This is a genomic window from Pseudomonas sp. AM4(2022) (assembly GCF_036346515.1).
In the GTDB taxonomy this organism is placed as follows: domain Bacteria; phylum Pseudomonadota; class Gammaproteobacteria; order Pseudomonadales; family Pseudomonadaceae; genus Aquipseudomonas; species Aquipseudomonas paracarnis.
The window spans coordinates 113,402-335,479 of record NZ_JAOTNW010000003.1; the positions used below are offsets into that span (position 1 = coordinate 113,402).

Genomic DNA, 222,078 nt, shown 5'->3' on the forward strand with positions numbered 1-222,078 from the left:
GTGGCGCCCCACCAGAATTCGATCGCCTGGCTGCCATGGCCCCAGCGCCTGGAAGGCCATGCTCCAGGCCGTCGAGCCACTGCTGGCGAAGGCAATCGCTGAGGCGGGCGCATTGAGCAGTTGCCCGGCGGCGCGGCGGGCCTTTTCCACTAAGACGGCACCCTGTTCTCCGGCCTCCATCGGGCCGTCGCGGGCTTCGCGCTGCAGCTGTTCGATGATGGCGTCGAGCGTCGCCTGGCTGGGCAAGGAGGCTCCAGCATGATTGAAGTGCACGATGCCGGACTGGCAACCGGGCGTGGCTTCTCGCAAGTGCTGCACTTGCAGCGGGCTCATGGCTGCAGCTCGAAAATGGCGTCCACCTCCACGGCGACGCCAGCCGGCAAACTGCAGACCCCTACGGCGGTGCGCACGTGTCGGCCCTTGTCGCCGAGGGCGTTGACCAGCAGGTTCGAAGCGCCATTGGCGACCAGGCTTTGGCGCTGGAAGTCGGCGCTGCTGGCAATGAACACGCCCAGACGCAGGATGCGCACCACCCGCGACAGGTCATCGCCCAGCGCATCGCTTAATTGCCCAAGCAGGCCCAGCGCCGCCAATTCCGCCGCTTGGGCGCCATCTTCATCGCTGAGAGAATCGCCCAGCCGGCCAATGTAGGCGGGTTTACCATCGATCATGGGAATTTGCCCCGAGATGAACAGCTGGTGTTGGCTGGTCACATGATTGATGTAGTTGGCCGCGGGTTGGCTGGGTGTAGGCAGTGTCAGGCCGAGGGCGTGTACGCGCTGGCGGATGGAGTCGGTCATGGTGAAATCCTCTGGTGTCAGAAGGTTCCAGCATGTTGGCGGTGGCGAGGGGCGACAAACGGATAGATCTCAACCGACGTATCGAAAAAACTCACCCGTCGGCGCACGCTTGCTTCAACCACTGACTGAAGCATTCAGCCGCTTCACTGAGTGGACCCTGGGGGGCGATCAGCCAATAGCCGATGTCGCTGTGATAGGGCGGCCAGTCAAAGGCCTCCACCAGGCTGCCGTCCTGGAGCCTGCGTTCAATCAGACGATGGCGGCCCATGGCGATACCCTGGCCGGCCACGGTCGCTTCGACCACGATGTTGTAGTCATGCAGCATCACGCGGGGGTGGCGGTCGAGGTTGATCTGGTAATGGGCGGACCAATCGGTCCACTCGAAAGGGCGGTGCGAGGTCGCCATCAACAACGGACCTGTGGCGACCTGTCTGGCCTTGAACGCGGGGCTGCATACCGGTGACAGGGTTTCGGTCATCAGGCGTGTGGCGAGCACGTCGGGCCAGTCGCCCTTGCCGTAGCGGATGGCCAGGTCAACTTCGGCCGTGGCGACGTTGGCCAATTGAATCGCGGGTAGCAACTCCACCTGGATATGCGGGTGGCGCTGTAGAAACTCGGCCAGGCGCGGCGCCAGCCACAACGTGGCAAAGGACGCTAGCAAGCCAATACGCAACACACTGGCGCTCGGCGCGCCCCGCTGGCTACGTGTTGCAGCGGCGATGGCGTCCAGGGCAGGGCGTATTTGCGCGTAGTAATCTTGCCCGGCCAACGTCAGGTCAATCGCACGGGTTCGCCGGATAAACAGCGGCTTGCCCAGGTGGTGTTCGAGCTTATGTACCTGGTGGCTCAGCGCACTTTGGGTCACCGACAACTCGTTCGCCGCCTTGATAAAACTCAAGTGCCGCGCCACGGCCTCGAAGGCGCGCAGGGCCAGCAGCGGTGGAAGGTCGTTGTGCAAGGCCACCTGGATGCACCTCCTGGGCAGGGTAGAAAGTGCCGATTTTGGTCGATGGCCTGCATTTTGTCGCCCGCTTAATTGCCGTCGGGCGGGGCAGGCCGCATTATTGAGGCATTCTCGCCACGACGTAAGCCAAGCCATGAGTGATGACGACAAGCTGATCGACCTGAACGCCGAACGTGCCAAGCGCGTGCACGACCTTAACGACAAGCGCCTGAATGAAGTGCGCCAAGCCTTTGAACACGCCATGCCCTTGGGCAAGCCCAAGAAGAAGTCGAAGAACAAACCGAAAAAACGTTGAAACGCCCTGCATCTTTTGATGCAGGTCAGTTATTCCCCTTCTTTACGCCCCGTTGTGGGCGACATTGATCCTGGTCAATTTCCCGCTGTGCCTTCTCTATTAACTTAGCCCTATCGCAACAGGGCAAGTGCAGGAGGCCGGTCATGTTTTTCGATAATGTGGTTTTTGCCGGAGTGCTGACTGTTAGCCTCATGGTGCTGTTTTTTGTAGGGTTTGGATTTTTTATCTGGAAAGACGCGAACAAGCGTAAAAAACCTTAAGTCTTTCCGGGTTACATGAGCACGCAAGGCATTTTGGGCGACTTCGGTCGCCCTTTTTTTTGGATCGTTCCCACGCTCCGCGTGGGAACGCATCCCGTGACGCTCCGCGTCACCCGTGCGCCAGTGGGACGCGGAGCGTACGCGGCGGCATTCCCACGCAGAGCGTGGGAACGATCATAAAAAAAGGTGCGACCCTCGCGGATCGCACCTTTTTTATTGCCGGCAGGCTATCAGTTGCCCAAAGCCTTGGACGCCAACCAGAACAACCCGGCCGAGAGGCCTACGGTCGCTGGCAAGGTCAATACCCAGGCCATCAGGATGGTCTTGACGGTGCCACCTTGCAGGCCGCTTTTGTTGGCAACCATGGTGCCCGCCACGCCAGAAGACAGGACGTGGGTGGTGGACACTGGCAGGGCGAAGATGTTGGCGAAACCGATCATGGTGGCCGTGGTGATTTGCGCCGACATGCCCTGGGCATAGGTCATGCCTTGCTTGCCGATCTTTTCACCGATGGTCAGTACCACGCGCTTCCAGCCCACCATGGTGCCCAGGCCCAGGGCCAGTGCGACCGCGAGGATCACCCAGAACGGGGCGTACTCGGTGGTGGCAGTCAGGTCTTTGCGCAGCTTGTCGAGGTCGGATTTCTCACGGGAGTCCAGGCCTGGCAGCTTGCCGACTTTCTTCGCGGTGTCATCCAGGCAGAGCAGGTAGCGACGTACCTCGATGCGGTGGTCGGCCGTCAGCGAGTGGTAGTCCGAGACGCCCTTGAGGGTGCCCAGCAGCGCGTTGATCGTCGGTTCGGTCTGCTGCGGGTTGCAGCGGAACTTGCCCGGCAGGTCATCCTTCACGCTTTTGCCCAGGGCCAGGAACTCACCGAGGGTCTCGTGGTTGCGCTGGTAGAACTGGTTAAGGTGCAGGGTGGCGTCGCGGGTACGTTCGATCTGGTAAGTGGTGCTGCCCAGGTCCAATACGAACTGCGCCGGCACGATACCGATCAGGACCAGCATGATCAGGCCGATGCCTTTCTGGCCATCGTTGGAGCCGTGCACGAAGCTCACAGCCATGGCCGAAATCACCAGGACCAGGCGGTTCCAGAACGGCGGGTGCTTCTTGTCGTCAAGCTTGCGGCGCTGGTCCGGGGTCTTGTGCATCTTCGACAGCGGACGCCACCACTTCAGGCCGATCAGTACCAGAGCGGCGACCAGAAAGCCCGCCATCGGCGAGAACACCAGGGAGGCGCCGATATCCACTGCCTTCTGCCAGTTCACACCGTCAGCCAGGGGGATGTCGTTGATCAACGCGTTGGCCAGGCCGACACCGAGGATCGAGCCGATCAGGGTGTGGGAGCTGGAGGCGGGGATACCGAAGTACCAGGTGCCCAGGTTCCAGGTGATCGCCGCCGCCAACAACGAGAAGACCATTGCCAAGCCGTGGCCGGTGTTCACATTGATCAGCAACTCCACCGGCAGCAAGTGCACGATGGCGTAGGCGACACCGACACCACCGAGCAATACGCCGAGGAAATTGAACACCCCGGAGAAGAACACGGCCAGGTGTGGCGGCATGGCTTTGGTATAGATGACTGTGGCCACCGCGTTAGCGGTGTCATGAAAGCCATTGATGAACTCGAAGGCGAGGACAAAGGCCAGGGCGAGCAACAGGCTCACTAGAACCCAAGCATCCAGTCCGCTGAATAAATCGATCATGAAGGTTTTCTGACCCGGTCGTAAGGGGGCGCGATTATGCCAGAAAACATCAGTAATCGATGCATTAGCTGCTCATCGGTAACAATCTTCCTGGAAAAAAACGCGGCAAGACGCACGCATCCCAGGGTTTTCGGGGCTTTGGCAAGTCTTTGATTTATAAAGCGCAGACCGCAGAAGGCGGGCTTTAGTCATGAAAATGCCATGCCTGAAACATTTGTATGAAATTTCGTGGGTGGCTGTAGGTTGCTGACCAGCGGACGCTAAAGCAGGTGCCCTCTGCCAGTACTTCACCGGCAGAGACAGCACGACCCTTAAGGCTCGAACCGAAGCGCTTATGGCTCCTCGGTCTTGAGCTCCTGCTCGATCTTTTGGATTTCCTGGGCAAATGCCTGGTCCAGCAGGCTGGCGCGTTTACGCCATGGCTTGCGTTCCGGCTCGGGTTGCGCGGCGTAGGTGGTGACTTCCCCGCCGTAGACATCCTTGTAACGTTGCTCCTGGCGCTCAAGTTCCGCGCGCAGTTCATCTTTCGTCACAGTATTACCTAATTGAGTTGAGTTTATTGATTGCGCAGCGTCATGCCTGAAAGTCGTGCTCGGGCGAATCCAAATAGAACAATAAATCGTTCAAGTGGGTAAGTAGGCCTGAGAGCAGTTCTTTTAAGCGAGTACTTGTGTCCGGCCCTGCATACAGCCGGCAACGCCCGGTGAGCTCCACTCCCGATACATACCGGGCTGACCTCTGCACAGGTTGCATTATAGCGGCGCATTTGAATAACACTATCATCATGAAGTTAAAAAGCGTCAACGATGTGTCAGAGGTTTGTTACATGCTGGCGTCGGTATTTGTGAACACCGTCATCATCCTGGCAGGGTAAATGCCCATGCTTTATAGATGCATCAGGCAAATCTGAAACCATGGCCGCGAGATCTGCGTCAGCGCCGGCCAAATTGCGATAATCGCATGGTCGTCCGATAATCGCCCAATGTTGCCAGCGCTGACTTGTGCAGGGCGACCGGCACGGCTTGTAATAGCCGCCAACCCTCCCGTGGTGATAACAAGAGAAGGCCCCTTGAAATGAACGATCAATTGCGCAACTCCTTTGCATCAGTGGCGCCGCCGATCGTGGCTTCACCGGCCAAGCGCATCCAGGCATTCACCGGTGATCCTGATTTCATGACGTCCCTGGCCCGTGGCTTGGCCGTGGTGCAGGCATTCCAGGAGCGCAAGCGTCACCTGACCATCGCCCAGATCAGCCATCGCACGGAAATTCCCCGCGCCGCCGTACGCCGTTGCCTGCATACCTTGATCAAGCTCGGCTACGCCACCACGGATGGGCGCACCTACTCGCTGTTGCCCAAGGTGCTGACCCTCGGTCATGCCTATCTGTCGTCCACACCGCTGGCCGTCTCGGCCCAGCCTTACCTGGACCGCATGAGCGAGCAGCTGCATGAAGCGTGCAACATGGCCACCCTGGAAGGCGACGACATTCTTTATATCGCCCGTTCCGCCACCACCCAGCGGCTGATCTCGGTCGACCTGTCGGTGGGTGGGCGCTTGCCTGCGTATTGCACGTCCATGGGCCGCATTCTGCTGGCTGCCCTCGACGACGCCTCGCTGCAGGACTACCTCGACCATGCCGACCTGCAAACCAAGACCAGCCGCACCCTGACCACGCCGCAAGCGTTATTCGAATGCCTGCAACAGGTGCGTCAGCAGGGCTGGTGCATTGTCGACCAGGAACTGGAACAGGGCCTGCGTTCCATCGCGGTGCCGGTGTATGACGCGTCCGGCCAGGTGTTGGCCGCGCTGAATGTGAGCACCCACGCCGGTCGGGTCAGCCGCAGCGAGTTGGAGCAACGCTTTCTACCGAGCATGCTCAGCGCCAGCCGTGAGCTGAGTGCGCAACTGTTTGCCTAAGCTGTTCGGTGACCGCACAGATCCCGGCTGGCTCGATTGACGGTGTTTCCCTTGGCTTATTAATGTGCGGCAGCGCTCTGAGGAGCTGCCCCCTACAAGAATGACGACCTCAGGTTGTCAGCCCGCCATCGGTGTGGAATAAAAATAATGAATCAGCCTTCTGTCGGTACCACCCTGGACGTACAGTCCTTTATCAACGCCCAGCCACTCTCGCGCTATCAGTGGCGCGTGGTGATCCTGTGTTTCCTGATTGTGTTCCTCGACGGCCTCGACACCGCCGCGATGGGCTTTATCGCACCCGCGCTGTCTCAGGACTGGGGCATTGACCGCGCCAGCCTCGGCCCGGTGATGAGCGCCGCGTTGATCGGCATGGTGTTTGGCGCACTCGGTTCTGGCCCGCTGGCCGACCGCTTTGGCCGCAAAGTCGTGCTGGTGGGCGCGGTGTTGGTGTTTGGTGCGTTCAGCCTGGCGTCGGCCTACAGCACCAATGTCGACCAGTTGCTGGTGCTGCGCTTTCTCACCGGCCTGGGCCTGGGCGCCGGCATGCCGAACGCTACTACCTTGCTGTCTGAATACACCCCCGAGCGGCATAAGTCCTTGTTGGTGACCAGCATGTTCTGTGGCTTCAACCTCGGCATGGCCGGTGGTGGGTTTATTTCGGCCAAGCTGATCCCGGCCTTCGGCTGGCACAGCCTGTTGCTGATCGGCGGCATCCTGCCGTTGATCCTGGCGGTGGTGCTGTTGGTTTGGCTACCGGAGTCTGCCCGCTACCTGGTGGTACGCAATCGCGGCACCGACAAGGTGCGCAAGACCCTGGCCCCTATCGAGCCACACATCGTTGCCCAGGCCACTCACTTCAGCGTACCGGAGCAAAAAACCGTCAAGGCCCGCAATGTGTTCGCGGTGATCTTCTCGGGCACCTACAGCGCTGGCACCTTGCTGTTGTGGCTCACGTACTTCATGGGCCTGGTGATTGTTTACCTGCTGACCAGTTGGCTCCCCACCTTGATGCGCGACAGTGGCGCGAGCATGGAGCAGGCCGCGTTTATCGGTGCGCTGTTCCAGTTTGGCGGGGTCTTGAGCGCGGTGGGCGTGGGCTGGGCGATGGACCGGTTCAACCCGCACAAAGTGATCGGCACTTTCTATCTGCTGGCCGGGGTGTTTGCCTACGCGGTGGGGCAGAGCCTGGGCAACATCACGCTGCTGGCCACCCTGGTGCTGGTCGCCGGGATGTGCGTCAACGGTGCGCAATCGGCGATGCCGTCTCTGGCGGCGCGTTTCTACCCCACCCAGGGCCGTGCCACCGGGGTGTCGTGGATGCTCGGCATCGGCCGCTTCGGCGCGATCCTGGGAGCGTGGATGGGCGCGACCTTGCTGGGCCTGGGCTGGAACTTCGAGCAGGTGCTGACGGCACTGGTGATTCCGGCGGCCTTGGCCACGGCAGCGGTGGTGATCAAGGGCATGGTCAGCCATGCCGATGCGACCTGAGCCCCGGTACAGTTTGAACATGTGGGGGGCAAGCCCCAATGCCAGTCCGTTAAGCGAACGCAATGCTCAAGGCAGCGAAGATAAAATGTGGGAGCTGGCTTGCCTGCGAAAGCGGTCTTGCAGTGACAGATGCAGTGACTGACACACCGCCTTCGCGAGCAAGCCCGCTCCCACAGTTTGATCGCGGGGTGTCAGGTGAGCATGTGTCGGTTATCGGGCCGCCATCGCAGGCAAGCCCGCTCCCACATTGGAAGATTAGCTAGGCAACAATCGGTTCGATAATCGAACACTCAGTCGATTATCGGATTGTTTGGCCCATTTCCCCGGCTTAATCTTCAAGCACTTCGGCGCCACCTCAGCGCCTTTTTCGATCAACACCGGGAGCCCAACCCCATGGCTGAAATCCTCACCCTGCGTGATGCGGTCAAGCGCTTCGTGAACGACGGCGATACCGTCGCCCTCGAAGGCTTCACCCATCTGATCCCTACGGCCGCAGGCCATGAAATCATTCGTCAGGGCAAGAAAGACCTGACGCTGGTGCGCATGACGCCTGACCTGATCTACGACCAGTTGATCGGGGCCGGCTGTGCGCGCAAGTTGATTTTCTCCTGGGGCGGCAACCCGGGCGTGGGTTCCCTGCATCGGCTGCGCGACGCGGTAGAGAAACAATGGCCGCAAGCGCTAGAGATCGAAGAGCACAGCCACGCCGATCTGGCCAATGCCTACGTTGCCGGTGCCTCCGGCCTGCCATTCGCCGTGTTGCGTGCCTACGCCGGTTCCGACTTGCCCAAGGTCAACCCGCTGATCAAGACCGTCACCTGCCCCTTCACGGGTGAAGTGCTGGCGGCGGTGCCATCGGTGCGTCCGGACATCACCGTGATTCACGCGCAGAAAGCCGATCGCAAAGGCAACGTGCTGCTCTGGGGCATTCTCGGGGTGCAAAAGGAAGCGGCCCTGGCGGCCAAGCGCTGCATCGTCACCGTCGAGGAAATCGTCGACGACCTGAATGCGCCGATGAACAGCTGTGTGCTGCCGACCTGGGCGCTGACGGCGGTGTGTCACGTACCCGGTGGTGCCCATCCTTCCTACGCGCACGGCTACAACGAGCGGGATAACCGCTTCTACCAGGCGTGGGACCCGATTGCCCGCGACCGCGGGACCTTTACCGCCTGGATCGACGAATATATCCACGGCACTGCCGACTTCAGTGAATTCCAGGCCAAGCTGGCCGCCGCGCAGGAGGCTAAGTAATGGCTTATTCCACCAATGAAATGATGACCGTCGCCGCCGCACGCCGCCTCAAGAACGGCTCGGTGTGCTTCGTCGGCATCGGCCTGCCATCGAAGGCGGCCAACCTGGCGCGCCTGACGTCCTCACCGGATGTGGTGCTGATCTACGAGTCGGGCCCGATTGGGGCCAAGCCCAGCGTGTTGCCGTTGTCCATCGGTGACGGCGAGTTGGCCGAGACCGCCGACACCGTGGTGCCCACCGGTGAGATCTTTCGCTACTGGCTGCAGGGCGGGCGCATTGATGTGGGTTTTCTCGGCGCGGCTCAGGTCGACCGTTTCGGCAATATCAACACCACCGTGGTCGGTGATTATCACCAACCCAAAGTGCGTTTGCCGGGCGCCGGTGGCGCGCCGGAGATCGCAGGTTCGGCCAAGAGCGTGCTGATCATCCTGAAACAGTCGTCGCGTTCGTTTGTGGACAAACTGGACTTCATCACTTCCGTCGGTCACGGAGAAGGTGGCGACTCACGCAAGCGTCTGGGCCTGCCCGGCGCCGGCCCGGTGGGCATCATTACCGACCTGTGCATCATGGAACCGGAGGAGGGCAGCCATGAATTCGTGGTTACTGCGCTGCACCCCGGCGTGACCCGTGAGCAAGTGATCGCCGCCACCGGCTGGGCAATTCGCTTTGCCGACCAGGTGAGCACCACCGCTGAACCCACCGAGACCGAACTGACCGCCCTGCGTGACCTCGAAGCACGCACCGCCGCCGCCCATGGCCAAGCACCGGGAGAAGCCTGATGCGCGAGGTTTTTATCTGTGATGCCATTCGCACGCCTATCGGCCGTTTTGGCGGTGGCCTGTCCACGGTGCGTGCCGACGACCTGGCGGCACTGCCGATCAAGGCGCTGATCGAGCGTAACCCGTCGGTGGACTGGAGCGCCGTAGACGAAGTCTTCCTCGGCTGCGCCAACCAGGCCGGTGAAGACAACCGCAACGTGGCACGCATGGCGTTGCTGCTGGCGGGGCTGCCGGAGAGTATCCCGGGTGTGACCCTCAACCGCCTGTGTGCCTCGGGCATGGATGCCATCGGCACCGCGTTTCGTGCGATTGCCAGCGGTGAAATGGAGTTGGCGATTGCCGGTGGCGTCGAGTCGATGTCCCGCGCTCCGTTTGTGATGGGTAAGGCCGACGCGGCGTTCTCGCGCAACATGAAGTTGGAAGACACCACCATTGGCTGGCGCTTTATCAACCCGCTGATGAAGGCCCAGTACGGCGTGGATCCCATGCCGCAGACCGCCGATAACGTGGCCGATGACTACCAGGTTTCCCGTTCCGACCAGGACGCTTTCGCCCTGCGTAGCCAGCAACGCACCGCCGCGGCCCAGGCCGCCGGTTTCTTCGCCGAGGAAATCGTTCCGGTGCGGGTCGCCCATAAAAAAGGCGAAACCCTGGTGGAACACGATGAGCATCCACGGGATACCACCCTGGAAGCCCTGGCCAAGCTCAAGCCGGTCAACGGCGCGGACAAGACCGTCACCGCTGGCAATGCCTCGGGCGTCAACGATGGCGCCGCCGCGCTGATCCTCGCCAGTGCCGAGGCCGTCAAGCAACACGGCCTCACCGCCCGCGCCCGTGTGCTGGGCATGGCCAGTGCAGGTGTCGCCCCGCGGGTGATGGGCATCGGCCCGGTGCCGGCGGTACGCAAGCTGGTGGAGCGCCTGGGGTTGGCGGTCACTGACTTTGATGTGATCGAACTTAACGAAGCCTTCGCCAGCCAAGGCCTGGCGGTGCTGCGCGAGCTGGGTATTGCTGACGATGCACCGCAGGTCAACCCGAACGGCGGCGCCATTGCCCTCGGCCACCCCTTGGGGATGAGTGGTGCGCGGTTGGTACTGACGGCCCTGCACCAATTGGAAAAAACCGGCGGCCGCAAAGGCCTGGCGACCATGTGTGTGGGCGTCGGCCAAGGCTTGGCCCTGGCGATTGAACGCGTCTGATCAATAAAAGAGGATTGCTCCATGAGTGACAAGCCCGGTTACCGGCGCCCGCAAGCGGGCACTCAACCTGATTACCTGCACCCGGCCTACCAGTCGACGAACCTGCGTTCGCCGTCCCAGCCTTTGGTGTTCCTGCCCCATTCCTTGTCGGAAATCACCGGCCCGACCATCGGTGCCGAACGTATCAATGAGAAGGACAACGACCTGACAGCCCAGCATGAGGGCGAGCCGCAAGGCGAGCGCATCATCATTCATGGCCGTGTGCTGGACGAAAACGGCCAGCCAGTGCCGGGCATTCTCGTGGAGATCTGGCAGGCCAATGCCGCCGGCCGCTACAACCACAAGCGCGACCTGCACGATGCACCCCTGGACCCGAACTTCACCGGCACCGGGCGCACCGTCACCGACGCCGACGGTTGGTACCAGTTCCAGACCATCAAGCCCGGCGCTTACCCGTGGGGCAACCACCACAACGCCTGGCGCCCGGCGCATATCCACTTTTCGCTGTTTGGCCCCAGCGTGCTGACGCGCTTGGTGACGCAAATGTATTTCCCGGGTGACCCGTTGCTGGAATACGACCCGATCTACAACTGCGTGCCGGATACCAGTGCCAAGCAACGTTTGATCGCTAGCTTCGACCTGGAAAAAACCATTCCTTCCTATGCCCTCGGCTACCGCTGGGACATCGTCCTGCGCGGCCGCGACGCCACGCCGATGGAGAAATGAGATGACACTCAACGCGACCACGTCCCACACCGTCGGGCCGTATTACCACATTGGCCTGACCTGGCTGAACCGTGAAGACCTGACCGTCACCGCCACCCTCGGCGAACGCGTGGCAATCAGCGGCCAAGTGGTGGACGGCAACGGTGATGTCGTCAACGACGCCATGCTGGAAGTCTGGCAGGCCAATGCCGCCGGCAAATATGCTCACCCCGAAGACGAACAGGACAAAGCGCTCGACCCGAACTTCGAAGGCTTCGGCCGCGTGCCGGTGGATGCCGAAGGGCGTTTTCGCTTTACCACCATCAAGCCGGGCAGTGTGCCGGGGCTCAAGGGCACCACCCAGGCGCCGCATTTGGTGGTGCTGGTGTTTGCCCGTGGGTTGGTGAAGCACTTGCTGACGCGAATTTATTTTGACGGTGAGGCCTTGAACGGCGATGACCCGTTGCTGGCGTGTGTGCCGACAGAACGCCGTAGCACTTTGATTGCCCAGACGGATGCGGCAGGGGTTTATCAGTGGAATGTGATTTTGCAGGGGACAGATAAGGAAACGGTGTTCTTCGACTATTGACCGGTCCCTGTAGGAGCGAGCTTGCTCGCGAAAGTCGCCAGCGATAACGCGGTCAGCTTGGATGAACGCGGCGCTCTCAGGTTTTTCGCGAGCAAGCTCGCTCCTACAAGGATGAGACTCAGGCTCCACCTATCCAAAAGTCTGCTTGCGGAACAGGGTTGTTGCAAAGTATGTCTAGGCTATAACCGTTCCCACTGAGTAAAAAAACATGACAACAAAAACCAGCCACTACACCGGAGAAGAACGCAGCAAAAGGATCTTTGCGATTGTCGGTGCGTCCTCCGGCAACCTGGTCGAATGGTTCGACTTCTACGTCTATGCCTTCTGTGCGATTTATTTTGCTCCGGCGTTTTTCCCCTCAGACGACCCCACGGTGCAGTTGCTAAACACCGCCGGTGTGTTTGCCGCCGGGTTCCTGATGCGACCGATCGGTGGCTGGTTGTTTGGCCGGGTGGCCGACAAGCACGGGCGCAAGAACTCGATGATGATCTCGGTGCTGATGATGTGCGGCGGCTCCCTGGTCATCGCCTTCCTGCCCACTTACAACGACATCGGTGCCTGGGCCCCGGCGCTGCTGCTGGTGGCACGGCTGTTCCAAGGCTTGTCGGTGGGCGGCGAATACGGCACCACGGCCACCTACATGAGTGAAGTCGCGCTCAAGGGCCAGCGTGGCTTCTTTGCTTCGTTCCAGTACGTGACCCTGATCGGCGGCCAGTTGCTGGCGGTGCTGGTGGTGGTGATCCTGCAACAGATCCTCACCGAAGAAGAACTGCGCGCCTGGGGCTGGCGCATCCCCTTTGTGATCGGCGCCATTGCCGCCGTGATCTCCCTGCTGCTGCGTCGCACCCTGAAAGAAACCACCAGCAAGGAAATGCGCGAAGACAAGGACGCCGGCAGTATCGTCGCGCTGTTTCGCGACCACGGCAAAGCCTTCATTACGGTGCTGGGCTACACCGCCGGCGGCTCGCTGATTTTCTATACCTTCACCACCTACATGCAGAAGTACCTGGTGAACACCGTCGGCATGCACGCCAAGACCTCGAGCTACATCATGACCGGCGCGCTGTTTCTGTACATGTGCATGCAGCCGTTGTTCGGCATGTTGGCCGACAAGATTGGCCGGCGTAATTCGATGCTCTGGTTTGCTGGCCTTGGCACGCTGTTCACCGTGCCGATCCTGCTGACCTTGAAAACCGTGACCAGCCCGTTTTTGGCGTTTGTGCTGATCACCCTGGCCTTGGCGATTGTCAGCTTCTACACCTCCATCAGCGGCCTGGTCAAAGCGGAGATGTTCCCGCCCCAGGTGCGTGCCTTGGGCGTGGGCCTGGCGTATGCGGTGGCTAACGCGGTGTTTGGCGGTTCGGCAGAAGTGGTTGCGCTGAGCCTCAAATCCATCGGCATGGAAAACACCTTTTATTGGTACGTCACCGCGATGATGGCGGTGGCCTTCCTGTTCAGCTTGCGCCTGCCGAAACAGGCGGCGTACCTGCATCACGATCTGTAAGGGATGAGTTATGACGTTGCGCACGAGCAATCAACTGTTCGACGCTTATTTCACTGCTGACAGCATGGCCGAGGTGTTCTGTGACCAGGGGCGCTTGCAGGGCATGCTGGATTTCGAAGCGGCACTGGCCCGGGCGCAGGCCCGGGTCGGGTTGATTCCCCAGGCCGCCGTCGCACCGATTGCCCAGGCGTGCCTGGCGTCGCTGTATGACGTGGATGCCCTTGGCAGCGCGATTGCCACGGCGGGCAACTCAGCGATTCCATTGGTGAAGGCGTTGGGCAAGTTGATCGCCTGTGAGGACGCCGACGCCGAGCGTTATGTACACCTGGGCGCAACCAGTCAGGATGTGATGGACACCGGCCTGGTGCTGCAACTGCGCCGTGGGGTGGAGTTGATCGAGGCCGACCTGGCTCGCCTGGGGGAGGTGTTGGCCGCCCAGGCTCAGCGTTACGCCACCGTGCCGTTGGCCGGGCGCACCTGGTTGCAGCACGCGACGCCGGTCACCCTGGGGATGAAAATCGCCGGTTGGCTGGGCGCGGTGACGCGCAGTCGCCAGCGCCTGGCCGAATTGAAGCCTCGCTTGTTGGTGCTGCAATTTGGCGGCGCATCGGGCACTTTGGCGGCCCTCGGCGAACACGCCATGCCTGTGGCCGAGGCCTTGGCGGCCGAGTTGGAACTGGGCTTGCCGGAGCAACCCTGGCACACCCAGCGTGACCGCCTGGTGGAATTTGCCAGCCTGCTTGGCCTGATCGCCGGCAGCCTCGGCAAATTGGGCCGCGATATCAGCCTGCTGATGCAGACCGAAGCGGCGGAGGTGTTCGAGCCTTCGGCGCCGGGCAAGGGCGGTTCGTCCACCATGCCGCACAAGCGTAACCCGGTGGGCGCCGCAGTGCTGATCAGCGCGGCCACCCGCGTACCGGGCCTGGTGGCGACGATGTTCAGCGCTATGCCTCAAGAGCACGAACGCAGCCTGGGCTTGTGGCACGCCGAATGGGAAACCTTGCCGCAGATTTGCCGCTTGGTGTCCGGTGCCTTGCACCAGGCGATTCTGGTCAGTGAAGGGCTGGAGGTGAATGCCGAACGCATGGCACAGAACCTCGACCTGACCCAGGGCCTGGTGCTGGCCGAAGCGGTGAGTATCGTGCTCGCCCAACGCTTGGGCCGCGACACTGCGCACCATCTGCTGGAGCAGTGCTGCAAACGTGGGGTCGCCGAGCAGCGCCATTTGCGCGCGGTACTGGCGGATGAGCCGCACGTCACTGCCGAGCTGTCAGCGGCTGAACTGGACCGCCTGCTCGACCCGGCCCACTACCTGGGCCAGGCGTCTACCTGGGTCACGCGTGCGGTGACCGAACATTTCGCTTTGACTGCCTGAGGAGACCGCTGTGGCTTTTGTACAACTCGCCGAGGGCGAACTGCATTACCAACTCGATGGGCCCGCCGACGCACCGGTATTGGTGCTGTCCAATTCCCTGGGTACCGACCTGCATATGTGGGATATCCAGATCCCGGCCTTCACCGAGCATTTTCGTGTGCTGCGATTCGACACCCGTGGCCACGGTCAATCCCTGGTGACCGAGGGGCCCTACAGCATCGAACAACTGGGCGCAGACGTGATCGCACTGCTGGATGCGCTGGATATCCAGAAGGCGCATTTTTGCGGGCTGTCCATGGGCGGCTTGATCGGCCAATGGCTGGGCATTCATGCCGGCGAGCGCCTGCAACGCCTGGTGGTGTGTAATACCGCGGCCAAGATCGGCACGCCCGAGGTGTGGAACCCGCGTATCGAAATGGTCCTGCGTGATGGCGCCGCCGCGATGGTGGCGCTGCGCGATGCGTCCATTGCGCGCTGGTTCACCGCAGATTTCGCCGCTGCCAACCCGCACCAGGCCAAGCAGATCACCGATATGCTCGCGGCCACGTCGCCCGAGGGTTATGCCGCCAACTGCGGCGCCGTGCGCGATGCGGATTTTCGTGAGCAATTGTCCTCGATCAAGGTGCCGACCCTGGTGATTGCCGGCACCGAAGACGCGGTGACGCCCCCAGCCGGCGGCCACTTTATCCAGAGCCATGTGCAGGGCGCCGAGTATGCCGAGTTCTATGCGGCGCACCTGTCCAACGTTCAGGCCGGTGCTGCGTTCAGCGACCGGGTGATTGAATTTTTGCTGGCCCGCTGAGGAGCGATTTGTGGACGAGAAGCAACGTTACGCCGAGGGCCTGCAGGTGCGCCGCGAAGTACTGGGCGATGCCCATGTCGACCGTAGCCTCAATGCCCTCACCGAGTTCAACAGCGAGTTCCAGGAAATGATCACCCGCCACGCCTGGGGTGACATCTGGACCCGCCCCGGCCTGCCTCGGCATACCCGCAGCCTGATCACCATCGCGATGCTGATCGGCATGAACCGCAGTGAAGAACTGAAACTGCACCTGCGTGCTGCCGCCAGCAACGGCGTGACCCGCGCCGAGATCAAGGAAGTGCTGATGCAAAGTGCGATCTATTGCGGGATCCCGGCAGCGAATGCGACGTTTCACCTGGCGGAGTCAGTGTGGGATGAGTTGGGTGTGGAGTCCCGCGAGACCTGAGCTGGAATACAATCTAAATGTGGGAGCGGGCTTGCCCGCGAATGCGGTGGGTCAGCTACACATCTGTTGACTGGCCCACCGCATTCGCGAGCAAGCCCGCTCCCACAGGGGATCTCCACCTGACTCAGGCATTAGTGGGAATCAGCATCCCACAGCCAATTCCACACCCCCGGCAGATGCACCGGCTCGTTTACATCTTTGACCGTACGGGCCAGCGCTGCGAGTTCCAGCGCGGCGTGGTCGGTATAGAACGGCTCGGCAGCGGTCTTCAAGCCGTTGACCCGCGCGCTGTCCATCAGGATCTGCAAGTACTCCTGCATATGCCGCGCGGTGTAGCGGTTGATGTCATGGAAGGTCACCACCACCGGGATCACCCCCTCCACCGTCGGCAGCTCACCCAAGGCAATACGTTCGCGCACCACCGACAATTGTCGATACAGGTTGGCCCGCCGACGCGGGCTGGCGTTAAAGCCCCAGATCTTGCCGTCATTGGCACTCAGGTCCGTCAACAGTACCTGCATGCCGTGGCGCTGGTAGGCGGCGAAGGTGCGCTTGTCGTAGTTCCAGAAGGGCGGGCGTACCAGCACGGGCGGCGTGCCGGTGATGGCGGCAATGTCTGCGGCCCCTTCGGTAAGGGTGTATTCCAGGGTGGCATCGTTCAGCCAGCGATGATTGGTGTGAAACGCCGTGGCGGTGTGGAAGGCCAGTACATGGCCAGCGGCGAATTCACGTTCCATGGTCTTGCGCCCCCGAGAACTGCCGCCTGCGCGAGCGGCTTCGGTCTGCAGGAAGAACACCGCCTTGATCCCCGGCAACACCGGGTTATTGGCCAGGTCGGCCACTACCGAACGGCTCGGGTTGTTGTAGCCCGACGCGCTGGGGCCGTCATCGAAGGTCAGCAGAAAGCGGATCGGCGCCTGGGCCAGCAGGCGTTGTTCGGTCTTTGGCGTCAGGGCGATGGGGGCGCTGATGCAGCCCCCCAGGCTCAAGGCCAGGGCAAACAGTGCGATTGCTGTAGCGAAGGATTTCATGCCGTGCAGGGGCCCGAGTAAAAGGCCGCTGCTGGGGGGATCAGCAGCGGCAGGCGCGCACCATACAGTAAGTCCGGCGCCGGTTCACAGCAGACTTATCGGGTAGCTGACGATCAACCGGTTTTCATCGAATTCGTTGTTGCTGTAGTCGCGTCGCATGCTCGAATTACGCCAGCGCACGGTGAGGTTTTTCAGGCCGCCGCTCTGCACGGTGTAGCCCACTTCACTCTCGCGGCCCCATTCCTTGCCGTCCGTGACGGTGCCGGTGTGTACGTTGCTGCCGCTGATGTAGCGGTTCATCAAGGTCAGGCCCGGTACGCCGAGGGCGGCGAAGTTGTAGTCGTGGCGCACTTGCCAGGACTTTTCCTCGGCGTTGTCGTAGCTGGAGTTGTAGCTGTCGTTGGCCAGGGTGCCGCCGCTGGTGCCATTGACGCGCATCCACGCGCTGTTGCCGGTGAGTTTTTGCAGGCCGACGTAGAAGGTGTTGCCGCCGTACCTGGCCGAGAACAGGCCGGACCAGGTTTTGTTGTCCAGGTCCCCGGCTCGAGCGCTGCCGTCTTCCTTACCGTAAAAGAAGCCCAGGTTGGCGCCCAGCGTCCAGTCGCCCACAGGCTGGCTGTGGATCAGGTTGAGATACTGCTGGCTGTAGATGTCCTTAAGCTGGGCATTCCATACGCCGACTTGGGTGCGTTTGTCGTTGAATGCGTATTCGGCGCCCTGGAAGTTGAAGCGGTCGGAGGTGAAGGCGGTTTTGCCGAACATCGACATGTCGCTCATGCTGCCGTCGTCTCGCGGGCTGTTGGCGCGGAATTGGCCGCCGTAGAGAGTCAGGCCGTCGATTTCCTTCGAGGTGATCTGCCCACCGCGCAGGGTCTGTGGCAGGGAGCGACCATCGTCGGAACGCAGGATCGGCAGCACCGGCATCCATTCGCCCACCTTCAGCTCAGTCTTGGATAAGCGCGCCTTGAATGCCACGCCGAGCCGGCCAAACTCATCGGCTGGCCGACCGTCATGGTCCAGCGGCAGCAACTGCGTGCCGCCCGTGCCACGCCCGCCATCGAGCTTGAGCGAGTACAAGCCCAGCACATCCACACCAAAACCTACGGTGCCTTGGGTAAAGCCGGACTTGGCGTCGAGGATGAAACTCTGCGTCCACTCCTGTGCGCCACCCTGGGCCTTGGTCGGGTTGGTGTAGTTGCGGTTGAAGAAGAAATTACGCAGGTTGAGGTTGGCGCTGGCGTCTTCGAGAAAGCCGTGCTCTTGGGCGAACACGGGCAGGGCAGAACTGGCGACAGCAGCCGCCAGCAACAGCTGGCGCGGTTGGAAAGTGCTCATGGTGTGAACCTGTTGTTATTGGGTTTATGCAGGTGGCGGCCATGGTGCGCGGCGGTGCGGGGGCGATGAAAGTGGGGGAGGGCGGGTTGTGGGCGATGATCGAACGCAAGTTGAAAAGGGTAAAAATACCGGCATAAAAAAACCGCTTCCGGTGAGGGAAGCGGCTTTTCACAACGGCGCTATCAGAACAACTTCAGCGGCGGTGCTTGTTCTTTCAACGGTTCGTTCTTCGCAGTCTGCTCGTTCCAGCCACCGCCGAGGGCCTTGTACAGGTTGACCTCGCTGGTGAGCTGCGCCAGGCGGTCGGTGATCAGCGATTGCTGGGCACTGAACAGTTGGCGCTGGGCGTCGAGGAACGTCAGGTTGCTGTCGACACCAATGCGGTAGCGACGCTCGGCCAGGCGGTAGTAATCCTGGTTAGCCTCGACGAAGCCGCGCTGGGCATCCAGTTGCTGCTTATAGGTCGCACGCGCGGCGAGGCCGTCGGAGACTTCCTGGAAGCCGGTCTGGATGGCCTTCTCGTAGTTGGCCACGTTGATCTCTTTCTGGATCTTCGAGTAGTCCAGGCTTGCGCGCAGGCTACCGGCGTTGAAGATCGGGATGTTGATCTGCGGGGCAAACGCCCAGGTCCCCGAACCGCCTTTGAACAGGCCGCCCAGTGTAGGGCTGGCGGTGCCGGCGCTGGCGGTCAGGCTGATGCTCGGGAAGAACGCCGCACGGGCCGCGCCGATATTGGCGTTGGCCGCCTTGAGGTTGTACTCGGCCTGCACAATGTCGGGACGACGTTGCAGCAGGTCCGATGGCAACCCGGCCGGTACTTCGCTGAGCAGGTCATCGGACAGCGGCTTGCTGGCGATATTCGCCGGCAGGCCGGTGCCCAGCAGCAGGGTCAGGCTGTTTTCATCCTGGGCCACCTGGCGGGTGTAACGCGCCAGTTGCACACGGGCGTTTTCCACCGAGGTGCGTGCCTGGCTGAGGTCCAGCGCCGAGGCCACGCCGACTTCGTTGCTGCGCGAGGTGAGCTTGAAGCTCTGCTCGAAAGCACCGAGGGTATCCTGGGTCAGCTTGAGCAGTTCCTTGTCGGCCTGCCAGGTCAGGTAGGCATTCGCCACGCTGGCCACCAGGCTGATTTGGGTGCTGCGACGCGCTTCTTCAGTGGCGAAGTACTTTTGCAAGGCTTCTTCACTGAGGCTGCGCACGCGACCGAACAGGTCCAGCTCGTAAGAGCTGATCCCCAGGCCGGCCGAGTATTGGCTGGAGATAGTCGATTCGCCAGTCTGCGACAGCTTCGCCGGGGTGCGCTGGCGGCTGCCGTTGCCGGTGGCCGAGATAGCCGGGAACAGGTCGGCACGCTGGATCTGGTACTGCGCCGCATAGGCGTCGATGTTCAGCGCCGCGACACGCAGGTCACGATTGTTCACCAACGCGGTCTGGATCAGCTGTTGCAGGGCAGGGTCATGGAAAAACTGCTTCCAGCCTTGCTCGGCAGCGGCCTGGCTCGGCGCCTGGGCCGACGAGTACGCCGGCCCCTGCGGGAACTGTGCGGCCACTGGCGCATCGGGACGCTGATAGTCAGGTATCAGCGAGCAGCCACTGAGCACGAATGCGGTGACGGCTAGGGAAAGTAGCGACTTGCTCATTGGCCAGCCTCTTTAGGAGTTTCAGTAGTGTCTTTCTTTTTGCGTTCGCCAGCCGAGGACACGGTTGCGTAGAACAGTGGCACCCAGAAAATGGCAAGGACAGTGGCGGTGATCATACCGCCGATCACGCCGGTACCGATCGCGTGCTGGCTGCCTGAGCCGGCACCGCTGGAAATCGCCAGCGGCAGTACGCCGAGCACGAACGCCATGGACGTCATGATGATCGGGCGCAGACGCATACGGGACGCTTCGATAGCCGCCTCGACGATGCCTTTGCCTTGCTCGTGCAGCTCTTTGGCGAATTCCACGATCAGGATGGCGTTTTTCGCCGCCAGGCCCACCGTCACCAGCAAGCCCACCTGGAAGAACACGTCGTTGGACAAGCCGCGCATGCTGGTGGCGATCAACGCACCGATCACACCCAGTGGCACAACCAGAATCACCGCGATCGGGATCGACCAGCTTTCGTACAGTGCTGCCAGGCACAGGAACACGACCAGCAGCGACAGTGCGTACAGGGCTGGTGCCTGGGAACCGGAAAGGCGTTCTTCGTACGACAGGCCTGTCCAGGCATAACCGATACCGGCCGGCAGTTCTTTGGCAATGCGTTCGACTTCGGCCATCGCATCACCGGTACTGTAGCCTGGTGCCGGAGTACCGAGGATTTCCATCGCCGCTACACCGTTGTATCGCGAAAGCTTGGGCGAACCGTAGATCCACTGGCCTGACGAGATGGCCGACAGCGGCACCATTTTTCCGTCGCCGCTGCGTACGTACCATTTGTCCAAGTCTTCCGGCGACATGCGGCTGGCGGCGTCACCTTGTACATACACCTTCTTCACGCGACCACGGTCGATGAAGTCGTTGATGTAGCTGCCACCCAAGGCGATGGCCAGGGTCTGCTGGATGTCCGCGAGGCTGATGCCCTGGGCACTGGCCTTCTCGTCGTCAACGGTCAGCTCGTACTGCGGCTCGTCGTTCACGCCGTTAGGACGTACGCCGGCCAGCACCTTGCTTTGTGCCGCCGCGCCGAGGAACTGGTTACGTGCAGCCATCAGCTTGTCGTGGCCAACGCCACCCTGGTCTTGCAGGAACACGTCGAAACCGGTGGCGTTACCCAGCTCCAGCACCGAAGGTGGCACGATGGCGAACACCATGGCGTCCTTGAAGGCCCCGAAGAAGTAACCCTGGGCACGCTTGGCCACTTCGAACACCGATTGGGTCGAGTCACGCTCATCCCACGGCTTGAGCATCACGAACGCAAGGCCCGAGCTCTGGCCTCGACCGGCGAAGTTGAAGCCGTTTACGGTAAACACCGAGTTCACCGACTTGCCTTCACCTGGCTCGCCTTCCTTGTCGTTCAGCAGGAAGGCGCGCATGTCATCAACGACTTTTTGCGTGCGCTCAGCCGAAGCGCCTACCGGTGTCTGCACCTGGGCGAAGATCACACCCTGGTCTTCCTCAGGCAGGAACGCGCTCGGAATACGGGTGAACATCCAGATCATGCCGGCCAGGATCAGCGCGTATACCAGGAACGCTGGGATCTTGTGCTTGATCATGTTACCCACGCCGCGCTCGTACTTGAGTACGCCGCTGTCGAAGGTACGGTTGAACCAGCCGAAGAAGCCGCGCTTGGGCTGGCCGTGTTTTTCCGGATCAATCGGCTTGAGCATGGTGGCGCACAAAGCCGGGGTGAAGATCAGGGCAACCAGCACCGACAACGCCATCGCCGAAACGATGGTGATGGAGAACTGCCGGTAAATCACACCGGTGGAACCACCGAAAAACGCCATCGGCAGCAGTACCGCCGACAGTACCAGGGCAATACCCACCAGGGCGCCCTGGATCTGGCCCATGGACTTGATCGTCGCTTCTTTGGGCGACAGATGCTCCTCGGCCATTACCCGTTCGACGTTTTCCACTACCACGATGGCATCGTCCACCAGCAAGCCGATGGCCAGGATCATGCCGAACATGGTCAGGGTGTTAATGGTGAAGCCGCACGCCGCCAGGATCCCGAAGGTACCCAGCAATACCACCGGCACGGTCATGGTGGTGATGATGGTGGCGCGGAAGTTCTGCAGGAACAGGAACATCACCAGGAACACCAGCACGATCGCTTCGACCAGGGTGTGAACCACACCGGAGATCGATTCGGTCACGACCGGCGTGGTGTCATACGGCACCACCGCCTTCATGCCTGGCGGGAAGAACGGCTCCAGGGACTTGACTGTTTCGCGGATGGCCTTGCCGGTGTCCAGTGCGTTCGCACCGGCCGCCAGCTTGATCGCCATACCCGAAGCCGGCTTACCGTTGAACTGTGCACTGATGCTGTAGTTCTGGCCGCCCAGTTCGATGCGCGCGACGTCACCCAGGCGAACCTGCGAGCCGTCGGTGTTCACCTTCATCAGGATCTTGGCGAATTCCTCGGTGCTTTGCAGGCGCGTCTTGCCGATGATCGTGGCGTTCAGTTGGGTGCCGGGCAGGGCAGGCAGGCCGCCCAGTTGGCCGGTGGCCACCTGCACGTTCTGGGCCTTGATGGCATTGCTGACGTCCACTGGCGTGAGCTGATAGTTGTTCAGCTTGGCCGGGTCGAGCCAGATACGCATGGCGTACTGCGAACCGAACACCTGGAAGTCACCCACCCCCGCGGTACGGGAGATCGGGTCCTGGATGTTGGACACGATGTAGTTGGAGAGGTCGTCCTTGGTCATGCTGCCGTCTTCCGACACCAGACCGATCACCATCAGGAAGTTCTTCACCGACTTGGTCACGCGGATACCCTGTTGCTGCACTTCTTGCGGCAGCAGTGGGGTGGCCAGGTTCAGCTTGTTCTGTACCTGGACCTGGGCGATATCCGGGTTGGTACCCTGGTTGAACGTCACGGTGATGGTCATGCTGCCGTCGGAGTTACTGTCCGAGGAGACATAACGCAGGTTGTCGATACCGTTGAGCTGTTGTTCGATCACCTGCACCACGGTGTCCTGCACGGTTTGTGCGGAAGCACCTGGGTAGGTCACCTGAATATCAATGGCCGTTGGCGCAATGGCCGGGTATTGGTTGATGGGCAGTTTCAGGATCGAGAGTGCCCCGACCAGCATGATCACCAGGGCAATTACCCAGGCGAAAATGGGACGGTCGATAAAAAATTTCGACATGGATTACTCCCCTTGACCAGCAGCGGCAGCAGGCGCTGCAGCAGTACCGGCGGGTTTAGCGTTGGAGGCTTCCGTGACCTTCACCTCGGCGCCTGGCTTGACGTACTGCAAGCCTTCGGTGATGACGCGGTCACCGGCATTGAGGCCTTTTTCCACCAGCCAGTAGGCACCGGCGGTACGGTTGGCAACCAGTTCGCGTTGCTCGACCTTGTTGTCCTTGTTCACGATCAGCGCCGTCGGAATGCCGCGCAGGTCACGGGTCACACCTTGTTGCGGGGCCAGGATGGCCTTGCTGTTCACGCCGGCCAGCAACTGGGCGTGCACGAACATGCCCGGCAGCAGCACGTGGTCAGGGTTGGGGAACACGGCGCGCAGGGTCACGGAACCGGTGGTCTGGTCAACCGACACTTCGGAGAACTCGAGCTTGCCGTCCTGGGCGTAGGCCGTGCCGTCTTCCAGGGTCAGCTTGACCTTGGCAGCGTTTTCGCCGGCTTTTTCCAGTTGGCCACTGGCCAGGTCGCGACGCAGCTTGAGCATTTCAGCCGAAGATTGCGTGACGTCGACGTAGATCGGGTCCAGTTGCTGGATCACCGCCATGGCGTCGGCCTGGCCATTGCTGACCAGTGCACCTTCGGTTACCGAAGAACGGCCAATACGCCCGGAGATCGGCGCGTACACCTTGGTGTAGCGCACGTTGATCTGGGCGGTTTGAACGTTTGCTTCGGAGGTCATGCGGTTGGCGACGGCAGTGTCGTATTCCTGACGGCTGACGGCTTGCTCCTCGACCAATTGCTTGTAGCGATCGGTGATGGACTTGGTCTGGGTCAGGCTGGCTTGCGCGCTTTTGAGCGTGGCCTCATACACCGACGGGTCGATCTGGTAGAGCTGTTGCCCTTCCTTCACGTCGGCGCCTTCCTTGAACAGGCGCTTGAGAATGATGCCGTTGACCTGCGGACGAACTTCCGCAATGCGGAAGGCCGTGGTGCGGCCTGGCAGCTCGGTGGTCAGGGTATAGGCTTGCGGTTGAATGGTGACCACGCCGACCTGAGGGGTTTGAGCGGGCGGTGCCGCTTCTTCCTTTTTACATCCGCTGAGCAGCGATGCCAGGGCGACGGCAGTGACCAGAGCGGTAACAGCTGGCTTAAGTTGCATGAAGATCCTCGGGTCAGGCGCGCAGAGTGCGCACAAGAAGTGTGGAAGGGTAAAAAACAAGCCATGAGTGGATAAGTAGCTTGCTACGCAATATACTTACGTTCATGGTTGTTTGTAAACTCTTGACAGGCTTCGCGCAATGTTGACAAAGCACCGCCGCAAGCCTCGATTCTAGTACGTTCGGCGCCCATGACGGCGTCGTCCCACAATTATTCAGATGACGGTCAAGTACCGTCCACAGTGTCCCGATTGAGGTTTTATTGCCATGGTTCGTCGCACCAAAGAGGAAGCTCAGGAAACGCGCAGCCAGATTCTCCAAGCCGCCGAGCAAGCCTTTTATGAGCGTGGCGTAGCGCGGACCACCCTGGCGGACATCGCCGCGTTGGCGGGCGTGACGCGTGGGGCTATCTATTGGCATTTCAGCAATAAGTCCGATTTGCTCCAGGCTCTGCTCGATACGCTGCACGAACCTCTGGACGAATTGGCCCGGGCGAGTGAAAGCGAGGATGAAGTCGACCCGCTGGGCTGTATGCGCAAGCTGTTGATTCATCTTTACCATGAAGTGGCCCTGGACCCGAAAACCCGGCGTATCAACGAGATTCTGTTTCATAAGTGCGAGTTCACCGATGAAATGTGCGACATGCGCCGCCAGCGCCAGACCCACAGCCTGGAATGCAACCTGCGTATCAGCCTGACGTTGCGTAACGCGGTCCATCGCGGGCAACTGCCTGAAAATCTCGACACCACCCGTGGGGCTGTCTGCATACATGCCTTCATCCACGGGTTGATCGGCCAGTGGCTGCTGGTCCCCGATAGCTTTGAACTGCACCAAGACGCCGAGCGCTGGGCTGACATAGGGCTGGACATGCTGCGCCTGAGCCCCAGCCTGCGCAATTGAAACAAAATGCGTAATTGCAACCCGTTGTGTCAACAGTAAAGCCTAAGGACGGTCAATCGTCCTTCTGCCTGATTTGTGGGGTGACTTTATATACGGCATGGCGGGCGGTTGATAGGTAGCCGGCTAAGTATTTTGTAGCGATATTGTTGCCGTTCTGTGAAGCGATGTTTCCAAGGGGCTACATACAGGCACAAATATGGGAGGGGACTTGCCCTTGATACTGTAGGAGCGAGCTTGCTCGCGAAAAACTGACAGGCGCCGCGTTTTTCAGGACGCACGCGTTATCGTTAACGGTTTTCGCGAGCAAGCTCGCTCCTACAGTATTGGGGAAGCCGCCTCCCACATTGGTTTGCGGGTTACGTTAGATCGGCAGCGTCGGGTAGTCGATGTAGCCCACCGGGCCTTTGCCATAGAAGGTTTCCGAGTGCGGCTCGTTCAACGGCGCATCAGCCTTAAGTCGTGCCGGCAGGTCCGGGTTGGCGATGAAAGGAATACCGAAGGCCACTGCATCCGCCTTGCCCGCCGCCAGCCAGGCATTGGCGCTGTCTTTGGTGAAGCGTTCGTTGGCGATGTACGCGCCGCCGAAGGCTTTTTTCAGCTGTGGGCCAAGGCTGTCTGCGCCTTCTTTTTCACGGGAGCAGATGAAGGCGATACCGCGCTTGCCCAGTTCGCTGGCGACGTAGGTGAAGGTCTCGGCGAGGTTGTCGTCACCCATGTCATGCGCGTCAGCACGCGGTGCCAGGTGCACGCCCACGCGGCCGGCGCCCCAGACTTCAATGGCGGCGTCAGTGACTTCCAGTAACAGGCGCGCACGGTTTTCCAAAGAGCCGCCGTACTGGTCGGTGCGCTGGTTGGTGCTGCTCTGCAGGAACTGGTCAAGCAGGTAGCCGTTGGCGCCGTGGATTTCCACGCCGTCGAAACCGGCGGCCTTGGCGTTCTCGGCACCGGTGCGGTAAGCGTCGACGATGTCGGCGATTTCAGCGGTTTCCAGGGCGCGCGGGGTTGGGTAGTCGGCCAGTGGGCGTACCAGGCTGACGTGGCCTTTAGCCTGGACCGCGCTCGGGGCCACCGGGGTTTCGCCGTTCAGGTAGGACGCGTGGGAGATGCGGCCCACATGCCACAACTGCAGGAAGATCTTGCCACCCGCGCCATGCACGGCCTTGGTGATGTTGGCCCAGCCGCGCACCTGATCGTTGGACCAGATGCCGGGGGTGTCCGGGTAGCCCACGCCCATGGGCGTCACGGAGGTGGCTTCGCTGAGGATCAGCCCCGCGGAGGCGCGTTGCACGTAGTACTCGGCCATCAGCGCGTTGGGCACGCGTCCGGCGTCTGCGCGGCAGCGGGTCAGCGGCGCCATGATGATGCGGTTCGACAGCTGCACGTCGCCCAGTGTGATCGGATCGAAAATAGTCGTCATGGAAAAAACACCTTCTCTTTTAAGTTGATCAGTGGGTCGCGGGGGCCAGGTCGGCATTGGCGCCCTGACGGAAAGTGATCAGGGTCACCAGCAGCGCGAGGATGGCCAGCGCCGCGGCGGCCAGTGGCACGCTGGTCAGGCCGAAACCGTGGGCAATCACGCTGCCGCCGACCCAGGCGCCGAGGGCGTTGCCAATGTTGAAGGCGCCGATGTTCAAGGTGGACACCAGGTTCGGTGCGGCCTTGCCGAAGGTCACCACGTTGATTTGCAGCGCCGGCACGGCGGCGAACGAGGCGGTGGCCCACAGGAACAGGGTGACTTCAGTCGGTATCACCGCGACGCTGGTCCAGCTCAGCACCGTGGAAACCACCGCCATGCTGATGAACACGCCGATCAGGGTGGCCGCCAGGCGCTTGTCCGCCAGTTTGCCGCCGATGATGTTGCCCACGGTGAGGCCCAGGCCAATCAGCAGCAGGGTCCAGGTCACGCCTTTGGGCGACACGCCAGTGACATCGCCCAGCAGCGGCGCGACATAGGTAAAGAGGGTAAACATGGACGCGGCAAACAGCGCAGTCATGCTCAGTGACAACCAGATACCGGCGCCCTTGAGGGCGGCCAGTTCGGCACGCATGTCGAGTTTTTCTTCGTCACGCTGGGCGGGCAGGAAGCGAATAAGGCCGATCAAGGCGATCACGCCAATCACGGTCACAGCCCAGAAGGTCGAGCGCCAGCCGGCTTCCTGGCCCAGCGCCGTACCCAGAGGCACGCCCAGCACGTTGGCCAGGGTCAACCCGGTGAACATCAGCGCCACCGCCGACGCACGTTTGTTGGCCGGCACCAGGTTGGCCGCCACCACCGAGCCAATCCCGAAGAAGGCACCGTGGCACAACGCTGTGACCACACGGGCAAACATCAGCACGTTGTAGTCGCTTGCCAGGGCGCACAGCAGGTTGCCGATAATGAAAATACCCATCAACGCTACCAGCGCCGCCTTGCGTGGCAGCCTGGCGGTGGCCAGTGCCATGAACGGTGCGCCGATGGCCACGCCCAGGGCGTAACCGGTGACCAGCCAACCGGCGCCGGGAATCGACACACCCAGGTCCGCCGCCACATCGGGCAGCAAGCCCATGATGACGAACTCGGTGGTGCCGATGGCGAAGGCGCTCAGGGCCAGTATGAGTAGCGAGAGGGGCATGTGTGTGTCCTTGGTGATTACGGTGCGCTGAGTTCGGTGATGAGCGCGGTGAGGAAGGCTTGGATCACCTCCTCGTTGCGTTTGAAAAAGTGCCATTGCCCGGCCTTCTGGCTGCTGATCAACCCCGCCCGTTGCAAGGTGGCCAGGTGCGCCGACACGGTCGACTGGGATAAGCCGCAGCGCTGGTCGATCTGTCCGGCGCAGATGCCGTATTCGTGGTTGTGCAATTGCTCGGGGAACTGCACTTTCGGGTCTTTGAGCCAGGTGAGGATGTCTCGTCGTACTGGGTGCGCCAGGGCTTTTATTATTTCGTCGAGGTCGATGGACATGGCAGGGTGCTCGGTGTCGTAAAGCGTTATATCGCGATAAGGCGAACTTTAAATCGTAATATCCCGATACACCAATATGATTTTGATCTGAGGCCAAGACGAATCGGTATATCGGGTTATAACGATATGAGAGTGGCAGTGGTAGACTGCGCGGCATGAATTATCTCGCACATCTGCACCTGGGCGGCCAACTTCCTGCGCAATTGCTGGGCAGCCTCTATGGCGACTTCGTCAAAGGCCGCCTGCAGGGCCAGTTCAGCCCGCAAATCGAAGCGGCGATCCAGTTGCATCGCTCCATCGACCGCTTTACCGACAGCCACCCGTTGGTGGGCGAGGCGTTGTCACGCTTCAGCCAGACCCGCAGGCGCTATGCCGGGATCGTCCTCGATGTGTTTTTTGACCATTGCCTGGCGCGGGATTGGGCGCTGTATGCCGACCAACCCCTGGAGCGTTTCACATCGCAGGTGTACCGGGTGTTGGCGGCTGAACCCGCGTTGCCGGGGCGGCTGGCGCAGATTGCGCCGTATATGGCAGCGGATGATTGGTTGGGCTCGTACCGCGAGTTTGCGGTGATGGAGCAGGTGTTGCGCGGGATTTCGCGGCGGCTGACGCAGCCTGAGGAGTTGGGGTATGCGATGCAGGAATTGCGGGTTTTGTATGAGCCGTTGAGTGAAGACTTTCGACTGTTCTACCCAGAGTTGCAGAAATTTGCACAATCTCATCTGACTACATGAGATCTGAATGTGGGAGCTGGCTTGCCAGCTCCCACATTTGGATTGTGTTCACATTGCTTCAGGCTGCGAATGCAGGCCGAGCTGCCACGTGCTCAGCTTCCGGCACCGACCCAAACAATGCCTTCTGCACCGCCTGCTGTGCCTGATACGCCAACGCCGCACGTTCCTGCCCAGCACAGGCAATCGGCTTGAGCACGTGAATCTCCACATCGCCGCGGTCATTGGAAAACAAGCGCATCAGGTGCGAGAGCAAATCATCATCGCCAATGAAGGGCGCCAGCGGGTCGACTTGGCCGTCGCGCAGATACCGAATCGCCACCGGCTGCAGTGACACATCCGCATCGATCGCGCTGGCCAGCAAGCGCCCGTGGAACGTGCGCAGGCCGCGACCGTCGGTGGTGGTGCCTTCGGGGAACATCAGCAAGGGGTGCTGTTGCTCCAGATGACGGGTCATCTGCTTGCGGATCAGTTGGCTGTCACCTGAACCGCGACGAATAAACAGGCTGCCAGCCTTGGCCGCCAGCCAGCCCGCCACCGGCCAGGTACGTACTTCGGCCTTGGACAAAAACGACATCGGCGCCACCATGCCCAGCAACGGGATATCCGTCCAGGACACATGATTGCTCACCCACAGCATCGGCGTTGGCGGCAACTCGCCATGCACCGTCACGTGAAAGGGCAGGGCGTTGGTCAGTCGCGCCATAAAGAAGCGCGACCAACGCTGGCGCCGCACCATCGAGTTAGCCACGCCCAGGCGCTCGAACAGGCCGAACACACTGGCCATGCTCAACCCCAGCCCCACCACCAACAGCACGCGGGCGATGCGCCCGTAAATGCGCAGGCGGTTCATCACATGGCCGCCTTGAAGTGGCGCGCATAACGCGGGCACAACTCGTCGCGCTTGAGCAGGATAAACACATCGGCCACCTGGAAGTCTTCATCCCAGCACGGCTCGCCGCAGATCTTCGCGCCCAGGCGCATGTAGGCCTTGAGCAGCGGCGGCATTTCGGCGATGACGTTGGACGGCAAGTCCAGGGCCGGCAGCGGTTTTTTCGGTTCGGCGCGCAGGTGTTCGTTACACAGGTAGCGCTCGCGCAAGCGCTGCATGATCGCGTGGGCCTGGATGCCGCCATCGTGCATCGGGATGCTCGCGCAGCCCATCAGGTAGCTGTAGCCACCCTGGTTGAGCACTTCGGCCAACTCGCCCCAGAGCACCGCGATGGTTCCGCCATTGCGGTAGGCCGGGTCGACGCAGGTGCGGCCAATCTCCAGGATCGGGCCCTGCAAGTGCAGCAGGCCATGCAGGCTGAATTCTTCTTCACTGTAGAACCGGCCCAAGGTGCTGGCGGCCTGGTGGTCGAGCAGACGGGTGGTGGCGACGAGTCGACCGCTGTTCAAATCCCGCACGCCGATATGGCTGCAGTGAACATCATAGTCATCCATGTCCAGACCCAGTTCCGCGCCTTTCAGCTTGGCGTTGAACTCGCCGCTGAACACGTTGAACCGCAGGGCCTGGGCTTCCTGCAATGCCTGTGCGCCTACCAGGCGTTCGGCTTGCAGACGGCGTTCATTGCCTTTGTCGCTGATGCGGGCGATCTGAGTCATAGCGAGTCTCCGGGTGCCGGCCAGGTTGCGGCCAGTCGACTTTGTTGTCCAAAGTCAGGCTATGTAGCCTCGGTGTCAGCTCCATGAAGTTACGGTGACGGTTGGATGACAGGCCAGTGGGGTCGGGGGAGACAATGCAGTGGAATTATTCCTAGGCAGCATATGGTCATGTCGTATAGGCATAGTGGAACCAGCTTACGGTTTGGGCCACAAAGACAGGCAAGTCGAATATTGAGATTCAGTCACTATAGGGAATAAGCATGCCTGTTTCGTCTACAAGCTCAGAGTCGATCACTGGATGGTACCGGCCCGCAGCCGCCTCGGATGAGTGGCCTATCGAAGGTTTCACCGGGGTTCGCAGCAAGGACGGGCGCACGTATGGGCGTACGATAGGTGTCCAGCGTAACCTGCGGGCCTCTCCTCATTACCAGTACAAGCCGGAAAACGCCCACCCAGGACAAAAGCCGGAGAACATCTGGGGCGGATTCAGTCAGTGGAATGCCAATAACTGCGGCATCGTGGCGGTGATCAAAATGGCAATGATGCAGTTCGGCGAAAAGCCTACCGATGTTTTCAAAGACGTACGTGAAACCCCTGATGGTTATCAGATAACCCTGAGAAATGGCGAAACCACTTCGCTGAGCAAGGGCGAGCTGAAACAGGCGGCTGAGGCGGCAAAGCTCAAGTGCCAGAATATCCAGACAGCCATCTATGCCAACTTTATGGTGGCGGTTGCGGCGAAGCGTTTTCAGGAGCAAAGCCATGCCACCGGGCCGGGAGACTACGCTCGAGCGCTGGATATCTTGAACGATAGCACCAGCCTTGAGTACGCCTTCAAACGGTTGGGTTTATGGGAGCAGGTCGAGCAGCTTCCTTGCGAAGAACTGGCGGGAGGGCGCCTGGGCGTATTTCAAGCCGGTAGCCATACTTCGGTTTCTGTTGATGGAAACGAGGAGCGCTGGGGTAAGCAGGGTGGGCCGACACCTACGGGAGCCGAGGTTTACGAGGCCTATGGGTTCAAAAAAAATGCTGGGCAGTAAGCAGGCGTTAAGGTGAGCGATGAGGTGGTGGCGTCGGCAAACCGTCATTTGTCTCAGCTAGGCTGGCAGGCTTTAATGCGCTGAGTGATTCTTTATGGTCAAACGTTTGTTGTGCGCTGGCTTGCTGGTTTTAACCGCGAATGCCTGCGCCGAGGAATGGCCGGCGAAAGAGTGGTCCTCAGGTTCGCAATTGACGGGCCCTGCTGTCAAAGCGTTGGAAGAATATGCTTTTGCACAGCGCAATGATGAAACGCGCCAAGGTATCCGCACCGATGCGCTGCTGGTTATTCGTGACGGTGTAATCATCTATGAACGTTACGCCGCGCCCACTACTGCCAGCACACCACACCTGACGTGGTCGGTGAGCAAAAGCCTGATGGCTACCGTGCTTGGTGTGGCCTACGGTGAAGGCCGCTTCAAACTCACCGACCCTGCCGCACGCTTTTACCCGCCGATGAAACAGCACCCCAACGTGACCATGGCCGACCTGTTGCACTGGGCATCGGGGCTGGACTGGCAGGAAGACTATGAATACGCCCCATTGAAGTCTTCTGTCGTGGCAATGCTCTACACCCGTGGGCGTGGCGATATGGCGCAATTTGCCGCCTATAACGAGGCTACCGCCGAACCCGGCCAGGCGTTCCGCTATTCAAGTGGCGACAGCAATATTCTGTCTGCTGCGCTTAAAGGGATGCTAGGCCACAAGGCGTACATGAGCTATCCATGGGATGCCCTGTTCAAGCCGTTGGGCATTCGCAACGCGACGTGGGAAACCGATGCTGACGAAACCTTTGTCGCCTCGTCCTACGCCTACCTCACTGCTCGCGATCTGGCGCGGGTCGGGCTGCTGATGGCACGGGAGGGGCGTTGGGGCGAGCAACAGTTGCTGCCCCAAGAGTGGGTGGCTTTCAATCGGCGGCCTTTCGATAAATACCAGGCGGGCCAGGATGAAGCGGTACCGGGCGGCCACTGGTGGCTCAACAAGGGTACGCCCCAACCCTGGCCCGACGCGCCGGCCGACACCTTCGCTGCGCTGGGGCACTGGGGCCAGGCACTGTTTGTGCTGCCCGATGAACACCTGGTGATCGTGCGCTACGGAGATGATCGGGATGGCAGTTACCGGCATAACGAACTGCTCAAACGCGTGCTGGCGGCGGTGCGCTCATGATTCGTCGTCATCCGTTCATCAGCGTTTTACTGGTGTTGGTCTTTGCACTGTCGGGCTGGGTCTGGCACGAGCGCGTCAACCTGCAAGCCTTCCCCGACATCATCGCGGCTTATACGGCCAAGGAGTACTGCTCGTGCCGGTATGTGGCGAACAATCCGGCGGACTATTGCCTCGGGTATGTGAAGCAGTACGTGCCGACCAGCGCGTTCACCGACTCGCCGGAACGCAGTGAAGTCACGGCCAGCGGTTTAGGGCGCACGCACACGGCGCGGTGGTTGGGCGACCGTCAAGGCTGCCGCCTCAACCCCTGACACACCCAAATTCCCCTGTGGGAGCTGGCTTGCCTGCGATAGCGTCAGGTCAGCCAACATCACTGGTGCCTGTGCCGCCGTCATCGCAGGCAAGCCAGCTCCCACATTTAGATTATCTGCGTGGGTTCTCGGAAAAAGAACCGGCCCTGAGGTTCCACAGGGTGGAACCACCTTTGATTGTCCTCACGCGCACATCGCGCTTAGCTGTCGATGTGTCGCCAACAAGAACGGGACCACCCGCCTGTGAGGAGAATCACCATGCGCCCGCACCAGCACATCCTGGATTGGCTCAGCGACGTTGCCAGCGACTTGCACGCTGTGCGTCACGATATCCACGCCCATCCCGAACTCGGCTTTGAAGAAAACCGCACCTCAGCGCTGGTCGCACAGTCACTCAAGGAGTGGGGTTACGAGGTGCACACCGGCATCGGCAAGACCGGTGTAGTCGGCGTGTTGCGCAATGGCAACAGCACGCGCACGTTGGGGATTCGCGCCGACATGGACGCCTTGCCCATCATTGAAAACACCGGCGCGGCCTATACCAGCCAGCATGCCGGCTGCATGCACGCTTGCGGGCATGACGGCCACACTACGATGTTGCTTGGCGCTGCTCGCTACCTGGCGGCGACGCGGCAATTGGACGGCACGCTGAATCTGATTTTCCAACCCGCCGAAGAAGGCCAGGGCGGTGCCGAGGCGATGCTGGCTGACGGTTTGCTGGAGCGCTTCCCCTGCGATGGGCTGTTCGGCATGCACAATATGCCGGGCTTGCCGGCTGGGCATCTGGGCTTGAGAGTGGGGCCGATGATGGCCTCCCAGGACCTGCTCACCGTGACCCTCGAAGGCGTCGGTGGCCATGGCTCCATGCCGCACCTTACCGTCGATCCGCTGGTGGCTGCCGCCAGTATGGTCATGGCCTTGCAAACGGTGGTGGCGCGCAATATCGACACCCAGGAAGCCGCTGTCGTCACGGTCGGCGCCCTTCAAGCAGGGCAAGCTGCCAATGTGATTCCCCAGCAAGCCCTGCTGCGCCTGAGCCTGCGCGCACTTAACCCCAAGGTACGCGAACAGATGTTGGAACGGGTCAACGCGATCATCCAGACCCAGGCCGCCAGCTTCGGCTGCACCGTGCAGATCGAACACCGCCCGGCCTACCCGGTGCTGGTCAACCACGCCGAAGAAACCGAATTCGCCCGCCAGGTCGGCGTGGCCTTGCTCGGTGCCGACGCCGTGGATGGCAACACCCGCACGCTGATGGGCAGCGAAGACTTCGCCTGGATGCTGCAACGCTGCCCCGGCAGTTACCTGTTCATCGGCAACGGCGTGTCGCGGCCGATGGTGCACAACCCCGCCTATGACTTCAACGACGACATCCTGCTGACCGGCGCCGCCTATTGGGGGGCGCTGGCCGAGAGCTGGCTCAAGCCGGCCGGATAACCCGAACCCTTGTAGGAGCGAGCTTGCTCGCGAAAGTCGTTAACGCTGACGCAGCGCTTTCAGGTAGCCCGTGTCGCCTGCGCGTTTTTCGCGAGCAAGCTCGCTCCTACAGCAACGCCTTTTTCTGCCGCTGGACCCTTTCCCTGATCGGTTGAATGGAGTGTTCCTCATGCAGACTGCAAAACCTGGTGTTTCACGCACCCGCCAAGTGGTGGCGGCGGTGATCGGCAACGCGTTGGAATGGTATGACTTCATCGTTTACGGTTTCCTGGCTAGCATCATCGCCCGGCAGTTCTTCCCCTCGGAGGACGAATACGCCTCGCTGCTGATGGCGCTGGCGACCTTCGGCGTGGGCTTTTTCATGCGCCCGGTGGGCGGCATCTTGCTGGGCATCTACGCCGACCGCAAAGGCCGCAAGGCGGCGATGCAGTTGATTATCCGGCTGATGACCGTGTCCATCGCGCTGATCGCCTTCGCGCCGAACTACGCCGCCATCGGCATGGGCGCGCCGTTGTTGATCGTAGTGGCGCGCATGCTCCAGGGTTTTGCTACCGGCGGTGAGTACGCGAGTGCCACGGCATTTTTGGTAGAGAGCGCACCGGCCCATCGCAAGGGCTTGTATGGCTCCTGGCAATTGGTGGGGCAGTGCCTGGCGGTGTTCGGTGGGGCGGCGATGGTGGCGTTGGTCACGCATTTCTTTTCGCCCGAAACCCTCGACCTGTGGGGCTGGCGCCTGCCGTTTGTGCTGGGCTTGTTGATCGGCCCGGTGGGGTTGTGGATTCGTCGGCACATGGAAGACCCGGAAGAATTCATCGAGGCGCGCAAGCAGGCCACCGGCCCGGCGCCGAGCCTCATGCAAGTGCTGCGTGAGCATCGGCGCAGTATCCTGGTATCGATGGGGCTGGCCTGCGGCGCGACGGTGTCGTTTTATGTGGTGCTGGTGAACATGCCGACCTTCGCTCACAAGAACCTTGGCCTGCCGCTGGATCAGGTGCTGATGGTGCAGATGTTTGCGGTGGCGCTGATGACCGTAGTGATTCCGTTGTCCGGCCTGCTCTCGGATCGGCTGGGACGGCGACCGGTGTTGATGGCCTTCACCCTGGCGTTCTTCGTGATGGTCTACCCCTTGTATGTGTGGGTGGCCGCCGCGCCGTCCATCGAGCGCCTGCTGGTGATGCAGGTGATGTTGTGCACGGCGATTGGCGGGTTCTTCGGGCCAGCGCCGACGGCATTGGCCGAGCAGTTCCCTATCGAGGTGCGCTCGACCGGCGTGTCGGTGGCCTATAACGTGGCCGTGATGGTGTTCGGTGGTTTCGCGCCGTTGATCGTGACCTGGCTGACCAAGGTGCTGGGCACGCCGGTGGCGCCCTCGTTTTATGTATTGTTTGCGTGCGTGCTGACGCTGCTGGGCACTTACTGCATGCGCGAGGCACCCCGGGCGAGCAAGCCGCTGCCGTTTTCCAGAGAGGTGAAGCCTTGAGTATTGTTGATTGGGATGCCACTGAGCTGTCGCGGGCCATTCATGGGCGGCAGGTGTCGTGCGAAGAGGTGATGCAGGCGTACCTGGCGCAGATCCAGCGCTTTAATCCTGGCGTGAATGCGCTGGTGTCACTGCGCGACAGCGAGGCCGTGCTGGCCGAGGCGAGGGCCTGCGATCGTGAGTTGGACCAGGGCCACTCCCGTGGCTGGATGCATGGCATGCCCCAGGCCATCAAGGACCTGGCGGCCACCCGGGGCTTGCGTACCACCCTGGGCTCGCCGTTGTTCGCCGAACACGTGCCGGGCGAAGACGCCATCAGCGTGGCGCGGGTGCGGGCCAGTGGCGCGATCATCATCGGCAAGACCAACGTGCCGGAGTTCGGCCTGGGCTCCCACACCTACAACACGCTGTTCGGTACCACCGGCAATGCCTATGACCCGCACTTAGCAGCTGGCGGCAGCAGTGGCGGGGCAGCCGTGGCCCTGGCGCTACGCATGCTGCCGGTGGCCGACGGCAGCGACATGATGGGCTCGCTGCGCAACCCGGCGGCGTTCAACAACGTGTTCGGCTTGCGCCCCTCCCAAGGGCGGGTGCCCCACGGGCCGATGCCGGAGTTGTTCGTGCAGCAACTGGGCACCGAAGGCCCGATGGGGCGCAGCGTGACGGATGTGGCGCGGTTGCTGAGCATCCAGGCCGGTTACGACCCCCGCACGCCTCTGTCATCCCAGGCCGATCCGGCGGTGCTGGGCCAGCCGTTGCAGCGCGACTTCAAGGGTGTGCGCCTCGGTTGGCTGGGGGACTACAACGGTTATCTGCCGATGGATGATGGCGTGATGAGCCTGTGCGAAGCGGCGCTGGATGATTTCGCCAGGCTGGGCTGTGAAGTGCACAGCTGCCAACCGGACTTTTCCATGGCGCGCCTGTGGCGTTGCTGGCTGGTGCACCGCCATTGGCTGGTGCACGGCAACCTCGGCGCGGCCTACGCTAACCCGCAAAAACGCGCACTGCTCAAGCCCGAGGCCCAATGGGAAGTGGAGGGCGGCCAGGGCTTGAGTGCCCAACAGGTGTACCAGGCGTCGGTGGACCGCAGTGAGTGGTACCGCGCCCTGGCCAAGCTGTTCGAACGTTACGATTTCCTGCTGTTGCCCACTGCCCAGGTGTTCCCTTTCGATGCACAACAGGCTTGGCCGCGCCTCGTCGGCGGGCGTGAAATGGACACTTATCACCGTTGGATGGAGGTGGTGATCGGCCCGACCCTCGCCGGTTTGCCGAGCATGAGCATTCCGGTGGGCTTCAACCCCCAGGGCTTGCCCATGGGCCTGCAAATCATTGGCCCGGCCCAGGCCGACAGGGCCGTGCTGCAATTGGCCTACGCCCATGAGCAACTGACCCAATGGGTACAACGCCGGCCACCGGCGTGTCTTGCAACGACCCGCTGAGCGCTGACCGGGCCTGTATCTTGCTGTGAAAAAAGATCATCCACCGGCAACAGGGAGATCGAACATGGAGACAGGCACCGTACGCTCGGTTGAGCGCGCTCTGGCAATCGTCGAGTTGCTGGGCGAGCACCAGGCCCTGGGGCTGGAAGAGTTGCACTACCTCACGCGCCTGCCAAAGGCCACGGTGTCGCGCATGTTGCTGACCTTGCAGGAACAGGGTTGGGTCTATCGGGGCCTGAGTGATCGACGTTACCGCCTGCGTGCCCGGCGCTTGTTCGGCGATACCCAGCAACGCTTCAAGCGCCAGGTGGTGGAGAGCGCCGCCCCCTGGTTATTGGAGCTCAGCGAGCGCACCGGGCTGGTGGTGGACTTGTCGTGCTTCGATGGCGAGCGCCTGGAGGTCATGGAGAGCGCGATTCCCAGCGTGTTGCGCAAGCTGTATCCGAATAACTGCCAGATCGTCGGCCAGTACGCCAGCCTGTTTCACTCGGCGATGGGCAAGGCTTGCCTGACGCAATTACCGGCTGAAGAAGTACAGCGCCTGGCAGGCCGCAATCATGTGGCGGCAGACGAGCACTATCGCGCATGCGAGCAATCCCAGCACCAGGGCTTCGGCCAGCGTACCGAGGGCTATTGGGAATATCCGGTGCGTTTGCCGTTCCTGATCCGGGCGGTGGCCTTGCCGGTGCGCGCCAATGGCCGCCTGGTGGGGAGCATGGCATTGCATTGGCCGATGCATCAGGCGCCGGTGGAGCGGGTGTTGAATTTGCATATGGGCAGCCTTGAACAGGCGGTGTGCGAAGTGCAGCGAACGCTGGATTAAAAACACCGCAAAACCCTGTGGGAGCTTGCTTGTTGTGGCGAGGGAGCTTGCTCCCGCTGGGGTGCGTAGCGCCCCCAAAAAAGCCGGCTCCAGCTGCGCTGTCGAACGGGAGCAAACTCCCTCGCCACAGCAATCCCCACATTGAATTTGCGCCGGTTGTGAGATTGCGCTTAAGGTTCGCCCAGGTTTTTTGCCCCATGAGTCTTTATGTTCAATGTCAAACCTCTGGTCTTCGCGCTGCTGACCTGTGCCGCCGTGCCCGCCCACGCCGACTGGTACCTGGATAACGAATCCTCACGCCTGTCCTTCGTCACCACCAAAAACACCGAAGTGGCTGAAGTCCAGCGCTTCCTGGTATTGCATGGCAAGGTCGACGCCAAGGGCGCGGCTCAGCTGGAAGTGGAGCTGGAGTCGATCAACAGCGGCATCCCGCTGCGCGACGAGCGCATGCGTAAAGCGCTGTTCGAGATCAAGACCTTCCCCGAAGCGCAGATCAGCGCGCAAATCAATCTGCAGCCCATCAATGACCTGGCGTCCGGCGCGCAGTTGGAATTGCGCTTGCCCTTGAGCGTCACGCTGCACGGCAAGACCCAGACCTACAGCGCCGAACTGCTGGCCACGCGCTTGGATGATCGACGCTTCCAAGTGGTGACCCTGGAGCCTGTGGTAATGCATGCCGAGGATTTTGACCTGGCGCCGGGTATAGCCGCATTGCGCAAGGCGGCGGGGCTCAAGTCGATCAGTTTGTCGGTGCCGGTGGGTGCGGTGCTGATCTTCACGGCGCGCTGACATGAGCGGCGCGGTGTTCCCGTGGCGCAGCGCCAATCAGTTCGAATTGCTGATCGACGGGCCGAATTTCTTCCCGCAGATGCTGGTGGGCATCGCCCGGGCCGAGCAGCAGGTTGACCTTGAGTTGTACCTGGTCGAAGCCGGTGCCTGCGCCGAAGCCATGGTGCAGGCACTGGTGCTGGCTGCCGAACGCGGCGTGCAGGTGCGTTGCCTGTTCGACGATTACGGCAGCCTGGCGTTTACCCTGGGGCTGCGCAAGCGCTTGACCGACGCCGGCGTGACGCTGCGCTTTTACAACCGCCTGAATTGGCGGCGCTGGATGCGCAACCTGTATCGCGACCATCGCAAGCTGCTGCTGATCGACCAGCGCATTGCGGTGGTCGGCGGCACCGGTGTCACCGACGAGTTCTGGACGCCGGGGCAAGACACCGCCGACTGGCATGAAGTGATGGTGCAGATCAGCGGCCCGCTGGTGCTGGACTGGCAGGCCCTGTTCGACAGGCAATGGCACGCTAACGCCGCGCGCCGAGAATGGAAACCGGCGACCCACTTTGGTTTGCCTCGCCTGCCCAAGGTGCCCGCCACCGGGCCGGGGCTGGGCCGCGTGGCGTATGCCGATGCGCGTCAGCACCGCGACATTCTGCAATCATTGATTCGCGCCTTGAACAGTAGCAAGGGGCGTATTTGGCTGGCGACCCCGTACTTCCTGCCAACCTGGAGCGTGCGTCGCGCCTTGCGCCGGGCGGCTGGGCGCGGTGTGGACGTGCGTCTGTTGCTCACCGGCCCGCGCACTGATCACCCGTCGGTGCGTTACGCCGGGCACCGTTATTACCCGCGCCTGCTGCGTTCAGGAGTGCAGATCTTCGAATACCAGCCGTGCTTCCTGCACCTGAAGATGGTGCTGGTGGACGATTGGGTGAGCATTGGCTCGTGCAATTTCGACCACTGGAATTTGCGCTTCAACCTGGAAGCCAACCTGGAAGCACTGGACCCGCAATTGACGGCAGCGGTGGTGGGCAGTTTCGAAGCGGACTTTGCCCAGAGCCAGGCGGTGAGCCTGGAGGCCTGGAAAGCGCGGCCGTTGTGGCGGCGGGTGAAGCAGCGGGTGTGGGGCTGGATTGACCGGCTGGTGGTCAATCTGCTGGATCGGCGCGGCTAGCCGGGTCACCTCAACTCCAATGTGGGAGCTGGCTTGCCTGCGATGGCGGTGGTGAATATTCCACCGCTATCGCAGGCAAGCCAGCTCCCACACCGACCGTGTTTACAGCTTCAGATCAGAGCAGTTCGAAGGTTTGTTGCTGCACATCCTGGGAGTCCAACCCGATCTGTACATTGAACTCACCCGGTTCGGCCGCGTACTTGAGCTGGGCGTTGTAGAACTTCAGGTCGTCCTCGGTGAGGGTGAAGTGCAGCGTGCGGGCTTCACCGGCCTTGAGCATGACCTTCTGGAAGTTCTTCAGCTCCTTGATCGGGCGTATCATCGAGCCGGCCACATCCTGGATATACAACTGCACCACGGTTTCGCCATCGACCTTGCCGGTGTTCTTCACGGTGACGCTGGCGTCGAGCTTGCCGGTCTTGTTCAGCGTGGTGGACGACAGCGCCATGTCCGACAGGCTGAACGTGGTGTAGCTCAGGCCATAGCCAAACGGAAACAGGGGACCTGTGGTGTCATCGAAGTACTGCGAGGTGTAGTTGCCCGGCTTGCCTGGTGTGAACGGTCGGCCAATGGTCAGGTGATTGTAGTAGGTCGGAATCTGCCCCACCGAACGAGGGAAGGTGATCGGCAGCTTGCCCGACGGGTTGTAGTCGCCGAACAGTACGTCGGCGATTGCATTGCCGCCTTCGGTACCTGCGAACCAGGTTTCCAGAATCGCATCGGCCTGTTGGTTCTCTTCGAGAATCGACAGTGGACGGCCGTTCATCAGCACCAGCACCAGCGGTTTGCCGGTGGCTTTGAGGGCCTTGATCAAGTCGCGCTGGCTTTGCGGGATGTTCAGGTCGGTGCGGCTCGACGATTCGTGGGACATGCCACGGGACTCGCCCACCGCCGCGACGATAACGTCGGCGTTGTTCGCCGCCTTCACCGCTTCATCAATCAGCACCTGGGCAGGGCGCGGGTCGTCCACCACTTCCGGGGCATCGAAGTTGAGGAAGTTAAGGTAGTCGAGCACTGCCTTGTCGCCGGTGATGTTGGCGCCACGGGCATAGATCACTTTGCCTTTTTCGCCGATCACGGCGTTCATGCCGTCGAGCAGGGTCACCGATTGCGCAGGCCGGCCGGCAGCAGCCCAACTGCCCATCATGTCGATGGGTGCCTTGGCCAGCGGGCCGACCAGGGCAATGGTCGCGGACTTTTTCAGCGGCAGGGTGTCGTTGTGGTTCTTGAGCAACACCAGGCTGCGGCGCGCGATGTCGCGGGCCTCGGCGCGGTGCAGGCGGCTGTCGGCGTAGGTGTCGACCGGGTCATCCTCGGCCTTGCCGATGCGCAGGTACGGGTCCTTGAACAGGCCCATGTCGTACTTGGCGCCGAGCACTTCGCGCACGGCGTTGTCGATGTCGCTCTGCTGGATCTCGCCAGACTTGAGCAACCCAGGCAATTCCTTGCCATACAGCGAGTCGTTCATGCTCATGTCGATGCCGGCCTTGATCGCCAGCTTGGCGGCTTCACGCCCGTCCTTGGCTACGCCGTGCTTGATCAGCTCGAAGATCGCGCCATGGTCGCTGACGGTCAGGCCCTTGAAGCCCCAGTCCTTGCGCAGCAGGTCGTTCATCAGCCAGGTGTTGGCGGTGGCAGGTACGCCGTTGATCGAGTTGAGCGCCACCATCACGCCGCCGGAGCCGGCCTTGATCGCTGCGTGGTAGGGCGGCAGGTAGTCCTGGTACATCTTGACCGGGCTCATGTCGACCACGTTGTAGTCGCGCCCGCCTTCCACCGCGCCATAGAGGGCAAAGTGCTTGACGCTGGCCATGAGGCTGTCGGCATTCGCGGGGCTGGTGCCCTGGAACGCCTTGACCATGACTTCGGCAATGCGTGACACCAGGTAGGTGTCTTCACCGAAACCTTCGGAGGTGCGGCCCCAGCGCGGGTCACGGGAGATATCGACCATTGGCGCAAACGTGATATCGAGGCTGTCGGCGGCGGCTTCCTGGGCGGCGATGCGTCCGGAGCGGCCAATGGCGTCCATGTCCCAGCTGGAAGCCAGGGCCAGGCTGATCGGGAAAATGGTGCGGTGGCCGTGGATCACGTCGTAGGCGAAGAACATGGGGATCTTCAAGCGGCTGCGCATGGCCGCGTCCTGCATCGGACGGTTTTCCGGGCGGGTGATGGAGTTGAACGTGCCACCGATGCGGCCGGCGGCGATTTCCTTGCGGATCAGCTCGCGGGGCATTTCCGGGCCGATGCTGATCAGGCGCAATTGGCCGATCTTCTCATCCAGGGTCATTTGCTTGAGCAGGTCGCTGACGAAGGCGTCCTTGTCATTAAGCGCAGCAGGCTTTGTTTCTGCCCATACGGGGTGAGTGGCCAGAGTGGCAACAAGGCCGAGCAAACACAGCTTTTTCATGAATATCCTTTTTCGGCGACTGCGCAGCATTCAAAGAGATGCTGTCGGCCAAAATGTGGGGAACGTCTATTGTTGTTCGGGTGTTGTTCAGATAAATGCAGCACACTCTGAACTCTTTTTCGCGCTGGGCATCTTTGTAGCTGATTGGCTCGAAGCATTCCAGTGGTGGCGGATTATGCCCCAAGCGCGTGGTTTATAGGGTTAGTCGTCACATTCCATCAGATTGGGCAGGAGAAACACCATGCAAGCAGCACAACATTACCGCTGGGGCTTCAAGGCTGCGGCGCTGTTACTGATCAGCAGCGTGCTGAGCGGTTGCGGCATCAACAACATCCCCACGCTGGACGAACAGGCCAAGGCCGCCTGGGGCCAGGTGCAGAACCAGTACCAGCGCCGTGCCGACCTTATCCCCAACCTGGTGGAAACGGTGAAGGCGTATGCCGCCCACGAACAAGAGACCCTCACCGCGGTGATTGAAGCGCGGGCCAAGGCCACCTCGATCCAGGTAGATGCCAGCACCCTGGACAACCCCGAGAAACTCAAGCAGTTCCAGCAAGCCCAGGATGGTCTGAGCGGCGCACTCAGTCGTTTGATGGTGGTGTCTGAGCGTTACCCGGACCTGAAGGCCAACCAGAACTTCCTGGCCTTGCAATCGCAACTTGAAGGCACCGAGAACCGTATCGCTGTGTCTCGCCGTGACTTTATCCAGGCCGTACAGGCTTACAACACCGAGATCCGTACTTTCCCGGGCCGCCTGTGGCACAGCGTGATGTACAGCGACTTGCCGATCCGCGCCACGTTTGAAGCCACTAGCGCCGATGCCGATAAAGCGCCGCAAGTGAAGTTCAAATAAGGCTGCACTGAGGTGTCGATGCGTTTATTACGGATAGGCCTGGCGCTGTGGCTGTTGGCCTGTGTGGGCGCGGCCCAGGCGGCGCTGACCTTCCCGGCGCTGACCGGCCGGGTGGTGGACAGCGCGCAGATGATCGACCCGGCGGTGCGCGAGCAACTGACCCAGCAATTGCAGGCGCTGGAGCAAACCTCGGGCGACCAGCTGGTGGTGGTCACCGTGCCCGACCTGCAAGGCGTGCCCATTGAGGACTACGGTTATCAATTGGGCCGCCAGTGGGGCATTGGCCAGAAGGGCAAGGACAACGGCGCGCTGTTGATCGTTGCCCGTGATGACCGCCAGTTGCGCATCGAAGTCGGCTATGGCCTGGAAGGCGTGCTGACGGATGCGCAATCCTGGGTGATCATCAACCAGGTGATCCTGCCCAAGTTCAAGGCCGGTAATTTCAGCCAGGGCATCAGCGACGGCGTGGCCGCCATGATCCAGGTGGTGGGCGGTGAGCCCTTGGCGGTGCCGGCCCATGTGGCGGATGCGAACTTCGCCATGGATAATCCCGGTTTTTCCATCGGCCTGTTTATTCTGCTGATCGGCGTGTTGTGGTTGTGCAATCGCATGGGCTTGCCGGTGGGCGCTATCCTGCTGGCGATTCTCAACAGCAGCGGGCGCGGCGGCGGTGGGGGCGGCGGTGGCGGTGGTTTCCGCGGCGGCGGCGGTGGCTTTGGCGGTGGTGGGGCTTCGGGCAGCTGGTAATGACAATAACGAGAATAGAGCATCTACAACCATGGCATTACTGACTGAACACGAGCAGCGCCAAGTCGCCGAAGCGATCGCCCGGGTCGAGAAAACCACCGACGCGGAGTTGGTCACCGTGCTGGCGGCGCGCGCCGACGACTACGCCTACATTCCGTTGCTGTGGGCGAGCTTGATCGCGTTGGTGGTGCCGGGCGTGGTGCATTACCTGTCGGGCTACTTGACCATGTACACCTTGCTGGTGGCGCAGTGGGCGACGTTCATTGTGCTGTGCCTGGTGTTCCGCTTGCCCAAGGTCACCACCCGGCTGATTCCGCGTTCGGTACGTCACTGGCGTGCGTCCAACCTGGCGCGGCGGCAGTTTCTGGAGCAGAACCTGCACCACACAGTAGGCAGCACCGGGGTGCTGATTTTTGTCAGCGAGGCCGAGCGGTATGTGGAGATCCTGGTGGATGACGGGATTTCCAAGCGCCTGGATGACAGCAATTGGGACGCCATTGTCCAGGCGTTTACCCAGCAGGTGAAACAGGGGCAGACGCTCGCCGGGTTCATCGCCTGCGTTGAAGCTTGTGGCGAGTTGCTCAAGGTGCATGTGCCCGTTACCCAAACCCGCAACGAACTGCCCAATCGCCTGGTCGTACTCGAATAACTGCTTTCTGTAGGAGCGAGCTTGCTCGCGAAAAACTTTCAGACGCCGCGTTCATTCAGGACACCCGCGTTATCGTTGACGTTTTTCGCGAGCAAGCTCGCTCCTACACAAGGCAGCATCCTTATTCGGGTTGATTGACCGTTGATCAAATAACCCCGTGCCCTGAACCCCCATCCCGCCTAAAATGCCCGGCATTCTTTACCCGAGGCGTTTTTGTTCATGTCCGTCACCGCTCAACCTGCCCGCCCTGCGCCGGATCATCATGCCCAGTTCATCGAACTGTTGAGCGCAAGCTTGGCCCAGAACGCTTTTATCAAGCTGGTGCTGGCCAAGTACGTCGGTGAGGAAGCCGAGTTGCAGCGGCTGATCATCAAGCCGGTGGTCGTCAAGGACCAGCCTTGCCTGTCGTTCGTCTATCGCTACAAGACCCGCGACATCACCAAGAACTTTCCCTTGGCCGACGGTGTGGCGGCGATCGGCGAGCTGTTGCCCAGCTCGTTCAAGAACGCGCACTTGCTGGCGCTGACCGACGAAGCCCAGTTGGAATACAGCAAGAAGAACAAAAGCTCGCTGTTCAAAAGCAAACCGCAGCAACTGCGCGAGGCGCCTTCGGCAGAGCATAACCGCGAAAAAAATCGCTTCCTCGACCTGAGCCGACCTTTCCTCGCCGACCTGGGCGTGACCGACGCCAAGCAGGCGCTGATCCCCTCGATGTCGCGCAAGTGGAAGCAGATCAACAAGTTCATCGAAGTGTTCAGCCATGCGCTGACGTCGTCGCCGTTGCAGCTCGACCGCCCGGTGCGCGTCGCTGATTTCGGCTCGGGCAAGGGCTACCTGACCTTCGCTATTCACGATTACCTGCGCAATACCCTCAAGGCCGAGGGCGAGGTCACCGGTGTCGAGTTGCGTGAAGACATGGTCACCCTGTGCAACAGCGCCGCTGCGCGCCTGGAGCATCCGGGGCTGGTGTTCAAATGCGGCGATGTACGCAGCGTGGCGCCCAGTGAGCTGGACGTGATGATTGCCTTGCATGCCTGCGACATCGCCACCGACTACGCGATCCACACCGGCATCCGTTCCGGTGCGTCGATTATCATGTGTTCGCCGTGCTGCCACAAACAGATCCGCCTGCAGATCCAGAGCCCGGCGTTGCTCAAGCCGATGCTGCAATACGGCCTGCACCTGGGCCAGCAGGCGGAAATGGTCACCGACAGCCTGCGTGCATTGTTCCTTGAAGCCTGTGGCTATGAGACCAAGGTGTTCGAGTTCATCTCGCTGGAACACACCAACAAGAACAAGATGATCCTGGCGGTCAAACGTGCCGAGCCTGTGGACAACGCGCAGCTATTGGCAAAAATCCAGGAACTCAAGGCGTTCTATCACATCACCGAGCACTGCCTGGAAACCCTGTTGCGCGGGGATGGCTACCTGGCCTGAAAGGGGTGCGGTTCCCTGTGGGAGCTTGCTCCCGTGACGGCTCCGGCGGCCAGCGCATATCTACCTGACGCCCCGCGATCCAAATGTGGGAGCGGGCTTGCTCGCGAAGGCGGCCTGGCAGTCAACACCGTTGGATTGTGTGTATATCCATTCATGCGGTAACGGCCGCTTAGGGTTCCGCCTGACGGCGGGTCACTTTGGAAAAGCCCCAAAGTAACCAAAGGGCTCTTGCCCCACCACTCGGCACCTCGCCTAGGCTCGGTGTGCCCGTAATCCGCCAGTGATTTGGGGGGCCGCCGCCACGCGCCATCCATGGCGCGGGGCGGCTAAACCGGCATCCCTGCCGGTTTACCCCCCAAATCCCTGTCGAATTCCGGCCAGCGTGGTTTAACGGGGCGCCTGAGATCAAAAGCAGATCAAGATCAAGATCAAGGTCAAGAGCGACTCGCTTCGCATCGTGGTTACCGTCGACCGTTACAGCGTTGTGTAGATACCTATGGCTATCGCAGGCAAGCCAGCTCCCACAGTTGGAATGCGTGCGTGGTTAGAAGAACCGCGTCACGCTGATCTTCGCATCCCGCCCCTTGGTGTAGGCCCGATCACCGCTCAAGGCTGGGCGGAAGTTTTTGTTGAACAGGTTGTCCACCGTGAAGTTCACCTCGGTGCCTTTGAGGTACGCCTGCTGCGGTGTCCATTTGGCGAACAGGCCCTGGGTGTTGTAGCGCTTGTTGCCGTACTGGTCGTAGAACAGATCGCCGATGCTGGAGCCCGGGCCGCCCGAGTATTTGTCGCTGGGCAGGCGGTCGGTGGCGCCGATGAATTGGCCCATCCAGCCCACCTGGGCATCCCAGGCCGGGATATGGGTACCCAGTACCAGCACCCATTTGGTCGGCGGAATATCCCGCGCTGCCACGTCCGGGCCCCAGGGGTTGGTGTAGGCACCTTGGTGCTGGCCCTTGGCATAGGCGAACGACACCGAGCCAAACAGGTAGGTGGAGTTGTAGATCGACTCGAGTTCGACGCCCTTGATGGTCAGGCTGCCGATATTGCGGTAGTTGGACGCAGGCCCTGGCGGGCAAGCTGAAGCGATGCTGCCGCCATTGACAGCCTGGTTCTGGCAGCCCACGCCGGTGGCCTTGAAGATCTCGTCTTCGACCTTGTTGTGGAACAGGGTGGTGCGCAGTTGCAGGTTATCGTCCTGGGCGATCAGGTTGTCGAAGCTGGTGATGTTGCCCAGGGTGATCGAGGTGATGCGCTCCGGGTCCAGGTCGACGCTGGTGGCGGTGCGACTGCCCACGCCCTGCACTTCGTATTGTTCGTCGATCACCGGGGCGCGCCAGGTCTGGCTCCAGTTGGCGAACATCCCCACATTCGGCGTCACGGTCCAGAACAGCGCCAGGCGTGGCGACCAGCCGGTGTAGGTGCGGTCGCTGTAGTCGTGACCCACTGCCGGGCTGGCGTTGTTGTAGTAGGGCGCATCGTTGCCTTCGCCGCGGTTGCGCACATGGTCATAGCGCAGGGACGGTGTGATCGTCACGTCGCCCAACGTCACCGCGTCCTGGATAAAGAAGCTGTTGGTATCGACCTTGCCGTGGGGCATGAAGCCCGGCTGGAAGTGCCCGTAGTTGTAGCGCGGTGTGTTGTAGGTGGCGCCGGGCATCCACATTTCGGTTTCGCGGGTGTGCTTGCGGATTTGCCCGCCGACCGTCACGGCATGCTGCAAGGGGCCGGTGTCGAACAGGCTGACGTTGCGGATGTCCAGGAGCTTGTCGGTGTAGGCGGTGTCCATCTTGCGCCCGCCGGTGGCCAACTGGAAAAACGCCGTGGCGTCACGCTCATCGGTCTGCTCGGTGTTGGACTGGGAGTACTTGATGGTTAAGTCCACCAGCGGATTGTCCAGCGGCTGGTATTCATACTTGCCCGACCAGGTGGTGTCTACCGTGTCACGGTGGGCGAGGAAACGCTTCAACGCGCCTTCGTAGCCGTAGCGGTCGATGTTGAACTGGGTTGGCGGCGTGGGGTAGCTGGCGGCGGAAAACGGGGTCCAGCGGTTGCTGTGGGAGCGCGAGTACGACAGCCCGACACTGTGCTCATCGGTAAAGTGTGCGTTGGCCTTGAACAGCTTGCCGTCCACATCCTGGGCACTGTTGGGCAGGCGCTGAGGGTTGATCGGGTACTCATTGTTGTCGTTGGGCAACTTGGCGGCCACTTTCATATCGCCGCCGTCGCGTTGGGTCAGGTAGGCCAGCGCATCGAAACGGCCGTCGTCGGTACGGCCATACACGGCACTGCTGTAGACCTGCTCATGGTCGTTGCTGGAGTAGCCATATTTGAGCATCGCACCGCTGTTGCGGCCGTCCTTGAGCAGGTCCGGGGCGTCCTTGGTGACCATGTTGACCGTGCCGCCGAAGCCGCCATTACCGGTGAAAGGCGAGTTGGGGCCTTTTTCCACTTCGATGCGCTTGATCAGCTCGGGCTCGATAAACACCGTGCCTTGCTGGTAACGCTCAAAGCCCGTCTTGGTGGCGCCGTCGACGGTCAGCGGTACGTCTTCGGCATCGCCGAAACCGCGGATGTTGATGGTTTGGCCACCGGGTTTCAAGGAGCCGCCCTGGCTGACACCGGGCAAGGTCTGCAACAGGCTGGGGATGTTATTGGACTGGTAGCGGTCGATGTCGGCCTGGGTCAGGGTGGAGCGGTTGACGGTGCTGGCGTTCACCTCGTTGCCGGTGCCGATCACGCTCAAGGTGTCCAACTGGATTGCGCCACCGGTGGTGGTTTTACCCTCATCGGGGCGCACCACGTAGGTACTGCCGACCTTGAGCAGGATGAGTTCACCGTTTTTGAGCAGGGAGCGAATGGCCACTTCCGGGGTGTAGTCACCGTTAAGCGCTGGGGCCTGCACGTTCTTGAGCAGGGTTTCATCGAACAGCAGCTGGATTTTCGCCTGTTGGGCCACCTGGCTCAGGGACGTGGCCAGCGACTGGGCCGGCAGGTGCAGCTTGAACGACTCGGCTTCGGCGCTGAGGCTCAAGGCCAGGCACGTAGCCATGAGTGTCGGTCGAAGAAACAGGTGCGAAGCGTGACAAGGCGCGCGAAACATGAAATCCCCCGGAGCGGCTAAATAGCCAAAAAGGTGTGCGTATCAAACACAGACGGGAGGAAGACGGGGCAGGCAAAAAAAACCACACATGCGAATGCAAAATATTCTCATGTGTGGTGTTGCTGCCTATTTGCTCGGCTCGATTCTTATATTGCCATCAGCCGAGAGCACGGTTTTCACCGGCAACAGCGCGGGCAAGGCATTGAGCAGGGCGTCCGGGTCATTCACATCCAGGTTGCCCGAAACCTTGAGTTGCGCCACGGCCTTGCTTACCTGCAACGGCGCCTGTGGACGGTACAGGCTCAGTTCGTCGATCAGGCTGGCCAGCTCGCGATTGCGAAACGACAAGTGCCCGCTGCGCCAATCGGCGACCTCTTCGGCGCTGAGGCTTTGTGGTTGCACGGTGCCTTTGGTGTAGTTGTATGAGGCCCGTTGCTGGGCGCCGAGCAGGGTGACGGGGCTTTTGCCATTTGGCTCGAAAGCGACCTGGCCATGGGCAACGCTGACCACCAATTGCTGCTGCCCGCGGCGTACATCGAAAGCGGTGCCCACCACCCGTACGCTCGACTCGCCGGCTTGCACGTAGAGGGGGCGTTCCTTGTCGGCGGCCACTTCGATGTACAACTGGCCTTTGTCCAGGTGCAGCACCCGTTGATGGGCGCTGAAGTTCACGCGGATATGGGTGTTGGCATTCACATACAAGGTACTGCCATCCGGCAGATTCAACGTGCGCATGCCCTTGGCTTGGGTGGCAACCTGGCTGTGATACAGCTCGCGCGGTGCGCCGATAGAGGTCGCCAACACGGCGCACACCAAGGCAGCGGCCACCGCCAGGGCAGGGCGCCACAAGGCGGGCTTGCGCTTGGGCAGTGCCAGCGGTTTGTTCAGTTGTTGCAACTGGGCGAGGTCGGCCCACAGCTGTTCGAATTCGGCATAGGCGCGCGCATGGGCGGGCACCGCCTGCCAGGCGGCAAAGGCTTTACGGTCGGCGCGGCTTACTTCGTTGCGGTTGCGTGCAAACCAACTGGCGGCTTGGGCGTCGATGCAATCGCTCGCTTGGCTGTCCAGCGCGTCTGTGTCGCTCGGGCGGTTCATTCTGGCTGCTCCGTGCCGGTGTCGGGTTGAAGGCGTCGCTTGCAGTGCAGCAGGGCAAAGGCGATGTGCTTTTCCACCATGCTGGTGGAGATGCCCATGCGCGTTGCGATCTGCGCCTGGCTCAAGCCTTCGAAGCGGTGCAGCATAAGGGCTTCTCGCCGGCGCGGCGAGAGTTCGGCGAGGACTTCTTTCAACTGTTCCAGGCGTTGCAGGCGAAGGGCGGCGGCCATAGGGTCGTTGTGCTCGTCGGTGACCGGCTCGGCATCCATTTCGGCGTGATCAGGGTGGACGGTTTGCCGTACCTTCTGTTTGCGCCAGTGATCGCGCAGCAGGTTGCGTGCCATCTGGAACAGAAACGCCCGTGGCTGCTCGACCTTGGCCCGGTCGCGGTAGCCCAGCCATTGGGTAAACACATCCTGGGCCATGTCCGCCGCGTCGCTGGCGTTGTCCGTGCGTTTACGCAGGAAATACAGGATATCTGCATAGAACCCGCGACAGGCATCGGCCGACGACGGGTCGGGCTGGGGACGAGACATGGATATCCTTCTTGACGAAGCACGACGTGGAAAAATCGCGAATGATATCGAGAACTATTGTCATTTGTCTCCAGCTAAATAGATCTCCCGTGTTTGGCTGGAAAAAATTGGGGCATGGCCTTTAATCCTACAAGTTTGGGAGCGATATCCCACTCAAAGGAGAAAGTCATGGCTGGATGGTATGAGTTGAGTAAAAGCAGTAATGGGCAGTTTCGTTTTGTGCTTAAGGCGGCGAACGCAGAAACCATATTGACCAGCGAGCTTTACACCACCCGCGGTGCTGCTGAAACCGGCATTGCTTCAGTGCAGGCCAACAGCTCACATGATGAACGTTATGAGAAAAAAGTGGCCAGCAACGGCCAACCGTTCTTCAACCTCAAGGCTGCCAATCATCAAGTGATCGGCAGCAGCGAGCAGTACACCTCTACAGCCGCACGAGACAATGGCATTGCCAGCGTCAAGACCAATGGTCCCAGTGTCACTATCAAGGACAAGACCTGACAGTCGTGCAAGAAGACCTGCGCCCCGGCTCGCGAGAGCCGGGGCGTTTTTACACCGATGACAGCAACGCTTTGAGCTGTCCGATCCCTGCCTCACCCAACGGGAACACCGGCAAGCGCGGATTACCCACCTCCAACCCGGTCAAGCGCAACCCGGCCTTGATCGTCGCCGGCAGCCCGCCTTTGAGGATGAATTGCAGCAAGGGCAACTGCCGGTAGAACAGCTCCCGCGCCTTGTTCAAATCATCGGCCAGTACGGCCTGATACAAGCTTAGGTTCAGTTGCGGGATCAGGTTCGGCGCCGCGGTGCACCAGCCTTTGGCGCCAGCCGCGAAGGCTTCCAGCGCCAGCGGGTTGCAGCCGTTGTAGAACGGCACGTCACTCTGCAGCTTCAACTGGTGCATGCGCTGAATGTCGCCAGTGCTCTCCTTGACCATGGTCACGTTCTCGACCTGCTTGAGGATACGCAGGATCAGCTCCACCGACATGTCGGTGCCGCTGGTGGCCGGGTTGTTGTAAAGCATGATCGGCACGCCGATGCTGTCGCCAATCGCGGCGTAGTGAGCGAGGATTTCCGCTTCACTGAGTTTCCAGTACGAGGCTGGCAGCACCATCACCACATCGGCGCCGTGCTCTTCGGCGTAGCGGGCGCGGCGCACGGCCTTGGCGGTGGTCAGGTCGGACACGCTGACAATGGTCGGCACGCGCTTGGCGACTTTCTTGATGCTGTAGGCACTGACTTCATCCCACTCGGCATCGCTCAGGTAAGCGCCTTCGCCCGTGCTGCCCAAGGGCGCGATGGCGTGGACGCCGCTGTTGATCAAGCGGTCGATGGAGCGCCCGAGGGCGTCGAGGTCAACGCGCTCGCCGTCGGCACTGAAGGGGGTGATGGTGTAGCCGATAATGCCGTGAATGGTTGGGTTGGACATGGGAAAAACTCCGGTCGAAAAGGGGGGGCAATCAGTTCAGGCAATCGGCGTGCTTGCGCAGGTTTTGCCGGGCGTAGTAGTTGAACGCGGCGCCGTGGCGCTTGGGCTTGGAGATCCAGTCATGGGCCTCGCGCCCCAGCGCTGGCAGGATCGGTTTGACGGTGCCCGCAGACATCGCCAGCAACTGCAGCTTGGCCGCTCGTTCGATCAACTGCGCAATCACACAGGCTTCTTCGATGCTGGCCCCCGTGGACAACTGCCCGTGGTGCGAGAGCAGGATGGCGCGCTTGTCGCCCAGGGCCGTGGTGATGATTTCCCCTTCTTCATTGCCCACTGGCACGCCGGGCCAGGCCTCCAGAAAAGCGCAGTCTTCGTACAGCGGGCAAAGGTCCATGTGCGACACCTGCAACGGCACTTCCAGCATCGACAGCGCGGCAATGTGCGTGGGGTGTGTGTGGATGATGCAGTTTACATCCGGTCTGCCGCGGTACACCCAGGTGTGAAAACGGTTGGCGGGGTTGGGAATGCCATGGCCTTCCAGTACTTCGAGGTCTTCATTGACCAGCAGCAGGTTGCTGGCGGTGATTTCATCAAAACCCAGGCCCAATTGCTGGGTGTAGTAGGTGCCGGGCGTCGGCCCACGTGCGGTGATCTGCCCGGCCAGGCCGGAGTCGTGGCCGTACTCGAACAGGATCCGGCAGGTCAGTGCCAGCTTTTGCCGGTCGGTCCACGTATTATCTGCCAGGCTGTTTTGCATCTGGCTCAGTGCTTGCTTGACCAGTTGGTCTTTTGGGAGTGCTAATGTCTTGGCCATATCGGTGTCCTTTGGGTGGTTCAATGGACGTCGGATTTGCTGGTCGCCCGCTGCTCGCAAGGTCGTTGGGTGAATGCAAATGACACTAAAGATGCTATATGACACAATGTGTCATTGGCAAGCCTGTCTCATCGCTTTCTGCATGGATTAACCGCAGCACATGTCTATCCGCTTGAAAATATTAAGAAAAAAACTTGGCGTGACCCTGGAGGCCCTGGCCGAAAAATCCGGGATGACCAAGAGTTACCTGTCGAAAGTCGAGCGCGGGCTCAATACGCCCTCCATTGCCGCGGCGTTGAAACTGGCCAAGGCGTTGAACGTGAAGGTCGAAGAACTGTTCAGCGAAGACAACGTCAGCCTCGACAGCTACAGCCTGGTGCGCAGCCACGAGCGGCCCGACACCTCGCCGGGTTATGCGGTGCTGGCCCACCAAGTCAGCGAGCGCAGCCTGTTGCCGTTCATCATCTACCCGCCGGCGGAGTTCACCGACAAGACCTTCAAGGAGCACCTGGGGGAGGAGTTTTTATTCGTGCATGAAGGCCAGGTGGAAGTGGATTTCATGAACGAGCGCGTGCTGTTGGCGCGCGGTGATGCGCTGCATTTCAACGCGCAGAAACCCCACCGGATTCGCTCGGTGGGAGAGGTGCAGGCGCAGTTGCTGGTGGTGGTGCACAGCGCTGAGGAGTGATCCTTCTTACTCATTGAAATGCAGTCAATGTGGGAGCTGGCTTGCCTGCGATAGCGGTGTATCAGTGCCAGATGGGCCAACAGACACGCCGCTATCGCAGGCAAGCCAGCTCCCACATTTTGATCAGCGTTCGACAGGGACTGACAATGCCGGGTTGCCCAGCGGATGAGTACGCGCCGCAAAGAACTTCAGGGTTACGCCACTGCTCTCGAACAGCTCCAGATACCGCCGCTTCTGCTGACGAACAAACCCATCACTGCGCCCCGACACCGAGATCGCCAGGGTGGTGATGCTGGCCTGGCCGATAGCATCCACCAGGTGTTTATCCTGCGGCCCCAAGTCATGGCCGAAGATGCACAGCGCGCCTTCATGGCTCAACAGCTGTTCATAACAGAACGACAGATAATCCGAACTGCGGATACTTTTGAGCTTCTCCTGCACCTTGCCTTCACTGACGAACAGCGGCACATCGTCGAGGGTCTTGATCGTGTTATTGATGGCAAAACTGCTGAGCAGGGTGCTGTCGGTGGACGGCAATTTACGCGCGGTGCCGTCGAGGTTGCGCACCAGGTGCAGGCCGCCGTGCAGGTACAGGATGCGGGGGGTGTCGGTGCGCGTATTGCGCAGGTCGAAGCTTGAGTCGGCGCTGCGAAACAGGTCGTCGATACCCGGTGCGTGCAGGGTCGCCCAGTAGTTGAGCAAGTCGTAGTTACTGGTGAAGACGGTGGCGTAGGTGGCCAGCTCCGCGTTGATCGTCGCCAGCGTCGACGGCTGCACCAGACGCCAAGGAATGTGCACGGCATGAATGGTGTTGATCAGCGCTTCCTTGATCGCGTAGTAACGGTTACGCGGCGCCGCCGAGCTGACCGCCAGGGCCTTGTTGACCCGGCTGGTGGTTTTCAAGGCGCCCAGGGCTTGCTCGAAACTGCGGGTTTGCAAGGCGTCGAACACGCTGAGTTCGGATGGGCTCAGGGGTTTTTCTTCGACAGTACGGGCGTTTTCGAACAGCGAGTCGTAGGCAAAGTCTTCCCAAATCGTGCGGCTGGCGCCGTTGCCGATCAGAATCCCGCTGAAGTCGACGGTAGCGCGCAGGGCACTCCAGTCTTCAAGGTGGGCGTCAATATCCTGGAAATCCTTCATTGCGGCGGGTCTACTCGAAATCGGCTGGGGGGTGACTTTATCACGAGCCAGCATTGATCCTGATCAAGATGCGCCACGCGGTACAGGTTGATTCTGTCGGCATAAAGCCTTTGAGGATTGATCATGAGCAGCACGTTCTTCATCCCCGCCGTCAACATCATGGGCATCGATTGCCTCGACGAAGCGATGACCGCCATCCGCAACTACGGCTTTGGCAAGGCGTTGATTGTGACCGACGTCGGGCTGGCCAAAGCCGGTGTGGCCGGCATGATCGCCGAGAAGCTGGCGATGCAGGATATCGATTCGGTGATCTACGACGGCGCCAAGCCCAACCCCAATGTGGAAAACGTCGAAAAAGGCCTGGCGTTGCTGCAACAGAGCGCCTGCGATTTCGTCGTGTCCCTGGGCGGCGGTTCGCCCCATGACTGCGCCAAGGGCATCGCCCTGTGCGCCACCAACGGTGGGCGTATCGGCGACTATGAAGGCGTCGACCGGTCGAGCAAGCCACAACTGCCGCTGGTGGCCATCAACACCACCGCCGGTACCGCCAGCGAGATGACGCGTTTTTGCATCATCACCGACGAAAGCCGCCACGTAAAAATGGCCATTGTTGATCGCAATGTCACGCCGTTGCTGTCGGTCAACGACCCGGCCCTGATGGTCGGCATGCCCAAGGGCCTCACCGCCGCCACGGGCATGGATGCGCTGACCCACGCCATCGAAGCCTACGTGTCCACCGCCGCAACACCGATCACCGACGCCTGCGCGATCAAGGCCATCGAATTGATCAGCGCCAACCTGCGCCTGGCGGTCCGCGACGGCACTGACAAGGCCGCACGGGAGAGCATGGCCTATGCGCAGTTCCTCGCCGGCATGGCCTTCAACAATGCCTCCCTGGGGTTCGTGCATGCCATGGCCCACCAATTGGGCGGCTTGTACGACCTGCCCCACGGCGTGTGCAACGCAGTGTTATTGCCCCACGTACAAAGCTTCAACGCCAGCGTCTGCGCCAAACGCCTGAGCGACGTGGGCCGGGCCCTTGGTGCGGATATCAAGGGCATCACCGCCGAGGAGGGCGCCCAGGCTGCCATCGCGGCGATTCGTCGGTTGTCCCAGGACGTGGAAATTCCTGCGGGGTTGCGTGAGCTTGGCGCTAAGTTGCAGGACATTCCATTGCTGGCCAGCAATGCGCTTAAGGATGCCTGCGGGCTGACCAACCCACGGCGTGCGGACCAGCGTCAGATTGAGGAGATCTTTCGTAGCGCTTTTTGATCCGCGCTGCAGCGGGCAAGGCATACGCATGTGCCGCCCGCCAACGCCACACACAACACCGCCAGCGGCCACGCCTGCTGGCTCACCAGCAGGCTTGCCGCACCGCCGATCATGGCTGCCATCCATTGATGTACAAAACCGCTGAGGGCCATGGCGTAGGAGCCGCTGATGGGAGCCTCATCATTGGCGAGCGACAAACTGATAGGGTAACTGATCGACTGCCCCAGCACCGCCAGGCAATAGGGCAACCACAGCAGCACCGCGAGCCCACTGGCAAGCACGCTGCCAAGCAACATGGTCGCCGTACCGAGCAGTACCAATGCAACGCCTGCACGCATCATCCTCAAGCGACCTGTACGTGCAACGAAGCGATTGACCATCAACGCACCTGCCAGGTAAGCCCCACTGATCGGCCAACCCAGCCAGCCGTATTCCATTGCGCTCCACTGAAAACCTCCCTGAAAAATCAACGGTGCGCAGGTATTGAATGCAATGATCACCCCATAGCCCAAACCGCCGGCCAGTGCGGCGTGCAGAAAGGGAGGATGTCGCGCAATAGCGTTGTAAACACGCCAAGCGCGGACCGAGGAGCCAGCTTTTGCTTGCGTCGCAAATACCACCCGCTGCAACACCCCAATCAAAGCGACAGCCCCGATTGCCAACGTATAGAAAATCGCCTTCCAGCCGAACGCCATGTGCAATAACGAACCCACGAATTGGCCGATACCCAGGGCGACCACGAAGGTCATCCCCAGCCACGACAGCCCCTTGGCCAACAGTGCACCGCTGAAGTTGTCGCGCATCAATACCCGTGCCATGACGGACATCCCCCCAGCCCCAAAGCCCTGAAGCAGGCGTAAGGCTAGAAATGACTCAATGTTGAACGCTGATGGAATCGTCGCACTCGCCAGGGCATACACCGCCAAGGCTGCAAGTAACACCGGTTTTCTGCCAAATCGCTCAGCCAGGCTACCCCACAGCAGCATTGGCAAGGCCATGCCCACCAGGTACACCGTTAGAGCCAGAGCGACATGCTTTTCGACGGCTAAAGCTTGCGCGATTGCTGGGACTGCGGGCAGATAGCTGCTGATACCGGCTTGAGCGAGGAAGGCAGCGCTACAGGCGAGGGGGAGAGCGATATTGCTTTTCAATACAAGTCGTCCTATATCCTAAGTAAGGAGGAAACTGCTAGCTCGGCATCGTTTACACCGTTTTCAATCCGTTTCAGTAATCGTGGCCATTAATGAACGGCCCATTAGGTAGCTTCTGACTGGGAGTGCAAGCTGAGGCTGGTCTTTGAGAACGTGATTAGTTGGGTTAGCTGTGAGCAAAATGATTTTATCGTTGTAGGGCTCATATCTGCTCGAAGCGTTATGCGTACGCCTGCTCTTCCTTTTGGCACTACCGGGAAAAATACAGCAGATGTAAAAAAACCAGCGTCCGAAAGTCGGGTGGCGAGCTCATTGGCTTTTTCAGCTTCTCCACAGTTAATTAAACGTATGGCCGTCTGTGTGCCGTGCTGCTCTGTATGTATTAGCGTGTCAAATAGTTTGATGTTGAATTGAAGTTTTTCTTGAAGCTCGTATAACTCTTCAGTCTGGTGTATTTTTAGCGAGGCCAGCCCAGCGCCAATAGCTGCTGAGTTCAGACTTTGCGACCAATTGCTTGGGCCACCATAGCGGTACATTAAACTTTTTTGTCGTTCGCTGCCAAACATGATCAACCCACCGCTAGCACCGAAAGACTTTCCTAAGGACGCGACTATTAAGGTCTGATCGTCTTGCGTGTGCATAAATGGCCGGATGTAACCACGTCCTCCCTCTCCGAATGCCGACAGCGCATGCGAGTCGTCCATATAGAGAAATAGCCCGTAACGAGCTTTTAAGTAAAGTAAGCCGTCAACGTCCGCAACGCCGCCCATGCTGTATATGCCGTCAGCTATATACGCGACGCATTTGCGGGTTTTGCATAAGTCTTCAATGAAAGAGAGATCGTTGTGGGGGGCGGTCACTACTTCAGTCTCATCAGCGCAGGACGCTTTGATGTGATTCATGGAGTAGTGCGAGTGCTTGTCGAATACCATCGTAGGCGGGCAATTATGAGTAAAGGCTCCGCTCGCGAGCAGAGGGAGCAGTCCAGAGCTGGCAGCACTGCAAGACAATGTGCTTAAACAAATGGAGTTAAAGTGATCCGATAGTTCTAGCTCGTATCGTTCGAGTATTTCCAGTTTGCAACGGTTTTTTGAGTTTGCGATTCGCAGGGTTTTGGCTTCCCTTATTCCCTGCATTGCCCCTTCTATTATGGCCGGATGGTGATCGAGTCCAAGGTATGAGGTCGTGCAGAAGTGATGGAGGTCACGCCCATATTGATCTGTCAGGTAATTATTGTTTTTGACGGTGACATTGAGTTCGCATATTCGCCCGCTCTTTGCCGAGTGCCAGTCCGGTTCGGCCAATGCTATGAGTTTTTTGTAATTTGAGAATTTGTGTGTGAGTGATGAGTTTTCCATTTCTCTATCGTCCTTTGGGGGGGGGCTGGAAAACACTATCGGGAAAATTTTGATTCGATAAGTCAGACGATTCCTATGCGCGATAGTCCGGGTGGAGTATTTCGTGTAGGTATATTCCTACTTTTTAGGATGGCACAGTAATTTCATTCGAATAGCTGCCTACAATGCCCTGGTGTGTCAATGGACCTGAAGGGGGGATATCATGCGATTTAATGGGGTTGTGCGTCAGTGAATTGAGTAAGGTGCCGGCGTGCAGGGCGGATGTGCCGGTGGCCTTCAAGAGGCTCGTCTATCGACTCGCCAAGTCAGTGGGATGAAGGAATATTTGATGAGAGTTCTGTTATTCGGCGCCACCGGCATGGTGGGCCAGGGTGTGCTGCGCGAGTGCCTGCTGGCGGCCGATGTGCAGGAAGTGGTGGCCGTCGGTCGCACGCCCTTGACCCAGGAGCACGGCAAGCTGCATCAGGTGTTGCACAACGACATGCTGGATTTCCAACCCCTGGAAAACTTGCTGCAGGGTTTTGATGCGTGTTTCTTTTGCCTCGGCGTTTCGTCGGCGGGCATGAAGGAGGCGCGCTATACCCACCTCACCTATGACCTGACCCTCGTGGCGGCCAGCACCCTGGCACGGCTCAATCCGCAGATGACCTTTATCTATGTATCCGGCGCCGGCACGGACAGTTCCGAAGCCGGCAAGTCGATGTGGGCGCGGGTCAAGGGCAAGACCGAAAATGCCTTGCTGCGCTTGCCGTTCAAGGCGGTGTATCTGTTCCGTCCGGGGATCATCCAGCCGTTGCACGGTGTGCGTTCGAAGACGCCTTTGTATCAATCTTTCTATAGCGTACTCGGGCCTTTGCTCTCGTTTGCACGGCGGTTGAAGCCGGATTGGGTGGTGAGCACCGAGACCGTTGGCCGTGCGATGTTGCAGGCGGCCAGTCAGGGCGCGCCGCAGCCGGTGGTGGAGCAGGCGCAGATCAATCGCCTGGCGGCTGAGCGCCGCTGAACTGAATCAACGCAACGCCGCTGATCAGCAGTAACGCGCCCAACACCCGGGAGGTTGTCAACTGACGTTCCACCAGGCCGAACAGGCCGAAGTGGTCCAGCAACAACGATGCGAGAATCTGCCCGGCCATGGCCAACGCAATAAAGCCTGACGCGCCGAGCTTGGGCAGCAGCATCAACGCCAATGAAATGAAACACACGCCAAACGCCCCGCCTGCCCACATCCACAAGGGTGCCTTGCTGATAAAGGCCTGGCTCGGCAGGGGTAAACGCAGCGCTACAATCACCGGCAGCAGCACGATGATGCTCACCAGCAACGACGCCAGGGTGGCCCACAAGGGATGGCCGAGCCCGCGCCCGAGGTTGGCGTTGATCGCACTCTGAAACGGCACCACCGCGCCGGCGAACACCGCCAGCGCTAACAAACCTACCCAATGCAACACAGTCATCTCGACGCTCCCAAAGGTTTTGCTGGACTCTAGGGTATTCGTCGCGCAAATTTAAATTCAAAATTATTATGCCGAGCATGCAGCTGATGAATGATCTGCGCCGCATCGACCTGAACCTGCTGGTGATCCTCGACGCCTTGCTCAGCGAGCAACACGTCACCCGCGCCGCCGAGCGCCTGCACCTGAGCCAGCCGGCGGTCAGCCATGCGTTGGCGCGGCTGCGTGATACGCTGGGCGACCCGCTGCTGATGCGTCAGGGCGGCACATTAGTGCCAACCCCGCGCGCCCTGGAATTGGCGGCGCCATTGACCGAAGCCCTGGCCCAGGTGCAGGCATTACTGGCGCCGAATCGTTTTGATCCCGCCTCGGCCAAGCGCCGCTTTCGCGTGGCGATGTCTGACTACAGCGCCGCGATATTCCTTCCCGGCCTGGTTCGCGTCCTACGCCATGAAGCACCCGGCATCGACTTGCAGATCATCCAGGCCAGCCGCGAAGGCATGGTCGATGGTGTGCTCAATGGCGACCTCGACCTGGCTGCGGGCGTATTCCCCGACATGCCCGCCGAACTGCGGACTACGCCGCTGTTCGAAGAGCATTACACCTGCCTGGTCGACCGCGACAGCCTGGCGCCCAGCGGGGTGCTGGACCTGCCGGCCTATCTGTCGCGCCCCCATGTACTGCTGGAGATGCGCGGCAGCGGCACGCCGGAAATCGAACGGGCACTGACGGCCATTCGTGAACGCCGCCACGTGGCGATCAGCCTGCCGCACTGGGGTGTGGCGCCGCAGTTGATCCAGGGCACGGACCTGATTTTGACGGTGTCGTCCCGTGGGTTGATGAATATCGACGCTCGGCAATTGCTGGCCGTGCCACCGCCGTTTCATATTCCGTCGTTTGCCTTTGAGCTGGCCTGGCATACGCGGCGGGGTGGGGATGTGGGGTTGCAGTGGTTGATTGGCAGGGTGGTGGGTGTATTGTCCGCAGACCAACGATAACGCGAGAACACCTAGATGCTCAGCGGTTTCAACCACCTGACCCTGGCCGTCACCGATGTGCCGCGCAGCGTCAGTTTCTATCACGACCTGCTGCGCCTGCAGCTCGACGCAACCTGGGACAACGGTGCCTACCTCTCACTGCCTGGGCTTTGGCTGTGCCTGTCGCTGGACCCGTTGCGCTCGACTGCTCCGGCGGTGGATTACACCCACTATGCCTTCACTGTTGATGCTGCTGATTTCACTCCCTTGGTCGAACACCTGCGCGCTGCCGGTGTACAGGAGTGGCGAGACAACCGCAGCGAAGGCGCATCGTTTTATTTTCTCGATCCCGACGGCCATAAGCTGGAGGTTCATGTCGGCGATCTGGCCTCGCGGCTGCAAGCCTGTCGTGCCCAGCCCTATGCTGGAATGAAGTTTTACCCACCGCGCTGAAACATGCAGAATCAGTCACCTTTTAGCGTCTGTCGGAGCGTCTATCCATGACCCCATCCTTGCTGCTCGCCGTGCTGGCTTCGGGTTTTATCTACGGCATTACCCCAGGCCCCGGTGTCCTGGCCGTATTCGGCATCGGTGCGGCCCGTGGCCGGCGTGCCGGGGCAGGATTCTTGTGCGGTCATTTGCTCGGCGATGTGGTGTGGTGCAGCACGGCGCTCATTGCCATCGTCGGTGCGCGGGAAGTCGGCAGCAGTGCCTTTGATGTGCTCGGCGTACTCAGCGGGGCGTATTTGTTCTGGCTCGGCTGGCGTGCGATCCGCACCCAACGCCGCAACAGCGATGCCCCTCAGGGCGCGGCGCGCCATCCGTTCTGGCACGGTATTCTGTTTGGCTTGACCAACCCCAAGGCCTACCCGGTCGCCGTGGCGACGTTCACCGCGTTGTTGTCCAGCCGGGCCGAGTTGTTGACTTGGTCGATGCTGCCGACGTTGATTCTGCTGAGCTTTATCGGTGGCCTGCTGGCCTACGCGATCCTGATCGGCGTGGTGGGTGCCCAACGGGTGCGCACGCTGTATCAACGCCATGAAATCCTGATCACCAAACTCTGCGGCGTGATGTTTATCGGCTTCGCCCTCAATGCCCTGGCGCACGCATTGCCGGGCCTGTTCGGCAGCAAAGCGGTCTGAGGCGACGACGACCGTTCGTCGCGCAGGTAAGTTTTTTCTAAACCTTTATCGCCCTGAAAATTCGAATTCAGGGCGGGGTGTATGCTCCCGCGCCTATTTTTGCCCTGGAGGAACCCATCATGAGCCGCATGGCTATCCGGTTACGCACCGCCAGTTTCGCGATGCTGCTGGGCCTCGGCGCCAGCAATGCTTTCGCCCAGTCGCCTGCAGAATTCATCGAGCAGGCTTCGGCCAAAGGCATGGCCGATATCGAAACTAGTCGCATGGCCCACGCCAAGACATCGTCCCAGGAAATCAAGGACTACACCATTGAGGTCATCAACGAGCGCACTCTGGCCAACCAGCACTTGGCGGCGATCGCCAAGAAGCTTGATTTGCCAGTGGCCCCACGGGAGAAGATCGTTGATAAGGCCGAAACCCTGATGCCTGAACTCAAGGACGGCGATTCGTTTGACGCTGCCTATACCGCGCAGCAGGTCAAGGAGAACGAAGATGCCATCGCCCTGTTCCAGAAAGAAGGCGCGGCGTCGGATGTGCCAGAGATAAAAGCACTGGTGGATGAGACGCTGCCCAAGCTTGAAGAGCGCCTGCAAAAAGCCCGGGCGCTGGCCTCGACTTACGGCAAGGGCCATCAAGGCGACGGCTGAGGCCGCTGCCTGACATGAAAAACGGTGGTTGGAGAGGATCCAACCGCCGTTTTTCATGTGAGCTGCATTGTGGGTTTTTCTGCGGTGTTTTTAGGAGCGAGCCTACGGCTTCACAGCGTGGCGCGCGCAACACTGGGTTTTTACCTGGACGCCTTCCAATGAACGTCGACGCCGCCTGCGATCTGCCCACACGTTACCACCTGACCGAACACCATTATTTTGCCGCAATCTGCCCGTTGCATCGTCGTTACAGCGCTGATATCAACGCTTACTTCACGGATGAACATGCGGGTTCGTGCGATCTGTTATTTGTTCGTGTGGGCAGCGCAGCGTTGGATGAAACAATGGCTGCACCGCTGGACTTGATCCGCCGCCTCTCGCTCGACATACGCATCGTGGTTCATGAGCAAAGGGTGGTTGGGTTATGCGAGGTACTCACGGGCTTCGGTTTCCAGCCTGCCGAACAGACCACGGCGATGGTCCTCGAGCTGTCGCGCTTTGCTCCAGCGATAAGCGAGGAAGATGTGCAGATCAAGCTGACGCGCAATTTGAATGAGTGGGCCGTTCCAATGCGTAGCGCGTACTCGATGCAGACCGATATTGCTGTGCATTATCAGGCTCGTCACCAGCGGGCCCTCGACGCTGATGAAACCCTTTACCACTTCACCTTGTCCGCCGAGGGGCAGGTGAGAGGTTCGCTGACGTTGTCGCTCTGCGAGGACGAGGCCCGGCTGAATGATGTCGGCACGCTCAGCGGTTTTGGTGGAAGAGGCTACGCCACGCGCTTGATTCAAGTAGCCCTGCTTCACGCTGTAAGCCTGGGCGCCCGCCGATGCTTTCTGGAGGCATCGGTGGGCGCCCTTTCACTGTATCAAAAGCTGGGTTTCGAGCGTTTATTCGACTACCAGGCATTTACCCGCGGGGCGCTTGCTGGCCCGTAATCAGAACGCCATTTTTACCTGGCTGCGATCCTCAAGCGTCAATAGGTACTGCTTGGCTTCAAGCCCTCCGGCGAACCCGGTCAGCCCGCCCGAAGCCCCCACCACTCGGTGGCAAGGTGCAATGATCGAGATCGGATTGCGCCCATTTGCGGCACCGACTGCGCGCACGGCTTTGGGGTTGCCGATCTGCTCTGCGATCTGGCTGTAGCTGCGGGTTTCGCCGAAGGGAATGGTCAGCAGTGCCTGCCAGACCTGCTTCTGGAAGTCAGTGCCGGCGAAGTCCAGCTCCAGTTCGAACTGGTTACGCGTTCCGGCAAAGTACTCCTTCAGTTGGCGTTCGGTTTCTCGCAGCACCGGGCTGTCGTTGGCCTCGATCAATTCACCCAGGCGTACGCGATTGGCGCGTTCTACTTCCCAGAGGATGGCGCTGAGTTTGCCATCGCGCGCCACCAGGGTGAGCTCACCGACGGGGGAAGGCATGAGCTTGTAGTGATAAGTCATCGGCAGGCTCCTTGAAGGGGCGTGAAGGGGGACGACGCCACTGTAGTCCCCGCGGCAGGTTTGGAAACTACGTTTCTTGCGGTCAAATTTATCGTCCGTCTAGAAATTCCAGTAAATCCAATTGGAATAATAGGGGTACCAGTAGAGCCACGAGATTATATAGAGCGCTTTCAGCACCGATGCTGTACTTAGCATGAACGCCGAAATGATATTGAGCAGGGTGATAATCAAAGCCAATACAGCCACGCGCCGGCTCGCATGACGCCAGGCCAGTTTCACCCCGTAAGCCGACGCGACAATCACGCCCATTGCTAAGAGTAGTCCGAGAGGAAAGGGCAGCCTTACAAACGAGGCCAGCAGTGGCAAAACCAACACCCAGCCGGCTACTTGGCGCAGGATGATTTTGGGTGTGGTTTTTTGGGTGTCCAGCATTGCCATGTTTCCGAGCTCTGGGCCGATGAGCCTACATCATCGCGAGGTGTTGCCGGCCTTGCCGTAAGACTTTGCTTAGGCGTGACTACCGCTCCTGTTGCAACACCTTAAGCGCTGCGGACGCCAGGAATCCCGAGCGGCTTTTTTCCTGCGGATGATTCAACACGTATTCATCGATGCCATTCAGCAGATAGCCGGGTAGGGCAATGTTGAGTATAGGGCGCAGAAATGGCGCCGCTTGGAGGTATTACGAGGTGCTTCACGCCCTCAGGCTCGACTGCCGAGCAGCAGATGAGCGCTGGAGACCAAATTTTTGCCATAAAAAACCGGTCACCAAGGACCGGTTTTTTGTGCATCCTGCGTCAGAACCTTCCTGACGCCAGCGCAAATCTGAGTGGAGCGGGTAGAGGGAATCGAACCCTCGTCGGAAGCTTGGGAAGCTACTGTTCTACCATTAAACTATACCCGCTCAGAGCGGCTGACTTTGTACCAGATGTTCGGCTGGATTTGAAGTTTTTCTTTGAAAAATGTGAGAGTTGCGTGTGGCGAGGGAGCATGCTCGCCACAGTGTCAGGCTTGATCTCAAAGCGCCCACGCATGCTGCGCCTGGCCCTGGCTATACCGCAACGGGCTGGCGGGCCGCTGCCCTTTCAAGAAGCCCACCACGGCCTCACGGCTATCGCGGCACGCGGCTTTATGTTCCATGTCCAGGAAATGCCCCGTTGCCTGGATGGTGCTGAAGCTGCTCTTGGCCACATGCTGGCCAAACAGCTTGGCGTCGTCTGCACTGGTGTATTCGTCCCACTCGCCGTTCAAGAACAGCACCGGAATATCGATCTGCCTGGCTGCCTTGAGGTAGCACTGCCGGTCGCTGTTGAGCACGTGGCTGATGTGAAAGTGCATCTGCCCGTATTCGTGTGCGGCCAGGCTGCTGACATGGCGGTAGTTGAAGCGTTTGAACAGCGAAGGCAGGTGCTTGCCGATAGTGCTGTTGACCAGATGGCCGACGCGGTCGCGGTCGAGGTTGCCCAGGTAGTCGACGCCTCGTTCGAGGTAGTCGCGCATCGGCGCATTGATTACCGGCGAGAATGAGCTGATCACGGCTTTTTCTACCCTACGGGGCCGGTGTGCAAGGGCGACCAACGTAGCGGCGCCGCCCCAGGAGAAGGACAGCACATGTTCAGCGGCAAAGTGGTCGAGCAGTTCCAGGAGGATCTGGCCTTCGACTTCCTTGGTCAGCATCTGCTCATGACGGTTATGGATTTTGGAACGGCCAGCGTAGGGCTGGTCGTACAACACCACATTGAATTGCGGGTACAGGCTTTTCACGGTTTGAGCGAAGGACGCCGTGGTCGCCATGGAGCCGTTGACCAGGACGATGGTCTTTGCCGCCGCGTCCGCGCGATAGAACTCCGTGTACACCCGATACTGACCCTGTATATCCAGCACAGCGATTTCTGGCCTCATGTCGTAAGACTCCTGGCAAGCGGGTAGTGCGCGCAGATCACTCTGCACGAGCTTTATGACAGGTAGGCATACGCCTGGAAAATGAGGGCCCATGTCGGTCCGATGACGGCTGGCCGGCGGGTGTTGTTATGACGGGCGGTTTGCCGGGAAGGCCCGTGGATCAGGCGCGGGCGAGGCAAGGTGTTTCTTGGAGGTTATAGTGCGACTCATCAGTCATCATCTGGCTGAAGCCTTGATTCAAGCAGCACCGAAGGCAGGTCGCAAGGTAAGCGATTGGTTTTTTGCCATCACCGGCTGAACGGTCGTCAGATTAGTCGGATCTCGTCGTCAGTCAGTGGCCGGTACTGACCCGGCGCAAGCGAGGCATCCAGCACCAAGGGGCCCATTCGCTCGCGGTGCAGGCCGATTACCTTGTTATCAAAATGCCCGAACATGCGCTTCACCTGGTGATAGCGGCCTTCGACGATGCTCAACCGGGCCGTTCTTGGGCCCAGCCGTTCAAGTTCGGCAGGTTGGGTAGTGAGATCTTCAAAAGCGAAATACACCCCTGCCGCGAACGTCATCGCATACTGCGGGCCGATGTCCTGTTCGGTTTGCACGTGGTACACCTTGGGCAACTTGGTCTGTGGTTGCGTGAGGCGCCGTGACCATTGGCCATCGTTGGTGATCAGCATCAGGCCGGTAGTGTTGAAATCCAGGCGCCCGGCGATATGCAGGTCGGCTTTGTCCGGTTCGTGCAGCAGGTCCAGGACCGTGGAGTGTTGCGGGTCCGACGTGGCGCTGACGCAACCCCGGGGTTTGTGCAGCATGAAATAGCGCGCCGGTTTGCCCGCTTGCAGAATTTCACCGTCAACGCAGACCTGGCTGAATTCACGTACGTCATGGTGCGGATCGCTGACGGCAACACCCTCGACGGTTACCCGGCGCTCCACCAGCAACAGGCGCACTTGCTTGCGATTGAACTGTGGCAGGTTGCTGAGGAAGCGATCAACGCGCATTACGGTTACGCAACTGTTCTTCCACCTGGGCGCAGCGTGGGCACAGGCAGGCTTTATTACGCAACTCATCCGGCAGGGCTTCAAGCACCGCCGGGTCGATGATGACGCCGTAGCACCAGCAGGCGTGATCGGCAGTGCGCGGATCGGCCAGGGAGCAGTCGTTGCGGGCACCACAGGCGGGGCAAAGGGTCGGTGTGGTCATGGGTCGGTTCAGAAGGGAATCGGGTAGGGCGCGTTAGTTGTTGCACGATACAGCGCGGCTGCGCGGCATTCCATCATCATGGCGTTTTGGCGGGCTTTCACTTCGTCTGAAACAGATGTTTCCACTTGTGTCGCGAACGCACCAGATTCGGTTTTTGATGTCAGATATTTCGTCATTCAGTGAAAGCTGAATGCCGCTCGCCAGCGTCGCTGGAGGAGCTCTTCCGCGGTCCAGGAGGCCGCCATGTATCGACGACTGCTGCTCATCGCTTTGCTCGGCCTGACCCTTTCAGCCTGCGTGCCCTATTACGATGGAGGCGCTACCTACTATCGCTCCGAGGTTTACACCGCACCGGCGCCAGCCTATTACTACGGCGGCCCGCGTTATTACCCTTCTGGGCGCAGCTATTACGCGCCAGCGCCTCGCTACTATGCGCCACAGCCTCGCTACTATTCGGCGCCGCGCTACTACCAACCGGCCCCGCGCTATTACCCTCGCGCCGGCTACCGGCCCTACCCAAACCAGGGGTGGGGCGACCGCTGGGGCAATGGCGGGCGTGGACGCGGTTCCGACCACGGAGGTGGTCGCGGCGGTCACCGTTAAATATCTTGAAAAACAAGCGGCGCATCATGCGCCGTTTTTTATGGGTACCGTATGTCCGTACTGTCAGATTTAACAGCTATCTTTGAGGCGCTAGCTGTACTTCACTAACGAGAAGCCTTGTGCTTTTGCGTGGTGAGACTGAGCAGATGGAATCCCTATGTTCAAACAATTGATTTGCGTACTCCTGCTGATGAGCGGCTTCATTGCATCGGCAAGAGCGGAGCAGGGCTGTCCTTATACGACGCAGATCGTGTACGCCGACGGCCATTATCGCGCCCAGGACAACGGCCTGCGCTGGCAAAGTCCGAAGGTAGCGTCGGGTGGTGTTGTCGACGGGTTCATTGGCGCAGTCTTCATGCCGGGCGACGGCGAGGAGAGAGGAAACGGCTACGTGGACAAGTGCATCTACCGCACCAGCTGGAACGGGGTAGTAGCGTTGAGGCCAAGCAGGGGCAATGAGATTATCAACATGTCGTTGACCAGCTCCTTGTATTGGAAGCTGCAGCCCGATGCGTTCGAGTTGCCGGTGTATACGTGCGTGGACAGCCAACCGGACAATTGCGCGTTCAAGGTCAACGACAAACGTACAGACCTGTCAGTAGTCAGATAAATCTGCCAGCGGATTTCTACCTTCCCAGGCCTTGTCAAAGTGCGCTTGCACCACCGCTTCCGGAAGTGTGTTGATATCCGGCCAGTGCCAATGAGGCGCCTGGTCTTTGTCGATCAGGCGTGCCCGAACCCCTTCGGCGAATTCCGGATGACGGCAGCAGTTGAGGCTCAGGGTGTATTCCATCTGGAACACCTGGGCCAGGGACAGGTGGCGGGCGCGCTGGAGCTGTTCCCACACCAGATGCGCCGTCAGCGGGCAGCCCTCACTGAGGGTTTTTCCGGCCCGGCTCAATAGCGGGTCGCTGTGGTCGCGCAGCAGGTTCAAGGCGCGCCAGGCACACCGTACATCTCCTACATCCAGCCATTCGTCGATCTGAGTGCGGCGTGGTAGCCATTGCGCGTCGGGTTGATCGCTGATCGCCTCCTGCGCCAGGGCCTTGAGCAAGCTGTTGAGTTGCATCGCGCTCTGTTCCTGCCAGTTCAGCTGCAGCAGGCCATCAAGCAATTCGTCTTGCTGCTCATCGCGCAGGAAGCGATCGGCCAAGCCCAAGTCCAATGCGTCGCGGCCGTTGATATGGGCACCGGTGAGGCCCAGGAACAGGCCGAGCTTGCCCGGCAGGCGGGACAGGAACCAACTGGCACCCACATCCGGGTACAAGCCAATGCTGATCTCGGGCATGGCCAAACGACTGCTTGGTGTGACGATACGCACGGCGGCGCTTTGCAACAGGCCCATGCCACCGCCCAAGACATAACCGTGGCCCCAGCAGATCAACGGCTTTGGGTAGGTGTGCAGGCGGTAGTCAAGACGATATTCAGCGGCAAAAAACTGCGCGGCCAGGGCCGGAACTTCGCCGGGCTGTTCACGGCAAGCCTGAGCCAGGCTGCGCACTTCGCCACCGGCGCAAAAAGCTTTGGGACCGTTGCCGCGCAGCAGCACGCAGACGATCTGCGGGTCTTTGGCCCAGGCCTCCATGCGCTCATCCAGGGCCAGAATCATCGGCAGGGAGAGGGCGTTAAGGGACTTTGGCGCGTCCAGGCTGGCGATGCCGATGCGAGCGCCGCCACTGCCGGTCAGTTCTTCGAAATGCAGGTTCATCGTGACCTCAATCGAGAAGGTGAAGGATGAGTATGATCCCTTCGTGGGAAAGTGCCGGTGCTGTGTCAGATCAATTGACAAGCGGGGTCGGCTTTCCTAGGGTTCGCCTCATTCTTTTTTACAAGACAATTCAACTATGACCGATGGCGACCGTATCAAACTCGAACCCAGCTGGAAACACGCCCTGCGCGATGAGTTCGAGAAGCCCTACATGGCGCAACTGCGCGAGTTTCTGCGCCAGGAACATGCCGCTGGCAAAGAGATCTACCCGCCCGGCCCATTGATTTTCAACGCGCTCAATTCAACACCGCTGGACAAGGTCAAGGTCGTGATCCTCGGCCAGGACCCTTACCACGGCCCTGGCCAGGCCCATGGCCTGTGTTTCTCGGTGCAACCGGGCGTGCCGGCGCCGCCGTCGCTGGTCAATATCTATAAAGAGCTCAAGCGCGACCTGAACATCGACATCCCCAACCACGGCTACCTGCAAAGCTGGGCCGATCAGGGCGTGCTGATGCTCAACACCACCATGACCGTGGAGCGCGCCAACGCCAACGCCCATGCGGGCAAGGGCTGGCAGTTCTTCACCGATCGGATTATCGAGGTAGTCAGCGAGCATCAGCCGCACCTGGTGTTCCTGCTGTGGGGCGCTCATGCTCAAAGCAAGCAGAAGCTCATCGATGCCACCAAGCATCTGGTGCTGACGTCGGTGCATCCGTCGCCGTTGTCGGCGTATCGCGGGTTTCTGGGCTGCGGGCATTTCAGCCGGGCTAACAAGTTTCTTGAACAGAATGGCGAGGCACCGATCGAGTGGCGGCTGCCGCCACTCTGAACCGGACGACCATGGCTACAGACGGACTTGCGACACTGTGCTATTGCCGATATTGGCCACGTAGGCGGTTCGGCCGTTGGGTGTCACGACGATACCCCGCGGTTTGTTGAAGCCTGTGAGGGTGTCGGTTACGGTTTGTGTGCGGGTGTGGAGGATACTCACGCGATCGCCATCGGTTTCCGTGATGTAGGCGAATTCGAGCATCGTATGAAATGCCACCTGATAGGGGCCTAGCAAACCGTCCAGTATGGTACTGACCTGTGCGGCGGAGGTATTGCCGATAAAGACCTCACCACGGTCCTGGTAGGTGATGTAGACACGTGCGTTGAAGCGAGCATGAGCAATGGAGGTAGGTTGACCGGCAACGGTATTGGTTTGGGTCACAACCCTGTTGGTCCCCAGGTGGATGCTGGTCCACCCATCCAAATCCGAGGCAAGGTGTAAACGGGCGTTGCCGGGTGCTATCGCGATCTCTCGAGGGTAACGCACTGGGGTGGTGGCGATTCGCTGATGATTGGCGGTATCGATCACCACCACTTCCGAGGCGGCGTGGTCAGCGACGTATAAGCGTGCTCCGGTAGAGTTCAACGCCAAGCCATTGAGGGTGGTAAACCCCCTGATCTGATCACTGACGGTATCGGTCAAGGTGTCTATCACTGTGATCGGCGTATCGCTGGCCTGGCTGTTATCGCTGGCGTAAAGGCGCGGGGCCGTGGGGTGCATGGCCAGCCAAATGGGCGATCCCACGGTGGTGATTGTCCTCAGAACGCTAAAGTTCGCTGTGTCGATGACAGTAATGCCTTGTGGCAATGTGGAGCTTGCGACATACAGACGCGTTCCATCCCCATTGAGTACAAGGCGATTGGGGGAACCATGGACGGTAATCGTATTGACGATTGCGGCGGGCTCTTCATTTTCGTTTTCGAGCGTTGTTTCGCTTGGGGTCACCACGATTGCGCTCCTCAGAGGGAAGTCGCTCCATGGAAGGTCTGATAAGGTGAGCTTGGCTAGCTGTGAAGATTGCCAGTTCAGACAAACGGTCGTGGCCCCTGAGGGGCCATTTCCAGAGTTAAGATTGGCGGTTCCAGTGCCTGAACAACGGCTCTGCCAAAAACAGCACAAACAGCAGACGCATCACCTGCATTGCCGTCACCAACGGCACCGATAATTGCAGGGTCTCTGCCGTCAGGCTCATCTCGGCAATGCCGCCGGGCATCATGCCCAACGTCAGTGAGCGCAGGTCCAGGTGCGTCAGCGCACTCAACCCTACCGCCGCCAACGTGGCGAGCGCCATGGTCAAGGCGGTGCCAATCAAGGTGCGGCCCATGAACGCCGGAGCGCTACGGAAGAACTGCCGATTGAAGTGGCAGCCCAAACCGCTGCCGATCAGCCATTGGCCTATCTGGCTGCCGCCGTCGGGCAGGCCAATGTGTAGATCCCAGGTCACGCTGGCGATGGCACTCACCAGTAAAGGCCCGAACAGCCACGGGTTGGGTTGGCGCAAACGCTGCCAGCCCCAGGCAACCAGCGCACCTATCGGAAACAACAGGGCCAGCCACGTCCAGTCCACAGGCGCCGGGTGAAACTGCGGTGTACCGCCACCCAGCAAATACTTGAAGATCGCCGGCACACACAGCACCACCACCAGCACACGCAGGCTTTGCCCTGCCGCCACTCGGCTAAGTATTGCGCCATTGCGGGCGCCGAGGTTGACCATCTCCCCGGAACCGCCCGGCATGCTGGAGAAAAACGCCGTGGCGCGGTCTTCCCCACTGCGGCGCATCAACCACACGCCGACCACGCTCGACAAACTGGTGACCAGAGCACCGAAAAAGATCAGGCCGAAGTGGCTCATCACCTGCTCGATCACCAGCGGGGTGAAGTGCAAGCCAATGCCGATGCCCACCACCCATTGGCCGCATTTGCGCCCGCCGGGAATCTCTGCCAACTGCCAGGGCGTGAGACAACGCACCAGGATGATCGGCAGCAACGAGCCGACCATGTACGGCAAAGGCCAGCCAACCAGGCTGGCCAGGTAACCGCCGGCCAGCCCGACCAGCGGTGTTCCCCACCAATGTTTAAAGGTGACTTCAGACATCGGCTACGGCACGGCGCTGCAAGGAGCGCTTGCGCCAGATACGCAGCAATGGCACGAACAGCATGATGGCGGTCAGTACCCACACACCGAAGGTGATCGGGCTGGACCACAGGATCTCCAGCGCGCCATTGGAAATCGACAATGCGCGACGCAGGTTCTGTTCCATCAGACCGCCGAGGATAAAGCCCAGCAATACCGGCGACAGAGGGAAATCCAGCTTGCGCAGGATGTAGCCGAAGATGCCGATGCCGACCATCAGGAACAGGTCGAAGGTGGTGGCATGCACCGCATACACACCAATCGCGGTAATGATCGCGATCACCGGCACCAGTGCCCAGTTCGGCACGGCGAGGATACGGGTGAAGATACGGATCATCGGGATGTTGAGGATCACCAGCATGATGTTGGCAATGAACAACGATGCGATCAGGCCCCAGACGATGTCCGGTTGCTGTTGGAACAGCAATGGGCCGGGGGTGATGTTGTACAGCGACAGGGCGCCGATCATCACCGCCGTGGTGCCCGAACCTGGCACGCCGAGCGTCAGCATCGGCACCAACGCGCCACAGGCGGACGCCCCAATGGCGGTTTCCGGTGCCGCCAGACCGCGCATATCGCCCTGGCCGAACTTGCCGCTGGCACCGGCCATGCGTTTTTCGGTCATGTAGGCAACGGCCGAAGCCAGTGTTGCACCGGCACCCGGCAACACGCCCATGATGAATCCGAGCAGGCCGCAACGGATGTTAACCACGAACACCGCACCGGCTTCCTTCAGGTTGAACATCATGCGTCCGGTGGCCTTGACTGCTTCCTGGCCGCGATGGGTTTTTTCCAGCAGCAACAGGATCTCGCTGATGGAGAACAGGCCCAGCACCAGCACCACAAACTGGATGCCATCGGTGAGGTGGATGTTATCTCCGGTAAAGCGATACACGCCGCTGTTGGCGTCGATGCCCACTGCCGAGAGGAACAGCCCGATCAGCGCCGCCACGAAGGTCTTCAGCGGTTTGTCTCCGGCCATGCCGCCCAGGCACACAATCGCGAACACCATCAGTACGAAATACTCCGCCGGGCCGAAGGCAATCGCCCACTTGGCCAGCAGTGGGGCAAACAGCACCATGCCGCAGGTAGCGATAAACGCACCGATGAACGAACTCCATGCCGACAACGACAGCGCTACGCCAGCCAGGCCTTTGCGGGCCATCGGGTAACCGTCGAGGGTAGTCATCACGGTGGACGCTTCGCCGGGGATGTTGAGCAGGATCGAGCTGATGCGGCCGCCGTATTCGCAACCCAGGTACACCGCTGCGAGCAGTATCAACGCTGACTCCGGCGGCAGGCCCAAGGCGAATGCGATGGGGATCAAAAGCGCCACGCCGTTGATCGGGCCCAGACCCGGCAGCAGGCCCACCACGGTGCCGATCAAGGTGCCGCACAGCGCGGTCACCAGGTTGTACGGGCTCAGCGCGACGCCGAAACCCTGGCCCAAATAACCAAAAGTATCCATATCAGTTCTCCAGAACGTCGAGCAGGCCGAGGGGCAACGGCACATCCATGGCTTTATCGAACAGCAGGTACAAGCCGATAGCCATCAGGCCGACGATCACCACGCTGGGCATCCAGCGGCCGCCATACAGGCGCGCCATTGGAATGCCGATCAACATGCTGCTGAGGATGAACCCCAGGGATTCGAAGGTGGCGGCGAACACGAGTAACAGCGCGACGCAAATGCCGATCTTGACCAGGGTTTCGCGGTCCAGCGCCGGTTCTTCTTCGGTGTGCTTGGTCGGTTGCGGGCGAAACAGCATGTAGATCAGCGCCAGGCTCATCAGCCCGAGCATCAGCAACGGGTAGGCTCGCGGGCCGACCGGCTCGTAGGAAAACGCCGCCTGATAGGGCCAGGCCATCAGGGCCAGGCCGGCGCAGGCCAGCAACAGCACGGCGGCGAAAATGCGTTGTAAGAGCATAGAAAACTCCAAGGCCCCTCTTGTAGGAGCGAGCTTGCTCGCGAAAAACTTCAACGATAACGCGTGCTGTCTGGACGCACGTGGATGTCCTTGGGGTCTTCGCGAGCAAGCTCGCTCCTACAGGGGCATTACACAAAAGAGGGGCGATTACTGGATCAGGCCGAACTCTTTGGCCAGCACTTTGTAGTCAGCCACCTGTTTCTTCACGTAGGTGTCCAGCTCCGGGCCGGTCATGGCAAACGGGAACAGCTCGCGCTGGTCACGCAGCTTGGCGAACTCATCGGAGGCCAGCAGCTTGTCGAAGGCGTCTTTCCACCAGGCGTAGTCGGTATCACTGACTTTTGGCCCCAGGTAGAAGCCGCGTACCACGGGCCATACGATGTCGTAGCCTTGCTCCTTGGCGGTGGGGATGTCCTTCATTTCCGGCTCGTCCAGGCGTTTCTCGGAGAACACCGCCAGCAGGCGCATGTCACCGCTGAGGATATGCGGCATGGAGTCGGAGATGTCGGTACTACCTACCTGGATATGACCGCCGAGCAGGGCGGTAGCGATTTCACCGCCGCCTTCAAGGGCCACATAACGCAGTTCACGCGGGTTGATCCCGGCAGCCTTGGCGATCAGCGCGGTTTGCATCCAGTCCTGGCTGCCGACGGTGCCGCCGGAACCTATCACTACGCTGCCCGGATCTTTCTTCAAGGCTTTTACGAGATCGTCGAGGGTCTTGTAGGGTGAATCGTTTTTCACTGCGATGGCACCGTAGCTGGTGCCTACCGCCGCCAGCCAGCGCACGGCGCTTTCATCAAAACGGCCGAACTTGCCCTGGGCCAGGTTCAGCAACGAACCGCTCGACCAGGCGACCAACGTGCCGGCATCCGCAGGGCGCTGGGCGACGACCGCGTTGTAGGCTACCGCGCCCACGCCGCCGGGCATGTAGGTCACACGCATCGGCTTGCTCAGCAGTTTCTGGTTGACCAGCGCGCTTTGCGCCAGCTTGCAGGTCAGGTCAAAACCGCCGCCAGGGGAGGCCGGGGCGATGCATTCCGGACGCTTGGGTTCGTCGGCGGCCAGCAGTTGGCCGGCGAACAGCATGCAGCCGGCGGCGAGGGCAAATTTACGCAGTGAAAGGGTCATGGCGATCTCCATCGTTTTTGTTATGAGGGGTACTACCAAAGAGCGACGCTATAGCTGACCAGCAAGCGCATTTCATCCGCATCACGGGCCGAATAGTTGGAACGATAGGTGGCGTTACGCAGGCGCACGGCCACATCTTTGAACGTGCCGCTTTGCACCACGTACTTGATCTCGCTGTTGCGTTCCCACTCCTTGCCGGTCTCGCCGTTCTTGAGCTTGATGTTGTCACCCGAGAGGTAACGGCTCATGAAACTCAAGCCCGGAATGCCCAGCTTGGCGAAATCGTAGTCGTAACGTGCCTGCCAGGAGCGTTCTTCGGCGCCGGCAAAATCGTTGATCTGTACGAAGTTGACCAGGTACGGGTCACTGCCATCCACATACGGGAAGGCGCTGTCGCCGGACATGTGCTGGTAGCCGGCGCTGAGCTTATGGCCATTGAGGGCATAGCTGAACAGGCCGTTGAGGGACTGGTTGTCGATATTTCCGCCGCGGGCCGAGCCGGTGTCATCGCTGATCGCCAGGCGCAGGTCGGCGGCGAAGGTGCCAGGGCCCATCGGGCGTGATGCGACCATCCCGAGGAAGTGCTGGCGGTAGACGTCGTCGAGTTGGGCAAAGTGGTAGCTGCCGGTGATCTTGTCGGCAAACTTGTAGTCGACGCCACCGAAGTTGAAGTGCTTGCCGGTGGCTCCGCTGAGGAAGCGGCTGTTCTTGTTATTGAGCGCGATGTCTTCGTAGTGGGTGGCGTCGCGGTCCTTGGCTTTGTCCAGGCGGCCACCGGTGAACACCAGGTTCTTGAATTCCTTGGAGGTGATCAAGCCACCGTTGAAGGTCTGTGGCAGGATGCGCCCGTCGTTGGGCTTGAGGATCGGCAGTTCTGGGATCAGCGAGCCGATCTTAAGCTCAGTCGCCGAGATTTTCACTTTGCCGGTCAGGCCCAGCTTGGAGTACTCGTTGGCGGCGCGGCCGTCATCGTGGGTCGGCAGCAGGCCGGTGCCGGTGCGGTCGGGGCTGGAGTCGAGCTTGACGCCGAGCATGCCCAGTGCATCCACGCCAAAGCCGACGGTGCCGTCGGTGTAGCCCGATTGCACGTTGAGCATGAAGCCCTGAGCCCATTCGTCGCGCTTGGATTGCTGCGCACTGGTACCGTCGCGAAAGTCGCGGTTGAAGTACATGTTGCGGGTTTCCAGGGTCGCGCTACTGTCTTCGAAGAAGGCAGCCTGGCTGAGCGGCGAAAAGCCGGCAAGGGCAGCGGCACTGGCGAGGGCGGTGTGGGTCAGGCGGGAAGAGCGAACAGGCGGGCAAGCCTGTGGCTGGGTCGACAGCATCGTGGTGTACTCCGTTATTGTTCTTATTTTGGCGAAAACGCTTCGAGGCGTTTTTCGGGCGCTACGGGTCAGGCAACTGGGCGGGCATAGACCACCGTGGTTGGATGCTAAGGGGCGAAGCTTTCACTAACCTTTCAATCGCCTTTCAATGTTTTCGGGCTTCACAGGCCAGGTTGCGGCTGTAAACTGCCGGGCAAAGCGTGGCGTCGACCACCCCTGAACGAGGTAGAATCCATGCGTGTCCTCCTGGTTGAAGACCATCTGCAGCTCGCCGAAAGTGTGGCCCAAGCGCTCAAGAGCATGGGTTTGACCGTTGATGTGTTGCATGACGGCGTGGCGGCGGACCTGGCCTTGAGCAGCGAGGAATACGCCGTGGCGATCCTGGACGTGGGGTTGCCGCGCCTGGATGGTTTCGAGGTGCTCGCGCGTTTGCGGGCACGTGGAAAAAACCTGCCGGTGCTGATGCTGACTGCTCGCAGTGATGTAAAAGACCGCGTGCATGGCCTGAACCTGGGCGCCGATGACTACCTGGCCAAACCGTTCGAACTCACGGAGCTTGAAGCACGGGTCAAGGCACTGTTGCGGCGCAGCGTGTTGGGCGGCGAGCGCCAGCAGACCTGCGGTGTGCTGGTGTACGACCTCGACACCCGGCGCTTCACGGTCGCAGGCGAACTGATGACCTTGACCTCCCGAGAACAAGCGGTGCTCGAAGCCTTGATCGCCCGGCCGGGCCGCGTGATGAGTAAGGAGCAATTGGCTTCCCAGGTATTCGGCCTGGACGAGGAGGCCAGCCCCGACGCCATCGAAATCTACGTGCATCGCCTGCGCAAAAAACTCGATGGCCAGCCCATCGCAATCGTCACCTTCCGCGGCCTTGGCTATTTGCTGGAAGCCCGTGATGCATAAGCCCAGCAGTCTGCGCTGGCGCTTACTGTGCAACCTGGCGCTGTTGCTGGTGTTGTTGATGCTCGCCAGCGGCATGAGCGCCTATTGGAACGGTCGCGAAGCCGCCGACACCGCCTATGACCGCACGCTGCTGGCGTCGGCGCGCACCATTGCCGCCGGCTTGACCCAAGTGGACGGCACCCTCAGCGCCAATGTGCCCTATGTGGCCCTGGACACCTTTGCCTACGACAGTGCCGGGCGCATTTATTACCAGGTCAATGATATTGATCAGAAACTGATTTCCGGTTACGAAAACCTGCCCGGCCCGCCGCCCGGCACGCCCCGCACCGACGATTATCCAGCCTTGGCGCGGTTCTACAACGCCATGTACCTGGGCCAGCATGTACGCGTGGTGAGCCTGCTCAAGGCCGTCTCGGAGCCGAACATGAATGGCATGGCCGAAGTTCGTGTCGCGGAGACCGACGAAGCGCGGGTGGCTATGGCCCGCAGCCTGATGGCCGACACCCTGCTGCGCCTGGGCATGCTCGCTATCGGTGCGTTATTGCTGGTGTGGTTTGCGGTGAGCGCCGCACTGCGCCCGCTGGAACGCCTGCGTACGGCGGTGGAAGAGCGCCAGCCGGATGACCTGCGGCCCCTGCCATTGGTGGAAGTTCAGGATGAGTTTGGCCCACTGGTGCGCTCGCTTAACCATTTCACCGAACGTCTGCGCGGGCAGTTCGAGCGCCAGGCGCAGTTTATTGCCGACGCTGCCCACGAGCTGCGCACACCCCTGGCGGCACTCAAGGCCAGGCTGGAACTGGGCCTGCGTGCCGAAGAACCGGCCACCTGGCGCAGCACCCTGGAAACGGCCGCCCAGGGCACCGACCGCCTGACGCACCTGGCCAATCAATTGTTGTCCCTGGCCCGCATCGAAAACGGTGCCCGCGCCATTGCCGAAGGCGGTGCGCAACTGCTCGATTTAAGCCAATTGGCCCGTGAGCTCGGTATGGCCATGGCGCCGCTGGCCCACGCGCGGGGTGTGGCCCTGGCGCTGGAGGCCGACGAGCCGGTATGGCTGCGCGGCGAACCGACGCTGTTGAATGAGCTGCTGAGCAACCTGGTGGATAACGCCTTGGCCCATACCCCGCCCGGCGGCAATGTGATTCTGCGAGTGACGGCCCCGGCGGTGCTGGAGGTCGAGGATGACGGCCCCGGTATTCCGCTGGATGAGCGGGACCGGGTATTCGAGCGCTTTTATCGACGCAGCCAGCAGGGTATGGGGTCGGGCTTGGGGCTGGCGATTGTCGGGGAGATTTGCCGTGCGCACCTGGCGCAGATCAGCCTGCATGATGGCGAGCTGGCGGGGCTTAAGGTGCGCGTGAGTTTTATCGCGGGTTGATCAGTAAAACATCGAGCGCGCTTCGTCCAGTTCGCTGCGCAGGGCGTCGCTGTGCAGGTCTATGCGTAACTTCATGAGGGCCGGCAACGTGGCAATGGGCACGGTTCCCAGGGGGTGGTCGGTGCCGCGATGGCAGTACAGCGCGGCGACCTGCACCAGGTCGACGTAGTCCAGGCGTGCAGAGTCGCGTGTCAGGTCCAGGTATTGGCCTGGCACGTTCACCAGCATCTCAGGGAAGTCCCAGACCCGCAGCAGCTTGTCCCCCAGTAACGGGTGGATGCTGTCGATGACATGGTTGAGGCTGACGGGGTCGGCCAGCAACTCATAGTGGTCCTCGGCATACGTGAGGATCGGCAGCACGCCGATCTGATGCACCAGGCCACCCAGGGCCGCCTGGTCTGGCTTGAGCTGGCTGTGGCGACGGCACAAGGCGTAGCTCACACCCGCCACCTCCAGGCTGCGGCGCCACACGTCGCGCATTTTTTGTTCGACCACCCCGGAGCGGGCGTGAAAGATCTGCTCCATCACCAGGCCGATGGCCAGGTTGCTGCTGTAGTTGGTACCGAGCCGGGTGATGGCGGTGTGCAGGTCGGTGACTTCCTGGCTGGCCCGTAACAATGGGCTGTTGACCACTTTGATCAGGCGCGCCGACAGGGCCGTGTCACGACTGATCACTTTGCTCAGGTGGCTGATGCTGATGTCCGGGTCTTCGGCGGCCTGGCGAATTTTCAGGGCCACCTCCGGCAATGTCGGCAGAACCAGGTCATCGTTGTCGATGGCCGTTACCAACGCTTGTTGGACTTTTTCCGCCAGCTCGTTCATTCATGCTCTCTAGGGTGTTGCAAAAAAGTACGGCGATTAACGCTGGATCTCGCGATCACGGTCCAGTTGGTAGGGCAGGTCAAGCAGGTGCAAGCCCGGGCCCTCCAAGGTGCCCAAGCGCACGTCGCCACTGTCGGCAGCTTCGGCTTGCAGCACAGCGAGAAGTTCAATCGACTGGTCAGCTTTTGCCGCGATGACCACCTCGCCGATTGCGCTGTTATGGCTGGGGGAAAACAGCGGCGTGCCTGGATCGGGGAGTTCAGCGGCCTCCAGGTTCAGGCGATACAGACGCCGCTTGAGTTTGCCCAAGTACTGCATGCGCGCGACGATTTCCTGGCCGGTGTAGCAGCCTTTCTTGAAACTGACGCCACCCACGGCCTGCAGGTTGAGCATCTGCGGGATGAACAGCTCGCGCGTCTGGGGCATCACCTGGCCGATACCGGCACGGATCTGGCCAAGCAGCCAGGCATTCAATTCAGCTTGTTGCAACTGCGCGGCCAATTGGCTGCGTACAGCGTCGGCGTGTTCGGCAGGTACCCAGAGTTCGGCACGGCCCGGGGAAACGCGGACGGCAATCAATGCTTCGTTGCGCGCCACGCTATCGGTCTCGACAGGCAGCGCGAGGCCCAGGGCGCTCAGGGCCGCATCTGCGTTCGCCAGGCCGAAGCGCGCCCAGGCAGCGCTTTCGTCGGTGAGCTTGGATTTGGAGAACACCGCGTACTTTTTCAAATCCGCCAGCTGCGGTTCAAGCAACTCGGTGGCCATGGCCAGGAGTACGCCATCACCCTGCAGCAGGATACGGAAGCTCGACTGCATCCGGCCTTTTTGCGTGCAGCGCGCGCCCAGGCTGGCCTGGGTTTCACTCAGGTAATTGAGGTTGCAGGTCAGTTGGCCCTGCAGGAACTTGGCAGCATCAGAGCCGCGGACGGCGAGAACGCCTTCGTGGGACAGGGAGCAGAAAAAAGCGGAGTCAGCCATGGGTCATCGCAGGTCAAAAAGTCATGGGTGCATCATAGAGGGGCGTCCGGCAAATGCATAGTTTCCATATAGGGCGACCAAAGCCGACTGTTCCAGTGTCGTCTGGGCTGTATACTTGCGCTCTATTTTAGGAGGGCTCCATGGTCGAAGATGTAGAAATCAATCGCCTCTACTGGCACAGCCGTCGCGGCATGCTGGAGCTGGATGTGTTGCTGGTGCCTTTCACCAAAGAGGTGTACGCGACGCTCAATCAGGTGGACCGCGACCTCTACGTCAGGTTGCTGACTTGCGAAGACCAGGACATGTTTGGCTGGTTCATGGAGCGCGCCGAATCCGAAGACCCGGAGCTGCAGCGCATGGTTCGGATGATCCTGGATCGTGTCCAGCCCAAGTAACCGTTTCGAATGCCGCTGGCAGGCCTCGCGGCTGTTGCTGGCGGCCTATGTGCTTGCCCAGCTGATCGCGCTGGGCAGCCTGCTGGTTCTAAACCTGCCTTACTCAAGCCTGGGCATCCTGCTATGCCTGGCTCATTGTGCCTGGGTATTACCGCGGCAAATCCTGCTCTCTCACCGTTCATCGATTCGGGGCCTGCGCCGTGACGACGATGGCTGGCAGTTATGGAGCGCCGCACGCGGATGGCACCCTGTGCAACTGCGGCCCGACAGCCTGGCGTTGCCGCTGATCGTGGTATTGCGTTACCGGGTACAGGGTGAATGGCGAGTGCGGTCCATCTGCGTGCCAAAGGATGCGCAGGCCGCCGATGTGCACCGGCGCCTGCGGGTGCGTCTGAAGTTCAGCCGCCGTAGGTGGTTGGCACCAGGATAGTGTCTCGGGCTTCGGGCAGCATCTGTGGGTAGTCGAGGGTGTAATGCAGGCCGCGGCTTTCCTTGCGCTCCATGGCCGACCGGATCATCAGCTCGGCCACTTGGGCCAGGTTGCGCAATTCGATCAGGTCTCGGCTGACCTTATAGTTGCTGTAGAACTCATCGATCTCATCCAGCAGCAAGCGCACCCGATGTTGCGCCCGTTGCAGGCGCTTGTTGGTGCGCACGATGCCCACATAGTCCCACATGAAGCGCCGCAGCTCGTCCCAGTTGTGGGCGATGATCACGTCTTCGTCCGAATCGGTGACCTGGCTCGCGTCCCAGCGGGGCAGGGCGGCCGGTACCGGGATGCGCGGCAGTTGCTCAAGAATGTCCGCTGCCGCCGAACGCGCATACACGAAGCATTCGAGCAGTGAATTGCTGGCCATGCGGTTGGCGCCGTGCAGGCCGGTGAAGCTGGTTTCGCCAATAGCGTACAGGCCCGGCACGTCGGTGCGGCCATGCTGGTCGACCATTACGCCCCCGCAGGTGTAGTGCGCGGCCGGCACCACGGGGATCGGGCCCTTGGTGATATCGATATTGAAGGTCAGGCAGCGTTCGTAGACGGTCGGAAAGTGGGTCTTGATGAAGGCTTCGGGCTTGTGGCTGATGTCCAGGTACACGCAGTCGATACCCAGGCGCTTCATTTCGTGGTCGATGGCGCGGGCGACGATATCGCGTGGTGCCAGCTCGGCGCGTGGGTCGAAGCGCTGCATGAAGCGTTCGCCATTGGGCAGCTTCAAATGCGCACCTTCGCCGCGCAGGGCTTCGGTGATCAGGAAGCTCTTGGCCTGCGGGTGATACAGGCACGTGGGGTGGAATTGGTTGAACTCCAGGTTGGCGACCCGGCAGCCCGAGCGCCAGGCCATCGCAATGCCGTCGCCGCAAGCACCGTCGGGGTTGCTGGTATAGAGGTAGACCTTGGCGGCGCCGCCCGAGGCGAGAATGGTGAAGCGTGCGCCATAGGTATCGACTTCACCGCTGGTGCGGTTGAGTACGTAGGCGCCGAGGCAGCGTTCGCCCGGCAGGCCCAGGCGTTTTTCGGTGATCAGGTCGACGGCGACGCGCTGCTCCAACAATTGGATGTTGGGGCGTTGGCGGGCCTGGTCGAGCAGGGTCTTGAAAATCGCGGCCCCGGTGGCATCGGCTGCGTGAATGATTCGGCGATGGCTGTGGCCGCCTTCGCGGGTCAGGTGGAACTCAAAGCCACCGTCGTCGCTGCCGGCATGTTCATCGCGGGTGAAGGGCACACCTTGGTCGATCAACCATTGGATGGCTTCCCGGCTGTGCTCGACGGTGAAGCGCACGGCGTCTTCGTTGCACAGGCCACCGCCGGCGTTAAGGGTGTCTTCGACGTGGGATTGCACGGTGTCGGTGTCGTCCAGCACCGCAGCCACGCCGCCCTGGGCCCAGAAGGTCGAGCCGTTGGCCAGGTCGCCTTTGCTCAAAACCGCTATACGCAAATGGCTGGGCAGGGTCAGGGCCAGGCTCAAGCCGGCGGCGCCGCTGCCGATTACGAGGACATCGTGTTGAAACTGTTGGCTCATTTGACGGATTCCGCAAAAAGCGATCCAAAGGGGGGCGCAAACAGGACGCCTGGATCGGCGAATCAAAGGGTCACACGGGCCACTAGTATATAGAGGGGTGGAGCGGCACAATAGCCACGCCTTCGTGGCATTGTGAGATTATGCTGCGCAGCTTTGGGAAACGGCCGGTTGGCGGGACGGGAACTTTTTGCATAGGCCCCGACTCAATAGCAGGTTGCCCGAAAGCTGGGAAAACGTTGAGTTTATTGGCCCGTCGGGAGCATTGGACGCGTCACGAAACCGGCGACAAGATTATTCGCGCAGCCGGCACCGACCGTGCTGCGTTTTTCGTGTGTGCCAAATCAGTGCATGCCGGAAACTTGCTTGAAGGGGGAGAACTTTTGCGAAAAGCCCGAGTCTATGTTTGCAAGCCTGATCGTTTAGTTATGCAAGCCTCCTTCAAGTACAACGAGGAGTGTTCATGCTAACCCAGGAAGAGGATCAGCAGCTGGTCGAGCGCGTACAGCGCGGTGATAAGCGAGCATTTGATCTGCTAGTGCTGAAATACCAGCACAAAATTCTCGGGTTGATCGTGCGGTTTGTGCACGACACCCATGAAGCGCAGGACGTTGCACAGGAAGCTTTTATCAAGGCTTACCGTGCACTTGGAAATTTCCGCGGTGACAGTGCGTTTTACACGTGGCTATACCGCATCGCCATTAACACGGCGAAAAACTATCTGGTGTCACGCGGTCGCCGCCCACCAGACAGTGATGTCAGTTCAGAAGATGCAGAATTCTACGATGGTGATCACGGCCTCAAAGATCTCGAGTCGCCGGAGCGTGCGTTGCTGCGCGACGAGATCGAGGGCACCGTCCATCGCACAATTCAGCAACTGCCAGAAGATTTGCGTACGGCGTTAACTTTACGTGAATTCGATGGTCTGAGTTACGAAGACATTGCGAGCGTCATGCAATGTCCGGTGGGGACTGTGAGGTCACGGATTTTCCGGGCCCGGGAAGCCATCGACAAAGCCTTGCAACCGTTGTTGCAGGAAAACTAAAGACAGCGGCGACAGCCAAGAGAGGAACCGCCATGAGTCGTGATGCCCTGCAGGAATCGCTGTCCGCAGTGATGGATAACGAAGCGGATGAACTGGAACTTCGTCGAGTGCTCAACGCATTTGATGACGCCGAAACCCGTGATACCTGGTCTCGTTACCAAGTCGCTCGGGCGGTGATGCACAAGGATCTCCTAATCCCTCGTCTGGATATTGCTGCGGCCGTTTCTGCTGCACTGGCTGATGAAGCCGTTCCGGCAAAAGCCTCGCGTGGTCCATGGCGTAGCCTGGGTCGTCTGGCAGTGGCCGCCTCGGTGACCGTTGCTGTGTTGGCAGGCGTTCGCCTGTACAACCAGGATGAGATCGCAGGCAACGAACTGGCCCAGCAGACTCAGCAACCGGTCATGGCCGGTCCGCAAGTCAAAGGCCCGGCCGTGCTGGCTGGATACAAGGAAAGCACTGATACCACCGGCCCGATGGCCAATGGTGTACTTCAGGGGCAATCCGGCTGGCAAGATCAGCGCCTTCCAGGCTACCTGCGTCAACATGCACAGGAATCGGCCGCCAAAGGCGCTGAAAGCGCTCTGCCGTACGCTCGCGCAGCAAGCCAGGAAAACCGCTGATTCGCTAAGGAGCCCTATGCGCGCCATACCGCTCCTTGCGCTTTTGCTCAGTAGTTGGTTTGCACTATCCGCCCATGCCGATGAAGCCCAAGACTGGCTGACTCGACTTGGGCGTGCAGAGCAGCAGCAAAGCTTTGAAGGTACGTTTGTCTACGAACGTAACGGCAGCTTTTCCACCCATGACATCTGGCACCGCGTCCAGGATGGCCATGTCCGTGAACGCTTGTTGCAACTTGACGGCTCCGCCCAGGAAGCGGTCAGGGTTGATGGTCGGGCACAATGCGTCAGTGGCACGTTGGTTGCCGGTCTCGGTCATTCGCCTGAGGCGCCCTCGCGTATTCTTGATCCGAAAAAACTCACCTCATTCTATGATCTGGCCGTCATTGGCAAATCCCGCGTGGCCGGTCGTAATGCGGTGATTGTGTCGATCAGCCCGCGTGACCCCTACCGTTATGGGTTTGAGTTACATCTGGACCGTGAAACTGCGCTGCCGCTCAAGTCCTTGCTGCTAAATGACCAGGGGCAGTTGCTGGAGCGTTTTCAGTTCACCCGCCTTGATACTTCGGCCACTCCTTCTGACCATGACTTGCAGCCCAGCAGCGACTGTTCGCCGGTAACAATGTCCGCCGCTAAAGCACCTGGCCTATCTGCCACGCAAAGGTGGCATCTGGACTGGCTACCGCCTGGTTTCCAACAGATCAGCAGCGCTACGCGCAAAGATCCCCAAACGAAATCTACCGTCGACAGTTTGATGTATGACGATGGGCTCGCACGTTTTTCGGTGTTCCTTGATTCAGCCAATGGCGTTGACGTGAATGAAACCCGCGCTCAGTTGGGGCCAACCGTGGCAGTATCGCGGCGTTTGAATACGGTGGATGGCGAAATGATGGTCACGGTGGTGGGCGAAATTCCCCTCGGTACAGCTGAACGTATCGCGTTGTCGGTACGTGGTGAAAAGGCCGCTGCCAAGCCCTGAGATTGTTAATCTTATGTTCATCCTGTTCTTTCAATCTGGGCCCGAATTTCGTTGGGTGCTGGGCGTATGAAATCTCTGGATCAGCATTTTCACTTGCAAAAACTTCCCATGTTTTTTATAGGTCAGGGTTTGATGGCTCTGGCCTTGTTTGTTCGCGGAACAAAAATGCCGGTCGCAGTATCCGGCGTTTATTGAACCCTGTCGCTTAACCCTGCTCGTCGTAACGGGAGCTGTATGTCGATACCACGTTTGAAGTCTTATTTATCCATAGTCGCCACAGTGCTGGTGCTGGGCCAGGCCTTACCTGCGCAAGCGGTCGAGCTGCCTGACTTCACCCAACTGGTGGAGCAGGCCTCGCCTGCCGTGGTGAACATCAGTACCACGCAGAAGCTGCCGGACCGCAAAGTCTCGAACCAGCAGATGCCCGACCTGGAAGGCTTGCCGCCCATGTTGCGCGAGTTCTTCGAACGCGGCATGCCCCAACCTCGCTCTCCCCGTGGCGGCGGTGGCCAGCGCGAAGCCCAGTCCCTGGGCTCCGGCTTCATCATTTCGCCTGACGGCTACATCCTCACCAACAACCATGTGATTGCCGATGCCGACGAGATTCTCGTGCGCCTGGCCGACCGCAGTGAACTCAAGGCCAAGCTGATTGGCACCGATCCACGTTCCGACGTGGCCCTGCTCAAAATCGATGGCAAGGACTTGCCAGTGCTTAAGCTGGGCAAGTCCCAGGACCTGAAAGCCGGCCAGTGGGTGGTCGCGATCGGTTCACCGTTCGGCTTTGACCACACCGTTACCCAAGGCATCGTCAGTGCCATCGGGCGCAGCCTGCCAAACGAAAACTACGTACCGTTCATCCAGACCGACGTGCCGATCAACCCGGGTAACTCCGGTGGCCCGTTGTTCAACCTGGCCGGCGAAGTGGTGGGGATCAACTCGCAGATCTACACCCGCTCTGGTGGCTTCATGGGCGTGTCCTTCGCGATCCCGATCGATGTGGCCATGGACGTCTCCAATCAGCTCAAAAGCGGCGGCAAGGTCAGCCGCGGCTGGTTGGGCGTGGTCATCCAGGAAGTGAACAAGGACCTGGCTGAGTCCTTCGGTCTCGACAAACCGGCCGGTGCCCTGGTTGCGCAGATTCAGGACAATGGCCCTGCGGCCAAAGGCGGCCTGAAAGTCGGTGACGTCATCCTGAGCATGAACGGCCAGCCGATCATCATGTCGGCAGACTTGCCTCATTTGGTCGGCGCGCTCAAGGCTGGCGGCAAAGCCAAGCTGGAAGTGATTCGTGACGGCAAGCGCCAGAACGTCGAACTGACCGTTGGGGCAATTCCGGAAGAAGGCGCCACCCTGGATGCCTTGGGCAACGCCAAGCCAGGTGCCGAGCGCAGCAGTAACCGCCTGGGTATCGCCGTGGTTGAGCTGACCGCCGAGCAGAAGAAAACCTTCGACCTGCAAAGCGGTGTAGTGATCAAGGAAGTTCAGGACGGCCCAGCCGCCTTGATCGGCCTGCAACCGGGTGACGTGATCACCCACTTGAACAACCAGGCAATCGATACCACCAAAGAGTTCGCCGACATCGCCAAGGCGTTGCCGAAGAATCGCTCGGTGTCGATGCGCGTCCTGCGTCAAGGCCGTGCCAGCTTCATCACCTTCAAGCTGGCTGAGTAATCCGTTAGACCTATAAAAAAGCCCCGCTGCCGGTTAACGGCAGCGGGGCTTTTTTGTGGGCGGCGGGTTCAGCTCATCATGCCTTTCACCAGGCGCTCCTGTTCGATCAGTTCACGCTGACGGGCGTCGATGCGCGAGGACAGCGGGAAGTTATTGCCAGCACGCCGCTTGGCAAAGTCCAACTGCTGGATGGCTTGCTGGAAATCCCCCACCAATGCGAAATATTCGGCGCGAGCCTGATGCAGGCCGATAATGTTGCCGGACAAACCGCGGGTTTCAGCAACCTGATACCACACGTCCGGATCGTCCGGGCGCGACTTGAGCAGCCCATCCAGCGCCTTTTCTGCATCGGCGGTACGGTTCTGTTTAAGCAACAGGTCTACCCGCACCTGGTTCAGTGGATAGTTGCTGGGGTACTGGGTGAGCATGCGGTCGGTACGTTGCTGCGCATCCGGCATGCGGTTGCTGGTGATGTCCAGTTCGATTTGGGCCAGGTTGTAGGTGATGTCGTTGGGCGCCTTGGCCAGCAGCGGCGCCAGGCTTTCCCGCGCTTCCTTGAGTTGAGTACCCTTGATCTGGGCGATGGCCAGGCCATAACGCGCTACGTCATTTTTAGGGTTTTCATCCAGCTGCGCCTGGAAGCGCTTGGCGGCCAGACCTGGTGTGTCTTCGTACTTGAGCTGCACCCGTGCGCGAATCAATTGATAGCGCAGGCTGTCTTCCTTGCCGCCAGGTTTGGCTTGTTCGGCACGGTTGCGGGTGTCGGCGATACGCGATTCGGTTACCGGGTGAGTCAGCAGGAATTCCGGCGGCTTGGCGTCGAAGCGGTATTGGCGCATCAGCCTTTCGAACATGGTGGGCATGGAGCGCGGGTCGTAGCCCGCTTTCTCCAGATTGAGAATGCCGATGCGGTCGGCCTCTTGCTCGTTCTGGCGCGAGAAGCGGCGCTGTTCCTGGATCGCGGCGGCTTGTGAGCCGGCAATCGCGGCGATACCGGCATCACCGGCACCCGCAGCGGCGGCGATAATGCCCCCAAGCAGGGCGGCCATCATCGGCAGTTGCATGCGTGATTGCGCTTCCACGCCTCGGGCGAAGTGACGCTGGGACAAGTGCGCCAGTTCGTGGGCCAGTACCGACGCGTATTCACCTTCGGTCTGTGCATTGAGAAACAGCCCGCCGTTGACCCCGACGATCCCACCCGGAGCCGCAAAAGCGTTGAGCTGTGGGCTGTTGATCAGGATGAATTCCAGGCGCCGGTCATTGACCTGGCTGGTCTCCACCAGCTTGTACACGCTGGTTTCAACGTAATCCTTGAGTTGCGGGTCGTTGAGTTGCGAAACCTGGCCGCGCAGGTAGGCCAGCCAGGCGCGGCCCAGTTGGTATTCCTGTTGCGGCGAGACAATGGCAGAACTGGCATCACCAAGTGACGGCAGGTCGTCAGCGAAGGCCGGGGAGGCCAGCAGGCAGGCCAGCGTCAGCAGGGTAGGGCGCAAAAAAGTCATGCACAAAGCCTTTCGACAAAGAGCTTACTGTAGCCGGACACTGAGCTTGGGACCAGATATTCTAAGCAGCCCGAATGTTTGCCTGGAGTAACACCATGACCGACGCTGTAGCCTGTGACGCCGAACTCGACGCCAGCGGTCTGAACTGCCCTTTGCCGTTGCTCAAGGCCAAGCTTGCGCTCAATAAAATGGCCAGCGGTGCCGTGCTCAAGGTGACTGCCACCGACGCCGGCTCCCAGCGTGATTTTCGCACTTTTGCCAAGCTGGCCGGCCACACCCTGGAGCATGAAGATGCCGCCGAGGGTGTGTACCGTTATTGGTTGCGCAAGGCCTGAAAGCCTTATCGAGGTAAGATCAAGCCTTGTTCAGCGCCTGCGCTGCCGCCAGAACCGCATCAACATGGCCCGGCACTTTCACGCCGCGCCATTCCTGACGCAGTACGCCTCGGCTGTCGATCAGGAAGGTGCTGCGATCCACGCCCAGGTATTCCTTGCCATACAGCTTCTTCAACTTGATCACATCAAACAGCTGGCAGACCGCTTCGTCCTTATCGCTGATCAGCTCGAAAGGAAATTCTTGTTTGCCCTTGAAGTTCTCGTGGGACTTCACGCTGTCACGCGACACGCCGAACACTTCGGTATTAGCGGCCTTGAACGCGGCGTACTGGTCACGAAAACCCTGGCCTTCGGTGGTGCAGCCAGGGGTGCTGTCCTTCGGGTAAAAGTAGATCACCACTTGCTTGCCCTTGAGGGCTGCGAGGCTGAAGGTCTGGCCGCTGGTGGCCTGGGCCTCGAAGTCGGCCACGGGTGTGTCGATGGCTACCGGCATAGAGAGGTACTTCCTTACATGGGGTTCTGTGGGCGCCATGGCTCGATCAAGGCGTCGAGGTTCAGGGCATCGGCGAAATCCAGGAACTGGTCGCGCAGCCAACTGATCTGTACGCCGGCCGGCAAGGTCACGGTAAAGGTGGCATTGAGCATGGTGCCGCCGGTTTGTGGCGCCTGGTAGGTGTCACAGGTCAGGTTTTCCAGCTCGACGTTGTGGTCGATAAAGAACTGGCACAACTCGTTGACGATGTCCGAACGGTAGGCCGAGCTGACATAGGCTACGTAAGGCAGGGCCTGGGGACGGTTTTCCAGGGCGGCGCTGCGTACCACGTTGACGGTGAAATCATGCTTCTTGGCCAGGCCCGGCAGGCCTGTTTCCAGGCGCGCCAAGGCATCCCAGGAGCCAGAAATCTGCAGGACCAGCGCACTGCACTCGCCATGGCGGGTCAGGCGGGAGGTCACGACGGCGCAGCGGTTCTCATGGCTGGCGCGGCACAGGACGTTGGTCAGCTCCATGGGGTTGGCGCCGAGGGCACTGATAACAAGGAATTGTTCGCGAACTGTGGGGGTGGACATGCAGCCTTCCTAAAGCGATGAGCGGTCGTTACCGTGTGGGCGGTATCGATCAAAGGATCAAGGGTAGCGAAAAGCGTCGCCAAGGGCTAGGAGGTGGCGTTTTCATTGCGTGATCAGCCCGCTTCGGGCGGTGCTTTGGCCTAATGATGGCATTGCCCGACGTTTAGTTGCGCCAGAACGCATCCTCACGCGGTACTTCGCTTGTACAAGCATCTTGGCGCCAGTACCATTACGGCTCTCTTTTTCCGGCAGGAGCGGTTGCATGATTGCGGGCAGTATGGTGGCACTGGTCACACCCATGGATGCACAAGGTCGTCTCGACTGGGACAGCCTGGGCAAACTGGTGGACTTCCACCTGCAAGAGGGCACCAACGCCATTGTGGCGGTCGGCACCACAGGTGAATCGGCCACCCTCGATGTGGAAGAACACATCCAGGTGATCGAGTTCGTGGTCAAGCGCGTAGCGGGCCGCATTGCCGTGATCGCCGGTACGGGCGCCAACTCGACGCGTGAAGCGATCGAGCTGACCAAGAACGCCAAGAAGGCCGGCGCCGACGCTTGCCTGCTGGTAACTCCGTACTACAACAAGCCGACCCAGGAAGGCTTGTACCAGCACTTCAAAGCCATCGCCGAAGCCGTGCAGATCCCGCAGATCCTCTACAACGTACCGGGTCGCACCGCGTGCGACATGAAGGCCGAGACTGTGATCCGCCTGTCCACCGTGCCGAACATCATCGGCATCAAGGAAGCCACCGGCGACCTGCAGCGCGCCAAGGACATCCTGGCCGGCGTGAGCAGCGACTTCCTGGTGTATTCCGGTGATGACGCCACCGCTGTCGAGCTGATCCTGCTGGGTGGCAAGGGCAACATCTCCGTGACCGCCAACGTGGCCCCGCGCGCCATGAGCGATATGTGTGCCGCCGCCATCGCGGGCGATGCAGCCACCGCTCGAGCGATCCACGAGAAGCTGATGCCGCTCAACAAGACACTGTTTATCGAATCCAATCCTATTCCCGTGAAGTGGGCGCTGTTTGAGATGGGCCTGATGCCGGACGGTATCCGTCTGCCGCTCACCCGCCTCAGCGAAGCCTGTCACGAACCGCTGCGACAGGCCCTGCGCCAGTCCGGCGTCCTGGTTTAATTGAGGAAGCACTACGCATGAAGCGATTGGCCGGACTTTCCGCACTTGCCTTGATTATCTCCAGCACCAGTGGCTGCGGTTGGGTATGGGGCCCGGAAGGCTACTTCCGTGACCGCGGCAGCGATTACCTGGAAGCGCAAGCAACCAAACCGATGCAACTGCCGCCTGATGTCAATGTCGCCAAGCGCCTTGACCCGCTGCTGCCGATTCCACGCAACGTTGCCGACGACACGGTCAAGGGTGAGTACGTAGTGCCACGCCCACAGCCGATTATGGCCGTGGCCGATGCCAGCGACTACAGCCTGCAGAAAAGCGGCGACAACCGCTGGATAGTGGCTCAGCGCCCACCTGCCGAAGTCTGGCCGGTGGCGGTGCAGTTCTTCCAGGACAACGGTTTCCGCCTCGACCAGCAACGTCCGCAGACGGGTGAGTTCACCACCGCATGGCAGCAAGGTCGCGAGCTGTCCGCCAACATGGCCCAGCGCCTGCTGGCGGGCGGTGTTGCCGCCGACAGCGAAGCCCGTGTGCGTGTGCGCATCGAGCCCGGCGTGCAGCGCAATACCAGCGAAGTTTATGTAGTCAGCGCCGAGCGGCCTGCCGGCAGCACGGCTGACGTCGACTTCACGCCGCGCTCGGTCAACACCGGTGTCGACGCCGCGTTGGTCGACGAAATGCTCGCCAGCATGAGCCGTATTTCCGAGAAGGGTGGTTCCGTATCCCTGCTCGCCGCCCGTGATTACGACACCCCTAGCCGCGTCAGCCTCACCGAAGACGGCAGCGGTAACGTCGTGCTGAACCTGGGTGAAGACCTCGACCGTGCCTGGGCCAGTGTTGGCCGCGCGTTGGAGCAAGGCCCTTGGCGCGTTGAAGACATCAACCGCAGCCTGGGCCTGTACTACATCAACGTGGCTGAAAAGGCCGAGAAGAAGGACGACGAGCCAGGTTTCTTCGGCAAATTGTTCGGCAGCGCGCCGACCAAGGAAGAGATCGAAACCCGTGCCGAGCGTTACCAGGTTCGTTTGAGCAAGGTGGGCGAAAGCGTGCAAGTCACCGTCGAGAAGAACATCAACACCGTCGCGCCAGCTGAAACAGCGCGTAAAGTGTTGGGCGTGATTCAAGACAACCTGGGCTGATCCGATGCGTTTTGCCGTTCTCGGCAGCGGTAGCCAAGGGAACGGTACGCTGGTCGCCCATGATGACACGTACGTGCTGGTCGATTGTGGTTTCTCCCTGCGGGAAACCGAGCGGCGCCTGTTGCGCCTGGGGGTTCACCCCACGCAACTGAGCGCGATTCTGGTAACCCACGAACATGCCGACCATGTGCATGGCGTGGGTTTGCTGTCTCGGCGCTACAATTTACCGGTGTACTTGAGTCGCGGCACGTTGCGCGGGATGCGCAAACCCATTGAGCCTGCTGGCTTCCTGGCCGGTGGTGAGCAACTGCACATTGGCGCCCTGAGCATCAATGTCATTGCGGTTGCTCACGATGCCCAGGAGCCGACGCAATATGTATTCAGTGACGGTGAGCGGCGCTTCGGTGTGCTCACCGACCTGGGTTCCTACTGCGCCAAGGTGCTGGAGGGTTACCGGGACCTCGATGCCTTGATGATCGAGTCCAACCACTGCCGAGACCTGCTGGCGCGCGGTCATTACCCTTACTTTCTCAAGCAGCGGGTGGGCGGCGAGCTGGGACATTTGAACAACCACCAGGCCGCATACCTGGTGTATGAGTTGGGCTGGCAAGACCTGCAACACCTGGTCCTGGCTCACCTCAGCAGCAAGAACAACCTGCCGACGCTTGCCCGGCAATGTTTTGTCGACACCCTAGGGTGCGACCCGGACTGGCTGCAATTGGCCGATCAAGATTCAGGGCTCGACTGGCGACACATCGCCTAGCCCACCTTACTCAAAGCGGAGCCCATCATGGAAAAACGTGAAGAACTCTACCGCGGCAAAGCCAAGTCGGTGTACAAGACCGACGACGCCAACCGCCTGATCCTGCTGTTTCGCAACGACACCTCGGCGTTCGACGGCAAGCGCATCGAACAGCTGGATCGCAAAGGCATGGTGAACAACAAGTTCAACGCCTTCATCATGCAGAAACTCGAAGCGGCCGGTATCCCGACCCAATTCGACCAACTGCTGGGCGACAACGAATGCCTGGTCAAGAAGCTCGACATGATCCCGGTCGAGTGCGTCGTGCGTAACTACGCCGCCGGCAGCCTGGTCAAGCGTTTGGGCGTGGAAGAGGGCCTCAAGCTCAACCCTTACACCTTCGAACTGTTCCTGAAGGACGACGCCAAGGGCGATCCGTTCATCAACGAATCCCACGTCGTGGCGTTCGGTTGGGGCACCGCTGAGCAACTGGCGCGCATGAAGGAGTTGTCCCTCAAGGTCAACGACGTGCTGAGCAAGCTGTTCGACGACGCCGGCCTGTTGCTGGTGGACTTCAAGCTGGAGTTCGGCGTGTTCCACGACGGCTCCATTGTTCTGGGCGACGAATTCAGCCCGGACGGCTGCCGCCTGTGGGACAAGGACACCAAGAAGAAGATGGACAAAGACCGCTTCCGCCAAGGCCTCGGTGACGTGATCGAAGCCTACGAAGAAGTCGCCAAGCGCCTCGGCGTACCGCTGTAATCGACGCAAGCATCTGATAGCACGGAAAAAAATCGCTTCGGCGCTTTGCATCCATCAATCATGCTGTTATGATGCGCGCCGTTGGAGAGATGCCAGAGTGGCCGAATGGGACGGATTCGAAATCCGTTGTACCTTCACCGGTACCTAGGGTTCGAATCCCTATCTCTCCGCCATTACATAGAAAAAGCCCCGTAGCTGAATAAACTGCGGGGCTTTTTCGTTTTTAGCCTTTATTAACGGCTGCTTCAGGGAATTGTTGTAGTCCTGCCTAACGCTGATCAAGGCGCTCAGACGCTTTGCGATAAGCCTGATCTCGTTCACGCTTATCGACGGCGACCACGAACACCGTAACTTCCTGATCTATCACTTGATACACCAGCCTGTACCCGCTGCTACGCAGTTTGATCTTGTAGCAGTCAGGCAGCCCATGTAGGCGGTTAGCCTCAATACATGGGTTGTTCAGGACTTCGACCAGCTTCTTCTTGAGTTGCTGACGGAGGGTGTCGCCGAGTTTCTGCCATTCCTTCAATGCACGCGCATCAAAATCAAGGCTATAGGTCATCCAGAGAAACCCTCACACGTTGAGGCGACGCAAGGCGCTCACGTACGGTCTCCATCAAGGCTTCATCCTCTTCAGTCATGAGGACAGGCTTAAATGGCAACTGGCCGCGTTCGGCAACATATTGCAACGCCTGACGTATCAGTTCAGAAGGTGTGACACCGAGTTTCTCCAGCTCTAGGTAGGCACGAGCTTTCAGGTCGTCATCGATACGGATGTTGATAGATGCCAAGGGATAGCTCCTTGTGTAATGACGTTGGTCATTACATTGGGGCAATCGGGTTTCATTGGCAAGTCTGTCTGGACATACGGCAGTCGCTCTCATCTGTTAATCCTACTTCTTGGCCGTCGGCTTTGCCGGGCGCTTTTTATCGGTTTCCCTCACCGTTTCCCTTGGTCTTCTCTTCGCCTCTTGCTCTGTTACGTATTCACCTGTGACCGCATCGCGATATCTCGTTGGCATATCAGCACCCTTGACAGTATGTCGCCACGGCGGCGACCTTTTGAGGCTAGCTTGCAGGCTTATGCACACAAGGTTCCTGGTGGGGATTCTGGTTACCGAGCTTTTCCGAAACAGGTGCTTACGTTGTGCCGGTTCGACAGTTTTCCAGCAGGGTTGCGTTGACTGGGGCAGGGCGCTAACCTTTCGCCGTCGCCCTCATGGCGACCGGTTTTGACAGACTGATTTACAGGTGTACGACCTCCATGCGATTACAGGCTTTTCTGCTGTGACGTCGTTTTATGGCGGCTGTGCGTGGGGCATCTTCGGGTGCGCCGGGTCCTGTATACCGGTCTGTCAACCCGCGCATAGCTGCCACCTGATTCTGTTTGACAGCGGGATGTGGCAGCTCCCATTGCATACAGGAGCTACACAATGAGCAATCTCGATTCTGACTCCGAATTTTCCCCTCGGAAAATCTTCCATGTAGGTGCAGATGTTGGCACCGAAGAAGCCCTCACAAACGCCACTGAAACCCTCTCATCCGCCCTTCAAACCGCCTACCAATGCGCCGAAGATCCGGACAGCACTCAGTCGCCCGTGATCATGGCCCTAGCTCAATTGATCGAAAACGCGCAAATGCTGGTGGATGCCGTCCTCGAGCGTGATTTCCCCGCGGCCAAATAAATACCTGCTCCCTGAAACGAAAAAAGCCTGCTGAACTCAGCTCTCAGCAGGCTTTTTTGCGGATGCAGTCCGGTCAGGCAGGCTGTGCCACCAGGTTATTACTGACCTTGCGCCCCAACACCAGCACGGTCGCAAACCCGAACCCTACTAACACCGTGGCCAGGCTCAACAACACCGAACTGCCCATTTGGTCGACGATCCGCCCGCCAAAGAATGAACCCAGGGCGATGATCACCTGAAACAGCGCCACAAACAGCGGCATACCACGCTCTACGTCCTTGGGCGCCACCACAAACATCCAGATGCTCGCGCAGGCTGGGAACGCGCCGAAGGCGAAGCCCCAGAGGGCGATCAGCATCGCCGCGCCGGTCATGCCGGTGGCGAAGTAGGGGAACAGCGCGGTGCTGGTGCCGATCATCAGTGCGACCAACAACAGGGTGTTGCGTACGCTGCGGTTGGCGGCAAAGCCGGCGAAGATATTGCCCAGCACCCCAGCCACGCCATACAGCAACAACAGCGAGCCAATCGTCGGCCCGTCGAAGCCAGAGCTGTGTTTAAAGAACGGCGCGACATAGGTATACGCAGCAAAGTGCGCCAGGCCGATCAGCAGCACGGCGATCAACCCGACCCGTGCTTGTGGGTTGATAAACAAAGCCGGCAGGTCACGGATCTGAATGGCTTTCTCAGGGGTGAGTCGCGGCAGCAGGAAGATTTGCGCCAACAGCACCGGAATGCCCACCAACGCCGTGACCAGGAAGGTCATGCGCCAGCCCATCAGACCACTGAGCCACGTACCTACCGGTACGCCCAAGACGGTGGCCAGTGTCACGCCCATCATGATGATCGAGGTGGCTTTCGCAACCCCAACGCCTTTGGGCGCCAGCCGCCCGCTGAGGGCAATGGCCGTGGCCCAGAAGCCGCCGATGCTGATGCCGAGCAATACGCGACCGAACAGCAGCAGGCTGAAATCGTTGGCGAAGGCCACCACCGAGTTGGCGATGATCATCACCAGTGTCAGGCCGATCAGCAGGTAACGACGGTCCATGGCGCCAATGCTGACCGACAGAAACGGCGCGGCGAGGGCGGCCATGATACCGGGCAATGTCACCATCAACCCGGCGTGACCGGCACTGATGCCCAGATCGCTGGCGACGTCGTTGAGTACGCCCACCGGCAGGAATTCACTGGTCACCAGGGCAAAGGCACCCACGGCGACCGAAAGAATCGCCAGCCACTGCTGTTTGACGCTTTGTTGATTATGTTCGGGAAGGCCGCTAGGGGCCTGGCTCGCGCTTGGCATGGGATTGGGTTCCGGGAGGAATGTCGCCTGAAGCCAGGCGAGGAGGGAATGTGGGGCGATTATAGGAATCAGTGTCGGCAATCGTTCAGGCGCTCGTTTCGATAGTAATCATCAGTGCTATCGATGTGAGCAATCATTTTTCGGCCAACCGTTCCAGAAGACGCTCAATAAACACCCCCTCCGCCCGACTCATCTTCTGCTCCCGATTCCAAAGCACGTGAATATCCACATCCGCAATCCCCTCATCCGGCGGCAGCCGCCACAGCAGCCCGCTCTTCACATCGTCCGCCACCACATGAGTGGGTAAGCAGCCCAAGCCAAACCCGGCAATGACCAATCGCCGCACTTCTTCCAGGCTGGAGGATGACGCCACGATCCGCCCACCGAACCCTTGCTGATCGCGAAAAATCGTCAGCGGCGAGAGCATCCCGCCGATCTGGTCGCTGGTAAAACTCACGAAGTTTTCCGACTGCAAGTCCCCTTCGACCAAGCCTGTGCGTCCGAACAATGGGTGGTGTTTTCCACAAAAAAACGCATAACGCTGACGCAGAAACAGATGCTGTTCCAGGCGCGGTTGCGGCCGACGGTTGAGGCTCAGCCCCAAGGTCGCGGTTTTCTCCAGCAGCGCGGCGACGATGTCGGAGCTGCGCATCACTTCGACCTCCAGGTCTACCCGTGGGTGCTCGCGATGAAAGCCTGCGAGAAAGTCATCGAAAGTGTCGGAATTAATCCGGCTGATCATCAGCAAGCGCACTTTGCCGATCACTTCATCGCCGGGCTTTTGCAGCGCGTTGCTCATCTGCGAGACCTGACCGTACATCTCCCCGGCAATGGCGAAGATCTGTTCACCCGCCTCGGTGAGTACGAAGCGCGGGCCACGGCGCACGATGAGCTGGCAATCCAGCTGCTCTTCCAGACGTTTGAGTGCCTGGCTGATGGCCGGTTGCGTCAGGTGCAGGCGGGCAGCAGCGCGGCTGATGCTCAGTTCCTGGCCGATCACACGGAAGGTGCGCAGCAGGTTCCAGTCCAGGCGGTCGTTGAGCAGGGGGTGAATATCGCGGCGGGATTCGGGCATGGTGTCGCTCGATAATAAGCAGTATTTATAATCAAGATAATAAATAGAAAATTGACTAATCATAGCCCCGGGCCGAAAAATCGGGCTTAACAAGCGCCATCAGAACGCATCGGTTTGACCTTCTCCTGCCAAAAAAATAACCAAAGGAGCCAGCCCCATGAAGCCTTCCGCTTCGCCGCAGCCTCGCCGTGCCGCGGCCGCCGCCTTTATCGGCACCATGATCGAGTGGTACGACTTTTACATCTACGCTACCGCCGCCGCGCTGGTGTTCGGTCAGCTGTTCTTCCCTTCCGACGATAAACTGTTCAGCACCATGGCCGCATTCGGCACCTTCGCCGTGGGCTTTTTCGCACGGCCGTTGGGCGGCATCGTGTTCGGCCATATCGGCGACCGCATCGGGCGCAAGAAGTCCCTGGTGATTACCCTCGTGATGATGGGCGTGGTGACGGTGTGTATCGGCCTGTTACCGACCTATGCGCAGATCGGCGCCGCAGCCCCGGTGCTGCTGATCCTGCTGCGCGTGGTGCAGGGCATTGCGGTCGGCGGCGAGTGGGGTGGGGCGGTGTTGATGGCCGGGGAACATGCGCCAAAGGGGCGCCGTAACTTCTTTGCATCCTTCGCGCAGTTGGGCAGCCCGGCCGGTTTGATTCTGTCCTTGCTGGCGTTCAGCGCCGTCACTCGTCTGCCGGAAGAAGACCTGCTCAGTTGGGGCTGGCGCCTGCCGTTCCTGGCCAGCGCCTTGCTGCTAGTGGTCGGCCTGGCGATTCGCCTGGGTGTGAACGAGTCGCCGGAGTTCCTTGAAGACAAGGCCCTGGCGGAAAAGGCCCGTGCTATTAAAAAGGACCAAGCCCCCGTCCTGGAAGTGCTGAAAACCGCTTGGCGCCCGCTGTTGTTGTGCATTGGCGCCAATACGTTGGGGATTGCCGGCGTGTATTTCACTAACACCTTCATGATTGCCTACAGCACTCAGCAATTGGGCCTACCGCGCTCGTTGATTTTGGAATGCCTGTTCTTCGTCGCCATCATCCAGTTCTGCGTTCAGCCTCTGGCCGCCTGGGTGGCGGAGAAGGTCGGCGCTACACGGTTCCTGTGCGCCATGACCGTACTGGCGATGGCGTCGCCGTACCCGATGTTCGTATTGGTCAGCAGCGGCCAGGCGCCCTTGATCATCCTTGGCATTGCCCTCGCGGTGGTGTGCATGGCGTCCTTCTACGCCGTCATTGCAGGCTTTGTCAGCGGCCTGTTTGAAACACGTGTGCGCTACACCGCGATCTCTCTGGCTTACCAGGTATGCGGCGCATTGGCCGGCGGCCTGACACCGTTGATCGGCACTTGGCTGGCCCATCAATACCTGGGCCAATGGTGGCCGATGGCAGTGTTTTACAGCGTGATCGCGGCGGTTTCTTTGGTGTGCGTGCTGGCCTTGTCCCGCCGCCACGCCACGGCTCACCGCCTGGAAATGGCACACAGTTGAGGGAGTCAGCAATGTTGAAGATTAATGGCGAGCGCCTGTGGCATAGCCTGATGGCCATGGCCGAGATCGGCGCGACGGCACGCGGTGGCAGCTGCCGCCTGGCATTGAGCGCTGAAGACAAGGCTGGTCGTGAGCTGTTCAGCCACTGGTGTAAAGCAGCCGGCCTGACGTTGAGCGTGGATGCTATCGGCAACCTGTTCGCCCGCCGCGCGGGCACCGATAACGACGCAGCCCCTGTGATGATGGGCAGCCACCTGGATACCCAGCCCGAAGGCGGACGCTTCGATGGGGTGTACGGCGTGTTGGCTGGTCTGGAAGTGATCCGCAGCCTCGACGACCACGGCATCCAGACGCGCAAGCCGTTGGAAATTGCAGTGTGGACCAACGAGGAGGGCGCCCGTTTCACCCCAGCGATGCTGGGCTCGGCGGTGTTCACCGGCACGCTCGCCCTGGACAAGGCACTGGCCACCGCCGATGTAGACGGTATCAGCGTGAACGAGGCGTTGCGCACCACCGGCTACAACGGTGAGCGCCCGTTGGGTGGTGCGGTGGATGCGTATTTCGAGGCGCATATCGAGCAAGGCCCGATCCTGGAAGACAACGCCAACAGCATCGGCGTAGTCACCGGTGGTCAAGCGATTCGCTGGCTCGATGTGCGGGTCGAAGGCATGGCCGCGCACGCTGGCACTACGCCGATGCTGTTGCGTAAAGATGCGCTGTACGGCGCGGCGAAAATGATCCAGGCCCTGGAAAACCTCGCTGCCGATTTTGCCCCGCAGGGTCTCACCACTGTGGGTGAACTGAGCATCGCCAAGTCGTCGCGCAACACCATCCCCGGATTGCTCAATTTTACCGTCGACCTGCGCCACCACCACGACGCCGACATCGACGCCATGGAGCAGCAAGTGCGTGCACGCCTGCAGGCGATCGCTGACCACCGTGGCCTGAGCGTCACCATCACGCCTCACTGGATCAGCCCGGCCACGCCGTTCGACGCCGAGTGCGTGGCCTGCGTGCAGGCTGCGGTGGACGGCTTGGGCTACAGCCAGCAGACCATCGTCAGCGGTGCTGGCCACGATGCGATTCACCTGGCGCGCTATTGCCCCACCGCGATGATCTTCATCCCCTGCGTCGGCGGCCTCAGCCACAACGAAGCCGAAGATGTCTTGCCCGACGATGTGCGCCAAGGCACCGATGTCTTGCTCAACGCCGTCTTGAAACGCGCCGGGCGCGTTCATTTCTGAAGGCTGACGCCATGCCCATGTGGGAGCTGGCTTGCCTGCGATAGCGGACTGTCAGAGAACAATGTACTGCCTGATTCACCGCAATCGCAGGCAAGCCAGCTCCCACAGGTTCTGTGTTTATCCAGGAGCAACTCATGAAGACGTTTTTCCACCCCGAACAACTCCTGCACCACCCGCGTAGCTACTATTCCCGCGGCCAGATGCGCACGCCACAGGAGGTTCCCGAGCGAGCGCGCAACCTGCTGTTGGCTGCGCAAACCCTGGGCTTCGATATCCAGCAACCGACCGATTACGGTATGGGTCCTTTGCTCGCCGTGCACGGCAGCGCCTATTTGGCTTTTCTTCAAGAGGCTCACCCGCGTTGGAAAGAGATCCCCGAAGACTGGGGCGACGAAGTCATGTCCAATATTTTCGTGCGTGAACCCAATGCCCTGCGCGGCATCCTGGCCCAGGCTGCACGCTACCTGGCCGATGGCAGTTGCCCCATCGGCGAGTTGACCTGGCGCTCGGCTTATTGGTCGGCGCAAAGCGCCGTCGCCGCTGCGGGCGACCTCCTCGATGGCGCACCTGCCGCCTACGCCTTGTGCCGGCCGCCGGGCCATCACGCCCGCTTCGACGCGGCCGGTGGCTTCTGTTACATCAACAATGCGGCCGTGGCTGCGCAAGCACTGCGACAAGGTTTCCAGCGTGTCGCCGTGCTCGATACAGATATGCATCACGGCCAAGGCATCCAGGAAATTTTCTACGACCGCGACGACGTGCTGTATGTGTCGATCCACGGCGACCCGACCAACTTCTATCCTGGCGTGGCAGGTTTTGCCGAGGAAAAAGGCGGTGGCGCCGGCGAAGGGTACAACCTCAACCTGCCGATGCCCCATGGTGCCAGCGAAGCGGTGTTCTTCGAAAAGCTGGAGCAGGCCCTGGCAGCGGTGAAGCGCTTCTCGGCGGATGTGCTGGTGTTGTCACTGGGCTTCGATATCTACGAGCTGGACCCACAAAGCAAAGTCGCGGTGACGCGGGAAGGCTTTGCGCGGTTGGGAGCCCGCATCCGCGCGCTGGGGTTACCCAGCGTGATCGTGCAGGAAGGTGGGTATCATTTGGAAACGTTGGACAGTAATGCCCAGGCATTTTTCGGTGCGCCAACGGCTTGGAACGCGCTATCAGGCCCTTCATTAAAGGGTGTTTGAACGCTAAAAGCCTGCTGATCAGTTTTCAGCAGGCTTTTCAGACCTTGTCGGGTGCTCGTTCTCATCTGCGTGCAACAACGCCGTGTAGTCTTGCCCGCCGTAAAACACCCCCACTATCGATACCGTTTTGAAGTCAGGCTTCACTCTGAAAGCAATAACGGTGCTGTGACGATGGTGAGTGATGCGTAAGTCTTTCAGCAGGTCGTCACGGCGCATGCCACGCAAGGGAAACAGGGCAAGGCTTTCACAGTAGCTGATGAGGTTATCGATAAAACGTGCCGCTACAGGAGGGGAGCCGACATCGCTGATGTAATCCTCGAGGGCATCGAGTTGCACCAGGACCTGGGGCGAAAAAACTACCGAGTAGCTCACGCTTCCCGTGTGCCTTTGCGCTGACGTCTGGCGGCCATCTGTTCGCGGACCTGTTCTGGCGATAACCCAAGCTCAGGCTTGGCCTCAAGGGCGGTCGCTGCTGGGATGACTTCGTCTCTGAGCCAATCTTCCATGGCACGATCACGCGCCAGCAACGCCCGCAGGCCGTCGCGAATCACTTCACTTTCGCTGGCATATTCGCCAGCAGCCACCTTGGCTTTGACCAGGGCAGCCATTTCAAGGGGCAAGGTGATGCTCATTTGCTGGGTTGAGCGCATGGGGTTATCCGCCAGGGTTGAGTAGGATTCAATCCTACTCGACCATTGGCGCGATGCAAGAAGCAACTGATCGATGCCGATGCCCGGCGCCTCGTCGTCCATCCAGAAGGGGTAGGTTTCCATGAGTTGCTACGTCTCCAGTTGTGTAGGTCAGGCCCCAAGTATTGACCCGTTTTGGCGATCGCGTGGCCGCAGGCGGCCGATAACCTGCTGATATGTATGACTTCATATGTGTAACAGGATGATCTCGGCAAACCGTCTCGGCACACATGGCGTCCCACCGGCTCCCATACGATAATGCTCGCCACCTCGACCACCTTTGGCCTGCCTCCCGTGATCATCAACTTCGACCTCAACGACCTCCAAGCCTTCCGCGCCGTGGTGGACAAGGGCAGTTTTCGTGGCGCTGCCGAGGCCATCCGTATCTCGCAACCGGCCCTCAGCCGGCGTATCGAAAAGCTTGAATCCGCGCTGGATGTAAAGCTGTTCGAACGCACCACGCGGCGGGTCAGCCTGACCATGGTCGGTCGTGCCTTCTTGCCCCAGGTGGAGCGAATGCTCGATGATCTGGACATCGCCTTGATGGGCATCAGCAACGTCGCGTCCACACGCATGGGCAACGTCACCATCGCCTGTGTGCCGTCTACCGCGTATTACTTCATGCCCCACGTGATCTCCGAATTCCACAAGCTGTATCCGAAGATTCGCCTGCGGGTGCTGGATGCCAGTGCCGGCGAGGTGTGCAATGCGGTGGCCAGCGGCGAGGCAGACTTTGGCGTGAGTTTCAGCGGCAGCCTGGCCGATGAGGTGGAATTCGAGTTGCTGCTGCAGGAGCGCTACGTGCTGGCCTGTCGGCGTGATCACCCTCTGGCTGCGCGTGACAGCGTGAGCTGGACCGAGGCTTATGAGCATGACTACATCGAGGTGGACAAGACGTCGGGCAACCGCTTCCTGCTCGACCAGGCCCTGCGTGGCGTGCGGGTGAAAAAGCCGAGTATCTGCGAGACCCACCATGTGACCACGATGATCGGGCTGGTGGAGGCGGGGCTGGGCGTGGCGATGGTGCCGTCGATTGCGATGCCGGCGCACACTCACCCGATTCTGGTCAGTGTGCCGCTGGTGGAGCCCCAGGTGCTACGCAATGTGGGCCTGATCAAGCGCCGCGGGCGGACATTGCCACCGGCGGCGCTGGAGTTGGAGCGACTGGTACGGGAGATGCCGTTCCGGTCAGCGTGACACCGAGTCCAGGCCGGTGGATTGCACCTCGGGCTGGGCCTCGGGCGATGCCATGAACTGCAACAGCGCCTTGGCCTGCTCCGGGTGTTCGGCGTTCACCGGAATGCCCGCAGCAAAGCGCGTCACCGACTGCACGTCTTCCGGGATCTTGCCCACAAACGTTACACCCTTGACTGGCAACAACTCCGCCACTTGCTGCAAGCCGACCTCATAATCGCCCTTGGCCACCTGCTCGCCCACCGGCACGCGTTCGATCATGGTGCCCTTGGCCGGCATGCCGAGTTTCTTGAACAATTGCTTCTCGACATACACGCCGCTGGCGCTATCTGAATAGGCCACCGACTTGGCTTGGCTCAGCACAGCCTTGAGCTCGGCATCGGTATTGATCGAAGGTTTGGCCGCACCTTCCTTCACCACCAGGCCGATCCGCGAGTCCGCCAATTCCACGCGGGAGGCGGGGTCGACTTTGCCTTGTTTGATCAGTTCATCCAGGGCATAGCCGACCATGATCACCACGTCGGCGTGTTCGCCACGGGCCAGGCGGTTGGGAATCGCTTCCGGCGCCTTGCCCATGGACGGGCCAAGGATGGTGTCGAGGGTGTCACCGCTTTGCTCGGCGTATTGCGGGCCGAGCAATTTATACGCGGCGGTGAAGCCGCCCGAGGTCATGACCTTGAGTTGTTCGGCCTGGGCGGTCAGCGCCAGGGTGCCGAGGACGACAGCAGTGAGGGTCTTGAACAGCGGTTTCATTGCGCAGCCTCCTGCATGACTTGGCCACGGGTATTGGCGCGGCGATACAACGCCAGGGTCGAACACAATGCACACAGCGCGGCGAAGATCATCCAATACGCAGGTGAAGCCTTGTCTTCAGTGATGTGAATGAACCAGGTGGAGATCGCCGGGGTAAAGCCACCGAACACTGCTGTCGCCAGGCTGTAGGCCAGGGAGAAACCCGCCACACGCACTTCCACCGGCATGATTTCAGTCAACGCCGGGATCATCGCGCCGTTATACATGCCATACAGGAACGAGAACCACAGCAGGGTTTCCAGCATGTGCGCAAAGTTTGGTGCGTTGACCACGTAGGACAATGCCGGATAAGCCGTAAGGACAGTCAGCACCGTCATGGCGATCAGCACTGGTTTGCGGCCGAAGCGGTCGCTTAACGTGCCGCCGATCGGCAGCCAGAAAAAGTTCGAGATCGCGACCAGCAAGGTCACCAGCAAGGCGTCCGAGGTGCTCAGGTGCAACACGGTTTTACCGAAAGTCGGTGCGTACACGGTGATCAGGTAGAACGCGGTGGTGGTCATGGCCACCATCAGCATGCCGCCGATGACCACGGTCCAGTTCTTCACCAGGGTCGCCATCACTTCACGCATGGTTGGGCGATGCTTGCGGTTGGCGAACTCTTCGGTTTCCTGCAGGTTGCGACGCAACACAAAGATAAACGGAATGATCACGCAACCGACGGCAAACGGAATCCGCCAGCCCCAATCGGCCACCACCGCAGGTTCCATCCACACGTTCAGGCCATAACCCAGGGCCGCGGCGACGACGATGGAGATCTGTTGGCTGCCCGACTGCCAGCTGGTGTAGAAGCCTTTACGGCCCGGCGTGGCCATTTCGGACAGGTACACCGACACGCCACCCAGCTCCGCGCCGGCCGAGAAGCCTTGCAGCAGGCGCCCCAACAGCACCAGAAACGGCGCCCATAGGCCGATGGTCTGATAACTCGGCACCAGTACGATCAGCAGCGTACCGCTGGCCATGATCGACAGGGTCACGATCAAGCCTTTGCGACGGCCCACGTCATCGATGTAGGCACCCAGAATGATCGCGCCCAATGGACGCATCAGGAAGCCCGCGCCGAACACGGCGAAGGTCATCATTAATGACGCAAACTCATTAGCGGCCGGGAAGAACGCGGCAGCGATATAGGTGGCGTAGAAACCGAACAGAAAGAAGTCGAACTGTTCGAGGAAATTGCCCGAAGTAACGCGCAATACCGCGCCTACTTTCGAGGGGGCAGCCGCAGGCCGGGAAGGGGTCGTCATGGTTTTGTGTCTCCAGCGTTCTTTTTAAAGTGCTTGTTTCGCTTAAGACTTGGGATAGTGGCTGACACATTTAGAAATGATAAGTGACTAATTTGGATGAATTGATGCGTATTGGCTATCAATCTGGGCCGGCTTCAAAACAGCCTGCTGTGTTCTATGCTTGAAGCTGTGTCCAATTCTTATGGGCGGAGACGTTATGGGGAACGAACAGAAGCAGCACAATGAGCCGGAGCGTGAAGAACCCCGGCGGCAGCGCGAAGACGAAAAGCCGCAAACCTGGAAGCACCCGGACGACGGCACAGAGCTTTCCGAGCGTGACCAGGAGCGTCCGCTCAAGCCTTGATCATCGGGTAAAACGCGGTCTAACTGTGGGAGCGGGCTTGCTCGCGAAGGCGGTGGATCAGCCGACGACTCCGTTGACTGACACACCGCCTTCGCGAGCAAGCCCGCTCCCACATTTTTATGCGCAGCGGCAACCTTCACACGCAGATTTACCGTCCCCAACCCGCTTATTGAGCAGTACGCACATAGACGCAGCCCCGCAGCCTTCCTACACTGCCGCTTGTCTTGGGGAAAGGGGCAGGCGCCGATGAATCGCAATGAATTACGCAAGGCCGACATCAACCTGATGGTGGTCTTCGAAGCACTGATGCTCGAGCGCAATGTGACGCGGGTGGCGGAGAAGCTGTTTCTCGGCCAACCGACCATCAGCTCGGCCCTCAACCGCCTGCGTACCCTGTTCAACGACCCACTGTTTATTCGTGTCGGCCATCGCATGGAGCCTACGGCGCGCGCCGAGGAGATCATCCAGCACCTGTCGCCAGCCCTGGACTCGCTGTCTTCGGCCCTGAGCCTGACCCATGATTTCGACCCGTCCATCAGCACCATGACTTTCCGTATCGGCCTGTCCGATGACGTGGAGTTCGGCCTGCTGCCACCCTTGCTGCGCGCCTTGCGCCAGGAGGCGCCGCAGGTGGTGTTTGTGGTGCAGCATGTGGATTACTGGCGTATTCCCGACCTGTTGGCTTCCGGCGATATTACCGTCGGCATCACCCAGACCCGTGGGTTGCCTGCCAATGCCAAGCGTAAGCTGTTGCGGCACATCCGTCCGTGCCTGCTGCGCGCCGATGCCTCGGACACACCGCTGACCCTCGACGAATATTGCGCACGGCCCCACGTGCTGGTGTCCCACACCGCCAACGTCGCCGGGTTTGCCGATGAGTGGCTGGCAGAGGTAGGCCGCAAACGCCATGTAGTGCTCTCGGTGCCGCAATACAGCTCGTTGCCGGCCTTGCTTGCCGGCACCGACATGATCGCCAGCCTGCCGGATTACACCGCCCAGGCCATGGCCGCCAGCGGGAACCTGTTCTGCGAGCCGTTCCCGTTCGAAACCCCGACCCTGGATTTGTCGATGGTGTGGCTCAGCCATGTCGACACCGACCCGGCGGAACGCTGGATGCGCTCGCGGCTGGAGGCATTCATGAGTGATCGCGGGTTGGTAGCGAATAAAGCCTGAGGCTTATATCCGTGCTATGGGCAGGGGGGCGGCTCAAGAACGGCTAATCCTTAACGTGCTCTTCTTGAATGGGATTGCTAATCAGCGACGCACGCAAAATACGGATGCGTTGCTCGGAGTGATAGGCGCCTGCTTCTGTAAACCTGAGGAATGCTCGCGAGCAACACTTACAGCCCCAGATGCTTGAAATATTATAAGGAAAGAAGTCAAAGCAGATAGGCGCGTCTTCAGACCAGAAATGGGTACCGTTCGGGTGGTATTCCTCAAGACTGAGTTCATGTGCCCTATCGGTCGAGATTTCGCCTATGAAGCGCAATAGGCTGCTCGCCTCAAGTGTTTTGGGTAAGGTTTCCCACCCCTGCGACAAGCCCCGAACACAAGAGCAGGCAGTAGACTCCAGAGAAGAGCGTTCGGCAATCTGCCTGATAGTTTCTGGCGTGAGTATCATTTTTATGCAGTTCCAGACGGTAATAGCTCAGATTCGATTCTTGCTTAAAACCAGTTTGTTCAAATAGCTTTCAATTTTGGGTAAAACAAACTGCAGTATCTTCGGCATGGTGTGAATAGGCAGTTGGCAGCATGCAAAATACAACGCCATTGTGGGCGATATGCTGACACCAAGAGCAGACCATAATAGACCAACATTTCTATTGCCACCGTTGAGGGCCATGGTGAACTTGGAGATCAATGACCCGGGATATAAACAGCCCATGAGGAGTTGCAGGCAGATGTTGATGCAGTAGGCGATAGCGATCATTGAGATGGCCAGCGAAGGGGTCTCCAGAATTACCTGCTGCATGCCCGCCATCGTGCCTACTGCAAAGAGGAAAAGCGCGATGACGACAATACCGTCAATAGCCAGGCCGTGCGTGGCGACGAAGGTGTGCGAAAAACGACGTATCAAAATAGCAGCGCCTTCGGCGCCTCCTATCAACACGGCCAGTCTGATCGCCAGATCAACAGGGTTCAAGGAGAGTGAAAGGCCATCAGCGAATAGGTGGAGTATCAGCGGAGCGGTGACAGGGATAATTGCCATTGAGCAGAGTGCAGTCACCAACGACATGGAAGGGTCAAGCCCGAGCATTCTCGCGACGGCTGCATTTCCGCTGGCGGGCGGGGCGGCAACAGCGATGGCTATCGCAAGGGACAGTTCTTGATTGCCGGTGAGGTAAAGCGAAAGCATTCCAAAAATATAAGGGCAAGCCACCACCATCAGGGCTGGAAATATCAGGGATATTTTCAAGTTTCTTGCTGCCGTGATGACTTCAGCGTTGTTAATACGCAGGAGAGTGCCCAGGACAAATATGAAAACCATGACGGGGAGCAACGGCCTCGCCAAGTCTGCAAGATAGGGAATAGCCAATCCAATTGCGCAACCGCATGCGAGTACGGTAGGCCCTCTGCGCGTAATTTCGGGCAGAATTCTATGCATATGAGTGCTCTCGAGGCGACGTCCCTTTCGGGACGCTGCTATTAGGTACGCAGAGTTATTTCAGGTGTGACAGATGGCGGTGGCGAGTTCCTGGATTGCCTCACGACCAGGCGCCCATCGATCAGAATCGAGGTAATACTTGGAAGGTCACCACTGCTGAAACTTCCAAGTACGCTGGGTTGCGCTCCTCCCAGAGGCCCGCAGGCGATCAGAATGTCGGCTTCTCTTCCGACGCCCAGAATCCCGCGATTCAACTTTCGCACCTTGGCGGTGTTACCCGTTGCGAAGCAGACGGCCTTTTCCGGTGGTACGTCGCCGAAACTACTGAGCAAGGCAATTGCCCTGAGCATGCCAAGCGCGGGAACCCCACATCCGGCAGGAGAATCTGTGCCAATGACGATGCGATCCAGCTGGTTCATTTCTCGTGCGTAATTCAGGGTGGTGACCGCCGCGAACTCGTTCCCGTTATGTACGATTTCCAAGGCACCCAGACAGCCTTCGCACAGGCATCTGATTTGGCTTGGTGCCAGTGCGGTATAGCCGCCATTGATATGCCCGATGATATCGGGCGCAATTTCAAGGATCTCTTCTGCGCCCATGCTCTGGGAGGTAGAAATTGAAGGGCCGCCCGTGTGGGTAATCGAGGTCATGCCGTGTTTGCGAGCCATTTTGACCAATTCAGCTGCACGACTGACTGATTTGACAGGGCCTATCCCGACCTCTCCCAGTTGGTTGATGCCTTGCGCAACCATTTCGGCGAAGTCCTGATCCGAAAATTCGTCGTTGAGCAGTGGCGCGCCGGCTTCCATTTTTATTCCGCTAGGGCGTGCGTTGGAGAAAGAGCGTTGCGCTGCGATTGCCATGGCGATAGTACCGACCCTGTCGGTCGGTAGCCCCGGAACGTGCACTTCCCCGGCAGAGATCATGGTCGTCACGCCGCCCTGCAAGGAGTGCCAGATCCAATTGTGGTTGCCAGAGCGCGGGCTGTACTCACCCAGGGTCGGGTGAGTGTGGTTGTCGATCAAGCCTGGCATGACCGTGCTCTGTTTGGCGTCAATCAGCAGGTCTGCGTGTGAAAAATCTACATCTACTGCCTGACCAACGTAGGTGATGATTCCATCAACACTGACGAGGGTATCCGCTGTAATGAGTGGAGTCGCGAGATCACCCGTGAGGAAAGTGCCTATATTATGAATGATTGACGTATAGGGCGTATGGTTCGACATTTAATTTATCTCTTTATATCATCGAGTAACGGGTTCGAAGATTCGCGCACCACACTTGTTGAATGAACGGAAGTTCCACAAGTTGTTAGTGATGAATAAACGCTGGATCCAACGATATGCATGCCCCTCTGGATCGAAACTGGGGGTGAACTTATCACGCGAATGGAGCATGAAACGATTGTTGATGTACACCAACTTGCCAGGTTGAATGTCCAGCGGCCGCGCTACGCTTTTAAGCGCGTTGTAAAACCTCAACAGGGTATTTTGTGCTTCGTGATCAGCGGCAATTACCATGTCCGGGTAAAACGCGGCAGTGACTCTAGGGTGAGTCAGCGGGCCGCTCAGAATTGGATATACATGAGTTTCTTTCGCGCCTGCGGTACTGTTCCTCCAGCGGTAGGGCTGACGAATGATGAAATGTTTGCCATATAGGATTTCAATATCGGCCTGTTCCAGAACCTGAAGGGCTTCCCTCGCATCGGCAACCCAGGTTTTCGGGCCCACCCCGGCAGGGTCACCGCGAACGCCGAGAAGCAAAAGAGCCAGCGGCGAGGTGTCTCCACGGGAGTCATAAGCCTGAAAGGCATTTTCGGTGTGCAGGTCCAACTCCAGGTCCGAACCGTTGCCGGTATACTCGCCTACGGCCTCCGGATGCGGTACCAAGTCATTGACCAGTTTTGGCCCCTCATGCTTGATGGAGTAGGGCTCCGCTATCAAACTGCCCAGGGCAACCAGCACATTTTCAGAAAGGTAACCACTTTTGAAGTTCAAGCTATTAGCGTCGCCTTGCGGGCTGCCAAATGTGTCATCAATCGGAAAATTCTCAAATACACAATAAGAAGCATCGTCATCTTTAAGTGATTCAAGCTTTTTTAGAAGTCGCGCGGGAAACTTTTGATAAGCGGTCATGCGAATGAGGTGAATGTAGTCTCGCCCTCCCGTTGGCTCGTAACAAATGTCTATGAGCGCGTCCCGAATACTCTCTTTTTCAACGGCCGTCAGCCAGAAGCTGTTGGCGTCTGCACATGAATCGTCCACACGCACTCCTTTAAAGATCTGATTGATTTGTCATGAGTTAAGTTATAAGTAAATTACGACTTTCAAGCGCCGAGGTGGGGTCTCCTTAACCACGATCTGACAGTTTCCAAACATTGATAAGGCCCGACCTGAGTGGGTGACTCAACCTAAGAGCTTATCTGTGTACGCACCGGTGAAATGATGGGTGTTAAATTGGCCATCAGCATCATAGGGTTGTCCTTCATCGGTGCTGATGATTCTTGATAATCGCCCACGATGATAGGCAGTCAAGAAGTTGAAGAATGGCGTGCTTTCTTCTCTTGTGTCAGATACTCCGTAAAGCCTCAACTGTTTGATTATTGCGGCTTCAAGTTGTGGCAACATATACCAAGGGCACGTTGGAAAGCAGTGGTGGGCCGCGTGGTAACCAAAATTCAAAATAATCAGATTGAGGAAGGTAAACTTTCTTGCCACCGGTACGGAGAAAGTGTTTTTGATTTCGTAGTGTTTTCCATGGGTTAGCTTTTCTCCCTGCGTATACACCTGCTGGAAAGAATGCTGGAAACAGTCGACGAATCGTACGATGTGTATCCTCAGGAAGGAGGAGGCTTGCCATACCAGCACAACCATCAGGGAGAACCGGGCAAACGTAGCGAAGGCTACAACGTAAATGCACAGGCTTCCAATACCCCTTGCAACCTCGCGCCTGCTGCCACTAAATATCACAGCGTAAATATTGGTAAGCTTGATCAAATAGTAGAAGGCGGGAAGGTATATTTTTTCTGCAACAATGATCGCACTAAACAGCCTTGGATGAGCGACAGCAAAGTGACCACTATCGAACCCACCAATATCAATTTTTTCGGCATGATGGCGAACATGATCTTTTCTATAGGCTTCAAATGAAAAGAAAGAAAGGCCGTTAAGGAAAGACAGCAGCTCTCCGACGACAGCATTGACTTTCTTCGACTTGAAAACAGAATTGTGCGCGCAATCGTGGCTCAGGTACCAGGACCAGATTTTCGCAAGGGCAATTAAGATAATCGCACCGAGTGCCGCAACGATCTGTTGAGTATATGCCAGGAATATGCCCCATACAGTGAAGGTTGCTATCACACTTAGTATCACCACCGATGGCAATAGTTTTCGCTCTTTAGCTATTGAAATAAGCAGGGTTTTCACGTTGGCGTCTTTGATGGCGCGCAGATAATTATCAGCATACAGTAAAGACATCTCATCACCTTCAAGAGCAAAATTCACTGAAACGCTTATTGACCTGGTTTGGGGGCTAGCATTGAACAGCGGATCAAGCCTGGGCAGGCGTGATCACTTCCGTGCGCATGTGGAACTCACGGCGGGGTTCGAATATGTGTGCGCACACAATGCCAAAGATGTAGTGCAGGTGTGCGGGTGTCTAGGGTTCTTTTGCTGTTGCTTCTGGCGCCAGTGAAGGCGGCACTAGCGAGACCGTAGCGTGAGTATCCGCGCCCGAGGGTTGATCGCCGCTACTGGATTTGTAGCCGATCAGTATCACGCCGACGATGCACAATAAAACACCGGCAATGTTTAAATAGGAGAGTCCTTCTTTAAGCAGAAATACTCCGATGAAGCCGAGCGCAATATTGATAATGGCGCCGGTAACGATATTGCCCGTGCTGAGGTCCCAGCCACTGCGATACATCATCAAGAAGCCGATTTCCATCATTAAGATGCAAAACGCGATGCCTCCCTGAAGCCAGGTCATTTGCTTCAAGCCCGCGAGTAACGTTCCACTGCCCAAAAAAAACGGCAACATCAAGGTGGACAGGATAACGATCGCCACATAAATACTGACAATTGAAACCAAGGGGTTGATCGTAGACGGTATTTTCTTCATGAGCATGTGATAGCCCACGGTGCCCAGTATCGCTACGATCGCTGATAGATAGAATGTGTATTCTTTACCTAGCACGTTCAATGCTCCTACTAGTTGGGTTCAAGTTCACGAAATGTGGTGGTTTCCAAGAACCTCTGGTCCATGTACTCACCCGCTATGATCGCTCTGTATTTCGCAGGACTGCCCTCTGCGCAACAGCTGGGCAGGCACTCCACTTTGGCGGTGTAGTCTGGATCCATAAAAAAGGCCGCCGAGTGACGTAATTTGCCAGAGGTATTTATCACTCGATGCAGCGTTGCCTTGTAACGGTCATTCGTCCAGCGAGACATTAGATCTCCGACATTGACGACAAAGGCATTTGGGATGGGTTTGACTTTGATCCAGGTGCCGTGAGCACTCTGTACCTCCAACCCCCCGGTGGCACTTTCCGAGATCATGGTTATCCAGCCGAAGTCTGTATGCTCTCCAGCACCCATCGGCGCTCCCTGCGTGTATTGAGTGGAGGGATAACGCAGGACTCTCAATTGTGCCATCGGCTTCTTGAATTTATCATCGAAGTAATCGATCGGCATATTCAGCGCAAGGGCAAACACGTTAAGCAGTTTTTTTCCGAACGCGAGCATTTGCGAGTGATATTCCGTCATCGCAAGCTTGAAGTCGGGCAATTCCTCTGGCCATACATTGGGGCCGTAAAAAGGTAATTTGGCTTTTACGAACTCGTCGTCAAGCGACAAGTCCGCTGCCATGTCAAAACCCTCTTTGACATCGCCCAATATGCCATCCGACTTATCAGCGCCTTCGCTAAAGTAGCCACGCATATAGGGAGATTTATGAATTTCGATTTTCTCCTTGGCCTGAACAGGCAGGTCGAAAAACGATTGTATTTGAGAGAAGACAGTTGAAATAAGCGTGTCATCTACACCGTGATTGACGACGGTGAAGAATCCGACCTCCCTGCACGCGTTGTCGATTTCCTTTATTAGACGTGGTGATATCTCTGCGCCCTGCGTCAAACTACCGACGTCAATGATAGGTATGTTCTTTTCCATGGATGCACCATTTGCTCTAAAAAAGGCGCAACGAGACCTACTCCATGAATGCTGAAGTGCACTCAGGGATAGACCGTATATAGGCCAGTGTCATTTATTTAGACTAAGGAACTCCGTCAACCCGCAAGCGCTGTCAGTAAGCACTCGACATTCTCGATCGGCGCGCCTCCTGTTACAGGCTAGGTGGCGTAGCCTAGAATTCACTTCTATGAAAGCGAAGGCAAATCAGATAAAGTAAGCCTGGCTTAGTTTTTTTACCATGGAAGGGGGATTGATTAATGTTCGCAAAATTGCCGTTGACAGCCATTCGTGCATTTGAATCTGCTGCAAGACTCGGTGGGTTTAAAGCAGCCTCCGCGGAGTTGTTTGTCACCCCAGCGGCAGTATCACAACAAATAAAAACACTTGAAAACTTATTGGGCAGTATGCTTTTTGTACGCACTCCTCATGGTGTTCAACTCACTGCGAACGGTGAGAGGCTATATTCAAAGGTGCATCTTTCTTTTTTGGATATAAGCAGTAGTATGTCGTTGCTTAAGCCACCCGCCGACTCCAACACACTCCGAGTTTCTACCACGCCGGCATTTGCGTCTTTATGGTTGATTCCTCGGCTGGCGAAATTTTATAGTGAACATCCAGACATTCATGTCAGTGTTGAAACCAGTAATGAAGTGGTGGATTTATTTCGTGACTCATCTGTTGATTTAGCTATTCGTTGTGGGTTTCGCGATTTTCCAGACTTGTACAGCCACGCGCTTATGCGCGAACAGTTTGGTGTTTTCTCCCACGCCCATTGGAAGCAAGAAGAAGCTGAAGCTTCGTTGAAACTTATAAATATACGTTGGGCTACGGCATCGCCCGCTTCAATTAGTTGGGCGTCCTGGTGCGCGGCTGCGAATCATGAGAGTTGGCTATCAAACGCGGTCTATCGTGAATACAACGATGAGCATTTTGCGCTCCAGGCCGCTATTGCGGGGCATGGCTTGACGCTGGCGAGCACGGTCTTGGCGGCAGACTATGTTGCGAATGGATTGCTGATTCCTTACAGACCCGACATCAAGATTCCGGGCGCGCAGTTTTCAGCCGTGTGCGTGCCGGGGCGTGAGCGTTCAGGTGCCGTAAAGCAGTTTCTGGCCTGGATGGTCAAAGTGATAGCCGCCTGCCATACCGATTACCCTGTCGCTCGGGATGACGCGTCGCAGGCTGTCACTAAGCGCCGAACGTCACTGGCTATTTGATTAGGGTGTGGAGAGCTTGAGCAGGCGCGTTCCTACAACAAACCCTGATCCGCACACACCTTCACCACTTGCTCCCGAAACCAAGTATTAGCGCTGTCCTGCCCACTGGTTTCGTTCCACTGCATATCCAGGGTGAACCCCGGCAAACCGTTAGGTGCTTCGCAAACACCGAATGCCGGCGCTGGCGCCAGCAACTTTTGCACGCGGCGGGGCAGGGTGACGATGAAGTCGGTGCCGGCAATCATCTTCAATGCCGCGCTGTAGCTGTTGGCCCGCGCGATCACCTGGCGCTTGCGCGCCTGGCGGGCTAGCCAGCCGTCGATCATGTTGGTGTCGGAGGTCCACGGCGTGGGGAATACGTGGCGCCGCTCAACGAAGGATTGCAGGCTGAACGCCGGCTCCCTGGGTGCCGAGCGTTGGTCGCACACGCAGACCAAATCGTCCTCCAACAGCATCTGGGTCTTGAAGTCTTTATGGGCGCGGTGAAAGTGCGGGCCGAAGCAGATCACCAGGTCCAGGCGACCTTCACGCAGGTCGTCGGCGGGGATGTCGGTTTCCAGCTTCTGCACGTTGACGATCACCGGCAGGTCGGCATGGTCGAAGCGCTTCAACAGGCGCGGCAGGATCAACTGTTCGAAATATTCCGGCGCACACACGTTGAAGGTCACCGCCTGTTGGGTCGGGTCGAACGCCTGGCCACCGGCGTGGCACAGGTTGATGCTTTCCAGAATCTTCTGCACATGCTCGTACATGGTGGTGGCCTTGTACGTAGGACGCATGCCTGCGCGGGTGTTGATAAACAGCTCATCTTCAAAGCTGGTGCGCAGCTTCTTCAGGCTATAGCTCACGGTGGACTGGCTGACGAACAGCGTTTCAGACACCTCGGTAACGCTGCTCTGGTCGTAGACGGCGATAAACACCATCAAATCCTGCATATCAAGCTTTCTGAGCAAGTTACTGTTTAGCATCGGTTTCGTCCGTAAACCCTTTGTACCGAACTCAGTACAAGACTGAGCAAAATGTTAACGGAACGCTCGTACCAATAGAAAGCTCTGTAGGACCCTTCAATGTTTTGTGTGGGACAAAAAATGTTTGTAATACGACGTCAGCGGATATGCCGTGCGTAATGCACCGGGTTGAAACGCATCACGATCAGCAGCATCAGCCCGCTCACTGCCATTAACGACCACCAGGCCCATTCGAAGCTGCCCAACTGGTCGCGGATCATGCCGGCGATCAGTGGCGACAGGCCGGCGATCAGATAACCGATGCCCTGCACAAACGCGGTAAGGCCTCCGGCACGGCGCGGGTTGTCGAGGTGGTCCAGGGACAGGATCAGGCTCATCGGGAACAGGCCGCCAATTCCCAGGCCGAGCAGGCAGGGCCACAACAGGCTCCAGTGTTGGGGGCTGAGAATGAGGCCGCAGAACCCCAGGATGATCAGCACCAGCAGCACCGCTACCACGCCGCGTTTATCTTGGCGGCGGTTGGCGATGGCCGGACTGACCAGGCCGGAGATCACCTCCATGGCGGTCAAGAAACCCAGCAGCAAACCGGCATTCTGTTCACTCCAACCCTGCTCGACGTAGTACGGCGCCAGCCACGCCAGCACACAGGTGTAGGACGCGGTGCCGAGGCCAAAAAAGACCGCCAGCAACCAGGCACGACGGTTGCTGAAAAATGCCTCCTGGGGCCCCGAACCGGCTTGAGGCAATGGCGGCAGGGCCGAACGCTGTGCATACCAGAACACCAGGGCCAACAACGCCAGCATCGCCCAGATCGCCAGACCGATACGCCAGCTGCCGGTCTGGGTTTGCACCAACGGCGAGAACGAAGCAGCCAGGGCCGCGCCGCCCATGATCGCGGTGACATACAGGCCCATGAATAACGAGACATTGGCGCTGAACCGGGACTTGATCAGCGCCGGCATCAACGCCTGGATCAGCGCAATGCCGACACCCGCCGCAATGGCACTCACGATCAGCTCCAGTGCCGAATCCAGGAACAGCCGCGACACAGTCGCCAGCCCAATCACCAGCAGCGACGCCACAATGCTGCGATGCTCGCCCACGCGCTTGGCCAGGCCCATGCCAAAGAACATCGCCAGGCCCATGGCCATGACTGGCAACATGGTCAGTAAGGCTGCGCTGCTGAAACTGAGCGGCACATCCGCGCGAATCGACGCCAATAAAGGCCCCACGGCCGCCATCGACGGACGCAAATTGAGGGCGACGAGCACCACGCTGATCATCAGCCATACGGCGGTGGTGGATTTTGTCTGAACGTTTTCCATGGGCCTGCCTTGAATGAACAAGGGCGAATCAGGCCATGGAGCGTGCAGCGGGGCAAATCAGAAAGTCGCAGGGGTTATTGAAAAAATGCGGATGCCGAGTGGTGAGGTAAGCGCGCAGTGGGCGTCGGCTGTCAGGCCGCCTTCGCGAGCAAGCCCGCTCCCACAATTTGATCGCGGGGCGTCGGGGAGATATGGGTGGGCTGTCAGGCCGGGATTACAGACTCGTCAACTCCCACTGCCCCTGGTCGATTTCAAGCAGCGTCGGCCCCTGGCGATCAGCGGCGGCACGTAAAGCAGTGCGCAACCCTTCAATGCCATGGACGCTTTGTGCCGCGCAGCCCAGAGCCTTGGCCACACCGATAAAGTCCGGCGTGTAGATGTCCACACCCACCGGCTCGATGTCACGGTTGACCATGTACTTCTTGATCTCTTCATAGCCTTGGTTATTCCACAACAGCACGATCACTGGTGTACGGGCCTCCACCGCGCTGGCCAGTTCCGGCAGGGTGAATTGCAAACCGCCGTCGCCGATCAGGCACACCACCGGTTGGCCATCGCCGCGCCCGAGCCAGGCACCCATAGCGGCGGGCAGGGCATAACCCAGGGTGCCGTAACCGGTAGAGGCGTTGAACCAGCGGCGCGGGTGGTCGAGGTTCAGGGTCAGGTTGCCGCTGTACACCGGTTGAGTGGAGTCGCCCACGAACACTACGCCGGGCAGTTCCTCCAGAACGGCGTTGAGAAACCGGGTTTGCGCACGCGTCGCAGCGTCCCACGTAGGTTCCAGCTCGGCCCATAAACGAGCGACGCGTGCTGTGCCCCAGTCGGTAGTGCGCGGCGCCAGCGGCTGGCGGTTGATTTCGGTGAGCAGGGCCTGGGTGGCGATGCGTGCGTCGGCCACCAGTGCCACTTGGGGTGGGTAATTGCGTACGGCCTGGTCCGGGTCGATGTCGATGCGCAGCAGCGTACCGGGAATGTTGAAACCACCGGCGAAGTTGACGTCGTAGTCGGTCTCCGCCAACTCCGTGCCGATCGCCAGCACCACGTCAGCTTCAGCCACCAAGGCACGGGTGGCGAGCAGTGTTTGCGTGGAGCCGATCAGCAGCGGGTGCGCGGCGGGCAACAGGCCCTTGGCGTTAATGGTCAGGGCCACGGGCGCGCCGAGGGCTTCTGCGAGGTGGGTCAGTTCGGCGGCGGCGTCAATGGCGCCGCCACCGGCCAGGATCAGCGGGCGCTTGGCCGCAGCCAGCCTCTGGCTCATCTGCTGCACGGCCGCCGGTGCCGCGCCAGCGCGGGCGACGCTGACTGGCGTGCTGCCCAGCAACGCGTCGGCATTTTCCACCAACACATCCAGGGGGATCTCGATATGCACCGGGCGCGGCCGGCCGGCCTGGAACAACGCGAATGCCCGCGCCAGCACGCCCGGCAGTTCCGCCGCCGACATCAGGGTGTGAGAGAACGCCGCCACCCCGGCCACCAGCGCGCTCTGGTTTGGCAGCTCGTGCAACTTGCCGCGCCCGCCGCCTAACTGGCTGCGTGCCTGCACGCTGGAAATCACCAGCATCGGGATCGAGTCGGCATAGGCCTGGCCCATGGCTGTGGTGATATTGGTCATGCCGGGGCCTGTGATGATAAAGCACACGCCGGGCTTGCCACGGGTGCGCGCATAGCCGTCGGCCATGAAGCCGGCGCCCTGTTCGTGGCGCGGGGTGACATGCCGAATACTGGAGCGCGCCAAGCCCCGGTACAGCTCCACGGTGTGTACGCCGGGAATGCCGAATACGTGGTCCACGCCGTAGCGTTCCAGGAGGTGCACCAATACTTCGCCGCAGGTCGCCATACAGGTCGCTCTTGTGATGGGGTCGAAGCGCTATTGGAGCGGTTGGCCGGTGGCGGCAACAATGGATAAAAAGTCATACTCGCTATGTCCTCCGGTCATGGCTGCGCCCCAATGAAACGTCTCCCACCGTTACCCGCGTTGCACACCTTCTGGGTCACGGCCCAGTGCTGCAACTTCACCCGCGCCGCCGAACACCTGCACATCACCCAGGGCGCGGTGAGCCGGCAGGTGGCCGGGTTGGAAAGCCAGTTGGGCTATGCCTTGTTTCAGCGCCAGGCGCGGGGCTTGAGCCTGACGGAGGAGGGGCGCGAATGGTTGGCGTGCGCGCAACAGGTGTTTGGCTTGCTCGCTGACGCGGTGGAACACATCGGTGACCGGCGCCGAACCTTGCAGCTCAAAGCGTCCACCTGCGTGATGCGCTGGCTGTTGCCGCGCTTGCTGCACTGGCAAAAAGAGCGCCCGGATGTGCCGGTGGAGCTCACCACGACGGTGGCCTATAACGTCGACTTTCGTCGCGAACAGTTTGACGCGGCGGTGATCTACGGGCCCATCGCCGAGCAGTCGGCCGAGGCGCGGCATCTGTTCGACGAGCGCCTGACACCGGTCTGCGTACCTGGGTTGCTGGGTAGTCTGCATACGCCGCAGGATTTGCAGCATCACCTGCTGCTGCACCCGACACGGGACGAGCGCGACTGGGCGTTGTGGCTCAAGGCTGCCAATACCCGCTTGAGCGATCCCATCCAACGGCATCACTTCGAAACCTTGGACTTGGCAATGACCGTAGCGTCCCAGGGCACCGGGGTGGCGATGGGCGACAGTGCGCTGATTGGCGAGGATCTGAAGGCCGGGCGGTTGGCAATGCCGTTTGAACTGCGGGTGTCGACGGGGATGGGCTATTACCTGGTGTATCCGCCGGGGAAGGAACCGTCGGTTGGGTTGGTCGAGCTGATGGATTGGTTGGTCAGGGAAGCCAGTGCGTGAGCTGGCTTGCCCGTACATCGCCCTAGGTAGGAGCGAGCTTGCTCGCGAAAAACGTCAACGATAACGCCTACTTCCTGAATGAACGCGGCGCCTGTGAGTTTTTCGCGAGCAAGCTCGCTCCTACAAAAAAGGCAAGCCAGCGTTGGGTCAGTAACCGACCGTAAAGCGCTGGCGCGAGTGCTTCGGTGTTTCCACTTCATCCAGCATGGCGATGGCGAAGTCGGCAAAACTGATCGAGCTATTGCCGTCACTGTCCATCAGCAGCTCATCCTTGCCCAGGCGGAAGTTGCCGGTGCGCTGGGTGCCGTCGAACAGGGCCGATGGCGACAGGAAGGTCCAATCAAGGTCCTTTTCCTGGCGCAGCGTCTCCAGGAAGTCAGCTCCGGCACTGGCTTCAGCTTTGTATTCAGCCGGAAACCCTTCGCTGTCGATCACGCGCCCGCCACCGGGCAACAGCAGTGAACCGGCGCCGCCGACCACCAACAGACGTTTCACCCCGGCCTTCTTCACCGGGCCGATCACGGCGCTGGCGGGGAGGGTGGCGAAGTGCGCGGCGCTGAGCACCACGTCGCTGCCGCTGATGGCGTGTTGCAAGGCTTCGGCATCCAGGGCATCAACCTGTTTGACCGTAACACCAGGACGCACGGCCAGCTTGTCGGTATTACGGGCGATGGCCGTCACGGTATGCCCGCGACGCAGCGCTTCTTCCAGCAGTTGGCTACCGGCACGGCCGGTGGCACCAATGATTGCGATCTTGCTCATGATGTTCTCCAACAGGGTTAAGGTTTAAAGCCAATTACCACTTCATTTCGCCCTTGGCGACTTTGGCGCTCAGTTCCAGCGAGCTTTCGTCGGCAAGGGTGGGGTAACGTTTTTTCATGGCCGCAATCAGGGCGGCGGAATCCTTGGCCTTGGCGGTTTCGAGGTCGAAGGCCTTGATGTAATCGGCAGTGAACTTGACCGAGGCCAGCGACGGCGTGCCCAGGTAATGGCCCGGCACCACGGTGCTCGGTTTCAGGTCTTCAATGCGCTTGAGGGTAGCCAACCAGTCTTGATGGGATTGCGCGCTCTGGGTATCGGCCATCCACACGTGGATATTTTCAGCGACCACCACACCACCGACCACGGCCTTGATCGACGGGATCCACACAAAGCTGCGATCCGGCTGCGGGCCGTCGAGGCCCACCACTTCAAGCTGCTGTCCTTCCAGGGTCAGGCTATGGCCTTTAAGTACCTGCGGTACAAGGGTCTTGGCCGGTTTTTCCGCGCCCATTTTCGGGCCCCAGAAGGCCAGCTTGTCGGCGACGGTGGCGTTGATATGGTCGACCACCGGCTGCGGCGCCAGCACCTTGGCGTCGGGGAAAGCGGTGGTCAGGGTGTCGAGGCCGAAGTAGTAATCCGGGTCGCCATGGCTGATGTAGATGGTGGTCAGGTGCTTGCCGCTGGCGCGGATCTTCTGCACCAGCTGCTCGGCTTGGCCTTTGCCGAATTGCGCATCCACCAGGATCGCGTCTTTCTCGCCGCTCACCAGCACCGAGCTGACCGGGAAGATCGCAGCTTCGCCTGGGTTGTACACGTCCAGTTTCAGCTCTGCCGCCGCTGCGTGGGCAGCGAAGGCCAGGGCGGCGGTGGCCAGGGTCAAGCGTTTGAAGGTCGAGAACATCGGGCAGCTCCTGCCATCGGTAAGGGATGCACAGAGCTTAGTTGCATAAAACGCGACAAAAAATGCGATGCTGGGACATAGTTTGTTTCTAAAAGCGGGCAAATCATGGATCGTCTTCAAGCAATGCGCGTGTTTGTCACCGTGGTGGACCTGGGCAGCCAATCCGCCGCAGCCGACCACCTTGACCTGTCGCGCCCGGTGGTCTCGCGCTACCTGGCCGAGCTGGAAGACTGGGTGGGCGCACGCCTGCTGCACCGCACCACGCGCAAGCTCAGCCTCACCGCCGCCGGGGGTGAAACGCTACCGCGTTGCCGGCAATTGTTGGATTTGTGTGGGGATATGCAGGCCGCCGTCAGCGAGCCCGATGATGCGCCCCGAGGTCTGTTGCGCCTGAGCGTCAGCACCTCGTTCGGCCAGGCGCAGCTGGGCGCGGCGATTGCCGAGTACGTCAAGCGCTACCCGTTGGTGACGGTGGATTTGCAGATGCTCGATCGCACGGTGAACCTGGTGGACGAGCGCATTGACCTGGCGATCCGAACCAGCAACGATCTGGACCCCAACCTGATCGCCCGGCGTCTGACCGTATGCCGCTCGGTGGTGTGCGCCACACCGGCTTATCTGCGCGAGCATCCGGCGCCGCAGAAAGTCGAAGACCTGGCCCGGCACAATTGCCTGACCCACTCTTACTTCGGCAAGAGCCTGTGGCATTTCGAAGAAAACGGAGAGCACGTGTCGGTGCCGGTCCACGGCAATATCACGGCCAACGAAGCCAGCACGTTAATGCGCGTGACGCTGGCCGGGGCAGGGGTGGCGATGCTGCCCAGTTATCAGGCCGGTGAGCTGATTCGCAGTGGGGAGTTGGTGCGCTTGCTGCCGCACGCCGAGCCACGACAAATGAATATCTATGCGGTGTACGCCTCACGCAAACACATGCCCTCGGCGCTGCGCAGCCTCCTGGATTTCCTGGTGCTGCGGTTTCCCGAAGAGCCGGTTTGGGACGTAGGACTCTGAGGTGAAATAAGCGCGCTGAATGGCACCGCATCATGGCAAGTTGCCCTGACTGACCTATGCTTTAAACAGCACCCTGTAGATCCGTTCAGAGGTCTGTGCCATGAGCATCAAAACCAGAAAGTACCTGACGATTTTCACCCTCTGCGCATTGGCGACAGCGCTGTATGGGACTGCCGCCTACCGCGTCGAGCAAACACGCATGCAGCCGGCGGCGTTCGCCATCAGTTGCCATCAGGACCAATGCGTTCCCCGCACCGGCAGTTTCAGTGCGCTCAGGTAGGCTGCTCTGCCTTCAGTTGTTCACGAAACGCCTTGGGTGAGAACCCGACTCTGCGGCGAAACAGCCGTGAGAAGTTGGTGGGGTCGGAAAAGCCCAGCACCTCGGACATCTCGTTGATGGTCATGCTGGTGTAGGTCAGCAGGCGCTTGGCTTCCAGCAACTGGCGGTCATGCATGATCTGCAACGCTGGTTGCCCACCCAACTCCCGACACGTCCCGTTCAAGTGTGAGACCGAGATGCCCAGTTTGTGGGCCAGGTCTTCAATCTTGGGGTGTTCGCGGTAATGCTGTTCGACCAGTTGCGTAAACCGCCGAAAGTACTCACGACCCCGCGGTGCGCGTGGGTGGCGGCGCTGGATCGCCTGGCGGCTGACCCACACCAATAACACGCTGACCAGGGCGTGCAGCATCATGTCCCGTGCCGGTTGGTCATCGGCGTATTCGTCCTGCAAACGTAGGAACAGGCTGTTCAAGTAGTCGCTGTCCTTGCCCGCCGGGTAGCTGCCGAGTGTGTGCAGGCCATCGACGGTAGAGCCCAGTTGCGCCTGCAAGTGGCTGACCAGCGGCGCCGAAAGCGTTACCACAAACCCTTCTACATCCTCGGAAAAACGAAAGCCATGCACGCACAGCGGTGGCAGCACTTGCAGGCTCGACTCGTTAAGCGTGGTGCGCTGGCCTTCGATTTCCAGCTGTGCCTGGCCTTTGTGCACATACAGCAACTGGCACAGGTCCGCGTGCCGGTGGGGCTGGATTTCCCACTGGTATTCCCGACTGCGCCGGGAAATGGTTTCGCAGTGCAACAAATCGGGAGTCGGCCACTGCTGGCTTTCCCCGTAAAGCTTGAAGACCGGAATCGCGGTTTTGGTCATGGTTTCAATCCGATACTCAGGATAATGGTTCGGTAATCGCCCCGATTGGCGAAAAGCACAGGTTTTGACGCAGTTTTCACCTTCTTATGCGGCTCACTCAAGTGAAAAATGTCAGCCATAAGACCAATGACAACTCTTTCACTCCATACGTTCGCGTGAAGCTTGAAGGCCATAAAAATAATGAAAACCCTTAACACTCAAGTCGCCATTATTGGCGCCGGTCCTTCCGGATTGCTGCTCGGCCAACTGTTGCACAATGCTGGCATCCAAACCCTTGTTCTAGAGCGTCAGAGCGCCGATTACGTGCAAGGCCGTATCCGCGCCGGTGTGTTGGAACAGGGCATGGTCGACCTGCTGCGCGAAGCCGGGGTCAGCCAACGCATGGACACCGAAGGTTTGGTGCACGACGGGTTTGACATTGTCCTCAATGGCCAACTCACCTCCATCGACCTCAAGGCCTTGACCGGTGGCCAATCGGTGATGATCTACGGCCAGACCGAGGTCACCCGCGACCTGATGGCCGCCCGCGCAGCCGCCGGTGCCATCACCCTGTACGAAGCCTCCAATGTTCAACCCCATGACCTGAAAAGTGAACAGCCGTGGCTGACCTTTGAGCATGAAGGCCAAGCCTACCGCCTGGAGTGCGACTACATTGCCGGCTGCGACGGTTTCCATGGCGTGGCCCGCCAGTCGATACCGGCGCAAGCGCTGAAGGTGTTCGAACGCGTCTATCCCTTCGGCTGGCTGGGCGTGCTGGCCGACACGCCGCCGGTACATGCCGAACTGGTGTACGCCAAACATGCGCGGGGCTTTGCGCTGTGCAGCATGCGGTCGCTGACCCGCAGCCGTTACTACCTGCAAGTGCCGGTCGAAGAAAAGCTGGACGACTGGTCGGATGAGCGTTTCTGGGAGGAGCTGAAAAACCGCCTGCCCGGCGCATTGGCTGAACAATTGGTGACCGGCCCGTCGATCGAGAAAAGCATCGCGCCGCTGCGCAGCTTTGTGGTGGAACCCATGCAGTACGGGCGCCTGTTCCTGCTCGGCGATGCCGCGCACATTGTGCCGCCCACCGGTGCCAAGGGCTTGAACCTGGCGGCCAGTGATGTGAGCACCTTGTTCCGCATCTTGCTCAAGGTGTACCGCGAAGGGCGCCTGGACTTGCTGGAAAAATACTCGGCAATCTGCCTGCGCCGGGTGTGGAAAGCCGAGCGGTTTTCCTGGTGGATGACCTCGATGCTGCATCAGTTTCCCCAGGCGGACGCCTTCAGCCAGCGCATTGCCGAGAGCGAACTGGACTATTTCATTCACTCCCAGGCCGGGCGCAAAACCATCGCAGAAAATTACGTCGGCCTTCCTTACGAGCCTATCGAATAGCCTGCTATCGTATCGAGCATTCCCACCGGTGACCGTTGCCTGTGGGCCCTGCTCGAAGGTTCTGCCGTGACTCACCTCAATCAGCCCGCTCCAACCGTTCCCGCCGTGCGCAGTATCCTGGTCGCGCTGATGATGGCGATCTTCCTGGGTGCCCTGGACCAGACCATTGTCGCCGTGTCCATGCCGGCCATTTCCGCACAGTTCCATGACGTCAACCTGCTGGCCTGGGTGATCTCCGGCTACATGGTGGCGATGACCGTGGCGGTGCCGATCTACGGCAAGTTGGGTGACCTGTATGGGCGCCGGCCCATGATGCTCATCGGCATGGGCGTGTTCACCCTGGCGTCGCTGTTTTGCGGCCTGGCGCAAAGCATGGAACAACTGGTGCTGGCGCGGGTTCTGCAGGGCATCGGCGCTGGCGGGATGGTCTCGGTGAGCCAGGCGATCATTGGCGACATTATTCCTCCCCGCGAACGGGGACGTTATCAGGGGTATTTCAGCAGCATGTATGCGGTGGCCAGCGTGGCCGGGCCGGTGCTGGGCGGCTATATGACCGAGTACCTGTCGTGGCGCTGGGTGTTTTTGATCAACCTGCCACTGGGTGCCGGCGCCTGGTACGTGGCCCATCGCACTCTGGTGGGGCTGCCGGTGCCGCAGCGCAAGCCCATCATCGATTACCTCGGCACGGTGCTGATGATCATCGGCCTGACTGCCTTGTTGCTGGGCATCACCGAAATCGGCCAGGGCCATTCGTGGCGTGACGATCAAGTGCTGGGGTTGCTGGCCTGTGCCCTGTTGGCATTGAGCGCGTTTGTGTGGCACGAACGCCGCGCGCGCGAACCGCTGCTGCCCATGCACTTGTTTGCCAACCGCAGTGCGGTGTTGTGCTGGTGCACGATTTTCGTCACCAGCTTCCAGGCGATTTCCCTGACGGTGCTGATGCCCCTGCGTTACCAGACCGTGACCGGCGCCGGTGCCGACAGCGCGGCCCTGCACTTGCTGCCCTTGGCGATGGGCTTGCCGATGGGCGCGTATTTCGCCGGGCGCATGACCTCGGTGACCGGCCGCTACAAACCGATGATCCTCGGCGGCGCGTTGTTGAGCCCCTTGGCGATCCTCGGCATGGCCTACAGCGCCCCCCAGGCGGTGGTGCTTACCAGCGTCTTCATGTTGTTGTGCGGTATCGCCGCCGGTATGCAGTTCCCGACCTCGTTGGTAGGTACGCAGAACTCGGTGGAGCAACGGGATATCGGTGTGGCCACCAGCACCACCAACCTGTTTCGCTCCCTGGGCGGGGCAGTGGGGGTGGCCTGTATGTCGGCGTTGCTGCTGGCGCTGTTGCACGATTCCAGTTTCGCCCATTTGACGAGCGGCGCACTGGTGGCCGAAGGCAGTTCCGGCAACGTACTGCTCGACGGCCTCAACGCCGCACCCGGCCCGGCGCAGGATGCCCTGCGCGGCGAGTTGGCGGTGACGTTTCGGCATTTGCTGATGGTGAGTGCGGCGGTGTCGCTGCTGGGGTTGGCGGCTGCGATAGCGATGCCCAACCGGGTACTGCGCGGTCGTGAAGACAAAGCCCAATAACGGTTAATCGCCCACTGTAGGAGCGAGCTTGCTCGCGAAAAACGTCAACGATAACGCGGGCTTTCTGAGTGAACGCGGCGCCTTTGAGTTTTTCGCGAGCAAGCTCGCTCCTACAAAAAAGCGCTGCCCCCGCCCACCGTTTTATTGCAGTTCACATCTTGGATCAGGGGCTGTAATACCCCACCGCAACCATGAAATGCCCGCTCTTGCGCACATAGGCATGCTTGTTCTCGACCTTGCCCGTCACCGGGTTTTTCCAGCGGTATTTGTATTCGCCCTGGTCTTGTTCGGCCATCATCTGGAGGATCGGCACACCCACCGGTTTGCCATCCGGGTCCTTGATCTTGGCAAAATCGGTGTTGATCAGGCGCAGGTTGGTGCCATGGGCGACGTAGCGCCGCGTGTTCAGGTCCACCACGAACACGTAGAGATCATCTTGCAGGAAGCCGCCCTGCAAGGAGTTGATCGCCTTGAGCGTGCCGGTTTCATCCTTGACCAACGCCTCCACCGCCTTGTTGCGCAGCGCCCGTGCCTGTTCCGGTGTGGCGCGCGGCAAGTAATAACCGACCGCCAGGATGCGTTCGCCCACCCGCTGATAAAACACGTGCTTATGTTCGACCTTGCCGTCATTCCAGTTCTGCCAGCGATAGTCAGCCTGCTGGATACCCTGGCCTTCCGGCACGCTCAAGGCTTGTTTGAACGAGGCTTGCAGGTCGGGCCCGAGTACCTCGGACACATCGCGACCGATCAGCGCGGAGGAGGGCCCGCCACTGGCCAACAGCACGCCTTGGGTATTGACCACAAACACATAACGGTCCTGGTCGATGAACTCGCCCTGACGGCTGAAGGCGGCGAACGCTTTGTCACCTTGCTTGTGGTAGTACGCCAAGGCCTTTTCCAGCAGGGCCTTGGCGGCTTGGGCATCCGCTTCCTGTGCCGTGGCAGCATGCACCTGGCTGCAACACAACAGCAGCAGCCAGGTGAATCGGAGCAGTCTCTTCATTGACCCGTCCCTCGTTCTTGTTGGTGTGCCAAGAGCGTAGACGGTTGGCGGCGAATCAGAAGGGTTTGGTCGGCAGGTATTTGCCGTCCAGGGTGATGACCGCACGGGAGCCGCCGTCCGGGTCTTCGACTTTCTTGATGTCCAGCTTGAAGTTGATGGCGCTGATGATGCCGTCGCCGAATTGCTCATGCACCAGGGCCTTGAGGGTGGAACCGTAGACCTGCAGCATTTCATAGAAACGGTACATGGTTGGATCGGTCGGCACACCGCTCGGGAAGCTGCCGCGCAGGGGCACACTTTGCAGCAGGCGGCTGGCGTCCTCGTCAAGGCCGAGTTTGCCGCACACGATATCGGCCGCTTCCTTGGGCAGCGGGTGTTGGCCGAGCAGTGCGGCGGTGACGAATGCCAGGCTCAGCCCCGTGCCGTCGGTGAGGTCCTGCCACGACAGGTTTTTGCGTGCCTTGAGGTCGATAACGGTGTCGGCCAGGGCCAGGCGTGGGGTTTGAGCGAATTGGGAGTGCAACATGGTGACGTCCTCTTGGGTTGATTAGGGTTCAGGCGGCGTGGGCGCGGGTGCTGGGGTGGTCGAGCAGGGAGACGAAGCGCCCGGTGTGCCCGTCCAAAGCGTCAATGCCGCCGGTTTCGATGTCGTACACCCAGCCATGCAGGTTCATCCGGCCTTGTTCCAGCGCCAGGGCGACCGAAGGGTGGGTCTTGAGATTAGCCAGTTGGGCGACCACGTTTTCGCGCACCAACGAATCCAGGCGGGCAGCGTGCGAGGCATGCGTACGGGCGGCATTGATCACCTTGGCCGACTCGGCATGGCGCAACCAGTTGGCCACGGCGGGCAGGTGGTCCAGGCATTTGCAGGTGGAAATCGCGGTCATTGCGCCGCAGTCCGAGTGCCCGCAAATCACAATGTCGCTGACGCCCAGCACCGCTACGGCATATTCGACTGTGGCCGACACACCTCCCGGCTCCGGGCCGTAGGACGGCACTATGTTGCCGGCGTTACGGATGACGAACAGGTCACCGGGTTCCTGCTGGGTCAACAGCTCGGGGACTACGCGGCTGTCAGAGCAGGACACGAACAAGGTGCCGGGGTTTTGCGTGGTCGCCAGGTGTTTGAACAAGTCACTGCGAGGGGTAAAGGCTTCACGTTGGAATTTGCGAAAGCCGTCGATGAGAGTCTGCATGGTGGTTCTCCTTGCGTCGCTGATGGGGCAAGGATGGAAGTTTTCGTTTATAGCGTCCAAGACCGGTTTATGATGCTGTCTATAAGCCATGCCTATAGTTGGAGCGCTGCCCATGCTGTTGCGTCATATCCGTTACTTGCTGGCCGTTGCCGAGCATCGCAATTTCACGCGGGCTGCCGAGGCGCTGCACGTGTCGCAACCGACCTTGTCGCAGCAGATCAAGCAACTGGAAGAAAGCCTGGGCGCGCCACTGCTGGACCGCTCCGGGCGCAGTGTCAGCCTGACCGACGCGGGGCAGGCCTATGTGCGTTATGCGCGGCTGGCCTTGCAGGATCTACAAGCCGGCACCCGCGCCATACATGACGTGCAGGACCTGCGCCGAGGGCATTTGCGCCTGGCCATGACGCCGACCTTCACCGCCTACCTGATCGGTCCGCTGCTGGCACGGTTCAATGCGTTGTACCCTGGCATCACCCTGAGCATTGAGGAACTGACCCAAGACCGTATCGAAGCCGCGCTGGGCGAGGACCAGCTGGATATCGGTATCGGCTTTACCGGCGAGCATGGGCTGGAGATCGACTGTGAGGCGCTGTTTGTCGAAGAGCTGAGCCTGGTCATCAGTGCCAGTCACCCCGAACGCACACAACCGGCCTGGCTCGAACAGCCCCTGGTGCTACTGAACACAGGCTTCGCCACCCGCCGCTACATCGACGACTACTGCCACCAGCAAGGGGTTGAACCGCAGATTGCCATGGAGGCCAATTCCATCAGCGCGATTATCGAAATCGTGCGCAGCACGCCCCTGGCAACCATCCTGCCCCGCGCACTGGCCGAGGCCCAGGCAGGCCTGCATGCCGTGGCGATTGACCCACCGTTGCCGCAGCGCACCGCGGCATTGCTGAGCCGCAAGGGCGCGTATCGCAGCGCTGCGTGTGCGGCGTTTGTAGCGTTGATCAAGGCGTAGGACCGGACTGGCGCCCCAGGATCCAACTGTGGGAGCTTGCCTGCGATGACGGCCGGACAATCAACACCGATCTACCTGACACCCCGCATTCAAGGCGCAGCCAACCACTGCCCCACAATCCCCGCATACGCCCCCGTCGCCACACTCAAATGCAACCACTGGTCCACATAACTCTTCCAGGCCACATCATCGCGCGGCAACAAAAACGCTTTTTCACTGTACTGCATCGGTTGCTCCGGGTTGACCGCACACAACCCAGGTTTGAGCTTCTGCTGATAACGCGCCTCGCTGGCGTCGGTAATCATCACATCGGCTTTGCCCGCCAGCAGCTCATCAAAAATCGTCACGTTGTCATGCAGGCGAATCTGCGTCTGGCCCAAGTGCGCACGGGCAAACACTTCATTGGTGCCTCCGGCGGGTTCGATCACTCGCACCTGGGGCTGGTTGATCTGTTCCACTGTCTGGTAGCGCTGCACATCGGCGCAGCGCACCAGTGGGATCTTGCCATCGACCCCGAGCGATTGGCTGAAGAAGGCTTTTTTCTGACGCTCCAACGATACGGAAATACCGCCCACCGCGATGTCGCAGCGTTGGGCGAGAAAGTCCGGCATCAGGGTTTTCCAGGTGGTAGGCACCCAGGTGATCTTGGCGTTGAGGCTCTTGGCCAGTGACTCGGCCATGGCAATGTCGATGCCTTCATAGCCGCCGTCGCTGCGCAGCGAGGTGTAAGGCTTGTAGTCGCCGGTGGTGCACACGGTGAGGGTGCCGCGCGCAATCACTTCATCAAGGCGAGATGCAGCAGTGTCGGCCTGGGCGACATTGGCCAGGCTTGCCAGTACACAGAGGGCCAGAGGCGCTTTCATGGGGTCGAATCCTTTGGGCATGGTCAAAGCAGCCATAATGCCCGTTTTTTGTAGGAGCGAGCTTGCTCGCGAAAAACCTGAGTGCGCCGCTGTGCACCAGGCACCCCGCGTTATCGTTAACGATCTTCGCGAGCAAGCTCGCTCCTACAGACAGAATGTTTAGCCAAACTGCAACCAAACTCCGTCAAGCCTGAATTTACCCGCGTATCCCCGCGTGTGACGCTCAAGTTTCTCTATCACTGTGAACCGCGCATGCACGCTTGCCACGACACTCACACCGCGACATTGCCGTCTGCGCTTGCGTTCTGGGCTCTGTTCCATTGCCGACACGCGCGCCCGCCAGATACCTCTCTCCTACGTTGATCTACCCCATGGATGACGCGCACCTGTGCGCATCTGCCCGGCGGCGCCTGCGCGCTTGCCTGACGCAAACGTATGAGAATCCCATGAGTGTTTTTGCCAGCCTACATGAAGCCCAGACCTTCCTTGAACAGAACCCCGACATTGAGATGTTCGAGCTGTTTATCCTCGATAACAACGGCGTACCGCGCGGCAAGCTGCTGCACCGCGACGAACTGCTGGCGGTGTACGAAAGTGGCCGGCCCCTGCCCAGCACCATCCTCGGCCTGACTATCAATGGCGATGACGTAGAAAACTCCGGGCTGGTCTGGGAGGTGGGGGATATCGACTGCCGCGCCTACCCGATCAGCGGCAGCTTGCAGCGCATGCCATGGCGCTTGATCCCCACCGCGGCGGTGCAAGTCAGCATGCACCCCACCGAAGGCATGCCCGCCACCGTAGCTGACCCCAGGCACCTGCTGGCCAAGGTTATCGAGGCGCTCAAGGCCGACGGTTATTACCCGGTGATGGCGGCGGAACTGGAGTTCTACCTGCTCGACCAAAAGCCCGACAGCAACGGCCGCCCACAACCGGCGCGGGATGTAGACGGCAATCGCCCGCGCTCGACCCAGGTCTACGGCCTGCGCGAGCTGGAGCAGATTGAGCCGTTTCTTGCCGACCTCTACAGCGCCTGCAAACTGCAACGGATTCCGGCGCGTACGGCCATCTCCGAGTATGCACCGGGCCAAGTGGAAATCACCCTCGAACACCGTACCGACGCGCTGCAGGCGATGGACGAAGCCGTGCGCTACAAACGCCTGGTCAAAGGTGTGGCGCACAAACATGGAATGAGCGCCTGTTTCATGGCCAAGCCGTTCGACGACCTGGCCGGTACAGGCATGCATATGCACGTCAGCCTGGCCGATGCCCAGGGCAATAACCTGTTTGCCAGTGAAGCGGCCGACGGCACGCCACTGCTGCGCCAGGCCGTGGGCGGCATGCTCAGTACCTTGCTCGATTCACTGTTGATGTTCTGCCCCAACGCCAACTCTTATCGACGCTTCCAAACCAACAGCTATGCGCCGCTCGCTGCCACCTGGGGCGTGGACAACCGCACCGTCAGCCTGCGTGTGCCTGGTGGCCCGGCTCAATCCCGGCATATCGAACACCGCATCTGCGGCGCCGACGCCAACCCCTACCTGGCGGCCGCCGCGATCCTGGCCGGCATTCATCGAGGTATCCGCGAACAGCTCGACCCTGGCGCCCCGGTGGAAGGCAACGGCTACGCCCAGGCCAAGGAACTGCTGCCCACCGACTGGCTGACCACCTTGCGCGCGCTAGAAACCTCCCGCTGGGCACCGGATGCGTTCGGGCGCGAATTCCTCGACGTTTATCTGGCGGTCAAACGCGCCGAATACCGCCAGTTCATGGGCGAGGTAGGGGAGCAGGATTGGCGCTGGTACTTGCATCAAGCGTGACCGGTTTTAGTGGGGGGCTTTCGACCTTTTTTTCACGTTGCGGGGGTTAAGCTGCGGATCAAGGTCGTTTACTACCGTTTCATTCACATGAGCCCGCGATGTCGCCACAACCTCCATCCTCCATCGAGACCGAATTCACTGAGCGCTATGACCGTGAGCATGCCCGGGGCTGTGGCGACCCGCGTCCGCCCAGGCTGTTGCAGCGCCTGTCGGCGTGGCGCGATGCGCGGTTGGTACGCCAAGCCCTGAAGGTGGCGGGGGAGCCAGGGCTTATCCTCGACCTGGCGTGCGGTTCCGGGCGCTTCTGGCCGGTGCTTGCCGAACATGTCAACCGCGTGATCCTGGCCTCGGACAACTCCCAGGCGATGCTCGATCACGCGCGCACCCATCACCCGGGCGGGTTGCTCAAACGTGTCAAAACATTCCAGGGCTCGGCGTTTTCCATTGGTCTTTCGGCGAATGCGGTGGACTGCATTTTCTGCCTGGATTTGTTTCGCCATGTGCCCGACAGTGATGCGCGACTCATGTTGCTGCACGAGTTTCACCGCGTCAGCCGCGACACGGTGATTGTCGCCGTGAACGTGGGCACGCCGGTAGAGAGCGAGTTTCGCCAAGCCGGCTTCAAAATCCTCCATTACCAAGAGTTCCTGCCGGGCTCGCGGCGATGGTGCGTCTACGTTTTGCGTAAGAGAGGATAACGGCCGTTTGTCGGACTATTCTTCATCTCCTGTCGGAGTTTTCATGATGGCGTGTGCACTGCGGATGCTCGCAAGCCCCTTTCGCGATATATACTGCGCGCCATTCTTCAAGGGAGAGCCGTGTGGCCATCGATATTCACTGGATCTGCGACAACGATAGCCTCGGCCAGCATTGCGCCGAATGGCAGCAGTTGCCATTCGTCGCCCTCGACACCGAATTCATGCGGGTCGACACCTTTTACCCTATTGCCGGGCTGATCCAGATCGGTGATGGCGTGCGCGCTTACCTGATCGACCCCCTGACCATCGACAACTGGCAACCTTTGGCCGCCTTGCTGGAGAACCCAGCAGTGATCAAGGTGGTGCACGCCTGCAGCGAAGACCTGGAAGTGCTGTTGCGCCTAACTGGCAGCTTGCCAGTGCCGTTGTTCGACACCCAATTGGCGGCGGCGTACCTCAACCTCGGTTTCTCCATGGGGTACTCGCGCCTGGTGCAGGCGGTGTTGGATATCGAGTTGCCCAAGGGTGAAACCCGCTCCGACTGGCTGCAGCGGCCATTGTCGGAGACGCAGATCAGCTACGCCGCCGAAGACGCGGTGCACCTGGCCGAGGTTTACACGCGCCTGCGCCCGCAACTGTCGGACGACAAATACGCCTGGGTATTGGAAGACGGCGCCGAACTGGTGGCCAACCTGCGCCGTGAGATCGACCCTTACGAGGTGTACCGCGACGCCAAGCTGGCGTGGAAATTGTCCCGTGCCCAACTCGCGGTGCTACGTGAACTGTGCGCCTGGCGCGAGCAGCAGGCCCGTGCTCGCGACTTGCCGCGCAACCGCATTATTCGCGAACACTCGTTGTGGCCCCTGGCCAAATCCCAGCCGGATAACCTTGCCGCCCTGGGCAAGATCGAAGACATGCACCCGCGCACTGTGCGCCAGGACGGCCAGTTTTTGCTGGACCTGATCAAACGCACCGGTAGCGTGCCCATGGACCAATGGCCGCCTGCCGTGGCTGAGCCTTTACCCGTGGACGCTGCAGCGTTGATCAAGCAACTGCGGGCCCTGGGCCAAACCTTCGCCGAGCGCCTGGACATGGCGCCGGAACTGATGCTGCGCAAGAAAACCCTCGAAGCCCTGGTTAAAAGTGGCTACCCCGATGGGCCTTACCAATTGCCAGACTCGCTGCGTGGCTGGCGCCGCGAGTTGATGGGCCAGGCGTTGCTCGACAGCCTGGCCAATGCCGGAGAACAGCCTTGAAACGTATTTGCTCCATCTACCGCAGCAAGAAAAAAGACGGCATGTACCTCTACGTGCTCAAAAGCGATGCCCTGGAGCGCGTGCCCGAGCCGTTGATGGAAGCCTTCGGCAAGGCGCATCACGCCTTTGACATGGTGCTGACGCCGGAGCGCAAGCTGTCGCGCGAAGACATCACTGTGGTGCTGGAAAACCTCGACAAGCAGGGCTACCACCTGCAAATGCCGCCGGCCGAGGACGAGTACATCGAGCACTTGCCCGAAGAGCTGCTGCGCCGCAACGACCCGATGTGATCGACCAGTGCCCGGCTCAGGGCACCGTTTCAATGGAATCGTATTAGAGGACGGTGGCCGTAAGGATGCGGGCGGCCGTCTGCACTGTTTTTTCAAAGGTTTGAACCATGCGTGTTCTGATTGCTGAACAGGATCATCCGCTCTACGCCCAATTGCTCAGGGACGCCGCCCCAGACCTCGAAGTGCTGACCAGCGGCGACTCGGCCGAACTGTCGCGCCTGGCCGCCGACTGCCCGGTGTGGCTGGGCCAGCCCGATCTGTTGGCGACCCTGCTGCGCCAGGGCCATCACCCGCAATGGCTGCAATCGACATGGGCGGGCATCACGCCGCTGCTGGCCGACGGCTTGCCCCGCGACTATCGCCTGACCCGCGCGGTGGGCATTTATGGCCAGGTCATGGCCGAGTTTGTCCTCACCTACATGCTGGGCCACGAGCGCGAAGTGCTGGCGCGGTTGGTCAGCCAGGTAGAGCGCAAGTGGGATAACCGCATGGGCCAGAGCCTGGCCGGGCGCAAGGCGCTGATCGTCGGCACCGGTGACATTGGCCAGAGCGTGGCCGAGTTTTTGCTGCCATTCGGCGTGCAGCTGTATGGCATCGCCAGCCAGGCCCGCGAGCAGGCGCCGTTTATCGAAGTGGCCGGGCTCGACCAGTTGGGCCGGCTGGTGGGGGAGGTGGATTACGTGATCAACCTGCTGCCCAACACGCCTGATACCCATGATCTCTACGACGCGGCGCTGTTCAAGCAATTCAAGCCCACCGGTTTGTTTATCAACGTCGGACGTGGCGTGGCGGTGGTGGACGCCGACCTGGTCGAGGCGCTCAAAGAAGGGCACCTGGCCGGCGCGGTGATCGACGTGTGCCGCCAGGAGCCTTTGCCGCAACGCCACCCGTTCTGGACGGCGTGGGGCCTGCTGTTGACCGGGCACAGCTCGGCACCGACCTCACCGCCGATGATGGTGGAGTTGTTTGTACAAAATCTGCGTGCGTATCAGGCCAAGCAAGCGCTGCGCGGGGAAGTGGATTTCGAGCGCGGTTACTGACAAAACGCGGAAAAAATGTGGGAGCGGGCTTGCTCGCGAATGCGGTGTGGCAGCCACCCAATGTGTTGACTGATCCACTGCATTCGCGAGCAAGCCCGCTCCCACATTGAGTGTATGCAAGGCCTAGAGGCTGAAGTCCCCCTCGGACACCAGCTCGCTCAACGGCTTGCGTGGGCTCGGTACTTCGCGCCCTTGCAGGTACTCCGGCAAGCTCGACTTGTCACCCAGCTTGCCCACCGCCACGGCCGCATGCAGCGCATAACCCTGGGGAATCTTCAGCTCCTTTCGGGTCAGTTCCTGATCGAAGCCGGCCATGCCGTGGGTGTGCCAGCCACTGAGGCTCGCTTGCAGCGCCAGGTGGCCCCAGGCCGAGCCGGTGTCGAAGGTGTGCCACAGCGCCGGGGTTTCTTCTGTGGCGCCGGGGGCGATGAAGTCGGTTTTCGACGCGATGATGACCAGGGCCGACGCATGCTGCGCCCAATTGCGGTTGAATTCATTCAGTAGGCCCAGGAAACGCTCCCAATCCGGCGTGTCACGGCGCGCATACAGAAACCGCCACGGCTGCGAGTTGTAGGCAGAAGGCGCCCAGCGTGCCGCTTCGAAGAAACTCAGCAGCGTCTCCTGCGGGATGCTCTCGCCGGTAAAGGCGCGGGGCGACCAGCGCTCGGTAAATTGGGTGTGGATCGGATAATCGGCAACGCGGGAGTTATTGCTCATGGACAGACCCTGATGAAAAAACCGGGATTCAAAACTACTGCGCCCACCCAGGCCTGACAAGTCTTGCAACACCGTCAGTCGTAAGCGCTTGGCCCCAGCGGGCTTGGGCACTAGACTGGCGGCCTTTTCACCTTCCGATACTGATGCAGAGCCATGGCCGCCAAAGTCGAACCTTTCTGGATACGCAAAACCCTTGAGCACCTCGACCAGCAGGAGTGGGAGTCATTGTGCGACGGCTGTGGCCTGTGCTGCCTGCAAAAGCTCGAGGATGAGGACGACAACAGCGTCTATTACACGCGTATCGCCTGCAAACTGCTCGACCTGAAAACCTGCCAGTGCACCGATTACCCCAACCGCCGCGCCTCGGTGCCTGATTGCATCCAGCTCACGCCGGGCCAGGCCGACCAATTCAAATGGTTGCCGCCGACCTGCGGTTACCGCCTGGTCAGCGAGCGCAAGGATTTGCCGCTGTGGCATCACCTGGTCTGCGGCGACCGTGACGCGGTGCACCACGAACGCATTTCCCAGTCCGGGCGCATGCTCAGCGAAGGCAGCGTGCCCGAGGACGACTGGGAGGATTACCTGATTTTCCGCGCAGGCTGAACGAGGAGTGTGTATGAAGGTGGCCGCCAAGTGGGCAGCGGGCCTGGTCGTGCTGGCGCTGAGCGGGCCGGGCTGGTGCGCGAAGAAAGTCGACCTGGATTACCACGTCAAGCTGTTGCCCCAAAGCCAGCAGGCCGAGGTGCGCGTCAGCCTGTCCCAAGGCGCGGCGGTACGCAGCCTGAACTTCGACCTGGGCCGCGACGGTGACTACAGCGACTTCAAGGCCGATGGCCAGTGGCAGGTCAAAGGCAACCGTGGCCTGTGGCAACCCAGCGCCGACAAGGCCAGCCTGACCTACCGGGTGCGCCTGACCCATGCGCGCAAGCCCGGGGTTTATGACACACGAATCACGCCCGGCTGGGCGTTAATGCGCGGCGAAGACCTGGTACCGGCCGCCCGTCTCGACCAGCAGGATGGCGTCGAGCTGGTCTCACGCCTGATGTTCGAACTGCCGACGGGTTGGAAGAGCGTCGAAACCGCCTGGCCGCGCATCGGCCAAAACAAATTCCGCATCGACAACGTGTCCCGCCTGTTCGACCGCCCCACCGGCTGGATGCTGGCGGGCAACCTCGGCAGCCGCCGCCTGCGCCTGGGTGAAACCGACGTCACCGTGGCCTCGCCCAAGGGCCAGGGCATGCGCCGCATGGACGTGCTGACGTTGCTGACGTTTGTCTGGCCCCAGGTGGAGGCCGCGTTCCCGCGCCATCCCGGCAAACTGTTGATCGTCGGTGCCAGTGACCCGATGCGGCGGGGCGCTTATTCGTTACGCGATTCGATCTACCTCAACAGCCGCACGCCGCTGGTTGGCGAAAATGGCAGCAGCCCGCTGCTGCGCGAAATGGTGCAGGCCATCGGGCGCTTCAATGACCACGACAGCAGTGACTGGATCAGCGAGGGCTTGGGCGAGTACTACGCAATCGAGCTGATGCGGCGTGCCGGCGGTATCACCGATGAACGCTATGCGGCGATCCAGGCGCGGCTGACCAAGGAAGGCAAAGACGTCACCACGCTCAAAGGCGAGCACGTCAACGGCGCGACGCTGGCGCGTTCGGTAGTGGTATTGCAGGAACTGGACCGTGAGATTCGCGTGAAGACCCACAACAAGCGCTCCCTGGACGATCTGGCGCAGGCAGTGATGCGGGTGAACAGCATCAACACCAAAGAATTCGTGCAGTTGGCCGAGAGTGTGATCGGTGAATCTTCGGTGGTACTGGATTCCAAATTACTGCGCTGAACGACAAAACTGTGGGAGCGGGCTTGCTCGCGAAGGCGGTGGTTCAGTAGGCCTCTGCGTGACTGACACACCGCCTTCGCGAGCAAGCCCGCTCCCACATTTTAGATCTTCACAGTCTTGAAGACAGGGATCAGGCTTTAGGTTTCACAGCCTTTTCAGCCGCCACTTCAGCGTTGGTCTTCAGGTTCTTCAACTCTTCCCCGGCGCGCTCGATTTTCGTGCGCACGCTATTCATTTCCTGGCGGCCCTGTTCCAGTTTGTCCTTGAGCGAACTGTGCCCGGTAAAGCCACGGGCCAGTGCCACGCCACCAATCGCCACCTGAATCAAGCCGAAAATCCCGCCGCGGCGCAGGCCTTTACCCACCATCATCACTCCGCCGGCCACTGAGCCGATGCGCTCCCAGCCATGCACGTTCTGGGTGGGTTGAGGCTTCAACGGGGTGGCTTCGATGATAGGTCGCAAGGTTTTGCTGTCGCTCATGATCAGTCTCCAACAAGGGCAAGTGTTACTAGCTGACTGCGCGCATGTGCCGGATGTTCCCGCAATATCAGTACTTGGGGCCCGAACGGGTGTTGTTGCCCTTGGCCAGGCGGTCATAGAGCACCACGTTGACCGTGGCCGCCAGGTTCATGCAGCCGGTGGTGGGGATGTACACAACGTCCTCGCACCAGTCGCGGATCTCTTTGTCCAGGGAGCCGTCTTCGGGGCCGAAGATATACAGCGCGCGGTCGGGGTGAGTGTATTCAGGCAACGGGCGGGCGCCTTCGACCAATTCCACGGCGACCGGGATGCAGCCCAGGGGCAGGATCTTTTTCAGGTCGTCGATGCCGATCAGCGGGATATCGTGGTGCACCTTCTTGGTGTCGGTGATGAAATCCCGGGCGCGCTCGTAACGCACGCCGGTGTAGAACACCGAGGCCACGCCGTAGCAGCCGGCGGCACGCATCACCGAGCCGACGTTTTCGGGGGATTTGGGGTTATACAGACCGATGCAGCTGTAGCGTTTATTGCCCACGGGGAAGGGTGCCTTGAGAAAAACGGCGATTATACGGCCTGGGGGGATGCAGTGCTTGGACGATCGTCATCGCGGGCAAGCCCGGCTCCCACAGGGAAATGCATTCCTACTGTGGGAGCTGGCTTGCCTGCGATGAGGCCGGAACAGGCAAAGAAAAGCTTCAGTCGTCCTTCTTCATCAACCCCGCCAACGCCGCAAACGGGTTGTGCGTCGCCTTGGCAATGCTCGGGCTGCTGGTGGAGCCTTCGCCGAAGTACTGCTGGTCGGTGTAGCGCGAGTGTTCGTTGTCGTGGCAGTACAGGCACAGCAACTCCCAGTTGGAACCGTCCTGGGGGTTGTCATCATGGTTGTGGTTGCGGTGGTGGACGGTCAGTTCACTCAAGCGCTTGCCGGAAAATTCACGGGCGCAGCGGCCACACACGTGGGGGTACATCTTCAAGGCTTTATCGCGGTAGCCCATTTCGCGGTCGCGCTGGGCATCGGCAAGGATGCGGTCCAGCTTGGCAGTGTGGGAGGGCGGGTTGTTCGAGCTCATCATGGCTCCTGGCTATTATTGGGTGGTTCACGGACAAGGTTGATTCTAGCCGCTCCCACAGGGGATTGGCGCTATTGAATCAACCGCGATCAGCCCTTGAGCTTCTCTGCAATCCAGATGGTATGCCGGGTGCCCTTGTTGCCATGGGCGAATACCTGCACTTCCTCGGCTTTGAAGCCGGCCTTGCGCAGTTTGTCACTGAACAGCTTGTCGGCGCTGGCCGACCACACAGCCAGCACGCCCTTGGGTCGCAGGGCCTTGGCACAAGCGGCCAGGCCACTGGCCGAGTACAGCCAACTGTTAGCTTTTTGCGTGAGCCCCTCGGGGCCGTTGTCGACGTCGAGCATAATCGCGTCAAAGCCTTGGGGCTCGGCCTGCAATACCTTGGCCACGTCCTCCTGGCGGACCACGGTGCGTGGGTCCAGTAGTGGGCGTCCGGATTTTTCCCCCAGCGGCCCACGGTTCCACTCCACGACGCCGGGCACCAGTTCGGCCACCACCACTTCGGCGCTCTTGCCCAAATGCTTGAGCGCCGCGGCCAAGGTAAAGCCCATGCCCAGGCCGCCGATCAGCACCCGCGAACCCGGGCGCCCGGCCACTTTGCGGCAGGGAATCTCCGCCAGGGCATCTTCGGAGCCGTGCATGCGCGTGTTCATCAACTGGCCACCGTCACCACCCTGGATCTTGATGACGAAGTCTTCGCCGTATTCGAACAGGCACAAGGCACCGCCGTTGTCGGGGATTGGGGTGGTGTCCAGCAGAACGAAACGTTTCATGGAAATCTCATTGGGAAGGGCATTCTTGCGCGGTTGGGAGTAGCCTTAGGGCATTCCGGTCAGGCCATGGAGCCATCGATGAAGTGCAGCATTCTAACGGTCATTGTGTTGAGCGCGCTCGCATTGGGTACCGCGCAGGCTCAGGAGTTACAAACCGTACCGGTCGCGCCCGCGCCAACCCCAGGCGCGCCGGGCACGCCAACGCCCACGTTGTACCCGCAAGTCACACCGCCCGTTGCGCCCAAGACCCATAATGGCTCGCCACCGCTGGCGCCCATCGTGCTGCCGGCGCCGCCCAAGGACCAGACGGTCCCTGGCCTGCAGCAGAACGACAGCAAGCCGAAAACGCCGGGCGGTTAGACCAGACCGAGGGCCTTGAACACAAAGGCATATTCGAGGGCGACGTCACGTAGCCCCTGATAGCGCCCGCTCATGCCGCCATGGCCGGCACCCAGCTCGGTCTTGAGCAGCAGCAGGTTGTCGTCCGTCTTGGTATCCCGCAGCTTGGCCACCCACTTGGCGGCTTCCCAGTACTGCACGCGGCTGTCGTTATAGCCGGCGATCACCAGCGTGGCCGGGTAAGCCTGGGCGCGAACGTTCTCGTAGGGCGCGTAGGCCTTGATGCGCGCGTACACCTCGGGGTCCTCGGGGTTGCCCCACTCGTCGTACTCGGTGATGGTCAGCGGCAGTTCCGGGTCGAGCATGGTATTGAGCACATCGACAAACGGCACTTCGGCAATCGCCGCCTGGAACAAATCCGGGCGTTGGTTGAGCACCGCGCCGATCAACAGGCCGCCGGCACTACCGCCGCTGATCGCCAGTTGCTGGGAGGTGGTCAGGCCCTCGGCGATCAAATGTTCGGCGCAGGCGATAAAGTCGCTGAAGGTGTTTTGCTTGTGTTCCTGCTTGCCGCTGCGATACCAGGCTTCACCCAGTTCACCGCCGCCGCGCACGTGGGCGATGGCAAACGCCACGCCACGGTCAAGCAAGCTCAGGCGCGCATGGGAGAACCACGGGTCCAGGCTTGAGCCGTAGGCACCGTAGCCATACAGGTACAGCGGCGTTGGCTTGCCGAGCTGGTCACGCTTGACCACCAGGCTGATGGGTACCTGAGTACCGTCGGCGGAAGTGGCCCACAGGCGCTGGCTGACGTAATCGTCGGCGTTGAAGACGCCCAGCACCGGGGTTTCCTTGAGCACAACCTGCGCGCCTGTCGCCAGCTCGAGCTGGCGCACTTGGGCCGGGCGATTCAAGGCCTCATAGCGCAGGCGGATCTTGTCGCTGGGAAACTCCAGACTGTTCTGTACGTAGAGGCTGTAGGCGGCGTCAGGCAATTGCACCCGATAGGCCGGCACATCCTCAGGGTGCACTTCGATAACCGGCAGGCCACCGATGCGCAAGCTCAAGGTCATGGCGTTGGCGTTCAGGCTCACGCCGTCGAGCATGACTTCGTCGCTGTGGGGGATCAGGTTCTGCCAGTCGGCTTCGGTGGGCGGCGTGCCGGTGTCGGCGGCCACGTACAGCGCATGGTTGATGCCGTCGCGGTTGCTGCGGATAAACCAGGTCCACTGGCCATTGCGCTTGCCGTGGTCGACATCGTATTCGTGGTCTTCGACCCGTGGCGCCAGGCAGGTGAAGGCCAGGTGCGGTTGCTCGGCGTCCAGCACCCAGACTTCGCTGGTGGTCTTGCTGCCCAGGGCCAGCAACAGTTGGCGTTCGGAGCTTGAGCGGTAGCAATGCAGGAAGAAACGGCCGTCAGGCTCGTGGAACACTTCCTGCGCTGCGGTGCCGTCCAGGCGATAGCGATACAGTTTGTGCGGGCGATGGGTGTCGTCCAGTTCGCCGAAAAACAGGGTCAGGCTGTCATTGGCCCAGGTCATGCTGCCGTCGCAATTGTCGAACGCCAGTTCGCTGACCTTGTCGGTCGCCAATTCCTTCACGAACAGGGTGTAAATCTCTTCGCCGCTGGTATCGAGGCTATAGGCCAGGCGTTGGTGATCGGGGCTGATGCTGAACGCGCCCAGGGAAAAAAAGCCGCCATTGGCCAGCGCGTTCGGGTCCAGCAACAGCTCTTCGCTGCTGGTGTCCACCTGGTTGCTGTCATCGGCCGGGCGGCGGCAGCGGTAGTGGCGGGCGTATTCGTCGCCGGCGGTGGTGCGGGTGTAATACAGATACGGGCCCCAAGGGGAGGGCAGGGACAGGTCGGTTTCGAGGATGCGACCCTTGATCTCTTCGAAGAGGGTCTCGCGCAACGCCTGCTGGTCGGCGAGTTGGGCTTCCTGCCAGGCGTTTTCGGCCTTGAGGTAGTCGAGTACCTCAGGGTTGTCGCGTTCTTGCAGCCAGGCGTACGGGTCTGGGCCTGGGGCCTTGCGGGCAATCGGTGCGGTGGAAATAGGCATGGATAATTCCCTATCTGGCAGACGGTGGCAGGCATTGCAGCCGCGACACGCAAAAGCCGTTATCATAGCCGCCTGTTTGCCAACCTTGCCATGGACACCATGACCGAGAACGACTATCTGACCGCTTGGGGCCTTTACGCCTTCGCCGCTTTGGGCTGCCTGTTGGTGTGGTGGCGCATGACCCGCTGGACCTGGCGCTGGCTGCGCGAGCCCCTGCAATTGCTGATGGCGGTGTTGCTGCTCAGCCCGACCATCGTCGACCCGGTCAAGACCCAGTTTGCGCCGGCCGTGGCCATTACCGCCCTGGACCTGGTGCTCAAGGTCGGCAACAACGCCTGGCGCGCCATTTCCGACCTGTTCATGTACACGATGATCGTGTTTGCCCTGTACATCGTGTTTGTGCTGATCCGCTGGCCCATCGAGCGCGCTGCCAACGCTCGCCGTGAGCGCAAGGCTGCTGCGGATGCCGCCCTGGCCGCCGAGCCGGAAGACGACGAACCGTTCCGTCGCCCGGCGCCTGCCGGTGGTATGCGGGTCGAACCGCGCCTTTAACGTTGTTTGCCCTGCATCGAGAGCCCTGGCATGTGTGAATTATTGGGCATGAGTGCCAACGTCCCCACCGATATCGTGTTCAGCTTTACCGGGCTAATGCAGCGCGGTGGGCGCACTGGCCCGCACCGCGACGGTTGGGGCATTGCCTTCTATGAGGGTCGTGGCCTGCGCTTGTTCCAGGACCCGGCCGCCAGCAGCGAGTCGGAAGTCGCGTTGCTGGTGCAGCGTTACCCCATCAAGAGCGAAGTGGTGATCGGCCATATTCGCCAGGCCAATGTGGGCAAGGTCAGCCTGGCCAATACCCATCCGTTCGTGCGCGAGCTGTGGGGGCGTAACTGGTGCTTTGCCCACAACGGCCAACTGGCAGACTTCGATCCCCGCGCCACCTTCTACCGCCCGGTGGGCGATACCGACAGCGAAGCGGCGTTCTGCGACTTGCTCAACCGCGTGCGCGAAGCCTTCCCCGAGCCGGTGGACATCGAACAGGTGCTGCCCGACCTGATCGCCGCCTGCGCCGAATACCGCAGCAAAGGCGTGTTCAACTGCCTGCTCAGCGACGGCGACTGGCTGTTCTGCTATTGCTCGACCAAGCTGGCACAGATCACCCGGCGGGCGCCTTTTGGCCCGGCGCGGTTGAAAGATGTCGACGTGATCGTCGATTTTCAGGCCGAAACCACCCCCAATGATGTGGTAACGGTGATCGCCACCGAGCCGTTGACCGACAACGAAAACTGGACCCGCTACGAACCGGGCCAATGGAGCCTGTGGCGACGCGGTGAATGTGTCAGCCAGGGCGTTACCGAGTAAGGAATCGAGCATGTTGCTTAGCTATCTGCGGTTGGTGCTGTTTGCCGTTGGCTTGTTGGTCGGCGTGCAGGTGCCGGGGTTTATCAATGACTACGCCAAGCGCGTCGAAGCCCACTTGATCGAGGCCCAGACCGGCTTGCGCGGTTTCGAGTCCACGGCGCAGCAGTTCTTCAACGGTGATATGCAAGCCTTGGTGGCGCATTACCGTGCCAGCGATGACCCGGTGTTCCAGAGTGACGCCAGCAGCCTGGGCGCTATGCTCGATCGCCAACTCGAGTTGGACAAGCAATACCAGGCCATGCAAGGCCCGTGGTACATCCGTGCCCTGCAAGTGGCGGTGGCTGCCGACCCGGATATCCGTCTGGAGACCTGGAATGGCTACAGCTACCAGATCTTGCTGACGCCCGAAGCCATGGGCTGGGGCCTGGGCGGGGCGATGCTGTTGTCATTCGGCATTGAATGCCTGTATCGCTTGATCGATTGGGTGGTATTGGGCGGCCGGCGCCTGCGCCAGAGCCGGCCCATCGAAGAGCGGGACCTCAAGGGCCTCTAACGACCCACCGATCGTTCCCACGCTCCGCGTGGGAATGCTTTTTCTGACGCTCCGCGTCGTGCGTGAGGGCGCAGAGCGCCCTGTGCTGCATTCCCACGCAGAGCGTGGGAACGATCAGTCGGGTTTATTCAGTTGCATGCGTTCTGCACCGACCTCCTCGGCATAGCGCGCCACCACCTTCTGGCACAACCCCACAATCTCCTCCACCAACTCCACCCCTACGCGCCACGACACCACCACCTGCAAGTTCGGCAGGCGCTGGGCCATGGGCAGCATCACCAATTCCCCTCGCTCCAGCTCTTCGCTGACCAGCACCGGCGGCAGTGCGCCAATACCGAAGCCATCGCGCAGCAATCGGGTAATCGCCGACACCGAATTCACGCAGTTCATGCGCGGTGCGGCCACGCCATTGGCCTGCATCAAACTCAACACGTCCTGATGCGGGTGAGAGTTTTTCGAGTAAGTGATGATGCGTTCCTGGGCCAGTTCGGCGAGGGAGGCGTAGTCGCGGTTGTAGATCGACTGGCTGGCCACGATCCAGGCCATGGGGTGGCTGGCCAACTCCAGGCTGCGCACGGTTTCCAGGCGCAGCAGGTCGGTTTGCAGGATCAGGTCGAGGAACCCTTTTTGTAGCTGATCGCTGAGGTTCAGCGCGGTATCGGCGATCAGCTCGATCTCTACCAGCGGGTACAGCTTCATCAGTTCAGCCACCAGCGGGCTGAGCCAGGTGTGGATCACCGTGTCCATTGCGCCGATCCGAATGCGCCCGACCTTGCTGCTGGTGGTCTCCAGGGACTGCTTCAAGCCCTGCATGGTCACCATCATCTGCTCGGCATAGTCGAGCACTTTCAAGCCTTCCGGGGTCAGGCTCACGCCACGCGAATCACGCAGGAACAGCTTCACCCCCAACTCGCTTTCGAGCACGGCGATGCGGCTGGAGATCGAGGCTTGGGTGGTGAACAGCTTCTCGGCCGTCAACCGAAAGCTCTTGAGCTTGGCCACCCAGACGAAGGTTTCGAGGAACTTCAAATTCATGGGATCAACTTTTTCTTATGCATGGATCGGTTTTTATTAGTTGGACGTCGCACCGGGCAAACGCCAAAAATCGTGCTATTCCACGATAAGCGTCGTCGGGGTGTCAGGACAAGTTGCGAGTTCTGCGTAAAAAATCCCACACTACAAGAAAACAAAGCCTACAGGAGCGACCACCGTGAGCCGCCTGCTATTGAACTGCGACATCGGCGAAAGCTTTGGCAACTGGACCATGGGTCTGGACGCCGAGGTCATGCCGTTCATTGATTGCGCCAACGTGGCTTGCGGTTTCCATGCCGGCGACCCGAGCATCATGCGCAAGACCGTCAGCCTGGCGTTCAAGCACGGCGTGCAAGTGGGCGCTCACCCGGCCTACCAGGACCTGCAAGGCTTTGGCCGGCGCTCCATGAATTACACGCCGCAGGAAATCCAGGACCTGTTGCACTATCAAATCGGCGCGCTGGACGGCATCTGCCGGGCCCAGGGCGGTCGCGTCAGCTATGTGAAACCCCACGGCGCGATGTACAACGACATGATGGCTAACCCCGCGCAATTGCGTGCGGTGATCCAGGCCGTGGCCGCTTACGGCGACCTGCCGCTGATGCTGCTGGCCACCCGCGACAACCGCGCGGCCCAAGCCTTGGGCGACGAATACGGGGTGACCCTGTGGTTCGAAGCCTTCGCCGACCGTGCCTATGACAGTAACGGCCATCTGGTGTCTCGCCAGTTGCCCGGCGCGGTGCATCACGACGCCGACACCATCGTGCATCAGGCCCTGACCCTTTCCCGTGGCGAATCGCTGATTGCCAGCGACGGCAGCCCATTGGTGCTACAGGCCAATACCCTGTGTGTGCATGGCGACAACGCCAGTTCGGTCGCCGCCGTGCAGCGTATCCGTGAAGCGTTGAAAGCAGCATGAACCCACGGATTGAAGTGGTGGCGATCGACTGCCTGATGGTGCGCCTGTTTGACGTGATCGCCGAAGCCAACATGCCCTGGATGCTGGCGGCTACCGAGCACCTGCGCAACGGTTTTGGCCCGGCATTGGTGGACCTGGTGCCGTCCTACACCACCTTGATGGTGCATTACGATCTCACGGCGCTGACCCCGGCCCAGGCCCGGGAGCTGATCGACCAGGCCCTCACCGATCTGCAACCCCAGGCCCAGGGCAGCGGCCAGTGCCATGTGCTGCCAGTGTGGTACGACCTGAGTGTCGGCCCGGAACTGACCTTGCTGTCCCAGCGTAGCGGGCTGGCCGTGGAGGAGGTGATCCGCCGCCACAGCGCCCACGAATATCAGGTGTTTGCCCTCGGCTTTGCCCCAGGGTTTGCCTTTATGGGGCTGGTGGACGAAGTGCTCGCCACCCCGCGCCTCAGCACGCCGCGCAAACGCGTGGCCGCTGGCAGTGTCGGCATCGCCGAACGGCAAACCGCCGCGTACCCGGTGGTGTCCCCGGGCGGCTGGAACCTGATCGGCCGCACCCCGGCCAAACTGTTCGACCGTGAACGCGACGGCTACAGCCTGATGCAGCCCGGCGACACGGTGCGTTTCGAAGCGGTCAGCCACGCGCAATTCGTCAACCTGGGTGGCGACGATACGCCCTTGGAGGCGCAGGCATGAGCCGTTTGATCATCGAGGCCAGCACGCCGCTGTGCCTGTTGCAGGACGCCGGGCGATTTGGCGTGCGCCATCTGGGCGTGACCCAGGGCGGCGCGCTGGATTGGGTGTCAATGTCCTGGGCCAACTGGCTGTTGGACAATGCCCTGGATGCCCCGGTGGTGGAAATCACCCTCGGCGGCCTTACCGTGCAGGCCGAGGACTATTGCCTGCTGGCCCTGGCCGGTGCGGACCTGGGCGCCTATGTCGATGAGCGTGCGATAAGCCCGGGTCGCAGTTTTATTCTGCAAAAGGGCCAACGCCTGCGCTTCACCCAACCGTTCGACGGGGCACGCGCTTATCTGGCCGCGCCCGGTGGCTTTGATGCGCAGGCTGTACTGGGCAGTTGTGCCACGGTCGTGCGCGAAGCGTTGGGTGGGGCGGACGGTTTCGGCAAGGCCTTGGCCGAGGGCGGGCGGTTGGCGTATTCCGGTACGGGCGGTGCAATGAAGGTGCTGGCCAAGCCGGAGTTGCAGTCCGGTGCCTCATTGGACGTGATCATCGGCGCGCAGATAGGCCAGTTCAGCGGGCAGAGCCTGTTCGATGCTTTCAACACCGAATGGGCTCTGGACAGCCGTGCAGACCGCATGGGCATGCGTTTGCTCGGTACGCCGTTGCAATACCAGGGGCCGTCGTTGATTTCCGAAGGGATTCCATTGGGCGCGATCCAGGTGCCACCGGATGGGCAGCCGATTGTGTTGCTCAATGACCGGCAGACGATCGGTGGTTATCCGCGGTTGGGCGCGTTGACGCCTTTATCCTTGGCGCGGCTGGCGCAGTGTTTGCCGGGAGAGAAGGTGCGGTTGGCACCGGTGGTGCAGGAGGCGGCGCATCGGCAGCACATCAAGTTTTTGCAGCGTTTTAGCCAACCCTTGTAGGAGCGAGCTTGCTCGCGAAAAACGTCAACGATAACGCGGGCATCCAGATGTACGCGGCGGTCTCAGGTTTTTCGCGAGCAAGCTCGCTCCTACAGTAAGGCGGTGGTGTTATTTGGAAAGAAAACGCATACCTTCTTCCAACCCGCGCAGCGTCAGCGGGTACATCTGATCCTCCACCAGCTCCCGCACAATCCCCGTCGAGGCCGTATAGCCCCAGGTATCTTTCGGGTAGGGGTTAATCCATATCAGCTTCTTGTACTTGGCCATGAAGCGTTGCATCCACACATACCCCGGCTCCTCGTTCCAATGCTCGACGCTGCCACCGGCCTGAGTGATTTCATAGGGCGCCATGGCCGCATCGCCGATGAAGATCACTTTGTAGTCGGCGCCGTACTTGTGCAGCAGGTCCTGGGTGGACGTGCGCTCCGAAGTGCGACGCTGGTTGTTCTTCCACACCGACTCGTACACAAAGTTATGGAAGTAGAAGTACTCCAGGTGCTTGAACTCGGTCTTGCACGCCGAGAACAGCTCTTCGCAGATCTTCACGTGGGCGTCCATCGAGCCGCCGATGTCGAACAGCAGCAACAGCTTGATGGTGTTGCGGCGTTCGGGGCGCATCTGGATATTCAGCAAGCCGGCATCGCGGGCGGTGTGGTCAATGGTGCCGTCGATGTCCAGCTCTTCGGCCGCGCCCTGGCGCGCAAACTTGCGCAGGCGGCGCAGGGCGATCTTGATGTTGCGCGTGCCCAGTTCCACCTGGTCGTCGAGGTTCTTGTACTCGCGCTGGTCCCAGACTTTCACTGCCTTGCCCTGGCGCTTGCCGGCGTCACCGACGCGAATGCCTTCGGGGTTGTAGCCGCCGGAACCAAACGGGCTGGTGCCGCCGGTGCCGATCCACTTGTTGCCACCGGCGTGGCGTTCTTTCTGTTCTTCCAGGCGTTTCTTGAATTCCTCGATCAGCTTGTCGAGGCCACCGAGGGACTGGATCTGCGCGCGTTCTTCATCGCTCAAGGAACGTTCGAACTCCTTGCGCAGCCATTCTTCGGGGATCAGTGCCTGCAGGTGGTCGTCGAGCTTTTCCAGGCCGTTGAAATAGGCGCCGAAGGCCCGGTCGAACTTGTCGAAATGCCGCTCGTCCTTGACCAGGATCGCCCGGGCCAAGTAGTAGAACTCGTCCATGTCGGCGAAGGTCACGCGCTGTTTGAGCGCGTTGATCAGGTCGAGCAGCTCGCGCACCGACACCGGCACCTTGGCGGCACGCATCTCATTGAACAGGTTGAGCAGCATCAGCGATTACCGCGACGGCTCATGAACGCCAGACGCTCCAGCAACTGCACGTCTTGCTCGTTCTTCACCAGGGCGCCGGCCAGGGGAGGGATGGCCTTGGTCGGGTCGCGCTCGCGCAGCACCGCTTCGCCAATATTGTCGGCCATCAACAGCTTGAGCCAGTCGACCAGCTCGGAGGTGGAAGGTTTTTTCTTCAGGCCCGGCACCTTGCGCACATCGAAGAACACGTCCAGCGCTTCGCTGACCAGGTCTTTCTTGATGTCCGGGTAGTGCACATCCACGATCTTTTGCAGGGTGGTACGGTCGGGGAAGGCGATGTAGTGGAAGAAGCAGCGACGCAGGAACGCATCCGGCAGCTCTTTTTCGTTGTTGGAGGTAATGATGATGATCGGGCGCTTCTTGGCCTTGATGGTCTCGTCGATTTCGTAGACGTAGAACTCCATCTTGTCGAGTTCTTGCAGCAGGTCGTTGGGGAACTCGATGTCGGCCTTGTCGATTTCATCGATCAGCAGGATCACCCGCTCTTCGGACTCGAAGGCTTCCCACAGCTTGCCCTTCTTCAGGTAGTTGCGCACATCGTGCACCTTGTCCACGCCCAGTTGTGAGTCACGCAGGCGGCTGACCGCGTCGTACTCGTACAGGCCCTGGTGTGCCTTGGTGGTGGACTTGATGTGCCAGGTGATCAACCTGGCACCGAAGGATTCGGCCAGTTGCTCGGCAAGCATGGTCTTGCCGGTGCCCGGTTCGCCCTTGACCAGCAGCGGCCGCTCCAGGGTGATGGCGGCGTTGACGGCCAGTTTCAGGTCATCGGTAGCCACATAGGCCTGGGTGCCTTCGAACTTCATCGGTCATTCCTCGAATTCATCAATGGCCTGACTATACCGCGCAGCCCCGGCGACTGTGAACGCAGACGGGGCATTCAGTCTCTGAATGGCGGGTCACATCAGCCCTAATGCCGATCTGTAGGAGCGAGCTTGCTCGCGAAAAACTCCCAGGCGCCACCTTCCTTCAACATGCACGCGTTATCGTTGACGTTTTTCGCGAGCAAGCTCGCTCCTACACAAGGCGATGACGGTTAATCAGCGCTGGGTTTGGGTTGTTCATACCTGGCATTGAACGCCTGGATAAACCCATTGCGCAGAATCGCGATCACCGCAGAAAACGCACTGACATTTTGCTGATGCACGCTACCGCTCAGCTCTACACGGGTGGCGAACTGGTTTTTACGCTGGTTTTTCAGCACGGTTTCGCTGGCGCCCACCACGGCTTCCCAGATTGAGCGGAAGATATTCTTGTCCTTGTTTTCAACGTCTTGCTGCCAGTCAAACACCTCTACATCGCGCAGCAGCGGCTTGATATAGCCGGTGAGCCGGCCATTTTCAGCCTGGGCTTCGATCACCACATCGCCCGTGCCAGCCTTGAAGTCGAACTTGCCATAGGCGGAGGCGAAGTCATTCATGCGCTTGAGTTGCAGCTCGCGGGCGCGGAAGCGGAATTCGAATTCTTCGAAATCGCTCAGCGGGTCAAAGGTGGCGTTGGCTTCCAGGGGCGCCTGGCCTTGCAGCAGTGCCTTGCCTTCAAAGCGTGCGTCACGTTTGCCTTTGACATCCACCACATTGGTCAGGTTATAGAAGCTGGCGTTGACCCCGGTGGCGTTGATATTCACCTGGGGCTTGGAGCTGAAGTTATGGAAGGCGATCTCGCCGTCTTCGATGCGCACTTCATTAAGGGTAATCGGCAGCAGCTTGCGCAGTTGTTCCTGCCAGTCGGTGCCTTTACCGGTCTGGGACGCCTGCTTGTTGGCACCGCCATCGACGAAGTTGATCTGCGGGCGCACAAAATGCCCCTCGGCCACGACGGCATGGTCGTACCACAGCGAATGCCAGCTCACCGCGAACTCGATCAGCGGCGCCTTGACGAACGGTACCGGGACCTTGCCGTCCACCTTGACGATTTGCAGGCCGTTGATCCGGTAGGCGCCGCGCCACAGGGCCAGGTCCACATCGGCGATTTCGCCTCGGTAATCGCCCATGTTGGCGAGTTTCTCGTTCAGGTAGTTGCGCACCAGATAGGGCAGCGCGATGTTCAAGGCAATCAGGACCAGCATCAGAGCGGCGATTGTCCCTAACGGCCAACTGTAACGACGTTTCATGGGGCAGTTCTCCTTGCTTGTAGGAGATTGACTGTTCTGATGAGCGCAACGTTCCACCGTCTGGACGCCTCGCCACACGAGGCATACCCTTGGGGCCTTCTTCAAAGTCGCCAACAGGATCGCTCATGAGCCGTATCTTCGCAGACAACGCGCACTCCATCGGCAACACGCCTCTGGTCCAGATCAACCGCATCGCACCGCGTGGCGTGACGATTCTGGCCAAGATCGAAGGGCGCAACCCGAGTTATTCGGTCAAGTGTCGCATTGGCGCCAGCATGGTCTGGGATGCGGAAAGCAGCGGCAAGCTCAAGCCGGGCATGACCATTGTCGAGCCGACTTCGGGCAACACCGGTATCGGCCTGGCCTTTGTTGCCGCTGCCCGTGGCTACAAATTGCTGCTGACCATGCCGTCGTCCATGAGCCTTGAACGCCGTAAAGTGCTCAAGGCCCTCGGCGCCGAACTGGTACTGACCGAACCGGCCAAGGGCATGAAGGGCGCCATCGACAAGGCCGCCGAGATCGTCGCCAGCGACCCGGCCACCTACTTTATGCCGGCCCAGTTCGACAACCCGGCAAACCCTGCGATCCACGAGAAAACCACCGGCCCGGAAATCTGGAACGACACCGATGGCGCCGTGGACGTGCTGGTGGCAGGCGTGGGGACCGGCGGCACGATCACCGGGGTATCACGCTATATCAAGAACACCGCGGGCAAGCCGATTCTGTCGGTGGCCGTGGAGCCGATGGTTTCCCCGGTGATCACCCAGACCTTGGCGGGTGAAGAGATTAAGCCCAGCCCACACAAGATCCAGGGCATCGGCGCCGGTTTCGTGCCGAAAAACCTCGACCTGTCGATAGTCGACCGCGTGGAGCTGGCGACCGACGAGGAGTCCAAGGCCATGGCCCGGCGCTTGATGCTGGAAGAAGGCATCTTGTGCGGCATCTCCTGTGGCGCCGCCATGGCCGTGGCCGTGCGCCTGGCCGAGAAGCCGGAAATGCAGGGCAAGACTATCGTGGTGATCTTGCCGGACTCCGGTGAGCGCTACCTGTCGAGCATGTTGTTCAGCGATTTGTTTACTGAACAGGAAAACCAGGCCTGAATCTACTGTAGGAGCGAGCTCGCTCGCGAAAAACCTGAGGGCGCCACGTTGAACCAGTAAGCCCGCGTTATTATTGACGTTCTTCGCGAACAAGCTCGCTCCTACAGGAGGGCAGGGGTGTTGATACAGGTCAGTCTGTTTTCCTGGGCCTTCTGCATAATGGCTCAAGTGTTTATCATGGCCGGCTGTTACGTCTGGTTTCCCATTGACGGAAATTTGCTGGCCAGGCGCTTATTTCCAGGAGTTGCTGCATGACCTTTTCTTTGGCCGCCAAACTGTCGGTGTTGCTGCTGTTCATCGGCAGCACGCTGTATGTGCACCTGCGTGGCAAGGCCCGTTTGCCGATGTTGCGCCAGTTCGTCAACCATTCGGCGCTGTTCGCCCCGTATAACGCCCTGATGTACCTGTTTTCCGCAGTGCCGTCCAAGCCGTATCTGGACCGCAGCAAGTTCCCGGAACTGGATGTGCTCAAGGACAACTGGGAAGTGATCCGCGAAGAGGCCATGCACCTGTTCGACGAGGGCTACATCCGTGCCGCCGAAAAGAACAACGACGCCGGTTTCGGTTCGTTCTTCAAGAAGGGCTGGAAGCGTTTCTACCTCAAGTGGTACGACAAACCGTTGCCATCGGCCGAGGCGCTGTGCCCCAAGACCGTAGCGTTGGTGAGCAGCATCCCTAACGTCAAGGGCGCGATGTTTGCGCTGTTGCCGGGCGGCAGTCACCTCAACCCGCACCGCGATCCGTTTGCCGGGTCCCTGCGTTATCACCTGGGGCTGTCCACGCCGAACTCCGACGACTGCCGTATCTTCGTCGACGGCCAGGTCTACGCCTGGCGCGACGGTGAAGACGTGATGTTCGACGAGACTTATGTGCACTGGGTGAAGAACGAAACCGAACAAACCCGTGTGATCCTGTTCTGCGACATCGAGCGGCCATTGAGCAACCGCGTGATGACCCGCATCAACCGCTGGGTCAGCAAGCAACTGGGCCGCGCAACCGCGCCGCAGAACCTCGATGACGAGCGCGTGGGCGGCATCAACCAGGCGTACGCCTGGAGCAAGACCTTCAGCGACAGGTTCAGCGGCCAGGTCAAACAGTGGAAGCGCAAGCATCCCAAGGCCTACCGCATTGCGCGGCCGGTGCTGGCGGTGGTGGTGTTGGTACTGCTGTGGAAGTGGCTGTTCGGCTAAACCGCACACCATAAAAAGGCGCTGTATCGAAAGATACAGCGCCTTTTTTATGCCTGGAATGTGATCAAAACTGTGGGGGCTGGCTTGCCTGCGATGGCGGAGTATCAGCTATAAAAAGGTTGACTGACCCACCGCTTTCGCAGGCAAGCCAGCTCCCACATTTGATCTGCGTTGCTCTTAAGATGCGATCAACTGGCGCAGCACGTAGTGCAGAATCCCACCGGCCTTGAAGTACTCCACTTCATTCAAGGTATCAATCCGGCACAGCACCTCAACCTTCTCGCTGCTGCCATCCTCCCGAGTGATCACCAACGTCAGGTTCATCCGCGGCTCGATCTCGGCATCGGTCAGCCCGAGGATATCGATCTTCTCCTTGCCGGTGAGCTTGAGTGTCTTGCGGTTCTGATCCAGCTTGAACTGCAACGGCAACACGCCCATGCCTACCAGGTTGGAGCGGTGGATACGCTCGAAGCTCTCGGCGATCACCGCCTTGACCCCTAGCAGGTTAGTGCCCTTGGCCGCCCAATCGCGGCTGGAGCCGGTACCGTATTCCTGGCCGGCGATCACCACCAGCGGTGTGCCCGAGGCCTGGTACTTCATGGCGGCATCGTAAATCGCCATTTTCTCGCCAGTGGGGATATACAGCGTGTTACCACCTTCTTCGCCGCCGAGCATTTCATTGCGGATACGGATATTGGCGAAGGTGCCGCGCATCATCACTTCATGGTTGCCCCGGCGTGAGCCGTAGGAGTTGAAGTCACGCGGCTCCACGCCCTGTTCGCGCAGGTAGCGCCCGGCCGGGCTGTCGGCCTTGATATTGCCGGCAGGGGAGATGTGGTCGGTGGTCACCGAATCGCCCAGTAGGGCCAGCACGTTGGCGCCCTTGACGTCCTCGATCACCGGCAGCGGGCCGGCAATGTCATCGAAGAACGGTGGGTGCTGGATGTAGGTGGAGTCCTTTTGCCACACGTAGGTCGCTGCCTGCGGCACTTCAATCGCCTGCCATTGCTCGTCACCGGCGAACACCTCGGCGTATTCCTTGTGGAACATGCTGGTGCTGACCTGGGCCACCGCGTCGGCGATTTCCTGGCTGCTGGGCCAGATATCTTTCAGGTACACCGGGTTTCCGCTCTGATCGTTACCCAGCGGTTCGCTGCTGATGTCGATGCGCACGGTGCCGGCCAACGCATAGGCGACTACCAGGGGCGGCGAAGCCAGCCAGTTGGTTTTCACCAGCGGGTGCACGCGGCCTTCGAAGTTGCGGTTACCCGACAGCACCGAGGCCACGGCGAGGTCGGCCTTCTGGATGGCTTTTTCGATAGGCTCGGGCAACGGCCCGGAGTTACCGATACAGGTGGTGCAGCCGTAGCCCACCAGGTCAAAACCGAGCTTGTCGAGGTACTGGGTGAGGCCCGCGGCCTTGTAATAGTCGGTGACCACCTTGGAGCCTGGGGCCAGCGAGGTCTTGACCCAAGGTTTGCGGGTCAGGCCCTTTTCCACGGCCTTTTTCGCCACCAACCCGGCCGCCATCATTACGCTGGGGTTGGAGGTGTTGGTGCAGGAGGTGATGGCGGCGATCACCACCGCGCCGTTTTTCAGGCGATAGGTGTTGCCTTCGTATTCATAATCGGCCTCGCCGACCAGATCGGCGTTGCCCACGGCCACGCCGCCACCGCCTTCACTTTCCAGGCGGCCTTCTTCCTTGCTGGTGGGCTTGAATTGCAGGTCGAGGAAGTCGCTGAACGCTTGGCCGACATTCGGCAGGGATACCCGGTCTTGGGGGCGTTTGGGCCCGGCGAGGCTGGCTTCGACGCTGCCCATGTCCAGGGCCAGGGTGTCGGTGAACACCGGCTCCTGGCCGGCGTTGCGCCACAGGCCCTGGGCCTTGGTATAGGCTTCCACCAGCTTGACCGTCTCAGCCGGGCGGCCGGACAGGCGCAGGTAGTCCAGGGTCACTTCATCCACCGGGAAAAAACCACAGGTCGCGCCGTATTCCGGGGCCATGTTGGCGATCGTGGCACGGTCGGCCAGGGGCAAATCGGCCAGCCCGTCGCCGTAGAACTCGACGAACTTGCCCACCACGCCTTTCTTGCGCAGCATTTGTGTAACGGTGAGCACCAGGTCGGTGGCGGTGATGCCTTCCTTGAGCTTGCCGGTGAGCTTGAAGCCGATGACTTCCGGGATCAGCATCGACACCGGCTGGCCGAGCATCGCCGCTTCGGCTTCGATCCCGCCCACGCCCCAGCCGAGTACGCCGAGGCCGTTGATCATGGTGGTGTGGGAGTCGGTGCCGACTAGGGTGTCGGGGAAGGCGTAAGTGCGGCCGTCTTCGTCCTTGGTCCACACGGTGCGGCCCAGGTATTCCAGGTTGACCTGGTGGCAGATACCGGTGCCCGGCGGTACCACGCTGAAGTTGTCGAAGGCGCTCTGGCCCCAGCGCAGGAAGGCGTAGCGTTCGCCGTTGCGCTGCATTTCGATGTCAACGTTCTGCTCAAAGGCGCTGGTGGTACCGAACTTGTCGACCATCACCGAGTGGTCAATCACCAGGTCCACCGGTGACAGCGGGTTGATGCGCTGCGGGTCACCGCCGGCCTTGGCCACGGCGGCGCGCATGGCGGCCAGGTCGACCACGGCGGGTACGCCGGTAAAGTCCTGCATCAGCACGCGGGCGGGGCGATACTGGATCTCGCGGTCCGACTGGCGCTCTTTGAGCCAGGCGGCGATGGCCTTGAGGTCGGTGCCGGTGACGGTCTTGGCGTCTTCCCAGCGCAGCAGGTTTTCCAGCAGCACCTTGAGGGACATCGGCAGCTTGTCCAGGTCACCCAGGCTCTTGGCGGCTTCGGGCAGGCTGAAGTAGTGGTAGGTTTTGCTGTCTATTTGCAGTGTCTTAAGGGTTCTCAGGCTATCAAGGGATGACATTACATGACTCCTTATGGTCCGCACGGCTACGGACCTGACGGGACGAACAGAGCTAACACGTTAGCGCTGTTTTCATTAGCAGGCTAATAACTGGACTCTATCGCCGAGCCCAAGGTTCCGAACTCGGCTATCATGCGCGCGTTTTCATGACAGGCATTGCGATAGCGCAAGGTCAGTTGATTCACCAGGAGAGTAGATGAACACCCTTTTTATGCACTGCCGCCCGGGTTTTGAAGGCGAAGTCTGTTCCGAGATCGCGGAGCACGCCGCGCGCCTGAACGTTTCCGGCTACGCCAAGGCCAAGACCGGCAGCGCCTGCGCCGAATTTGTCTGCACCGAAGAAGATGGCGCCCAGCGCCTGATGCACGGCCAGCGCTTCGCCGAGCTGATCTTCCCAAGGCAGTGGGCACGCGGGGTGTTTATCGACCTGCCGGAAACCGACCGCATCAGCGTGATCCTCGCCCACCTGCGCGAGTTCCCGACGTGCGGCAGCCTGTGGCTGGAAATGGTCGACACCAATGACGGCAAGGAACTCTCCAACTTCTGCAAGAAATTCGAAGTGCACCTGCGCAAAGCGCTGCTTAACGCCGGCATGCTGGTGGACGACCCGAGCAAGCCGCGCCTGCTGCTGACCTTCAAGAGCGGCCGCGAAGTGTTCATGGGCCTGGCCGAGTCGAACAACTCGGCGATGTGGCCCATGGGCATCCCGCGCCTCAAGTTCCCGCGTGACGCGCCCAGCCGCTCGACCCTCAAGCTGGAAGAGGCCTGGCACCACTTCATCCCCCGCGACCAGTGGGACGAACGCCTGCACGGCGACATGACCGGCGTCGACCTCGGCGCAGCACCGGGCGGCTGGACCTGGCAACTGGTCAACCGTGGCATGCTGGTGACCGCCATCGACAACGGCCCCATGGCCGAAAGCCTGATGGACACCGGCCTGGTGCAACACCTGATGGCCGACGGTTTCACCTTCGTGCCCAAGCAGCCGGTGGACTGGATGGTCTGCGATATCGTCGAGAAACCTGCGCGCAACGCGGCACTCTTGGAAACCTGGATTGGCGAAGGGCATTGCCGCGAGGCGGTGGTGAACCTGAAGTTGCCGATGAAACAGCGTTACGCCGAAGTGAAGCGCCTGCTGGAGCGCATCGAAGAGGGCTTCAAGGCGCGCGGCATTCGTGTGGAGGTCGGCTGCAAGCAGCTCTACCACGACCGCGAAGAGGTCACCTGCCACTTGCGTCGTCTGATAGACATAAAGAAATCTAAAGGCCGCTGATACTAAATGTGGGAACTGGCTTGTCTGCGAAAGCGGTATAACAGTCGAAATTTATGTTGAATGTGCCCCCGTCATCGCGGGCAAGCCCGCTCCCACATTGTTGAGCGGTGCCAGTTTTAGGAGTGAAGTATGAGTCTTGAACTGCCGGTTGATGGCACCCTCGACGCCACCGGCCTCAACTGCCCGGAACCCGTGATGATGCTGCACCAGCACATCCGCGACTTGCCGGCGGGCGGCCTACTCAAGGTCATCGCGACCGACCCGTCGACTCGTCGCGATATCCCCAAGTTCTGCGTGTTTCTCGACCACGAACTGGTGGATCAGCAGGAAGCTGCTGGCACCTACCTGTACTGGATTCGCAAGAAAGCCGATTGACCCAGAACCCTTGCTCGCGAAAAACCAGAGCGCGTCGCGTTAAATCAGAAACGCTGCGTTATCGTTAACGTTTTTCGCGAGCAAGCTCGCCCCTACAGGGCGCGAATGCGTCGGCGTGCACTGCGCGCCAGGCGCACCACCAACATCCCCGCTGCACAGCTCAAGCCCACGATCAGCCCTTGCCATAAACCGCTCGGGCCGCTGGGCTCGCCGAGCCAGTTTGTCAGGCCCAGGGCGTAACCTACCGGCAGGCCCACGCCCCAGTAGGCGAACAAGGTCAGCACCATGGTCACCCGGGTGTCCTGATAGCCGCGCAATGCGCCGGCGGCGGTGACCTGGATCGAGTCAGAGAACTGGAACAGCGCCGAGAACACGATCAGCATCGACGCCAGGTGGATCACCACCGGGTCGGGAGTGTAGATCGCTGCAATCTGCTCGCGAAACAGCAGCATCAAGCTGCAGGAAAAGCAGGCATACGCCAGTGCGGTGCCCATGCCGACGCCAGCGGCGAAGCGTGCTTCCCGAGGTTCGCCGCGCCCCAGCGCCTGGCCGACCCGCACGGTGACGGCCATGCTCAGGGAGTAGGGGATCATGAAGACCAGGGAGCTGACGTTCAGGGCGATCTGATGGCCGGACACCACGGTAGCGCCCAGGCTGCCAAGCAATAGGGCAATCACCGCGAAAATGCTCGACTCGGCGAAGATCGCCACACCAATCGGCAGGCCTATGCCCAATATGCGCTTGATCACCGTCCATTGCGGCCAGTCGAAACGCTTGAACAATTCGCTGCTTTGATAGGCGGCGCCCCAGCGCGTCCAGATGGCCAGGCCGATCATCATCACCCACATCGCAATCGCGGTAGCCCAGCCACAACCCACGCCACCCATGGCCGGTACGCCCAGGTGGCCGTAGATGAAGATGTAGTTCAGCGGAATATTCAGCGCCAGGCCGCACAGGCCCATGACCATGCTCGGCCGTGTGCGGCCCAGCCCGTCACTGAAACAGCGCAGCACGTAATACAACGCAATTGCCGGCATGCCCGCGGCGATGCCATGCAGGTAGCCCATGGACGGCTCGATCAGGTCAGGCTCGACCTTCATCGCCTGCAGGATCGGCTCGGCGCATAGCAACAGCAGCGCGCCGCAGAGGCCGACCACCACGGCCAACCACAACGATTGGCGCACTAGAGGCCCGATTTCGGTGAGTTTGCCCGCGCCATAACGCTCGGCGACTTTCGGCGTGGTGGCCAGCAGAGTACCGGTCATCAACAGGTATACCGGGATCCAGATCGAATTACCCAGGCCCACCGCCGCCAGGTCCTGCGGGCTCACGCGCCCGGCCATCACCGCATCGACGAAGCTCATCGCGGTAGTTGCCAGTTGGCCAATCATGATCGGCAAGGCCAGCGTCAGCAGGCCACGCACTTCCCGGCTGATGCGGGCGGGGCGGGAGAGGGTAGCGGTGGCAGTGTTCACGTACAGGTGTCCAATAAAAAAAGGCAGTCGCAAGGACCGCGGATTCTACGCGTTGACGCAGCGGTCAGGAAAAAACCTGTGTTGCTGATTTGTAATGCACCTCGCAGGCACCCCATAACTCCTGTGGGAGCGGGCTTGCTCGCGAATGCGGTGGGTCAGCCAGAGATGTACTAACTGATACCCCGCATTCGCGAGCAAGCCCGCTCCCACACTCGATCTACGCTGGAACATAGATCCCATGCCTGTACACTGCCAATCCGCCAAAGGAGCCTGCCATGCTGATTGTTGCCGACGAAAATATCCCCCTGCTCGATGCATTCTTCGAAGGGTTTGGCGAGATTCGCCGCGTGCCCGGCCGTTCCATCGACCGCGCCACCGTCGAGCAGGCCGATGTACTGCTGGTGCGCTCGGTGACCAACGTCAACCGTGCCTTGCTTGAGGGCAGTAACGTGCGCTTTGTCGGCACCTGCACCATCGGCACCGACCACCTGGACCTCGACTACTTCAAGCAAGCGGGTATCCAGTGGTCCAGCGCGCCCGGCTGCAATGCGCGGGGGGTGGTGGACTACGTGCTTGGCAGCTTGCAGACCCTGGCTGAAATCGAAGGCGCCGACCTCAAGCAACGCACCTACGGCATCGTCGGTGCCGGAGAAGTCGGCGGGCGCTTGGTCAAGGTGCTCAAGGGCCTGGGCTGGAATGTGTTGGTGTGCGATCCGCCGCGCCAGATTACCGAGGACGGTGATTACGTCAGCCTGCAGCAGATCATCGAGCAATGTGATGTGATCAGCTTGCATACGCCGCTGATCAAGTCCGGTAACGGTTCTACCTGGCACCTGTTTGATCGCCAGCGCCTGGAACAGCTCAAGCCGGGCACCTGGCTGATCAACGCCAGCCGGGGCGCGGTGGTGGATAACGCCGCGCTGCGCGAGGTGTTGCTGGCGCGCGAAGACCTGCAAGCGGTGCTGGACGTGTGGGAAGGCGAGCCTGAAGTGGACGTCGACCTGGCTGACCTGTGCGTGCTGGCCACGCCCCATATCGCCGGCTACAGCCTCGATGGCAAGCAGCGTGGCACCGCGCAGATTTACCAGGCGCTGTGCGCGCACCTGGGCCAGGAACCGAGTATTGAGCTGAGTGATTTGCTACCGGCCCCCTGGCTAGCCGAGATGCACCTGAACGCTACGACTGACCCGGCCTGGGCGCTGGCGACCTTGTGCCGCAGTGTGTACGACCCACGCCGTGATGACGCGGATTTGCGTCGCAGCCTGGTGGGCACCGTGCAGGAGCAGCGCCAGGCCTTTGACCTGCTGCGCAAGCACTACCCGGAGCGTCGCGAGATCGATGGCTTGAAGGTGCGCATCAACGGGGAGTCGGCGGTGCTGTCACAGATTGTGACTGCTCTGGGTGCCGAACACCTATAACTGTAGGAGCTAGCTTGCTCGCGAAAAACGTCAACGATAACGCAGCGTTTCTGATTTAACGCGGCGCCCTCAGGTCTTTCGCGAGCAAGCTCGCTCCTACAGAGGGCATAAAAAACCCGGCCACCTGGGCCGGGTTTGAAAGAGCGTGGGCGCTTCAGCCTTGCTGGGCAGGCTTGACCAGTCGCTGTTCCAGTTCGCTGCAGGCTTGCTGGATCATTTCTTCGGTAATCTGCACTTCCCGGCCTTTGGCATCGATATACGAGCAAGGCAATTGCTGCGGCTGGCGGATCACTTCAATCTTGGCGTCGCTGCTATTTTGCAAGGTCATGGCCTGTCTCCTCATCAGGTTGTGTACCTACTTTAATTCCCCCGCATGAACGCGCTGTTACAACTCCTTACACGCTCATCGGTTCGAACACCCAGTCCACCAGAAACCGGTACATATTTCCAGATGAGTCTTAGACCGATAGCCTCTAGCGGCCTGTATCGGCGGGCATAATTAACCTGACTCATTGTTATTTGCGCAAGTTCCCCCAATGTTGAGGTACAGACTCTCCATTGGTGATCCTCCCATGTTCTCAATCCGTCAACGCCGCGCGATTCGCCTGGCCAGCCGCTTTATCGCGCCCTACCGCTGGCAGGCGCTTGGTGCACTGTTGGCGCTGATCGTCACCGCTGGCATCACCTTGTCCATGGGGCAGGGCATACGCCTGTTGGTGGACCAGGGCTTCATGACCCAGTCGCCGCACCTGCTCAACCAGTCCATCGGCCTGTTCATGCTGCTGGTGCTGGGCCTGGCCGTGGGCACCTTCACGCGGTTTTACCTGGTGTCGTGGATTGGCGAGCGGGTGGTGGCCGATATTCGTCGGCAGGTGTTCAACCACCTGATCTACCTGCACCCCGGCTTCTACGAGAACAACCGCAGCTCGGAAATCCAGTCGCGGCTGACCACCGACACCACCTTGCTGCAATCGGTGATCGGCTCATCGCTGTCGCTGTTTCTGCGCAACGCCTTGATGGTGATCGGCGGCATCGTGCTGCTGTTTATCACTAACCCCAAACTCACCAGCATCGTGGTGGTGGCATTGCCGCTGGTGCTGGCGCCGATTTTGATCTTCGGGCGCCGGGTGCGCAGCCTGTCGCGGTTGAGCCAGGACCGTATCGCTGACGTCGGCAGTTATGTCGCCGAGACCTTGGGCCAGATCAAGACCGTGCAGGCCTATAACCATCAGGTGCAGGACGAACAACGCTTTGCCGTCACCGTCGAGGACGCCTTTGTCACGGCACGTAAACGCATCTTGCAGCGCTCCTGGCTGATCACCCTGGTGATCATGCTGGTGCTCGGCGCGGTGGGCGTGATGCTGTGGGTGGGCGGCATGGACGTGATCAGCGGACGCATTTCCGGCGGTGAGCTGGCGGCGTTCGTGTTCTACAGCCTGATTGTCGGCAGCGCCGTCGGCACCCTGAGCGAAGTGCTTGGCGAGTTGCAGCGTGCCGCCGGGGCAGCCGAGCGTATCGGTGAGCTGTTGCAGTCAGGCAACGAGATCCAGGCGCCGGCCGATGGCGGCGTACGCTTGCCGGAACGGGTCAGTGGCCGCATGGAGCTGCAAGACCTGCGTTTTTCCTACCCGTCGCGGCCGGACAGCTACGCCATCGACGGCTTGAACCTGACCATCAACCCGGGCGAAACCCTGGCGTTGGTAGGGCCGTCCGGTGCGGGCAAGTCGACGATCTTCGATCTGCTGCTGCGCTTCTACGACCCCCAGCAGGGCCGCATCCTGCTCGAAGGCCAGCCGTTGACCGAGCTAGACCCCTTGGACCTGCGGCGTCATTTCGCCCTGGTGTCCCAGAGCCCGGCGTTGTTCTTCGGCAGCGTCGAGGACAACATCCGCTACGGCAACCCGTCCGCCACCACCGCCCAGGTGGAAGCCGCCGCGCGTATTGCCCACGCCCACGACTTCATCCTGCAAATGCCCGACGGCTACCAAACCCACCTCGGCGAAAGTGGCCAGGGCCTCTCCGGCGGCCAGCGCCAACGCCTGGCCATCGCTCGCGCCTTGCTGGTCGACGCGCCGATCCTGCTGCTGGACGAAGCCACCAGCGCCCTCGACGCCCAGAGTGAACACCTTATCCAGCAAGCGCTGCCGCAGCTAATGCAGGGGCGCACCACGCTGGTGATCGCGCATCGATTGGCCACGGTGAAGAATGCCGACCGCATTGCGGTGATGGACCAGGGCAAGCTGGTGGCGGTGGGCACGCATCAGCAGTTGATTGCGAGCAATCCGCTGTATGCGCGGTTGGCGGCATTGCAGTTCAGTGATGGAGATGAACAGGTGGATCAGCGCCCATAAAAAATGCCCGCCTCTCTCGATGCGGGCAATGGAGCCCCTGTAGGAGCGAGCTTGCTCGCGACGAACGTCAACGATAACGCGTGCCTCATGGATGAACGCGGCGCCCGTGAGTTTTTCGCGAGCAAGCTCGCTCCTACAAACCCTTATTGGTCGTCGAAGTACCGCTCATGCCAATCCACCAGCGGCTGCGGTGAGTTGAGCTTCTGCCCGTAGATCACCGAATAAGACAGCACGTTCTGCACATACTGGCGGGTTTCGTCGAACGGGATGCTTTCAACCCACACGTCGAAACTCAGGTGGTCTGCGCCGCGCAGCCATTGGCGCACGCGGCCGGGGCCGGCGTTGTAGGCAGCGGAGGCGAGCACGCGGTTGCCGTTGAACTGACTGTGCACCTGGCTCAGGTACGCAGCACCAAGCTGGATGTTTTTATCCGGGTCCAGCACCTGGGCCGGGGAGGCCAGGGGGATACTGAACTTGCGCGCGGTTTCCTTGGCGGTGCCGGGCATCAGTTGCATCAGGCCGCTGGCGCCGACGCCGGAGCGGGCATCGTCCATGAACGCGCTTTCCTGGCGGGTGATGGCAAAGATCCAGCTGGAGTGCAGGCCGCGTACCTTGGCTTCGCGCACCAGGGTGTCGCGGTGGGCCATCGGGAAGCGGATGTCCAGGTCGTCCCAGTACTGCGCCTGGCTGATGGTGCGGATGGCCGGGAAGTACCACTTCATGTCGTAGGCCAATTTGGCCTGGGCGACCATCTCGTCACGGTTGAAATGACGGCTGACGTGGTACCACTCACGGCGACCGTCCACGATCTGGCCACGGGCGTAGAACTCCAGGGCACGCCGCACCCCAGGGGTATTGCGCACCTTGTTGACCAGCGCCTGGCTCATCACCAGCGGCTTGTTGTTCAACTGATAAGGGGATTTGGAGCGGTCAGCAGCGAGGAAACCGTAGAAATCCCGTTCCTTGGCCACATTTTTGTACAGCACCAAAGCCTGCGGGTTCTTCGGCTCGGCCAGCTCCAGGCTGCGCGCCTGCCAGTAGCGCCAGCGGTTGGTGGTAGCCAGGTCTTGTGGGAGTTTGCGGGTCAACTGGTAGGCGTCTTCCCAGCGCGCCAGGCGCAACAGCAGGCGCAGGCGCCACTCGGAAACCGTATTGTCGCGCAGCTCGGGGTCGTACTTGGTCATGACCTCCAGCGCGCGCGGGTCGAAGCGCTTGGCCAGGGTCAAGCCGATCTCGCGGGCAATCGACACTTTTTCGTCACGGGAGAAGTGCATGCTGCTGGCGTAACCATCGAGCAGCGACATGGCTTTGTCCGGATCCTGGCGGGCCAGGCGGCGCAGGCCCAGGCCCACGGCGTCAGACATCGCCTCGGTGGCCGGCTGGAAGCGTGACGGGTCACTGAGCATGTCGGGCTTTTGCGCTACGTCCACCATCAAGCGGCCTTGGGCGCCGAGGGTAGGCAGGGTTTTCACCAGGCTGTTGGCCAGCGCGTAGTTACGCGCTTCGGCGGCGAGCTTGGCGCGGTCCCAGATCTTCTGCTCGGTGAGTTGGCCGGCAGCGGCCCATTGGCCAAACGTGGCGTCACAGGCGGCTGGCTGGGATTTGCCGGTCATCCACAGCTTTTCGGCAGTCTTGTAGCCTTCGGCTTTCAGGTTGTGGCTGAGCTGGTACTGGCCATGCAGGCAGTCCAGTTCGACGAAATTGAGCTTGGTGTCGTAGTACTTTTCAAAGGTCTGCCAATCGCCGCGTTCGGCCAGCCAGCGCAGCCAACGCAGTTTCATCCAGTTGGCCTGGGGCAGGTCGCCGTGTTTGGCGAGGAATTGTTCGATTTCCTCGTTGCTCGCGGTTTTCAGGCGCGCGGTCAGCTCGTCATAGGCCAGGTAGGGCGTGAGCGGGTAATCGGCCAGGGCCTGGCTGTATTGCATGTAGGGGCCGCTGTCGCCCTTGGCCAGGGCACGTTTGGCTTGATCGTAATACTGGCGTTGAGTGGTGAGGTCCACCGCCTGGGCGGATTGAACGGCAGTGGCGGAAAGAAGCAGACAAGATAAAAAGTTGAAAAGGCGACTGCGCATGAGACGTCCGTGCAGAGAAATCACGACTAGCACCGGCACTGCCGACACTGATTGCCCCTAGCTTAGCCTTTTGCCAGCGGCCCGCGAAAGCTTTGCCGGCTGGTTCGTTCAAGTTCGCCGGAAATGTCCTACAGAACGTGTCAATAGAGAAAATGCCGACCGCATCCCACCCTCACATCAGGTAGAATGCGCGCCCAGTTTTTGGAGAAGCGTATGACCCTGCTCAAATTCAGCGATGTGTCCCTTGCTTTCGGCGCCATGCCGTTGTTGGACAAGGTGTCCTGGCAGATCGCCCGTGGTGAGCGGGTGTGCATCATCGGCCGCAACGGCACCGGCAAGTCCAGCATGATGAAGCTGGTAAAAGGCGACCAGAAGCCCGATGACGGCTCTGTCTGGCGTGCCCCGGGCCTCAAGATCGGCGAATTGCCGCAAGAATTGCCGGTGGCCGACGGACGGACAGTGTTCGACGTGGTAGCCGAAGGCCTGGACGGCGTTGGCGAGTTGCTCGCGCAATACCATCACCTGGCACAGAACTGCGTCACCGAAGAAGACCTGGACAAACTGATGCACGTCCAGCAAGACCTCGAAGCCCGTGACGGCTGGCGCTTGCAGCAACTGGTGGACAGCACCCTGAGCCGCCTGCAACTGCCGGCCGACAAGACCCTTGCCGAACTGTCCGGCGGCTGGCGTCGCCGTGTGCTGCTGGCCCAGGCGTTGGTGTCCGAGCCGGACCTGCTGCTGCTCGACGAACCGACCAACCACCTGGACATCGGCGCCATCGCCTGGCTTGAAGAAGCCATCAAGGACTTTCAGGGCGCTGTGCTGTTTATCACGCACGACCGTGCATTCCTGCAGAGCCTGGCCACGCGCATCCTCGAGCTGGACCGTGGCGGCCTGATCGACTGGAACGGCGACTACGCCAGCTTCCTGGTGCACAAGGAAGCCGCCCTGGCGGCCGAAGAAACCGCCAACGCGCTGTTCGACAAGAAGCTGGCCCAGGAAGAAGTCTGGATCCGCCAGGGCATCAAGGCTCGTCGCACCCGTAACGAAGGCCGCGTGCGTGCCTTGAAAGCCTTGCGCGTCGAGCGCAGTGAGCGCCGCGAGCGCACCGGCAAGGCCAATATCCAGCTGGACACCGCCGACAAGTCGGGCAAGCAGGTAATGGTGCTGGAGAATGTCAGTTTCCATCACCCGGACGGCCCGTTCCTGATCAAGGACTTCTCCATGGTCCTGCAGCGGGGCGACCGTATCGGCCTGCTGGGCGCCAACGGCACCGGCAAGACCACCTTGCTCAAGCTGATGCTCAGCGGCCTGCAACCGACCAGCGGCAAGGTGGAAGAGGGCACTCGCATCGACGTGGCCTACTTTGACCAGCTGCGTCACCAGTTGGACCTGGAAAAGACCGTGATCGACAACGTCGCCGAAGGTCGCGACTTTATCGACATCGACGGCCAGAGCCGCCACGTACTCAGCTACCTGGGCGACTTCCTGTTCAGCCCGCAACGTGCGCGCACGCCGGTCAAGGCCCTGTCTGGTGGTGAGCGCGCGCGCCTGCTGCTGGCCAAGCTGTTCAGCAAGCCGGCCAACCTGCTGGTGCTCGACGAACCGACCAACGACCTCGACGTGGAAACCCTGGAACTGCTGGAAGAGGTCTTGCTGACCTTCAACGGCACCGTGCTGATGGTCAGCCACGACCGGGAATTTCTCGACAACGTGGTCACCAGCACCCTGGTTTTCGAAGGCGAAGGCAAGGTGCGCGAATACGTGGGCGGTTATCAGGACTGGCTGCGTCAGGGCGGCTCGCCGCGCCTGCTGGGCGTGACCGAGAGCAAGTCGGGCAAGGCCGACCTGAATACGGCGGTGGTGGCTCCGGTCGCTGCCGAGGCGCCTGCAGCGGCTGCTGACGCTGCGCCTGCCAAGAAGAAGCTCAGCTACAAGTTGCAGCGCGAGCTGGAAGCGTTGCCAGGTGATATCGACGCCAAGGAACAGCAGATTGCTGCGGTGGAAGCGGAAATGGCTGACGCCGGCTTCTACCTGCGCCCTGCGGCAGAAACCGCCAAGGTCATCGCCTCTCTGGAGACGCTGAACCAGGAGCTGGAAGCGTTGGTTGAGCGTTGGGCCGAGTTGGATGCCTGACTGATCGACCCGCAGTAAAAAAGCCCGGCACTCTTCATGAGCGCCGGGCTTTTTAATATGAAATGCGATCCAACTGTGGGAGCTGGCTTGCCTGCGATAGCAGTCTGTCAGTTGATACACCTGGCGACTGACACACAGCTATCGCAGGCAAGCCAGCTCCCACATTAGACCTTCATCGGTCTTACGAACTCTTTACCAGTTTGACGGCCAGTACATCGCACGGCGCGCCGTGCAGTACATCATTGGCAGTAGAACCCAGCAACAACGCCAAACCGTGACGCCCATGGCTACCCACTACGATCAGGTCACAACCCTGTTCCTTGGCCAAGTGGTGGATTTCCTGGCGCGGTTGGCCGTATGTCAGGTGACAGTCTTCCTTTTTCAGGTGCGGGTATTTGAGAATCAGACGGTCAAGGCGCTCCTTGGCCTGGTCAAATTGTTGTTGCTGCAACTGGGAAAGGTCCATCGGCACGTCACCACCAAAGGCCATCGCCATGGGCTCGACGATGTGCACCAGCGACAGTTTGGCGCCATTGGCAATCGCGGATTCCTGTGCGCGCTTGATCACTGGATCGCACTCTTCGGTCAGGTCGACAGCGACCAGAATATGTTCGTAGGGCATGAGGCGTTCCTCCAGGGGGGCTGCAATAAGTTCAGTATGGCTGCTTTCAAGCGGATGGGGTTGCCGCAGATCAAATCCGCTCATCTAGAAATTCGGGAGTACACATATGACGGTCTGGATAGTGGTGTCAATCCTTGCGGTGGTTTTAAGCCCCCTGGTATGGCTGCGCCCTTCGCGCCAGCAGAGTGGGCGCATGGCCCTGCGCATGGAGGCACGCCGCATCGGGTTGGCCATGCAGTTGGCGCCCCAGCAGTGGCCGCACTGGCTCAAGCAGGAGCCGCCGAGCCCGTGCGCGCAATATTGCCGGCCACGACGCGGCAGCGCGCCCGCAACCTGGAGCTACTGGCAGCTGGAGCCGGGGCTATGGGTCAATCAGTGGCGTGAACCCTGTGTGGATGAGAAGTTGTTGCCGCATTTTGCAACGCTGCCGGCGAACGTCTACAAGGTCGAGGCCGACAAGCAGATGATCGCCCTTTATTGGGGCGAGAAGGGCGACGCAAGCGTACTCAAAGACATCGATACGCTGCTCAAGGCCCTGGCCTGACCCAAACCCTGTAGGAGCGAGCTTGCTCGCGAAAATCGCCAACGATAACGCGGATAATCAGGCTATACGCGGCGCTCTCCAGGTTTTCGCGAGCAAGCTCGCTCCTACACAAAAGCCGAGCAATAAAAAGCCCGACATCATCATCGGGCTGGAGGTGGCCAGGCAGGCCGGTAAATCTGTAGGTTGCCGCTAGCCTAGCCGTGTATTGCTTTCTGTACAGCCTTTTCCCACATCTTTTCTATTATTGATCCTGTGAATATTTGAATATTGACGGGTGGCCAGCCTATGGGCCGGGTTCTGAAATGACTGGAAAGTCGCGTTTTTCCTAGCCTTTGGAGCGATTGACAATTGCTCGGAATTGGATGAAGGTGGCGTACCCAAATCAAACGGGCGTATGAATTGAGCGTTTGCCTGTCAGACGACTCATACAAAACCCGACTATCGCACTGGCGGGTGTGCCTGGCGGATTGGCGTGAGCATTGATTCAACTGTCAATGTCAAACCAGAGACCAGCGTCCAGTGTGTACTGTTCAGCTTCCATATCGTGGAGATCAGTTGATGATTTACGAAGGTAAAGCCATCACGGTTAAGGCTCTTGAAAGTGGCATCGTCGAACTCAAATTCGACCTCAAGGGTGAGTCCGTCAACAAGTTCAACCGTCTAACCCTGAACGAACTGCGTCAGGCCGTAGACACCATCAAAGCAGATGCTTCGGTCAAGGGCGTGATCGTCTCCAGCGGCAAGGACGTGTTTATCGTCGGCGCTGACATCACCGAATTCGTCGACAACTTCAAGCTGCCCGATGCCGAGCTGGTGGCTGGCAACCTCGAAGCCAACAAGATCTTCAGCGATTTCGAAGACCTCAACGTGCCGACCGTTGCTGCCATCAATGGCATCGCGTTGGGTGGCGGCCTGGAAATGTGCCTGGCGGCAGACTTCCGCGTCATGTCTGCGACGGCCAAGATCGGCCTGCCGGAAGTCAAACTGGGCATCTACCCAGGCTTTGGCGGCACCGTGCGCCTGCCGCGCCTGATCGGTGCCGACAACGCGATCGAATGGATCGCAGCCGGTAAGGAAAACAAGGCTGAGGACGCGCTGAAAGTCGGTGCCGTCGACGCTGTGGTGGCCCCGGACAAACTGGCCGAAGCCGCGCTGAACCTGATCAAGGGCGCCATCAGCGGCGAATTTGACTACAAGGCCAAGCGTCAGCCGAAGCTGGAAAAACTCAAGCTCAACGCCATCGAACAGATGATGTCGTTCGAAACCGCCAAAGGTTTCGTGGCAGGCCAGGCCGGCCCGAACTACCCGGCGCCGGTTGAAGCGATCAAGACCATCCAGAAGGCCGCGAACTTCGGTCGCGACAAAGCCCTGGAAGTGGAAGCGGCAGGCTTCGTCAAACTGGCGAAAACCTCCGCGGCCCAGAGCCTGATCGGCCTGTTCCTGAACGATCAGGAGCTGAAGAAAAAGGCCAAGGCCTACGACGAAATTGCCAAGGACGTGAAACAGGCTGCCGTACTCGGCGCCGGTATCATGGGTGGCGGTATCGCCTATCAGTCGGCGTCCAAAGGCACGCCGATCCTGATGAAAGACATCAACGAACACGGTATCGAGCAGGGCCTGGCCGAAGCCGCCAAGCTGCTGGTGGGCCGCGTTGATAAAGGTCGCATGACCGCTGCAAAAATGGCTGAAGTGCTTAACGGCATTCGTCCTACGCTGTCCTACGGTGATTTCGGCCACGTCGACCTGGTGGTCGAAGCGGTTGTCGAAAACCCGAAGGTCAAGCAAGCCGTACTGGCTGAAGTGGAAGCCCAGGTCAAAGATGACACCATCCTGGCCTCCAACACCTCGACCATTTCCATCTCGCTGCTGGCCAAGGCCCTCAAGCGTCCGGAAAACTTCGTCGGTATGCACTTCTTCAACCCAGTGCACATGATGCCGCTGGTAGAAGTGATCCGTGGCGAGAAGTCCAGCGAGCTGGCCGTGGCCACCACCGTTGCCTACGCCAAGAAAATGGGCAAGAACCCGATCGTGGTCAATGACTGCCCGGGCTTTTTGGTCAACCGCGTGCTGTTCCCGTACTTCGGCGGTTTCGCCAAGTTGGTCAGTGCCGGTGTGGATTTTGTGCGCATCGACAAGGTCATGGAAAAATTCGGCTGGCCAATGGGCCCGGCGTACCTGATGGACGTGGTCGGCATCGACACCGGCCACCACGGCCGCGACGTTATGGCTGAAGGCTTCCCGGACCGCATGAAAGACGACCGCCGTTCGGCGATCGACGCGCTGTACGAGGCCAAGCGCCTGGGCCAGAAGAATGGCAAGGGCTTCTACGCATACGAGGCCGACAAGAAGGGCAAGCAGAAGAAAGTGGCCGACCCGTCGGTGCACGAAGTGCTCGCTCCGGTCATCTACGAACAGCGTGAGGTGTCGGACGAGGACATCATCAACTGGATGATGATCGCCCTGTGCCTGGAAACCGTGCGTTGCCTGGAAGACGGCATCGTCGAAACCGCCGCCGAAGCCGATATGGGCCTGGTGTACGGTATTGGTTTCCCTCCATTCCGTGGTGGTGCACTGCGCTACATCGATTCGATCGGTGTGGCCGAGTTCGTTGCCCTGGCTGACAAATACGCTGATTTGGGCCCGCTGTACCACCCGACCGCGAAGCTGCGTGAAATGGCCAAGAATGGCCAGAGCTTCTTCGGTTAAGCGCCCAATCGACTAGAGCGAGAATATTTATGAGCTTGAATCCAAGAGACGTCGTGATTGTCGACTTCGGTCGTACACCGATGGGCCGCTCCAAGGGCGGCATGCACCGCAACACCCGCGCTGAAGACATGTCGGCGCACCTGATCAGCAAAGTGCTGGAGCGCAACACCAAGGTCGACCCGAACGAAGTCGAGGACGTGATCTGGGGCTGCGTCAACCAGACCCTGGAGCAGGGCTGGAACATCGCGCGTATGGCGTCGTTGATGACCCAGATCCCGCACACTGCGGCCGGCCAGACCGTCAGCCGCCTGTGCGGCTCCTCGATGAGCGCGCTGCACACCGCTGCGCAAGCGATCATGACCGGCAACGGTGATGTGTTCGTGGTCGGCGGCGTGGAGCACATGGGCCACGTCAGCATGATGCACGGCGTCGATCCTAACCCGCACATGTCCCTCTACGCGGCGAAAGCCTCGGGCATGATGGGCCTGACCGCGGAAATGCTCGGCAAAATGCACGGCATCACCCGTGAGGCCCAGGACGCCTTCGGCCTGCGTTCCCACCAGCTCGCCCACAAGGCGACCGTGGAAGGCAAGTTCAAGGATGAGATCATCCCGATGAACGGCTATGACGAAAACGGTTTCCTGAAACTGTTCGACTATGACGAAACCATTCGTCCGGACACTACCCTGGAAAGCCTGGCGGCCCTCAAGCCAGCCTTCAATCCAAAGGGCGGCACCGTGACAGCCGGTACTTCCTCGCAGATCACTGACGGTGCTTCTTGCATGATCGTGATGTCGGCGCAGCGTGCCCAGGACCTGGGTATCCAGCCGCTGGCCGTGATTCGTTCGATGGCGGTGGCGGGTGTGGATCCGGCGATCATGGGCTATGGTCCAGTACCGGCCACACAAAAAGCCTTGAAGCGCGCAGGCCTTTCCATCTCCGATATCGACTTCTTCGAGCTCAACGAAGCTTTCGCCGCACAGGCCCTGCCAGTGCTGAAAGATTTGAAAGTACTCGACAAGATGAACGAGAAGGTTAACCTGCACGGCGGTGCGATTGCCCTGGGCCACCCATTCGGTTGCTCCGGTGCGCGTATCTCCGGCACTTTGCTTAACGTGATGAAGCAAAATGGCGGCAACCTTGGGGTTGCAACCATGTGCATTGGTCTCGGCCAAGGCATCTCTACCGTCTTCGAACGCGTCTAAACGCTCGGTTGACGGAAGCCGGGGCCCAGTGCCCCGGTTTTTGTTTTTTGGAACTTTTAAATATTTTTTTTCAACAAATTTTGCATGAGGGCCAGAGCATGAAAGTCGAACCAGGGCTCTACCAACATTATAAGGGGCCGCAGTACCGTGTTTTCAGCGTGGCGCGCCACTCTGAAACCGAAGAAGAAGTGGTGTTTTACCAAGCGCTGTATGGCGAATACGGCTTTTGGGTGCGCCCTTTGAGCATGTTCCTGGAAACCGTCGAAGTTGACGGCGAGCAGGTCCCGCGCTTTGCTTTGGTCACGGCCGAACCCAGTCTTTTTAAAGGGCAATAACGGCAGGTCGCGCAGAATGCTGCGCTTGACCTCATCCGGTTGCCACTATATATAGCGTTGCCGCGTCAGGCGCCAACTGCCTTTCACTTCTCGAATTCAGGAATTTTCCGATCCATGGGCAAATCGCTGGTCATTGTGGAATCCCCGGCTAAGGCCAAGACCATCAACAAGTACTTGGGCAACGAGTACGTGGTGAAGTCGAGTATCGGCCATATCCGAGACCTGCCCACCAGCGGTTCGGCTAGCGCCAGCAAGGAGCCTGCCGCCAAGCGCGGCAAGGCCGCCGCGGGCGAAGGTCCGGTACTCACGCCTAAAGAAAAAGCGCGCAAGCAACTGGTTTCGCGCATGGGTGTGGACCCGGACCATGGCTGGAAGGCCAAGTATGAAATCCTTCCGGGCAAGGAAAAGGTCATCGAAGAGCTGCGCCGGCTCGCCAAAGATGCTGACACCATCTATCTCGCGACGGACTTGGACCGCGAAGGGGAAGCCATTGCCTGGCACCTGCGCGAAGCCATCGGCGGTGATGACAGCCGCTACAAGCGCGTGGTGTTCAACGAAATCACCAAGAAAGCCATTCAGGAAGCCTTCTCCAAGCCGGGCGAGCTGGACATCGACCGTGTCAACGCCCAGCAGGCCCGTCGTTTCCTCGACCGCGTCGTCGGCTACATGGTCTCGCCACTGCTGTGGGCGAAGATCGCCCGTGGCCTGTCCGCCGGCCGTGTGCAATCGGTGGCAGTCAAACTGGTGGTGGAGCGTGAGCGCGAGATCCGTGCGTTCAACCCCGAAGAGTATTGGGAAGTCCACGCTGACCTGGGCACTGCCAAGGGCGCCAACGTGCGCTTTGAAGTGGCCCGTGAGAAAGGCGAAGCCTTCAAGCCGCTGAACGAAGCCCAGGCCATGGCCGCGCTGGAGAAGCTCAAAGCCTCCAGCTACAGCATCGTCAAGCGTGAAGACAAACCGACCAGCAGTAAGCCGTCGGCGCCGTTCATCACCTCCACCCTGCAACAGGCCGCGAGCAACCGCCTGGGCTTCGGGGTGAAGAAGACCATGATGATGGCCCAGCGTCTGTATGAGGCTGGCTACATCACGTATATGCGTACGGACTCCACCAACCTGTCGCAAGACGCGGTGGCGATGGCGCGTACCTATATTGAAAGCGAATTCGGCAAGACTTACCTGCCGGAGAAGCCGAACGTCTACAGCAGCAAGGAAGGCGCACAAGAGGCTCACGAAGCGATTCGTCCTTCTGACGCCAACACCACGCCTGCCAAGCTGAGCGGTATGGAACGCGACGCTGAGCGCCTCTACGAGCTGATCTGGCGCCAGTTCCTGGCTTGCCAAATGCTGCCGGCGCAATACCTGTCTACTACCGTCAGCGTGGGCGCGGGCGACTTCGAGTTGCGTGCCAAGGGCCGTATCCTCAAGTTCGACGGCTATACCCGTGTGATGCCGCAGATCGCCAAGCCTGGCGATGATGACGTACTGCCGGACATGGCCCAGGGCGACACGTTGAAGCTGATCAAGCTCGACCCGTCCCAGCACTTCACCAAGCCGCCGGCGCGTTATTCCGAAGCCAGCCTGGTGAAAGAGATGGAAAAGCGCGGTATCGGTCGTCCGTCGACCTACGCGGCGATCATCTCCACCATCCAGGACCGTGGCTACGTTGCGCTGCACAACCGTCGTTTCTATTCGGAAAAGATGGGTGACATCGTCACTGAGCGTCTGTCGGAGAGCTTCTCCAACCTGATGGACTACGGCTTCACCGCCGGCATGGAAGAGAACCTCGATGACGTGGCCCAGGGCGAGCGCGATTGGAAAAACGTGCTCGATGAGTTCTATGGCGACTTCAAGAAAAAACTCGAAGTGGCCGAGAACCCTGAGAACGGGATGCGCGCCAACCAGCCGGTGATGACGGATATTGCGTGCACTACCTGCGGTCGCCCCATGCAGATTCGTACCGCCTCCACCGGCGTGTTCCTCGGTTGCTCGGGCTACAGCCTGCCGCCCAAAGAGCGCTGCAAGGCGACTGTCAACCTGGTGCCGGGCGATGAAATCGCGGCTGACGATGAGGGTGAATCTGAGTCGCTGGTGCTGCGTGGCAAGCACCGCTGCCCGATCTGTAGCACGGCGATGGACGCCTACCTGCTGGACGAGAAGCACAAGCTGCACATCTGCGGTAACAACCCTGATTGCAACGGCTACGAGATCGAAGAGGGCACCTACCGCATCAAGGGCTATGAAGGCCCGAGCCTGGAATGCGACAAGTGCGGCAGCGAGATGCAGCTCAAGACTGGCCGTTTCGGCAAGTTCTTCGGGTGTACCAACCCAACGTGCAAGAACACGCGCAAACTGCTGAAAAGCGGTGATGCGGCGCCGCCGAAGATGGACCCGGTGAAGATGCCTGAGCTCAAGTGCGAGAAGGTCAACGACACCTACATCCTGCGTGACGGCGCTTCGGGGCTGTTCCTGGCCGCGAGCCAGTTCCCGAAAAACCGCGAGACCCGTGCGCCACTGGTGATGGAGATCGTGCCGCATAAGGACGAGATCGATCCGAAGTACCACTTCCTGTGTGAAGCGCCGAAGAAGGACCCGGATGGTCGCCCAGCCGTGATCCGCTACAGTCGCAAGACCAAGGAGCAGTACGTGCAGACCGAAGTGGACGGCAAGCCTACTGGCTGGAAAGCGTTCTACGACGGCGGCAAGTGGAAGGTCGAGGACAAGCGCCAGGGCGCTTGATCCGCTAGTCTGTTAACGCCAAAAGCCGTCTGTATAGACGGCTTTTGCTTACTGTAGGATTGTGCTTGTTGTGGCGAGCAAGCTTGCTTGCGCTGGGGTGCGAAGCGCCCCCAATAGCGGGCGACTGCTATGCAGTCGAGCGGGAGCAAGCTCCCTCGCCACAGCAAGCTCGCTCTTACGCAGCCAGCATCACGCCTATTCGTTGTGGAGATTGCCGTCATGGCCAACGAACTCTATACCCGTACCAATCAGAAAATTTACTTCGCGGGTTTATCCCTGGAGGCCCTTGGCCGTGCCGAGGAAGGGAAAGAGATGAATGCCATCGCGCTGGTACAGGCGGGGCGCGAAGCGGCGTTGTTCCACCTGTACGGTGCCTTGCTGGGGCTGTGTCATGAAATCGCCGGGTTCTACCGCTTGCCACAGGCGGGCGCACCGCGGGCGGAAATGATCATGAATCGTGAAGTGCTGGACGCCATGGCCATCCCCGAGTTGGCCGAGCTGGTGGAAATGGCCCAAAGCCCCGACAGTTGGGTGGCGCGGCTGCTCAAAGCCCATGCGGATATGTTCCAGCCGCCGCGTATTCCCCATGTGCCCAAAGGTGATGTCACCCAGCCGCTGATCGTCGCCGTGGCCTTGGAACAGGATGAGCCCAAGCCTTTGAGCCGTGAGGAGTTGGAAGACTGGCGCCAGGAGCTGAAAAAGATGGCGCTACGTTTTCGTGAAGGGCTCAACGAGTGCTGAAGGGGTTGCGTTAAGCAAATGAGGGAGCTGGCTGCGGAGCGACGCTGAACCTGTGGCGAGGGAGCTTGCTCCCGTGAGCACTTGACAGTCGACGCTTATCTACCTGACGCCCTGCGCTCCAAATGTAGGAGCTGGCTTGCCTGCGATGGCGGCCTGACAGGCGACCGGTACGTTGGATCAGACGGGGTACATATCCGTTATGTAGGTAGCGGCCGGCCATCAAGAACGGCTCCCTTCGCATCGTGGTTACCGGTGGCTGCTACAGCCAACGTTGTATAGATACTTATGCTGCGATAGCGTTGGGTCAGTTTGCTGGTTATTCGCTGATACTCCGCCATCGCAGGCAAGCCAGCTCCCACATTGATTAGCGTGTTGCCCAGGGCACCATTCATCACGCCGTAAACAAACCTGTCCATATCCCCTGCGAGGCTGGGTGGATGACTGATATAATCCCAGGCCTTTCGTGGAGAACAGACTTTTATGCCAACGTCCTTTCTGGAAATTGTTGAACTGCCTGACGGCCGAATCGAACTGCGCCGGGCTGAGGACGAGGGTTCTCTGGTTATTCTGGATTTCTCCGAAGACGCCAAGGTTTTCCTGCAAGGCCAGCACGTCGAAGTGGCTAAAGCCATGTTGAGCGTGGGCGTGCAGATGGCAGGTCGCCTTGCCGAAGGCGAGCCGGAGAAAGAAGACGGGCCGCGCGTTCTTCACTGAGTCTTATGTGACGGATGCTTCTGTAAGGCGCCCATCCTCAGGGCTTATTACCCCAATCGAATATTCAAACTCTGTGCATCACCCGTGCGCGCAGCACTGATCAGTTGCTGCTTGGCGCTGGCATTCAGCGGGTTCAACCAGCTCACCACCGTATGGCTGCGGCCCAGGCGCAAGGCTTCGCAGGTTAGCTGCTGGGCACTTTGCGCGCCGCGTGGTTGCAGTAACAGGATACGCTCGCGGTTGAGCCCGGCGTCCCGCAGCCAGGCCTGGGTAAGGCTGGCGGGTGGGGCGATCAGTGTCAGCCAGCGGGCGTCCTGATCTTCGCTTAATTCGCGCAGGATAGGTGCCAGCAGGTTCAGGCAGCTCTCAGCCGCACCGCGCAACGACAATTCACTGAACGCCTCAGGTTCGCCGCCCCAAGGGGCTTCGACCGTTTCCTTGAGGATTGGCGCAAGGGGTTGGGCCATGAAGGCCTCGAACAGCGACAGTTGTGTGTGTTGTGGGGTGTGCACGAGCTGCATGATGCCTCCTTTAGCGGCGAATGACGCCGACACTCAAGCCTTCGATCACTAGGTCCTGGTCTTTCAGGTTGACTTCGATCGGGGCAAACTCAGGGTTTTCGGCCAGGAGCCAGACCTTGCTGCCTTCGCGCTTGAAGCGTTTGACCGTGACCTCGTCGCCGATACGGGCAACGACGATCTGGCCATTGCGGGCTTCGCGGGTTGTATGGACGGCCAGCAGGTCGCCGTCAAAGATGCCCACGTCCTTCATGCTCATGCCGTGCACACGCAACAGGTAGTCGGCACGAGGGTGGAAGAAGGTCGGGTTGATGTTGCAGGACTCCTCGACGTGCTGCTGCGCCAGGATCGGCGCACCTGCGGCGACGCGACCGATGATCGGCAATGTCGACTCGTCGGCCTTGGCTTCGAAGCCAGGGATACGAATACCCCTCGAAGCACCCGGGGTCATCTCGATCGCACCTTTGCGAGCGAGGGCCTTGAGGTGTTCCTCGGCGGCGTTCGGGGACTTGAACCCCAGCTCCAGGGCAATCTCCGCTCGGGTAGGCGGGTAACCATTGTCATCAAGGCAGCGCTTGATAAAAGCCAGAATCTCAGCTTGGCGTGGCGTCAGTTTTAGCATGTTGATCGCTCTGTCTTTTTATACAGTGACTGGGATTATATACAGTGAACTGCGCTTGGCAATCATCCTTTTTGGTGGCTCCGCTGGACGGTCATCCGTCAGCCGTCCTACAGAGCAGAAGCGGCGCTGCCTACAGAGCTGCAAGGATGTGATTAAATAGCGATGAATCAGATGACTGACCAGCCGCAAAGCGGACCCGCAGGCTTGACAAGACACACTCTGAAACGTATGTTTCAAACAAGTGTTTGTCAGGCGGAGTAGCCATGGCCCAGTCGGAAACCGTTGAACGCATTCTCGATGCTGCCGAGCAATTGTTCGCGGAAAAAGGATTTGCTGAAACTTCATTGCGGCTGATCACCAGCAAGGCTGGGGTCAACCTGGCCGCCGTGAATTACCACTTCGGCTCGAAAAAGGCCCTGATCCAGGCAGTCTTCTCACGCTTTCTGGGCCCGTTCTGCGCAAGCCTCGACCGTGAGCTGGAACGCCGCCAGGCCAAGGCCGATCACAAGCCCAGCCTGGAAGAACTGCTGGAAATTCTGGTGGAGCAAGCATTGGTCGTGCAGCCTCGCAGCGGCAACGACCTGTCGATCTTCATGCGCCTGCTGGGCCTGGCATTCAGCCAGAGCCAAGGTCACTTGCGCCGTTACCTGGAAGACATGTACGGCAAGGTGTTCCGCCGCTATATGCTGCTGGTCAACGAAGCGGCCCCGCGTATTCCACCTATCGAGTTGTTCTGGCGCGTGCATTTCATGCTCGGTGCCGCAGCTTTCAGCATGTCGGGTATCAAGGCGTTGCGGGCAATTGCCGAGACCGATTTCGGTGTGAATACTTCCATCGAGCAAGTCATGCGCCTGATGGTGCCCTTCCTCGCCGCTGGCATGCGCGCCGAAACCGGGGTCACCGACCCGGCCATGGCTGCCGCCCAGTTGCGCCCACGCAGCAAAACCGTCCCGGTCGCCGCCAAGGTTTGATCGCCGCGGGTGGGCGCGGCCGCTTGCATCCGCTAAGCTAGCCGTCATGCCGATTTCAGCTATTTATTCGCAACCCGTCGTCCTTGCCGTGCCTGGCAGGGACGACGGGTTGTGTGCGTTATATAAGGAAGGTTTATGACTGCTGCCCTGCAAGGTTCTTTGATGGTCGACGTCGCCGGTACCTGGCTCACGGCCGAGGATCGCCATCTGTTGCGCCAACCGGAAGTGGGCGGCCTGATCATTTTTGCGCGCAATATCGAGCACCCGCGCCAGGTTCGCGAGTTGAGCGCCGCGATTCGTGCAGTGCGCCCGGACCTGCTGCTGGCCGTGGACCAGGAAGGCGGCCGCGTACAGCGTCTGCGTCAAGGCTTCGTGCGCCTGCCGGCCATGCGTGCGCTGGCGGATAACCCCAACGCTGAATACCTGGCTGAGCAGTGCGGCTGGATCATGGCCACCGAGGTGCTGGCGGTGGGCCTGGACCTGAGTTTTGCCCCAGTGCTGGACCTCGACTACCAACGCAGCGCCGTGGTCGGCACCCGTGCTTTCGAAGGCGACCCCGAGCGCGCTGCCGTGCTCGCGGGTGCATTTATCCGCGGCATGAACAGCGCCGGCATGGCCGCCACCGGCAAGCACTTCCCTGGCCATGGTTGGGCCGAGGCCGATTCCCACGTCGCCATTCCCAATGACGAGCGCAGCCTGGAACAGATTCGCGCCAACGACCTGGTGCCTTTCGCACGCCTGAGTAAGCAATTGGCCGCCGTGATGCCGGCGCACGTCATTTACCCGCAGGTCGATGCCCAGCCTGCTGGTTTTTCGCGTCGCTGGTTGCAGGACATACTGCGCGGTGAGTTGCAGTTCGACGGGGTGATCTTCAGCGATGACCTGTCCATGGCGGGCGCCCATGTGGTCGGCGATGCGGCCAGTCGGATCGAAGCGGCGTTGACCGCCGGTTGTGACATGGGCTTGGTGTGCAATGACCGTGCGGCGGCCGAGCTGGCGCTGAGTGCAGCACAGCGGATGAAGGTCACGCCATCGGCGCGGATAGCGCGTATGCGTGGGCAGGCGGTTGCCTCGACGGACTATAAGCAGGACCCGCGTTGGCTGACAGCGCTTACTGCGTTGCGTGATGCGCAGTTGATCGGCTGAAGACCGAAGCGCGGCCATCGCAGGCAAGCCAGCTCCCACATTTTGATTTGTGAATACATTCAGGTGTGGGAGCGGGTTTGCTCGCGAAGGCGGCCGAACAGTCAGCGCTTCTCTTGCTTGTTGGGTAACGGCGCAAACAACGCTTCAATCTCCTCATTGCCCAACTGCCAATCCCCCGTGGTTCGCCCATCCAGCACGCCCGCCGCCAGATCGGACTTCTCCTTCTGCAAGTGCTGGATTTTCTCCTCCACCGTGCCCCGGGCAATCATCTTGTACACGAACACCGGCTTTTCCTGCCCGATGCGGTACGCACGGTCGGTGGCCTGGTTTTCCGTGGCCGGGTTCCACCAGGGGTCATAGTGGATAACCGTGTCGGCTTCGGTCAGGTTCAGGCCCACGCCACCGGCCTTCAGGCTGATCAAAAAGATCTGCAGCTTGCCGCTCTGAAAGTCCTTCACCGGTGTACGTCGATCGCGGGTCTGGCCGGTCAGCAGGGCGTAGGCAATGCCGCGTTTTTTCAGTTCGGCCTCGATCAGGCTCAGCATCGAGGTGAACTGTGAGAACAGCAGAATCCGGCGACCTTCGGCAAACAGCTCGTCGAGCATGTCCATCAGGCTGTCGAGCTTGCCCGAGCTGCTGCCACGGGCGGGCAGGGTTGCGTCGTTGACCAGGCGCAGGTCGCAGCACACCTGGCGCAGTTTGAGCAGGGCTTCGAGGATGATGATCTGGCTGCGGGCCACGCCCTTGCGGGTGATCTCGTCGCGGACCTTTTTATCCATGGCCAGGCGCATGGTTTCGTACACGTCGCGCTGGGCCTCGTTGAGGTCGACCCAGTGGATAATTTCGGTCTTGGGTGGCAGTTCGGTTGCCACTTGTTCCTTGGTGCGACGTAGCAGAAAGGGTTTGATCCGACCGTTGAGGTGCTGCAATCGCACCTCGCTGGCACGCTTTTCAATCGGCACGCGGTAATCACGGTTGAAGCTCTTCACATCGCCCAGCCAACCCGGCAACAGGAAGTGGAACAGCGACCACAGCTCGCCCAAGTGGTTTTCCAGAGGCGTGCCGCTCAGGCACAGGCGCTGGCGGGCATTCAGCTCGCGTGCGGCCTGGGCCGCCTTGCTGGACGGGTTCTTGATGTACTGCGCTTCATCCAGGATCAAGACGTGCAAGGGCAGGGCGGCGAGCTGTTCGATGTCCTTGGGCAGCAGGGCGTAGGTGGTCAGCAGCAGGTCGTAGTCATTCAGGTTAGCGAAATGTTTCTTACGCCCCGCGCCATAAAGTGCCTGCACCCGCAGTTGCGGGGTGAAGTGCGCGGCTTCATCCAGCCAGTTGGGGATCAGGCTGGTAGGCATCACGACCATGCACGGCCGGTCAAGGCGCCCCGCGATTTTTTCGCTGAGGATGTGCGCCAGGGTTTGCAAGGTTTTGCCCAGGCCCATGTCATCCGCAAGTATCCCACCCACCTCCAGTTGGCGCAGCGACTGCATCCAGCTCAAACCTTCCAGCTGATAGGGGCGCAAGGTCGCATTCAGGCCTTCGGGCGCCACGCAGGTGAAATCCTTGATATCGCGCAGGCGCTGGGCGAAGTTGCGGATCTTCTCGCCGCCTTCCCATTGCAGTGGCAGGTCTTCCAGCGGGTTGAGGCGAATCGCGTCGGCCTTGGCCAGGCGCAGCGCGGTGGTGCCGGCTTCCTGCAGGTAAAACTCGCCGAGGGTCGCCAGTACCGGCTTCAAGCGGCCGTAGGGCAGCGCCACTTGCAGCGGGCCGTGGCCGTTGGGCAGGCCGGGAATGTTCACCAGGATCAGCTCTTCATCGCGGCGCCGCGCCAGTTTCTCCGGGTTGAGAATCTCGGTATGAGAGCGCATCAGGTTCAGCAGGATCGGCAGCAGGCTCAAGCGTTCGCCGTTGACGATAATGCCCAGCTCCAGGTCGAACCAATCGCGTTCCGGTCCGTCATCGACCGTGGCATACCAGTCATCGACGGGGCTCAGGTCAAAGCCGAAGTCTTCATCGATCTGCAGCTCCCAGCCTTCGGCGCGCAAGGTTGGCGACACATTGAGGGTGAAGTTCAGCCAGGCGCTGTCATTGACCATCTCGAACAGCTCGCCGGCACTTTCCGGCAGGGCCTTGCTCTGGCGCGTGGCGATCTTGAAGCCAAGCAGGCGCAGGTGTTCGCGATAGGCCTGCTCTTGCTCGGGATGGCGCTTGATCCGCAGGCTTTGTGTCTCCTGGCGCACAATGATGTCGGCATTTTTTTGCCCGCTGACATAGTTGCCCAGGTAGTTGAACGACAACGCCGCACGGTGCTGGATATAGCGCTGCATCTTGCCGTTGCGCGGTTCGAACGCGCTGAACTCCACGCTGGCCAGCCACAGGCGTGGCACCGGTTGCACGTCGTCCATCACCACCTGCGGCAGGACCACGCGGTTATCGAGCACCGCCTGGAGCTTTTCCAGCAGTTGCGCATCCTGAGCTGCTGCCGGGTAGGCCAGGGTTTCCTGGACCTTGAGCAGCACCGCCGCGATGTGTTTGCAGTTGGTGTGCACCGGGCACGTGCAGCGGCTGTCCACCAGGATCAGCAGGCCCTTGGCCGATTCGCGCAGTGAGATGGTCTGGCGGTAAACGTTGCCGCCCGAGCCTTCGCAACTGGCGGTGATGGTGCTGTCGCCGCACTCGACGATGCGCACGCGGTTCTCCAGGGCGTAGCGTCGCCCGCGCTCGAGGCTTTGCTCTTTAAAGCGGTTGGCCCACGAAGGGGCCAGGGGTTTGGTCAACGACGACGTCAGGGGCATGGCGCGCAATCAGTCCTGAAGGTCGGGCGGTGGTGCGCTGGGTGGCTTGGCGGTCAGCGAGGTGATCTTGATCAGCAGCGCCAGGTGGCCGCCGTCCAGGTAGTTGAGCTGGTTGTTCTTGGTGCGCACGTCTTTCTGGCTCAAGTGTTCGCTGGCGATCACGCTGCCGTTGCCGTCGAACTGATTGATCCAGAAATCCGCGTCGATATCGGTAAAGCGCCCCAGTTGCAGGCTCAACACCCCTTCGATAGGGAACTGGCCGAATTGCTCCTGGCCGTCGGTGATCGCCACTTTCACCGCTTGCTCGCCCAGGTTCTGTTCCCAGGCCTTGTGGGCCAGTACCGTGTAGTTGGCGTCGGCGCGCAGCTTGTCGACGATATTGCCCAGGCGCGGCGGGCTCATCCGCTCACCCAGGCGCGGGGCTTCGGCATCCCAGTTTTCCGGGGCGGCGCGGCTGCTGATCACCGGTTCTGCATTCTGGCGCACCAGGATCATTTCCACCTGATACAGGCTGTCGGCAAAGGCCGAAGGTGCGAGTACCACCAACAACAGGCTCAAAATGCGGAACACGCGCATGGGGGCGTCCTTAAACGGATTTCGGAATGAGGCGTTCAAACAGCGCCTCCAAGGTGTTGAAGCGTTCTTCGGCACGTTCCATCGGCACCATGAACTTGAACAGCGTAGCCCCTTCGAACTTGTAGCGGTTGGGCTGGCCCTGGATCAGCTTGATCAGCACCAACGGGTCGACCGGCGTCTGCGCTTCGAATTCGATACGCCCGCCTTGCGGCCCGGCGTCGACTTTCTTGATGCCCAACTGCTCGGCCTGCAACTTGAGTAGGGTCAGGCGCACCAGGTTCTTGGTCGGTTCCGGCAGCAGGCCGAAACGGTCGATCATCTCTACCTGCAAGTCCTTGAGGCCTTCTTCGTCGGCCGCCGAGGCAATGCGCTTGTACAGGATCAACCGTGCATGCACATCCGGCAGGTAGTCTTCGGGAATCAACGCCGGCAAGCGCAGGTTGATCTCCGGGCCGCCGCCCAAGGGTTGGTCGAGGTTCGGTTGTTCGCCTTTGCGGATGGCTTTTACCGCGCGTTCGAGCATCTCCATATACAGCGTGAAACCCACCGCCTGGATCTGCCCGCTCTGGCCGTCGCCGAGCAACTCACCGGCACCACGGATTTCCAGGTCATTGGTGGCCAATACAAAGCCGGCCCCGAGGTCCTGGGTATTGGCGATCGCTTCCAGGCGTTTTTCCGCATCGGAAGTGATCTGCTGGCGCGGTGGTGTCAGCAGGTAGGCATAGGCCTGGTGGTGACTGCGCCCGACGCGACCGCGCAATTGGTGCAGCTGCGCCAGGCCGAACTTGTCGGCACGCTCGATGATGATGGTGTTGGCGCTCGGCACGTCGATGCCGGTCTCGATGATGGTCGAGGCAATCAGCACGTTGAAGCGCTTGTGGTAGAAGTCGCTCATCACTTGTTCGAGTTCACGCTCGCGCATCTGCCCATGGCCGATAGCGATGCGGGCCTCCGGCACCAGTTCGGCGAGGTCGGCGGCGCATTTCTCGATGGTCTTTACGTCGTTGTGCAGGTAATACACCTGGCCGCCGCGCAGCAGTTCGCGCAGCAGGGCTTCCTTGACCGTGCTCTTGTTCTGCTCCATCACGAAGGTGCGCACCGACAAACGACGCGCCGGTGGCGTGGCGATGATCGACAGGTCGCGCATGCCCGACACCGCCATGTTCAGCGTGCGCGGAATTGGCGTGGCGGTGAGGGTGAGGATGTCGACTTCACTGCGCAGGGCCTTGAGCTGTTCTTTCTGGCGCACACCGAAGCGGTGTTCTTCGTCGATGATCACCAAGCCCAGGTTCTTGATCTTCACATCGTCCGACAGCAACTTGTGGGTGCCGATCACGATATCGATCTTGCCTTCGGCCAGATCAGCGACAGCGGCATTCACTTCCTTGGCGGACTTGAAGCGGCTCATCACCTCCACGCTCACCGGCCAGTCGGCAAAGCGGTCGCGGAAACTGTTGTAGTGCTGCTGGGCGAGCAGGGTGGTCGGCACCAGGATCGCCACCTGGCGACCGCCGTGTACCGCAATAAAGGCTGCACGCATGGCCACTTCGGTTTTGCCGAAGCCCACGTCGCCACACACCAGGCGGTCCATCGGCTTGGGCGCGAGCATGTCGGCGCGCACCGCTTCGATGGTGGTTTGCTGGTCGGGGGTTTCTTCGAAGGCAAAGCCGGCGCTGAAAGTGGCGTAGTCGGCTTTCGGGTCGGCGAACGCGTAACCTTCGCGGGCGGCGCGGCGCGCATAGATGTCGAGCAGTTCGGCGGCCACGTCGCGCACCTGTTCGGCAGCCTTGCGCTTGGCTTTCTGCCAGGTCTCGGAGCCCAGGCGGTGCAGCGGTGCCAGGGCGTCGTCGCTGCCGGTGTAGCGGGCGATCAGGTGCAGGCTGGCCACCGGCACGTAGAGCTTGGCGCCCTCCGCGTATTCCATGGTGAGGAATTCGGCGGCCTGGTTGTCGATCTCCAGGGTCTGCAAGCCCAGGTAGCGACCGACGCCGTGGTCGATATGCACCACCGGCGCGCCTTCGCGCAGCTCGGTGAGGTTCTTGATCACCGCGTCGTTGTTGGCATCGGCGCGTTTTTCCCGGCGTCGGCGCTGCATCACACGCTGGCCGAACAGCGGGCTTTCGGCGATCAAGGCCAGCGCCGGGTCATCCAGCCGCAGCCCTTCGTCCAGCGGCGCAATGGTGATCGCCAGGCGCTCTTTGCTGGCGACAAAGTCTGGCCAGCTGTCGACGGTTTTTGGCCGCAGCTTCAGGCGCTCCAACAGCTCCAGCAGCACTTCGCGACGCCCGGCGGATTCGGCGGTAAACAGCACGCGGCCCGGGAAGTCACCGAGGAAGTTCGACAGCGCCTCCAGCGGTTGCGTGGCTTTGGCCTGGATCGCCAAATCGGGCAACGCGCTCGCCGGGAAACGCTCGCGGCCACTGCCGGCGTCCACGTCCTGCTGGCTGGCGACCACACGCGGCCAGTTTTTCAGGCGCGCGAAGCAGTCTTCAACCGGCAGGAACAGTTCAGCGGGCGGCAATAAAGGCCGGGATGGATCGACGCGGCGTTCTTCATAGCGGTTGCGCACGTCGTTCCAGAAGTTTTCCGCCGCCTGTTCGATACCCGGCAGCGAGAACACCTGGGTGTCCTGGGGCAGGTAGTCGAAGAGGGTGGAGGTTTCGTCGAAGAACAACGGCAGGTAGTACTCGATACCGGCGGGCGTGATGCCGCTGCTCAAGTCCTGGAAAATCGGGCAACGACGGAAATCCACGTCGAAGCGTTCGCGAAAGCGCGCCTTGAAGCGCGTGACCGCGTCTTTTTGCAGCGGGAACTCACGCGCCGGCAGCAGCTTGATCGAGTCGACCTTGTCGATGGAGCGCTGGTTCTCCGGATCGAAGGTGCGCAGCGTCTCGATCTCGTCATCGAACAGGTCGATGCGGTACGGCAACTTGCTGCCCATCGGGAACAGGTCGATCAAGGCGCCGCGCACCGCGAACTCACCGTGCTCGTACACCGTGTCGACGCAGCGGTAGCCGCTGGCTTCCAGGCGCGTGCGCATCTGCTCGACGTCGAGCTTCTGGCCCACGTCCAGCACCAGGCTGCTGCCGAGCAGGAACTTGGTCGGTGCCAGGCGGTGCAGGGCGGTGGTGATCGGCACCACCAGCACGCCGTGGGCCAGTTCCGGCAAGCGGTACAGGCTGGCGATGCGCTGGGAGATGATGTCCTGGTGCGGCGAGAACAGGTCGTAGGGCAGGGTTTCCCAGTCGGGAAAATGCAGTACCGGCAAATCCGGGGCGAAGAAGCTCAGCTCCTGCTCCAACCGTTCGGCACTTTGGCTGTCGGCGGTGAGCAGCAGGGTAAAGCGCTTGGCTGCGCTGGCAGCCTCGGCAATGGCCAGGCTCAGGGCGGCACCGGGCAGGTTGCCCCAGTGCTGTTTACCTGCCGCGGCAGGGAGTAGCGGTAGACGCAGAACGGGCACGGAAGGTTGAGCTCCAAGCGTTGCGACAAAGTCGGTAATTGTAACGGCCCCAGGTGCCGCCTGTCAGTTGCTGACTGTGCCATTACGGTTTGTAGGAAATGTAGTGGCTAAGACAAACAATGGCGGGTTTTGACTCAATATGTAGTGCCAAAATGCGCGAATGTTTAGGAGTGTTACGGACAAGTCGGCCTGCTCGGTAAACTAGTGGCCTTCTGGAACCCGCGTGTTTCCTGGGCTGTAGCGCGGTGGTATTTTTTTGCAAGGGCTTTTTGTTGCCCTTCGCGCATTGCTCAACGCTCAGTCGGGCGACATAATGTAGCCCCTTTTTTCTGCCCCTACATGTGGAAGGTTCCCGTGACTCAGAAGCCCGACCAGTGTCTTGGTGAATGGATCGACCGTGAAGCACTCGCTGAAGCGATGATTCCGCTTATCGGTCAGCTGTACCGCAATAACAATGTGGTGAGCTCGATCTATGGCCGCAGCCTGATCAACCAGTCTGTCATCGCGATTCTCAAAGCCCACCGCTTTGCGCGCCATCGCTCCGCCGACGACAGCGAACTCTCCGTCCACGAAACATTCCCACTGCTCAAAGCCATGAGCGAGCTCAAGCTCGGCGCGGCTTCGGTAGACCTGGGCAAGTTGGCCTACAAATTCCGCAAGGAAGGCGCTGGCCGCACCGCCGAGCAGTTCGTGCGTGAAGAAATGGCCGATGTGGTTGGCCAGCAAAACGCTGCTGCCCGTAAAGGCACCGACGTGGTGTTGTACGGCTTTGGCCGTATCGGCCGCCTGCTGGCGCGCATCCTGATCGAAAAAACCGGTGGCGGCGACGGCCTGCGCCTGCGTGCCATCGTGGTGCGCAAAGGCGCCGAGAACGATCTGACCAAGCGCGCCAGCCTGCTGCGTCGCGACTCGGTACACGGCTCGTTCAATGGCACCATCACCATTGACGAAGAAAACAACACCATCACCGCCAACGGTAACCTGATCCAGGTGATCTACGCGAAGAACCCCACTGAGGTGGATTACACCCAGTACGGCATCCAGAACGCCCTGCTGGTGGACAACACCGGCGTATGGCGCGATGCCGAGGGCCTGGGCCAGCACCTGGCTTGCCCGGGTGTCGACCGCGTTGTGCTGACCGCGCCTGGCAAGGGCAAGCTCAAGAACATCGTGCACGGCATCAACCACGCTGAAATCACTGCTGACGACAAGATCGTGTCCGCCGCGTCCTGCACCACCAACGCCATCGTGCCGGTGCTCAAGGCCGTGAACGACAAGTTCGGCATCATCAACGGCCACGTTGAAACCGTTCACTCGTACACCAACGACCAGAACCTGATCGACAACTTCCACAAAGGCGATCGCCGTGGCCGTAGCGCCGCGTTGAACATGGTGATCACCGAGACCGGTGCCGCCACCGCTGCTGCCAAGGCTCTGCCTGAGCTGGCTGGCAAGCTGACCGGTAACGCGATCCGTGTACCGACGCCGAACGTGTCGATGGCCATTCTCAACCTCAACCTTGAGAAAGCCGCCACCCGCGAAGAGATGAACGAGTACCTGCGCTACATGGCGCTGCACTCCGACCTGCATAAGCAGATCGACTTCGTCAATTCTCAGGAAGTGGTCTCCACCGACTTCGTTGGCTCGCGCCACGCCGGTGTGGTGGACGCCGAAGCGACCATCACCCAGGACAACCGTGTTGTGCTTTACGTGTGGTACGACAACGAGTTCGGCTACAGCTGCCAGGTGGTTCGCGTGATGGAAGACATGGCTGGGGTCAACCCGCCTGCGTTTCCGCGCTAAGCCTTTGCGCTGAATGAAGAAGCCCCGACTGGTTCGGGGCTTTTTTTATGGCTCTTGGTTCTATGTTGCCTGGGAAGGCCTCATCGCAGGCAAGCCAGCTCCCACAGAGGGAATGCATTCCAAATGTGGGAGCGGGCTTGCTCGCGAAGGCGGTGGCACAGCCAGCGCTTTGCTAAAGGGGCAACGCCATCAATGGATGCCGCATAATGGCCCGTGTTCAGGTAATTCAATTTCGGCAGCGCCGGGGTTTAGCGATATTCTGCGCCCTGTAGTAAAGGCAACACTGGCCTACGACGCGACCAAGGGTTAATGTTCGCGGCGCTCGGCCTTCTATAGACTGTGCCCCGGTTCACACACTTGAGCCAAATTGTCCTTCATGCTCGCTGGCCGCGGCATGATTTAGCCCGGCGTCCAACCGTACGCCTGGCCTGTTCTGAGGAGTACGCATGGCTGTCTACAACTATGACGTGGTGGTACTGGGTTCCGGCCCAGCTGGAGAAGGTGCGGCGATGAACGCTGCCAAAGCAGGGCGCAAGGTGGCGATGGTCGATAGCCGTCGCCAGGTCGGCGGTAACTGCACCCACCTGGGTACCATCCCGTCCAAGGCGTTGCGTCACTCGGTACGGCAGATCATGCAGTTCAATACCAACCCGATGTTCCGGGCCATTGGTGAGCCGCGCTGGTTCTCGTTCCCGGACGTACTGAAAAGCGCTGAAAAAGTCATTTCCAAGCAAGTCGCCTCGCGTACCGGCTACTACGCCCGTAACCGCGTCGACCTGTTCTTCGGCACCGGCAGTTTTGCCGACGAGCAAACCGTCGAAGTGGTCTGCGCCAATGGCGTGGTCGAGAAACTGGTGGCCAAGCACATCATCATCGCCACCGGTTCGCGCCCGTATCGCCCGGCGGACATCGACTTCCACCACCCGCGTATCTACGATAGCGACACCATCCTCAGCCTGGGCCACACCCCGCGCAAACTGATCATCTACGGCGCCGGCGTGATCGGCTGTGAATACGCCTCGATCTTCAGTGGCCTGGGTGTATTGGTGGAACTGGTGGACAACCGTGACCAGTTGCTCAGCTTCCTCGACTCGGAAATCTCCCAGGCGTTGAGCTACCACTTCAGCAACAACAACATCACCGTGCGCCACAACGAAGAGTACGAGCGGGTCGAAGGCCTGGACAACGGTGTGATCCTGCACCTCAAGTCCGGCAAGAAGATCAAGGCCGACGCCTTGCTGTGGTGCAATGGCCGTACCGGCAACACCGACAAGCTGGGTATGGAAAATATCGGGGTCAAGGTCAACAGCCGTGGCCAGATCGAGGTGGACGAGAACTACCGCACCTGCGTAACCAATATCTACGGTGCCGGTGACGTGATCGGCTGGCCGAGCCTGGCCAGCGCTGCCCATGACCAGGGCCGCTCGGCCGCTGGCAGCATTGTCGACAATGGCAGCTGGCGCTACGTGAACGACGTGCCGACCGGGATCTACACGATTCCCGAGATCAGTTCCATCGGCAAGAACGAACACGAACTGACCAAGGCCAAGGTGCCTTACGAAGTGGGCAAGGCGTTCTTCAAGAGCATGGCGCGTGCGCAGATTGCCGGTGAGCCGCAAGGCATGCTGAAAATCCTGTTCCACCGCGAAACCCTGGAAGTACTCGGCGTGCATTGCTTCGGCTACCAGGCGTCGGAGATCGTGCACATCGGCCAGGCGATCATGAACCAGCCGGGTGAGCAAAATACTCTCAAGTATTTCGTCAACACCACCTTCAACTACCCGACCATGGCCGAAGCCTATCGGGTAGCGGCCTACGACGGCCTCAACCGGCTTTTTTGAGCGGCTCCGGCCGGTGGCCTGAGCCGGCCGGGGAGACCGATTTCAGTAATTCTCGAGGGTGGCAGTGGCCAAACCGGGAAAGTCTGTAATCAGGCTATCTACGCCGAAGTCGGCGAGCCTGCGCATCAGCGCAGGTTCGTTGACTGTCCACACGGACACATGCAAACCCTGGCGCTGGGCTTTTTCCAGCCGCTCGGGGGTGCACAGCGTCCAATTCAATGCCAAGTACTCACAGCCGTAGTTCTGCGCGACCTTCAGCGGGTCGAGCCAGGCGTATTCGGCGACCAGGCCGCGTGACAGGTCCGGGGTGAGTTCCACGGCGGCCTTGAGCACTTCCCGCGAGCTTGACGTGACCGTGACCTTGTCCATCAAGCCAAAGCGCACGGCCATTTCGCGAATCGCCAGCACAGTGGTGGCGGCGCGGGTACGCGAGGCGCTTTTGACTTCCAGTTGCCAGTGATCGAAGTCGCACTTTTCGAACAGCTCCTCCAGGCGTGGAATCGGGCAGGGGCTTACCCAGCCTGGACCGCCTTTGCGCGCGTCCATCTTCACCAGGTCAGCCGCCGAATACTCGACGACCTTGCCGCGCCGGTCGGCGGTGCGCTTGAGGGTCGGGTCGTGGATGACCATCAACTCGCCGTCCATGGACAGGTGCAAGTCCAGCTCGCAGCGGCGTACGCCGTGCTTGAGGCATTCCTGAAAACTGGTCAGGGTATTTTCCGGTGCTTCGCCTTTGGCACCGCGGTGGCCGTAAATCAGGGTCACAGTTGCTCCTTTGCGCCAGGATGGCTGGCGTCGTGAATGCGTATTCAGAGGTCTTCGCTTTGTTCTCGCGCCAGGCGGCGTTCCTGGGCCTGTTTCTGCAGGATATAGCGCGCCAGCAGTTGGCGTTGGGCATCGGTCATGGACTCGAACTCCGTGCCCACATCAAAACCGTCGCCCTTGGGGTCGGAATGGGTCACCCGCGCGCGCAGCAACAAGCCGAGCGCCTGGGGCATCAGCACCAGCTTGACCGCCAGATGGGTATCGGGGGCCAGCAGTGTCGGGTGCTGGAAGTCGATGCCGCCCTCGGAGAGGATCACCGGTTGCGGCGCACCCACCTCGTTCAGCAAACCGCGGGCCATCACCTGGCTGAGCAGATCCAGGCGTTTGTTCTGCACTTTGAGGAAGGCCGCCAGGCTGCGGTCTTTCTCGTTGATCTGGCGCAGCAGGTGCTGAGCTTCGAATTCGCTCAGGTGCAGTTCGCTGAGCAAATTGAACAGCGGCGAATCATCCAGCAACACTTCCTTGCTCGCCGCGTCGGGGCCAGACAGGGGTTTGATTTGAAGTGCGATCATGTCGTCGATACGGTAGTATTCGCGGCGCTCTTCTTCATCTAATGTCGACATGGCGAACCCCAGGTTACGGTAATGGTCTGAGTGTAAAGCTGCTGACCAGACCCCGCCACCGGGACGTCTTCTTTTCCTCCGAACAAGCCCCGACATGTTCAGACCTCTCTTCGTATTTATCGGCACGCGTTATACCCGTGCAAAGCGTCGCAATCATTTTGTGTCGTTCATTTCCTTGACCTCGATGATCGGTCTCGCCCTGGGCGTGGTCGTGATGATCGTGGTGCTGTCGGTGATGAACGGCTTCGATCATGAGATGCGCACCCGCGTGCTGGGCATGGTGCCCCACGCGACCATTGAAGGCGATGCGCCGATCAATGATTGGCAAAGCCTGGCCGCCAAGGTCCAGCAGAACCCCAAGGTGGTAGCGGTAGCGCCGTTTACCCAGATGCAGGGGTTGCTGACCAACGACGGCAAGGTGCAGAAGATCCTGCTCAATGGCATCGACCCGGCCCAGGAGCGCAACGTCTCGATCATCGACAAGTTCATGCTGCAAGGTAAGCTCGACGCGTTGGCGCCCGGCAGCTTCGGCATCGTCATCGGTGACAAGGCCGCAGCCAAGCTGGGCGTGGGGGTTGGCGACAAGCTGACCTTCGTTGCGCCGGAAGTCACCGTGACCCCGGCCGGCATGTTCCCGCGTATGAAGCGCTTTACCGTGGTGGGCACCTTCCACGTCGGCGCTGGCGAGATCGACGGTTACATCGGCCTGACCAACCTCACCGACCTGGCCCGCCTGCATCGCTGGCAGCCCGACCAGGTGCAGGGCCTGCGCCTGAAATTCAACGACTTGTTCGATGCGCCGCGCGGCGCCTGGGAAATTGCCCAGCACCTGGGTGAGACCGAGTACTACGCTCGCGACTGGACCCGCACCCACGGCAACCTGTACCAGGCCATCCGTATGGAAAAAGCCATGATCGGCCTGCTGTTGCTGCTGATCGTCGCCGTGGCGGCCTTCAACATCATCTCCACGCTGGTGATGGTGGTGAATGACAAGAAGGGCGACATCGCCATCCTGCGTACCCTGGGCGCCACGCCGGGGCAGATCATGGCGATCTTCATGGTGCAAGGCACGGTGATCGGCGTGGTCGGCACCTTGATCGGCACGGCGGTAGGCATTCTGGCCGCGCTGAACGTCAGCGCCGCCATCGCCCTGCTTGAAAAAGTGATCGGCCACAAGTTTCTCAACGCCGACGTCTACTTCATCGATTACTTGCCGTCCCAGGTGCAAACCCAGGACGTGCTGATGGTGGGTGGCGCTGCGTTGGTCCTGAGCTTCCTTGCCACCCTGTATCCAGCCTGGCGCGCGGCACGTACCCAGCCAGCACAGGCATTACGTTATGAGTGAATCGGGCATGAGTGAAAAAGCAATCCTGAGCTGCCGCAACCTGGGCAAATCCTACGAGGAAGGCCCGGAATCGGTGGTGGTGCTGTCCAACCTGCAGCTTGAACTGCACCCTGGCGAGCGCGTGGCGATCGTCGGCAGTTCCGGTTCCGGCAAAAGTACCTTGCTCAACCTGCTGGGCGGCCTCGATACGCCGTCCCAGGGCAGCGTATGGCTGGCCGGTGAAGAACTGTCGGCCTTGAATGAAAAGGCCCGCGGCCAATTGCGTAACCGTTCGTTGGGCTTTGTGTACCAGTTCCACCACTTGCTGCCGGAATTCACCGCCCTGGAAAACGTGTGCATGCCGCTGTTGATCGGCAAGACCGCGATTCCTGAAGCGCGCCAGCGTGCCACGGCGTTGCTTGAGCGCGTCGGCCTGGGCCATCGCCTGGAGCACAAGCCAGCGGAGTTGTCCGGTGGTGAGCGCCAGCGCGTGGCGATTGCCCGTGCCCTGGTGAACAACCCGGGCCTGGTGATGCTCGACGAGCCGACCGGCAACCTCGACTCCCACACCGCCCAGGGCATCAAGGACTTGATGCTGGAGCTGAGCACTCAGATGCGCACCGCGTTCCTGGTGGTGACCCATGACATGAGCATGGCCCGGCAGATGGACCGCGTACTGCATTTGCAGGAAGGTCATCTGGTCGCTATCTGACCTGTTGCAAGCCCGGTTTTTTGAGGCCGGGCTTTTTCATTTTTCCAACGGTGCCCGCGAATGTTCAGACCGTTATCGATTTTTATCGGCACGCGCTATACCCGCGCCAAGCGCCGCAACCGTTTTGTCTCGTTTATCTCGATGACCTCGATGATCGGCCTCGCCCTGGGCGTACTGGCGATGATCGTGGTGCTTTCGGTAATGAACGGCTTTCAGCGTGAAATGAGCTCGCGCATCCTCGGCATGGTGCCCCACGCCACCATCGTCGGCGTAAAGCCGATTGATGATTGGCAGCCGGTGGCCGCCGCCGCGATGAAGAATCCGCAAGTCACCGCCGCTGTGCCCTTCACCCAGATGGATGGCATGTTTTCCTATAAGGGCGCGATGCAGCCCATCGAGATCAGCGGCGTCGACCCGGCCCAGGAAGGCAAGGTGTCGATCGTGGCCCAGCACATCGTGCGCGGCAAACTCGACGACCTCAAACCCGGCGAGTTCGGTGTGGTGGTCGGTGATATCACTGCACGGCGTTTTCGCCTGAACGTGGGCGACAAACTGACCCTGATCGTGCCGGAACTCAGCAGCGCGCCGGGCGGCATCACCCCGCGCATGCAGCGCCTGAACGTGGTGGGCATCTTCAAGGTCGGCGCCGAGCTGGATGGCTCCATGGCCCTGATCCACATGGCCGACGCGGCAGAAATTCAGCATTGGCAGCCCAACCAGGTGCAAAGCGTGCGCCTGGCGGTGAAGGACCTGTATGCAGCGCCCAAAGTCTCGGCAGATATCGCCGCCAGCCTGGGTGCGGCCTACAAGCCGGACGACTGGACCCACACCCAGGGCAGCCTGTTCAGCGCGATGAAAATGGAAAAGACCATGATCGGCCTGCTGTTGCTGATGATCGTCGCCGTGGCCGCGTTCAACATCATCGCTACCTTGATTATGGTGGTGAACGACAAGGGCGCGGACATCGCCATCCTGCGCACCATCGGCGCCACGCCTCGGCAGATCATGGCGATCTTCATGGTGCAGGGTACTGTGATTGGCGTGGTCGGCACCTTGATCGGCGGCGTGCTGGGGGTGATTGCGGCGCTGAACGTGAGTGAACTGGTGGGCTGGCTGGAGCGGGTGAGCGGGCAGCATATCTTCAGTTCAGACGTGTACTTCGTTAGTAATCTGCCTTCGGAGCTGCAAGGTGGGGATGTGTTACTGATTTGCTCGGCGGGGTTTGTGCTGAGCTTCCTGGCGACGATTTACCCGGCGTATCGGGCGGCGAAGATTGAGCCGGCGCATGCGCTGAGGTATTCGTAACCTTTAAGACCGCTTTCGCGAGCAAGCCCGCTCCCACATTTGTCCGCGCACATCCTTTGGAATGCGGTTAAATGTGGGAGCGGGCTTGCTCGCGAAGAGGCCGGCCCAGCTTGCATCAATCTCCCTTGGGCAACTCAATCACAAACCTTGTCCAGCCCGGCTGCGACTCACAATAAATCCTGCCGCCGTGCGCCCGCACAATCGACTGGGTAATCGCCAACCCCAGCCCGGCATGTTCACTGCTGCCTGCGCGCCTCGACGGGTCGGCTCGGTAGAAACGGTCAAACAGCCGCGGCAATAGCGGCGCAGGAATACCTTCCCCGCTGTTCTCAACCGTCAGTGTCACGTCGCTCTCGATCCGTACCCGCACTTCACCGCCTGGTGGGGTAAAGCGCAGCGCGTTATCCAGCAAGTTCGACAGGGCCCGGCGCAACATGCCGCGATCGCCCATGGTATGGGCGCTGCCTTCGCGCACCAGCGTGACCTGTGCGTCTTCGGCCAGCAGGGTAAAAAATTCCAACAGTGCGTCGACCTCATCGCCCAGGTCCAGGGATTCACGGGTGGGCATCAGCAAGCCGTGGTCGGCTTTGGCCAGGTAAAGCATGTCGTTGACCAGTTGCGCCATCCATTGCAGCTCTTCCAGGTTGCTGTGCAGCGCCTCGCGGTAGTCCTCCAGCGGGCGCGGTTGGGTGAGGATGACTTGGGTCTGGGTCAGCAGGTTGGACAGCGGTGTGCGCAGTTCGTGGGCGATATCCGCGCTGAAGGCGGACAGGCGCTGGAACGCGTCGTCCAGGCGGGCCAGCATGGCGTTGACGGCCTGGGCCAGTTCCGCGAGCTCCACCGGCATTTGTTCTTGGGGTAAGCGTTGCGTGAGGGAGTGGGCGGAGACGCTGGCGGCCACTTCGCCCATGCGCCGCAGCGGTCGCAAGCCACTGCGTGCAGCCCAGGCGCCTAGCAAGGCAGTGGCTAGGGCCGAGAGGCCGACGGTCAGCCAGATCAAGCGTTGCATGCGTTGCAGAAAGTGCTGATGGTGGGTGATGTCGAGGATCAGCGTCAGCTGTGGCGAATCCAGTTGGCTGGGCGTCAAGGGTGCGATGAATACGCGGTAGTCGGTGCCTGCGTATTGCAGGCTGTGCAGGCCGGGCGCTTGGGGCAGGGGAAGGTATGGCGCACCGTCCAGCCAACGCTCACCGGCCGCGCTGATGCGCAAGGTGAGGTCGGGCTGGTGATCGAGTTCGGCGCGCAGTTGAGGGGTTCGCTGGGCGAGGTCTGCCGGTGAGGCGACACCCTGCAAGGTGCTGCGCAGGGCCACCAGTTTGCTTTCGAGCTGTTGCTGGTCCAGCTCCATGAAATGCGCCTCGCTGGCCCGGTTGAACAGCACCCCGGCGATCAACGAGACCACCGCCGTGCAGGCGGCAAACAGCAGCGCCAGGCGGCTGGTCAGGGACAGGCGCTTGATCACGTGAACCGTTCCTCCAGCACGTAACCCATGCCGCGCACGGTGTGGATCAGTTTGTTGGGGAAATTGTCGTCGACTTTCAGGCGCAGGCGGCGAATGGCGACTTCGATGATGTTGGTGTCGCTGTCGAAATTCATGTCCCACACCTGGGAGGCGATCAGCGTCTTGGGCAGCACCTCACCCTGGCGGCGTAGCAGCAGCTCCAGCAGGGCGAACTCCTTGGCGGTGAGGTCGATGCGCTGGCCGCTGCGCTCGACGCGGCGGCGGATCAAGTCCAGGCTCAGGTCGGCCAGTTGCAGCGTGGTGTCCTGCGGCGTGCTGCTGCCACGGCGCAACAAGGTGCGCACCCGCGCCAGCAGTTCGGAAAAGGCGAAGGGTTTGACCAGGTAATCGTCGGCGCCCAGCTCCAGGCCATGTACTCGGTCTTCTACGGCATCGCGAGCGGTGAGGAACAGCACCGGGATGTCCAGGCCGGCACTGCGCACCGCCTGCAGGATTTGCCAGCCATCGCGGCCGGGCAGCATCACATCGAGGATCAACAAGTCATAGTCGCCCGTCAGCGCCAAGTGCTGGCCACTGGTACCGTCGGCCACCAGCTCGGTGGTAAAGCCCGCCTCGGCCAGGCCCTGGCGCAGGTAATGACCGGTTTTGGGTTGGTCTTCGACGATCAGCAGTTTCATATCGGGCTCTTATATAGGTGCTATGTAGGAGCGAGCTTGCTCGCGAAAAACGTCAACGATAACGCGGGCTGTCTGGCTTAACGTGTTGTGCTTAAGCCCTTCGCGAGCAAGCTCGCGCCTACAGAAAACATCGGGCTTTATACCGTGCTCTTTAAGGTATGGGCGCAAGCTGACAAAGTTGTAATCTAGCAGTCAGCTGGCTGGCAGCGAGGCCATCTTAAAGTGTTGCCCAAGCTGGATACCTATTGTGGAGAGTGAAAGATGGCGTTGCGTACACCCCTGTTAATGGCGGGCTGCCTGTTGGCGTTGAGCTTCAATGCCCTCGCAGATGCGACTCACACCTACGCGTTCGGCCAGCCGGCCCCTGCGGATAAAGCCACGCGCACCGTTGAAGTCACGCTGCAGGACATTGCCTTTGAGCCCAAGTCCCTGGACGTCAAAGCCGGTGAAACCGTGCGCTTCGTGCTGGTCAACAAAGGCCAGTTGCTGCATGAGTTCAACCTGGGCGACGCGGCCATGCATGCCGCCCACCAGAAAGAGATGTTGCAGATGCAAGCCAGTGGCATGCTCACCGCCACCGGCATGGGCAAGATGGATCACAGCGCCATGGGCCACGGCGACATGGGCGGCATGAAGCACGACGATCCCAACAGTGTGTTGGTAGAGCCGGGCAAGACGGCCGAACTGACCTGGACGTTCAAGCAGGCCACAGGCCTTGAGTTCGCCTGCAACCTGCCCGGGCATTACCAGGCGGGCATGGTCGGCAAACTGACCGTTGAGTGAGGCGTTTGTTAAGGGCGGGGGCAAAGACTGGTAGACTGGCGCGGTTTATTTAGCCAGGTTTCCGCCATGCATCCCGCAGCCGAACATTCGCCGCTGGGCAAGTCCAGTGAATACATCAGCACCTACACGCCTTCGTTGCTGTTTCCGATTCCACGCGCCGCCAAGTGGGCCGAGCTGGGCCTGAGCGCCGAGACCCTGCCGTACAAGGGCGTGGATTTCTGGAACTGCTTCGAACTGTCCTGGTTGTTGCCCTCGGGCAAGCCGGTGGTAGCCATCGGTGAGTTCAGCATTGCGGCCGACTCGCCGAACATCATCGAGTCCAAGTCGTTCAAGCTGTACCTCAACTCGCTGAACCAGACCGCGTTTGCCGATACGCAAAGCCTTGAAGCCACCCTGCGCACCGACCTCAGCTTTGCGGCCGGCAAGCCCGTGAACGTGCGCATTCGCAGCCTGGCCGACATTGAGGCAGAAGGCGTGATGGCGTTGCCGGGGGTGTGCATTGACGACCTGGATATCAACGTCAGCAGTTACGAACACCCGCGCCCGGAACTGCTGCGTTGCGATGATTCGCGCGTGGTGGAGGAGAGCGTGCACAGCCACCTGCTCAAATCCAACTGCCCGGTGACCAGCCAGCCTGACTGGGGCAGTGTGGTGGTGGAATACCGTGGTGCGGCGCTGGATCACGCCAGCCTGCTGGAATATATCGTCAGCTTTCGCCAGCACTCGGACTTTCATGAGCAGTGTGTGGAGCGGATCTTCCTGGACTTGCAGCGCTTGCTCAAGCCGGAGAAGTTGACCGTGTATGCGCGGTATGTGCGTCGGGGTGGGTTGGATATCAACCCGTATCGCAGCACTGAGAACACCCAGTTCCTGAACGTGCGGCTGGCGCGTCAGTAAGCCTTACCCAAATCCCAATGTGGCAGGGGGCTTGTGTGGGAGCGGGCTTGCTCGCGAATGCGGTGGGTCAGTTACACATGAGCTGACTGATACACCGCATTCGCGAGCAAGCCCGCTCCCACATTTGGTTGTGTGTTTGGCTTGGGATTGGGTTAGATGCCGATATTGCCCAAGGTGATCATGATATTGCGCAATGTCCCAGAAATGACTGGATGTTCAGCATCAAACTCTATGGCCGCTTGATTCACATCGTCGGAAATACTGGGTGTCTGAGTTGCCGGTTCCAATTCAAGTTGCATTTCGAACTTGGCAATCAGCGCCTCCAGTGCTTCACGTTTCTCTACTGGCAGCGGTGGCTCCTGTTCCAACTGCCCGCGCAGGATCTCGACCTGTTCTTCCAGTTTTTTGCGATCAGGCATGACGTTCTTTCCTTTTATCGATAGGCACTGGCATAGACCGCGGCACGCCGCGAAAGGTCTACGGGCTGACCTGTAGATTAATCCACTGGCGCCAACTGTGCATGATCTCGATCAGGGCTTCTCGCCCTTGAGCTGGCGCAGGCGGATGTCGGCCAGGCAGGTGCCGAGTTCGCCCAGGTGGTCGATCACCGAGTGCACGCCCAGGCCATAGAGCGCCACCGTGGCCTTGCCGCGCTTGTATTCGCGTTGCTGCTCGGTCAGCGCCTGCCATTGCTGGGGCGACAGGCCGCAGAGCGAACCGCAGGAGGCCAGGCCGATGGTCCACAAACCGGCATTCAGGCCCGATTGCAGCAGGCGCGGCTCGCCGCTGACCAGTACGCAGCCTTCCAGGCGTTCGATGTTCAACTCCATCAAGGCTTGCCAGCAGGCGTGGGGCGCGGGCCAGCGAATGGAGGAGGGCGAGGCGGCCTTGAGCCAGCCAGGCAGGCCGGCGCAGAGTGGCGTGGTCACGGCGGGAGGCAGTTCATCCAGCCAGGCGCAGGGCACGCCTTGTTCTTTGAGGCTGCGCAGGATTTTCAATGCGCCTGGCGTGGCCTCGGCGTCGGCGCACGGTGAGTCGGTGCGCGCCAGGGAACCGAAATCCACCAGGCAGCCACTCAGGCCAAATAACACGGCGGTCAATGAGGGGGCTGCGGCGACGGCAATTTCGGCGTGTGGCATCTGAACGTCCCTGAAATAGCTGCCACGCTATCGGGGCGGCATGACAAGGGGATGACACTGTCGATATTTGTAGGAATTTTGTGCATTTTACGTAAGACGATTCTAGGTGGCTGCCTAAATCGGCACTTCCGTCATATACTGACGGCCTTATTCAGGGCATAGCGCCCATGACAGACCATTCAAGGAGCAAAAGCTATGCGCTGGAGCCAGTACTTCGCTCAGCTATCGGTGTGTGCCACCATCCTGTTGGCACCGTTCGCTGCCCAAGCGGCCTCGGAAGATGACCCGTGGGAAAGCGTCAACCGCCCCATCTTCACCTTCAACGACACCGTTGACACCTACGCCCTCAAGCCAATCGCCCAGGGCTATCAGTTCGTCACCCCACAATTTGTGCAGGACGGCGTTCACAACTTCTTCCGCAACATCGGTGATGTCGGCAACCTGGCTAACAACGTGCTGCAACTCAAGCCGCACAATGCCGGCGTCGACACCGCCCGCCTGTTGGTCAACACCACATTTGGCGTGCTGGGCTTTATCGACGTCGGCACCAAAATGGGGTTGCAGCGCAGCGACGAAGACTTCGGCCAGACCCTGGGCTACTGGGGCGTGGGCAGTGGCCCGTACGTGATGATCCCGTTGCTGGGCCCAAGCACCTTGCGCGATGCACCGTCCAAATACGTCGACAGCTACACCCAACCGTACCGCTACATGAACGACATCGGCTGGCGTAACAGCACCTTCGGCCTGAATGTCGTCGACGTGCGCGCCAGCCTGCTCGACAGCGAGAAGCTGATCAGCGGCGACAAGTACACCTTCATTCGTAACGCTTACCTGCAAAACCGTGAGTTCAAGGTCAAGGACGGCAAGGTCGTTGACGACTTTTAAGCTGTGACGTTTTGAAATGAAAAAGGCGACCTTTGTAAGGTCGCCTTTTTTGTGCGCGCTGATCGTTCCCCACGCTCCGCGTGGGAACGCATCCCGTGACGCTCCGCGTCACCCTTGCGCAGGGGCTGGATGCTGCGTTAGCGCATTTTCAGAATCTTGAGGCCCAGATGCTGGTCATCGCCTACTGCCTTGGTCCACACCACCTCGGTATCCGCTTCAAGACCCCTAAGCGCGGCGTGCTCTGAATCAATGCGCACGGTCAGCAGGTCGCCCACAGTGAACTGGCGGGGGGCCTGCACCTGCATGCCGGAACTGGAGAGGTCCACGCAGGTACCGGCGATCTCCTGCCCGGCATGGATCAAAGACACATCGGCATCTATTCGCATGCGGATGAAATCGCGTTTTTCGGCGTAGTCGCGCTCGTGTTCGCTCACAGCATCCATCCTTACTTTGCGTTGTGGTTGTGAGGGTTCTTATAACTCCCGGTGATTTGCGGTGTAAAGACGCCCGGCGACCATCGGCATGAGCTTGAAACCCCTCACGGATGGGAGTACCGTCTGCGCCTTAGAAGGGCACCTCTGCTTTACCGTTGTGCATGGGCCAAATCCCAATGCTTTGTAGGACAGAGAGGCTAGAAAGCGAATCCAGTACGTGAGCCCGGCCATTGCCGAGCCGCCTACGCCAACCTAATTCTGGCGCCGTTTGCCCACATGCAAAAAACCAGTGCCACGCTGCTGATAATCGATGACGACGAAGTAGTGCGCGCGAGCCTCGCGGCCTACTTGGAAGACAGTGGCTTCAGCGTCCTGCAGGCCAGTAATGGCCAACAGGGTCTCCAGGTATTCGAGCGCGACAAGCCCGACCTTGTGATCTGCGACCTGCGCATGCCCCAGATGGGCGGCCTGGAGCTGATTCGCCAGGTGACCGACCTTGCCCCGCAAACGCCGGTGATTGTCGTGTCCGGTGCCGGTGTCATGAACGACGCCGTCGAAGCCCTGCGCCTGGGCGCTGCCGATTACCTGATCAAGCCCCTGGAAGACCTGGCCGTGCTGGAGCACTCGGTGCGCCGCGCCCTGGACCGTGCACGCCTGCTCCTGGAAAACCAGCGCTACCGCGAAAAGCTCGAGACCGCCAACCGCGAGCTCGAAGCCAGCCTGAACCTGCTGCAGGAAGACCAGAACGCCGGTCGCCAGGTGCAGATGAACATGCTGCCGGTCAGCCCCTGGACGATTGACGAGTTCAAGTTTGCCCACCAGATCATCCCGTCGTTGTACTTGTCGGGTGATTTTGTCGACTATTTCCGTGTCGATGAGCGCCGCGTGGCGTTCTACCTGGCCGACGTTTCCGGCCACGGCGCGTCTTCTGCCTTTGTGACCGTGTTGTTGAAGTTCATGACCACACGGCTGTTGTTCGAGTCCAAGCGCAATGGCACCTTGCCGGAGTTCACCCCCTCCGAGGTGCTGGGCCACATCAACCGGGGCCTGATCAGCTGCAAGCTGGGCAAGCACGTGACGATGGTCGGCGGTGTGATCGACGAAGAAACCGGTCTTTTGACCTACAGTATTGGCGGCCACCTGCCGATGCCTGTTTTGTACACTCCTGACAGTGTGCGCTACCTGGAAGGGCGTGGCCTGCCCGTAGGCTTGTTTAACGAAGCCACCTACGAAGACCACATCCTGGAACTGCCGCCGACCTTCAGCCTGACGCTGATGTCCGACGGTATTCTGGACCTTCTTCCAGAGCCTACACTCAAAGAGAAAGAAGCCGCCTTGCCCCAAAAGGTCAAGTCGGCGGGCGGCAGCCTGGATGGCCTGCGGCAGGTTTTTGGATTGGCCACGCTAGGGGAGATGCCGGATGATATCGCCCTATTGGTGTTGAGCAGGAATCTTTGATGAGTACCGGAAGAATCCAATTCGCCGAGCAAGACGGGACCTTCGTCCTGAAATTTGTCGGTGAAGTGCGCCTGACCTTGTGTTCGGCCCTGGATGCGACGATCGAGCGGATCTTCACAGCGCTGAATTTCTCGGCGATTGTGATCGACCTGACCGAAACGCGCAGCATCGATAGCACCACCCTGGGCCTGTTGGCCAAGTTGTCCATTCTGTCGCGGCAGAAGGTCGGCCTTTTGCCGACCGTGGTCACCACCCACGAAGACATCACCCGTCTGTTGCAGTCCATGGGGTTTGACCAGGTGTTCAACATCGTTGACCGCCCCATCCCGTGCCCGGAATGCCTCACCGACCTGCCGTCCCAGGACCAGTCCGAGGAGGTCGTGCGGGTCAAGGTGCTGGAAGCGCACAAGATCCTCATGGGCCTCAACGAGTCCAACCGCGAAGCCTTCCACGACCTGGTCAACGCCCTCGAGCGGCACTGACGGCCTCCCTGCCCAAACACACACACAGTCCAATGTGGGAGCTGGCTTGCCTGCGATTGCTTAGTGTCAGTCGATGAAGTGTTGGTTGGCCCACCGCTATCGCAGGCAAGCCAGCTCCCACATTGGTCGGCGGTGACACCAACGCACAAAAAAGGGCGACACCCTCACAGGTGCCGCCCTTTTTGCCGCTATCTGCCTTTACAGCTTGGCCGACAACAACGCCTCCAGCTTCTCCTGGTCCCGAGCAAACTGACGAATCCCCTCCGCCAGCTTCTCAGTCGCCATCGCGTCCTCGTTGGACTCCCAACGGAACTGAGCTTCAGTCATATGCACCCGCGCCTCACCGGCGTGGCCTGGCGCCAACTTGCGCTCCAGCTTGCCTTCATCGGCTGCCAGCTTCTCCAACAGGTCCGGGCTGATGGTCAGGCGATCACACCCGGCCAGCTCTTCGATCTGGCTCAGGTTACGGAAGCTCGCACCCATCACCACAGTCTTGTAGCCATTGGCCTTGTAGTAGTTGTAGATGCGCGTCACCGACTGCACGCCCGGATCATCGGAACCGGTGTAGTCGTTGCCGTTGGCCTTCTTGTACCAGTCGTAGATACGGCCCACAAACGGCGAAATCAGGAACACACCGGCTTCAGCACAAGCCACGGCCTGCGCGAAGGAGAACAACAGCGTCAGGTTGGTCTGGATGCCTTCTTTTTCCAGCTTCTCAGCGGCGCGGATGCCTTCCCAGGTGGAGGCGATCTTGATCAGCACGCGGTCACGGCCAACCCCAGCCTTGTCATACAGGTCGATCAGACGGTGCGCACGCTTGAGAATCGCGGCCTCGTCGAACGACAGGCGCGCATCCACCTCAGTGGAAATACGGCCCGGCACTACTTTGAGAATCTCTTGACCTACCGCCACCGCAAAGCGGTCACTGGCCAGGCCCACATCGCCGTTGCAATCTTGCACACACTCATCCAGCAGCTTGGCATAGCCAGGAATCGAGGCAGCCTTGAGCAGCAGGGAAGGGTTGGTGGTCGCGTCTTGCGGCTTGAGCTTGGCGAGGGTGGAAAAATCGCCGGTATCGGCTACGACGGTGGTGAATTGCTTGAGTTGTTCCAGCTTGGAAGTCATGGGCGTGCTCTGTCCTGTGGGTCTAGTGACATTACCCGAGCGCTGGCAGGCGCTCAAGGGCGCAAATGCGTTAGGTCGTTTGCGAGGGCAATAACCTGGAAACGGCCGTTTGAATAACCGGCAGCGGTGCTCAATTGGAGGGCAAAATCGCAGCTAGGTTCAACCGGATTCCACCCGACCTGCGCCACCGGTTTCAAGCCAGTTGATAGAGGTAATATCAATGTTTTGAAGTTGTGAAAAGTTTATTTTCCATCTCTTTGGTTGTTGCTGTTTTTGCTTGTGCTATACCTGATTGGCAAACGCTAACTTAGGCCGATAAACACTCTGATGACATAACTGTCCGCGGCGAAGTGGTGGGTGCCTGTGCATTAAAATCTGTTTGTTTGTTAGTTTGAAAGCAAAGGAGAGATGTAATGAAACGGAATATATCAACGCTATTCGCCGCCCTGGGTTTTATTTGTTCAACAACGGTATTTGCCGATGTGACGGTACAGCAGGCCCTCAGCGCCGGTTGTTACGATACACAGGAAATGCGTGGCATCATTGACACCGCCAAGGCAGGTAAACCCATGGGGAGCCGCACCCTGGAAAAGGAAAATGAGCTGAACTCATCCTATGGCGGCAAGATCACCGACTCCCGAGTGACTGCGCCTGCCACCTGGGTGTACCGCGCGTATGAGAGCGCAGACACCAACAATTGGCACGTCCAGAAGCTCAAGGCCGGAGTGATCTACTCCAAGGCTCAAAACGACCTGGACAAATATGTCAAAGGAGGCGGCACACCCCAAGAGTACTGGGCCATCGATGGGCCTGACCTGCACGCGCTGGGTTTTAACGGCGCCACCTACACCACAATGCGACTGCTCGCCTTACAGTCCAGCGACACCCCGAAAAGCCAGTTCGTGAGTTTTGCACTGGACTACGCCACCACCGGAACCTTTGGAGATGCCGTGTATGCACTTCAAGTAAACCCGAACTCACCCATTCTCGGGTTGGTAAACTGCAAAACGCCAGGCGGTGAAGTTCAATTTCAAATACTCGGCGGCACCACATTCAACACGCTTTACCGCAAAGTCAGAACCGATAAAGATTGGAAAAGGTATAACCGAGACACCGACCAATGGGTAACGGTGCCCAAAGGAACAGTGCCGGAAAACTAAACAACAGTGCAGCAAGGGCCGGCAGCAACTGCCGCGCCCTTGCAATCACCGCTGAACATGTAGGAGCTGGCTTGCGATAACGTCGGTACACCCAATGAGCGCTTACCTGACACTCACCAGGCAAAAATGTGGGAGCTGGCTTGCCTGCGATAGCGGAGTGTCAGCCTCCATCTAAACCAACTGACACTCGACCAATCACCGCCCCTCCAACAACGCCCCCGCCTGATCCAACAACGCCAACGGATCCGCCGCCTTATGAATATCCACCGACAACAACTGCCTGAACTTGCGCGCCCCCGGAAAACCAGTGCCCAACCCCAGCACATGCCGAGTAATGTGGTGCATCGTCCCACCACTGGCCAAATGCTCAGCAATATAAGGCCGTAACTGCACCAACGCCTCCGCCCGACTGATCACCGGCGCCTCACTACCAAACAACCGCTGATCCACCTCCGCCAACAGATACGGATTGTGGTAAGCCTCCCGCCCCAGCATCACCCCATCAAACGTCTGCAAATGCTCCTGGCACTGCTCCAATGTCTTGATCCCACCGTTGAGATTAATCTCCAACTCCGGAAAATCCCGCTTCAACTGCGCCGCCACGTCATAACGCAACGGCGGAATGTCCCGGTTCTCCTTGGGCGACAACCCCTCCAGAATCGCAATCCGCGCATGCACGGTAAAACTGGTGCAACCGGCGTCCTTCACCGTCCCGACGAAATCACACAGCTCGGCATAACTGTCCCGGCCATTGATGCCGATACGGTGCTTTACCGTCACCGGAATCGACACCGCATCGCGCATAGCCTTCACACAATCCGCCACCAGGGCAGGGTGCGCCATGAGGATCGCGCCGATCATGTTGTTCTGCACCCGGTCGCTGGGGCAGCCGACGTTCAGGTTCACTTCGTCGTAACCGGCGGCCTCGGCCATACGGGCGCAGGTGGCCAGATCGGCCGGAACACTGCCGCCCAGTTGGAGCGCCAGCGGGTGCTCGGCTTCGTTGTGGCGTAGGAAACGGTCGTGGTCGCCATGGAGGATAGCGCCGGTGGTGACCATCTCGGTGTAGAGCAGGGCGTGTTTGGAGAGCAGGCGCAGGAAGAACCGGCAGTGGCGGTCGGTCCAATCCATCATGGGGGCGACGGAGAAGCGGCGGGAGAGTGGGGCGGTTTGTAGGGACATGGGGGATCTGAGTTGGCGAGGCGAATGGGGCGTAGTTTATCAGGGATGGACCTTGGGTGCCGGGGAGGCGAGTTTTGCGTGCATTACCACTTCGAGCGAGGACGTTGCCGTGTGTGGAATACGCCAAGGATCTGCGGTCGATCACCCCGAGCTCTATACGGGATCAGATAGGACCAGTTGGGAGCCGCCCATTTGCGGGTATGTTTCACCCGACCTTCGAGTCCCATAGAAGAAAACTGAGCCAGTCTGTCGGCACTGGTGAAAATGGCATCCGAGAAGTCGTCGGCGGCTTTTGGATTTTCAAGAGCGATATAGTTTGCTTCGTCTTCCAGATTTTTGAGTGCTTTTTCAAGCTACTCAACCCGCATTCCTGCTCCAGCGCCTAGCGCGCATGGCTGCTACTTGGTCATCAGTGGTGAGTTTGCCTTCGTCGGCGTCTTTTACCGCCAGCTCGATCTGAGCGGTTAGCGTTTTTTCGTGCTCGATGTAGTCTCGAAGAACGTCCATCGCCAGGTAGCTTGCTGTCTGACCGTTGGTTTTGGCTAGGTCGGCGAGAGAGTTGGAGAGGTCTTCCGGCAGGTTTAGGGATATTCCAGTCATGGCAGCCTCGATGATGGATGGTTGTGGGGCATCTTACACCGTGAAGCGTCGGGTTGAAGCAGCAGGCCGTCGCGAGGTGTGTCTGGGAGTGAGTCGTTTGCTTTTCCTTTGCCAACTCAAAACCCGATATCGTGGCGGATAAATAAATCTGTCCCCTTTTGTTTTTTACAGAATGGATAATTCCAATCCATAACTAACCAGTTAATTTTGGCCCTGACTGGCAGCTATAAACTATAGCTGCCGAGGGCGCAAGGAAAAGACGGTGGTTAATTTATTATTAGTATAAATATGCTATCGCTTTATGAGAATTTCTTGTCCTCTAAATAGTTAATTAATTCTTGTGGGTCTTTAAATTCTTCATGTTTTTTTATGAGTGTCATTAGTACGTTTATCACATATATTAATAGCGTGTAATAGTCGGAGTCTGTTATTGGTTTTTTTCCGCCGTGTGCAATTATACTGCGCGCCCCATAAGCTAGTTTGATAGATTTTTTAATCTGTTTTCTACCTGGTAGCGTGTTGTTGATGATTAATGCTGTTGACTCTGCGATGGTATTTGCGATTGGTTCGCCTTTTGGGGGGGTGAAAAGTGTTTCCAGTGCAATTATGAGATGGAGGTATTTATTTTCATGCTCTGATTGCGTTATAGCTGAAGATAACCAGTGAACGGATCTCAGTAATGACTCTTGAAATTTACTCGGCCTTTCAATTGTCAGGAAAGCAACAAGCGACATTGCGCCTGTTTCCTTCATGTGCTCGATTGCGTCTTCATCAATAATTAATGGTCTGAAGGATCCTACAGTGTCTCCGGTAACGATGACTCCGTCGCAACTTGATACAAAACCTCTGCGCTCGGCTCTTGGATGGTCTCCATCAAGGCCAATTCGAATATCTTCCGAAAAGTTATATAAGGTTTTTGATGTGAACCTTAAGATATCGATTACTCGTCTTGCCTCATCTTTCGCTCGTTCAAATGCTCGCGCGGGCTCTGCTATGACTTTAAACTTTGCTACGCAATGATTTTTTAATTCTGACCTAAAATCATTTGCGACTATCCTCTCAAAGGATTCCTCGTTATCTTTTTTGAGATTGAACTTCTGTGCGATAGATTGAATTTCCGTTTCAGCGTAATTATCGTCGCAGCGTTCCAAGGTCAACTTCCCTAGCGTTAATGGGGCGGTAACTTGGATCCCTTGGATACGTAGGTAAACGGTTTGCTCTATATCATAGGATTGCATTTTTGAAATAAGATCGGCAAGCATAGAAGTGATGGCTTCCACGCTTAGATTGCTGTCTTTGATGCGCATTGCAAATATTTTTTTAGCTCGGTATTTGAGTATTTCTCAGAGATCCTTTCCGACACGTTTGCTGCTTTAATCAAGTCACTTGAAAGTTCAATTAATTTTATCGGTTCTCCTCTAGGTAACGTATATGAAACTCCGTCGTGAAGAGTCGGTATTTCTCCGTTTCGTGGGGGAGCAGCTAGCTCCGCTATTGCGATCAATTTTTCAGCGAATGGTCTTATTGCCTGCTTTTTCATAACGCTCCCTAGTATGACGACGATCTGGCTAACTGAATACGAAATACTGATTGTGGGTATTTAAATTTTTCATTCGGCTTCCCGGTCACTCTCCTCAGTCAATTTTCTATGATAATTTTGAATTGCTGCTTCCAAGCTTTTGGTATATCGATTAAATTCACTCACGGCGTAAGTTAGAAAAGCTTCATTCATAACTATTCCATTGAACAGGTTTACCTGCACCCCCACAGTCCTATTAATGGCTTTCAATAGCCTTTTTTCTTTGGAAGTTTTCTTGTCTATCCTAGATAGGATTTCATTGTAATCGGGAGCAGTACCATCGTTGTGAATCATGATGTTCCGAATCACTGTAAGGTGATCTACATCATGTATGTCCTTGGCACCAATCGTTTTTTTAAGGATGTTGTGAGCCTTTTCTATCGGCCCCATACCTTTCGGTTCCTTTTCGTTTTTTATCAAATCAATCATAAATCTCAGGCAGTTACTTATGCGGTGTTCGAACAAGCCAAACATTGTCAGGAATGCCGATCGTCGAGTGAGCTGAGTTATTAAAAACTTATATTCAGATTTTACTTCATCAAAATCATAACCGACACATGAGCCGCAAGAGTAATACTTTCTGGTGTATGGGTAGCTTTCGCCAAACTGATCACACACCTCATCTTCAAACTCATCTTCTGTCACAGCCCCTGGCTCATCAGCCTCTTTGACTGCGAGAAGCACATTTTTCTCCGCCTGCTCGGCAAGCATTTTCATTACCGAAATAGACTCGGTAAGAGCAAAGAGGTTTAGATTGAATGTTAAATTTAAGTTTGCCAAGTTAATTCCCTTTTTATTGTATAATGAGAAATTATGCGCATGCTCATCGACTCACGAACGCGGGTCCTCATTAAAATGTTAGCGTTTCGATGCATGTGTCAATAAAGACTTTCCTTCTAATTGACTTTTTGGTTGCTTATCGATCGAAGTGCAATCCCTCAAGTTACGTGTTTACGCCCCTGTCATTTGCAATTACCGCTCTTGGCAGGACTGTTCGACTAAGGATGGCAGCAATCGGCCGATAACTGACATTTAGGTGAGGTTTGCCCTTCCCAATCGAGCCAGGCCTTGTTTGATATGGCCCGCGTTTTCACCAATCGTGTGAAGCGCCCCTCGAACATTCTCACCCACTTCTAAAGCGTTTTGCTGCTCAGCCTAAAGAGTCAGCTCCATCACAGCCGCTTCCACGGCCAGTTGATTTTGATAAAACCGTTCTAGCACGTCCGTCAATGAGTACTCGCTTGCCATGGTTTGCGGCTCGTTTTGAAAGAAATCAAGCATAGCAGTGGCAGCTCTCGGATTTGCGAAAGGCAGTGAAAAAGAGGGCACCGGATAGGTGCGTGGGAATAGTGCTGGTACGAAAGTGGTACGGGTGGGTGGCGAAGGTGCTGTAGTGCACGTTTTGTAAGGTCTGTAGGATTAGTCGTTCCAATCCATCATCGGTTCGAAGGGGAATGATAGGATGATCCCGGGAATAAGCTTAAGAAATTTCCCACGCTTTTCTCGGCTTGCCCCTCAGACCTCCCCTGGCTAACCTCCCTAAACCGCTGGAAAACCAGCGGTCGGATGTGGAAGTCCGTACCAAGCTAAGACGCAATCGTCACAAACACCTACCGGCGTTTTTTTACGTCTGTATCATGTGTTTCGGCGGCTGTGCGCGGGGCACTTCGGTGCGCCGGGTCCTTAGCCCTGGTCTTCCACACCTGCGTACAGCTGCCACCTCTCATGTGGAAGTGAGACTGGTAGTTCCTAAATAGTTAAGGAGCTTCGCCATGTACAAGATCACACCTAATCCGCCTTATGCTTCAAACGCGGCATCCTCTGATCCAAAGCTTCAAGCAGCAGCCCACCGAGCAATCCATCATCACTTGCCCCCATCCGACGACGCTGCGCCCGCCGAAAGCCCAAGCGACAACCTATTCCTCGTAAACCCAACCATCGACCCTGAAACCCTCCTGGCCAACGCCGCCGAAAACCTCGCATCCGCCAACGAAATGGCCGTCACCTTGGCGTTCGACCTCGACGACTCCCAGCGCGCCATCGCCTTGGGCATTCAGCAGTTAATCGAGTTGAGCTCGCTGCTCGTTGGTCGAGCCCAGGAGCAAGTTGCGCCTGTAGCTGCCTCAGTTAAAGCCTGACAACCCACCCTGCCGCCTTACCCAAGGCGGCAACCTGAACTCATGCTGTCCCCCCGCAAAGTTTCATAATTCCCTGCGCCGTTGAGGTCTACGATTCCCCTACTGAGAGAGGGCCCCAGCGCCTCCAGCCCACAGGGAACTGAAACCATGATCTCGAACCTCGTCAAAGTTGTGATGATCACCGGCACGTTGCTGTTGAGTGCTTGTTCATTTTCACCAGCCTTGAGCAGTGACCCGTGCTTTTCAGGCGGATGCCAGGCATTTGGTGACCATAGCCCCAACAAAGCCGCGAAAATGAATTTTGGCGGTAGTGGGCTGGGCAGTAGTTATGGGGAGTATGGTTCGGGGCTGCTGCATGATGATTGATGGAGTGGGGGCAAGCACTAATGCCTGCCAGTTAAGCGTCATCGCCTTCTGTAGGAGCGAGCTTGCTCGCGAAAAACGTCAACGATAATGCGGGCTTCCTGAGTGAACGCGGTGCCGGTGAGTTTTTCGCGAGCAAGCTCGCTCCTACAACTGGAAGCCCCACCTACAGTTTGATCCAGTAGGGCGTCAGTGGCCGCCTTTCATGCGCCGGGCGATCAGGTAGAGGCCCAGGCCCACCAGGGCGGTCGCGGCGCCGATGTAGCCGGTGCTGGTCCAGCCGAGGCCGGCAGTGATGGCCATACCGCCAAACCACGGGCCGAGCGCATTCGCCAGGTTAAACGCCGCATGGTTCGACGCTGCCGCCAGGCTCGGGGCCTCGTGGGCGATGTCCATCAGGCGAATCTGCAACGGTGCTGCCAGCGCAACCATAGTGCCCACCAACCCCATGCTCAGCAGCACACCCCACAGCGACGAGGCGGCGAAGGGGAAGAACAGCAGCACGGCCATCGACCATACCAATATCAAACCCACCGCCCTAAATTGCATGCGATCGAACAGCTTGCCACCGGCAATGTTGCCGATGATGCCGCCCACGCCAAAGGCGGCGAGGCCAAACGGAATCCACTGCGGCGAGACCTTGGTCACTTCCAGCATGGTCGGCGCCAGGTAGCTGAATACGCAGAACATCCCGGCAAAGCCAATCGCGCCGATGGACAGGGCCATCCATACCTGGGGTTTGGTGAAGGCGCGCAGTTCTTTGCGCGGGTCGCTGCGTTGTTCGTCGTGGCGGTGGGGCACGAATTGCCAGACCAGGGCGATGGTGAGTAGGGCGATCACGCTGACCAGAGCGAACGCCGAGCGCCAGCCCAGGTGTTGGCCGAGGAAGGTGGCGATAGGGTTGCCCAGCAGCATGGCCAGGGTCAGGCCCATCATCACGCGGGCTACGGCGCCGGCGCGTTTGTCGGTGGGCACCATGCTGGAGGCAACCACGGCGGCGATGCCGAAGTAGGCGCCGTGGGGCAGGCCGCTGATAAAGCGGAAGGCCACCAGCGAACCGAAGGTGGGGGTGAAGGCGGTGGCGAAGTTGCCTAGGGCGTACAGGCCCATCAGCAACAGCAGCATGTGTTTGCGCAGCAGCTTGGCGCCGAGGATGGCCAGCAGTGGGGCGCCGACCATCACGCCCAGGGCGTAGGCGCTGATGGCGTGGCCGACTTGCGGTTCGCTCAAGCCCAGGTTTTGGGCGATGTCGGGCATCAGGCCCATGATGGCGAATTCGCCGGTGCCGATCGCGAAGGCGCCCACGGCCATGGCCGCTTCCATTTTGGCGGCGCTGCGCGCGGGCAGTACCTGCCCGGGTGTTTGCTGGATAGTCATGGGTAACTCTGTGTGAAAGGTGTGCACGAAGGACGGTCGCCGATGCTACGCAAGCCGCGACGAAGGTGTCTAGAACCGCCATTTTCGGCAGAGTTCCACGCCTGTGACCGCAGGTCGCGGCTGCCAGGCTTGACAGGGGCGCATTAAAACCGGCGATTTAGGCCTGTCAATTGGCCAAACGGCGCATAAACGCTGTTTAGCGTGATATTCTGCGCGCCGTCTTGGTCTAGTCTTTCCCTGGTGCGTACACCCGTATACGTCCCAGCGGTTGGCTGTTGCCCAGGTAGCTGAGCCAATAACGATAAGAAGTCAGCGCAGAAGGGACATAACAGTGAGGTCGATCCATCGGCCTTGTGTGCCCACCCTGCAGCCTTCATGTGAATGTGCAGACCCCGCGGTACGTTGCCTGACGTAGCGTGAACGAGGGTTACTCATGATCGGGGGCAGTAGGGCGGATGGCGTTTTATCATAGGTGCTACTGATGTTTAAAAAAGTAAACACTGCCCTGCTGGGGCTGGCTTTGTCGATGGGGATCACGTCCGTTCACGCGGAAGAGGCAAAGAAAGTCGATGTGCTGCTGATCGGCGGCGGCATCATGAGTGCGACCCTGGGTGTCTGGCTCAATGAGCTGGAACCGGACTGGTCGATGGAGATGGTCGAGCGCCTCGATGGCGTGGCCGAAGAAAGCTCCAACGGCTGGAACAACGCCGGTACCGGCCACTCGGCCCTGGCTGAGCTGAACTACACCCCGGAAGACAAGAACGGCAACGTTGAGATCCCTAAAGCGGTCGAGATCAACGAAGCGTTCCAGATCTCCCGTCAGTTCTGGTCCTGGCAGGTTCAGCAGGGCGTGTTGAAGAACCCGCGTTCGTTCATCAACTCCACTCCGCACATGAGCTTTGTGTGGGGCGATGACAACATCAAGTTCCTGAAAAAGCGCTACGAAGCCCTGAAGGCCAGCCCGCTGTTCGCTGGCATGCAGTACTCCGAAGACCCGGCGCAGATCGCCAAGTGGGTTCCGCTGATGATGGAAGGGCGTGACCCCAACCAGAAAATCGCGGCCACCTGGAGCCCGATCGGCACCGACGTGAACTTCGGCGAGATCACCCGCCAGTTCGTCGCTCACCTGCAAACCACGCCGAAGTTTGACTTGAAGCTGTCGAGCGAAGTGCAGGACATCACCCGCAACGACGACGGTTCGTGGCGCGTGAGCTACAAAAACCTCAAAGACGGCACCAAGACTGAAACCGACGCCAAGTTCGTGTTCATCGGCGCCGGCGGCGGTGCCTTGCACCTGCTGCAGAAGTCGGGCATTCCTGAAGCCAAGGAATACGCAGGCTTCCCGGTCGGTGGTTCGTTCCTGGTGACCGAGAACCCGACCATCGCCGAGCAGCACCTGGCCAAGGCCTACGGCAAGGCTTCGGTAGGTTCGCCGCCGATGTCGGTTCCGCACCTGGACACCCGCGTGCTGGATGGCAAGCGCGTGATTCTGTTTGGCCCATTCGCAACCTTCTCGACCAAGTTCCTCAAGGAAGGCTCGTACCTGGACCTGCTGACCAGCACCACCACCCACAACATCTGGCCTATGACCAAAGTCGGTATTCGTGAATACCCACTGGTCGAGTACCTCGCCGGCCAACTGATGCTGTCCGATGACGACCGCTTCAAGGCGCTGCAAGAGTACTTCCCGAACGCCAAGCAGTCCGACTGGCGCCTGTGGCAAGCCGGCCAGCGTGTGCAGATCATCAAGCGTGACGAAGAGCAAGGCGGCGTGCTGAAGCTGGGTACCGAAGTGGTCAGCTCTGCTGACAACACCATCGCAGGCCTGTTGGGTGCATCGCCAGGCGCGTCCACCGCGGCTCCGATCATGCTGACCGTGCTGCAAAAGGTGTTCAAGGACAAAGTAGCCAGCCCGGCCTGGCAGGAAAAACTGCACCAGATCGTGCCAAGCTACGGCACCAAGCTGAACGACAGCCCTGAAGCGGTTGCCAAGGAGTGGGCCTACACCGCCGGTGTCCTGCAACTGACCCCGCCACCTGCGATTCCGCAGCTGGCTGCTCCACAGGCCACCGAGGCTGCCAAGCCTGCGGCTGAGCCAAGCAAGCCGGTGTCTGACCTGGCGCTGTAAGCAACATCTACGAAAAAGCCCGCTGAACCGGTGACGGTCAGCGGGCTTTTTTGTGGGGTAATGTTCAGGATCGCGGCGGGTGTCGCTCAACCGGGGGCAGCTCAACCGCACGTTCGGCCGCCTCCAGCGCAGCCTTCAAGCCAGCCTGGTCCAGGCGCACGCAATACGCAGGTTTGGCCCGCTCGAATCGCCAGCTTTCATCCAGCCTACCGGCATCCACGGCATCGAAACCCAGTTCGTCGAGTAACGTAATCACTTGCGCCTTTGCCGCAGCGTCATCTGCTGCCACTGGCAATGCGCGGCGGTCAGGAGCGCCGCGCGGGCGGGCATCCTGCGTCAGGTCTGGGGCGAAGATCGCATTAAATACTTTTACCACGTGTGATTGCGGCAAATGGTCGGCCAGCAATCGGCTGGTAGTGGTTTCAAAACGGTCGAGTTGCGGGATATGCCCATCGCGATCGGGGTAGTAATTGTTGGCGTCCATCACCGTCTTACCCTCCAGCCATTGGGCAGGGACGCTGCGGTAGTGCTCCAGCGGAATCGCCACGAGTACTACATCGCCAAACCTGGCGGCATCATCCGCGCTGCCCACTTGCACGCCGAGTATGCCGCTCACCACGCTGCTCATGGTGTGTGGGCCGCGGGAATTGCTCAACATCACCTTATGCCCGGCGGCAAGCGCCAGTTGCGCCACGGCACGCCCGATAAAACCTGCTCCAATCACGCCAATCTTCATGTGCTTGCTCCAGTGGAAGTAGGACGTGGCTATGATGATTGGCAACCATAACGTGATAAATCATCATTTTGGTGTAGGTGTTGTTACTGGGAGTTGGGAATGATGGACCGCCTATCAAGCATGAACGCCTTCGTGATCGCCGCTGAATTGGGCTCCTATGCGAGGGCAGCCGAACGCTTGGGCATGTCGCCGCAGATGGTGGCCAAGCATGTCACCGCGTTGGAACAACGTTTGGGTGCGCGATTGCTCAACCGCACTACGCGTCGACAAAGCCTGACTGAACTGGGAGGGGAGTATTACGAACGCTGCAAGCATATCCTGACGGAGGCCGAGGCCGCCGACGCCCTGGCACAGGTCATGAACGACACGCCGCGCGGCAAGCTGAAGGTCACCGCCCCGGTGACCTTTGGCTCCTACAGCCTGATGCCGTTGATCACCGGGTTTTTACGTGACAACCCACAGGTAGAAGTCGATTTGCACCTGACGGATCGTTTCGTCGACTTGGTGGAGGAGGGCTACGACGCCGTGTTTCGCATTGGTCCGCTGGGCACGAGCGGCCTGACGGCGAGGCCTCTGGCCCCTTATCGGTTGGTGGCCTGCGCTGCACCGGCTTACCTGATGGCGCGAGGCACGCCGCAGAAGCCGGTAGATCTTGAACATCATGAGTGCCTGGGCTACGCCTTTTCATCGCGTCCGGCGGATCGAGAGTGGGTGTTCTTCCAGGGCACGGTTTCCTACAAGGTACAGGTGGCCAGTCGTTTGCTCATCAATGAAAGCCGGGCCTTGATGTCGGCGGCATTGGATGGCTTTGGCATCGTGCTCGGCCCGCAAGACTTTCTGCGAACGGCGTTGGCGAGTGGCGAGTTGGTGCGGGTGCTACCGGAGTTTGAGGCTCCGAGCCGGTCGATGCATTTGGTCTACACCGCAAATCGCCAGCGCACCGCCAAGTTGCGGTGCTTTGTCGAGGCTGTGCTGGGACGTTTTGGTCCGGTATGAAGGATCACCGCCGTGGCGGTCGCCGGGAGGCACGTTAAAGGTCTACAGGTTCAGCAATCTGACAGACATCTCCTGTTAAAAATAACCCAGGCCCAAGCAGGGCCCGGCTGCAACAAAGGAAGGATTTCTTTCTGATGCAGGTGTTGGGCGTTCGCGCCCGAGGGTTTTGTATGTTGCTACGTTATGCAGCATTGGCCGCCATGGTGGTCGCGGCATCCGGGTGTGTGCAAGAGCGTGTTGTGCATGAGCGCAGGCCGGCGCAACACGAGTACGTGGATGTGGTGGCGCCGCAACCGCCGCCGGTGCAGGTGATCGAAGTCGAGCCGGCGGTGCGCGAAGGTTATATCTGGTCACGCGGTTACTGGCGTTGGGAAGGCGGGCGCTATGTGGCGGTGCACGGCCATTGGGAGCCGGTGCGCCAGGGCTATCGTTATGTACACCCGCACTGGGTGCAGCGTAATGATGGCTACCACTGGCAGATCGGCGGCTGGGTTCGCTGACCCAACCTCATCACTCTTTCCTCTGTAGGAGCGAGCTTGCTCGCGAAAAAACGTCAACGGTTACGCGGGCATTCAGGTTGCACGCGGTGCCTGTGAGTTTTTCGCGAGCAAGCTCGCTCCTACACAAACAAAGCGAGCTAGCCGAGCCGTTTCATCCCCGCTGCCTTGGCCGCGTTCAGATCAAAGGTGGCGGTGTACTCGCACCCCGCCGCATGGCCACAGCGTTCAACCAGGCAGTCGGCAAAGTCGGCTTTGCCTGCGCTGAACTTGCGCAATGCCTGCCAGATGATATCGGCGTGCTCGACGGTCAGCTCCCGTGTGTGCAACAAGGTTTCCAGCACCGTCACCACGTCGCTTTTGGCCGACTGGTAGCAGGACTGCAACACCCACACCAACTCCGTAAGCGTCACCAGGCTGACAAAGCCTGGCGAGGCGGCGGAGAGCGATTCGATCAGTTGGGACGCCTTGGCTGATTGAACCGGGTCGTCCTGGGTCAGGTAACGCACCAGCACGTTGGTATCCAGGCCGATCATCCAGCGGTTGCTCCCTGGGCCGCGATGGCGCGGTTCATGTCTTCGATAGACACAGCATGGGCGGGCTTGTGGATCAAACCCTTGAGGTCCTTGACGGTTTTGCTCGCGGCAATCATGGAAAACGTGCCGTCTTCCATTTCGACGAATTCCACCCGGTCGCCGGTTTCCAGGCCCAGGGCCGTCCTGACCTGGACAGGGATGGTGATTTGCCCTTTTGAAGTGAGTGTGGCGGTAGCCATAGTGAAGATCTCCATCGTGATATTCCTTACCTTAGGGTAAGGAATGACAGAGGACAATATCCGTTGGTCCATAGATCGCTCGCTGAGGTGAATGAGTCGGAATAGTAAAACCCTAGTCCGAACTCTCGAGCCTCACACGCCGGGCCATGCCCCAAACGGATACAAACTATGACTGACCGCCGCGGGCTTATTGCACCACGCGATAGCACGGCACATAGGCCGCGCCGCCTGGCAACTTCATGCGGTGCTGGGCCACGAAGGCCTTCAGCAGCTCATCCAGCGGTTTCATGATGGCCGGGTCGCCGTGGATCTCATACGGGCCGTTCTCTTCGATCAGGCGGATGCCCTTGTCCTTGACGTTACCCGCCACGATCCCCGAGAACGCCCGGCGCAGGTTGGCTGCCAGTTCATGGGGCGGCAGCGCGTGGCTCAGTTGCAGGCTGGCCATGTTTTCGTGGGTAGGGTCGAACGGGCGCTGGAAGCCTTCGTCGATCTTCAGCAGCCAATTGAAGTGGAATGCGTCGTTACGCTCACGGCGGAACTGCTTCACCGCCTTGAGGCCGGCCGTCATCTGGCGCGCCACTTCAGCCGGGTCGTCGATGATGATCTGGTAATGCTTCTGCGCCGCTTCGCCCAGGGTGGCACCGACGAACGCGTGCAACTGTTCCAGGTAAGGCGCGGCGTGTTTGGGCCCGGTCAACACCACCGGGAACGGCACGTCGCGGTTGTCGGGGTGCATCAGGATGCCCAGCAGGTACAAAAACTCTTCTGCCGTGCCGGCGCCGCCGGGGAAGATGATGATGCCGTGGCCGACGCGCACGAAGGCTTCCAGACGTTTTTCGATGTCCGGCAGAATCACCAGCTCATTGACGATGGGGTTCGGTGCTTCGGCGGCGATGATGCCAGGCTCGGTCAGGCCCAGGTAACGCCCGCCGGTGATGCGTTGCTTGGCGTGGGAAATGGTCGCGCCCTTCATCGGGCCTTTCATTACGCCAGGGCCGCAGCCGGTGCACACATCAAGGCTGCGCAGCCCCAGTTCGTGCCCGACTTTCTTGGTGTATTTGTATTCTTCGGTGTTGATCGAATGGCCGCCCCAGCACACCACGATCTTCGGCTCCACACCCGGGCGCAGCGTACGGGCGTTGCGCAGCAGGTGGAACACGTAGTCGGTGATGCCTTGGGAGTTGCTCAGGTCGATACGCTGGCTGTCCAGCTCGTTCTCGGTGTAGACGATGTCGCGCAGGGCGCTGAACAGCATTTCGCGGGTGCTGGCAATCATTTCGCCATCGACGAACGCATCGGCCGGGGCGTTGAGCAGTTCCAGGCGTACGCCACGGTCTTGCTGGTGAATACGCACTTCAAAGTCTTTGTAGGCGTCGAGGATGGTCTTGGCGTTGTCGATATGCGCGCCGGTGTTGAGAATCGCCAGGGCGCATTGGCGGAACAGGGTGTAGATGCTGCCGGTACCGGCTTCGCTCAGTTGCTGCACTTCACGTTGGGACAGGGTTTCGAGGCTGCCCTTGGGGCTGACGGAGGCGTTGATGACTTGACGTTGGGGCATTCTGATTCCTTGAAAGCATAACCACCGCGCCGCTTGGGG

The 222,078-nt window shown here is 60.0% G+C and carries 219 protein-coding genes, 2 tRNA genes and 3 pseudogenes (1 of these 224 running past the window's edge); 115 read left to right on the forward strand and 109 right to left on the reverse strand.

Annotated features, from left to right (window positions below; genetic code table 11):
- The 3 genes from ODQ19_RS05205 to ODQ19_RS05215 all read right to left on the reverse strand — a co-directional run.
- Window positions 1-333 carry the 5' portion of an aminotransferase class V-fold PLP-dependent enzyme gene (locus tag ODQ19_RS05205; RefSeq protein WP_330209483.1) on the reverse strand. The gene continues 849 nt to the left of window position 1, outside the view, so only the first 333 of its 1,182 coding nucleotides appear in the window; the start codon lies at window positions 331-333; its stop codon lies off the left edge, out of view.
- On the reverse strand, window positions 330-800 hold the full coding sequence (locus ODQ19_RS05210; protein WP_330209484.1) for a RidA family protein: 471 nt from the start codon (window positions 798-800) through the stop codon (window positions 330-332). Before ODQ19_RS05210 ends, ODQ19_RS05205 begins: the two co-directional genes overlap by 4 nt.
- Before the next feature lie 91 nt (window positions 801-891).
- Complete coding sequence (locus tag ODQ19_RS05215) at window positions 892-1,764, reverse strand: LysR substrate-binding domain-containing protein (protein WP_330209485.1); 873 nt, start codon at window positions 1,762-1,764, stop codon at window positions 892-894.
- 133 nt (window positions 1,765-1,897) lie between these two features.
- Between ODQ19_RS05215 and ODQ19_RS05220 the strand changes: the two genes are divergently transcribed.
- Together ODQ19_RS05220 and ccoM are read left to right on the forward strand one after the other, a co-directional pair.
- On the forward strand, window positions 1,898-2,059 hold the full coding sequence (locus tag ODQ19_RS05220; RefSeq protein WP_165861666.1) for a hypothetical protein: 162 nt from the start codon (window positions 1,898-1,900) through the stop codon (window positions 2,057-2,059).
- Window positions 2,060-2,202: 143 nt separating this feature from the next.
- On the forward strand, window positions 2,203-2,319 hold the full coding sequence (gene ccoM / locus ODQ19_RS05225; protein WP_019817835.1) for a cytochrome c oxidase subunit CcoM: 117 nt from the start codon (window positions 2,203-2,205) through the stop codon (window positions 2,317-2,319).
- A 230-nt stretch (window positions 2,320-2,549) separates the two neighbouring features.
- Here ccoM and ODQ19_RS05230 read toward each other — a convergent pair whose 3' ends face one another.
- Window positions 2,550-4,025, reverse strand: a complete 1,476-nt coding sequence (locus ODQ19_RS05230) for an inorganic phosphate transporter (RefSeq protein WP_003189291.1) — start codon at window positions 4,023-4,025, stop codon at window positions 2,550-2,552.
- Window positions 4,026-4,357: 332 nt separating this feature from the next.
- Window positions 4,358-4,558, reverse strand: a complete 201-nt coding sequence (locus tag ODQ19_RS05235) for a hypothetical protein (RefSeq protein WP_003189295.1) — start codon at window positions 4,556-4,558, stop codon at window positions 4,358-4,360.
- A 541-nt stretch (window positions 4,559-5,099) separates the two neighbouring features.
- Between ODQ19_RS05235 and pcaR the strand changes: the two genes are divergently transcribed.
- The 11 genes from pcaR (at window position 5,100) to pcaC (ending at window position 16,040) form a co-directional block, all read left to right on the forward strand.
- Window positions 5,100-5,942, forward strand: coding sequence for a pca regulon transcriptional regulator PcaR (gene pcaR / locus ODQ19_RS05240; RefSeq protein WP_003189296.1), 843 nt, complete (start codon window positions 5,100-5,102; stop codon window positions 5,940-5,942).
- Window positions 5,943-6,089: 147 nt separating this feature from the next.
- Window positions 6,090-7,430, forward strand: a complete 1,341-nt coding sequence (locus tag ODQ19_RS05245; RefSeq protein ID WP_116668159.1) for an MFS transporter — start codon at window positions 6,090-6,092, stop codon at window positions 7,428-7,430.
- 393 nt (window positions 7,431-7,823) lie between these two features.
- The gene (locus ODQ19_RS05250) at window positions 7,824-8,681 is read left to right on the forward strand and encodes a CoA transferase subunit A (RefSeq protein ID WP_014717292.1); all 858 of its coding nucleotides are present in this window, start codon (window positions 7,824-7,826) and stop codon (window positions 8,679-8,681) included.
- A complete protein-coding gene (locus ODQ19_RS05255; RefSeq protein ID WP_034125965.1) occupies window positions 8,681-9,460 on the forward strand; it encodes a CoA-transferase subunit beta in 780 nt (259 codons plus the stop codon). The genes ODQ19_RS05250 and ODQ19_RS05255 overlap by 1 nt, the downstream gene beginning before the upstream one ends.
- The gene (gene pcaF / locus ODQ19_RS05260; RefSeq protein WP_330209631.1) at window positions 9,457-10,659 is read left to right on the forward strand and encodes a 3-oxoadipyl-CoA thiolase; all 1,203 of its coding nucleotides are present in this window, start codon (window positions 9,457-9,459) and stop codon (window positions 10,657-10,659) included. The genes ODQ19_RS05255 and pcaF overlap by 4 nt, the downstream gene beginning before the upstream one ends.
- A gap of 21 nt (window positions 10,660-10,680) precedes the next feature.
- Window positions 10,681-11,385 (forward strand): protocatechuate 3,4-dioxygenase subunit beta, encoded by a 705-nt coding sequence (pcaH, locus tag ODQ19_RS05265; protein WP_330209486.1) that lies wholly within the window; start codon window positions 10,681-10,683, stop codon window positions 11,383-11,385.
- Window position 11,386: 1 nt separating this feature from the next.
- Entirely contained in the window at window positions 11,387-11,953 is a 567-nt protein-coding gene (pcaG, locus tag ODQ19_RS05270) for a protocatechuate 3,4-dioxygenase subunit alpha (RefSeq protein ID WP_330209487.1), read from the forward strand.
- 208 nt (window positions 11,954-12,161) lie between these two features.
- Window positions 12,162-13,457 carry an MFS family transporter gene (locus tag ODQ19_RS05280; protein ID WP_032893116.1) on the forward strand — a complete coding sequence of 432 codons (1,296 nt, stop codon included), beginning with the start codon at window positions 12,162-12,164 and terminating at the stop codon, window positions 13,455-13,457.
- A gap of 10 nt (window positions 13,458-13,467) precedes the next feature.
- The gene (locus ODQ19_RS05285; protein WP_330209488.1) at window positions 13,468-14,832 is read left to right on the forward strand and encodes a 3-carboxy-cis,cis-muconate cycloisomerase; all 1,365 of its coding nucleotides are present in this window, start codon (window positions 13,468-13,470) and stop codon (window positions 14,830-14,832) included.
- A 10-nt stretch (window positions 14,833-14,842) separates the two neighbouring features.
- Complete coding sequence (gene pcaD / locus ODQ19_RS05290) at window positions 14,843-15,634, forward strand: 3-oxoadipate enol-lactonase (RefSeq protein WP_116668162.1); 792 nt, start codon at window positions 14,843-14,845, stop codon at window positions 15,632-15,634.
- Between the two features lie 10 nt (window positions 15,635-15,644).
- Window positions 15,645-16,040 carry a 4-carboxymuconolactone decarboxylase gene (gene pcaC / locus ODQ19_RS05295; RefSeq protein WP_044272695.1) on the forward strand — a complete coding sequence of 132 codons (396 nt, stop codon included), beginning with the start codon at window positions 15,645-15,647 and terminating at the stop codon, window positions 16,038-16,040.
- A gap of 131 nt (window positions 16,041-16,171) precedes the next feature.
- Here pcaC and ODQ19_RS05300 read toward each other — a convergent pair whose 3' ends face one another.
- From ODQ19_RS05300 to ODQ19_RS05320, 5 genes are all read right to left on the reverse strand, one after another.
- Window positions 16,172-17,071 carry a polysaccharide deacetylase family protein gene (locus tag ODQ19_RS05300; protein ID WP_330209489.1) on the reverse strand — a complete coding sequence of 300 codons (900 nt, stop codon included), beginning with the start codon at window positions 17,069-17,071 and terminating at the stop codon, window positions 16,172-16,174.
- A gap of 84 nt (window positions 17,072-17,155) precedes the next feature.
- Window positions 17,156-18,406: an OprD family porin gene (locus ODQ19_RS05305; protein ID WP_330209490.1), complete on the reverse strand. Its 1,251-nt coding sequence runs from the start codon at window positions 18,404-18,406 to the stop codon at window positions 17,156-17,158.
- A gap of 182 nt (window positions 18,407-18,588) precedes the next feature.
- On the reverse strand, window positions 18,589-20,046 hold the full coding sequence (gene adeC, locus ODQ19_RS05310) for an AdeC/AdeK/OprM family multidrug efflux complex outer membrane factor (RefSeq protein WP_330209491.1): 1,458 nt from the start codon (window positions 20,044-20,046) through the stop codon (window positions 18,589-18,591).
- Window positions 20,043-23,204 (reverse strand): efflux RND transporter permease subunit, encoded by a 3,162-nt coding sequence (locus ODQ19_RS05315; RefSeq protein ID WP_330209492.1) that lies wholly within the window; start codon window positions 23,202-23,204, stop codon window positions 20,043-20,045. The genes adeC and ODQ19_RS05315 overlap by 4 nt, the downstream gene beginning before the upstream one ends.
- A gap of 3 nt (window positions 23,205-23,207) precedes the next feature.
- Complete coding sequence (locus ODQ19_RS05320) at window positions 23,208-24,356, reverse strand: efflux RND transporter periplasmic adaptor subunit (RefSeq protein WP_330209493.1); 1,149 nt, start codon at window positions 24,354-24,356, stop codon at window positions 23,208-23,210.
- 265 nt (window positions 24,357-24,621) lie between these two features.
- Here ODQ19_RS05320 and ODQ19_RS05325 point away from each other — a divergent pair, with 265 nt between their 5' ends.
- On the forward strand, window positions 24,622-25,254 hold the full coding sequence (locus ODQ19_RS05325) for a TetR family transcriptional regulator (RefSeq protein WP_034125975.1): 633 nt from the start codon (window positions 24,622-24,624) through the stop codon (window positions 25,252-25,254).
- Between the two features lie 361 nt (window positions 25,255-25,615).
- Here the strand turns inward: ODQ19_RS05325 and ODQ19_RS05330 are convergent, their stop codons facing one another.
- Genes ODQ19_RS05330 through ODQ19_RS05340 form a run of 3 tightly spaced genes read right to left on the reverse strand, consistent with a single transcriptional unit; the run spans window position 25,616 to window position 28,195 of the window.
- Entirely contained in the window at window positions 25,616-26,671 is a 1,056-nt protein-coding gene (locus ODQ19_RS05330) for an alkene reductase (protein WP_330209494.1), read from the reverse strand.
- Between the two features lie 28 nt (window positions 26,672-26,699).
- On the reverse strand, window positions 26,700-27,866 hold the full coding sequence (locus ODQ19_RS05335) for an MFS transporter (protein WP_330209495.1): 1,167 nt from the start codon (window positions 27,864-27,866) through the stop codon (window positions 26,700-26,702).
- 17 nt (window positions 27,867-27,883) lie between these two features.
- Window positions 27,884-28,195, reverse strand: coding sequence for an ArsR/SmtB family transcription factor (locus ODQ19_RS05340; protein WP_003189349.1), 312 nt, complete (start codon window positions 28,193-28,195; stop codon window positions 27,884-27,886).
- A gap of 155 nt (window positions 28,196-28,350) precedes the next feature.
- Between ODQ19_RS05340 and ODQ19_RS05345 the strand changes: the two genes are divergently transcribed.
- Window positions 28,351-28,929 carry an acyl carrier protein phosphodiesterase gene (locus ODQ19_RS05345; RefSeq protein ID WP_330209496.1) on the forward strand — a complete coding sequence of 193 codons (579 nt, stop codon included), beginning with the start codon at window positions 28,351-28,353 and terminating at the stop codon, window positions 28,927-28,929.
- Window positions 28,930-28,987: 58 nt separating this feature from the next.
- Here ODQ19_RS05345 and ODQ19_RS05350 read toward each other — a convergent pair whose 3' ends face one another.
- Together ODQ19_RS05350 and olsB are read right to left on the reverse strand one after the other, a co-directional pair.
- Window positions 28,988-29,779, reverse strand: a complete 792-nt coding sequence (locus ODQ19_RS05350; protein ID WP_330209497.1) for a lysophospholipid acyltransferase family protein — start codon at window positions 29,777-29,779, stop codon at window positions 28,988-28,990.
- Window positions 29,779-30,534, reverse strand: coding sequence for an L-ornithine N(alpha)-acyltransferase (olsB, locus tag ODQ19_RS05355; RefSeq protein WP_003189352.1), 756 nt, complete (start codon window positions 30,532-30,534; stop codon window positions 29,779-29,781). Before olsB ends, ODQ19_RS05350 begins: the two co-directional genes overlap by 1 nt.
- Before the next feature lie 260 nt (window positions 30,535-30,794).
- On the opposite strand from olsB, the gene ODQ19_RS05360 reads away from it, so the two are divergent.
- The 9 genes from ODQ19_RS05360 to ODQ19_RS05400 all read left to right on the forward strand — a co-directional run bounded on the left by ODQ19_RS05360 (window position 30,795) and on the right by ODQ19_RS05400 (window position 40,180).
- Complete coding sequence (locus ODQ19_RS05360) at window positions 30,795-31,574, forward strand: hypothetical protein (RefSeq protein ID WP_330209498.1); 780 nt, start codon at window positions 30,795-30,797, stop codon at window positions 31,572-31,574.
- Between the two features lie 94 nt (window positions 31,575-31,668).
- Window positions 31,669-32,742: a serine hydrolase domain-containing protein gene (locus ODQ19_RS05365; protein ID WP_330209499.1), complete on the forward strand. Its 1,074-nt coding sequence runs from the start codon at window positions 31,669-31,671 to the stop codon at window positions 32,740-32,742.
- The gene (locus tag ODQ19_RS05370) at window positions 32,739-33,053 is read left to right on the forward strand and encodes an amidase (RefSeq protein WP_116666922.1); all 315 of its coding nucleotides are present in this window, start codon (window positions 32,739-32,741) and stop codon (window positions 33,051-33,053) included. The genes ODQ19_RS05365 and ODQ19_RS05370 overlap by 4 nt, the downstream gene beginning before the upstream one ends.
- A gap of 258 nt (window positions 33,054-33,311) precedes the next feature.
- Entirely contained in the window at window positions 33,312-34,490 is a 1,179-nt protein-coding gene (locus ODQ19_RS05375) for a M20 aminoacylase family protein (RefSeq protein WP_330209500.1), read from the forward strand.
- 169 nt (window positions 34,491-34,659) lie between these two features.
- Window positions 34,660-35,970 carry a citrate-proton symporter gene (locus tag ODQ19_RS05380; RefSeq protein ID WP_330209501.1) on the forward strand — a complete coding sequence of 437 codons (1,311 nt, stop codon included), beginning with the start codon at window positions 34,660-34,662 and terminating at the stop codon, window positions 35,968-35,970.
- On the forward strand, window positions 35,967-37,409 hold the full coding sequence (locus ODQ19_RS05385) for an amidase (protein WP_330209502.1): 1,443 nt from the start codon (window positions 35,967-35,969) through the stop codon (window positions 37,407-37,409). The genes ODQ19_RS05380 and ODQ19_RS05385 overlap by 4 nt, the downstream gene beginning before the upstream one ends.
- 64 nt (window positions 37,410-37,473) lie before the next feature.
- Window positions 37,474-38,232, forward strand: coding sequence for a helix-turn-helix domain-containing protein (locus tag ODQ19_RS05390; RefSeq protein WP_116666918.1), 759 nt, complete (start codon window positions 37,474-37,476; stop codon window positions 38,230-38,232).
- Between the two features lie 207 nt (window positions 38,233-38,439).
- Window positions 38,440-39,021 carry a YceI family protein gene (locus ODQ19_RS05395; protein ID WP_330209503.1) on the forward strand — a complete coding sequence of 194 codons (582 nt, stop codon included), beginning with the start codon at window positions 38,440-38,442 and terminating at the stop codon, window positions 39,019-39,021.
- Between the two features lies 1 nt (window position 39,022).
- Entirely contained in the window at window positions 39,023-40,180 is a 1,158-nt protein-coding gene (locus ODQ19_RS05400) for a phospholipase D-like domain-containing protein (protein ID WP_116666917.1), read from the forward strand.
- 115 nt (window positions 40,181-40,295) lie between these two features.
- On the opposite strand, the gene bglX is transcribed toward ODQ19_RS05400, so the two are convergent.
- Window positions 40,296-42,587: a beta-glucosidase BglX gene (gene bglX, locus ODQ19_RS05405; RefSeq protein ID WP_330209504.1), complete on the reverse strand. Its 2,292-nt coding sequence runs from the start codon at window positions 42,585-42,587 to the stop codon at window positions 40,296-40,298.
- Window positions 42,588-42,828: 241 nt separating this feature from the next.
- Between bglX and ODQ19_RS05410 the strand changes: the two genes are divergently transcribed.
- The 4 genes from ODQ19_RS05410 (at window position 42,829) to ODQ19_RS05425 (ending at window position 46,273) form a co-directional block, all read left to right on the forward strand.
- Complete coding sequence (locus tag ODQ19_RS05410; protein ID WP_078468205.1) at window positions 42,829-43,440, forward strand: LemA family protein; 612 nt, start codon at window positions 42,829-42,831, stop codon at window positions 43,438-43,440.
- 18 nt (window positions 43,441-43,458) lie between these two features.
- Window positions 43,459-44,187 (forward strand): TPM domain-containing protein, encoded by a 729-nt coding sequence (locus ODQ19_RS05415; RefSeq protein ID WP_330209505.1) that lies wholly within the window; start codon window positions 43,459-43,461, stop codon window positions 44,185-44,187.
- A 31-nt stretch (window positions 44,188-44,218) separates the two neighbouring features.
- On the forward strand, window positions 44,219-44,836 hold the full coding sequence (locus ODQ19_RS05420; RefSeq protein WP_034126537.1) for a TPM domain-containing protein: 618 nt from the start codon (window positions 44,219-44,221) through the stop codon (window positions 44,834-44,836).
- 219 nt (window positions 44,837-45,055) lie between these two features.
- Window positions 45,056-46,273, forward strand: a complete 1,218-nt coding sequence (locus tag ODQ19_RS05425) for a class I SAM-dependent methyltransferase (protein WP_330209506.1) — start codon at window positions 45,056-45,058, stop codon at window positions 46,271-46,273.
- A gap of 544 nt (window positions 46,274-46,817) precedes the next feature.
- Here ODQ19_RS05425 and ODQ19_RS05430 read toward each other — a convergent pair.
- The 3 genes from ODQ19_RS05430 to ODQ19_RS05440 all read right to left on the reverse strand — a co-directional run bounded on the left by ODQ19_RS05430 (window position 46,818) and on the right by ODQ19_RS05440 (window position 51,007).
- On the reverse strand, window positions 46,818-49,376 hold the full coding sequence (locus ODQ19_RS05430; RefSeq protein ID WP_330209507.1) for a TonB-dependent receptor: 2,559 nt from the start codon (window positions 49,374-49,376) through the stop codon (window positions 46,818-46,820).
- A gap of 126 nt (window positions 49,377-49,502) precedes the next feature.
- The gene (locus tag ODQ19_RS05435) at window positions 49,503-50,471 is read right to left on the reverse strand and encodes a FecR family protein (RefSeq protein WP_330209508.1); all 969 of its coding nucleotides are present in this window, start codon (window positions 50,469-50,471) and stop codon (window positions 49,503-49,505) included.
- The gene (locus ODQ19_RS05440) at window positions 50,468-51,007 is read right to left on the reverse strand and encodes an RNA polymerase sigma factor (RefSeq protein ID WP_056790450.1); all 540 of its coding nucleotides are present in this window, start codon (window positions 51,005-51,007) and stop codon (window positions 50,468-50,470) included. The genes ODQ19_RS05435 and ODQ19_RS05440 overlap by 4 nt, the downstream gene beginning before the upstream one ends.
- Window positions 51,008-51,175: 168 nt before the next feature.
- Between ODQ19_RS05440 and ODQ19_RS05445 the strand changes: the two genes are divergently transcribed.
- A complete protein-coding gene (locus tag ODQ19_RS05445) occupies window positions 51,176-51,508 on the forward strand; it encodes a YegP family protein (protein ID WP_116666909.1) in 333 nt (110 codons plus the stop codon).
- Between the two features lie 49 nt (window positions 51,509-51,557).
- Here the strand turns inward: ODQ19_RS05445 and ODQ19_RS05450 are convergent, their stop codons facing one another.
- Window positions 51,558-52,436: a dihydrodipicolinate synthase family protein gene (locus ODQ19_RS05450; RefSeq protein WP_330209509.1), complete on the reverse strand. Its 879-nt coding sequence runs from the start codon at window positions 52,434-52,436 to the stop codon at window positions 51,558-51,560.
- A 31-nt stretch (window positions 52,437-52,467) separates the two neighbouring features.
- The gene (locus ODQ19_RS05455) at window positions 52,468-53,250 is read right to left on the reverse strand and encodes an aldolase (protein WP_116666907.1); all 783 of its coding nucleotides are present in this window, start codon (window positions 53,248-53,250) and stop codon (window positions 52,468-52,470) included.
- Window positions 53,251-53,410: 160 nt separating this feature from the next.
- On the opposite strand from ODQ19_RS05455, the gene ODQ19_RS05460 reads away from it, so the two are divergent.
- On the forward strand, window positions 53,411-53,938 hold the full coding sequence (locus ODQ19_RS05460; RefSeq protein WP_054898731.1) for a helix-turn-helix domain-containing protein: 528 nt from the start codon (window positions 53,411-53,413) through the stop codon (window positions 53,936-53,938).
- A 123-nt stretch (window positions 53,939-54,061) separates the two neighbouring features.
- Here the strand turns inward: ODQ19_RS05460 and ODQ19_RS05465 are convergent, their stop codons facing one another.
- Window positions 54,062-55,078, reverse strand: coding sequence for a DUF4917 family protein (locus tag ODQ19_RS05465; protein WP_116666906.1), 1,017 nt, complete (start codon window positions 55,076-55,078; stop codon window positions 54,062-54,064).
- A 123-nt stretch (window positions 55,079-55,201) separates the two neighbouring features.
- On the opposite strand from ODQ19_RS05465, the gene yiaY reads away from it, so the two are divergent.
- Window positions 55,202-56,350 carry an L-threonine dehydrogenase gene (gene yiaY / locus ODQ19_RS05470; protein WP_330209510.1) on the forward strand — a complete coding sequence of 383 codons (1,149 nt, stop codon included), beginning with the start codon at window positions 55,202-55,204 and terminating at the stop codon, window positions 56,348-56,350.
- Here the strand turns inward: yiaY and ODQ19_RS05475 are convergent.
- Both ODQ19_RS05475 and ODQ19_RS05480 read right to left on the reverse strand, forming a co-directional pair.
- Window positions 56,317-57,501 carry an MFS transporter gene (locus ODQ19_RS05475; protein WP_330209511.1) on the reverse strand — a complete coding sequence of 395 codons (1,185 nt, stop codon included), beginning with the start codon at window positions 57,499-57,501 and terminating at the stop codon, window positions 56,317-56,319. The two genes, yiaY and ODQ19_RS05475, sit on opposite strands and share 34 nt — an antisense overlap.
- A gap of 104 nt (window positions 57,502-57,605) precedes the next feature.
- A complete protein-coding gene (locus ODQ19_RS05480) occupies window positions 57,606-58,859 on the reverse strand; it encodes an aminotransferase class I/II-fold pyridoxal phosphate-dependent enzyme (RefSeq protein ID WP_330209512.1) in 1,254 nt (417 codons plus the stop codon).
- 328 nt (window positions 58,860-59,187) lie between these two features.
- Here ODQ19_RS05480 and ODQ19_RS05485 point away from each other — a divergent pair, with 328 nt between their 5' ends.
- Entirely contained in the window at window positions 59,188-59,862 is a 675-nt protein-coding gene (locus ODQ19_RS05485; RefSeq protein WP_330209513.1) for an NAD(P)H-binding protein, read from the forward strand.
- Here ODQ19_RS05485 and ODQ19_RS05490 read toward each other — a convergent pair.
- Window positions 59,834-60,310, reverse strand: coding sequence for a DMT family transporter (locus tag ODQ19_RS05490; RefSeq protein ID WP_116666901.1), 477 nt, complete (start codon window positions 60,308-60,310; stop codon window positions 59,834-59,836). The genes ODQ19_RS05485 and ODQ19_RS05490 overlap by 29 nt on opposite strands.
- Before the next feature lie 77 nt (window positions 60,311-60,387).
- Here ODQ19_RS05490 and ODQ19_RS05495 point away from each other — a divergent pair, with 77 nt between their 5' ends.
- The 5 genes from ODQ19_RS05495 (at window position 60,388) to ODQ19_RS05515 (ending at window position 64,014) form a co-directional block, all read left to right on the forward strand.
- Complete coding sequence (locus ODQ19_RS05495; protein ID WP_442962725.1) at window positions 60,388-61,305, forward strand: LysR family transcriptional regulator; 918 nt, start codon at window positions 60,388-60,390, stop codon at window positions 61,303-61,305.
- 15 nt (window positions 61,306-61,320) lie between these two features.
- Complete coding sequence (fos, locus tag ODQ19_RS05500) at window positions 61,321-61,737, forward strand: fosfomycin resistance glutathione transferase (protein ID WP_019818507.1); 417 nt, start codon at window positions 61,321-61,323, stop codon at window positions 61,735-61,737.
- Between the two features lie 47 nt (window positions 61,738-61,784).
- Window positions 61,785-62,426, forward strand: a complete 642-nt coding sequence (locus tag ODQ19_RS05505) for a LysE family translocator (protein WP_330209515.1) — start codon at window positions 61,785-61,787, stop codon at window positions 62,424-62,426.
- Window positions 62,427-62,545: 119 nt separating this feature from the next.
- Entirely contained in the window at window positions 62,546-63,073 is a 528-nt protein-coding gene (locus ODQ19_RS05510; protein WP_003189402.1) for a DUF4142 domain-containing protein, read from the forward strand.
- A gap of 158 nt (window positions 63,074-63,231) precedes the next feature.
- On the forward strand, window positions 63,232-64,014 hold the full coding sequence (locus ODQ19_RS05515) for a GNAT family N-acetyltransferase (RefSeq protein ID WP_330209516.1): 783 nt from the start codon (window positions 63,232-63,234) through the stop codon (window positions 64,012-64,014).
- Here the strand turns inward: ODQ19_RS05515 and ODQ19_RS05520 are convergent, their stop codons facing one another.
- The 8 genes and pseudogenes from ODQ19_RS05520 to ODQ19_RS05555 form a co-directional block, all read right to left on the reverse strand.
- Window positions 64,015-64,515, reverse strand: coding sequence for a methylated-DNA--[protein]-cysteine S-methyltransferase (locus ODQ19_RS05520; RefSeq protein WP_330209517.1), 501 nt, complete (start codon window positions 64,513-64,515; stop codon window positions 64,015-64,017). It lies immediately after the preceding gene.
- A gap of 99 nt (window positions 64,516-64,614) precedes the next feature.
- Window positions 64,615-64,953, reverse strand: a complete 339-nt coding sequence (locus ODQ19_RS05525; RefSeq protein WP_442962726.1) for a hypothetical protein — start codon at window positions 64,951-64,953, stop codon at window positions 64,615-64,617.
- A gap of 79 nt (window positions 64,954-65,032) precedes the next feature.
- Window positions 65,033-65,161: pseudogene (locus ODQ19_RS05530) on the reverse strand (type II toxin-antitoxin system HicB family antitoxin); the annotation flags it as partial.
- Window positions 65,162-65,342: 181 nt separating this feature from the next.
- A tRNA-Gly gene (locus tag ODQ19_RS05535) sits at window positions 65,343-65,416 on the reverse strand.
- Window positions 65,417-65,529: 113 nt separating this feature from the next.
- Window positions 65,530-66,414 (reverse strand): alpha/beta fold hydrolase, encoded by an 885-nt coding sequence (locus ODQ19_RS05540; protein WP_330209518.1) that lies wholly within the window; start codon window positions 66,412-66,414, stop codon window positions 65,530-65,532.
- A gap of 305 nt (window positions 66,415-66,719) precedes the next feature.
- Complete coding sequence (locus tag ODQ19_RS05545) at window positions 66,720-67,412, reverse strand: pseudouridine synthase (RefSeq protein WP_330209519.1); 693 nt, start codon at window positions 67,410-67,412, stop codon at window positions 66,720-66,722.
- Window positions 67,402-67,614 carry a cysteine-rich CWC family protein gene (locus tag ODQ19_RS05550; protein ID WP_330209520.1) on the reverse strand — a complete coding sequence of 71 codons (213 nt, stop codon included), beginning with the start codon at window positions 67,612-67,614 and terminating at the stop codon, window positions 67,402-67,404. The genes ODQ19_RS05545 and ODQ19_RS05550 overlap by 11 nt, the downstream gene beginning before the upstream one ends.
- 8 nt (window positions 67,615-67,622) lie before the next feature.
- Window positions 67,623-67,790 carry a hypothetical protein gene (locus tag ODQ19_RS05555; protein ID WP_330209521.1) on the reverse strand — a complete coding sequence of 56 codons (168 nt, stop codon included), beginning with the start codon at window positions 67,788-67,790 and terminating at the stop codon, window positions 67,623-67,625.
- A 67-nt stretch (window positions 67,791-67,857) separates the two neighbouring features.
- Between ODQ19_RS05555 and ODQ19_RS05560 the strand changes: the two genes are divergently transcribed.
- Both ODQ19_RS05560 and ODQ19_RS05565 read left to right on the forward strand, forming a co-directional pair.
- Window positions 67,858-68,217, forward strand: a complete 360-nt coding sequence (locus ODQ19_RS05560; protein WP_019818497.1) for a hypothetical protein — start codon at window positions 67,858-67,860, stop codon at window positions 68,215-68,217.
- A 157-nt stretch (window positions 68,218-68,374) separates the two neighbouring features.
- Window positions 68,375-68,827, forward strand: coding sequence for a DUF3757 domain-containing protein (locus tag ODQ19_RS05565; protein ID WP_330209522.1), 453 nt, complete (start codon window positions 68,375-68,377; stop codon window positions 68,825-68,827).
- Here the strand turns inward: ODQ19_RS05565 and ODQ19_RS05570 are convergent.
- Entirely contained in the window at window positions 68,813-69,925 is a 1,113-nt protein-coding gene (locus ODQ19_RS05570; RefSeq protein ID WP_330209523.1) for an enoyl-CoA hydratase/isomerase family protein, read from the reverse strand. The two genes, ODQ19_RS05565 and ODQ19_RS05570, sit on opposite strands and share 15 nt — an antisense overlap.
- A 136-nt stretch (window positions 69,926-70,061) precedes the next feature.
- Between ODQ19_RS05570 and ung the strand changes: the two genes are divergently transcribed.
- The gene (ung, locus tag ODQ19_RS05575) at window positions 70,062-70,754 is read left to right on the forward strand and encodes a uracil-DNA glycosylase (protein ID WP_124369947.1); all 693 of its coding nucleotides are present in this window, start codon (window positions 70,062-70,064) and stop codon (window positions 70,752-70,754) included.
- 15 nt (window positions 70,755-70,769) lie between these two features.
- Here the strand turns inward: ung and ODQ19_RS05580 are convergent, their stop codons facing one another.
- The 6 genes from ODQ19_RS05580 to ODQ19_RS05605 all read right to left on the reverse strand — a co-directional run bounded on the left by ODQ19_RS05580 (window position 70,770) and on the right by ODQ19_RS05605 (window position 77,275).
- The gene (locus tag ODQ19_RS05580) at window positions 70,770-71,702 is read right to left on the reverse strand and encodes a YncE family protein (RefSeq protein ID WP_330209524.1); all 933 of its coding nucleotides are present in this window, start codon (window positions 71,700-71,702) and stop codon (window positions 70,770-70,772) included.
- Between the two features lie 121 nt (window positions 71,703-71,823).
- Window positions 71,824-72,852: an AbrB family transcriptional regulator gene (locus tag ODQ19_RS05585; protein WP_330209525.1), complete on the reverse strand. Its 1,029-nt coding sequence runs from the start codon at window positions 72,850-72,852 to the stop codon at window positions 71,824-71,826.
- Complete coding sequence (locus tag ODQ19_RS05590) at window positions 72,845-74,359, reverse strand: tripartite tricarboxylate transporter permease (protein WP_330209526.1); 1,515 nt, start codon at window positions 74,357-74,359, stop codon at window positions 72,845-72,847. Before ODQ19_RS05590 ends, ODQ19_RS05585 begins: the two co-directional genes overlap by 8 nt.
- A gap of 1 nt (window position 74,360) precedes the next feature.
- Complete coding sequence (locus ODQ19_RS05595) at window positions 74,361-74,819, reverse strand: tripartite tricarboxylate transporter TctB family protein (protein ID WP_116666884.1); 459 nt, start codon at window positions 74,817-74,819, stop codon at window positions 74,361-74,363.
- 147 nt (window positions 74,820-74,966) lie between these two features.
- Window positions 74,967-75,956 (reverse strand): Bug family tripartite tricarboxylate transporter substrate binding protein, encoded by a 990-nt coding sequence (locus tag ODQ19_RS05600; protein ID WP_165861635.1) that lies wholly within the window; start codon window positions 75,954-75,956, stop codon window positions 74,967-74,969.
- Window positions 75,957-75,982: 26 nt separating this feature from the next.
- Window positions 75,983-77,275 carry an OprD family porin gene (locus ODQ19_RS05605; protein ID WP_330209527.1) on the reverse strand — a complete coding sequence of 431 codons (1,293 nt, stop codon included), beginning with the start codon at window positions 77,273-77,275 and terminating at the stop codon, window positions 75,983-75,985.
- 234 nt (window positions 77,276-77,509) lie between these two features.
- On the opposite strand from ODQ19_RS05605, the gene ODQ19_RS05610 reads away from it, so the two are divergent.
- The gene (locus ODQ19_RS05610) at window positions 77,510-78,181 is read left to right on the forward strand and encodes a response regulator (RefSeq protein ID WP_116666881.1); all 672 of its coding nucleotides are present in this window, start codon (window positions 77,510-77,512) and stop codon (window positions 78,179-78,181) included.
- The gene (locus ODQ19_RS05615; RefSeq protein WP_098952465.1) at window positions 78,174-79,559 is read left to right on the forward strand and encodes a sensor histidine kinase; all 1,386 of its coding nucleotides are present in this window, start codon (window positions 78,174-78,176) and stop codon (window positions 79,557-79,559) included. The genes ODQ19_RS05610 and ODQ19_RS05615 overlap by 8 nt, the downstream gene beginning before the upstream one ends.
- Here ODQ19_RS05615 and ODQ19_RS05620 read toward each other — a convergent pair whose 3' ends face one another.
- Together ODQ19_RS05620 and ygfZ are read right to left on the reverse strand one after the other, a co-directional pair.
- Window positions 79,560-80,381 carry an HDOD domain-containing protein gene (locus tag ODQ19_RS05620; RefSeq protein WP_330209528.1) on the reverse strand — a complete coding sequence of 274 codons (822 nt, stop codon included), beginning with the start codon at window positions 80,379-80,381 and terminating at the stop codon, window positions 79,560-79,562.
- Window positions 80,382-80,417: 36 nt separating this feature from the next.
- Window positions 80,418-81,359, reverse strand: coding sequence for a CAF17-like 4Fe-4S cluster assembly/insertion protein YgfZ (gene ygfZ, locus ODQ19_RS05625; protein WP_116666879.1), 942 nt, complete (start codon window positions 81,357-81,359; stop codon window positions 80,418-80,420).
- A gap of 140 nt (window positions 81,360-81,499) precedes the next feature.
- Here ygfZ and ODQ19_RS05630 point away from each other — a divergent pair, with 140 nt between their 5' ends.
- Entirely contained in the window at window positions 81,500-81,754 is a 255-nt protein-coding gene (locus tag ODQ19_RS05630; protein WP_014717362.1) for an FAD assembly factor SdhE, read from the forward strand.
- Entirely contained in the window at window positions 81,738-82,184 is a 447-nt protein-coding gene (locus ODQ19_RS05635) for a protein YgfX (RefSeq protein WP_330209529.1), read from the forward strand. Before ODQ19_RS05630 ends, ODQ19_RS05635 begins: the two co-directional genes overlap by 17 nt.
- On the opposite strand, the gene nadB is transcribed toward ODQ19_RS05635, so the two are convergent.
- Entirely contained in the window at window positions 82,153-83,769 is a 1,617-nt protein-coding gene (gene nadB, locus ODQ19_RS05640) for an L-aspartate oxidase (RefSeq protein ID WP_054897610.1), read from the reverse strand. The two genes, ODQ19_RS05635 and nadB, sit on opposite strands and share 32 nt — an antisense overlap.
- Window positions 83,770-84,229: 460 nt before the next feature.
- On the opposite strand from nadB, the gene rpoE reads away from it, so the two are divergent.
- The 4 genes from rpoE to ODQ19_RS05660 all read left to right on the forward strand — a co-directional run bounded on the left by rpoE (window position 84,230) and on the right by ODQ19_RS05660 (window position 88,078).
- The gene (gene rpoE / locus ODQ19_RS05645) at window positions 84,230-84,811 is read left to right on the forward strand and encodes an RNA polymerase sigma factor RpoE (RefSeq protein ID WP_003172477.1); all 582 of its coding nucleotides are present in this window, start codon (window positions 84,230-84,232) and stop codon (window positions 84,809-84,811) included.
- A 32-nt stretch (window positions 84,812-84,843) separates the two neighbouring features.
- Window positions 84,844-85,431, forward strand: a complete 588-nt coding sequence (locus tag ODQ19_RS05650; RefSeq protein WP_116666876.1) for a sigma-E factor negative regulatory protein — start codon at window positions 84,844-84,846, stop codon at window positions 85,429-85,431.
- Between the two features lie 16 nt (window positions 85,432-85,447).
- A complete protein-coding gene (locus ODQ19_RS05655) occupies window positions 85,448-86,407 on the forward strand; it encodes a MucB/RseB C-terminal domain-containing protein (RefSeq protein WP_330209530.1) in 960 nt (319 codons plus the stop codon).
- Window positions 86,408-86,641: 234 nt separating this feature from the next.
- Entirely contained in the window at window positions 86,642-88,078 is a 1,437-nt protein-coding gene (locus ODQ19_RS05660) for a DegQ family serine endoprotease (protein ID WP_014717365.1), read from the forward strand.
- A 68-nt stretch (window positions 88,079-88,146) separates the two neighbouring features.
- Here ODQ19_RS05660 and ODQ19_RS05665 read toward each other — a convergent pair whose 3' ends face one another.
- On the reverse strand, window positions 88,147-89,580 hold the full coding sequence (locus ODQ19_RS05665) for a M48 family metalloprotease (RefSeq protein WP_003189458.1): 1,434 nt from the start codon (window positions 89,578-89,580) through the stop codon (window positions 88,147-88,149).
- 95 nt (window positions 89,581-89,675) lie between these two features.
- Between ODQ19_RS05665 and ODQ19_RS05670 the strand changes: the two genes are divergently transcribed.
- Window positions 89,676-89,915 (forward strand): sulfurtransferase TusA family protein, encoded by a 240-nt coding sequence (locus tag ODQ19_RS05670; protein ID WP_330209531.1) that lies wholly within the window; start codon window positions 89,676-89,678, stop codon window positions 89,913-89,915.
- 19 nt (window positions 89,916-89,934) lie between these two features.
- On the opposite strand, the gene ODQ19_RS05675 is transcribed toward ODQ19_RS05670, so the two are convergent.
- Window positions 89,935-90,408, reverse strand: a complete 474-nt coding sequence (locus ODQ19_RS05675) for a peroxiredoxin (protein WP_330209532.1) — start codon at window positions 90,406-90,408, stop codon at window positions 89,935-89,937.
- Window positions 90,409-90,422: 14 nt separating this feature from the next.
- Entirely contained in the window at window positions 90,423-90,983 is a 561-nt protein-coding gene (locus tag ODQ19_RS05680) for a glycine cleavage system protein R (protein ID WP_003189463.1), read from the reverse strand.
- 262 nt (window positions 90,984-91,245) lie between these two features.
- Here ODQ19_RS05680 and dapA point away from each other — a divergent pair, with 262 nt between their 5' ends.
- From dapA to ODQ19_RS05705, 5 genes are all read left to right on the forward strand, one after another.
- Window positions 91,246-92,124 carry a 4-hydroxy-tetrahydrodipicolinate synthase gene (gene dapA / locus ODQ19_RS05685; protein ID WP_014717368.1) on the forward strand — a complete coding sequence of 293 codons (879 nt, stop codon included), beginning with the start codon at window positions 91,246-91,248 and terminating at the stop codon, window positions 92,122-92,124.
- A gap of 17 nt (window positions 92,125-92,141) precedes the next feature.
- Entirely contained in the window at window positions 92,142-93,257 is a 1,116-nt protein-coding gene (bamC, locus tag ODQ19_RS05690) for an outer membrane protein assembly factor BamC (RefSeq protein ID WP_032892980.1), read from the forward strand.
- A gap of 4 nt (window positions 93,258-93,261) precedes the next feature.
- Window positions 93,262-94,020, forward strand: coding sequence for an MBL fold metallo-hydrolase (locus tag ODQ19_RS05695; protein ID WP_116666872.1), 759 nt, complete (start codon window positions 93,262-93,264; stop codon window positions 94,018-94,020).
- Between the two features lie 27 nt (window positions 94,021-94,047).
- Window positions 94,048-94,761 carry a phosphoribosylaminoimidazolesuccinocarboxamide synthase gene (gene purC, locus ODQ19_RS05700; protein ID WP_065928209.1) on the forward strand — a complete coding sequence of 238 codons (714 nt, stop codon included), beginning with the start codon at window positions 94,048-94,050 and terminating at the stop codon, window positions 94,759-94,761.
- 83 nt (window positions 94,762-94,844) lie between these two features.
- A tRNA-Ser gene (locus ODQ19_RS05705) sits at window positions 94,845-94,934 on the forward strand.
- A 95-nt stretch (window positions 94,935-95,029) separates the two neighbouring features.
- Here ODQ19_RS05705 and ODQ19_RS05710 read toward each other — a convergent pair.
- Together ODQ19_RS05710 and ODQ19_RS05715 are read right to left on the reverse strand one after the other, a co-directional pair.
- A complete protein-coding gene (locus tag ODQ19_RS05710; RefSeq protein WP_116666870.1) occupies window positions 95,030-95,323 on the reverse strand; it encodes a type II toxin-antitoxin system RelE family toxin in 294 nt (97 codons plus the stop codon).
- Window positions 95,313-95,552: a type II toxin-antitoxin system RelB/DinJ family antitoxin gene (locus tag ODQ19_RS05715; RefSeq protein ID WP_116666869.1), complete on the reverse strand. Its 240-nt coding sequence runs from the start codon at window positions 95,550-95,552 to the stop codon at window positions 95,313-95,315. The genes ODQ19_RS05710 and ODQ19_RS05715 overlap by 11 nt, the downstream gene beginning before the upstream one ends.
- Before the next feature lie 642 nt (window positions 95,553-96,194).
- On the opposite strand from ODQ19_RS05715, the gene ODQ19_RS05720 reads away from it, so the two are divergent.
- On the forward strand, window positions 96,195-96,446 hold the full coding sequence (locus tag ODQ19_RS05720) for a DUF6124 family protein (protein ID WP_330209533.1): 252 nt from the start codon (window positions 96,195-96,197) through the stop codon (window positions 96,444-96,446).
- 73 nt (window positions 96,447-96,519) lie between these two features.
- On the opposite strand, the gene ODQ19_RS05725 is transcribed toward ODQ19_RS05720, so the two are convergent.
- Window positions 96,520-97,746 (reverse strand): MFS transporter, encoded by a 1,227-nt coding sequence (locus ODQ19_RS05725; protein ID WP_330209534.1) that lies wholly within the window; start codon window positions 97,744-97,746, stop codon window positions 96,520-96,522.
- Between the two features lie 133 nt (window positions 97,747-97,879).
- Window positions 97,880-98,821, reverse strand: coding sequence for a LysR family transcriptional regulator (locus ODQ19_RS05730; RefSeq protein WP_330209535.1), 942 nt, complete (start codon window positions 98,819-98,821; stop codon window positions 97,880-97,882).
- 157 nt (window positions 98,822-98,978) lie between these two features.
- Here ODQ19_RS05730 and ODQ19_RS05735 point away from each other — a divergent pair, with 157 nt between their 5' ends.
- The 3 genes from ODQ19_RS05735 (at window position 98,979) to ODQ19_RS05745 (ending at window position 102,726) form a co-directional block, all read left to right on the forward strand.
- A complete protein-coding gene (locus tag ODQ19_RS05735) occupies window positions 98,979-100,295 on the forward strand; it encodes an MFS transporter (protein WP_330209536.1) in 1,317 nt (438 codons plus the stop codon).
- Window positions 100,296-100,306: 11 nt separating this feature from the next.
- Window positions 100,307-101,539, forward strand: coding sequence for a Zn-dependent hydrolase (locus ODQ19_RS05740; protein ID WP_330209537.1), 1,233 nt, complete (start codon window positions 100,307-100,309; stop codon window positions 101,537-101,539).
- 134 nt (window positions 101,540-101,673) lie between these two features.
- On the forward strand, window positions 101,674-102,726 hold the full coding sequence (locus tag ODQ19_RS05745) for a histone deacetylase family protein (protein WP_330209538.1): 1,053 nt from the start codon (window positions 101,674-101,676) through the stop codon (window positions 102,724-102,726).
- Window positions 102,727-102,744: 18 nt separating this feature from the next.
- On the opposite strand, the gene ODQ19_RS05750 is transcribed toward ODQ19_RS05745, so the two are convergent.
- A complete protein-coding gene (locus ODQ19_RS05750; RefSeq protein ID WP_330209539.1) occupies window positions 102,745-103,098 on the reverse strand; it encodes a type II toxin-antitoxin system RelE/ParE family toxin in 354 nt (117 codons plus the stop codon).
- Complete coding sequence (locus ODQ19_RS05755; RefSeq protein WP_442962727.1) at window positions 103,095-103,499, reverse strand: ribbon-helix-helix domain-containing protein; 405 nt, start codon at window positions 103,497-103,499, stop codon at window positions 103,095-103,097. Before ODQ19_RS05755 ends, ODQ19_RS05750 begins: the two co-directional genes overlap by 4 nt.
- 210 nt (window positions 103,500-103,709) lie before the next feature.
- Here ODQ19_RS05755 and ODQ19_RS05760 point away from each other — a divergent pair, with 210 nt between their 5' ends.
- Window positions 103,710-104,612 carry a LysR family transcriptional regulator gene (locus tag ODQ19_RS05760; protein WP_116666932.1) on the forward strand — a complete coding sequence of 301 codons (903 nt, stop codon included), beginning with the start codon at window positions 103,710-103,712 and terminating at the stop codon, window positions 104,610-104,612.
- Here ODQ19_RS05760 and ODQ19_RS05765 read toward each other — a convergent pair.
- Both ODQ19_RS05765 and ODQ19_RS05770 read right to left on the reverse strand, forming a co-directional pair.
- Window positions 104,604-105,362, reverse strand: coding sequence for a substrate-binding domain-containing protein (locus tag ODQ19_RS05765; protein WP_116666862.1), 759 nt, complete (start codon window positions 105,360-105,362; stop codon window positions 104,604-104,606). The two genes, ODQ19_RS05760 and ODQ19_RS05765, sit on opposite strands and share 9 nt — an antisense overlap.
- Window positions 105,359-106,666, reverse strand: a complete 1,308-nt coding sequence (locus ODQ19_RS05770; protein WP_330209540.1) for an MFS transporter — start codon at window positions 106,664-106,666, stop codon at window positions 105,359-105,361. The genes ODQ19_RS05765 and ODQ19_RS05770 overlap by 4 nt, the downstream gene beginning before the upstream one ends.
- Window positions 106,667-106,862: 196 nt before the next feature.
- Here ODQ19_RS05770 and ODQ19_RS05775 point away from each other — a divergent pair, with 196 nt between their 5' ends.
- Window positions 106,863-107,009 carry a hypothetical protein gene (locus ODQ19_RS05775; protein WP_165861633.1) on the forward strand — a complete coding sequence of 49 codons (147 nt, stop codon included), beginning with the start codon at window positions 106,863-106,865 and terminating at the stop codon, window positions 107,007-107,009.
- 246 nt (window positions 107,010-107,255) lie between these two features.
- Entirely contained in the window at window positions 107,256-108,182 is a 927-nt protein-coding gene (locus ODQ19_RS05780; RefSeq protein WP_003189553.1) for a LysR substrate-binding domain-containing protein, read from the forward strand.
- 475 nt (window positions 108,183-108,657) lie between these two features.
- On the opposite strand, the gene ODQ19_RS05785 is transcribed toward ODQ19_RS05780, so the two are convergent.
- The 6 genes from ODQ19_RS05785 to ODQ19_RS05810 all read right to left on the reverse strand — a co-directional run bounded on the left by ODQ19_RS05785 (window position 108,658) and on the right by ODQ19_RS05810 (window position 114,782).
- Entirely contained in the window at window positions 108,658-109,614 is a 957-nt protein-coding gene (locus ODQ19_RS05785) for a hypothetical protein (RefSeq protein ID WP_330209541.1), read from the reverse strand.
- Window positions 109,615-109,655: 41 nt separating this feature from the next.
- Entirely contained in the window at window positions 109,656-110,840 is a 1,185-nt protein-coding gene (locus ODQ19_RS05790; protein WP_330209542.1) for an amidohydrolase family protein, read from the reverse strand.
- Between the two features lie 18 nt (window positions 110,841-110,858).
- Window positions 110,859-111,878, reverse strand: coding sequence for a TauD/TfdA family dioxygenase (locus tag ODQ19_RS05795; RefSeq protein ID WP_330209543.1), 1,020 nt, complete (start codon window positions 111,876-111,878; stop codon window positions 110,859-110,861).
- A 141-nt stretch (window positions 111,879-112,019) separates the two neighbouring features.
- Complete coding sequence (locus ODQ19_RS05800) at window positions 112,020-113,090, reverse strand: fatty acid desaturase family protein (RefSeq protein WP_330209544.1); 1,071 nt, start codon at window positions 113,088-113,090, stop codon at window positions 112,020-112,022.
- A gap of 181 nt (window positions 113,091-113,271) precedes the next feature.
- On the reverse strand, window positions 113,272-113,808 hold the full coding sequence (locus tag ODQ19_RS05805) for a hypothetical protein (protein ID WP_116665153.1): 537 nt from the start codon (window positions 113,806-113,808) through the stop codon (window positions 113,272-113,274).
- A 14-nt stretch (window positions 113,809-113,822) separates the two neighbouring features.
- The gene (locus tag ODQ19_RS05810) at window positions 113,823-114,782 is read right to left on the reverse strand and encodes an isopenicillin N synthase family dioxygenase (RefSeq protein ID WP_330209545.1); all 960 of its coding nucleotides are present in this window, start codon (window positions 114,780-114,782) and stop codon (window positions 113,823-113,825) included.
- A gap of 278 nt (window positions 114,783-115,060) precedes the next feature.
- Here ODQ19_RS05810 and ODQ19_RS05815 point away from each other — a divergent pair, with 278 nt between their 5' ends.
- Window positions 115,061-116,020 (forward strand): LysR substrate-binding domain-containing protein, encoded by a 960-nt coding sequence (locus ODQ19_RS05815; RefSeq protein WP_116665151.1) that lies wholly within the window; start codon window positions 115,061-115,063, stop codon window positions 116,018-116,020.
- Window positions 116,021-116,052: 32 nt separating this feature from the next.
- Here the strand turns inward: ODQ19_RS05815 and ODQ19_RS05820 are convergent, their stop codons facing one another.
- The 3 genes from ODQ19_RS05820 to ODQ19_RS05830 form a co-directional block, all read right to left on the reverse strand.
- Complete coding sequence (locus tag ODQ19_RS05820; RefSeq protein ID WP_116665150.1) at window positions 116,053-116,988, reverse strand: LysR family transcriptional regulator; 936 nt, start codon at window positions 116,986-116,988, stop codon at window positions 116,053-116,055.
- 137 nt (window positions 116,989-117,125) lie between these two features.
- Window positions 117,126-118,313 (reverse strand): cyanate transporter, encoded by a 1,188-nt coding sequence (locus tag ODQ19_RS05825; RefSeq protein WP_330209546.1) that lies wholly within the window; start codon window positions 118,311-118,313, stop codon window positions 117,126-117,128.
- A 214-nt stretch (window positions 118,314-118,527) separates the two neighbouring features.
- Window positions 118,528-120,150, reverse strand: coding sequence for a 5-guanidino-2-oxopentanoate decarboxylase (locus tag ODQ19_RS05830; RefSeq protein WP_330209547.1), 1,623 nt, complete (start codon window positions 120,148-120,150; stop codon window positions 118,528-118,530).
- A gap of 111 nt (window positions 120,151-120,261) precedes the next feature.
- Between ODQ19_RS05830 and ODQ19_RS05835 the strand changes: the two genes are divergently transcribed.
- The gene (locus ODQ19_RS05835; protein WP_330209548.1) at window positions 120,262-121,131 is read left to right on the forward strand and encodes a LysR substrate-binding domain-containing protein; all 870 of its coding nucleotides are present in this window, start codon (window positions 120,262-120,264) and stop codon (window positions 121,129-121,131) included.
- Window positions 121,132-121,278: 147 nt separating this feature from the next.
- Here the strand turns inward: ODQ19_RS05835 and ODQ19_RS05840 are convergent, their stop codons facing one another.
- Window positions 121,279-121,893, reverse strand: coding sequence for an NAD(P)-dependent oxidoreductase (locus tag ODQ19_RS05840; protein ID WP_330209549.1), 615 nt, complete (start codon window positions 121,891-121,893; stop codon window positions 121,279-121,281).
- 34 nt (window positions 121,894-121,927) lie between these two features.
- Complete coding sequence (locus ODQ19_RS05845; protein ID WP_330209550.1) at window positions 121,928-122,794, reverse strand: MBL fold metallo-hydrolase; 867 nt, start codon at window positions 122,792-122,794, stop codon at window positions 121,928-121,930.
- Between the two features lie 105 nt (window positions 122,795-122,899).
- On the opposite strand from ODQ19_RS05845, the gene ODQ19_RS05850 reads away from it, so the two are divergent.
- Window positions 122,900-123,805, forward strand: coding sequence for a LysR family transcriptional regulator (locus ODQ19_RS05850; protein ID WP_044273488.1), 906 nt, complete (start codon window positions 122,900-122,902; stop codon window positions 123,803-123,805).
- Between the two features lie 100 nt (window positions 123,806-123,905).
- A complete protein-coding gene (locus tag ODQ19_RS05855) occupies window positions 123,906-124,085 on the forward strand; it encodes a hypothetical protein (RefSeq protein WP_003189580.1) in 180 nt (59 codons plus the stop codon).
- Here ODQ19_RS05855 and ODQ19_RS05860 read toward each other — a convergent pair.
- On the reverse strand, window positions 124,078-124,953 hold the full coding sequence (locus ODQ19_RS05860; RefSeq protein ID WP_330209551.1) for a helix-turn-helix domain-containing protein: 876 nt from the start codon (window positions 124,951-124,953) through the stop codon (window positions 124,078-124,080). The genes ODQ19_RS05855 and ODQ19_RS05860 overlap by 8 nt on opposite strands.
- Window positions 124,954-125,133: 180 nt before the next feature.
- Between ODQ19_RS05860 and pobA the strand changes: the two genes are divergently transcribed.
- Window positions 125,134-126,327, forward strand: a complete 1,194-nt coding sequence (gene pobA, locus ODQ19_RS05865; protein ID WP_330209552.1) for a 4-hydroxybenzoate 3-monooxygenase — start codon at window positions 125,134-125,136, stop codon at window positions 126,325-126,327.
- A 66-nt stretch (window positions 126,328-126,393) separates the two neighbouring features.
- Complete coding sequence (locus ODQ19_RS05870; RefSeq protein WP_330209553.1) at window positions 126,394-127,911, forward strand: MDR family MFS transporter; 1,518 nt, start codon at window positions 126,394-126,396, stop codon at window positions 127,909-127,911.
- A gap of 163 nt (window positions 127,912-128,074) precedes the next feature.
- On the opposite strand, the gene ODQ19_RS05875 is transcribed toward ODQ19_RS05870, so the two are convergent.
- The 3 genes from ODQ19_RS05875 to ODQ19_RS05885 are packed head-to-tail and all read right to left on the reverse strand — an operon-like array spanning window position 128,075 to window position 130,110.
- Window positions 128,075-128,914, reverse strand: a complete 840-nt coding sequence (locus tag ODQ19_RS05875; protein ID WP_330209554.1) for a cache domain-containing protein — start codon at window positions 128,912-128,914, stop codon at window positions 128,075-128,077.
- A gap of 55 nt (window positions 128,915-128,969) precedes the next feature.
- A complete protein-coding gene (gene cynS, locus ODQ19_RS05880) occupies window positions 128,970-129,440 on the reverse strand; it encodes a cyanase (protein WP_116665141.1) in 471 nt (156 codons plus the stop codon).
- A gap of 28 nt (window positions 129,441-129,468) precedes the next feature.
- Window positions 129,469-130,110, reverse strand: a complete 642-nt coding sequence (locus tag ODQ19_RS05885; RefSeq protein WP_330209555.1) for a carbonic anhydrase — start codon at window positions 130,108-130,110, stop codon at window positions 129,469-129,471.
- A 112-nt stretch (window positions 130,111-130,222) separates the two neighbouring features.
- Between ODQ19_RS05885 and cynR the strand changes: the two genes are divergently transcribed.
- Window positions 130,223-131,074 (forward strand): transcriptional regulator CynR, encoded by an 852-nt coding sequence (gene cynR / locus ODQ19_RS05890; protein ID WP_330209556.1) that lies wholly within the window; start codon window positions 130,223-130,225, stop codon window positions 131,072-131,074.
- A gap of 89 nt (window positions 131,075-131,163) precedes the next feature.
- Here cynR and ODQ19_RS05895 read toward each other — a convergent pair whose 3' ends face one another.
- Window positions 131,164-131,937 (reverse strand): transporter substrate-binding domain-containing protein, encoded by a 774-nt coding sequence (locus ODQ19_RS05895; RefSeq protein ID WP_116665138.1) that lies wholly within the window; start codon window positions 131,935-131,937, stop codon window positions 131,164-131,166.
- Window positions 131,938-132,383: 446 nt separating this feature from the next.
- Here ODQ19_RS05895 and ODQ19_RS05900 point away from each other — a divergent pair, with 446 nt between their 5' ends.
- The 5 genes from ODQ19_RS05900 (at window position 132,384) to ODQ19_RS05920 (ending at window position 137,038) form a co-directional block, all read left to right on the forward strand.
- Complete coding sequence (locus ODQ19_RS05900; RefSeq protein WP_330209557.1) at window positions 132,384-133,754, forward strand: glutamine synthetase family protein; 1,371 nt, start codon at window positions 132,384-132,386, stop codon at window positions 133,752-133,754.
- 98 nt (window positions 133,755-133,852) lie between these two features.
- A complete protein-coding gene (locus ODQ19_RS05905; RefSeq protein WP_116665136.1) occupies window positions 133,853-134,452 on the forward strand; it encodes a class I SAM-dependent methyltransferase in 600 nt (199 codons plus the stop codon).
- A gap of 122 nt (window positions 134,453-134,574) precedes the next feature.
- Window positions 134,575-135,708, forward strand: a complete 1,134-nt coding sequence (gene rnd, locus ODQ19_RS05910) for a ribonuclease D (protein WP_073523246.1) — start codon at window positions 134,575-134,577, stop codon at window positions 135,706-135,708.
- Window positions 135,705-135,998, forward strand: coding sequence for a YcgL domain-containing protein (locus ODQ19_RS05915; protein WP_014717482.1), 294 nt, complete (start codon window positions 135,705-135,707; stop codon window positions 135,996-135,998). Before rnd ends, ODQ19_RS05915 begins: the two co-directional genes overlap by 4 nt.
- A 107-nt stretch (window positions 135,999-136,105) precedes the next feature.
- On the forward strand, window positions 136,106-137,038 hold the full coding sequence (locus ODQ19_RS05920) for a D-2-hydroxyacid dehydrogenase (RefSeq protein WP_116665135.1): 933 nt from the start codon (window positions 136,106-136,108) through the stop codon (window positions 137,036-137,038).
- 123 nt (window positions 137,039-137,161) lie between these two features.
- Here the strand turns inward: ODQ19_RS05920 and ODQ19_RS05925 are convergent, their stop codons facing one another.
- On the reverse strand, window positions 137,162-137,755 hold the full coding sequence (locus ODQ19_RS05925; RefSeq protein ID WP_116665134.1) for a nitroreductase family protein: 594 nt from the start codon (window positions 137,753-137,755) through the stop codon (window positions 137,162-137,164).
- A 153-nt stretch (window positions 137,756-137,908) separates the two neighbouring features.
- On the opposite strand from ODQ19_RS05925, the gene ODQ19_RS05930 reads away from it, so the two are divergent.
- Together ODQ19_RS05930 and ODQ19_RS05935 are read left to right on the forward strand one after the other, a co-directional pair.
- On the forward strand, window positions 137,909-138,358 hold the full coding sequence (locus ODQ19_RS05930) for a YcgN family cysteine cluster protein (protein ID WP_116665133.1): 450 nt from the start codon (window positions 137,909-137,911) through the stop codon (window positions 138,356-138,358).
- Between the two features lie 13 nt (window positions 138,359-138,371).
- The gene (locus tag ODQ19_RS05935; protein WP_330209558.1) at window positions 138,372-139,592 is read left to right on the forward strand and encodes a hypothetical protein; all 1,221 of its coding nucleotides are present in this window, start codon (window positions 138,372-138,374) and stop codon (window positions 139,590-139,592) included.
- Window positions 139,593-139,722: 130 nt separating this feature from the next.
- On the opposite strand, the gene ODQ19_RS05940 is transcribed toward ODQ19_RS05935, so the two are convergent.
- The 4 genes from ODQ19_RS05940 to ODQ19_RS05955 form a co-directional block, all read right to left on the reverse strand.
- The gene (locus tag ODQ19_RS05940) at window positions 139,723-140,073 is read right to left on the reverse strand and encodes a YgaP family membrane protein (RefSeq protein ID WP_330209559.1); all 351 of its coding nucleotides are present in this window, start codon (window positions 140,071-140,073) and stop codon (window positions 139,723-139,725) included.
- Between the two features lie 67 nt (window positions 140,074-140,140).
- On the reverse strand, window positions 140,141-140,608 hold the full coding sequence (locus ODQ19_RS05945) for an RNA methyltransferase (RefSeq protein WP_003189607.1): 468 nt from the start codon (window positions 140,606-140,608) through the stop codon (window positions 140,141-140,143).
- Between the two features lie 160 nt (window positions 140,609-140,768).
- Complete coding sequence (locus tag ODQ19_RS05950; RefSeq protein WP_003189609.1) at window positions 140,769-141,143, reverse strand: YajD family HNH nuclease; 375 nt, start codon at window positions 141,141-141,143, stop codon at window positions 140,769-140,771.
- Window positions 141,144-141,232: 89 nt separating this feature from the next.
- Window positions 141,233-141,919 carry a spermidine synthase gene (locus ODQ19_RS05955; RefSeq protein WP_003189610.1) on the reverse strand — a complete coding sequence of 229 codons (687 nt, stop codon included), beginning with the start codon at window positions 141,917-141,919 and terminating at the stop codon, window positions 141,233-141,235.
- 78 nt (window positions 141,920-141,997) lie between these two features.
- On the opposite strand from ODQ19_RS05955, the gene ODQ19_RS05960 reads away from it, so the two are divergent.
- Window positions 141,998-142,279 carry a hypothetical protein gene (locus ODQ19_RS05960; protein WP_014717488.1) on the forward strand — a complete coding sequence of 94 codons (282 nt, stop codon included), beginning with the start codon at window positions 141,998-142,000 and terminating at the stop codon, window positions 142,277-142,279.
- Here the strand turns inward: ODQ19_RS05960 and ODQ19_RS05965 are convergent.
- On the reverse strand, window positions 142,276-144,318 hold the full coding sequence (locus ODQ19_RS05965) for a S9 family peptidase (protein WP_330209560.1): 2,043 nt from the start codon (window positions 144,316-144,318) through the stop codon (window positions 142,276-142,278). The two genes, ODQ19_RS05960 and ODQ19_RS05965, sit on opposite strands and share 4 nt — an antisense overlap.
- Before the next feature lie 24 nt (window positions 144,319-144,342).
- Between ODQ19_RS05965 and ODQ19_RS05970 the strand changes: the two genes are divergently transcribed.
- The 3 genes from ODQ19_RS05970 to ODQ19_RS05980 are packed head-to-tail and all read left to right on the forward strand — an operon-like array spanning window position 144,343 to window position 146,230.
- A complete protein-coding gene (locus tag ODQ19_RS05970) occupies window positions 144,343-144,870 on the forward strand; it encodes an MFS transporter (protein WP_116665129.1) in 528 nt (175 codons plus the stop codon).
- 30 nt (window positions 144,871-144,900) lie between these two features.
- On the forward strand, window positions 144,901-145,677 hold the full coding sequence (locus tag ODQ19_RS05975) for a class II glutamine amidotransferase (RefSeq protein WP_282399060.1): 777 nt from the start codon (window positions 144,901-144,903) through the stop codon (window positions 145,675-145,677).
- Between the two features lie 10 nt (window positions 145,678-145,687).
- Window positions 145,688-146,230 (forward strand): DUF2937 family protein, encoded by a 543-nt coding sequence (locus ODQ19_RS05980; RefSeq protein WP_034134972.1) that lies wholly within the window; start codon window positions 145,688-145,690, stop codon window positions 146,228-146,230.
- Window positions 146,231-146,344: 114 nt separating this feature from the next.
- Here ODQ19_RS05980 and ODQ19_RS05985 read toward each other — a convergent pair whose 3' ends face one another.
- On the reverse strand, window positions 146,345-147,265 hold the full coding sequence (locus ODQ19_RS05985) for a LysR family transcriptional regulator (protein WP_044272889.1): 921 nt from the start codon (window positions 147,263-147,265) through the stop codon (window positions 146,345-146,347).
- Between the two features lie 175 nt (window positions 147,266-147,440).
- Between ODQ19_RS05985 and ODQ19_RS05990 the strand changes: the two genes are divergently transcribed.
- Genes ODQ19_RS05990 through ODQ19_RS06000 form a run of 3 tightly spaced genes read left to right on the forward strand, consistent with a single transcriptional unit; the run spans window position 147,441 to window position 149,796 of the window.
- The gene (locus tag ODQ19_RS05990) at window positions 147,441-148,181 is read left to right on the forward strand and encodes a 5-oxoprolinase subunit PxpA (RefSeq protein WP_330209561.1); all 741 of its coding nucleotides are present in this window, start codon (window positions 147,441-147,443) and stop codon (window positions 148,179-148,181) included.
- Window positions 148,178-148,882 carry a 5-oxoprolinase subunit PxpB gene (pxpB, locus tag ODQ19_RS05995; protein WP_330209562.1) on the forward strand — a complete coding sequence of 235 codons (705 nt, stop codon included), beginning with the start codon at window positions 148,178-148,180 and terminating at the stop codon, window positions 148,880-148,882. The genes ODQ19_RS05990 and pxpB overlap by 4 nt, the downstream gene beginning before the upstream one ends.
- The gene (locus ODQ19_RS06000; RefSeq protein ID WP_330209563.1) at window positions 148,879-149,796 is read left to right on the forward strand and encodes a biotin-dependent carboxyltransferase family protein; all 918 of its coding nucleotides are present in this window, start codon (window positions 148,879-148,881) and stop codon (window positions 149,794-149,796) included. The genes pxpB and ODQ19_RS06000 overlap by 4 nt, the downstream gene beginning before the upstream one ends.
- A 108-nt stretch (window positions 149,797-149,904) precedes the next feature.
- On the opposite strand, the gene ODQ19_RS06005 is transcribed toward ODQ19_RS06000, so the two are convergent.
- From ODQ19_RS06005 to ODQ19_RS06015, 3 genes are all read right to left on the reverse strand, one after another.
- Window positions 149,905-151,083: a vWA domain-containing protein gene (locus tag ODQ19_RS06005; protein ID WP_003189625.1), complete on the reverse strand. Its 1,179-nt coding sequence runs from the start codon at window positions 151,081-151,083 to the stop codon at window positions 149,905-149,907.
- Window positions 151,083-151,928 (reverse strand): AAA family ATPase, encoded by an 846-nt coding sequence (locus ODQ19_RS06010; protein ID WP_003189627.1) that lies wholly within the window; start codon window positions 151,926-151,928, stop codon window positions 151,083-151,085. Before ODQ19_RS06010 ends, ODQ19_RS06005 begins: the two co-directional genes overlap by 1 nt.
- Before the next feature lie 230 nt (window positions 151,929-152,158).
- On the reverse strand, window positions 152,159-153,235 hold the full coding sequence (locus ODQ19_RS06015) for a DUF748 domain-containing protein (RefSeq protein ID WP_116665124.1): 1,077 nt from the start codon (window positions 153,233-153,235) through the stop codon (window positions 152,159-152,161).
- Between the two features lie 125 nt (window positions 153,236-153,360).
- Here ODQ19_RS06015 and cysK point away from each other — a divergent pair, with 125 nt between their 5' ends.
- Together cysK and ODQ19_RS06030 are read left to right on the forward strand one after the other, a co-directional pair.
- Entirely contained in the window at window positions 153,361-154,335 is a 975-nt protein-coding gene (gene cysK / locus ODQ19_RS06020; RefSeq protein ID WP_330209564.1) for a cysteine synthase A, read from the forward strand.
- Between the two features lie 251 nt (window positions 154,336-154,586).
- Window positions 154,587-155,525 carry an aspartyl/asparaginyl beta-hydroxylase domain-containing protein gene (locus ODQ19_RS06030; RefSeq protein ID WP_330209565.1) on the forward strand — a complete coding sequence of 313 codons (939 nt, stop codon included), beginning with the start codon at window positions 154,587-154,589 and terminating at the stop codon, window positions 155,523-155,525.
- Between the two features lie 177 nt (window positions 155,526-155,702).
- On the opposite strand, the gene acnA is transcribed toward ODQ19_RS06030, so the two are convergent.
- Window positions 155,703-158,444: an aconitate hydratase AcnA gene (gene acnA, locus ODQ19_RS06035; RefSeq protein ID WP_330209566.1), complete on the reverse strand. Its 2,742-nt coding sequence runs from the start codon at window positions 158,442-158,444 to the stop codon at window positions 155,703-155,705.
- 196 nt (window positions 158,445-158,640) lie between these two features.
- Between acnA and rlmM the strand changes: the two genes are divergently transcribed.
- Together rlmM and tusA are read left to right on the forward strand one after the other, a co-directional pair.
- A complete protein-coding gene (gene rlmM / locus ODQ19_RS06040) occupies window positions 158,641-159,717 on the forward strand; it encodes a 23S rRNA (cytidine(2498)-2'-O)-methyltransferase RlmM (protein WP_330209567.1) in 1,077 nt (358 codons plus the stop codon).
- 129 nt (window positions 159,718-159,846) lie between these two features.
- On the forward strand, window positions 159,847-160,092 hold the full coding sequence (gene tusA, locus ODQ19_RS06045) for a sulfurtransferase TusA (protein ID WP_116665119.1): 246 nt from the start codon (window positions 159,847-159,849) through the stop codon (window positions 160,090-160,092).
- 92 nt (window positions 160,093-160,184) lie between these two features.
- Here tusA and ODQ19_RS06050 read toward each other — a convergent pair whose 3' ends face one another.
- Window positions 160,185-161,567 carry an MATE family efflux transporter gene (locus ODQ19_RS06050; RefSeq protein ID WP_116665118.1) on the reverse strand — a complete coding sequence of 461 codons (1,383 nt, stop codon included), beginning with the start codon at window positions 161,565-161,567 and terminating at the stop codon, window positions 160,185-160,187.
- Window positions 161,568-161,842: 275 nt separating this feature from the next.
- Here ODQ19_RS06050 and pdxB point away from each other — a divergent pair, with 275 nt between their 5' ends.
- On the forward strand, window positions 161,843-162,985 hold the full coding sequence (gene pdxB, locus ODQ19_RS06055; protein ID WP_116665117.1) for a 4-phosphoerythronate dehydrogenase PdxB: 1,143 nt from the start codon (window positions 161,843-161,845) through the stop codon (window positions 162,983-162,985).
- A 154-nt stretch (window positions 162,986-163,139) separates the two neighbouring features.
- On the opposite strand, the gene ODQ19_RS06060 is transcribed toward pdxB, so the two are convergent.
- Entirely contained in the window at window positions 163,140-163,313 is a 174-nt protein-coding gene (locus ODQ19_RS06060) for a PA1571 family protein (protein ID WP_014717504.1), read from the reverse strand.
- Between the two features lie 208 nt (window positions 163,314-163,521).
- On the opposite strand from ODQ19_RS06060, the gene ODQ19_RS06065 reads away from it, so the two are divergent.
- On the forward strand, window positions 163,522-165,336 hold the full coding sequence (locus tag ODQ19_RS06065; RefSeq protein ID WP_442962728.1) for an ABC transporter ATP-binding protein/permease: 1,815 nt from the start codon (window positions 163,522-163,524) through the stop codon (window positions 165,334-165,336).
- A gap of 143 nt (window positions 165,337-165,479) precedes the next feature.
- Here the strand turns inward: ODQ19_RS06065 and ODQ19_RS06070 are convergent, their stop codons facing one another.
- Window positions 165,480-167,408, reverse strand: coding sequence for a transglycosylase SLT domain-containing protein (locus ODQ19_RS06070; RefSeq protein ID WP_116665115.1), 1,929 nt, complete (start codon window positions 167,406-167,408; stop codon window positions 165,480-165,482).
- Between the two features lie 213 nt (window positions 167,409-167,621).
- Here ODQ19_RS06070 and ODQ19_RS06075 point away from each other — a divergent pair, with 213 nt between their 5' ends.
- Entirely contained in the window at window positions 167,622-169,544 is a 1,923-nt protein-coding gene (locus ODQ19_RS06075) for an ATP-binding cassette domain-containing protein (protein WP_330209569.1), read from the forward strand.
- A gap of 181 nt (window positions 169,545-169,725) precedes the next feature.
- On the opposite strand, the gene ODQ19_RS06080 is transcribed toward ODQ19_RS06075, so the two are convergent.
- Entirely contained in the window at window positions 169,726-170,166 is a 441-nt protein-coding gene (locus ODQ19_RS06080; protein ID WP_069558103.1) for a universal stress protein, read from the reverse strand.
- A 106-nt stretch (window positions 170,167-170,272) separates the two neighbouring features.
- Between ODQ19_RS06080 and ODQ19_RS06085 the strand changes: the two genes are divergently transcribed.
- The 8 genes from ODQ19_RS06085 (at window position 170,273) to ODQ19_RS06120 (ending at window position 179,147) form a co-directional block, all read left to right on the forward strand.
- Window positions 170,273-170,710, forward strand: a complete 438-nt coding sequence (locus ODQ19_RS06085) for a hypothetical protein (protein WP_116665113.1) — start codon at window positions 170,273-170,275, stop codon at window positions 170,708-170,710.
- Between the two features lie 22 nt (window positions 170,711-170,732).
- Window positions 170,733-170,903, forward strand: coding sequence for a hypothetical protein (locus ODQ19_RS06090; protein ID WP_165861583.1), 171 nt, complete (start codon window positions 170,733-170,735; stop codon window positions 170,901-170,903).
- A gap of 365 nt (window positions 170,904-171,268) precedes the next feature.
- Entirely contained in the window at window positions 171,269-173,416 is a 2,148-nt protein-coding gene (gene fadB / locus ODQ19_RS06095) for a fatty acid oxidation complex subunit alpha FadB (RefSeq protein ID WP_005786151.1), read from the forward strand.
- Window positions 173,417-173,445: 29 nt separating this feature from the next.
- The gene (gene fadA, locus ODQ19_RS06100) at window positions 173,446-174,621 is read left to right on the forward strand and encodes an acetyl-CoA C-acyltransferase FadA (RefSeq protein WP_003189650.1); all 1,176 of its coding nucleotides are present in this window, start codon (window positions 173,446-173,448) and stop codon (window positions 174,619-174,621) included.
- A 98-nt stretch (window positions 174,622-174,719) separates the two neighbouring features.
- Window positions 174,720-174,956: a DUF1653 domain-containing protein gene (locus tag ODQ19_RS06105; RefSeq protein ID WP_330209570.1), complete on the forward strand. Its 237-nt coding sequence runs from the start codon at window positions 174,720-174,722 to the stop codon at window positions 174,954-174,956.
- Between the two features lie 114 nt (window positions 174,957-175,070).
- Complete coding sequence (gene topA / locus ODQ19_RS06110) at window positions 175,071-177,692, forward strand: type I DNA topoisomerase (protein ID WP_116665112.1); 2,622 nt, start codon at window positions 175,071-175,073, stop codon at window positions 177,690-177,692.
- Window positions 177,693-177,911: 219 nt separating this feature from the next.
- Window positions 177,912-178,433, forward strand: coding sequence for a DUF6586 family protein (locus ODQ19_RS06115; RefSeq protein WP_330209571.1), 522 nt, complete (start codon window positions 177,912-177,914; stop codon window positions 178,431-178,433).
- A gap of 480 nt (window positions 178,434-178,913) precedes the next feature.
- Window positions 178,914-179,147, forward strand: a complete 234-nt coding sequence (locus ODQ19_RS06120; protein WP_010212068.1) for a hypothetical protein — start codon at window positions 178,914-178,916, stop codon at window positions 179,145-179,147.
- A gap of 47 nt (window positions 179,148-179,194) precedes the next feature.
- Here the strand turns inward: ODQ19_RS06120 and sulA are convergent, their stop codons facing one another.
- Window positions 179,195-179,668, reverse strand: coding sequence for an SOS-induced cell division inhibitor SulA (gene sulA, locus ODQ19_RS06125; RefSeq protein WP_005786162.1), 474 nt, complete (start codon window positions 179,666-179,668; stop codon window positions 179,195-179,197).
- A 10-nt stretch (window positions 179,669-179,678) separates the two neighbouring features.
- A complete protein-coding gene (gene lexA / locus ODQ19_RS06130) occupies window positions 179,679-180,287 on the reverse strand; it encodes a transcriptional repressor LexA (RefSeq protein ID WP_003172575.1) in 609 nt (202 codons plus the stop codon).
- Between the two features lie 263 nt (window positions 180,288-180,550).
- Here lexA and ODQ19_RS06135 point away from each other — a divergent pair, with 263 nt between their 5' ends.
- A complete protein-coding gene (locus ODQ19_RS06135; protein WP_116665110.1) occupies window positions 180,551-181,258 on the forward strand; it encodes a TetR/AcrR family transcriptional regulator in 708 nt (235 codons plus the stop codon).
- Window positions 181,259-181,393: 135 nt separating this feature from the next.
- The gene (gene nagZ / locus ODQ19_RS06140; protein ID WP_003189663.1) at window positions 181,394-182,404 is read left to right on the forward strand and encodes a beta-N-acetylhexosaminidase; all 1,011 of its coding nucleotides are present in this window, start codon (window positions 181,394-181,396) and stop codon (window positions 182,402-182,404) included.
- Between the two features lie 101 nt (window positions 182,405-182,505).
- On the opposite strand, the gene ODQ19_RS06145 is transcribed toward nagZ, so the two are convergent.
- The 3 genes from ODQ19_RS06145 to mfd are packed head-to-tail and all read right to left on the reverse strand — an operon-like array spanning window position 182,506 to window position 189,232.
- Complete coding sequence (locus tag ODQ19_RS06145; RefSeq protein WP_116665109.1) at window positions 182,506-185,196, reverse strand: DEAD/DEAH box helicase; 2,691 nt, start codon at window positions 185,194-185,196, stop codon at window positions 182,506-182,508.
- A gap of 9 nt (window positions 185,197-185,205) precedes the next feature.
- The gene (locus ODQ19_RS06150) at window positions 185,206-185,772 is read right to left on the reverse strand and encodes a CsiV family protein (RefSeq protein ID WP_330209572.1); all 567 of its coding nucleotides are present in this window, start codon (window positions 185,770-185,772) and stop codon (window positions 185,206-185,208) included.
- Window positions 185,773-185,782: 10 nt separating this feature from the next.
- Window positions 185,783-189,232 carry a transcription-repair coupling factor gene (gene mfd / locus ODQ19_RS06155; protein WP_116665108.1) on the reverse strand — a complete coding sequence of 1,150 codons (3,450 nt, stop codon included), beginning with the start codon at window positions 189,230-189,232 and terminating at the stop codon, window positions 185,783-185,785.
- Between the two features lie 339 nt (window positions 189,233-189,571).
- On the opposite strand from mfd, the gene ODQ19_RS06160 reads away from it, so the two are divergent.
- Together ODQ19_RS06160 and sthA are read left to right on the forward strand one after the other, a co-directional pair.
- Entirely contained in the window at window positions 189,572-191,035 is a 1,464-nt protein-coding gene (locus ODQ19_RS06160; RefSeq protein ID WP_057710853.1) for a glyceraldehyde-3-phosphate dehydrogenase, read from the forward strand.
- A gap of 446 nt (window positions 191,036-191,481) precedes the next feature.
- On the forward strand, window positions 191,482-192,876 hold the full coding sequence (gene sthA / locus ODQ19_RS06165) for a Si-specific NAD(P)(+) transhydrogenase (protein ID WP_005786183.1): 1,395 nt from the start codon (window positions 191,482-191,484) through the stop codon (window positions 192,874-192,876).
- A gap of 42 nt (window positions 192,877-192,918) precedes the next feature.
- Here the strand turns inward: sthA and ODQ19_RS06170 are convergent, their stop codons facing one another.
- Both ODQ19_RS06170 and ODQ19_RS06175 read right to left on the reverse strand, forming a co-directional pair.
- Complete coding sequence (locus tag ODQ19_RS06170) at window positions 192,919-193,641, reverse strand: glycerophosphodiester phosphodiesterase (protein ID WP_116665107.1); 723 nt, start codon at window positions 193,639-193,641, stop codon at window positions 192,919-192,921.
- Window positions 193,642-193,685: 44 nt separating this feature from the next.
- A complete protein-coding gene (locus ODQ19_RS06175; protein WP_330209573.1) occupies window positions 193,686-194,264 on the reverse strand; it encodes a PilZ domain-containing protein in 579 nt (192 codons plus the stop codon).
- A 94-nt stretch (window positions 194,265-194,358) separates the two neighbouring features.
- Here ODQ19_RS06175 and ODQ19_RS06180 point away from each other — a divergent pair, with 94 nt between their 5' ends.
- Genes ODQ19_RS06180 through ODQ19_RS06190 form a run of 3 tightly spaced genes read left to right on the forward strand, consistent with a single transcriptional unit; the run spans window position 194,359 to window position 197,605 of the window.
- The gene (locus tag ODQ19_RS06180) at window positions 194,359-195,609 is read left to right on the forward strand and encodes a lipoprotein-releasing ABC transporter permease subunit (protein WP_014717520.1); all 1,251 of its coding nucleotides are present in this window, start codon (window positions 194,359-194,361) and stop codon (window positions 195,607-195,609) included.
- 7 nt (window positions 195,610-195,616) lie between these two features.
- Entirely contained in the window at window positions 195,617-196,300 is a 684-nt protein-coding gene (lolD, locus tag ODQ19_RS06185; protein WP_019818240.1) for a lipoprotein-releasing ABC transporter ATP-binding protein LolD, read from the forward strand.
- Window positions 196,301-196,360: 60 nt separating this feature from the next.
- The gene (locus ODQ19_RS06190; RefSeq protein WP_014717521.1) at window positions 196,361-197,605 is read left to right on the forward strand and encodes a lipoprotein-releasing ABC transporter permease subunit; all 1,245 of its coding nucleotides are present in this window, start codon (window positions 196,361-196,363) and stop codon (window positions 197,603-197,605) included.
- Between the two features lie 115 nt (window positions 197,606-197,720).
- Here the strand turns inward: ODQ19_RS06190 and ODQ19_RS06195 are convergent, their stop codons facing one another.
- Window positions 197,721-199,067, reverse strand: coding sequence for a heavy metal sensor histidine kinase (locus tag ODQ19_RS06195; RefSeq protein ID WP_330209574.1), 1,347 nt, complete (start codon window positions 199,065-199,067; stop codon window positions 197,721-197,723).
- Window positions 199,064-199,744, reverse strand: coding sequence for a heavy metal response regulator transcription factor (locus ODQ19_RS06200; protein WP_116665103.1), 681 nt, complete (start codon window positions 199,742-199,744; stop codon window positions 199,064-199,066). Before ODQ19_RS06200 ends, ODQ19_RS06195 begins: the two co-directional genes overlap by 4 nt.
- A 261-nt stretch (window positions 199,745-200,005) precedes the next feature.
- Here ODQ19_RS06200 and copI point away from each other — a divergent pair, with 261 nt between their 5' ends.
- On the forward strand, window positions 200,006-200,527 hold the full coding sequence (gene copI, locus ODQ19_RS06205; protein ID WP_330209575.1) for a copper-resistant cuproprotein CopI: 522 nt from the start codon (window positions 200,006-200,008) through the stop codon (window positions 200,525-200,527).
- Between the two features lie 66 nt (window positions 200,528-200,593).
- Complete coding sequence (queF, locus tag ODQ19_RS06210; protein ID WP_116665101.1) at window positions 200,594-201,424, forward strand: NADPH-dependent 7-cyano-7-deazaguanine reductase QueF; 831 nt, start codon at window positions 200,594-200,596, stop codon at window positions 201,422-201,424.
- Between the two features lie 152 nt (window positions 201,425-201,576).
- Here queF and ODQ19_RS06215 read toward each other — a convergent pair whose 3' ends face one another.
- Together ODQ19_RS06215 and ODQ19_RS06220 are read right to left on the reverse strand one after the other, a co-directional pair.
- Window positions 201,577-201,843, reverse strand: coding sequence for a DUF4404 family protein (locus ODQ19_RS06215; RefSeq protein ID WP_116665100.1), 267 nt, complete (start codon window positions 201,841-201,843; stop codon window positions 201,577-201,579).
- A 111-nt stretch (window positions 201,844-201,954) separates the two neighbouring features.
- On the reverse strand, window positions 201,955-202,563 hold the full coding sequence (locus ODQ19_RS06220; protein ID WP_330209576.1) for an HAD family phosphatase: 609 nt from the start codon (window positions 202,561-202,563) through the stop codon (window positions 201,955-201,957).
- Between the two features lie 195 nt (window positions 202,564-202,758).
- On the opposite strand from ODQ19_RS06220, the gene ODQ19_RS06225 reads away from it, so the two are divergent.
- A complete protein-coding gene (locus ODQ19_RS06225; RefSeq protein WP_003189688.1) occupies window positions 202,759-203,448 on the forward strand; it encodes an MlaA family lipoprotein in 690 nt (229 codons plus the stop codon).
- 137 nt (window positions 203,449-203,585) lie between these two features.
- Here ODQ19_RS06225 and ODQ19_RS06230 read toward each other — a convergent pair whose 3' ends face one another.
- Window positions 203,586-203,882: a PilZ domain-containing protein gene (locus ODQ19_RS06230; protein WP_003189689.1), complete on the reverse strand. Its 297-nt coding sequence runs from the start codon at window positions 203,880-203,882 to the stop codon at window positions 203,586-203,588.
- Window positions 203,883-204,158: 276 nt separating this feature from the next.
- Between ODQ19_RS06230 and rssB the strand changes: the two genes are divergently transcribed.
- Window positions 204,159-205,340 carry a two-component system response regulator RssB gene (gene rssB, locus ODQ19_RS06235; RefSeq protein WP_014717527.1) on the forward strand — a complete coding sequence of 394 codons (1,182 nt, stop codon included), beginning with the start codon at window positions 204,159-204,161 and terminating at the stop codon, window positions 205,338-205,340.
- Complete coding sequence (gene rssC / locus ODQ19_RS06240) at window positions 205,340-205,822, forward strand: anti-sigma factor antagonist RssC (protein ID WP_003172602.1); 483 nt, start codon at window positions 205,340-205,342, stop codon at window positions 205,820-205,822. Before rssB ends, rssC begins: the two co-directional genes overlap by 1 nt.
- Before the next feature lie 198 nt (window positions 205,823-206,020).
- Here rssC and tal read toward each other — a convergent pair whose 3' ends face one another.
- The gene (gene tal, locus ODQ19_RS06245) at window positions 206,021-206,947 is read right to left on the reverse strand and encodes a transaldolase (RefSeq protein WP_019818234.1); all 927 of its coding nucleotides are present in this window, start codon (window positions 206,945-206,947) and stop codon (window positions 206,021-206,023) included.
- Window positions 206,948-207,360: 413 nt separating this feature from the next.
- Here tal and ODQ19_RS06250 point away from each other — a divergent pair, with 413 nt between their 5' ends.
- Window positions 207,361-208,107: a hypothetical protein gene (locus ODQ19_RS06250; RefSeq protein WP_116665096.1), complete on the forward strand. Its 747-nt coding sequence runs from the start codon at window positions 207,361-207,363 to the stop codon at window positions 208,105-208,107.
- A gap of 195 nt (window positions 208,108-208,302) precedes the next feature.
- Here ODQ19_RS06250 and dusA read toward each other — a convergent pair whose 3' ends face one another.
- The 6 genes and pseudogenes from dusA to ODQ19_RS06280 all read right to left on the reverse strand — a co-directional run bounded on the left by dusA (window position 208,303) and on the right by ODQ19_RS06280 (window position 212,716).
- Window positions 208,303-209,289: a tRNA dihydrouridine(20/20a) synthase DusA gene (dusA, locus tag ODQ19_RS06255; protein WP_330209577.1), complete on the reverse strand. Its 987-nt coding sequence runs from the start codon at window positions 209,287-209,289 to the stop codon at window positions 208,303-208,305.
- A gap of 83 nt (window positions 209,290-209,372) precedes the next feature.
- Window positions 209,373-209,657, reverse strand: a pseudogene (locus ODQ19_RS06260) (type II toxin-antitoxin system RelE/ParE family toxin).
- Entirely contained in the window at window positions 209,647-209,889 is a 243-nt protein-coding gene (locus ODQ19_RS06265) for a CopG family ribbon-helix-helix protein (protein ID WP_330209578.1), read from the reverse strand. The pseudogene ODQ19_RS06260 and the gene ODQ19_RS06265 overlap by 11 nt, the downstream one beginning before the upstream one ends.
- Before the next feature lie 299 nt (window positions 209,890-210,188).
- Window positions 210,189-211,196 carry a hypothetical protein gene (locus ODQ19_RS06270; RefSeq protein WP_330209579.1) on the reverse strand — a complete coding sequence of 336 codons (1,008 nt, stop codon included), beginning with the start codon at window positions 211,194-211,196 and terminating at the stop codon, window positions 210,189-210,191.
- A gap of 302 nt (window positions 211,197-211,498) precedes the next feature.
- Entirely contained in the window at window positions 211,499-212,248 is a 750-nt protein-coding gene (locus ODQ19_RS06275; protein ID WP_330209580.1) for a hypothetical protein, read from the reverse strand.
- A 252-nt stretch (window positions 212,249-212,500) separates the two neighbouring features.
- A pseudogene (locus tag ODQ19_RS06280) lies at window positions 212,501-212,716 on the reverse strand (hypothetical protein).
- A 524-nt stretch (window positions 212,717-213,240) separates the two neighbouring features.
- On the opposite strand from ODQ19_RS06280, the gene ODQ19_RS06285 reads away from it, so the two are divergent.
- Window positions 213,241-213,606 carry a DUF6124 family protein gene (locus ODQ19_RS06285; protein ID WP_330209581.1) on the forward strand — a complete coding sequence of 122 codons (366 nt, stop codon included), beginning with the start codon at window positions 213,241-213,243 and terminating at the stop codon, window positions 213,604-213,606.
- A 147-nt stretch (window positions 213,607-213,753) separates the two neighbouring features.
- Complete coding sequence (locus tag ODQ19_RS06290; protein WP_330209582.1) at window positions 213,754-213,972, forward strand: hypothetical protein; 219 nt, start codon at window positions 213,754-213,756, stop codon at window positions 213,970-213,972.
- A gap of 186 nt (window positions 213,973-214,158) precedes the next feature.
- Here the strand turns inward: ODQ19_RS06290 and ODQ19_RS06300 are convergent, their stop codons facing one another.
- Entirely contained in the window at window positions 214,159-215,346 is a 1,188-nt protein-coding gene (locus ODQ19_RS06300; protein ID WP_072446757.1) for an MFS transporter, read from the reverse strand.
- Between the two features lie 481 nt (window positions 215,347-215,827).
- On the opposite strand from ODQ19_RS06300, the gene mqo reads away from it, so the two are divergent.
- A complete protein-coding gene (mqo, locus tag ODQ19_RS06305) occupies window positions 215,828-217,474 on the forward strand; it encodes a malate dehydrogenase (quinone) (protein WP_330209583.1) in 1,647 nt (548 codons plus the stop codon).
- Window positions 217,475-217,538: 64 nt separating this feature from the next.
- Here mqo and ODQ19_RS06310 read toward each other — a convergent pair whose 3' ends face one another.
- Window positions 217,539-218,210 (reverse strand): NADPH-dependent F420 reductase, encoded by a 672-nt coding sequence (locus tag ODQ19_RS06310; protein ID WP_116665089.1) that lies wholly within the window; start codon window positions 218,208-218,210, stop codon window positions 217,539-217,541.
- Between the two features lie 99 nt (window positions 218,211-218,309).
- Here ODQ19_RS06310 and ODQ19_RS06315 point away from each other — a divergent pair, with 99 nt between their 5' ends.
- On the forward strand, window positions 218,310-219,206 hold the full coding sequence (locus ODQ19_RS06315; protein WP_330209584.1) for a LysR family transcriptional regulator: 897 nt from the start codon (window positions 218,310-218,312) through the stop codon (window positions 219,204-219,206).
- 170 nt (window positions 219,207-219,376) lie between these two features.
- Window positions 219,377-219,706, forward strand: a complete 330-nt coding sequence (locus ODQ19_RS06320; protein ID WP_330209585.1) for a hypothetical protein — start codon at window positions 219,377-219,379, stop codon at window positions 219,704-219,706.
- A gap of 137 nt (window positions 219,707-219,843) precedes the next feature.
- On the opposite strand, the gene ODQ19_RS06325 is transcribed toward ODQ19_RS06320, so the two are convergent.
- From ODQ19_RS06325 to ppnN, 3 genes are all read right to left on the reverse strand, one after another.
- Entirely contained in the window at window positions 219,844-220,239 is a 396-nt protein-coding gene (locus ODQ19_RS06325; protein WP_137204601.1) for a PIN domain-containing protein, read from the reverse strand.
- Window positions 220,236-220,493, reverse strand: a complete 258-nt coding sequence (locus ODQ19_RS06330) for an AbrB/MazE/SpoVT family DNA-binding domain-containing protein (RefSeq protein ID WP_330209586.1) — start codon at window positions 220,491-220,493, stop codon at window positions 220,236-220,238. The genes ODQ19_RS06325 and ODQ19_RS06330 overlap by 4 nt, the downstream gene beginning before the upstream one ends.
- A gap of 172 nt (window positions 220,494-220,665) precedes the next feature.
- On the reverse strand, window positions 220,666-222,039 hold the full coding sequence (gene ppnN / locus ODQ19_RS06335; RefSeq protein WP_330209587.1) for a nucleotide 5'-monophosphate nucleosidase PpnN: 1,374 nt from the start codon (window positions 222,037-222,039) through the stop codon (window positions 220,666-220,668).
- Between the last annotated feature and the right edge of the window lie 39 nt (window positions 222,040-222,078).

What these genes read in the sequence shown, in the direction of transcription:
- ODQ19_RS05210 (WP_330209484.1), bottom strand. Translation starts at nt 800, where the DNA reads ATGACCGACTCCATCCGCCAGCGCGTACACGCCCTCGGCCTGACACTG.
- ODQ19_RS05220 (WP_165861666.1), top strand. Translation starts at nt 1,898, where the DNA reads ATGAGTGATGACGACAAGCTGATCGACCTGAACGCCGAACGTGCCAAG.
- ccoM (WP_019817835.1), top strand. Translation starts at nt 2,203, where the DNA reads ATGTTTTTCGATAATGTGGTTTTTGCCGGAGTGCTGACTGTTAGCCTC.
- ODQ19_RS05230 (WP_003189291.1), bottom strand. Translation starts at nt 4,025, where the DNA reads ATGATCGATTTATTCAGCGGACTGGATGCTTGGGTTCTAGTGAGCCTG.
- pcaR (WP_003189296.1), top strand. Translation starts at nt 5,100, where the DNA reads ATGAACGATCAATTGCGCAACTCCTTTGCATCAGTGGCGCCGCCGATC.
- ODQ19_RS05245 (WP_116668159.1), top strand. Translation starts at nt 6,090, where the DNA reads ATGAATCAGCCTTCTGTCGGTACCACCCTGGACGTACAGTCCTTTATC.
- ODQ19_RS05250 (WP_014717292.1), top strand. Translation starts at nt 7,824, where the DNA reads ATGGCTGAAATCCTCACCCTGCGTGATGCGGTCAAGCGCTTCGTGAAC.
- ODQ19_RS05255 (WP_034125965.1), top strand. Translation starts at nt 8,681, where the DNA reads ATGGCTTATTCCACCAATGAAATGATGACCGTCGCCGCCGCACGCCGC.
- pcaH (WP_330209486.1), top strand. Translation starts at nt 10,681, where the DNA reads ATGAGTGACAAGCCCGGTTACCGGCGCCCGCAAGCGGGCACTCAACCT.
- pcaG (WP_330209487.1), top strand. Translation starts at nt 11,387, where the DNA reads ATGACACTCAACGCGACCACGTCCCACACCGTCGGGCCGTATTACCAC.
- ODQ19_RS05280 (WP_032893116.1), top strand. Translation starts at nt 12,162, where the DNA reads ATGACAACAAAAACCAGCCACTACACCGGAGAAGAACGCAGCAAAAGG.
- ODQ19_RS05285 (WP_330209488.1), top strand. Translation starts at nt 13,468, where the DNA reads ATGACGTTGCGCACGAGCAATCAACTGTTCGACGCTTATTTCACTGCT.
- ODQ19_RS05300 (WP_330209489.1), bottom strand. Translation starts at nt 17,071, where the DNA reads ATGAAATCCTTCGCTACAGCAATCGCACTGTTTGCCCTGGCCTTGAGC.
- ODQ19_RS05305 (WP_330209490.1), bottom strand. Translation starts at nt 18,406, where the DNA reads ATGAGCACTTTCCAACCGCGCCAGCTGTTGCTGGCGGCTGCTGTCGCC.
- adeC (WP_330209491.1), bottom strand. Translation starts at nt 20,046, where the DNA reads ATGAGCAAGTCGCTACTTTCCCTAGCCGTCACCGCATTCGTGCTCAGT.
- ODQ19_RS05315 (WP_330209492.1), bottom strand. Translation starts at nt 23,204, where the DNA reads ATGTCGAAATTTTTTATCGACCGTCCCATTTTCGCCTGGGTAATTGCC.
- ODQ19_RS05320 (WP_330209493.1), bottom strand. Translation starts at nt 24,356, where the DNA reads ATGCAACTTAAGCCAGCTGTTACCGCTCTGGTCACTGCCGTCGCCCTG.
- ODQ19_RS05325 (WP_034125975.1), top strand. Translation starts at nt 24,622, where the DNA reads ATGGTTCGTCGCACCAAAGAGGAAGCTCAGGAAACGCGCAGCCAGATT.
- ODQ19_RS05330 (WP_330209494.1), bottom strand. Translation starts at nt 26,671, where the DNA reads ATGACGACTATTTTCGATCCGATCACACTGGGCGACGTGCAGCTGTCG.
- ODQ19_RS05335 (WP_330209495.1), bottom strand. Translation starts at nt 27,866, where the DNA reads ATGCCCCTCTCGCTACTCATACTGGCCCTGAGCGCCTTCGCCATCGGC.
- ODQ19_RS05340 (WP_003189349.1), bottom strand. Translation starts at nt 28,195, where the DNA reads ATGTCCATCGACCTCGACGAAATAATAAAAGCCCTGGCGCACCCAGTA.
- ODQ19_RS05345 (WP_330209496.1), top strand. Translation starts at nt 28,351, where the DNA reads ATGAATTATCTCGCACATCTGCACCTGGGCGGCCAACTTCCTGCGCAA.
- ODQ19_RS05350 (WP_330209497.1), bottom strand. Translation starts at nt 29,779, where the DNA reads ATGAACCGCCTGCGCATTTACGGGCGCATCGCCCGCGTGCTGTTGGTG.
- olsB (WP_003189352.1), bottom strand. Translation starts at nt 30,534, where the DNA reads ATGACTCAGATCGCCCGCATCAGCGACAAAGGCAATGAACGCCGTCTG.
- ODQ19_RS05360 (WP_330209498.1), top strand. Translation starts at nt 30,795, where the DNA reads ATGCCTGTTTCGTCTACAAGCTCAGAGTCGATCACTGGATGGTACCGG.
- ODQ19_RS05365 (WP_330209499.1), top strand. Translation starts at nt 31,669, where the DNA reads ATGGTCAAACGTTTGTTGTGCGCTGGCTTGCTGGTTTTAACCGCGAAT.
- ODQ19_RS05370 (WP_116666922.1), top strand. Translation starts at nt 32,739, where the DNA reads ATGATTCGTCGTCATCCGTTCATCAGCGTTTTACTGGTGTTGGTCTTT.
- ODQ19_RS05375 (WP_330209500.1), top strand. Translation starts at nt 33,312, where the DNA reads ATGCGCCCGCACCAGCACATCCTGGATTGGCTCAGCGACGTTGCCAGC.
- ODQ19_RS05380 (WP_330209501.1), top strand. Translation starts at nt 34,660, where the DNA reads ATGCAGACTGCAAAACCTGGTGTTTCACGCACCCGCCAAGTGGTGGCG.
- ODQ19_RS05390 (WP_116666918.1), top strand. Translation starts at nt 37,474, where the DNA reads ATGGAGACAGGCACCGTACGCTCGGTTGAGCGCGCTCTGGCAATCGTC.
- ODQ19_RS05395 (WP_330209503.1), top strand. Translation starts at nt 38,440, where the DNA reads ATGTTCAATGTCAAACCTCTGGTCTTCGCGCTGCTGACCTGTGCCGCC.
- ODQ19_RS05400 (WP_116666917.1), top strand. Translation starts at nt 39,023, where the DNA reads ATGAGCGGCGCGGTGTTCCCGTGGCGCAGCGCCAATCAGTTCGAATTG.
- bglX (WP_330209504.1), bottom strand. Translation starts at nt 42,587, where the DNA reads ATGAAAAAGCTGTGTTTGCTCGGCCTTGTTGCCACTCTGGCCACTCAC.
- ODQ19_RS05410 (WP_078468205.1), top strand. Translation starts at nt 42,829, where the DNA reads ATGCAAGCAGCACAACATTACCGCTGGGGCTTCAAGGCTGCGGCGCTG.
- ODQ19_RS05415 (WP_330209505.1), top strand. Translation starts at nt 43,459, where the DNA reads ATGCGTTTATTACGGATAGGCCTGGCGCTGTGGCTGTTGGCCTGTGTG.
- ODQ19_RS05420 (WP_034126537.1), top strand. Translation starts at nt 44,219, where the DNA reads ATGGCATTACTGACTGAACACGAGCAGCGCCAAGTCGCCGAAGCGATC.
- ODQ19_RS05425 (WP_330209506.1), top strand. Translation starts at nt 45,056, where the DNA reads ATGTCCGTCACCGCTCAACCTGCCCGCCCTGCGCCGGATCATCATGCC.
- ODQ19_RS05430 (WP_330209507.1), bottom strand. Translation starts at nt 49,376, where the DNA reads ATGTTTCGCGCGCCTTGTCACGCTTCGCACCTGTTTCTTCGACCGACA.
- ODQ19_RS05435 (WP_330209508.1), bottom strand. Translation starts at nt 50,471, where the DNA reads ATGAACCGCCCGAGCGACACAGACGCGCTGGACAGCCAAGCGAGCGAT.
- ODQ19_RS05440 (WP_056790450.1), bottom strand. Translation starts at nt 51,007, where the DNA reads ATGTCTCGTCCCCAGCCCGACCCGTCGTCGGCCGATGCCTGTCGCGGG.
- ODQ19_RS05445 (WP_116666909.1), top strand. Translation starts at nt 51,176, where the DNA reads ATGGCTGGATGGTATGAGTTGAGTAAAAGCAGTAATGGGCAGTTTCGT.
- ODQ19_RS05450 (WP_330209509.1), bottom strand. Translation starts at nt 52,436, where the DNA reads ATGTCCAACCCAACCATTCACGGCATTATCGGCTACACCATCACCCCC.
- ODQ19_RS05455 (WP_116666907.1), bottom strand. Translation starts at nt 53,250, where the DNA reads ATGGCCAAGACATTAGCACTCCCAAAAGACCAACTGGTCAAGCAAGCA.
- ODQ19_RS05460 (WP_054898731.1), top strand. Translation starts at nt 53,411, where the DNA reads ATGTCTATCCGCTTGAAAATATTAAGAAAAAAACTTGGCGTGACCCTG.
- ODQ19_RS05465 (WP_116666906.1), bottom strand. Translation starts at nt 55,078, where the DNA reads ATGAAGGATTTCCAGGATATTGACGCCCACCTTGAAGACTGGAGTGCC.
- yiaY (WP_330209510.1), top strand. Translation starts at nt 55,202, where the DNA reads ATGAGCAGCACGTTCTTCATCCCCGCCGTCAACATCATGGGCATCGAT.
- ODQ19_RS05480 (WP_330209512.1), bottom strand. Translation starts at nt 58,859, where the DNA reads ATGGAAAACTCATCACTCACACACAAATTCTCAAATTACAAAAAACTC.
- ODQ19_RS05485 (WP_330209513.1), top strand. Translation starts at nt 59,188, where the DNA reads ATGAGAGTTCTGTTATTCGGCGCCACCGGCATGGTGGGCCAGGGTGTG.
- ODQ19_RS05490 (WP_116666901.1), bottom strand. Translation starts at nt 60,310, where the DNA reads ATGACTGTGTTGCATTGGGTAGGTTTGTTAGCGCTGGCGGTGTTCGCC.
- ODQ19_RS05495 (WP_442962725.1), top strand. Translation starts at nt 60,388, where the DNA reads ATGCAGCTGATGAATGATCTGCGCCGCATCGACCTGAACCTGCTGGTG.
- fos (WP_019818507.1), top strand. Translation starts at nt 61,321, where the DNA reads ATGCTCAGCGGTTTCAACCACCTGACCCTGGCCGTCACCGATGTGCCG.
- ODQ19_RS05505 (WP_330209515.1), top strand. Translation starts at nt 61,785, where the DNA reads ATGACCCCATCCTTGCTGCTCGCCGTGCTGGCTTCGGGTTTTATCTAC.
- ODQ19_RS05510 (WP_003189402.1), top strand. Translation starts at nt 62,546, where the DNA reads ATGAGCCGCATGGCTATCCGGTTACGCACCGCCAGTTTCGCGATGCTG.
- ODQ19_RS05515 (WP_330209516.1), top strand. Translation starts at nt 63,232, where the DNA reads ATGAACGTCGACGCCGCCTGCGATCTGCCCACACGTTACCACCTGACC.
- ODQ19_RS05520 (WP_330209517.1), bottom strand. Translation starts at nt 64,515, where the DNA reads ATGACTTATCACTACAAGCTCATGCCTTCCCCCGTCGGTGAGCTCACC.
- ODQ19_RS05525 (WP_442962726.1), bottom strand. Translation starts at nt 64,953, where the DNA reads ATGGCAATGCTGGACACCCAAAAAACCACACCCAAAATCATCCTGCGC.
- ODQ19_RS05540 (WP_330209518.1), bottom strand. Translation starts at nt 66,414, where the DNA reads ATGAGGCCAGAAATCGCTGTGCTGGATATACAGGGTCAGTATCGGGTG.
- ODQ19_RS05545 (WP_330209519.1), bottom strand. Translation starts at nt 67,412, where the DNA reads ATGCGCGTTGATCGCTTCCTCAGCAACCTGCCACAGTTCAATCGCAAG.
- ODQ19_RS05550 (WP_330209520.1), bottom strand. Translation starts at nt 67,614, where the DNA reads ATGACCACACCGACCCTTTGCCCCGCCTGTGGTGCCCGCAACGACTGC.
- ODQ19_RS05555 (WP_330209521.1), bottom strand. Translation starts at nt 67,790, where the DNA reads ATGACGAAATATCTGACATCAAAAACCGAATCTGGTGCGTTCGCGACA.
- ODQ19_RS05560 (WP_019818497.1), top strand. Translation starts at nt 67,858, where the DNA reads ATGTATCGACGACTGCTGCTCATCGCTTTGCTCGGCCTGACCCTTTCA.
- ODQ19_RS05565 (WP_330209522.1), top strand. Translation starts at nt 68,375, where the DNA reads ATGTTCAAACAATTGATTTGCGTACTCCTGCTGATGAGCGGCTTCATT.
- ODQ19_RS05570 (WP_330209523.1), bottom strand. Translation starts at nt 69,925, where the DNA reads ATGAACCTGCATTTCGAAGAACTGACCGGCAGTGGCGGCGCTCGCATC.
- ung (WP_124369947.1), top strand. Translation starts at nt 70,062, where the DNA reads ATGACCGATGGCGACCGTATCAAACTCGAACCCAGCTGGAAACACGCC.
- ODQ19_RS05585 (WP_330209525.1), bottom strand. Translation starts at nt 72,852, where the DNA reads ATGTCTGAAGTCACCTTTAAACATTGGTGGGGAACACCGCTGGTCGGG.
- ODQ19_RS05590 (WP_330209526.1), bottom strand. Translation starts at nt 74,359, where the DNA reads ATGGATACTTTTGGTTATTTGGGCCAGGGTTTCGGCGTCGCGCTGAGC.
- ODQ19_RS05595 (WP_116666884.1), bottom strand. Translation starts at nt 74,819, where the DNA reads ATGCTCTTACAACGCATTTTCGCCGCCGTGCTGTTGCTGGCCTGCGCC.
- ODQ19_RS05605 (WP_330209527.1), bottom strand. Translation starts at nt 77,275, where the DNA reads ATGCTGTCGACCCAGCCACAGGCTTGCCCGCCTGTTCGCTCTTCCCGC.
- ODQ19_RS05610 (WP_116666881.1), top strand. Translation starts at nt 77,510, where the DNA reads ATGCGTGTCCTCCTGGTTGAAGACCATCTGCAGCTCGCCGAAAGTGTG.
- ODQ19_RS05615 (WP_098952465.1), top strand. Translation starts at nt 78,174, where the DNA reads ATGCATAAGCCCAGCAGTCTGCGCTGGCGCTTACTGTGCAACCTGGCG.
- ODQ19_RS05620 (WP_330209528.1), bottom strand. Translation starts at nt 80,381, where the DNA reads ATGAACGAGCTGGCGGAAAAAGTCCAACAAGCGTTGGTAACGGCCATC.
- ygfZ (WP_116666879.1), bottom strand. Translation starts at nt 81,359, where the DNA reads ATGGCTGACTCCGCTTTTTTCTGCTCCCTGTCCCACGAAGGCGTTCTC.
- ODQ19_RS05630 (WP_014717362.1), top strand. Translation starts at nt 81,500, where the DNA reads ATGGTCGAAGATGTAGAAATCAATCGCCTCTACTGGCACAGCCGTCGC.
- nadB (WP_054897610.1), bottom strand. Translation starts at nt 83,769, where the DNA reads ATGAGCCAACAGTTTCAACACGATGTCCTCGTAATCGGCAGCGGCGCC.
- rpoE (WP_003172477.1), top strand. Translation starts at nt 84,230, where the DNA reads ATGCTAACCCAGGAAGAGGATCAGCAGCTGGTCGAGCGCGTACAGCGC.
- ODQ19_RS05650 (WP_116666876.1), top strand. Translation starts at nt 84,844, where the DNA reads ATGAGTCGTGATGCCCTGCAGGAATCGCTGTCCGCAGTGATGGATAAC.
- ODQ19_RS05655 (WP_330209530.1), top strand. Translation starts at nt 85,448, where the DNA reads ATGCGCGCCATACCGCTCCTTGCGCTTTTGCTCAGTAGTTGGTTTGCA.
- ODQ19_RS05660 (WP_014717365.1), top strand. Translation starts at nt 86,642, where the DNA reads ATGTCGATACCACGTTTGAAGTCTTATTTATCCATAGTCGCCACAGTG.
- ODQ19_RS05665 (WP_003189458.1), bottom strand. Translation starts at nt 89,580, where the DNA reads ATGACTTTTTTGCGCCCTACCCTGCTGACGCTGGCCTGCCTGCTGGCC.
- ODQ19_RS05670 (WP_330209531.1), top strand. Translation starts at nt 89,676, where the DNA reads ATGACCGACGCTGTAGCCTGTGACGCCGAACTCGACGCCAGCGGTCTG.
- ODQ19_RS05675 (WP_330209532.1), bottom strand. Translation starts at nt 90,408, where the DNA reads ATGCCGGTAGCCATCGACACACCCGTGGCCGACTTCGAGGCCCAGGCC.
- ODQ19_RS05680 (WP_003189463.1), bottom strand. Translation starts at nt 90,983, where the DNA reads ATGTCCACCCCCACAGTTCGCGAACAATTCCTTGTTATCAGTGCCCTC.
- dapA (WP_014717368.1), top strand. Translation starts at nt 91,246, where the DNA reads ATGATTGCGGGCAGTATGGTGGCACTGGTCACACCCATGGATGCACAA.
- bamC (WP_032892980.1), top strand. Translation starts at nt 92,142, where the DNA reads ATGAAGCGATTGGCCGGACTTTCCGCACTTGCCTTGATTATCTCCAGC.
- ODQ19_RS05695 (WP_116666872.1), top strand. Translation starts at nt 93,262, where the DNA reads ATGCGTTTTGCCGTTCTCGGCAGCGGTAGCCAAGGGAACGGTACGCTG.
- purC (WP_065928209.1), top strand. Translation starts at nt 94,048, where the DNA reads ATGGAAAAACGTGAAGAACTCTACCGCGGCAAAGCCAAGTCGGTGTAC.
- ODQ19_RS05710 (WP_116666870.1), bottom strand. Translation starts at nt 95,323, where the DNA reads ATGACCTATAGCCTTGATTTTGATGCGCGTGCATTGAAGGAATGGCAG.
- ODQ19_RS05720 (WP_330209533.1), top strand. Translation starts at nt 96,195, where the DNA reads ATGAGCAATCTCGATTCTGACTCCGAATTTTCCCCTCGGAAAATCTTC.
- ODQ19_RS05725 (WP_330209534.1), bottom strand. Translation starts at nt 97,746, where the DNA reads ATGCCAAGCGCGAGCCAGGCCCCTAGCGGCCTTCCCGAACATAATCAA.
- ODQ19_RS05730 (WP_330209535.1), bottom strand. Translation starts at nt 98,821, where the DNA reads ATGCCCGAATCCCGCCGCGATATTCACCCCCTGCTCAACGACCGCCTG.
- ODQ19_RS05735 (WP_330209536.1), top strand. Translation starts at nt 98,979, where the DNA reads ATGAAGCCTTCCGCTTCGCCGCAGCCTCGCCGTGCCGCGGCCGCCGCC.
- ODQ19_RS05740 (WP_330209537.1), top strand. Translation starts at nt 100,307, where the DNA reads ATGTTGAAGATTAATGGCGAGCGCCTGTGGCATAGCCTGATGGCCATG.
- ODQ19_RS05745 (WP_330209538.1), top strand. Translation starts at nt 101,674, where the DNA reads ATGAAGACGTTTTTCCACCCCGAACAACTCCTGCACCACCCGCGTAGC.
- ODQ19_RS05755 (WP_442962727.1), bottom strand. Translation starts at nt 103,499, where the DNA reads ATGGAAACCTACCCCTTCTGGATGGACGACGAGGCGCCGGGCATCGGC.
- ODQ19_RS05765 (WP_116666862.1), bottom strand. Translation starts at nt 105,362, where the DNA reads ATGAAACCGCTGTTCAAGACCCTCACTGCTGTCGTCCTCGGCACCCTG.
- ODQ19_RS05770 (WP_330209540.1), bottom strand. Translation starts at nt 106,666, where the DNA reads ATGACGACCCCTTCCCGGCCTGCGGCTGCCCCCTCGAAAGTAGGCGCG.
- ODQ19_RS05775 (WP_165861633.1), top strand. Translation starts at nt 106,863, where the DNA reads ATGGGGAACGAACAGAAGCAGCACAATGAGCCGGAGCGTGAAGAACCC.
- ODQ19_RS05780 (WP_003189553.1), top strand. Translation starts at nt 107,256, where the DNA reads ATGAATCGCAATGAATTACGCAAGGCCGACATCAACCTGATGGTGGTC.
- ODQ19_RS05785 (WP_330209541.1), bottom strand. Translation starts at nt 109,614, where the DNA reads ATGCATAGAATTCTGCCCGAAATTACGCGCAGAGGGCCTACCGTACTC.
- ODQ19_RS05790 (WP_330209542.1), bottom strand. Translation starts at nt 110,840, where the DNA reads ATGTCGAACCATACGCCCTATACGTCAATCATTCATAATATAGGCACT.
- ODQ19_RS05800 (WP_330209544.1), bottom strand. Translation starts at nt 113,090, where the DNA reads ATGTCTTTACTGTATGCTGATAATTATCTGCGCGCCATCAAAGACGCC.
- ODQ19_RS05810 (WP_330209545.1), bottom strand. Translation starts at nt 114,782, where the DNA reads ATGGAAAAGAACATACCTATCATTGACGTCGGTAGTTTGACGCAGGGC.
- ODQ19_RS05815 (WP_116665151.1), top strand. Translation starts at nt 115,061, where the DNA reads ATGTTCGCAAAATTGCCGTTGACAGCCATTCGTGCATTTGAATCTGCT.
- ODQ19_RS05820 (WP_116665150.1), bottom strand. Translation starts at nt 116,988, where the DNA reads ATGCTAAACAGTAACTTGCTCAGAAAGCTTGATATGCAGGATTTGATG.
- ODQ19_RS05825 (WP_330209546.1), bottom strand. Translation starts at nt 118,313, where the DNA reads ATGGAAAACGTTCAGACAAAATCCACCACCGCCGTATGGCTGATGATC.
- ODQ19_RS05830 (WP_330209547.1), bottom strand. Translation starts at nt 120,150, where the DNA reads ATGGCGACCTGCGGCGAAGTATTGGTGCACCTCCTGGAACGCTACGGC.
- ODQ19_RS05835 (WP_330209548.1), top strand. Translation starts at nt 120,262, where the DNA reads ATGAAACGTCTCCCACCGTTACCCGCGTTGCACACCTTCTGGGTCACG.
- ODQ19_RS05840 (WP_330209549.1), bottom strand. Translation starts at nt 121,893, where the DNA reads ATGAGCAAGATCGCAATCATTGGTGCCACCGGCCGTGCCGGTAGCCAA.
- ODQ19_RS05845 (WP_330209550.1), bottom strand. Translation starts at nt 122,794, where the DNA reads ATGTTCTCGACCTTCAAACGCTTGACCCTGGCCACCGCCGCCCTGGCC.
- ODQ19_RS05850 (WP_044273488.1), top strand. Translation starts at nt 122,900, where the DNA reads ATGGATCGTCTTCAAGCAATGCGCGTGTTTGTCACCGTGGTGGACCTG.
- ODQ19_RS05855 (WP_003189580.1), top strand. Translation starts at nt 123,906, where the DNA reads ATGAGCATCAAAACCAGAAAGTACCTGACGATTTTCACCCTCTGCGCA.
- ODQ19_RS05860 (WP_330209551.1), bottom strand. Translation starts at nt 124,953, where the DNA reads ATGACCAAAACCGCGATTCCGGTCTTCAAGCTTTACGGGGAAAGCCAG.
- pobA (WP_330209552.1), top strand. Translation starts at nt 125,134, where the DNA reads ATGAAAACCCTTAACACTCAAGTCGCCATTATTGGCGCCGGTCCTTCC.
- ODQ19_RS05875 (WP_330209554.1), bottom strand. Translation starts at nt 128,914, where the DNA reads ATGAAGAGACTGCTCCGATTCACCTGGCTGCTGCTGTTGTGTTGCAGC.
- cynS (WP_116665141.1), bottom strand. Translation starts at nt 129,440, where the DNA reads ATGTTGCACTCCCAATTCGCTCAAACCCCACGCCTGGCCCTGGCCGAC.
- ODQ19_RS05885 (WP_330209555.1), bottom strand. Translation starts at nt 130,110, where the DNA reads ATGCAGACTCTCATCGACGGCTTTCGCAAATTCCAACGTGAAGCCTTT.
- cynR (WP_330209556.1), top strand. Translation starts at nt 130,223, where the DNA reads ATGCTGTTGCGTCATATCCGTTACTTGCTGGCCGTTGCCGAGCATCGC.
- ODQ19_RS05895 (WP_116665138.1), bottom strand. Translation starts at nt 131,937, where the DNA reads ATGAAAGCGCCTCTGGCCCTCTGTGTACTGGCAAGCCTGGCCAATGTC.
- ODQ19_RS05900 (WP_330209557.1), top strand. Translation starts at nt 132,384, where the DNA reads ATGAGTGTTTTTGCCAGCCTACATGAAGCCCAGACCTTCCTTGAACAG.
- ODQ19_RS05905 (WP_116665136.1), top strand. Translation starts at nt 133,853, where the DNA reads ATGTCGCCACAACCTCCATCCTCCATCGAGACCGAATTCACTGAGCGC.
- ODQ19_RS05920 (WP_116665135.1), top strand. Translation starts at nt 136,106, where the DNA reads ATGCGTGTTCTGATTGCTGAACAGGATCATCCGCTCTACGCCCAATTG.
- ODQ19_RS05925 (WP_116665134.1), bottom strand. Translation starts at nt 137,755, where the DNA reads ATGAGCAATAACTCCCGCGTTGCCGATTATCCGATCCACACCCAATTT.
- ODQ19_RS05930 (WP_116665133.1), top strand. Translation starts at nt 137,909, where the DNA reads ATGGCCGCCAAAGTCGAACCTTTCTGGATACGCAAAACCCTTGAGCAC.
- ODQ19_RS05935 (WP_330209558.1), top strand. Translation starts at nt 138,372, where the DNA reads ATGAAGGTGGCCGCCAAGTGGGCAGCGGGCCTGGTCGTGCTGGCGCTG.
- ODQ19_RS05940 (WP_330209559.1), bottom strand. Translation starts at nt 140,073, where the DNA reads ATGAGCGACAGCAAAACCTTGCGACCTATCATCGAAGCCACCCCGTTG.
- ODQ19_RS05950 (WP_003189609.1), bottom strand. Translation starts at nt 141,143, where the DNA reads ATGAGCTCGAACAACCCGCCCTCCCACACTGCCAAGCTGGACCGCATC.
- ODQ19_RS05955 (WP_003189610.1), bottom strand. Translation starts at nt 141,919, where the DNA reads ATGAAACGTTTCGTTCTGCTGGACACCACCCCAATCCCCGACAACGGC.
- ODQ19_RS05960 (WP_014717488.1), top strand. Translation starts at nt 141,998, where the DNA reads ATGAAGTGCAGCATTCTAACGGTCATTGTGTTGAGCGCGCTCGCATTG.
- ODQ19_RS05965 (WP_330209560.1), bottom strand. Translation starts at nt 144,318, where the DNA reads ATGCCTATTTCCACCGCACCGATTGCCCGCAAGGCCCCAGGCCCAGAC.
- ODQ19_RS05975 (WP_282399060.1), top strand. Translation starts at nt 144,901, where the DNA reads ATGTGTGAATTATTGGGCATGAGTGCCAACGTCCCCACCGATATCGTG.
- ODQ19_RS05980 (WP_034134972.1), top strand. Translation starts at nt 145,688, where the DNA reads ATGTTGCTTAGCTATCTGCGGTTGGTGCTGTTTGCCGTTGGCTTGTTG.
- ODQ19_RS05985 (WP_044272889.1), bottom strand. Translation starts at nt 147,265, where the DNA reads ATGAATTTGAAGTTCCTCGAAACCTTCGTCTGGGTGGCCAAGCTCAAG.
- pxpB (WP_330209562.1), top strand. Translation starts at nt 148,178, where the DNA reads ATGAACCCACGGATTGAAGTGGTGGCGATCGACTGCCTGATGGTGCGC.
- ODQ19_RS06000 (WP_330209563.1), top strand. Translation starts at nt 148,879, where the DNA reads ATGAGCCGTTTGATCATCGAGGCCAGCACGCCGCTGTGCCTGTTGCAG.
- ODQ19_RS06005 (WP_003189625.1), bottom strand. Translation starts at nt 151,083, where the DNA reads ATGCTGCTCAACCTGTTCAATGAGATGCGTGCCGCCAAGGTGCCGGTG.
- ODQ19_RS06010 (WP_003189627.1), bottom strand. Translation starts at nt 151,928, where the DNA reads ATGAAGTTCGAAGGCACCCAGGCCTATGTGGCTACCGATGACCTGAAA.
- ODQ19_RS06015 (WP_116665124.1), bottom strand. Translation starts at nt 153,235, where the DNA reads ATGAAACGTCGTTACAGTTGGCCGTTAGGGACAATCGCCGCTCTGATG.
- cysK (WP_330209564.1), top strand. Translation starts at nt 153,361, where the DNA reads ATGAGCCGTATCTTCGCAGACAACGCGCACTCCATCGGCAACACGCCT.
- ODQ19_RS06030 (WP_330209565.1), top strand. Translation starts at nt 154,587, where the DNA reads ATGACCTTTTCTTTGGCCGCCAAACTGTCGGTGTTGCTGCTGTTCATC.
- acnA (WP_330209566.1), bottom strand. Translation starts at nt 158,444, where the DNA reads ATGTCATCCCTTGATAGCCTGAGAACCCTTAAGACACTGCAAATAGAC.
- rlmM (WP_330209567.1), top strand. Translation starts at nt 158,641, where the DNA reads ATGAACACCCTTTTTATGCACTGCCGCCCGGGTTTTGAAGGCGAAGTC.
- tusA (WP_116665119.1), top strand. Translation starts at nt 159,847, where the DNA reads ATGAGTCTTGAACTGCCGGTTGATGGCACCCTCGACGCCACCGGCCTC.
- pdxB (WP_116665117.1), top strand. Translation starts at nt 161,843, where the DNA reads ATGCTGATTGTTGCCGACGAAAATATCCCCCTGCTCGATGCATTCTTC.
- ODQ19_RS06060 (WP_014717504.1), bottom strand. Translation starts at nt 163,313, where the DNA reads ATGACCTTGCAAAATAGCAGCGACGCCAAGATTGAAGTGATCCGCCAG.
- ODQ19_RS06065 (WP_442962728.1), top strand. Translation starts at nt 163,522, where the DNA reads ATGTTGAGGTACAGACTCTCCATTGGTGATCCTCCCATGTTCTCAATC.
- ODQ19_RS06070 (WP_116665115.1), bottom strand. Translation starts at nt 167,408, where the DNA reads ATGCGCAGTCGCCTTTTCAACTTTTTATCTTGTCTGCTTCTTTCCGCC.
- ODQ19_RS06075 (WP_330209569.1), top strand. Translation starts at nt 167,622, where the DNA reads ATGACCCTGCTCAAATTCAGCGATGTGTCCCTTGCTTTCGGCGCCATG.
- ODQ19_RS06080 (WP_069558103.1), bottom strand. Translation starts at nt 170,166, where the DNA reads ATGCCCTACGAACATATTCTGGTCGCTGTCGACCTGACCGAAGAGTGC.
- ODQ19_RS06085 (WP_116665113.1), top strand. Translation starts at nt 170,273, where the DNA reads ATGACGGTCTGGATAGTGGTGTCAATCCTTGCGGTGGTTTTAAGCCCC.
- fadB (WP_005786151.1), top strand. Translation starts at nt 171,269, where the DNA reads ATGATTTACGAAGGTAAAGCCATCACGGTTAAGGCTCTTGAAAGTGGC.
- fadA (WP_003189650.1), top strand. Translation starts at nt 173,446, where the DNA reads ATGAGCTTGAATCCAAGAGACGTCGTGATTGTCGACTTCGGTCGTACA.
- ODQ19_RS06105 (WP_330209570.1), top strand. Translation starts at nt 174,720, where the DNA reads ATGAAAGTCGAACCAGGGCTCTACCAACATTATAAGGGGCCGCAGTAC.
- topA (WP_116665112.1), top strand. Translation starts at nt 175,071, where the DNA reads ATGGGCAAATCGCTGGTCATTGTGGAATCCCCGGCTAAGGCCAAGACC.
- ODQ19_RS06115 (WP_330209571.1), top strand. Translation starts at nt 177,912, where the DNA reads ATGGCCAACGAACTCTATACCCGTACCAATCAGAAAATTTACTTCGCG.
- ODQ19_RS06120 (WP_010212068.1), top strand. Translation starts at nt 178,914, where the DNA reads ATGCCAACGTCCTTTCTGGAAATTGTTGAACTGCCTGACGGCCGAATC.
- sulA (WP_005786162.1), bottom strand. Translation starts at nt 179,668, where the DNA reads ATGCAGCTCGTGCACACCCCACAACACACACAACTGTCGCTGTTCGAG.
- lexA (WP_003172575.1), bottom strand. Translation starts at nt 180,287, where the DNA reads ATGCTAAAACTGACGCCACGCCAAGCTGAGATTCTGGCTTTTATCAAG.
- ODQ19_RS06135 (WP_116665110.1), top strand. Translation starts at nt 180,551, where the DNA reads ATGGCCCAGTCGGAAACCGTTGAACGCATTCTCGATGCTGCCGAGCAA.
- nagZ (WP_003189663.1), top strand. Translation starts at nt 181,394, where the DNA reads ATGACTGCTGCCCTGCAAGGTTCTTTGATGGTCGACGTCGCCGGTACC.
- ODQ19_RS06145 (WP_116665109.1), bottom strand. Translation starts at nt 185,196, where the DNA reads ATGCCCCTGACGTCGTCGTTGACCAAACCCCTGGCCCCTTCGTGGGCC.
- ODQ19_RS06150 (WP_330209572.1), bottom strand. Translation starts at nt 185,772, where the DNA reads ATGCGCGTGTTCCGCATTTTGAGCCTGTTGTTGGTGGTACTCGCACCT.
- ODQ19_RS06160 (WP_057710853.1), top strand. Translation starts at nt 189,572, where the DNA reads ATGTGGAAGGTTCCCGTGACTCAGAAGCCCGACCAGTGTCTTGGTGAA.
- sthA (WP_005786183.1), top strand. Translation starts at nt 191,482, where the DNA reads ATGGCTGTCTACAACTATGACGTGGTGGTACTGGGTTCCGGCCCAGCT.
- ODQ19_RS06175 (WP_330209573.1), bottom strand. Translation starts at nt 194,264, where the DNA reads ATGTCGACATTAGATGAAGAAGAGCGCCGCGAATACTACCGTATCGAC.
- ODQ19_RS06180 (WP_014717520.1), top strand. Translation starts at nt 194,359, where the DNA reads ATGTTCAGACCTCTCTTCGTATTTATCGGCACGCGTTATACCCGTGCA.
- lolD (WP_019818240.1), top strand. Translation starts at nt 195,617, where the DNA reads ATGAGTGAAAAAGCAATCCTGAGCTGCCGCAACCTGGGCAAATCCTAC.
- ODQ19_RS06190 (WP_014717521.1), top strand. Translation starts at nt 196,361, where the DNA reads ATGTTCAGACCGTTATCGATTTTTATCGGCACGCGCTATACCCGCGCC.
- ODQ19_RS06200 (WP_116665103.1), bottom strand. Translation starts at nt 199,744, where the DNA reads ATGAAACTGCTGATCGTCGAAGACCAACCCAAAACCGGTCATTACCTG.
- copI (WP_330209575.1), top strand. Translation starts at nt 200,006, where the DNA reads ATGGCGTTGCGTACACCCCTGTTAATGGCGGGCTGCCTGTTGGCGTTG.
- queF (WP_116665101.1), top strand. Translation starts at nt 200,594, where the DNA reads ATGCATCCCGCAGCCGAACATTCGCCGCTGGGCAAGTCCAGTGAATAC.
- ODQ19_RS06215 (WP_116665100.1), bottom strand. Translation starts at nt 201,843, where the DNA reads ATGCCTGATCGCAAAAAACTGGAAGAACAGGTCGAGATCCTGCGCGGG.
- ODQ19_RS06220 (WP_330209576.1), bottom strand. Translation starts at nt 202,563, where the DNA reads ATGCCACACGCCGAAATTGCCGTCGCCGCAGCCCCCTCATTGACCGCC.
- ODQ19_RS06225 (WP_003189688.1), top strand. Translation starts at nt 202,759, where the DNA reads ATGCGCTGGAGCCAGTACTTCGCTCAGCTATCGGTGTGTGCCACCATC.
- rssB (WP_014717527.1), top strand. Translation starts at nt 204,159, where the DNA reads ATGCAAAAAACCAGTGCCACGCTGCTGATAATCGATGACGACGAAGTA.
- rssC (WP_003172602.1), top strand. Translation starts at nt 205,340, where the DNA reads ATGAGTACCGGAAGAATCCAATTCGCCGAGCAAGACGGGACCTTCGTC.
- tal (WP_019818234.1), bottom strand. Translation starts at nt 206,947, where the DNA reads ATGACTTCCAAGCTGGAACAACTCAAGCAATTCACCACCGTCGTAGCC.
- ODQ19_RS06250 (WP_116665096.1), top strand. Translation starts at nt 207,361, where the DNA reads ATGAAACGGAATATATCAACGCTATTCGCCGCCCTGGGTTTTATTTGT.
- dusA (WP_330209577.1), bottom strand. Translation starts at nt 209,289, where the DNA reads ATGTCCCTACAAACCGCCCCACTCTCCCGCCGCTTCTCCGTCGCCCCC.
- ODQ19_RS06265 (WP_330209578.1), bottom strand. Translation starts at nt 209,889, where the DNA reads ATGACTGGAATATCCCTAAACCTGCCGGAAGACCTCTCCAACTCTCTC.
- ODQ19_RS06270 (WP_330209579.1), bottom strand. Translation starts at nt 211,196, where the DNA reads ATGCGCATCAAAGACAGCAATCTAAGCGTGGAAGCCATCACTTCTATG.
- ODQ19_RS06285 (WP_330209581.1), top strand. Translation starts at nt 213,241, where the DNA reads ATGTACAAGATCACACCTAATCCGCCTTATGCTTCAAACGCGGCATCC.
- ODQ19_RS06290 (WP_330209582.1), top strand. Translation starts at nt 213,754, where the DNA reads ATGATCTCGAACCTCGTCAAAGTTGTGATGATCACCGGCACGTTGCTG.
- ODQ19_RS06300 (WP_072446757.1), bottom strand. Translation starts at nt 215,346, where the DNA reads ATGACTATCCAGCAAACACCCGGGCAGGTACTGCCCGCGCGCAGCGCC.
- mqo (WP_330209583.1), top strand. Translation starts at nt 215,828, where the DNA reads ATGTTTAAAAAAGTAAACACTGCCCTGCTGGGGCTGGCTTTGTCGATG.
- ODQ19_RS06310 (WP_116665089.1), bottom strand. Translation starts at nt 218,210, where the DNA reads ATGAAGATTGGCGTGATTGGAGCAGGTTTTATCGGGCGTGCCGTGGCG.
- ODQ19_RS06315 (WP_330209584.1), top strand. Translation starts at nt 218,310, where the DNA reads ATGATGGACCGCCTATCAAGCATGAACGCCTTCGTGATCGCCGCTGAA.
- ODQ19_RS06320 (WP_330209585.1), top strand. Translation starts at nt 219,377, where the DNA reads ATGTTGCTACGTTATGCAGCATTGGCCGCCATGGTGGTCGCGGCATCC.
- ODQ19_RS06325 (WP_137204601.1), bottom strand. Translation starts at nt 220,239, where the DNA reads ATGATCGGCCTGGATACCAACGTGCTGGTGCGTTACCTGACCCAGGAC.
- ODQ19_RS06330 (WP_330209586.1), bottom strand. Translation starts at nt 220,493, where the DNA reads ATGGAGATCTTCACTATGGCTACCGCCACACTCACTTCAAAAGGGCAA.
- ppnN (WP_330209587.1), bottom strand. Translation starts at nt 222,039, where the DNA reads ATGCCCCAACGTCAAGTCATCAACGCCTCCGTCAGCCCCAAGGGCAGC.